This window comes from Pseudonocardia tropica (assembly GCF_040105315.1).
GTDB classification, from domain to species: domain Bacteria; phylum Actinomycetota; class Actinomycetes; order Mycobacteriales; family Pseudonocardiaceae; genus Pseudonocardia; species Pseudonocardia alni.
The window spans coordinates 56651-286098 of the sequence record NZ_JBEDNP010000006.1; the positions used below are offsets into that span (position 1 = coordinate 56651).

Sequence of the window (229448 nt, forward strand, 5' to 3'; positions counted from 1 at the left end):
GCACCGCATTGGTCTGCGAGCCGTCGCGGAAGCGGAAGCTGACCGCGCCCGCCTCCACGTCGCGACCGCCGGCGAGCAGCAGGAACGGCACCTTCGCCAGGGTGTGGGTGCGGATCTTCTTCTGCATCCGGTCGTCGCCGGAGTCGACGTCGATCCGGATGCCCGCGGCGCGCAGCCGGGCGGCGATGTCGCGGACGTGGTCGTCCTGGGCCTCGGTGACCGGGATCCCCACCACCTGGACGGGGGCAAGCCAGGCCGGGAAGGCGCCGGCGTAGTGCTCGGTGAGCACGCCGAAGAAGCGCTCGATCGAGCCGAACAGCGCGCGGTGGATCATGACCGGACGCTGCCGGGAGCCGTCGGAGGAGGTGTACTCCAGCTCGAAGCGGTCCGGCAGCATCAGGTCGACCTGGATGGTCGACATCTGCCAGTAGCGGCCGATCGCGTCGCGGGCCTGCACCGAGATCTTGGGGGCGTAGAACGCGGCGCCGCCCGGGTCGTCGCGCAGCTCCAGCCCGAAGCTCTCCGCGGCGTCGCGCAGCGCCTGGGTGGCCTCGGTCCACGACTCGTCGGACCCGATCGACTTCTCCGGGTTGCGGGTGGAGAGCTCCAGGTAGAAGTCGTCGAGGCCGTAGTCGCGCAGCAGATCGAGCACGAACTGCAGCAGGCTGCGGATCTCGCCCTGCATCTGCTCGCGGGTGCAGTAGATGTGCGCGTCGTCCTGGGTGAAGCCGCGGGCGCGGGTGAGGCCGTGCACGACGCCGGACTTCTCGTAGCGGTAGACGGTGCCGAACTCGAACAGCCGCAGCGGCAGCTCGCGGTAGGACCGTCCGCGCGAGGCGAAGATCAGGTTGTGCATCGGGCAGTTCATCGGCTTGAGGTAGTAGTCGACGGCCGGCCGCTTCAGCTCACCGTCTCCGGTGTACTCCGCGTCGAGCTGCATGGGCGGGTACATGCCCTCGGCGTACCACTCCAGGTGCCCGGACTTCTCGAACAGCGCGCCCTTGGTCGCGTGCGGGGTGTAGACGAACTCGTACCCGGCCGCGGCGTGCCGCTCGCGCGAGAGGTCCTCCAGCTCCTTGCGGACGACGCCGCCCTTGGGGTGGAAGACCGGCAGGCCGGACCCGATCTCGTCGGGGAAGCTGAACAGGTCCAGCTCGCTGCCCAGGCGGCGGTGGTCGCGGCGCTCGGCCTCGGCGATGCGCTCCAGGTAGGCGTCGTGCGCCTCCTGCGACTCCCACGCGGTGCCGTAGATCCGCTGGAGCTGGGCGTTGCGCTGGTCGCCCCGCCAGTACGCGGCGGCCGAGCGGGTCAGCGAGAACGCCGGGACGAACCTGGTGGTCGGCAGGTGCGGGCCGCGGCACAGGTCCGACCAGACGACGGCGCCGGTGTGGGCGTGCACGTTGTCGTAGACGGTCAGCTCGCCGGAGGAGTCGACCTCCATGACCTCGCCGTCGTCCGCGCCGCCCTTGATGTCGATGAGCTCCAGCTTGTAGGGCTCGTCGGCCAGCTCGGCGCGGGCCTCGTCCTTCGAGGCGTAGCGACGGCGCTCGAAGCGCTGGCCCGCCTTCACGATCTTCTTCATCGCCGACTCGATCTTCTTCAGATCCTCGGGGGTGAAGGGGGTGTCGACGTCGAAGTCGTAGTAGAAGCCGTCGGTGACCGGCGGGCCGATGCCCAGCTTGGCCTTGGGGAACAGCTGCTGGACGGCCTGGGCGAGCACGTGCGCCGCCGAGTGCCGGATGACGCTGCGCCCCTCCTCGGTGTTCGCGGGGACCGGGACGACCTCGGCGTCGGCCTCGGGGGCCCAGGCGAGGTCGCGCAGGGCGCCCTCGGTGTCGCGCACGACGACGATCGCCTCGGGACCACTGGTCGGCAGCCCGCCCTCCCGGACGCGCGCGCCGGCGGTCGTCCCGGCCGGCACCCGGATCGGGGCGGACGCGGGCGGGGCGGACGGTGCGGACACGGGGGTGCCTCCAGGGGTGGGGTGGGATCCCGCACGGAGGGGGTGGATGCGGGACTGGTCCCCCGATGCTAGTCGGGGGCCGCGAACCGGTTTCGACCGCCGGGAGGACGCCCGACGAGCGCGCCCGCGAGCCGGCGCCGCCCTCGGCGCTGCAGTTCCTGCACCTGTGCCTCCGCGACCCGCGCCCGCTGCCCGGCCCGAGGAGGTCGCGGCCTTCGAGTGGACCGACGCGGCCCGGGCGTTCGTCGAGCAGCGCTGATGGTGGCGACCTCGGCCGTCCGCGGCGAGGACCGCCTGCGCTCCTACGAGCTGCCGGCCTCGCCGTCGGCCTGCGCCCGGCGGCCGCGGCCGCCTGACCCGGGGCGGCCGGGGCACCACCGCGGGCGTGAACGACGCCGCCGCCCGCTTCCGGGCCGCGATCGAGGGCGGAGACCTCGACACGGCCGTCGCCCTCTGCCGCGACGACGAGGATCCGGGAGGTCACCGTGCCCGTGCGGCCGCTGTCGGTCGCGGTGGCGCTGCGCGACCGCATGGGCCCGCTGCTCTCCTGACCCCGTCACCGCAGGTCGGCGTCGGGGTTGCCGCCGCCCGTCGATCGACGACGGCCGGTCGTCCCGCCCGGTGCGGCCGTCCGGCCGTCCGACGCTGGGCCACCCGCGCGTCGTCGCACGCAACCGGCCGTTGCTCGACGCAGTGATCGTGTCGCCTGTGCATCCCTTCGGCCGCAGGCACGATGGTCCGCATGCCGCACCATGATCGGGTGATCCGGTCACGGAGCGCGCCATCCCCCCGCTGACGTGCCGACATTCGAGTGACGTCGATCAGGTGGGCACAACGCCGCCCTCCGGTCCCTCGTTGACACAGCGACCTCGTTGACCGGGTGGGACCACGCCACCGTCCGGCTCCGCCGGCCGTCGACCAGAAGGGAGAGCCGGTTGCCCGCAGGCCCGCCCCCACCGCCGCGGTCGCGCCGCTCCCCGGAGTCCGATTCCTACGGTTCGTCCGGCTCCGGTCGTGCGGTCGACACCGAGGAGCGCCCGACCGGCCGGCACGGCAGCGACCAGGTCGCCCGCGCCGACTCCGGCGCCCCGGCCCGGCACGGCGCCCCCGCCGGTGCACGGCGCGCGCGGTCCGGTGAGTCGGAGGCCCGTTCCTTCGCCGACGTCGTCCGGGTCACCGGGTCGACCGGGCGCCCGGGTCCGGACGGGGCACCCGGCGCCGGGGAGGACGGCGGCTCCGGCCGTCGGCGCTCCCGGCGGGCCGACCGGGCCGCTCCCGCCACCGCCGGCCCCGGTATCGGGGCCCCGGCCGACGGCGCCCCCACACGCAGCGCTCCCGCGAACGGCACCTCCGCGAACGGCTCGGGCGGCACGGGCTCCGGCGTCAACGGCTCCAGGGGCGACGGCTCCAGGGGCAACGGCTCCAGGGGCAACGGCTCGGGCGTCAACGGATCCGGGGGCACCACGAGGGTCGGGCTGCGCGTGCGCGGCGGCACCGTGCCCCGCGAGCCCGGCAGCACCCCGCGGCCCGCCGCCACCGGCGCGACACCCGCGGGCCCGCCCCCCTCGGCCGAGCCCCGGCACACCACCGGTCCCCAGCGGCGCCCCGGCGCCGGCGGGCCCGGCCGGTCGGGCCCCGCACCGTCGTTCCCGGGCGGGCAGCCCACCGCGTCGGCCCCGGCCGCGCCGGTCGACCGCCCGGCGACCGGGACGCCCCGGCCCGAGAACGACGACGCCCACGGCACCGCGCCCGCCCCGGGGCGCCGGATCACCGGGCCCCGTCAGCGCCCCGCCCCGGGATCCCCTGCGACCCCTGTCGTCGGTGGGCCGGGCTCCGCGGCCACCTCGGGCCCTGCCGCGCCGCGTCCCGCCGCGCCCGGCCCGGCGGCAGCATCCGGCACCCGCCCCGCCCCGGCGGCTCCGAGCGCCCCCGGCGCCGGTCCGCAGGGCGCCGCGCCCCGCCCCGGGCAGCACCCGTCGCCGCCGCCGGTCCCCCGGCCCGCCGTGCCCCCGACCGGTGCCGCGCGGCCGGCCCCGGCGGCCGCCACCACGGCGACCACCAACGGGGCCCCCGCTGCGTCCGCCGCTGCGTCCGCTGCTGTGTCCTCCACGGCCGTCGCCGCGCCCTCGGCGCCGTCCCCGGGCCCGGCGGCCCCGGACGGCACCGCCGCGGCCACCCGCACCGGCCGCCGTCGTCGTCCCGAGCCGGACGAGGAGGCCGGGTCCGCCACGGACGCCATGCCCGCACGCACGGGTGGTCGCCGCCGCCGTCCCGGACCCGGCGACGCCGCGCCCGCGCCCGCCCCCGCCCCCGCCGCCGAGGCCCCGACCGGGCTCGTGCCCGCCACCGCCCCGCGCGGCGACGGCGGTGCGCCCACCGCCCTGGTCTCCGCCCCCGGCGACGAGGCGGGCACCGAGCTCGTCGACGCCGCGGCCCCCGGCCCGCGCCGCCGGCGCCGCGCCGAGCCCGACGGACCCTTCGACCGGGTCATCGCACTCGTCGGGCCCGGCGTGGGTGTCGTGCGCCGCCGCCTCGGCATCCTCGACGCCGACCAGAAGGCCGCCCTCACCCCCGAGGAGCGCCGGACCCGGCGTCGCAGGCAGGTCGTGTACTCGCTGGTCGGGACGGCCGCGTCGATCGTGCTGCTGCCGCTGCTGCTGCTCGGGCTCGGCTGGCTGCTGTTCCCGATCCCCAGCACCGACGACGCGGTGCAGAACCAGATCGCCACCGTCTCCTACGCCGACGGCGGCCAACTCGCCCGCCTGGTACCCGAGCAGGGCAACCGGATCAAGGTCGGGATGGACGCCATCCCGGTGCACGTGCGCGAGGCCGTGCTGGCGGCCGAGGACCGGTCGTTCTACTCGAACCCGGGCTTCGACTTCACCGGCATCCTGCGGGCGATGGTCGCCCAGCTGACCGGGGGCGTCGGCGGCGGGTCGACGATCACCCAGCAGTACGTGAAGAACACCCTGGTCGGCAACGACGCGACGTACTGGCGCAAGTACAAGGAACTGATCGTCTCGCTGAAGGTCTCCGGGCAGAAGTCCAAGGACGAGATCCTCAACGACTACCTCAACGCCATCTACTTCGGCCGCGGCGCCTACGGCATCGAGTCCGCCAGCCTCGCCTACTACGGCAAGCCCGCGGCCCAGCTGTCCCCCAGCGAGGGCGCGCTGCTCGCCGGGATCATCCAGTCGCCGTCCAACTGGGACCCGGCGAACTCCCCGGACCGGGCGGAGCAGCGCTGGAACTTCGTCCTCGACGGCATGGCCGCCCAGGGCTGGCTCTCCAGGGCCGACCGGCAGGCCGCCGTGTTCCCGCAGACCATCGCGCCGGAGAACACCTCGCGCTCGTCGTCGCTGACCGACGCCCGCGGCCACATCCTCAACGCGGTCCGCTCCGAGCTGGGCTCGCTGGGCATCTCCGAGCAGGCGTTCGCCCAGGGCGGCCTCCAGGTGACGACGACGATCGACCCGCAGCGCCAGCAGCAGCTCACCGACTCGGTCGAGCAGAAGCTGCGCGGCGAGCCGGAGCTGCTGCGCACCGGCGCGGTCGCGATCGACCCGCGCACCGGCGGCATCCTCGGCTACTACGGCGGGTCGAACGGCACCGGCCTGGACTACGCCCAGGTCATGAAGCAGCCCGGGTCGACGTTCAAGCCGTTCGCCGTGCTCGCCGGGCTCCTGAACGACCCGCCGATCGGCCTGGGCACCACCTTCGACGGGTCCGAACGGCCGGGACTGCGCAACTCCGAGGGCGCCAACTGCCCGCGCTGCGACCTCAAGCAGGCGATGACGATCTCCAACAACGTCGTCTTCACCAAGCTCGCCGCGCAGGTCGGGCCGCAGAAGGTCGCCGACGCGGCCCGGCTCGCCGGGATCACCGCCCCGCTGGACAACCCTGACGCGCGGCTCCCGCTGGGCAACAAGGAGGTCACGCCGGTCCAGCTGGCGTCGGCCTACGCCACCATCGCCGCGGGTGGTGTCTGGCACGCCCCGCACATGGTGTCCAAGGTCGTCGACTCCGACGGGCGGGTGCTCTACGAGTACCAGCCGGGCGAGGGCGAGCAGCGCTTCCCCGAGCAGGTGGCGCGCAACGTCGTCGAGGCGATGATGAACGTCGTCGACAACGACGGCCTGCAGCTGCCCGACGGGCAGGAGGCCGCCGGCAAGACCGGCACCGTCCAGTCCCGGTTCGAGGGTCAGAACAACGACGCCTGGTTCGCCGGCTTCACCCCCGGGATCGCGACGGCCGTGTGGGTCGGCACCGACCGCAACGACCCGATCCAGGACTCCGCGGGCCGCCCGATCAACGGCGCCGACCTGCCCGGGTCGGTGTGGAAGGCGTTCATGTCCGACACCGTGCGCACCACCGGCGCGGCCGAGTTCCCGGCGTTCAGACCGATCGGCGAGTCGCCCTCCACCCTGGCGCCGAACGAGCCGACCGCCCCGCCGACGCCGACGAGCACGCCGTCGGCCGAGCCCACGCCGGAGCCGACCGCGGATCCGGTCGCCCCCACCGACCCCCCGGCCCCGGTCGAGCCGACCGGCGTCCCGGAGACCACCGGCGACCCGGTGCCCGCCCAGCAGGACGACGCGCAGCCGGGCGCCGACACCGGCCGCGCCGCCGACCCGACCGTCGGCTGATCCGCCCCGTTCGTGCCGCGGCCGGGCTACCGTGGACGGGTGACCGGTGACCATCACTTCGAGGTGGTGGCCTGGCGGGCGGACCGCAGGCTCACCCTCTACGTGCCGGGCATCGAGGCGTCGACCACCGTCGACGACCCTCGGGTGGCCGAGGACGCGGTCCGCGACCTGATCGCGGACCTCACCGGCGTCGACCGCGGCGTCATCACCTGCGACATCCGGCTCGGACGCCCCTGGCGGTCCGGGATCTGAGACCTCCCGTCACCGGGCCGGCGGCACCAGGATCGTCGCCGCCGCCGCGCAGACCGACTCGGTGAGCGCGTCGAGGACCGTGGTGCTGAGCTTCCAGTGCTGCCAGTACAGCGGGACGTCGAGGTGGCGTTCCGCGTCGAGCAGCACGATCCGCCCGGCGGCGTTCGCCTCGCGCGCCGGGCCGTCGGTGAACATGCCCCAACCCAGACCGGCGCGGATCGCCTCGTGGTAGCCGTCGGCGGCGGGCACCCGGTGCGCCGGGCCGGTGCACGGCCGGTGGGTGAGCCCGCGGACGAACCGGGTCTGCAACCGGTCCTTCGACCCGAAGTCGACCCGCGGGGCGAGCGGGAACGCCTCGGCCGGGTCCCGCCCGGCGAACCACCGGTCGTACACCGGCCGGGCGGCGACGGGCCGGTAGCGGGTCGCGCCCAGCGGCCGGACCGCGCAGCCCTGCACCGGCGCCGACGACGTCGTGACCGCCCCGACCACCGAGCCCTCGCGGAGCAGGGCCGCGGTGTACTCCTCGTCGTCGACGTGCAGGTCCAGCCGGACCCCGTGCCGCGCGGCCAGGGGGACCACCGCGGACAGGAACCAGTGGGTCACCGAGTCCGCGTTCACCGCGATCGGCAGGTGCGTGCCCGCGGTGTCGGCGCTGCCGAACCCGGCCTCGACCTCCCCCTCCAGCACCGCGATCTGACGGGCCAGCCGCAGCAGCGCGGCCCCCTCCTCGGTCGCGACGCACGGACGCGTGCGGCGCACCAGGATCCGGCGCGCCTGCCGTTCCAGGGCCTTGATCCGCTGGGACACCGCGGACGGCGTGATCGACAGCCGCGCGGCGGCGGCGTCGAAACCGCCCTCCTCCACCACGGCGCTCAGGGTGGCCAGCCGCTCCCGGTCGTACATGAAGCAACACTACAGTTCGTGACGTTCTTTCAGTTGCTGACGTGTTCCTGACGCGGTCGGCCTAGCGTCGGTGACGTGAGTGTGCTGGCGGGATTCGGGACGGGACTGTCGCTGATCGCGGCGATCGGGGCGCAGAACGCGTTCGTGCTGCGGCAGGGGCTGCGCCGTGAGCACGTCCCGGCGGTGGTGGTGTTCTGCGTGCTGGCCGACCTGGTGCTGGTGACCGCGGCGGTCGCGGGCGTCGGGCTGCTCGTCGACCGCGTACCGGGTCTGGTCGAGGTGGTGCGCCGGGGCGGGGTCGTGTGGCTGACCGGCTACGGCCTGCTGGCGCTGCGGCGCGCCGTCCGACCCGGTGCGCTCGACGCCGATCCCCACGGCTCGGCCCGGCCGCTCGTGCCCGTCCTGGGGAGCGCGGCGGCGCTCACCTTCCTGAACCCGCACATGATGCTGGACCTGCTGGTGCTCGGGTCGCTGGCCGCCGCGCACGGCGACGACGGCCGGTGGGCGTTCGGCGCCGGGGTGGTCGTGGCCAGCCTGACCTGGTTCTCCGGGCTCGGCTTCGGCGCGGCGCGGCTCGCGGGGCTCTTCGCCCGGCCCACGGCGTGGCGGGTGCTCGACGGCGTCGTCGCCGCGGTGATGCTCGGCCTGGCGGTCGCGCTGGCCGTCGGGTGAGGAGTGGGGGTACAACATCGTCCATGTCCGCCGAGTACGTGCCGGGGCGACCGCCCGCCGCGCTGCGCGGGCACGTGCTGCGCTACCTCGGCTACCGCGAGCACGCCGCCGCTCCCCTGCGTCGTCGCCAGCCGCCCTCCGCCGGGACCGCGCTGATCCTGGGGCTGCACCCGCTGACGCTGTCCGGGCCGGCCGTCGGGACCGGGTCGGCGGCCGCGTTCGTCGGCGGCCTGAGCGAAACATGGGTGCTCACCGAGTTCACCGGCCCGCAGGCCGGGGTGCAGGTGGACCTGACCCCGGCGGCGACCTACACGCTCCTCGGCGGGCGGGCGCTGCCCGGCGGTACGGTGCCCCGCCTCGACGAGCTCGACGACCCCCTGCTCGCCGCGCTGCCCGCCCGCCTGGCCGCCGAGCCGACCTGGGACGGCCGGTTCGCGCTGGTCAGCGCGCTGCTCGCGGACCGGCTGCTGGACGACCGGGCCCGCGTCCCCGCACCCGAGGTGCGCTACGCCTGGGACCGGCTCAGCGCGACCGCGGGCCGGGTCGGCGTCGCGGAGCTGGCCGCCGAGACCGGCTGGAGCCGCCGTCACCTGCAGTCCCGGTTCCGGACCCAGGTCGGTCTCGCGCCCGGCACCGTCCGGCGGGTGCTGCGCTTCGCGCGCGCCGCGGAGCTGGTCGGGGGCGGGCGGGCACCGCTCGCCGTGGTCGCCGCCGGCTGCGGCTACGCCGACCAGGCCCACCTCACCCGCGAGTTCCGGGCGCTCGCGGGGATCACGCCCGCCGCGTTCCGGGCCGAGCAGTTCCCATTGCTTCACGACGCGCCGCCGCGTCCCGGCCAGGATCGGGCGTCATGAGCATCCACCCCACCCTCCGCTACGACGACCCCCGCGCCGCGATCGCGTTCCTCACCACCGCGCTCGGCTTCCGGGAGGTCGCCGTCCACACCGGCGACGACGGCGCCGTCGCCCACGCCGAGCTCGCCTGGGACGACGGCGACGACACCGGCCTGCTCCTGATCGGACCGCGCCGGCCCGGGGGCGACCGCTTCGACACCGGCCGCGCCGTGATCTACCTGACCTGCGACGACCCGGACGCGGTGCACACCCGCGCGGCCGCCGCCGGCGCGGAGATCACCATGGGCCCGGTCGACCAGGACTACGGTTCGCGCGAGTGCGCCGTCGCCGACCCGGAGGGCAACACGTGGAGTGTGGGGACCTACCGGCCGTCCCCGGGGCGCCCGTGACCGCACGCCACCCGGACCCCGCCGACCCGCTGCCGTGGCTGCGGGAGATCTGCCTGTCCCTGCCCGAGGTGACCGAGAAGGTCAGCCACGGGTGGCCGTCGTGGTTCGTGCGGAGGATGTTCGTCTCCTACGCCGAGCACCACCACGGCCATCCCCATCTGGCGTTCTGGTGCGCCGCGCCGCCGGGCGTGCAGGCCGAGCTGGTCGCCGAGGACCCGGCCCGGTTCTTCCGGCCCGCCTACGTCGGCCACCGCGGCTGGCTCGGGGTGGTGCTCGACGGCACCGGCGCCGACGCCCCCGACCGCGACGAGATCACCGAGATCGTGACCGACGCGTGGCGCTGCGTCGCCCCGGCCCGGCTCCTCGACCGGCCGGGCGGCTGACTCGGGCCGCGGGGCCCGACCCGCGGACGGACCGGAGCAGCGCGGCGAACGCGTCCCGCACGGGATCGAACCCGTCGGCCGCTGTGCCCTGCACCGTGCCGGGTACGCCACCCACCCGTCCCGGCCGCACCGCCTCCGCCCGTTCCCCGGGATCGCCGGTTGTGGAGGATGACGCCCGCGTCGCGAACGGAGGGCTCCACGACCGGTGATCTTCCGGTGCCGGCCGGGCACCGCAGCCGGCCGGTGCCGGAGCAGGACGGACATCGGTCAGGCGTTCGCGCCGGTCACCGCCGAACCGGCCGGAGCCGGGGAGGTGCGCCCGGCGGCCGGGCCTGCGGCCTTCTGCGGGCGCCGGGCGCGCAGCCGCGCGAGCAGGCTCCCCTCGGGGCGTTCGGCCAGTGCCGAGGTGAACCGGTCGAGGAAGATCGCCACGATGACGACGGCGAGCCCGCCCTCGACGCCGGTGGCGATGTCGAGCTGGGTGACCGCGCTGACCACCGTCGTACCCAGCCCGTCGGCACCGGCGAGGCCCGCGACGACCACCATCGACAACGCCAGCATGATCACCTGGTTGACGCCGGCCATGATCGACGGCAGCGCCATCGGCAGCTGGACCTCGCGCAGGATCTGACGGGGGTGGGCCCCGAAGGCGTGTGCGGCCTCGACGACCTCGCCGTCGACTCCCCGGATGCCCAGCTCGGTGAGCCGGACCGCCGGCGCGATCGAGAAGACGATCGTCGCGACGACGCCCGGCACCACGCCGATCCCGAACAGCAGCACCACCGGGATCAGGTAGACGAACGCGGGAACGGTCTGCGCCAGGTCGAGCACCGGGCGCAGCGTCCGGCTCGCCGCCCGGCTGCGGGCGGCCCAGATGCCCAGCGGCACACCGATCGCCACCGCGATCAGCGCCGCGACGAGCACCAGGCCGAAGGTCTCCATCGTCTCGGTCCACAGGTCGAACGAGGACACGAGGAGGAAGCCGACCAGGGTGAACACGGCGAAACCGACCCCGCGCACGAGCAGCGCGAGCGCCACGAGCAGCACCAGCCAGACCCACCACACCGGCGTGGTGAAGACCGAGGTCACGGCCTCGACGACCGCGGTGATCGCGACCCCGATGGCGTCGAACACGACCCCGGCGTTCTGCAGCAGCCAGAGGATGAACGCCTCGACGTAGCTCCCGAACTCGAACCTGGGCATCAGGCGTTCCTCCCGTCGGCGGTGGCCTCGTCGTGGGTCGACAGGGCGGCGAGCACGGCGCCGCGCGGGACGACGCCGGTGAGCCGGCCGTCGTCGACCACCGCGAGCGGGACCGGGTTCCGTCCGACCTGGTGCAGCAGGTCGATGAGCGGCCGGTCCGGTTCGGTGGTGCGGTACTCCTCGACCAGGGCGGACCGGTCGATGCCGGTGGCGCCCCGTCCCGCGGCGTGGCCGAGCCAGTCGTCGCGGACGACGCCGAGGATGCGGTGGTCCTCGTCGACGACGTAGGCGCCGGTCGCCTCGGCCTTGCCGAGTCGCACGAGCACGTCGGCGGGGCGCTCGTCGAGGGTGACGGTGATGCGGGCCTCGCGGATGACGTCGGCGGCGGTGAGGACGCGGCTGCGGTCGACGTCGGAGACGAACTCGGCGACGTAGTCGTCGGCCGGGGACTCCAGGATCTCCGGTCCGGTGCCGACCTGGACCAGGCGGCCGTCCTTGAGCAGCAGGATGCGGTCGCCGAGCAGCATGGCCTCGTTGAGGTCGTGGGTGATGAACACGATGGTCTTCTTGAGGTCGCGCTGCAGGCGGACGAGCAGCTGCTGCATGTCGCGCCGGATCAGCGGGTCCAGCGCGGAGTAGGGCTCGTCCATCAGGAGCACGTCGGTGTCGCTGGCCAGCGCCCGGGCGAGTCCGACGCGTTGCTGCATGCCGCCCGAGAGCTGGCCGGGCAGGGCGTCGGCGCGCTCGCCGAGGCCGACCTGCTCGAGCGCCCACTCCGCCTTCTCCCGGCGGGTGCGGGCGTCGACGCCGCGGATCTGCAGTCCGTACTCGGCGTTCTGCCGGACGGTGCGGTGCGGCAGCAGCGCGAAGTGCTGGAACACCATCGCGATCCGCTCGTTGCGCAGGGTCCGCAGGTCGGCGTCGCCGAGGGAGCCGAGGTCGCGGCCGTCGACGGTGATGCTGCCCGAGGTCGGCTCGATGAGCCGGTTCAGCAGCCGGACCAGCGTCGACTTGCCCGATCCGGACAGGCCCATGATCACGAACAGCTCGCCGTCGGCGATGTCGAAGGACACGTCGTGCACGGCGAGGGTGGCGCCGGTGCGGCGTTGGATCCCGCTGCGCCCCTCGCCCTCCCCGGCGAGCCGGACGGCCTCGTCGGCCGCCCTGCCGTCGCCGAAGACCTTGGTCAGGTTCCGTACCTCGATCATGCTCCGGCTCCCACCCACTGGCGGACGCGGTCCGGGTGCGCGGCCACGTAGTCCCGCGCCACCACCTCCACGTCCTCGTTGTCCACGTCGACCCGCTGGAGCATCTGCTCGACATCGGCCAGCGGCAGCTCGAACCGGCGCAGCATCGCCGCGAAGCCGGGGCTGGTGCGCGCCAGGTCCGGGCTCGCCGCGGTCCAGGCCGAGTACGCCGGCATGGCGCAGGCGCCGTCGCCGGTGGTGTAGCAGTCCTCCCGAGCCGGGGTCGGCTCCGCCAGCTTGGTCAGCTGGAGCTCCTCGAAGATGTAGTGCGGGCGGTACAGGTAGACCAGGATCGGCTGGCGGCGCTCGTAGGCGCGGCGCAGCTCGGCGATCTGCGCGGCCTCGCTGGAGGTCACCTGTTCCAGGTCCAGCCGGTAGCCGGCGAGGCGCTTCGCGTTGTACTCGGTGGTGAGGAAGCTGGGGTCGGAGTCGACGAGCCGGTTGCCGAGGGCGTCGGCGTAGTCGTTCAGCTGGGTCACGCTGGTCAGCCCGGCCAGCGGCTGACCCGGCTCGACGGCGTAGCTGGGCACGTACCAGCCCTGCTCGGCGCCGGAGTAGGTCGGGTGCACCAGCTGGATCCGGTCCTCCGCCTTCGCGGCCAGCTCGGACTGGTTGGGCATCGCGACCTCGGAGAGGGCGTCGACGTCACCGCGCTGGGCACCTGCCCACGCGGTCGCGGGTCCGACCTGGATGGTCTTGAGCCGGCCGACGCCGAGCTCCGGGTGGGTCGCGACGACCTCACCGAGGATCGCGTTGGTCAGCTTCGCCGCGCTCCACGGGAACTGGGCGAGTCGGACCGTCGGACCGTCGGCCCCGGCGGACGCGCAGCCGGTCGCGGCCAGCAGCACCGCGAGCAGGGCTGTGACCAGGCGGACCGTCCTGGTCCGGGGTGCGTGAACGGGCGGATCGGCCACGGGGGCACGTCCTCTCGGGGGTCGTCGACACTCCGCGCCCCGGTCGGCTTCAGGACACGCGGCAGGCGTCAACGACAGGCGGACGACCACATCCGGCACAGGTCGACGTGCAGACGCGCCGTCAGCCGGAGGTCGGGGATCACGCGAGCGAGCCTCCACGACCGTTCCGGACGACGCAACAGCGAGCACTACGATCGTGATGTGCCTGCGACGTCGCTGCTGGAACTGGACGGCCTGCGCCACGAGTACTCCGACACCGGCGGCCCCGGCGACGGCCGCGCGCCCCTGCTGTTCCTGCACGAGGGGCTCGGCTCGGTGGGGCTGTGGCGCGGGTTCCACGAGCGGATCGCGGCCGCGGCCGGCCGCCGGGCGGTGGCCTACTCCCGGCTCGGGCACGGCCGCTCGGACCGGCCGCCCGCGCCGCGCGGCACGGAGTTCATGGCGATCGAGGCGACGACGACCGTCCCGGCCCTGTGCGCCGCGCTCGGGCTGGACCGGCCGGTCCTCGTCGGGCACTCCGACGGCGGCACCATCGCGCTGCTCGCCGCCGCGGCGATGGCGGTGAGCGGGGTGGTGGTGCTCGCCCCGCACGTGCTGACCGAGCGGTTCGCCCTCACCGCGATCCGGGCGGCCCGCACCGCGTTCGAGGACGGCGACCTGCGCACCCGGATGGCCCGCCACCACGACGACCCGGACGCCGCGTTCCGCGGGTGGAACGACATGTGGCTGGCCGAGGAGTTCACCTCCTGGGACGTCCGCGACGCGCTGGCCGGGATCACCGCCCCGGTGCTGGGCCTGCAGGGCGACGACGACCCCTACGGCAGCATCCTGCACGTGCGGGCGGTCCAGGAGCGGGCGTCCGGGCCGGTGACGGTGACCGGGCTGCCGTGCGGGCACGCGCCCCACCTGGAGCTGCCCGACGAGACCGCCGAGGCGATCACGACCTTCCTGCGCGACCTGCCTTGATCACGGGTTCGCGCGCGGAACCGCGGTGCGCGCGCGCCGCGACGCGCGCGCGGTCCGGTTCCGCGCGCGGACGCGTGATCATGGAGGTGGGGTGGCGGTCCAGGCGGTCCAGCGGGCGGGGGTCAGGGCCAGCACCGGGCCCTCGGGCGGCCGGGCGGCGTAGGGGGCGTACTTCCCGGACAGGGCCGCGACGGCGCGGTCGTGCAGGTCGCCGTCGTCGTGGATGGCGCAGGTGGCGTCCAGACGGACCCACCACAGCTGCGACCAGTCGTCGTCGTAGCGGTCGGCGAGCAGGGCCACCCGCGGGTCGGCCTCGATGTCGCGCAGCCGCGCGAGGCGGCGGTGCCGCTTGGGCTTGACGTCGTCGACGGCCGACACCACCAGCCCGTCGACGAGCGCGAAGGTGACCGGCACCAGGCGCGGGGTGCCGTCGGTGGCGCGGATCGTCGCGAGCCGCGCCACCCGCGCGCCGGTGAGCAGCGCGCGGGCGGCGGTCTCGTCGAGGGAGGGCACGGGGCTCAGGCCGCCGGGACGTCCACCCAGACGGCGAGCAGCTGCGCCAGGCGGGTGTCGCGGCGCTCGTGCTCGGCGAACCCGGGTGCGGTGCAGAGGAACAGGGTGCGGCCGTCGTCGCCGCCGAGTGCGCAGGCGTAGGTGCCGACCTGGCCGGTGGAGACCTCGCCGTCGACCAGCCCGCCGGGGCGGACCCGGATCGCCCGGTTGCCGATGGCGTCGGCGGCCCAGATCGCGCCCTCCGCGTCGGGGGCGGAGATCCCGTCCGGGGCGACGGCGAGCTCGGCGATGGCGTCGAACGGGTCCTCGGCGGCCGACGGCGGACCGAACAGCGCCCAGTCCCGGCGCGGGCCGAGCGTGCCGTCGTCGCCGACCGCGAAGGCGGACATCCGGTTGCCGAAGGTCTCGGCGACGACGAGGTCCCCACCGGACAGCGCGGGTCCGTTCGCGAAGTGCAGCGGCTCGCTCGCCACCGACACGGAACCGTCCGGCGCGACGCGCAGCAGCGGCGCGGCGGCGCGCGGGGCGCCGTTCATCAGGTCGAAGCCGAAGCTGCCCACCCAGAGGCCACCGCCGTCGTCGACGACCATGTCGTTGAGCACGTGCTCGGCGTGGCCGGACAGGTCGGCGTGGGTGGCGAGCGTGCCGTCGGTCTCGCGGCGCAGGATCCGCCGGTCGCGCATGGACACGATCAGCAGCCTGCCGTCGGGCAGCCAGCCCAGGCCGGAGGGCTGCTGGGGCACCTCGGCCTCGGTGCGCAGGTCCGATCCGTCGGCGCGGGCCGAGAGCACCCGGTGGGTGTAGAAGTCGCTGACCCAGATCCTCCCGTCGTGCCAGCGTGGGCCCTCGAGGAACGACATGTCCGACAACACCGTCGACAGCTCCGTCATGGCGGTCAGTCTGGCCTCCCGGGAATCGGGGCGCCAGCGCGGTCGTTGACCGTGCAACAACCACCGACCGTGGAGGTCCCGATGCCCGCCGTGTCCGTCGCCGACGTCAGCGCCCTGCCCCGCGTGCCCGTCCCGGGCCCGACCGACCTGGACCGGGGCGTCCGCAGCGTCACCACCGCCCCGCGCGGATACGAGGGCGAGGGCTTCCCGGTCCGCCGCGCCTTCTCCGGCGTGGACCTGCGCGACCTCGACCCGTTCCTGCACATGGACCAGATGGGCGAGGTCGAGTACGCCCCGGGCGAGCCGAAGGGGACCTCGTGGCACCCGCACCGCGGTTTCGAGACCGTCACCTACATCATCGACGGGACCTTCGAGCACGGTGACAGCCACGGCGGCGGCGGGACGATCACCGACGGCGACACCCAGTGGATGACCGCGGGCTCGGGCCTGCTGCACATCGAGCGTCCGCCGGAGTCGCTGGTGCGCAGCGGCGGACTGCTCCACGGCCTGCAGCTGTGGGTGAACCTCCCGCGCGCGGACAAGTGGCTGCCGCCGAAGTACCAGGACCTGCGCGGCGGCGAGGCCGCCCTGGTCACCACCCCCGACGGCGGCGCGCTGCTGCGGGTGATCGCCGGCGACGTGGCGGGCGCGTCCGGACCGGGCTCGACCCGCACCCCGATGGCGATGGTGCACGCGACCGTCTCCCCCGGCGCACAGCTGCGGCTGCCGTGGCCGCGGCCCTACAACGCGCTGGTCTACGTGCTGAGCGGGTCCGGCACCGTCGGTGCGGACCGGCGCCCGGTACGCACCGGCCGGCTCGCGGTGTTCGGCCCCGGGGACCTGATCACCGTCGAGGGCGGCACGGGGCAGGAGTCCCGTCACCCGTCGCTGGACGTCGTGGTGCTGGGCGGGCAGCCCATCCGCGAGCCCGTCGCGTGGGCGGGCCCGTTCGTGATGAACACCCGCGAGGAGGTGCGGCAGGCGTTCGAGGACTACCAGCGCGGCCGCCTCGGTGTGGTGCCGTCGGACCACGTGCCGCACGGCTCCCTACCCGGCTCGTTCAACTGAGGGGTTGAATACGAACCCTCCCGGCGCTACGGTGTATTCAACCGAGAGGTTGAACGAGGAGGCGACGTGGAGGACCGGCTGAACCGGGTCTTCGCCGCACTGGCGGACCCGATCCGGCGCGACATGGTGGCCCGGCTGGCGACGGCCGACGCGACCGTGAACGAGCTGGCCGAGCCCTACGACGTCTCCGTACAGGCCGTCTCCAAGCACATCCGGGTGCTGGAGGACGCGGGGCTGGTCCGGCGCAGCCGGCAGGCCCAGCGCCGTCCGGTGCACCTCGAGGCGGAGGTCTTCGACCTGATGACGGCCTGGATCGAGCGGTACCGGCGGCAGGTGGAGGAGCGCTACGCGCGCCTCGACGACGTGCTCGCCGACGAGACCGCACCCACCGAGCACGAGGAGACGGCATGAGCACCACCGGCACCCGCGGCACGACCATCGACACCGTCGACGGCCTGCCCACCATCCGCATCACCCGCGAGTTCGACGCCCCGCCGGAGCGGGTCTTCGACGCCCACGTCGACGAGGACAAGGTCGTACGCTGGCTGGGTCCGCGCGGGCTGACGATGACCGTGAACCGCTGGGACGCCGCGACCGGCGGCGGCTACCGCTACACCCACGCCGACGAGGGCAACGAGTACCGTTTCTTCGGCTCGTTCCACGAGGTCCGGGCCCCGGAGCGGATCGTGCAGACCTTCACCTACGAGGGCTTCGGCGACAGCGTCTGCCTGGAGACGATGACCCTGACCCCGCTGCCCGGCGGGCGGACCCGGCTGGTCGCGGAGTCGCTGTACGAATCGTTCGCCGCCCGCGACGCGATGCTCGCCTCGGGCATGGACGTCGGGGTGAACGAGGGCTACGAGCAGCTCGACGAGCTGCTCGCCGAGCGGGCGCCCTCCCGGTAGGCCGCCGGAGTCAGGCCCGTCGCGCGTTCGAACACCTGCCCGAAGTGGGACGGCCCGCGGAACCCCCGCCGCGACCCCCGCATGCGCAGCGCGCGGAATGCCCGGTCCGCGACGAGGGCGGCTGGACCTGCGACGAGTCCCCGCAGGAGCTCGGCACCCGGTTCCAGCTGCCCGAGCAGTTCGAGCACCGGCGCGAGGAGATCTTCGCCGGGCTGGAACCGATCGAGGGCTGATGGCCACCCGGGGGGATCCGGAGGCGCCGCGGGTCGTGCTCGCCCTGCACGGGCGGGGCCGCGACCCCGACGACGTGCGGACCACCGCGGCCCGGTTCGGGGAGGTGCCCGCACGGTTCGTCGCCCCGGCCGCGCCGGGCGGCAGCTGGTACCCGAAGCCGTTCCTGGAGCCGCTCGACGAGAACCGCGACGCGCTGCTGCGCGCCCTGGGCGTCGTCGACGACGAGCTGGCCCGGCTCGCCGACGCCGGTGTCGGCCGGGACCGGGTGGTGCTGTGGGGGTTCTCCCAGGGCGCCTGCCTGGCCGCGCACCACCTGCTGGTGCGCGACCCGCGCCCGTGCGCGCGGGACTGGTGCTGTTCACCGGCGGGTGCGTCGGTCCGGACCCGGTCCCGGCGCCGCCGGCCCGGGGCACCGGCCCCGACCCCGGCGATCCTGCGGTCGGTCGCGCACGACCCGTGGGTACCCGCCCACCGGGTGCAGGAGACGGCGTCGCTGCTGCTCGCCGGGGGTGCGCGGGTGGACCTGCGGATCGCCCCGGCGACGAGCACGTGATCACCGACGAGGCGTGCGCGGCCGCGGCCGGGCTCCTGCGCGCGGTCGCTGTCGGGGGTCGGGCCTAGATTCGGGGGCGTGTTCGTCGTCCACGCCCTGCACTCCCCCACCCGGGGCGTCCTGCTGTGGGCGGAGGACGGCGAGCGCACCCCCCGCACCGACCGCCGGTCGCTGCGCACGGCCCGGCCACACCCGTTCGCGGTGCCGTCGGACGAGCTGGCCGCGATCCATCCGGGCAAGCCGGCGTCGGTGACGGTGCTGCTGCCCTCGCACCCGTCGGGCCCGCAGGACTCCCCCGGCCTGGTCCGGTCCCGGCCGCGCACCCGGAGCCGGGGCGCGCCGACGCTCGCGCCGTGGACGGTGCCCGCGGTCGCCGTCGACCCCTCCGAGCTGACCGACCCCTCCGACGAGGTCCGCTACGGCGCCGGGTTCACCCACCTCGCCGACCTCGCCCGGCTCGCCGAGGAGCTCGCGGCGCGCGGCCGGGTGCTGCCGGTGCTGCTCACCGAGTCCGGCCGGCCCGCGGCGCGCTGGCGCCCGGTCGTCCAGGGTCTCGACGCGGTCGCCCGCGCCGACCTGGTGCGGCGGCTGCCCCCGGTCGCGCGGGCCGAGCAGCGCCGCCCCGGCGACGTCGCCGGACAGGACCCGGACACCCTGGTCGACGCCGCGCTCGCCCGGTTCACCGACGCCGCGGTCCGCGACCGGCTGGGGCGCAGCGCCGCGATGCCCGTCCCGCTGCCCGCCCGCGCGGACGCCCCGGCGGCGCTGCTGCACGCGCTGACCGGCCCGTCGGCGGACCTGCCCGCGGTCGGCGCCGGCCTGCGGGTGCTGCGCGAGGCACTGGCCGTGTGGGACGACGTCGGCCGCGAGCAGCCCGGCGCCGCGACCGCGCTGTTCCGGCTCGCCGAGGTCGCCACGCTGCACGACCCGGCCGACCCCGGCCCGGACCTCGACGACCAGACCGGCGACGGCACCCGATGGGAGCTCCGGTTCGCGCTGCGCTCCACCGAGGACCCGAGCCTGGTGTTCGACGCGGCCGGCGTGTGGGCCGGGGAGGCCGACGCCCTGGTCTCCGGTGCGCAGGACGTGCTGCTGGCCGAGCTGGGGCGGGCCGCGCAGGTGCTGCCCGGGCTGGTGCCCGCACTGCGCCGGGCCCGCCCGACCGGGCTCGAGCTCGACGTCACCGGCGCCCACCGGTTCCTCACCCGGGACGCACCCGCGCTGCTGTCGGCCGGGTTCGGGGTGGCGCTGCCGCGCGGCTGGGACGGGCGCCGCCCGCTGGGGCTACGGCTGTCGGCGTCGTCGGCCCCGGCGCCGGGGGTGATCACCCGCGGCGGGCTGGGCCGTGACGAGCTGGCGGAGTTCCGCTGGTCGCTCGCCGTCGGCGACGAGGAGCTGGGCGAGTCCGAGATCGCCGCGCTGGTGGCGGCGAAGGCGCCGCTGGTCCGGCTGCGCGGGCGCTGGGTCGCGGTCGACGCCCAGGCGCTGGCCCAGGGGCTGGACTTCCTGCGCCGCCACCGGGACCGGCCGCCCACCGTCGGCGAGGTGCTGGCCGCGGCGCGTGGCGACGCGGGCGCCCCGCTGCCGGTGACCGACGTGTCCGCCCGTGGGCACCTCGGGGCGCTGCTGGAGGGCACCGCCGAGCGGACGCTGACGCCGGTGCCGTCGCCGCCGGGGTTCACCGCGACGCTGCGCCCCTACCAGGAGCGCGGGGTGGCGTGGCTGGCGTTCCTGTCGTCGCTGGGGCTGGGGGCGTGCCTGGCGGACGACATGGGGCTGGGCAAGACCGTCCAGCTGCTGGCCCTGGAGGCCCACGACCGGTCCGGCGGGCCGACCGGCGCCCCGACGCTCATCGTGTGCCCGATGTCGATGGTCGGCACCTGGCAGCGGGAGGCCGCGACGTTCGCACCCGGCCTGCGGGTGCACGCCCACCACGGGGCCACCCGCCCGCGCGGTGAGGCCCTGCACGCCCGGCTGGGCGAGGCCGACCTCGTCGTCACCACCTACGCGACCGCGACCCGCGACGCCGAGGACCTGCGGGCGTGGCGGTTCCACCGCCTCGTCCTCGACGAGGCCCAGATGATCAAGAACGCGCACGCGGCGGCGTCGCGCACGATGCGGTCGTTCGACGCGGCCCACCGGGTCGCGCTGACCGGCACCCCGATGGAGAACCGGCTGGCCGAGCTGTGGTCGGTGATGGACTTCCTCAACCCGGGCGTGCTCGGGGTGCCGGAGGTGTTCCGGCAGCGGTTCGCGGTGCCGATCGAGCGCCACCGCGACGCCGGGACGGCCCGCACGCTGCGCCGGATCACCCGGCCCTACCTGCTGCGGCGGGTCAAGACCGACCCCACGGTGATCGACGACCTCCCGGAGAAGATCGAGATCGTGGCCGACCACCGGCTCACCCGGGAGCAGGCGTCGCTGTACCGGACCGTCGTCGACGACATGATGGAGAAGATCGAGGGCAGCGACGGCATCGAGCGCCGCGGCAACGTGCTGGCCGCGATGAGCAAGCTCAAGCAGGTCTGCAACCACCCCGCGCAGCTGCTGCACGACGGGTCCCCGGTCCACCGCAGCGGCGGTCGGCACCGCTCGGGCAAGGTCGCCCGGCTGGAGGAGATCCTGGAGCCGGTGCTCGCCGCCGGGGACCGGGCGCTGCTGTTCACCCAGTACACCGAGTTCGCCGCGATGCTGCGCCCGCACCTGTCGGCGCGGTTCGACACCGAGGTGCTCTACCTGCACGGCGGCACCCCGAAGAAGCGGCGCGACGAGATGGTCGCCCGGTTCCAGTCCGGGGAGGGTCCGTCGCTGTTCCTGCTGTCGCTGCGCGCGGGCGGCACCGGGCTCACGCTCACCGCGGCGAACCACGTGATCCACCTGGACCGGTGGTGGAACCCGGCGGTGGAGGACCAGGCCACCGACCGGGCGTTCCGGATCGGGCAGCGGCGCGCGGTGCAGGTGCGCCGGTTCGTGTGCCCGGGCACGGTCGAGGAGCGGATCGAGGATCTGGTCACGGCGAAGCGGTCGCTGTCGGACATGGTGGTGACCGGCGGTGAGGACTGGCTGACGTCGCTGTCGACCTCCGAGCTGCGTGCGGTGTTCGCGCTCGGCTCGGACGCGGTGGCCGACCCCGACGAGGAGACGGGCGACGCCGATGAGTGACCGGCCGTTCTGGGCGCAGGAGGACTTCACCGGTGGGCCGCCGCGCCGTGTCGAGGGCGGGATCCGGATCCACGCGTCGACGGGCGCCGTCGCCCGGACCTGGTGGTCGGCACGGTTCCTCGCGGTGCTGGAGCAGCTCGGCGTCGGCGGGCGGCTCTCGCGTGGCCGCAGCTACGCCCGGTCGGGTCAGATCGTCTCCCTCGACGTCGACGCGGGCGCCGTGGTCGCGCTGGTGCAGGGCACCCGGCCGCAGCCGTACCGCGTCCGGATCGGGCTGCGGGTCTGGGACAAGACGCAGTGGCGGCGCGTGGAGCAGGCCCTCGCCGCCGACGCCTGGTACACCGCGGCCCTGCTGTCGGGGACCGTGCCCCCGGAGATCGAGGAGCTGCTCGACGGCCTGGAGCTGTCGTTGTTCCCGGCCGCGGGCGCCGACCTGTCGCAGGACTGCTCGTGCCCGGACCACACGGTGCCGTGCAAGCACCTGGCCGCGGTGTTCTACGTGCTGGCCGAGCGCTGCGACACCGACCCGTTCACCCTGCTCACGCTGCGCGGACGCGACCGGGACGCGCTGCTGGAGCGGTTGCGGGCCGAGCGCGACAGCGCCGCCGGCCCGTCCGCACCGGTCGGGCCGGCGCCGCTGGCGGACCTGTTGCAGAGCTTCTGGGAGGGCGCGGCAGGGTCCGCTCCCCCGCGGCCGCCGGACACCGAGCCGGGTGCGGTGCTGGACCAGGTGCCCGAGCCGTCGCTGCGGGCGGACGGCGGGCGACTGACCGACGCGTTGCGGCCGGTGTACCGGGCGCTGGCCCACCCGGACGTGTGAAAGGTCGGGTAGACCCGACTCATGTCGGGTAGAGTTGTCTCATGGGCAGGCTCTCCGCCGACGTGCGATCCGACGTCGCCACCGCGCGGCGCCGGGCGGGCCTGACACAGAGACGGCTGGGCGAGCTGGTCGGCGTGAGTCGCCAGACCGTGGTCGAGATCGAGGCGGGCGGGTACAACCCGTCGACGGCGGTCGCGCTACGGCTGGCGGTGGCACTCGACACCCCGGTGGAGCAGCTGTTCGCGCTGCCCACCGCGGAGGCCGACGGGATCCGCGCCCGGCGTGACGCACCGCAGACGGGAGGCCGGGATGCGTAGTCCGTGGACGGCCCTGCGCAAGGCGCAGGAGCGGATCAGGAACGAGACCGACGAGCGCGCGGAGCTGGTGCTGCTGCGACGCCGCTGCCTGGAGCTGCAGGTGGTCGTGATCGTCGGGGCGGTCGGCGCGCTCGTCGTACTGGGGCGCCCGCTCGGACTGCGGGACGCCCCCGGGGCGACCTGGTCCGGTGCGGTGCTCGGACTGGTCATGGCCGTGCTCGTCGCGTGGCTGGTCGCGCGGGCCGTCGGCCGGCAGCGGTACGGGACGCACGTCACGCCCGAGCGCGACCGCGCGGAGACCCTCCGCACGCTGCTGATGCTGCCGCTGCTCGTGGTCGCCGCCGGGGCCGCCCACTGGTGGGTGGGCGGCGACCTCGCCGGCACGGGGCTCTACGTCGTGCTGCTCGCCGTCGCCATGACTGCGGGCCTGGGCCTGCGCCTGCGGTCGATCCGGGAGCCCGGCCCGAGCGAGGACTGATCGGACATGTGTGAGGGCCCGGTCGCCGTGGTCGAGCGACCGGGCCCTCGTCCCGAACTGACGCGCCGCTCCCACCACGAAGCGACACGTGAAACTTAGCCAAGGCTTACCTACGCTGTCAAGCCGTGGCGGGGAGCGGACCTCCCGGACGTTCCGTGAACCGGTCGACGGTTCGACCGCACGGCCGCCGGGAACCGTGGAGAGCCGGGACGCGACCGAGAGCCTCGACCGGGCCGTCGGCGCGTTCCGCGGAACCGGGACGCGACACCGTCCCGGAACGCGGGACGGCCCGGCCGCCGTGGTCGATGCGGCCGGGCCGTGTCTCCCGAACTGACGCGCCGCTCCCACCACGAAGCGACTCGTGAAAGTTAGCCTAGGCTTACCTCAAGCGTCAAGGGCGGCACGGGAATCCGGGAGGACTCAGCCGGCGACGGGCTGGGCGCGGGCCGGGTCGAGGCGGCCGGTGGCCCCGGCGTGGCGCTCGAACCAGATCGTCGTCAGCGGCGGGATGCTCGCGAGCAGGCCGATCACGATGGTGCGCAGGTCCCAGCGGAACAGCCGCGCGGTCCACAGCGTGACGAGCACGTAGGCGACGAACAGCGCCCCGTGGATCGGCCCCATGACCTGCACCCCGACCTCGGTGGAGGCCAGGACCCACTTGACGAACATGCCGATCAGCAGGCCGGTCCAGGACAGCGCCTCGGCGATCGCCACGGCACGGAAGACCTTGGCGACGAGGGACGGGTCGTTCATGACGGGTGCTTCCTCCAGGCGGACGGGACGTCGGAATCCACTCTGCCGTATCCCCCGCATCACCTTCTACCGGGTGTCGAAAGACACGCGGTGCGATGAGTCGGCGCGTCGCGAACGGTCGGAGCAGGCAGGGCCCCGCGACCGTGGGGCACCGACCCGACCGGAGGTGGCATCCGTGCTCGATCTCGCCCCGACCGCCCGCGCCGTCGCCGACGCCGTCGCCGGTGTCCGCGACGACCAGCTCCACGACCCGACCCCCTGCGACGACATGACCGTCGCCGCCCTGCTCGACCACCTGCACGGTCTGGCGTGGGCGTTCCGGGTCGCGGCGCAGAAGTCCCCCGAGGCCGCGGGTACCGCGCCGAGCGCCGACGCCGCGCACCTCGTCGCGGACTGGCGCACCGCGATCCCGGCCCGGCTCACCGCGCTGGCCGAGGCCTGGCGCGAGCCGGCCGCCTGGGAGGGGTTCACCGCGGCGGGTGGGATGGACCTGCCCGCCGACGTCGCCGGGGTCATCGCCCTCGACGAGCTGGTCCTGCACGGCTGGGACCTCGCCGTCGCGACCGGTCGCCCGTTCACCCCCGACGACGACGCCGTCGCCGCCGTCCTGGAGTTCACCACCGCGATGTCCGCACCCGGGGAGGAGGCGTCACGGGCGGGCCTGTTCGGGCCGGTCGTCGCCGTCGGGGACGACGCACCGCCGTTCCACCGGGCGCTCGGCAACAGCGGTCGCGACCCGCGCCGGGGCCGTTGACGCGAGGTAGCGTCGACCGGCGTGGTGACCTCCCCGCACGGCAAGGTCCGCATCGGCGTCGGCTCGGTGGGGCTGCGCGCCACCGACCCCGGCTCGGAGTTCGACGAGTTCGTCGACGCCCTCGAACGCGCGCGCATCGACTCGCTGTGGCTGCCCGACCTCGTCTCCGCCCCCGGCGTCGACGCGCTGGTCGGCACCACCTGGGCGGCCGCCCGGACCCGGACGCTCAAGGTCGGCACCGGCGTCACGATCCTGCCCGGTCGCAACCCGATGCTGCTCGCGGCCGAGCTCGCGTCGCTGGCGGTGCTGGCGCCGAAGCGGATCCTGCCCGCGTTCGGCATCCGGGCGGCGACGCCGTCGGAGCGCCAGCTGTTCCCCGTCCCCGGCACCCGGGCCGCGGTGTTCGAGGAGTCCCTCGTGGTGCTGCGACGGCTGCTGTCCGAGGAGTCGGTGACCCACCACGGCGAGTTCTTCACCCTCGACGACGCGACGGTCGCTCCGCGCCCGGCCCGCCCGCTCGACCTGTGGCTGGGCGGGCGCGCGGAGGTCGGGCTGCGCCGGGTCGGCCGGCTCGCCGACGGCTGGCTGGGCAGCTTCCTCACCCCCCACGAGTCCGCCCGCGCCCGCACCGTCATCGAGGCCGCCGCCCGCGACGCCGGCCGGGCGATCGACGACGACCACTACGGCACCAACGTCACCGTCGTGCTGCCCGGCGACGGGTCCGGCGCCGCGGCCGACCACGCGCTGCACCGGGCCGCCCAGCAGCGGCCCGACGCCGACCCGGAGCAGCTGGTCGCCCGCGGCTGGGACGGCGCCGCCGAGCAGATCCGCCGCCACGTCGAGGGCGGGCTGACGAAGTTCGTGGTGCGCCCCGCCGCTCCGGCGCAGGACTGGGCCCGGTTCCTCGACGAGTTCGTCGCCGAGCTGGGGCCACTCGAGTCGGACTGAATGTTCCCGAACGGGTGACCGATCACCTACGGTGAGTGAGTGGTCGACTCCCCGCACGGCACGGTCCGCATCGGTCTCGGCCTCGTCGGGGCCCGCGACCTGCCCACCTTCGCCGACGAGTTCGACGAGCTGCTCCACGCCCTCGACGCCTCCGCGGTCGACTCGCTGTGGCTGGCCGACATCGCGTCGAAGTCGGTGGTCGACCCGATGGTCGGCAGCGCCTGGGCGGCGGCGCGCACCCGCACCCTCAAGGTCGGCACCGGCGTCACGGTGCTGCCCGGGCGCAACCCGATGCTGCTCGCCTCCGAGCTCGCGTCGCTGGCGGTGCTCGCGCCCCGGCGGATCCTGCCGGTGTTCGGGCTGCAGGCCGCCCAGCCCTGCGACCGGCAGCTGCACCCCGTACCGGGCCGGCGCGCCGCGGTGTTCGAGGAGTCCCTCGTCGTGCTGCGCCGGCTGCTCACCGAGGACTCGGTGACCCACCACGGCGAGTTCTTCACCCTCGACGACGCCGCCGTCCTCCCCCGCCCGGCCGCCCCGCTCGACCTGTGGCTGGGCGGACGCGCCGACGCCGGGCTCCGGCGCGCCGGACGGCTCGCCGACGGCTGGCTCGCCAGCTTCCTCACCCCCGCCGAGACCGCCCGGGCCCGCGGGATCATCGAGACCGCCGCCCGCGACGCCGGCCGCACGATCGACGACGACCACTACGGCACCAACCTGTGGGTCGCCCCGCCCGGCGCGGACCCCGCCCACGCCCGGGCGCCGGCCGCGGCCCAGCGCCCGGACGTCGACTGGCGCGACATCGTCGGCGACGGCTGGGGCGGCGTCGCCGAGCTGGTCCGCCGGCACGCCGACGGCGGCCTCACCAAGTTCGTGGTGCGCCCGACCGGGCCGGTGGCGGACTGGCCGGGGTTCCTCGACCGGTTCACCAGCGAGCTCGGGCCGCTGCAGTCCGGCTGAGCACCGGCCTGCGGCGCCCGGGTCAGGACGACACGTCGACCCCGCGCCCCGGCCACGGCGAGACCACCCGCGATCATGCGGCCGATGCCGCCGGTGACCACGGCCACCCCGCCGCGGACGCCGAACAGTTCGGTGATCGTGCCGCACGCTCACCGCCGAGCTGGCACGCTCTCAGCCATGACCCGTTCCCGCGACCGCGACGGCCGGGGCCGCGCCCGCAACGCCCGCCCCCGCGACGCCGCCGGGCGTCCGCTCCCGCACGGCGCACCCGGCGTCGAGCGGGTGCCCGAGGACCTGGTGCTCTCCCCCGCCGAGGCCGTCACCGAGGCCCAGCGCCTGCTCGACTCGGGCCTGCCGTTCAACGCCCACGAGATCCTCGAGGGCGCCTGGAAGGACGCCGGCGACGACACCCGCGACCTGTGGCGGGCGCTGGCGCAGCTCGCGGTCGGGCTGACCCACGCCCAGCGCGGCAACGCCCGCGGCGCGGTGTCGCTGCTGCGTCGCGGCGCGGAGGGCGTCCGGCTGTGGCGGGTGCTCGACGTCGCCGTCCCGGCCGGTCTGGACCTCGACGGCCTGGTCACGCACGCGGACGCCCTCGCCGACGACGTCGAACGGGACGGCGCCGGTGCCGTCACGACGGCACGGCTCGCCCCACGGCTGCGGGGCGCCCGGCCGGGGGCCTGAGCGCCGGGGAGTCCGACGCCACCCCGCGACGTCCGTGACTCCGGTGCCGCCGCCGGGCCACCATGGCCCCGTGCCCACCCAGACCGCGCCGGCCGGAGTCCGCTGACGGTGCCCGCCCGCCCCACCCCCCGGTCCTGGCCGCGCGCGCTCCTGCGCGAGGCCCGGTCCCTGCCCACGCTGCTGCTGCTCGCGCTGATCGCCGTCGTCGGTGTCCCGCTGGTGATCCTGCTGACGCCGGAGAACCACGTCGAGGTGTTCGGCCAGGACGTCGGCGTCGGCGCCCGGGTCCCGCCGCTGACCCTGTCCGGGCCCGCGCAGATCGCCCAGCTCGGCAACGCCGAGTTCGACCTCACGACCGTGCAGGTGTGGGGCCCGATCCGGCCGCGGCTGTCGATCGGGCCGTTGAAGCGGCCCGCCGACAACGGCCCCGTCCTGGGCCCGCACACCGTCGACGGAGCCGGCGACGCGGTCCGCGACCTCGGTGAGGGGTTCACGACCTGGTACCTGTGGGGCGCCGCGGGCATCGTGCTGGTCGCGCTGCTGGGCAGCGGCCTGATGGCGACCGCGCGGCTGCTGCTGGCGCTGCGCCGGACCCGCACCCGCCGGTACCGGCCGGTGCACTGGGACGACCTGGCCGGGCCGATCGGGCGGATGACCGTCGTCGCGGTGACCGCGTCGGTGCTGCTGTGGGCGGGCGCCGGGGTCGCCGCGCTGCACGGCACCCTCACCGGTCTGGGGAGGGTCACCTCGCTGACCGACCTGGTCGGGGCGGCGACGGTCACCCCCTCACCGGTCGGGCCCGCGGTCACCGGCGTCGCGGGCGCGGTGGTCGGGGACTCCCGGGCGGCCCGGATCGGCGGCCCGCCGCTGCGGCAGGACGACGGCACCGTCACCTCCGAGGACCGCGCCTGCGGGCGCAGCACCGACTCCACCGCCGCGGAGCTGGCCCGGCTGCGCGGCGAGGACGTCCTGAACCTGGCCTGCGCCGGGGCGGGCGTCGCGACCGGGCTGCGCGGGCCGCAGCCGCGCGAGGGCGTCACCGTCGACCCGCAGGTCGGGCGGCTCAAGCAGGTCCGCAACCTGCAGTGGGTGGTCGTCGCGGTCGGCCCGAACGACCTGGCCTGGTCGGACTTCCTGCTGTACTGCTACGGCCTGGCCAGCTGCGACGACCGGCTCTCCGACGGCGAGTTCGAGTCCCGCCTCGCCGGGTTCGCCCGCGACGTCGGCGCCCTGTTCACCGACCTCGACGCGCTCCCGGGGCGACCGCGGGTGGTGGTCACCCTGTCCTACGACCCGTTCCCGGCCCGGTTCGACCCGACGTGCGCGGACATGCGCGGCCCGGCCGGCACCCCGGGTCTGGACCAGGCCAAGCTCGATCTGCTCGCGGAGCGGAACCGCCGCCTCAACGACGTGCTGGCCGACGGCGCCGCCCGCTTCGGGTTCAGCACCGCCGCGCCCGCCCTGGCGCCGCTGTGCGACCCGGACCGCGACCGGATGCCGCCGGACGTCATGGGGCTCGCCACCCCCGACCCGTTCCACCCGACGGCGGTCGGCTCGCTGCGGATCGCGGCGTCGGCGGCGACGGCGCTGGCCGGCCCGCGCCCCACCGGGACGCCGTGACCCCGCCGCCGGGTCGCTCAGGCGTCGGCGTCGCGCAGCACCCGCAGCGCGTTGCGGTGGGCCAGCTTCGCCAGGTCCTCCGCGCTCCACCCGCGGTCGGCGAGCGCGTCGAGCAGCCGCGGGTAGGTGGAGACGTCGGAGAGCTCCTCGGGCAGCGCGCTGGTGCCGTCGAAGTCGCCGCCGATGCCGACGTGGTCGATCCCGGCGGCCTCGCGCAGGTGCTCGACGTGCGCGACGACGTCGGCCAGCGTCGCGCGCGGCGCGGGCGGCCCGTCCCAGGTCGCGGCGAACCGGTCGCGGGCGGCGAGGTCGCGGTGGTCGAGCCCGGCGGCGGTCATCGCCTCGCCGAGACGGGTGTCCCGGTCGGTGACCGCGCCGGAGACGAAGCGCGGCACGAACGTCGCCATGACCACGCCGCCGTTGCCGGGCAGGGCCTCCAGCACGTCGTCGGGGACGTTGCGCGGGTGGTCGGTGACGGCGCGGGCGCCGGAGTGGGTGAACAGCACCGGCCGGGTGGTGACGGCGAGGGCCTGGTGCATCGTCGCCGGCGCGACGTGCGAGAGGTCGACGATCATGCCGATGCGGTTCATCTCGGCGACGACCCCGCGGCCGAACTCCGACAGCCCGTCGTGGCGGGGCGTGTCGGTGGCCGAGTCGGCCCAGTTGTTGTTCAGGTTGTGGGTCAGGGTCAGGTAGCGGACCCCGAGGCCGCGCAGGACCCGCAGCACGGCGAGGGAGTCGGCGATGCAGTGCCCGCCCTCGGCCCCCATCAGGGAGGCGACGCGCCCGGAGCCGACGACGGCGTCGACGTCGTCGGCGGTGTCGGCGAACGCCAGGGCGTCCGGGTGGGCGGCGAGCAGCCGCCGCACCCGGTCCACCTGGTCGAGCACCGCGGTGACGGCCTCGTCGTGGCCCAGCTCGCCGGGCACGTAGACCGACCAGAACTGGGCGCCGACCCCGCCGGCCCGCAGCCGCGGGAGGTCGGTGTGCAGCCGCGGGTCCCCGGCGGCGACGTCCGGCTCGCGGGCCGGGTCGCCGCCGGAGAGCTCGCGCAGCGCCCAGGGCAGGTCGTTGTGTCCGTCGAGTACGTAGACCATGCCCCGGAGCCTGCCAGGGCCCTGTAGCGGGTGACGCCCCTGACGTCCCTGCCCGCGCGCATGTCCTCGTCGGCCGCCGCGACCTGGTCCGGGAGGTGGGTGGGCGTGACCAGCTCGGTGACGACGACGGCGCCCGCCTCGTGCGGTATCTCGACCGTCGCCGGTGGCGACGTGGTCGTCGGAGTGTTCGGTCTCCGGACCGTGTCGCTAACGGGGGAGCCGCCGCCAGACGGCGCGGGGCAGCAGCCGCAGCCCGAGGAACAGCAGCCGCAGGGTGCCGGGCACCCAGACGTCGGCGTTGCCGCGCCCGCGCCGCACCGCCCGCACCGTCGCGTCGGCGACCTGCGCGGGCGTCGACGACAGCGGCGCCGGGCTCATCCCCTCGGTCATCCGGCCGACGACGAACCCCGGGCGGATCAGGACCAGCCGCACCCCGGTCCCGTGCAGCGCGTCGGCCAGGCCGGAGGCGAACCCGTCGAGCCCGGCCTTGGCGCTGCCGTAGACGTAGTTGGCACGCCGCACCCGCACGCCGGCCACCGAGGAGTAGACGACCAGCGTCCCGCTCCCCTGCGCGCGCAGCACCCGGGCCAGCTCGGTGAGCAGGTGCACCTGGGCGAGGTAGTCGGTGTGCACGATCGCGGCGGCGTGCGCGGCGTCGGTCTCGGCACGGGCCTGGTCGCCGAGGATCCCGAACGCGACGACGGCGACGTCGATCCGCCCGTGGCGCGCCGTCACCTCGTCGAGCAGCGGGCGGTGGCCGGTGAGGTCGTCGGCGTCGAAGGCGACGGTGTCCACCGCGGCTCCCGCGGCCCGGACCCGGGCCGCCTCCGCGGTCAGCGCACCGGGGCGGCGCGCGGCCAGCACGACCGTGCCGGTGTCCCCGGCGGCGAGCCGTTCGGCGACCTCCAGCCCGATCTCGCTGCGACCACCCAGGACCAGGACCGTGCGCTCCGAACCACCCACACGGTGCAGCCTCCCACCCGGTGGCGGACCATCGTCGCCATGGGGTCGGACGGGGAAGCCGGTGCGGTGTACGACTCGGTGCTCGACGCGGTCGGGGCCACCCCGCTGGTCCGGCTGCGCCGCATCGTGCCCGAGGGGTCGGCGCAGGTCTGGGTCAAGACCGAGTGGACCAGCCCGGGCGGCTCGGTGAAGGACCGCGCCGCGCTGGCGATGGTGCTCGACGCCGAGGAGTCCGGGGCGCTGCGCCCGGGCGGCACGATCGTCGAGGGCACCTCGGGCAACACCGGCATCGGCCTGGCGATGGTCGCCGCCGCCCGCGGCTACCGGGCGGTGTTCGTGGTGCCGGACCGGACCACCGCCGAGAAGCAGGCGCTGCTGCGTGCCTACGGCGCCGAGGTCGTCCGCACGCCGGGACTGGTGCCCCAGGACGACCCGCGGCACGTGCGACGGCTGGCCGGCCGGATCGCCGCCGGGACCCCGGGCGGCTGGCTCGCCGACCAGTACGACAACCCGGCCAACCCGGGCGTGCACGAGCGGACGACCGGCCCGGAGATCTGGGCGCAGACCGGCGGCCGGGTCACCCACCTCGTCGCGGGGGTGGGGACCGGCGGCACCCTCACCGGCGCCGGCCGGTACCTGCGCCGGCACGGCGTCACCGTCGTCGCGGCGGACCCGTGGACCTACCGCTACGGCGGCGGCGACGGCAGCCCGTACCACGTCGAGGCCGTCGGCCACTACCTGCACCCGCTGACCGGCACCGACACCTGGCCGCGGGTCTACGACCCGGCGGTGCACGACCGCGTCGAGCGGATCGGCGACGGCGACTCGCTGCGCACGGTGCGCAGCCTCGCCCGGTCCGAGGGGCTGCTGGTCGGCGGCTCGTCGGGGACGGCGGTGGCCGCGGCGCTGCGCGTGGCCGCCGAGGCCGGGCCGGACGCGGTGGTCGTCGCGGTGCTGCCCGACTCCGGGCGGATCTACCTGTCGACGTACTTCGACGACGACTGGCTGACCCGCCGCGGGTTCCTCGACGCCGTCGCCGGGCCGCGGGTGCGCGACACGGTCGGCCCGTACGCGCCGGGGCTGCTCGTCGCCCCGGCCACGACGACCGTCGCCGCGCTGCTCGCGGCCCTGGACCGGGCGGGCCCCGGCGGCGCGGTTCCGGTGGTACTGCCGCGCGAGACCGACGCCGTGACCTGGTCGGCGCCGGACGTCATCGGCAGCGTCCGGCCCGCCGACCTGGTGGGGCTGCGCCCCGACGAGCGGGTCGGGGCGCACGCCGGTCCCCCGCCCGCGACGGTCGGCCACGGCGAGTCCACCGCGGCCGCGGCCGCGCGCCTCGACGCCGCCGCCGTCGGGCGGCACGACGCCGTCCTGGTGCTGGTCGACGGCCGTGCGGTCACCCAGGTGCGGCGCGACCGGCTCGGCGGCCGCCCCGCCTGAGGACGGTGTGGGTCCACTCACACCGGGCCGGGTGGGAATGGGCGGGGACGGCGTCGTCGTTGTCTGCTGGCACGGGGCGCGCCCGCCGCGTCCGGGAAGGGGACCGTCGTGGACCTCCTGCTGCACCACGGGCTGACCGCGTTCGGGCAGTTCGTGTCGTGGGCCGAGCTCGTCGGGCAGATCGGCGCCATCGCCGTGGTGTTCCTGGCCCGCCGGCGCAGCCTCGCGACCTGGCCGGTGCAGATGGCGGCCTGCGTGCTGCTGTTCACCGTCTACGCCTCGGCGCACCTGGGCGGGCTGGCGTTCCGGCAGGTCATCGTGCTCGCCATCTCGGTGTTCGGGCTCGTCGCGTGGCTGCGCAGGCGCGACCCGGTCTACGGCCTCGCGGTGCGCCGGGCGAGCACCGCGCAGCGGCTCGGGCTGGTCGGGCTGCTCGTCGGCGGCACCGTCGTGATGGCGCTGGTCCTCGAGGCCCTCGACGCCAGCTGGGCGCCCTGGCCGGACGCCGCGATCTTCGTCGGCACCGCGGTCGCGTTCCTCGCCCAGGGGCTGCGGTTCATCGAGTTCTGGGTGATCTGGCTGCTGGTCGACGCCGTCGGCGTACCGCTGCAGCTGGCCTCGGGGCTGTGGTTCTCCGCCGCGGTCTACGTCGTGTTCGCCGGGCTGGTCGTGCACGGCTGGTGGAGCTGGGCGCGGGCCCGGCGCACCCTGGTGGCCGCGCAGCGGGAGCCGTCGCGGGTGGCCTGAGCGGCCACGGGATACTGCCCGGATGAGCACGACCCCCGTCCGCCGCGCCGCCGTCCTCGGTTCCCCGATCGCCCACTCGCTCTCGCCCGCCCTGCACAACGCCGCCTACGCCGCGCTCGGGCTGACCGGCTGGTACTACGACCGGCACGAGGTCGACGAGGCGGGCCTGGCCGGGTTCGTCGCCGGGCTCGGCCCGGAGTGGGCGGGGCTGTCGCTGACGATGCCCCTCAAGCGGGTGCTGCTCGACGTCGCCGACCACGTCGCGCCGGGGGCGGCCGCGATCGGCGCCGGCAACACCCTGGTCTTCGAGGGCACCGGCGCGACCGCGCACAACACCGACGTCACCGGCATCGCGCGCTCGCTGCGCGCCGCGGGCGCGGGCGGCGGGCGCGCCGTGGTGCTCGGGGCGGGCGGGACCGCGCAGGCCGCCGTCGCCGCGCTGCACGACATGGAGGTCGACGCCGTCGACGTCCTGGTCCGCGACGCCGGGCGGACCTCCGCGCTGCGCGGGACGGCCGAGCGGCTCGGCACCGAGGTGACGGTGCACGCGGTGCTCACCGACCCGCCCGCCGCGGCGCGGCTGCTCGAGGGCGCCGACGCGGTCGTCTCCACCCTCCCGGCGGGGGCGGCCGACGCGCTGGCCGGTGCGCGCTGGCGGCCGGGGACCGTGCTGCTCGACGCCGTCTACGCGCCGTGGCCGACGGTGGTCGCGGGCGGCGCGGCGGCGGCCGGGGCGCGGATCGTGTCCGGCCTGGAGATGCTGCTGCAGCAGGCGGTCGCGCAGGTCGAGCTCATGACGGGGCGTCCCGGTCCGGAGGCCGCCATGCGCGAGGCGCTCGACGCGGCCGTGCTCGCCCGCAGCTGAACCCCGCAGCCCGGCGGCGCCGCGGCCCGGGTCGCGCCGCTCAGGCCGGGGTCCGGGCCGCGGCGGCCCGGCCGGCGCGGCGCCGCGCCGGCGCCCACGGCGTGCGGCCCCACGGCGTCGCGACCGAGGCCCAGGTCATGAACAGGAACGCGGCGATGTTCAGCGCCGCGCCGGTGACCAGCGCCCCGCCGACCGGGCTCGTGGTGTCCCCCGCCGCGAACGCCGCCACGCTCTGCTCCACCCACACCCCCACCGCGAGGGTGCTCCACACGATCACCGCGACGGTCAGCACCAGCTTGACCAGCACCCACCAGTACCGGGTCAGGCCCCACGGGCTCGCGAGCGCGACGACCACCCCGCTGACCAGCGCCGCGAACGCCAGCGGGATGACCAGCCACCGGTCGACGACGTCGACGAACCGGTACGCGGCGGCCGCCGTGGCCGGGTCCGCACCCAGCGCGACGCCGGCGAGCACGACGTTCGCCGCGCCCGCACCCATCCACCCCACCGACACCGCGACGTGCACGAAGACCAGCCACTGCCGCACCCGTTTCCCCACCCGCGCCATGCTTCGAGAATAAGGCACCTGATATTTTTCGGCGAGCGGAGCGCCGCGGGCGGGACGACCATGGCGGTCGTGGAGGACAGGAGCTGTGTGGTCTGCGGGCGGCGGATCGAGTGGCGGAAGAAGTGGGCCGACGACTGGGAACAGGTGCGCTACTGCTCCCAGGGCTGCCGCAGGCGCAAGATCCGCCCGGTCGACACCGAGCTGGAGTCGGCGATCACCGGGCTGCTCGACCGCAGGAAGGGCGGGGCGACGATCTGCCCGTCCGAGGCGGCCCGCGCCGTCGACCCCGACGGCTGGCGCGACCTCATGGAACCGGCGCGGAGTGCCGCGCGCCGGCTCGTCGACGCCGGGCGGGTCGAGATCGTGCAGTCCGGCCGGGTCGTGGACCCGTCGACGGCGAGGGGCCCGATCCGGATCCGCCGCGTGCCCGGCTGAGCGCCGTGCCAGGCTGAGCCGGTGCCCCGCGACACCTACACCCACGGCCATCCTGGCGTCGTCGTCCGGTCGCACGCGGCCCGCACCGCGGAGAACTCGTGCGCCTACCTGCTGGACCGGCTCACGCCCGGCACCAGCCTGCTCGACGTCGGCTGCGGCCCCGGCAGCATCACCGCCGACCTGGCCGAGCGGGTCGCGCCCGGCCGGGTCCGCGGGGTCGAGGTGGTGCCCGGACCGCTGGAGCAGGCCCGCGCCGGTGCCGCCGCCCGCGGCCTGGACGTGGAGTTCGCCGTCGACGACGGCTACGCCCTGTCCGACCCGGACGGCACCTGGGACGTCGTGCACGCCCACCAGGTGCTCCAGCACGTGTCCGACCCGGTCGCGGTGCTGCGCGAGATGGGCCGGGTCGCCCGACCGGGCGGCCTGGTCGCCGCCCGCGACGCCGACTACGCCGGGTTCCACTGGTGGCCGCAGGACCCGCGGCTGGACCGCTGGCTGGAGCTGTACCGGGCCGTCGCCCGCGGCAACGACGCCGAGCCCGACGCCGGACGACGGCTGCTCGGTTGGGCGCACGCGGCCGGGTTCGCCGAGGTGACACCGTCGGCGTCGGTCTGGTGCCACGCGACCCCGGAGGCCCGCGCCGCCTGGGGCGGGATGTGGGCCGACCGCATCCACACCGGCGTCGGCCGGACGGCCGTCGAGCGCGGCCTGGCCGGGGGGTCCGAGCTGGACGGGATCTCCGCGGCGTGGCGGGAGTGGGCGGCGCACCCCGACGGCTGGATCGTCATCCCGCACGGCGAGGTCCTGTGCCGGGTGCCCGGCTGAGCGGGCCGGTGCGGGTCAGGCGCGGCGGTGCAGCGCGACCACGTAGTCACCGCCGGACCAGGGTGCACGGTCCCAGGTGGACCATCGCGCGACCGGGTCGAGCCCGGCGGCGGCGCACCAGGCGTCGTGGTCGTCGGGGGTGGGCCAGCCCGGCTGCGTGGCGAACCCGGCCAGCAGCAGGCCGCCCGGACGCAGGTGTCCGGCACAGCCCGCGACCACCCCCGCGCGGTCCCCGGCGTAGGGGATCACGTTGCCCGCCAGCACGACCAGTCCGAACCGCTCGGGCAGGTCCAGGCTCTCCAGGCCGGTGGTGACCCAGCGCAGCGCGGGCGCCTTGGCCCGCGCCGCGACGATCATGTCCGGGTCCGGGTCGACGCCGACGACCGCGACACCCCGCCGGTCCAGCTCGATCGCGACGCGGCCGGTGCCGCAGCCGCCGTCGAGGACGGGGCCGTCCCCGCGCAGCGCGCAGACCAGGTCGGCCTCGCCGTGCGGGTTCTGCCCGGCCGCGGCCATCGCCGCCCACCTGCGGTCGTAGTCGCCGAGGTCGACCCGGCCGCGCCAGGCCGCCCAGTCCCCGGGGTGCCCGTCGGGGCCCGGCTCCCCGGGGTCGGCGGGGAGTCCGCTGTGGTCGGACGGGGCGGGGTCGTGCGGGGCGGGGTCGGGCGGGGCGGGGTCGGGCACCCCCGCAGGTTAGGCGGCGACCCCCGAAACCAGCCGACCGCGCAGCCACCGGCCGACGCCCGCCCCGCGCAGGCACGGGTGGAGCACCACGACGGGCTCGGGCACGCCGGTGTCGGTGCCGAGCAGCGCGGCCACACCGACCAGGTCACCGGCGGCGGTGCGCAGCAGCAGCGCCGGTCCGGCGACGGGCGCCAGCAGCCCCGCGAGGTCGGCGGCCGTCCAGTCCACGGCCGGTTCCCCGGCCAGGCAGGTCCGCAGCAGCACGTCGAGCTCGGCGGTCTCCTCCCCCGACGCGGGTTCCGCGACGAGCTCGGCCCCGCCGGGCAGCAGCACCGTCGCCCGGGGCGGCGGGGTCGCCGCGCCCGCGCGCAGGAACGCCTCCCCGCGGGCCCGCTCGGTGACGGTGAACGGCGCCCAGTCCCGGCAGGCCAGCACCGGGGGGCCGGACGGGGCGGTGAGCTCCAGGACGTGTGTCCCGGCCGCGACCGGGCCGGTGCCGACCTCGTCGGCGTGCAGGAGCGCGGCGAGGCCGTCGAACACCCCGTCGCGGCCGCGGGCGGCGGCCACGAGGTCGAGCGCCCGGGTGGGGCCGTCGACCAGCTCGTGCGGGTCGGCCGGGGTGACCTGCACGGTGTCCGGGCCGGACCCGCGCAGCCGTCGCCGGATCACCCGCGACAGCCGGTCCGCGGTCACCCCGCCGCCGACGAGCATCTCGTCGACGACGGTGCCCGCGTCGCGGCCGTGCACCGACAGCGACAGGATGTTGCCCCCGACCTCGGCGACGGCCGCGGTGAGCCGGGCCAGCGCACCGGACTCGTCGGGCAGCCGGACGCGGACCTTGAGCAGCGGCGCCGGTCCCGGCTCGGCCACGGCGCCGAGGGCCGCCGGGTCGAGGGCCGCCGGGCCGGGATCCGTCGAGCCCGGGTCCGCGGCGTCGACGACCCGCAGCACCGGCGGGACGCACGGGCCGTCGACGAGGGTCTGCCCGGGCCCGACGGCGGGGTGCCCGGCCGCACGCAGCGCGGCCCACATCGTCACCTGGTTCGCGGTGAGCACCGGCTTGCCGAGCTCGCGCTCCAGCACGGCGATCGCGTCGTAGGTGGGCAGGTTGGTGCAGGAGACGAAGACCGCCTGCGCGTCGGGGTGGTCCGCGGCGCGCACGGCCGCGGCGACCTGCTCCGGGGTCGTCGTCCAGATGTGGCCGAGCAGGCCCAGGCCGTGCCGGGCGACGGTGTCGACCCCGGACCCGGCGAGGAAGTCGGCGAGCAGTTCGGTGAGGTCGTCGACGTAGGGAGTGGCGACGGCGAGCCGGGTGACCCCCAGCTCGGCGCACGCCGCCACCAGCGACCCCGCCGTCGTGACCGCCGCCGGCGCGCCCGCTCCCAGCACCGCCTCGCGCAGCGCGGCCTCCCCCGCCACGCCACCGACGAAGCTCCCCGAGGTGCACGAGTACGCGACGACGGCGGGCCCCGGGGCCAGCACGTCGCCGGCGGCCCGCCGGACCATCGCCGGGTCGGAGATCAGCCGGGCCTGCGCGGCGTCGGCCGGGGTCGCGACGAACGGCGTGCGGGTCACGTGCAGGGTGACCCGCTCGGGGACCCACCGCCACATCTCACGGTCGAGGGCGAAGTCGTACGGCACGACCACACCCACCCGGTCCCGATCCCGCGGGGACGACAGCTCACCCATACCGGCCTCCATGACGCAACGATCACCGTACATCGTTGCCGCCACGGGTCGCGGCGGTTTCGCGATGGTGAGGACGCCCGCCGGAGGCCGTGTGGGTACTGCCCGTTCTCGATCGTCCTGCCGTAAGGATGCCAGCGGTGGCGGCTCCGTGACCTCCGTGCCACGCCGACCGGCGCCTGCGGTGCGCCGAGTGCGCTACGCCCCGGCCCGGCCGCGCGGGTCGGACTCCGGGCGCGTCGCGACCGCCCGCAGGAACGCCTGGGCCCGGGCCACCTCGGTGACGGTGAACGGGGCCGCCCGCCGGGCGACGAGCCGGGTGCCGTCGGGCGCGGTCAGCTCCAGGTCGTGCACGTCGCGCGCGCCCGGCTCGTCCGGGCCCGGCGTCCGGACGTCCGACGCGCCGAGCAGCGCGGCGACCCCGTCGGCGGGGCTCTGACCGGCGGCGACGATGTCCAGCGCCCGGGTGGGCGGGTCGACCAGGTCGTGCGGGTCGGCGGTCATGACCAGGACTCCGCCCGCGGGGGCGGCCCCGCAGACCGCCACCGACAGCTCGCCGACGCTGCACGGCCCGGACACCAGCAGCTCGTCGACGACGGAGTGCGCGTCCTGCCCGTGCACCGACAGGGCGAGGATGTTGCAGCGCACCTGCGCCAGCGCCGCGGTCAGCCCGGCCAGCGCACCGGGTTCGTCGGGCAGCCGCACCCGCACCCGGTAGAGGCCGTTGGTCGTCCCGGGATCGGTGCTCATCGCCACCAGCCTGCGGGACCGATGTTGCGGCCCTGTGTCGGGGCGGTGTCGGCTGCGTCGCGGCCGGCGCGCCGGTCCGCCGGGCACGTCGGCCACGCGGGTCAGCCGCAGACCGCCCCGTCGGCGGCCGACGACACGAGCTTCGCGTACTTGCCCAGCACCCCGCGCCGGTTCGTCGGCTCCGGGCACGTCCACTCCGCGCGCCGCCGCTCCAGCTCGGCGGGCTCGACGCCGATGTCGATCGTGCGCGCCTTCATGTCCAGGGTGACCGTGTCGCCGTCGTGGACGAGCGCGATCGGTCCGCCGTCGGCGGCCTCGGGCGAGACGTGCCCGACGCACAGCCCGGTCGTCGCACCGGAGAAGCGGCCGTCGGTGACCAGCAGGACGTCCTTGCCGAGGCCCGCGCCCTTGATCCGCCCGGTGACGGCGAGCATCTCCCGCATCCCGGGCCCGCCGCGGGGGCCCTCGTAGCGGATCAGGACGATCGTTCCGGGCCCGATCTCCCCGGCGTCGACCGCGTCGAGCGCGCCCTGCTCGCCGTCGAAGACGCGGGCGGTACCGGTGAAGGTGGCGGCGTCGAACCCGGCGGACTTGACGACGGCGCCGTCGGGCGCGAGCGAGCCGCGCAGGATCGTGAGGCCGCCGGTGGGGTGGATCGGGTCGGCGAGGTCGTGGATGACCGAGCCGTCGAGGCCCGGCGGGTCGAGCTCGGCGAGGTTCTCCGCGACCGTGCGACCGGTGACGGTGCGGGCGTCGCCGTGGATCAGGCCCGCGTCGAGCAGCGCCTTCATCACCACCGGCACGCCCCCGACCTGGTCGACGGCGTACATGAGGTGCCGTCCGAACGGCTTGACGTCGGCCAGGTGCGGGATCCGGTCGCCGACGGTGTTGAAGTCGTCCAGGGTCAGCGGCACCTCGGCCTCGCGGGCGATGGCGAGCAGGTGCAGCACCGCGTTGGTGGACCCGCCGAAGGCCATGACGACCGCGATCGCGTTCTCGAAGGCCTCGCGGGTCAGCACCGACCGCGCGGTCAGGCCCTGCGCGATCATCCCGACCACGGCCTCGCCGGAGGCGCGGGCGACACCGTCGCGACGACGGTCCACCGCGGGCGGGCTGGCCGAGCCGGGCAGCGCCATCCCCAGCGCCTCGGCGGCCGCGGCCATCGTGTTCGCGGTGTAGAAGCCGCCGCAGGCGCCCTCCCCCGGGCACATGGCCCGCTCCAGGGTGTCGAGCTCGTCGGGGGTGATCAGGCCGCGCGCGCACGCCCCGATGCCCTCGAACGCGTCGCCGATGTTGACCTCCCGGTCACCGACCCGGCCGGGCATGATCGATCCGGCGTAGACGAACACCCCGGCGAGGTCGAGCCGGGCCGCGGCCATCAGCATCCCGGGCAGCGACTTGTCGCAGCCGGCCAGGAGCACCGTCCCGTCGAGCCGCTCGGCCTCGACGACCGTCTCCACCGAGTCGGTGATGATCTCCCGGCTGACCAGCGAGTAGTGCATGCCCCGGTGTCCCATCGAGATGGCGTCGGAGACCGAGATCGTGCCGAACTCCATCGGGTAGCCGCCCGCGGTGTGCACGCCCTCCTTCGCCGCGGTCGCGAGCCGCTGCAGCGACAGGTTGCACGGGGTGATCTCGTTCCAGGACGAGGCGATGCCGATCTGGGGCTTGGCGAAGTCGTCGTCGCGCATGCCGACCGCGCGCAGCATGCTGCGGGCGGCGGTGGCGCCGATGCCGTCGGTGACCTGGTGACTGCGGGGCTTGCGGGAACTGGTGGTGGCCATGCGCGCTCCTCGGCCGGACTCCGGTGTCGGGACGGGGCCGATCCTCCCGTACATCACCGGCACAGGCCCGTTTCCAGCCGCAACAGATCGCCCGTCCGGGCGTATCGGTTGCTACGAGTGATCGTTGGACCCTCCGGCAGCACCGTCATTCATCCGAGAGGACCCGAGCGACACTCATGGCGCACACGAACGAACCGACTCCCCGTGCCACGCGCCGGGTGCGTCACCGCCGCGCGCTGGTGGTCGCGGCCACCGGGCTGGTCGTCGGGCTGGGTGCCGCGGGTACCGCGGTCGCCGCCGGCACCGGCTCCGGTGTCGCCGGCACCCCGTGCTCGGCGACGGCGACGGCCTGTGTGGACCTGGAGACCCAGCAGGCGTGGCTGATGAAGGGCGGGAAGGTCACCTACGGTCCCGTCGACGTCGCCACCGGCGGGCACGGCACGGAGACCCCGACCGGGGACTTCGCCGTCTACGACAAGGACCGCGAGCACCACTCCGCCGAGTTCGACGGCGCCCCGATGCCCTGGTCGGTCTTCTTCGCCCCCGGCGGCATCGCCTTCCACGAGGGCGACCGCGGCTCCGGGTCCGCAGGCTGCGTGAAGATGCGCAACCAGGACGCGACGGTGTTCTTCGGCAAGCTGGCGCAGGGTGACCGGGTCGAGGTGCGCTGACCCTCCCCAACCGACGACAGGGGCCCCGCGATCCGCGCGGGGCCCCTGTCGTGTGCCGTGTGTCAGCGGGCGACGGCGTTGTCCCGGTCGCGACGCACGTTGGCCTTGCGGCCCTTCAGCGTCGTCGCACCGCGCAGCGAGCGCAGCACGTCGTCCGCGGCGTGCTCGGGCACCTCGACCAGCGAGTGGCGCTCGTGGATCTGGATGGCGCCGATGTCGCGGCCGGACAGCCGGGACTCGTTCGCCAGCGCACCCACGATGTCCTGCGGGCGCACACCGGAGGCACGGCCCGCCGAGACGAACAGGCGGGTCGCCCCGGCCTTCGGCGGACGGGCGCCCTGACCACGGGCACCGCCCGGACGGCCGTCGCGGTCGCGGCGCGGGCCACGGTCGCCGGGGCCGCTGTCACGGCCACCGCGCGAGCGGACCTGCGGGATCTCGATCTCGTCGTCGGGCACCGAGTTGCCTGCGCGGGCGAGCCGGATCGCGGCGGCGGCGATCGAGGCGAGGTCGTGGTCGCGGGCCAGCTCGACGACGAGCTGCTCCACGCCGTCCTGCGGCGGGGTGTCGGCGTCCTGACCGGCCTGCTCGCGCAGGGCCAGCGCGGTGCGGGCCAGCCGCACGGTGCGCAGGTCCTCCGGCGAGGGCACCGGGGCGCCGGCCACCGAGGACCCGATCAGCCGCTCGATGTTGCGCAGGTGCCGCACCGACCCCGGGGTGACCAGGGTGATCGCGACGCCCTCGCGTCCCGCCCGGCCGACCCGGCCGATGCGGTGCACGTAGGACTCCGGCGACGACGGCACGTCGTGGTTGACCACGTGGGTCAGCGAGTCGATGTCGAGACCACGGGCCGCGACGTCGGTGGCGACCAGCAGCTCGGTGCGGCCGGCGCGCAGGCGCTCGACGACCCGGGTGCGGTGCTCCTGGTCCATGCCGCCGTGCAGCGCCTCGGCGCGCAGACCGCGCGCGGTGAGGGTCTCGGTGACGGCGTCGACGTCGGCGCGGGTGCGGCAGAACACGATCGCCGCGGTCGGCTGCTCCATCTCGAGCACCCGGCCCAGCGCGACGGTGACGTGGCTGCGCGGCACGTGGTAGGCGGTCTGGCGGACCCGCGGGGCCTCGCCCTCGGGCGTGGCCTCCCTCTTGATCCGGATGTCGGTCGGGTCGCTCAGGTGGGTCCGCGCCAGGCTCTGGATGCGGCCCGGCATGGTCGCCGAGAACAGCACGGTCTGGCGGCCCCGCGGCGTCGCGCCGAGGATCGTCTCGATGTCCTCGACGAAGCCCATGTCGAGCATCTCGTCGGCCTCGTCCAGGACGGCGACCTCGATCGCGTCCAGCGCGAGCGCACCGCGGTTGACCAGGTCGATCGCCCGACCCGGGGTGGCGACGACGATGTCGACGCCGCGCCGCAGCTGACCCAGCTGCGGGCCGATCGGCGCGCCGCCGTAGACGCAGGCGACGGTCGCGCCGAGCGCGGCACCGTACTTGGCGACCGCCTCGCCGACCTGCATGGCCAGCTCGCGGGTCGGGGCGAGCACCAGGCCGAACGGCTTGGTGCCGCGCGAGCGGGAGGTGCGGCCGTCGGCCAGGCGCTGCAGCATCGGCAGCGAGAACGCGGCGGTCTTGCCGGTACCGGTGGCGGCCTGGCCCAGCAGGTCGCGCCCGGCGATCAGCGGGCCGATCGCGGCGGCCTGGATCGGGCTCGGCGAGGCGTAGCCCAGCTTCTCGAGGGTGTCGAGCAGCTGCGGCGCGAGGCCCAGGTCGGCGAAGGTCGGGCCGGCGGGGGTGTCGTCGACGGGCTCGTCGGCGGTGTCCGCGTCCTCGGTGTCCGCGTCCTCGGCCACGTCGCCGGAGGCGGTGCTCTCCCCGGCGGCGGTCGTGTCGGGGGTGGTGGCGGCGTCGGCGATCTCGGGGTCGAGCTCGGCGGCGGCGTCGGTGTCCGTCATGGCGGCGGAAGTGGTGATCTCGTCTCCGGAGTCGTTCAGGTCGGGGTGCTGGTCCAGCAGAATGCTCACTCGGTCCTCAAATGGCGCGCGCAGGGGGGTGCGCTGTGTCGTCGGGCGGCTCTCGCCCGCTCTCCCAGCCCGCCAGGCCCGCGTGCGGCATCTCGATCCAGATGATGTGCCGGTGAACCCAGACCTCCGGGGCTCGCGGCCGTGCGTCGTCGCCGACGGCCGTCGATCGACCAGTGTGCCATGTCCCGGTGCGGTCCGTTCGTCGGGTCCCGCGTGACCGACACCACCGATGCCCCTGGTCACGCCCCTCGGCGCGGCCCCGGGGAGATCACCGAGCCTGGTCGGGTGACGGCGGCCCTCTCCGGCGCCGCGACCCGGCACCCGGCGAACCTGCGTGATCTCGGTGGTCTCCGCACGACGGACGGCTACCGGGTACGGCACGGGTGCTCTACCGGTCCGACGCACCCCGCCCCGGCCACCCGCGCGACACCCGGGCCCTCGACCTGCCCGGGGGATCGCCGTGGCCGGCACGGACCGGAGCGGGACCGTGGCCGGGGTGGACGCCCTGCGCCGCCTCGCCGATCGGCTACCGGAGCCGGTCCTCCCGCACCGACCGCGACCGGGCCCCGCGCACTCGGAGTGCGCGGGGCCCGGTCGTCGTGCGGGATCGGGGCTCAGGACTTGCCGAAGCCCGCCTTGCGCAGCGCCTCGGCCATCGCGTCGTTGGCGGGTCCGCGGTCCTGCCGGCCGCCGCCGGAGCCGCCGCGACCGCCCTGGCCACCGGAGCCGCCGCGTCCGCCGCCCTGACCACCGCGGCCGCCGTCGCCGCGGCCACCGTCGCGGCCACCGCGGCCGCGCTCGCCGCCGCCCTGGCCGCGTCCGCCGCCCTGGCCACCGCCCGGACCGCGCCCGCCGCGCTCGCCACCGTCGCGGCCGCGGCCGCCCTGGCCGCCGCCCTGGCCCTGGCCGGGCCCGCGGGACCGGCCACCGCGCTCGCCGGCGCCGGGCTCGTCGTCCAGACGCAGGGTCAGCGAGATCCGCTTGCGGGCCTCGTCGACCTCGAGGACCTTCACCTTCACCACGTCGCCGGACTTGGCGACGTCGCGCGGGTCGGAGACGAAGTCCTTGCTCATCGCGCTCACGTGCACGAGGCCGTCCTGGTGCACCCCGACGTCGACGAACGCGCCGAACGCGGCCACGTTGGTGACGACACCCTCCAGCAGCATCCCCGGCCGCAGGTCGGAGATCCTGTGGACGCCCTCGGCGAAGGTCGCGGTCCGGAACGCCGGCCGTGGGTCCCGGCCGGGCTTCTCCAGCTCGACCAGGATGTCGGTGACGGTCGGGAGCCCGACGCCGTCGTCGACGTAGTCCTTGGGCTTGATCTGGTGCAGCCGGGCGGCGTTGCCCAGCAGCGCGGACACGTCCAGCGTCGTGCGCTCCACCATCCGCCGGACGACCGGGTAGGACTCGGGGTGCACGCCGGTCACGTCCAGCGGCTCGTCGCCGCCGCGGATGCGCAGGAAGCCCGCGCACTGCTCGAACGCCTTGGGCCCCAGCCGCGCGACGCCGGTCAGCGCGGTCCGGTTCCGGAACGGCCCGTTCTCGTCGCGGTGGGCGACGATCGCGCCGGCGAGGGACTCGGAGATGCCCGAGACCCGGCGCAGCAGCGGCGCGGACGCCGAGTTCACGTCGACACCGACGGCGTTCACACAGTCCTCGACGACCGCGTCGAGCGAGCGCGACAGCGACGACTCGGGCAGGTCGTGCTGGTACTGCCCGACCCCGATCGACTTCGGGTCGATCTTGACCAGCTCCGCGAGCGGGTCCTGCAGGCGCCGCGCGATGGACACCGCGCCGCGCAGCGAGACGTCCATGTCGGGCAGCTCGGCCGAGGCGTAGGCCGACGCCGAGTACACCGACGCGCCGGCCTCGGACACCGTCACCTTGGTCAGCTTCAGGCCCGGGTTCGCGGCGATGAGCTCACCGGCCAGCGCGTCGGTCTCCCGCGAGGCTGTGCCGTTGCCGATCGCGATCAGCTCGACGGAGTGCTTCGTGCACAGCGCGGCGAGGGTCTTCAGCGACCCGGCGCGGTCCTTGCGGGGCTCGTGCGGGTAGATCACCGCGGTGTCGACGACCTTGCCGGTCGCGTCGACGACGGCGACCTTGACCCCGGTGCGCAGGCCCGGGTCGAGGCCGAGGGTGGCGCGGGTGCCGGCGGGGGCGGCGAGCAGCAGGTCGCGCAGGTTCGCCGCGAACACGCCGATCGCGCCCTCCTCGGCGGCGGTGCGCAGCCGGACCCGGATGTCGATGCCGAGCGCGGTGAGCAGCCGGGTCCGCCACGCCCACCGGACGACGCCGAGCAGCCAGGCGTCGCCGGCGCGGCCGCGGTCCGCGACGCCGTACTCGGCGGCGATCAGCGCCTCGTAGGGGTTCGGCTCGTCGTCGGCGACGCCGGCGTCGAGGGTGACGTCGAGCGCCTCCTCGGACTCGCCGCGGAAGGCCGCGAGGATCCGGTGCGAGGGCAGCGTCGTGAACTTCTCGGCGAAGGCGAAGTAGTCCGAGAACTTGGCCGCGGCCTGATCGTTCTCCTTGCCCTCGCGGACCGTGGTGACCAGCCGCCCGTGCGCCCACATGCGCTCACGCAGGCCGCCGACGAGGTCCGCGTTCTCCCCGATCCGCTCGACCAGGATCGAGCGGGCGCCCTCCAGCGCGGCGCCGGCGTCGGCGACCTCGTCGGTCACGTAGGCGGCCGCCGACGAGTGCGGGTCGAGGGTCGGGTCGGCGAGCAGCGCGTCGGCCAGCGGCTCCAGGCCCTGCTCGCGGGCGATCATCGCCTTGGTGCGGCGCTTGGGCTTGTAGGGCAGGTAGATGTCCTCGAGCCGGGCCTTGGACTCGGCGGCGAGGATGGTGGCCTCGAGGGACTCGTCGAGCTTGCCCTGCGACCGGATGGAGTCGAGGACGACGGTGCGCCGCTCCTCCAGCTCGCGCAGGTAGCGCAGCCGCTCCTCGCACGTGCGGAGCTGGGCGTCGTCGAGCCCGCCGGTGACCTCCTTGCGGTAGCGCGCGATGAACGGGACCGTCGAGCCGTCGTCCAGCAGGGCCACCGCGGCCCCGACCTGGTCCGGCCGGGCGCCGAGTTCGTCGGCGATCCGCTGGTTGATCGAGCGGTGCTGCTGGATGTCCGGGGGTGCCGTGCCTGTCACCGCCCCATCGTGGCGAACCGTGTCGCGGCCGCCACCGCCGGGTGGGGGGTCGGTCGCCCGGCCGTCCGCGCGCTCACCCGCACGACCGCACGACGGTGTCCGACACACGACGGAGAAAACGGTGGGTGAGCGCCCGCTCACCCGTGCCGGACTGCCGCCCGTGGCTCGCTGTGGTTCATGGCCCCGAGGGCGGAGGACCGTCCGCGGCCGACACGGCGAGCCCGGTCGCGAGCGCGCCCACCATCCGGCTGTACAGGTCGGGCGCGACCTCGCCCGGTGCGCCCAGCCGGTACTCCCGGACGAGCCCGTGGAACAGCGCGATCATCGCCACCGCGACCTCCTCGTCCGGCACGCCCAGGTCCACGCCGGTGCGCTCGCGGCTGCGGGCGACCATCGCCGCGGCCTCGGACCGGACCCGGCGGTGGTGGGCGGCGACGGTCGCGCGCAGCGCCGGAGTGCGCATCGCCGCGGCCCAGCTCTCGGCGTCGAGCAGCGTCGACGGGCGCGAGCCCGCCGCCTGCAGCAGCACCGACTCCAGCGCGGCCAGCCCCTGCTCCACACCCGCGTCGAGCCCGGCCCGCACCCGTTCCAGGTCGTCGTCCAGGTAGTCGGTCATCAGCGCCCGGAACAGGTCCTGCTTGCTGCCGAACCGGCTGTAGATCGAACCGACCGACACACCCGCGACCCGGGCGATCTCGTCGACCGACGCGCCGTCGTAGCCGCGTTCGGCGAAGACGTCCGCCGCCGCGCCCAGCAGGGCCGTGCGGGTGCGCGCCACACCGTCGTCCCGCGTCTCCCGGCGCCGACCCCCCGGCGTCGCTCCTGGCACGTCGTCCCCTCTCCGCTCACCCCGCACAGGAGACCCCGTGCTCCGCGTACTGCCGACGTCCGTCCGTGCCGCGGTGACCGCCACCGGGGCCGGTGCCGGCATCGGCCGCACCTGTGACGACGACCGCCGGATCGGGGGTGCCCGCGCCCACGTCGCCGCGCCCGCCGACCGCCGACGTGCCGTTCCACCCGCGGTCGCCCCGGGCCCGCCCGCCGGGTTCTCCGGTGACCGGCTGCGCGCCGACCTGCGGTACGGCCCGACCCGGCTCGTCCTCAGGATCCCCGACGAGGTCTACACCGTCGGCGACGGCGGTGTCGTCACCGCCGCGTTCACCCTGTCCGTCGGGGTGGGCCCGGTCGGGCTCACCACCGCATGGGTGCACGAGACCGTCCGCCGCGAGGACGACCCGATCCGCGGGAGCGTCGCCGACGTCCGGGAGCTGACCGCTCCGGACACCCCGGTCGGCGCCGGCCCCGGACGGGTCGTCTCCGACCTCGCCACCCGGCTGCCCGCCGGGCCGTCCGGCCTGGTCACGCGGGCCGCGGGCGCAGCCGACGGGCCGTGAGCCCGGCCCGCGGCTCACCTCGCCGGTCCGCGGCACCCCGGACACGGGTGCCGCGCGACGTCACGGGGTGCCGCTGCCGCGGCTCACCAGGTGACCGGCAGCGCCCGCACTCCCCCGGTGACCTGCTCGGCCCGCACGTCCAGGTCCTCCGGGGCGACGGCCAGGCGCAGCCCCGGCAGCCGCCGGAACAGCCGCGCGAACACCGTCGCGAGCTCGGTGCGGGCCGGGCTCGCGCCGATGCAGAAGTGGCCGCCGTGGCCGAATGACACGTGCGGGAGGTCGCCACGGTGACTCCCTCGTCGTCACGATCCCAGGAACTCGAACGATAGCCCTCTATCGTTTCACCGCGCAACCAGTGGTGTCCCGCCGACGCGCGGACGTCCGGCCGGGGGACGATGCTGTCGTCATGGCGTCACGGAAGCGCGTGCATCGTGCGGCGGCCGGTGCGGCTCTGCTGCTCCTCGTGGCGGGCTGCGCGGCGGCCCCGGACGACGGACCGGCGGCCCCGGGGCGCGCGGGCACCCCGGTCCGGTTCGCCGAGCCGCTGCCGCCCCCGGCCGAGCCGGGCGTCGCGCCGCCGGTCACCGGCACCCCGCCCGGCCGGGTCGTCGAGGTGGGTGCGATCCCGGAGGGCATCGTCGCCGACGGTCCGACCCGCCGCGTCGCGGTCGGGGTACGGCAGCCCGACCGGCTCGCACTGCTCGACGCGGACACGGCCGCCGTCGTCGGGCAGGTGCCGCTGCCCGGCGTGCTGCGCCACCTGCAGCTGGCCGCCCCGGGCGGGCCGGTGCTGGTCCCCAGCGAGAGCGCGAACGGGCTGCTGCGCGTGGCCCTGCCCGACGGCCGGGTGACCTCCGAGGTCATGACCGGCCCGATGGCGCACGACGCGACGGAGACCGCCGCCGGGACCGTGTTCGTCGCCAACGAGGCGGGCGGCAGCGTGTCCGTGGTCCGCGACGACCGGGTGGTGCGCCGGCTGACCGACGTCACCCAGCCCGCCGGGCTCGCCCCGGTCGGCGACCGGGTCGGGCTGATCGACGTCCGCGAGAACACCCTCACCGTCTACGACGCCGCGACCGGCGACGGCATCCGCGAGCTCCCGGCCGGCGACGGCCCGACCCACCTGGTCGCCGACCGGCACGGCCGCATGATCGCGACCGACACCCGGGGCGGGCACCTGATCGTCTTCGACCCGGCGGGCACCCCGGCCGAGGTCGCACGGGTGGACCTGCCCGGTGAGCCCTACGGGATCGCCTACGACCCGGTCCGCGACCGCGTGTGGGTCACCGCGACCGGGACGAACCTGCTCGTCGGCTACGACATGACCGACCCGACGCCGCGGGAGGTGGCCCGGATCCCCACCGTGCGGCAGCCGAACACCGTGGCGGTCGACCCGGACACCGGACGGCTGTTCGTCACCGGCACCGCCGACGGTGTCGTGCAGGTCGTCGACGGGCCCGCCTAGGAGCGCGCGGAGCTCACGGGCGGACCCCGAGGGCCGGCAGCAGCACGTCGTCGCAGACCGACCGCAGGTACCCGGCGTCGGCGACGGCCGACGGCCCGTCCAGCAGCGTCGGTGCCACCACCGCGCCCGCCAGCAGGTACGGCAGGTGCCGGGCCGCGGGCGGGTCGGCGGGCAGCTCCCCGCGGGCGACGGCCCGCACCACCAGCGCGCGCAGCGCCTCCACCTGCGGCAGCAGCCGCGAGGACAGCGCGGCCGGCAGCGCGGGGTCGCGCTGCCCCGCCCCGGCCAGCCCCAGGACGATCGGCACGTCGACCCGGGCCCGCGCGGCCAGCTGGTCGACGACCGCCGCGAGGTCCCCGGCCAGCGACCCGGTGTCGATCCGGTCGATCGCGAGCGGGCTGCCCGCCGAGACGGCCTCCACCACCAGCGCGGCCTTGTCGCCCCACTGCCGGTAGAGCGTCGCCTTGCTGGTGCGGGTCGCCGCGGCGACGGCCTCGACGGTGGTCGAGGAGTAGCCGCGTTCCGCGACCAGGTCACGGGTCGCGGCGAGCACCTCCCGGCGGCGCTCGTCGGGGAAGCGGCTGGTCACTCGCGACGCAGGAAGAACAGGAACGGGTGGGTCAGGCCGCGCATGTCCATGGCACCGAGGACGGTGTCGTCGTCGACGCGGCGGAAGACGTCGTGGATCGGCAGGTCGTCGTAGCACATGGTGGCGCTGGCGACCCCGCGGTACTCGGTGGTCCGCAACCGTGCCTTCGGGGCCCGGGTCGCGAGCGCGGGACCCGCGGTGCGGGCGATCCGCGCGAGGGTCGCGTGGCGCAGGGCGGCCGGGTGGCGCAGCAGCGCGGGCAGCGGGACCAGGGCGGGGTTGAGCGAGAACCGGCCGCCGCGGGGGTGGTCCATGACGAGCGGGTGGACGTCGTCGACGCCGTCGAACCGCTTGCCGTGCCAGCCGAAGCGTCCCAGCAGCCCGTCCATCGGGTTGCCGGTGGGGATCTCCCCGCCGGACCAGTCGCCCAGCATCTCCTCGACGCGGACGGCGGGCAGCGCGTCGAAGAACCCGAGGCCCTCCTCGGGCGTGGCGCCGTGCGCGAGGTGGCGCAGCGTGTCGGCCGGTGCGGTGCTGGTCATCGCGTGCTCCCCATCGAAACGGCGGCGTTTCGATGGAGGGTACCGGGTCAGCGCAGGGCGGAGCCCTTCGTCTCCGGCAGGGTCAGCACCGCGACGAAGGAGATCACCGCCCCGACGGCGACGTAGACGAAGAACAGGATCGCCAGGTCCGCCTCCTGCAGCGAGGCGATGACCAGCGGCGCGGTCCCGCCGAACACGGCGACGGTCAGGTTGTACCAGGCGCCGATGCCCAGGGCGCGGACCTTCGTCGGGAACAGCTCGCTCATGATCGCCGGCGCGACCGAGGTCATCGCCGTGTAGAGCCCCAGCCCGACGACGAACACGACGAACATGTTCCAGAATCCGGGCCCGATCAGGAACGACAGCGGCACGACGAGCACCGCGGTGGCCGCGGACCAGACCAGCATCTGCGGCTTGCGGCCGTACCGGTCGGCGGCGGCCCCCATCGGGTACTGCAGGAGCACGAAGATCGCCGTGGCGATCGACAACGCGAGGAACACCTCCGTCGCGTCGGCGCCGCGGGAGCGGGTGGCGAACGGGGTCAGCGCGGAGAAGAACGTGTAATAGCAGAGCGTGTGCAGGATCGTGAAGCCCACGAGCTGCGCGACCGCCTTCGGGTGCTCACGCAGGGTCAGCATCAGCGGGTTGCGGATCCGGGCTGCGGACTCCTTGTTGTCCTCGAACTGCTCGGTCTCGCTCATCTGGCGGCGCATCCAGAGCCCGACGATGCCGAGCACCCCGCCGAGCAGGAACGGGATCCGCCAGCCCCAGGCGGCCAACTGGTCCTCGGTCAGGTTCGCCGCCAGCACGAACCCGGTGAGCGAGGCGAACAGCACCGCGGTGCCGGTGGAGATGTAGAAGAACGACGAGTAGCGCCCGCGCCGCTCGCGCGGGGCGATCTCGGCGAGGTAGGCCGAGGCGTTGGAGACCTCACCGCCCAGCGACATGCCCTGCGCGATGCGCGCGAGCAGGAGCAGCACCGGCGCGAACCAGCCGATCATCGCGAACGTCGGCAGCAGGCCGATGACGAACGACCCGCCCGCCATCAGCAGGATCGTCATCAGCATCGCGGTCCGGCGGCCCCTGAGGTCGGCGAACCGGCCCAGCAGCAGACCGCCCAGCGGCCGGAAGAAGAAGGCGAGCGCGTAGGTCGCGAGCGTCGAGATCAGCGCCAGCGCCGCGTTCTTGGGCGGGAAGATCTGCGTCGCGAAGTAGATCGAGAACGTGGCCTGCGTGTTGCTGACCTGGTCATGCTGCGGGTTCAGGGTTGCTGACCTGCCGATTAACCGTTGGCGGGCGTTGGCTGACGACGGACCGAGACGGACCTCTTGCGGACTGTCCGCGGACTGCGGACCAACCCACCGAGCACGCGGTCCGCCGCGATGTCGGCACATCCCCGACCCCACATCAGGCGGCCCCGGGCCGGCGCAGGAACGCCGGTGCCCCCGGGCCTTGATCGGACTACGGAGGTCCGACCCATGCAGAACTCTCCCACCCCCGCTGGTGCGTCGTGAGTGCCCGCCGAAGGCGACTGACCATCCCGGTGGCTGACTGGACTCGACCACTCTGGGCACGCCGGACGGTGCACACCGCGGCTGGCGGACTGCGGCACATGCGGCCTGGTTCGCGTGTGCAGGCGGCGTCCCCTCGTGCTCAGGTCGAGACGGCCGCCGTCGTCACCGACACGATCACTACCTCGGGCTCGGCGGTCGTGGTCTCCCGGTCCGCGCCGGTGATCGAACTCGGTGGGATCTCCCTGTCGCCGGCCAACGCGCGACGACTCGCCGCTGTGCTGGTCGAGCTGTGCGACGCCGTGCTCGACGAAGGGGCCGGCCCCGGGGTCCAGGTCGTCCCTGCCGATGCCTGGACGGATGCGCAGCGGGGGCCCCAGTGGTGAGCGCCGCGCTGTTGATCCTGGGCCTGGTCATCGTGCTGGTGCTCGCCGCGGCGGTCGGCTACGCCGCGGCCGAGGTGTCCTGCCGGGCCCGGTGGCGCCGCGCGGCCCGGACGGGCTCGATCCCGCTGCGGGCCCGCCACGCCGGCCCCCGGCGGTCCGGGCACGGCCGCCGGTGACCGCGCTGATCGTGGCCGTGGTCGCCGCGGTGGGGCTGGCGGGCCTCGCGCTGGAGCGGTGGGCGGCCCACCGGCTGCACCGGATCCGCCGGGCCCGCTACCGCGGGTGGAGGCGCTGACCGGCCGGTGACACGAGGGCGCCGCCCGACCCGGGATCCTCGTGGTCCCGGGCGGGCGGCGCGCATCGGCTCCCAGCGGCACCCTCGTCCCGTCCTGCCCTGTTCCCCCGGGACGGGGTGTCGCACTCCTGAACGATCAGGGCTTGAACTTGACCTTGACGAACCCGGTCGGCTCGTCGACCGCGAGGGCGACGGCCTCCTCGGTCAGGGTCGTCACGATGTTGTTCTTCATCTGCGAGTACGGGTCCACCAGCACCCGCGGGTCCCAGCCGACGACGAACCGGGCCGCGGCCTCCCACGCCCCGACCACCGCCGTCCCGGCCGCGACGGCCGGCGTCACGTAGACGTCCATGCCGTGCAGGTCCAGGCGCAGCCGCGACTCCGGGGACTCCCCGGACGCGCCGACCGCGCCGCCGAACACCGCCACGACGTCGGCGGGGTTGATCGCGGCCAGGTTCGGCGCCGCCCCGACGTCGGAGCCCAGCACCACCGCGGCGGCGGCGAGCAGGGTGTCCGCGAACGGCGTCGACGCCGCGGCCCCGGTGATCGACCCGATCCCGGTCGTGGCGAGCACGGTCTGCACGAGCAGGAGGTCCTCGCGCTTGGCGATGAGCGCAGCGTGCTTCTGGCGCAGCCGCACCTCCAGCGCCGACACCGACTCCAGCGCCTGCCGCGTGGCGTCGGTGTGCACGGCGATGACCTGCGGGGTGGACAGGCCGGGGGTGATCGCGTCGTACTCGGGCTTCTTCGTAGCCTCGGCCGCGACGTCCGCCGCGCCGGCGTTGAACACCGGGTAGACGACGTCGGTGACGCCCTGGACGCGCTGCACGCCGAGTCGGGCGGCGACGGCGAGGCGGCGCGGCTCGCGGGTCTCCCGGGGCACCAGCGCGACGTTCACGTCGGCGGTGTCGTCCACGGTGACCGCCGCGCGCTCGTGCTCGCCGCCGCCGCGGGGCCGGTCGGCGACGGTGAGCCGGAGCGGGCGCTGCTCGGCGACCGCGCGGTGGAGCTCGACGATCTGCTCGTGGGTCGGCATGAGCCGCGGCGCCATCGGCGGCATGGCGTCCTCAGCGTGGACCAGGCGCCCGTCGAGCGTCTGCCGCGGCTCACCCTGGGCCAGCTCGCCCGACAGGGTCGCGACCTTCGCGCTGCGCTCGTGAGCCTCGATCTCGGGGGCCAGCTCGTCGTAGAGACCGCGGCCCTCCTCGGTGCGCTCGTTGATCGTGCGGACCTCGTCGGGGGTCAGGTCGCGGGCCTCGTTGCCGGCGCGCGTCTGGATCTCCTCGATCGAGCTGCGCAGCGTCTGGTAGCGCTCCAGCTTCGCCTTCAGGTACGGGTTCATCGGGTCTCCACGCAGGGGAACGACACGGGTGTGGTGTTCCGGCGGGGAGCGCTCACTCGACCCGACCGCGATGAACGTGCGCCCCGGGAGCGAGCACTCGACCAGGATGCGACGTTCGGGCGGCATCGTTGCACACCCGCGCCCCGCCACGCGAGACCGCGGCCCCTCAGCGCCGTTCTGCGCCCGGCCACGCTGATCCCCGGCACCCGCCCACCCTGACCGTGTCCGCGGCCCGTCGGCGAGCCGCTGGCCGTACGCGCGACGGTCGCCCCGCGTGATCGGAGGGAGAGACTTGACTGGGTAAGGGGTCAGCCGGTGACCCCCCGCCCCGGAAAAACTGGATCATCGCCACCAGGCGCGGACGTTGGGCTTCGGGTCGGCGACGCGTCGCCCTGCGGTGGCGCGGTTGCAGGCGGGGTGCTCGGGTCCGCGGTAGCGGCCTCGGTGGTGGTCGTCGTGGCCGAGGTCCCAGGGTGTGCCGGGTTCGATGAGGTGTCCGCATCGCCAGCACTCGACGAGGCCGGCCGCGACGCGTGGTGCCCAGCTCGCTCGCATGCGTTGGTGTGCTGCCCCGTAGCCGCGTGCGGTGGTGTTGCCTCGCCTACCCATCGTCGGTGCTCAGGGCCAGCAGCTCGGCCCGGAGGTCGTCGCGCATCTCGGGCCAGTCCTCGTGGTCGACAGAGTCCACGAGCATGTGGGCCAGGCGGTGCGCGACGTGGGCGGCGTGGTGGGGGTCGGGGTCGTGGAGCAGCAGCACGGCGGCGTCGGTGCCGCAGTGCTCGGCGGGTCCGGACGCGGCGAGCAGCAGGGCCAGGGCGCCGCGCTGGTCGTCGTCGTGTCCGGTCACCGCTGCTGCCCGTGGTCGCCGTCGCTGTCCAGGGTGGACGCGTCGTCGGGGACGCCGTGACCGAGCTGGAGCAGCAGCGTGCGGGCGTCGGCCTTGGCGTCGACGGGGGTGCCGTCGTGCTGGAGCAGGTCCCGGGCGCGGGCGCGGAACAGCTCGTGGGCCTCGTTGCGGCTCGGGCCGTCGGGGTGGCCGCGGAGCAGGACGATGACGCGCAGGGTGCCGGGGCGAGTGCGGGTGTCGGGGCCGCCGGCGACATCGGCGGTGACGACGATGCGCTCGAATGCGGTGGAGACGTAGTCGGCGAGGGCGTCGCGGACCTCGTCCTCGGGGACCTGGGCGAGCATCCGGTGAGCGGTGGCGATGAGGTGTTCCTCGATCAGGTCGGTGAGGCGTCGGGGAGTGGGGCGGCTGGTCGTGTCGGTCATCGGTCCTCCGTTGGGCGGTGGGTGGGCGGGGTGTCTCGTAGTCCGTGCGTCTCGTCGTCTCGCCTCTCGCCTCCCTATAGGGAGGCGAGACGATGAGACGCGCTAGAGATTCGGGTGAGACGGAGGCGAGACGGCGATGAGACGATTCGGGGTGCACCGCCGTGACCTGCAAGGATCGCGAACGGCCGTCTCATCCGGTCGTCTCGTCGCCGTCTCATCGGCATGATCCACAACCCCGTCCGTCTCATGCTCTGATGAGACGGAATCGGACACGTCACGACAGGGTCTCCGAATCGGGTCGGTCCGGCCCGAACAACGCCGGTCCGGCCACCACGTACCGCGAGACCTTGCCCGTGCTCACGTCCCGGATGCGGCCCTGAGCGGCCAGCTTCGGGACGGCCCGGTACACCTGCGCCCGGCTCACCCCGGCGTCCACCGCCAGGTCCCGAATCTGTGCCCGGGTCAGGCCCTCGATGCCGGCGCACTCGGCGACGATCGCGGCCACCTTCGCCACCGTCGCGGACGTCTCCTCGGGCTCCGGCCTGCCGTCCGCGGCGACCGCGACCAGCGTGCTCCGCTGCGCCGTCGTCGCCTCGGGCATCGCCTCGGCCGACACCGTGTGCGGCACCAGCTTCAGGTAGTGCTCGCAGCCGTCGGGGACGTCCTTGTGCTTCTCGCACGTGATCGTCGCGCGGTTCGCCTCGGACGCCATCCGCAGGTCCGACCAGACCGCGCCATCCCACGCGTTCGAGCCGCGGCCCGCCGTGCCGTTGCGGCCGGAGTGGTGCACCGGCAGGACCGTCGTCCCGGTCTCGGCGATCAGCGCCTCCACCGCGGCGATCGCGCGGCCTTGCTCGGTGCTGGAGTTCTCCTCCAACCCGACCGTGCACCTCGCCCGGGTGTCGAGCACCAGCAGCGACGCGCCCACGTCCCGGCAGATCGCCAGAGCCTCGGCGACGTCGACGTTGTGGCCGAGCTGCACCGGGACGTCCAGGACGTATAGCCGGTCCTCGAGCACAGCCGGCGCGATGCCGGTGAGCTCGGCCCACGCGAGGATCCGGGCCCGGAGCCCGGTCGCGCCCTCGGCGGCGACGTAGACGACCGGGCCGGCGGAGTCGTCGACGGCGTGGCCCTCGAACGAGACACCGGCCGCGACCGAGCAGGCCATCCCGACGGTCACGAACGACTTGTACGAGCCCGGCGCCCCGGTGAGCTGCGCGAGGGTCCCGCGGTAGAGCAGGCCGTCAACCAGCGGCCGGACCGGGGGCAGCGACGCGAGCCCGGACAGCGTCCGTAGCCGGCTGCGCAGCGGCGCCCTGGCCGGGGCTGCGGCCGGTTCATCGTCGGCAGGCGGCGGTTCCTCGGGTGGCGGGACGTCGTCCGGCCTGGACGGCGCGACCGCCGTGAGCGCGATGTCGCTGTCGTGCACCAGGGCGCCGCAGCCTGGGCACGTCGAGTACGCGCCGTCGTGGTCCCGGCCCCGGCGGTGCCGGCACGGCCGCGCCGCGGTCACCGGGCCGCCCCGCACGAGCAGCCGCGCCCGGCCGCGACCACCCGGGCCGGGACGTCGACCCGGTAGCCGAGCGCGGCCAGGTGCGCCCACGCCGCGCGCCACGAGTCGACCTCGCGGGCGGTCGGCTCGTCGGCGGGTCGGTCGTGCAGGGGGTCGGCGTGGCCGTTCTCGAGTACGGGGCATCGCACAGCCGCCGCTCGCCGGCGGCGCAACGCGGCCACGAACTTGCACGTTCCCGCGCTACCCTCCCCGCGTCCCGACCCCTTCGTGGACGTGTTGTTCTCGCCGGCCCCGCGGTTCGCGCCCGCGGGGCCGACGTGCGTTCGTCGTTCGTTCCTGGGCACGCTGGCCCGCCCTTCGGTGTCTGGCCCGGCTACAGCCGGACAGGGGGAGCGCTCGGCGGCAGGGTCGGGGAACCCACCGAGGCTGTGGTTGTGCTGCTGCGTCAGCTCGCGCGAGAGGTGGGGTCGGCGTCGCGCTGCTCGGCGATCCATCGCTCGACGTCCTCCCGGGAGTAGACGACGGCGCGGCCGATGCGGAACGACCGCGGGCCCTCTCCGAGGTGCCGCCAGTAGCGCAGCGTCGACGTCGGGCGACGCAGCACGTCCGCCACCTCGGCGGTCGTCATGAGCGTGGTCTGGTCCATCGCGGGCCCTCTCCGATCACTGCACGCGACCAACGCGCGTGCTTGGTGGTTGCGAGCATCGATGGCGCACGCTGGACGACGCAAGCCAAGTCGGATACGGTCCTCTCCGCATTAGACAAACGCTCACGTTGGAGATGATCGGATGCCGAAAGTCGGACCACCTCGCACGATCCGTGCCGAAGCCAAGCTGGCCCGGATGCTGCGGTACTGCCGGGAACGCGAGGGCTGGAGCTACGAAGGAACGGCACGCCGAATGACCGACGTCGGGTGCCCGATGCAGGGCACGACGGTCTACAAGATCGAGCGTCAGAACCCGCCGCGTCGCATCACCGTCGACGAGCTGGCGGCGTTCGCCCTGATCTTCGACCTGCCCGCCACCGAGCTGATGCAGTCACCGCAGGAGGTCGAGGACTCCGTGCTGATGTCCTTGCTCGCACGCGCGGTCAAGGTCCGCCGGCTCGCCGAGGCTTCCATGCTCGACTGGCTCGCGGCCCAGCGCGACGTTGGGGGTCACATCGCTCGTTGCGCTCGCGACACGAACATGCTTGCCGGGGCTCTCGCTGCGCTCGACACACCCGAGTTGGACAGCGTCGCGTGGCCCGCCGGCCCTCAGGCGCACCTCGCGGCCAACGGACAGATCGAGCGGTGGGACCCGACTGACGACAGCCACGACGAAGACACCCCGGCGATGCCGCTGACCGACGTCGAGTCCGTCCGATCGTGGCTGGACGGACCATGAGTTCCATCCGGAAACGCCCGAACGGCGCGTGGCGAGCGCGGTACCGCGACCCGGACGGCCGGGAGCACGCTCGCCACTTCGCCCGCAAGGTCGACGCGCAGACGTGGCTCGATGAGGCCACCGCGGCCATCGTCACCGGGCAGTACGCCAGCCCCGCCGCGGGCCGGGTCACGCTCGGCGAGTTCTACCGGCCGTGGGCGGCACGGCAGGTGTGGGCGCCGGGCACCGCGAAGGCCGTCGACCTCGCGGTTCGCGACTCCGGACTCGACGGCGTCGCGCTCGGGACGCTGCGCCGGTCGCACATCGAGGCGTGGGTGAAGCGGATGGACGGCCGCGGGCTGGCCGCCAGCACCATCCGCACGAGGGTCACGAACCTGCGCGTCGTCCTGCGCGCCGCCGTCCGCGACCGGGTCATCCCGTCCGACCCGGCCGACGGCGTGACGCTCCCCCGTCGCCGACGCCGCGACGCTGCGATGACCATCCCGACCCCGGCAGAGGTCGGGGCCATGCTCGCCGCGGCCGGTCCGTTCGCGGTGGCGGTCGCCCTGGCCGCGTTCGCCGGTCTCCGGGTCGGCGAGATCTGTGGGCTCCAGGTCGGCGACGTCGCATTCCTGACTCGCGCCATCCGGGTGCGCCGTCAGGTCCAGCGGGCGGGCGGCGGGGAGGCCAGTGTCCGTGCACCGAAGGCCGCCAGCGAGCGTGACGTGCACGCCCCGGACGAGCTGATGGCGCTGCTCGGCCGGCACGTCGGCGAGCACCGGCCGGGGTCCGACCCCGCGCGATGGTTGCTGGTCACCGACGACGGGCGACCGCTGACGCAGGACACGGCGCGGCACCTGTGGGACGCGACCCGCGCCGCGGCGGAGGAAGCCCGGGTCGCCGCGCTGCGCCCTGGGGCCGACTCTGGCATGCCGCTGTCCGGGCACCGGTTCCACGACCTGCGGCACTACTACGCCAGTGGCCTGATCGCGTCCGGGTGTGACGTGGTGACGGTGCAGAGGGCGCTCGGGCACGCCTCGCCGACCATCACCCTCAGCACGTACGCGCACCTCTGGCCGTCGGCCGAGGACCGAACACGCACCGCCGCAGCCGGACTGATGACGGCGGCGCTCGCCGCGGGCGAAGCGCGCGCGGACTCCTTGCGGACTGGCGAGGCGTGACGTGCCGCTGACCTCCCCGAACGCCGCTCAGGCGACGTGGATCGAGAACGTCGCGTAGATCGTCCAGTCGTACCACTCGACCGCGTTGCCGATGGACGCCGCGACGAGCGTCCGGACCGGGAGCCGGTGACGCTCCGTCGTTCCGGTGGTGGGTTCCTGGGACACGGTCCCCCCTGACGTGTCGACCGAACGGTCGGCGAACGGTAACCGTCACAGCCCGACAATTCGACCGGACGGGTCAGGAGAGGACCAGACCGACGATCGTCGCGGTCCCAAAGACGACCGTCACCAGGTGCCCGAGTACCGCGAGCCCGCGGCGGCCGCGCCGGGTGCCGAGCACCACCGCCGTCGTCCAGGGCAGGTAGCCGAGCAGGGCGACGCCGAGGAACGGCAGGGTGAGTGCGGCGATCACCCCGGTCGTCCCGGTGGGCACCGCACGGTCACCGGCCGGGGTCAGCTGCGCCGCGACGACCTCCCCGGCCGACGAGTCCGGCGAGGCGTCGACCACGATCGGGTCACCGCCGGCGTCGGGCCGGAACAGGCCGTTGCAGTCGTAGCGGCCCTCCCCCAGGTCGGTGCAGTCGGTGACCTCCAGGACCCCGGGCGCGCCGACCGAACCGGTGGCCAGGCGCAGGTCGTCGACGGCGAACCACCCGCACGCGAGCGCGAGCAGCAGCCACAGCGCCAGCAGGAACCCCATCCAGCCCGGGGTGGGGGTCTCCGGGTCGTCCCAGTCGACCTCGACGTCGGGGTTCCGGCGCTCACTCACACGCGCGAGTATCGCCGTCGCGGCCCGGGCATCCCATCATCACTTCTCGGTACACCGGGCCCCCGGAGGATCCCCGCGATGCCGCTGTCCGCCTCCACCGACGGCTTCCGACCGGCCTACGACCGTCACGGCGAGCCCGGTGCGCCGCCGGTCCTGCTGCTGCACGGCCGGCCGGGCGACCGGACGGACATGACCGCCGTCGACGGGCGGCCGGCCCCCGCACACGACGTCGTGGTCCCGGACCTGCGCGGGTTCGGCGGGTCCGACAAGCACGACCGCGACCCGGTCGGGCGGTACTCGGCGGCCGCGCAGGCGCGCTCGCCGACCGCGCTGCTGGGCGAGCTGGATCTGTCCGACGTGGTCGTCGCCGGCCGCGTCGGCCGGCAGGTCGCGAAGGACCGGCCCGACCTGCTGCGCGCGCCGGTGGTCACCCCGCCCGCGCCGGGGGTCGGGAGGCGGATCCTCGCGGAGCGGCCCGTGCGCGAGTTCTGGTACCAGTCCTTCCACCAGCTCGACCTGGCCCGCTCGCTCGCCGGGACCACACCCGACCCGGCCGACCGCGTCACCGTCCCGACGACGTTCCTGTGGCCCGGGCACGACCCGCTGTTCCCGCGCGAGTGGTCCGACCGGGTCGGGGAGTTCCTCACCGAGGTGACCGTCACCCCCGTCGACGGCGTCGGGCACGTCGTCCCGGTCGAGGCGCCGCAGGTGTTCGCCGACGCGGTGGCCGCGGTGGCCGCCCGGTAGGACCTGTCGTCGCGGCCGCCGCTGTGGTCCGATGATCGTCGTGGTCCGGGGATGGTGGTGGATCGGCGGAGCGGCGGTCGCGGTGCTGGCGCTCGTGGCACTGCTGTCGTGGGTGCGCTGGGCCGGGCTGCCCGCGGACGTCGCCGTCCCCGCGACCACCGGCGGTCCCGTCGCCGTCACCGAGCCCGGGACCCGCTGGGTGTACCTGGAGACCCGCAGCGGCTACGGCTCCGCCGACGCGCTGCCGACGGTGACCGGCCCGTCGGGCCTGGTGCCGCTGGTCCCGGCGACGATGGACGAGACCTACTCCGTCGGTGCCCGCTCCGGCTTCCTGATCGGGTCGTTCGAGGTCGACGAGCCGGGCACGGTCACGCTGTCCGCGGCACCGGGGGCACGCGGGATCGGGGTCGCGCTGGTCGTCGCCGCGGCCGGGATCGGCCCGCTGGTCCTGGCGATCCTGACGACGGTCGCGGCCGGCGTCGGCGCGGTCGTGCTGCTGGTGCTGGTCCTGGTGCTGCGGCGACGACCCCCGCGCACCGCCCCGCCGTCGTGGACGGTGCACTGATGCCGACCCCGCGGGTGCACGACGACGGCGCGGTCCGGACCGTCACCCTGGACCGTCCGGAGGCCGCGAACGCCCTGCACCTCGACGACGTCGACGCGATCACCGGGGCCGTCACCGACCTCCCGGACCGGGTGCGGGTACTGGTGGTCACCGGGGCCGGGGACCGCGCGTTCGGCGCCGGGATGCACCTCGACGTGTTCCGCGACGCCGCCCCCGGCGACGGTCGCGCGATCATCACCCGGCTCGCGACCTGCCTGCGCGCGGTGCGCACCGCACCGGTGCCGACGATCGCCCGGCTGAACGGCGCCTGCCTCGGCGCGGCGTTCGAGCTGGCGCTGGCCTGTGACCTGCGCGTCGCCCACGCCGGGGTGCGGGTGGGGCTGCCCGAAGGGCGCCTCGGGATCCCGTCGGTGGTCGACGCGGCGCTGCTGCCCCGCTACGTCGGGGCCGCGCTCGCCCAGGAGATGGTCCTCACCGGCAGCGTGCACGGGGTCGGCGAGCCCGGGACGGCGCCGCTGGTGAACCGGCTCGTCGACTCCCCCGCCGGGCTCGACGCCGCCGTCGACGACCTCGTCGCGGCGCTGCTCGCCCCGACCCGCGAGGTCCTGGCGGCGCAGAAGGAGCTGCTCGAGATCTGGCGCGAGCAGGGCATCACCGGATCGGTGGACGCCAGCGTGGACACCTTCGCGGAGGTGTTCGCGCTGCCCGCGACCCGCGCCGCGATCGCGCGGTACCGGCCGTAGGGTCGGCGCCATGGCCGTCACGACCAAGATCGCCGACCTGACCGGGCCCGGATACACCGACCGGTTCGGGATGGGCGGCACCGACCTCGGCATCCTCGCCACCGCCCCGGACGGGCGCCTGGTCGCCGTCTTCGGCGACACCTTCGACCGGGCCGGCGTCGGGGGGCCCGGCTGGCGCTCCCCGGTCGTGCTGTTCGCCGACCCCGACGACGTGCGCGGCGGCCTGCGCTGGACCGGCTCCGGCGGCGACGCGGCCGACTACGCCTGCCGGCTCGTCAGCAAGCCGGCGACGAACTGGTTCCGGCTGCACCGCCGCGTCACCACGATCCTGCCCGCCGACGTCATCACCGTCGGCGACACGATGTACCTGCACGTCATGGCCAACAAGGGCCTCGGCAACGTGCTGTGGAGCGAGGTCGTCGCCTCCCGCGACAACGGCGTCACCTGGCAGCGGACCGGCTGCGACTGGCCCGGCGACCACCACGACGGCCTGTTCCAGCAGCTGACCTGGTGCGACGGCGGCGACGGGTACGTCTACGCCTACACCACCGGCTTCCAGCGCCGCGACGGTCTGCTGCTGCACCGGGTGCCCGCCGACCGGATCACCGACCGCGACGCGTGGGAGCCGTGGGGCTTCGCCGGGGAGCGATGGGACTGGGGCAACCCGCCGACGCTGACCCTGCCGGGCGCGTTCGGCGAGCTCAACCTGCGCCGGGTGCCCGGCCCGGACGGGCGGGAGCACCTGCTGCTCACCGTCTTCGACGCCGGGAACTACCGGATCGACACGCTGCTGCTCGACCGCCCGGACGCCGACCTGCACCGCGCCCCGCGGACCACCGTGCTGACCGGCTGCGGCTGGGACGACGAGGACCACGCCACCGGCCGCGTCGCGCAGCTCTACGGCGGCTACGTCGTGCCCGGCTCGACGCTCGACGACCTGCACCTGGTCGTCAGCCAGTGGAACACCACGACCAACTGGCCCTACCGGGCGATGCAGTTCCGGACGGACGTCACGGAGCTGCTGCGGACGGAGTAACCCCAGGTCCCGGCGTCATGAGAAGTGGGGATCTCCCGGCCGGGACCGCATCCGGACGGGGGTTCCGCTCGTAGGGCACTCCATGAGCTCGGAGCACCACGGGACGCGCCCCTTCACCGCGACGGTGGTCGTCGGTGGCTGTCCCCTCACCGCCGACGAGCTGCGCGTGCTGGCGCGGACGCTGCCCGAGCTGTCCCGGGTGCGGACCGCGCACCACGACGGCGAGCTGTTCCTGCAGGCGCGCCTCGACGACGTCGACGGTCCCGCCGCCGTGCGACGGCTGCGGCGCGCGGTGCCGCGGCTGCTGACCGGGTTCCCCGGTGTCGTCGTCGCGGCCGGCCCCGGGCCCGCGCCCCGGCCGTGGACGCCGTGGTGGCGCCCGGCCGTCAGCCGGGTTCCCGCTCCCCGGGCGACAGGAGGCTGAAGTACCAGCGGCCCGCCTCCTCGGTGACCGACAGCGTCACCAGCACCGGGCCCGAGCGCACCTCGACCCGGTCCGGCCCGACGGGCAGCACGGCGGGCGACCCGGCCGCCTGCAGGCGTTCGACGTAGTCGTCGACGAAACCGCGGTCCGGGGCGTCGAGCAGCAGCTCGTGCAGCCGGGCGCCGCCGTCGGGGGCCCGCAGCGCGTCGGTGCCCCGGTCGTGGAGGGCGGCCCGGTCGTCGGCGCCGCGCTCCCCCGCCGCCGCGATCAGCGTGACCGTCCCGACGATCCACGCCCCGACGAACGCGACGGCGATCCACCCCAGCAGGGTGCGGGTGCGCGCCGGACGTCTCATCAGGCCGAGACTGTGTCACACCGGTCACCGTCGTCCGCCGCACACCGGTCGCCGTTCACCGGTCCGTGCCGGTGTCCGCCCGAACCCCGCGGGTACCCGCGCTCGTAGACCCGGGTGGAGGTGGTCGACGGTGGCCCGATGGTGGCGGCCCGTGCTGCTGGTGACACTGGTGGCCGCGGGTTCCGCGGTACTGCTGGTCACCGGCTGGCCGACGGTCGAGGGCGTCCGCGCGACGACGGCCGCCGCGGGCTGGGCTGCGCCGGTCCTGTTCACCCTGCTGTTCGTCGGGTTCACCCTGGTCCCGGCGCCCGCGACCGTGATGGGCATCGCCGCCGGGGTCCTGTTCGGCCTGCCCGTCGGCCTGGCGACGACGATGACCGCCGTCGCCGCGGGCTCGCTGATCGGCTTCGTGCTGTCGCGGACGCTGGGCCGCGAGGTCGTCGCCGGGATCGGCAGCGCCCGCATCCGCCGTCTCGACGCGCGGCTGCGCCGGGGCGGGCTGTGGGCCGTCGCCGGGGGCAGGCTGCTGCCGGTGATCCCGTTCCCGGTGCTCAGCTACGCCTGCGGGCTGACCGCGATCCGGCTGCGCGACTACCTCGTCGGGTCGGTGGTCGGCGTGGCCCCCTCCGCGGTGGCGTTCGTGACGATCGGCGCCTACGGCGGGGACCCGGGCTCGGTGCCGTTCGTGGCCGCCGTCGCCGGGCTGGTGCTGCTGACGGCCGCCGCGCTCGTCGCCGGGCGACGACGGCGGCGGCGCACGGAGCCCGGTGCCGCTCCCCCGGTCCCGCCGGTCCCGGTGGTCTGAGGCCCGGCTGCTCGACCCCGCCCCGGCGCCGCCCGGGCTGCGCTCGCCGGCTCCCCGGCCGCGCCGACATCGATCAGTACCTCAGCGCTGTTCGCCCGTCACCCGACCGCCCTGAGGTACCGGTCGATCGCCGGAGTCGGGCCCGAGGGAGTGGGCGAAGGCCCGCAGGTCGTCGAGGAGCAGGTCCGGCGCCTGCAGCGACGCGAAGTGCCCGCCGCGGTCGTGCTCGGTCCAGCGCACCACCCGGTGGGAACGCTCCGCGAACACACGCACCCCGTGGTCGCCCAGCAGGTTGAGCACCGCGGTCGGGACGCCCGAGGGCGGCCGGGTCTCGCAGAACGACGACGCCGGGACCTCCTTGTACAACCGCATCGCCGACCCGGCGGTGCGGGTGAACCAGAAGCTCGCGACGTCGGCGAGGTAGGCGTCCGGCTCGACGGGTGTCTGTCCGGTGGTGTCCGGGTCGTAGTCGACGAACCACTCCCGGTGCCAGGCCAGCAGCCCCACCGGCGAGTCGGTCATGGCGTAGCCCGCCGTCGACGGGCGGGTGCCCTGGATCGCGGCGTAGCCGCTGCGCTCCGCCCAGGTGAGGTCGAGCTCGGCGACCCGCGCGCGCCCGGCGTCGTCGAGGCCGGCGAGCGGGTCGTCGGCGGTGACGTCGGGGAACGCCCCGACCAGCGCGTTGACATGCACCCCGAGCACCCGGCCGGGGTCCCGGCGGGCGATCTCCGGCGCGATCATGGAACCGAAGTCGCCGCCCTGGGCGAGGAAGCGCTCGTGGCCCAGGGCCGACATCAGGTCGGCGAGACAGCGGGCGTGCCGGTCGACGTCCCAGCCGAGGTCTCGGGTCGGTCCGGAGAACCCGAACCCGGGCAGCGACGGGGCGACGACGTGGAACGCGGGCAGCGCCGCGTCCCCGGGCTCGGTGAGCGGGCCCAGCAGGTCGAGGAAGTCCGCCGGGGTGGACGGCCAGCCGTGCACCAGCAGCAGCGGGACGGCGTCGGACCGCGTCGAGCGGCGGTACAGCGCGTGCACCCCGGCGTGGTCGGGGGTGTCGACGACGACGGAGTCCGCGGCCAGCCGCTCCTCCACGGCCCGCCAGTCGAAGCGGTGCCGCCAGTGGTCGGCGAGTTCGCGCAGGTGGTCGGGCGGGACGCCGTAGGACCACCCGGCGCCGGACGGCACGTCCGGCCAGCGGGTGTCGTCGAGACGGGCGTGCAGGCGGTCGATCTCCGCCTGCGGGACGGGGAACGGGTTCGGTGCCACGACCACGACCGTGGCACCGGACCCGGACGGGTCCCGTCCTCGGAGGTCAGGCCGAGACGACGGTCCCGACGTGCTCCCCGGCGAGGGCCTTCGTCAGGTTCCCGGCGACGGTCCCGTCGACGATCTGCACCGACCGGACGTGCCGGGCGCGCTGCAGCGTGCGCAGCGCCTCCCGGTCGATCGGCAGGGTCCGGGCGGCGTCGGCGAGCAGGTCGGCCGCGGACGCCTCGCGCAGCACGGTGTCCCCGTCGAGCACGCCGTCGACGTCGCGGACGTAGGTCAGCGACGCCGCACCCCACGCGTCGGCGAGCAGCAGCGCGCCGGTGTCGGTGCGGTGCGCCGGGATCTTCCCGGCCGCCGACGGCAGCTCGTGCACGCCGTAGGGCGGGTAGCCGTTGGTGACGGCGGCGTTCGACGCGGCCAGGTGCACCGGCAGCTGGTGGGCGACGGTGTCGTGCCCGAGGTAGGCGACGCCCTGCTCGGCGAGCAGCGCGGCGACCAGGTGCCCGTTCTGCTCGGCCTCGCGGCCGGCGATCTCGGCGAGTGCACCGGTCGGCAGGCCCAGGTCGAGGCCGACGCCGAGCGCGTGCCGGGCGCGGATCCCGGCACCGGTGGCGATCAGCAGCGGGTCCCCGGAGATCGCGGCGCGCAGCTCCTCGACGAGCGGCAGCAGCACGTCGCGGCCGCGGTCGACGATCGAGCGGCCGCCGAGCACGACCACGCGCAGGCGGGGCAGCATCCGGATGACCGGCTGCTGCTGGTCGACGGGGCGGACCTGCTCGCGGTCGAGCAGGGTCTGGCGGGCCAGCGGGGACTCGACGTCCTTGGGGTGGGTGGTGCTCATCGGGCGTCTCCCGCGGTGATGATCGTGCCCACGTGCTCGCCGGCGAGCGCGCGGGTGAGGTTGCCGGGCTTGAGACCGTTGACGATCTGGATCGAGCGGACGTGCGTCGCGTGGCGCATCAGCTCCAGCACCGGGCGCTCGACGATCAGGTCGGGCAGGTCCCGCTCGATGAGCTCGTCGACGGTGATCTCGGGGATCAGGGTCGCCGACGGGTCGTTCTTCGGGTTCGCGGTGCAGAGACCGTCCTCGTCCTTGACGAAGATCATGTTCTTGCAGCCGTAGGTCTCGGCGACCAGGTAGCACCCGGCGTCGGTGCGGTACGGCGGGATGACGCCCTCGTCGGGCAGCGGCTGCCACATCGCGTACGGCGGCATGCCGGCGAAGATCGCCGCGCGGACCTCGGACAGCGACAGCGGCAGCGCGTCGAACCCGCCCCCGGCCACGACCGGTACCCCGTGCCGGGCCATCAGGTAGCCGAGCATGGTGGCGTTCTGCCCGGCGACGGCGCTGCCGACCGAGCTGAGCACACCGGTGGGCAGGCCCAGCTCCGCGGCCAGGGAGTACGCGTGCCGGGCCCGGGTGCCGCCGCCGGTGCCGATCAGCAACCGGTGCGTGGACCGGGCCTCCAGCAGCTCCTCGACCAGCGGGAACACCGCCTCGCGGCCGCGGTCCATGAAGCTCTGCCCGCCGACCTTGACCACGGACACGTCGGGAAGGACGCGGGTGTCGGGGGTCCGCTCGGTGGCCGCGGCGAGCTCCGGGTCGTCGAGCGACCGGGTCAGCAGCAGCGACTCGAGCTCGGCCGCGCGCGCGGCGTGCGTCATCGCATCTCCTCGTGTTCCGGTGCGCGCACCCGGACGGGCCGCGCGGTCCGGCGCGAACGTAGCGACTCCGGGTCGCGTCGTGCCCGACGACGCCACGGGCACCCCCGACCGGGCTGCGGCACCGCGCCCGGCCGCCGCGCCGTCGACGCGGGCGGTCGTGCACCTCCGGACCGCATCCGCTGATCGCGACGCCGTCCGGGTGATCCATGCCACTGTCCGGGGCCCTTTCCGCAGTTCCGACCCACCCCGCGTTCCGACCCCGCATCCGCGGCGCACCCCCACCACGCGGGGCGTCGCACGGGTTCCTGCCCCGCCGCACGTGTCCGGAGGTGTGCGGTGCGATCGGAACCCGTGCGGCGCGGGTCCGGTGGGGGCGGCGACCGCCCGGGTCGAACCGGGCGCGCTCCGGCCGGGCGGGGGGTGGCTCCGCCGGGCGCGGGCAGCGCGGCGCGGGCGCGCCTCAGACGCGGAGGCGGAAGGTGCCGGTGGGCGCGTCGAAGGCCAGCTCGTCGGTGTCGAACGCCGCCCCCACCGCCCCCGAGGCGGCCAGCTCGCCGGGCGTCCCCGTGCGCAGCGCGCCCGCGCCGTCGAGCAGCCAGGCCCGGTCCGCCAGACGCAGTGCCGGCTCCAGGTCGTGGGTGGACAACAGCACCGCGAGGTCCTGCTCCCCCGCCAGCCGGCGCAACGTCCCGAGCAGCGCGACCCGGGAGGAGACGTCGAGGAACGCGCTCGGCTCGTCGAGCAGCAGCAGCGACGGCTGCTGGGCCAGTGCACGGGCGACCATCATCCGCTGCCGCTCGCCGTCGGACATCCGGGCCAGCGGGCGTCCGGCCAGCGGCCCGGCGCGGACCGCGTCGATCGCGGCGTCGACGGCGGCCTCGTCGTCGGCGGTGAGCACGCCGGTGGCGCCGGTGTGCGGCAGCCGCCCCAGCTCGACGACGTCGCGGCCGGTCAGCTGCCCCGGGTCCGGCCGGTCGGTCAGCACCACCCCGACCCGGCGGGCCCGCTCCGGTGCGCGCAGCCCGAGCAGGTCGGTGCCGTCGAGGGCGACCGTGCCGCCCAGCGCGGGCAGCAGCCCGGCGAGGGTCCGCAGCAGGGTGGACTTGCCAGCGCCGTTCGCCCCGAGCAGCACGGTCAGCTCGCCCCGTGCGGCGACGGCGTCCACCCCGGACAGCACCGGGCGCACCCGGCCGCGGCGCAGCGCCCCGCCCTCGGCGTACCCGACGACCAGCCCGGACAGCACCAGCCCGGCCCTCACCAGGCCGCACCCAGGCGTCGGGAGCGCAGCAGCACCGCGATCACCACCGGTGCCCCGACCAGCGACGTCACCACGTTCAGCGGGATCACCGTGCCCGCCCCCGGCGGGTTCGCGACGACCGCGCAGGCCAGCCCGACCAGCGCACCGGTCAGGGCGGTGGCCGGGACGAGCACCCGGTGCCGCGAGGTGCCGACCGCCATCCGGGCGAGGTGCGGCACGGCGATGCCGAGGAACCCGATCGGTCCGCAGAACGCGGTGACCGTCCCGGCCAGTACGGCGGCGACGAGCAGCACGACCAGCCGCACCCGGGCGACGTCGACACCGGCGGTGCGGGCGTAGTCGTCGCCGAGCAACAGCCCGTCGAGCGGCTTGGCCAGCAGGATCACCGCCAGCAGCCCGGCCGCGACGATCCCGCCGAGGACCGGCAGCTCGCCGCGGCCGACGCCGGACACCGAGCCGAGGCCCCACATCAGGTACTGCTGCGCGGTGCGCGGGTCGGTCCAGACCAGCAGCAGGCTGACCACCGAGGTGACCGCCGACCCCAGCATCACGCCGATCACGAGCAGTGCGGTGACCGACCGGGCGAACCGCGACAGTGCCAGCACCAGCGCGAGCACGGCGGCGGCACCGACCGCCGCGGCCACGACCGTCGTGAGCCGCCCCCCGACGACCGGTGCGGCGCCGAGCCCGCCGGTGGCGAACGCGGCGGTCCCCGCGGCCGCGCCGAGCGTGGTCACCAGCGCGACGCCCAGCCCGGCTCCGGCGCTGACCCCGAGTACGTAGGGCTCGGCCAGCGGGTTGCGGAACAGGGTCTGGGTGAGCAGCCCCGCGATGCCCAGCCCGACGCCGACGGCCGCCGCGGTCACCGCCCGCGGGACCCGCAGGTCGGTGACGAGCAGGTCGAGCCGGGCGTCGGGCATGCCGATGCCGAGCAGCGCCGACAGCGTCCGGTCGAGCCCGATCACCACCGACCCGGTCGAGACGGCCAGGGCGAACAGCACGACGACACCGGTGGCGAGCACGGCCAGGACCAGCGGCGCCCGGCGTCCCGAGCGCTGCCCGGCCCGGTCCGGGACCCGGGTCGCCGGAGCGGGCGACGCCGGCGCGGCCGGCCTCATCCGGCGGGCACCTGCCGGTAGTAGGTGAACGCGTGCCCGGGCAGGGCCTGCGGGTGCAGGATCGCGACGAGGTCGGCGAGGATCTCGTCCTGGTGGAGCGCGCCGCGCTCGTAGAGGGCGTTGCCGCCGTCGGCGGTGGTGGCCCTGTCGCGGGTCCACAGCTGCCCGCCGGGGCGGGCCGCGGCGAGCGAGGACAGCCGCGGGTCGAGTGTCGCGACGTCGGCGGTCGTGGCGAACGGGCCGTCGGCGAGCCAGATGCGGGCGTCGCCGTCGTCGGCCAGCACCCGCTCCAGCGACTGCGCCTGGGTGCCGGTGCCGGGCATCCCGGCGCCCAGCCAGGTGGCGCCGGCGTCGCGGAAGAGGATGCCCGCGGTCGACTCGGCGGCCGGGACGTTCCAGGTGCCCTGGTAGGGCTGCCCGGCGACGATCGGGGTCGGCGGCAGGCCGCGCACGCGACCGGCGAGGTCGGTGTAGCGGCCCGCGATGCCGTCGAAGACCTCCGCGGCGCGGGCGTCCTGCCCGGTCAGCGCACCGACGACCTTGATCCACTCGGCCTGGCCGAGCGGGCCGGTCTCCAGGTAGTCCGCCCAGCCGACCACCGGGATCCCGGCGGCGGCCAGCGCCGGGAAGGCCGGGTCGTCGGTCCCCGCCGACAGCACGACCGGCGGCGCGGCGGCGACGACGGCCTCGGCGTCGATCGTGGAGTTCGGCGCGAAGTCGACGGCGGCACCGGACTCGACGCGACCGCGCACGGCCGGGTCGGTGACCAGCGCGGCCCCGCCGACGCCGGTGATCCGGTCGAGCCCACCCAGTTCGGTGATCATCGGCAGCTGGGTGGTCGAGCCGGCGAAGATCCCGCTCACCGGGGTGTGCACCACCGGGGCCCCGGCGAGCGCCGCGGGCAGCGCCGGGTCGCCCTGTCCGCAGCCGACGAGCACGACCGACTGCGGCTGCCCACCCGGGAAGGGCGTGCGGACGGTCAGGACCCGGTAGCCGTCGCCGCCGGTGATCGTGACGTTGGTGGCGTGGCCGAAGGCGACCGTGTCGTCCGGGGCGGATCCGGCGCCGGGCACGCAGTCCTGTGCCGCCGCTCCGGTCCCGCCGGGGGCCTGCGGTGCCGCGGCGGGTGCCGAGCACCCGGCGACGACGGACAGTGCGAGCAGGGCCGCGAAGACCCACCGAGGACGCGTCACCTGAACAGTCTCACATATGTGGATCAGGCCCCGACGAAGTCGGAGAGCCCGTCCAGGAGCCGGTCGACGTCGGCGTCGTCGGTGTAGCAGGCGAGCCCGATCCGCAGGGATCCGGTGTCCCCCAGGCCGAGCCGCCGCGAGCACTCGAGCGCGTAGAACGACGAGGCGGGCGCCGCGATCCGTCGCTGCGCCAGGTGCCGGTAGGCGTCGGCGGCGTCGCGGTCGTCGAAGGTCACCAGCAGGGTCGGGGTCCGCCGGGCCGCCCGGGAACGCACGGTGACCCCGGGCAGGGCGGCGAGGTGGGTCTCGATGCGCTCGCGCAGCGGCCGCTCGTGCTCCTCCACCGCGGCCATCGACGCCTGCAGCCGCGCCCGGCGGTCCCCGGTCGCCGACGGGTCCAGGGCGGCGAGGAACTCGACGGCGGCGGTGGTCCCGGCGAGCAGCTCGTAGGGCAGGGTGCCGAGCTCGAAGCGCTCGGGCACCGCGTCGCTCGACGGTGCCAGCTTCGCCGGGTGCAGGGTCTCCAGCAGCGCCGGGTCGGCGGCGAGCACCCCGCAGTGCGGGCCGAGGAACTTGTAGGGCGAGCAGGCGTAGAAGTCGGCGCCGACCGCGGCGACGTCGATCGGGGCGTGCGCGGTCAGGTGCACACCGTCTACCATGAACAGCGCCCCGGCGGCATGCACGGCTGCGGCGATCGCGGGCAGGTCGGGGCGGGTCCCGACCAGGTTCGACGCCCCGGTCACCGCGACGAGCCGGGTGCGGTCGGACAGCAGCGGCGTCACGTCGTCGAGCTCGGTGGTGGCGGGGTCGAAGTCGAGCCACCGGACCGTCACCCCGACCGCCTGCGCGGCGGTCACCCAGGGGCGGATGTTCGCGTCGTGGTCGAGGCGGGTCACGACGATCTCGTCGCCCGGCGACCAGGTCGCGGCCAGCGTGCGGGCGAGGTCGAAGGTCAGCGCGGTCATGCTGCGCCCGAACACGATCCCGCGCGGGTCCGCGCCGAGCAGGTCGGCGGTCGCGGCGCGGGCGCCGAGCACGATCGCGTCGGCGGCGCGCTCACCGCTGGTGACCGTCCCGCGGTTGGCCAGCGGCGAGGTCATGGCGGCGGCCACCGCCCCGGCGACGGCGTCGGGGACCTGGGAGCCGCCGGGCCCGTCGAAGTGGGCGATCCCGGCGCGCAGGGCGGGGAAACGGCTGCGGACGGCGGCGACGTCGTAGCTCATGGCGGAACCCTGTCACGCCGTCGCCGCGGACGCGCCCGGGCAACGATCACATGTCGTCGGGGTGTCGCACCGCCCGTGTGGGTGACACGCGGGCCATGATCCTCGGCATGTCGAGGTCCTGGGAGCACTCGCGCGGGCGCCACACCCCACGCCGGCGGCGACGCTCGGTGCACCGTCGCACCTGGGCGGTGCTCGCGACCTCGCTGGTCGCACTGGTGGTCCTGCTCGCGGGCGGGACCGCCGCGATGGCGGGCGGCCGGATCGGTGACACCGTCGGCGGCGGCGTCGACTCGCTGGCCCGCAACCTCGCCGGTGCCGTCGACCGCCTCCGTCCGGCCCCGGCCGTGCCACCCGTACCCCCCGTCCCCGAGGTCCTCACCAGCGTCCCGGCCGGCGGTGCCCCGGTCGCCCCGCGCAGCCCGGTCCGCACCGAGGTCAGCACCGGGACCCTCGACGGCGTCGCACTCACCGCCGACGGCGACGACGGGCCGGTCACCGTCGCGGGCACCCTGTCCCCCGACGGCCGCAGCTGGACCGCCACCGAGCCGCTGGACCTCGCCACCACCTACCACTGGTCGGGCAGCTGGGTGCTGGGCCCGCAGGACCGGCGCCCGGTGCCCCCGGCCCCGTTCACCACCGTCGACCCCGACGACACCGTCGACGCCACCATGAACATCCGCGACGGCGGCGAGGTCGGCATCGGCGCCCCGGTCGTGCTCACCTTCGGCGAGAAGCTCCCCGACGCCGCGAAGGCCACCGTCGAGCGGGCGCTGAGCGTCACCGCGTCGCGGAAGGTCGAGGGCGCCTGGGCGTGGCTGCCCGACACCGCCGAGGGCTCGCGGGTGCACTACCGGCCGAAGGCCTACTGGCCCGCGCACACGCAGGTCCGCGTGCGGGGCGCGCTGCGCGGGCTCGACCTGGGCGACGGCACCTTCATGACGGAGGACCTGGACCGGGCCTTCACCGTGGGACGCAGCCAGATCGTGAAGGCCGACACCCGCAGCCACGCGATCGTCGTCGTCCGCGACGGCACGGAGGTCGCCCGCTACGACGCCTCCTACGGCCTGGAGTCCGACCCGCGCCGGGTGACCCGCTCCGGCATCCACGTGGTCATGGCCAGGTCGGAGAAGGTGCTGATGAGCAACCCCGACTACGGCTACGTCGACGAACCCCAGTTCTGGGCGGTCCGGATCTCCAACAACGGCGAGTTCATCCACGCCAACCCCGCGTCGTCGTGGGCGCAGGGCAACCGCAACGTCAGTCACGGCTGCATCAACCTCTCCACCCGTGACGCGAAGGAGTTCTTCGCGGGCGCCGTGTTCGGCGACCCGGTCGAGGTGACCGGCAGCTCACAGCCGCTGACCGCGGCCGACGGCGACCTCTACGACTGGACCATCCCCTGGGACGAGTGGCGCTCGCTGAGCGCACTGCCGTGACCGGACCGTCCTGACGCCGGCTACCGGATCCGGCGCTCCTGGCCGGCCCACGCCTCGTCGCGCAGCACGAACTTCTGGATCTTCCCGGTGGAGGTCTTGGGGAGCTCGGCGAAGGTGACCCGCTTCGGCGCCTTGAACCGCGCCAGCCGTCCGCGCACGTGCTCGACGATCTCGTCCTCGGTGGCGCTCGCGCCCTCGCGCAGGGTCACCCAGGCGGCCGGGACCTCGCCCCACCGCTCGTCGGGGACGGCGACCACCGCGACCTCCAGCACGGCCGGGTGGTCGGCGATGGCCTGCTCCACCTCGACGCTGGCGATGTTCTCCCCACCGGAGATGATCACGTCCTTGGAGCGGTCGCGGAGCTCGACGTAGCCGTCGGGGTGCATGACGCCGATGTCGCCGGTCCGGAACCAGCCGTCCGGCGCGGAGTCGCGGGTGGCCTGCTCGTCGTCGAGGTAGCCGAGCATGACGTTGTTGCCGCGCAACGCGATCTGGCCGCTCGTCTCCCCGTCGCCGGGCACGTCGGCGCCGTCGTCGTCGATCACCCGGACGGCGCAGGCGATCATGTTCCCGACGCCCTGGCGGGCCTTCATCCGGGCCCGGGCGTCGGCGTCGAGGTCGTTCCACTCCGGACGCCAGTCGCAGATCATCGCCGGGCCGAAGGTCTCGGTGAGCCCGTAGAGGTGGGTCACCTCGAACCCGAGCTCGGCCATCCGGCGCAGGATCGCCGGGCTCGGCGGTGCTCCCCCGGTCGCGACGGCCACCGGGGTCTGCACCGGCCCGGCCTCCGGCGCGTGGGCGATCATCGACAGGACGGTGGGGGCGCCGTTGAGGTGGGTGACGCCCTGGTCGCGGACGAGCTCCCAGATCCGGGACGGCTCGACCCTCGGCAGGCAGACGTGGGTGGCGGCGGCCGCGGTGACCGCCCAGGGGAAGCACCAGCCGTTGCAGTGGAACATCGGCAGCGTCCACAGGTGCACCGACGACGCGGTCAGCCCGGTGTGGCCGACCATCGCCAGCGCCTGCAGGTAGGCGCCCCGGTGGTGGTACATCACGCCCTTCGGGTTCCCGGTGGTCCCGGACGTGTAGTTGATCGACAGCAGGCCGCGCTCGTCGGTGGGGCGCACCGCGGTGGGCTCCCCCTGTTCGACGAGGCGCTCGTAGTCCGGGCCGACCCGCACCGTGTGCGGCGGGGTGTCGAGGCGGTCGACGATCTCGGCGACGAGGTCGTCGAACACCGGGTCGGCCACCAGCACCGAGGCACGGGAGTGCTCCAGGATGTAGGCGACCTCGCCCGCCGACAGCCGGGTGTTGACCGCGACCAGCGCCGTCCCCGACCACGGGACCGCGTGCGCCGCCTCCAGCCCGACGTGGGTGTTCGGCACGAGGACCGCGACCGGGCGCCCGCCGTGCAGCGCGGCGAGCGAGCCCGCCAGGCGCAGGCAGCGGTCGCGGAACTCGGTGTAGGTGAACCGCAGGTCACCGTCGACGACCGCGACCCGGTCGCCGTGCGCCGCCGCGGCCCGGTCGAGGAACGCCGTGGGGGTCAGCGGCTCGTAGGACAGGTCCACCAGGTCGGCCGGGACACCCGCCGGGTGGACGGGGACGGGAGCCTCGTCGGTCATCCCGCGAGCCTCCCCGGGAGCGCCCGGGCACGCAATCGCCCCGCCCGCACGGTGATCCGCCCCCCGCACGGTGATCCGCTCCGCGCGTGCGTCCGGACGCACGCGAGCCGCGGATCACCGCGCGCACCGTCGATCACCGGATCCGTCGACCACCGGCACCACCGACCACCGGATCCGTCGACCACCCGCACCACCGACCACCGGCGCCGCCGAGCACCGGCTCGGCGGGCCTGTCCACGTCGTGGCGGGCCGGGGCAGGTTCGCGGCGACGAGGCTCGTGGGGAGGCGGACGCAACGGCGTGGGGCCTCGGCACCGACCCGGAGCTCGGCGGCGGGTTCGGCCAGGTCTCTCTCGGGCCGAAGCCCGAGATGCTCGGCCAGTGCCGCCACGCGCGGGGGGGGTTCGGCAACCAGGCGCCCGACTCGGGCGACGCCGAGCTGCTCGATCGGCGGGTCGCCGGGGCGGAGGGAACGCTGGATGCACCCGTCGCCCGCGACGGTCCGGCCCGGGCCGCATCCACCACGGGATGCGCTGGCCCGGCCGGTCCCAGTGGGCGTCACCCCGGCGGAGGTCCCCACCGGGCACGTCCCGACCCGCACCGGGGCCGCGCGCCGCACGTTCGCGGAGTACCCGGACACCGCGGCGGCGAACGCCTGACCGCTCAGGCCGGGGCGGACCTCTGTGCCGGCCCGGCGGCGAGGTCGGCGCGGTAGTCCGCGACCAGCGCGTTCATCGCGGTGAGGAACCGGGCCGCGGCGGCGAGCTCGTCGTCGTCGAAGCCGGCGAGCACGGCGTCCATCCGGGCACCGAGCGGACCGAAGAACGCCCCGCCGACCTCGGCGGCGTTCTCGGCCTGGCGCAGGGTCACCCGCCGCCGGTCGGTGGACTCACGGCTGCGGCGCACGTGGCCGGCGCGCTCCAGGCGGTCGACGAGCGCGGTCGTCGCACCGGTGGACAGCCCGAGCCGGGCACCGAGGACGCCCGGGGTGAGCGGTTCGCCCGCGGAGTCCGCGCGCATCACCGCGAGCAGCGCGTGCAGGTCGGTGGGGTGCAGCCGGTGCCGTCCGGCGAACTCCTGGCCGAGCAGCTCGGCCTCGCCGGCGTAGTCCTGCAGCAGCGCGACCAGGTCCTCACGTCGCGTCCGGGCAGGCATGCCGACGAGCCTAGTCGCGTGCGGCGACCTACCGGGCGCGGGCCGGCGCCGCCGTCCGGCGCGGTTGCGTACCGGGCGCAGGCCGGCGCCGCCGTCCGGCGCGGTGGCGTACCGGGCGCAGGCCGGCGCCCCGTCCGGCGCGGCGACCCACCGGGCGAGTCAGCGCCCCGTCCAGCGCGGCGGGCGCTTCTCCAGGAAGGCCGCGATCCCCTCGGTCTTGTCCGCGGACCTGTCGATCGCCGCCGAGGCGATCTCGGTGGCGTTCCACCCACGCTCGTCCGGCTCGGACACCACACGTTCCAGCGCGCGCAGCGACACCGACACCGCCAGCGGCGAGTTCTCGCACACCGCGGCCGCGAACGCCAGCGCCGCGGCCTCCGCCCCGCCCGGCTCGACGAGCTCGTTGACCAGGCCCAGGGCGTACGCGCGCTCGGCGTCCAGCGGGCGCCCGGTGACCAGCAGCTGCTTGGCGATGTTGAGCGGCAGCGGCCGCGGCGCCCGGAACAGCGCCCCGCAGTTCGCGACCAGACCGCGGGCGACCTCGGGCAGCCCGAACCGCGCCGTCGTCGACGCGACGACCATGTCGCAGGCGAGCACGATCTCGAACCCGCCGCCGTAGGCGACGCCCTCGACGGCGGCGATCAGCGGGCGGCGCCGGTCGCGCCGGACGACGCCGTAGTTGCCGCCGCGCGGCGTCGGCCCGCCGGAGCCGGCGGCCAGGTCGGTGCCCGCGCTGAACGCCGTCGTGTCCCCGGCGAGCACGCCGCACCACAGGTCCGGGTCGTCGTCGAGGGTGTTGAGCGCCTCGTCGAGCCCGGCCGTCATCGCCGCGTCGACGGCGTTGCGCTTCTCCGGCCGCGTCATCCGGATCAGGAGCACGTGCCCGTGCCGCTCGGTGGTCACCCGCGTCCCCGTCATGCCGTCCGTCACGATCGTGACTGTAGGTGGGGAGCGGGCCCGGGCGTTCGTACTGTGGTGATCGTGTCCCGCAGCAAGCGCCTCCCGACCGCGGCCGTCCTGTCCGTCCCGCTCGCCCTGACCGGTGCCCTCGCCGCGCTCGGCCTGCACGTGCGCCGCAACATGGGGGCCCGCGCGGGCGAGCTGCGCCGGATCGCGTCCGGGTCGCCGAACGCCGTCGACGGCGTGTTCGCCAACACCGAGCCGGGCCTGCCGCGGGCCAAGGCCTCGGCCCGGATGATCCTGAACATGCTGGTGGCCCGGCGGTCCGAGGGTGTCGCGCCGGCCACGGTGCCGCTCGCGCCGCTGCGGACCCCCGACGCGCCCGCCGGGCTGGCGGTGACCTGGCTGGGCCACGCCGGGGTGCTGCTGGAGATCGACGGCCGCCGGGTCCTGGTCGACCCCGTCTGGTCGGACTACGCCTCCCCCGTGCCGCGCTTCGGGCCGCGCCGCCTGCACCCGCCGGTCGCGCCGCTGTCCGCGCTGGGGTCCCCGGACGTCGTCGTGATCAGCCACGACCACTACGACCACCTCGACCGCCCGACGGTCACCGCGCTGGCCCGCGACACCTCGGCGGTGTTCGTCGGCCCGCTCGGGGTGGGCGCGCACCTGCGGGCCTGGGGCGTGCCCGGGCACCGGGTCGTCGAGCGCGACTGGGAGGGCGTGGTGACCGTCGCCGGGCTGGAGCTGACCTGCCTGGAGACCCGGCACTTCTCCGGGCGCGGGCTGCGCCGCAACACGACGCTGTGGGCCGCCTGGAAGGTCGCCGGGGCGCGGCACACCGCTTACCTGGGCGGGGACACCGGCGCCACCCGGGCGCACGCGCGCACCGGGGCCGCGCACGGCCCGTTCGACCTGACGGTACTGCCGATCGGCGCCTACGCCGACCTGTGGCCCGACATCCACGCCGACCCGGAGCAGACCGTCGCCGCGCACCGCGAGCTGGGCGGCCGGGTGCTGCTGCCGATCCACTGGGCGACGTTCAACCTGGGCTTCCACCCGTGGGACGAGCCCGCCGAGCGGGCCCGCAAGGCCGCCGCCGACCAGGACGTGGTCCTGGCGCTGCCGCGCCCGGGTGAGCGGATCGACCTGACCGGCGTCACGACCGACGACGACGCCCGCGCCGCGGTTCCCACCGAACCGTGGTGGCCGACCGCGCGCTGATTCGCGCCACGTTCACCGCTGACCCTTTTCGCCCATTCCCGTCGCCCGGACGCCGTATCCCCCGACCGGAAACGGCGGCTCCGGCCTATTTCCGGGTAGGGGTTCGACAGGTCGGTTCGGCATCCTTTATCGTTCTGCCCGAAGAATCGGTTCCGGCTCCGACCGGGCGATTCCCGTCTCCGGCAGATCCGGTGATTCCCCCGTGGAAGGAATGACGACGTGGCGCAGCAGACGACCATCACACTGGTCGACGACCTCGACGGCACCGAGGCCGACGAGCAGGTGGAGTTCTCCGTCGACGGCCGCGCCTACGAGATCGACCTGTCCACGAAGAATGCCGAGAAGCTGCGGGAATCGTTGGCGCCCTACGTCGCGGCCGCCCGTCGCGGGTCCGGTCGGCGCAGTACCGCATCCGGCACCTCGTCGTCGAACGGTTCCAGCGCCTCGGAACGCGCCGCGAACCGCGCCGTGCGGGAATGGGCGGTGGCCCAGGGAATGAGGATCTCCGAGCGCGGGCGTATCCCGTCCTCGGTTCTCGAGGCCCATCAGAACGCGCACTCCTGACCGCCGGCGCCGCCGGGGTCGCGCCGGATGGCAGGATCGGGCCCACGAGAGACGTGCGCCGGGCGATCCGCGGCGCGCCCCGACGGAGAGGCCCTGATGTACCCAGGCACGCACGCCGCGACGACCCCCGACAAGCCGGCCGTGATCATGGGCGGCTCGGGCGCCACCCTGACCTTCCGTGAGCTGGAGGAGGGGTCCGCCCGGCTCGCGAACCACCTGCGGGCGGCCGGGCTGCAGCGGGGCGACGTCGTGGCGCTCGTCGCGGAGAACACCGCGCGGGTCTACGAGGTGTACTGGGCCGCCCAGCGGTCGGGGCTCTACATCACCGCGGTGAACCACCACCTCTCGGCGCCCGAGGCGGCCTACATCGTGCGGGACTGCGGCGCGAAGGCGCTCGTCGTCTCGGCCGGTGTCGCCGGTCTGGCCGCGGCGATCGAGGACCACGTCGACACCCCGGTACGGCTGGCCTTCGGCGGCGAGATCCCCGGCGCGTCGCGCTACGCCGACTACGACGAGACCCTCGCCGCGGTCTCCGCCGAGCCGCCGGCCGACCAGCCGCGCGGGGCGGACATGCTCTACTCCTCGGGCACCACCGGCCGTCCCAAGGGCATCAGGTCGACGCTGCCCGACCGGCAGGTCGACGAGCCGGGCGACACCTACCAGGCCCTGTTCGGGTCGATGTACGGCTTCGACACCGACACCGTCTACCTGAACCCGGCCCCGCTCTACCACGCCGCGCCGCTGCGGTTCACCGCCACGGTGCAGGCGCTGGGCGGGACGGTCGTGGTGATGGAGCGCTTCGACCCCGAGCAGGCGCTGGCGCTGATCCAGCGGTACTCGGTCACCCACTCGCAGTGGGTGCCGACGATGTTCGTGCGGATGCTCAAGCTCCCCGAGTCCGTCCGCGCCTCCTACGACGTGTCCTCGATGCGGGTCGCGGTCCACGCGGCCGCCCCGTGCCCGGTCGACGTCAAGCAGGCGATGATCGACTGGTGGGGTCCGGTCCTGCACGAGTACTACGCCGCCACCGAGTCCAACGGCATCACCTTCATCGACTCGGCGCAGTGGAGCGAGCGTCCCGGCTCGGTCGGGCGCGCCGGGCTCGGCACCATCCGGATCGCCGACGACACCGGTGCCGTCCTGGCCCCGGGCGAGATCGGGACGGTCTACTTCGAGCGCGAGGTCCGGCCGTTCGAGTACCACAACGACCCGGGCAGGACCCTCGCCGCGACCCACCCCGAGCACGACAGCTGGACCACCACCGGGGACCTGGGCTACCTCGACGAGGACGGCTTCCTCTTCCTCACCGACCGCAAGGCGTTCACGATCATCTCGGGCGGGGTGAACATCTACCCGCAGGAGGTCGAGGACGCCCTCGCGCTGCATCCGAAGGTGTTCGACGTCGCCGTCATCGGGGTGCCCGACGACGAGATGGGCGAGAAGGTCAAGGCCGTCGTCCAGCCCCCGGAGGGCGTCGACGCCGGCCCGGAGCTGGAGCGCGAGCTGATCGACTTCGTGCGGGAGCGGATCGCGCACCACAAGGCGCCGTCGTCGGTGGACTTCACCGACTTCCTGCCGCGCACCCCCACCGGCAAGCTCGTCAAGCGGGAGCTGCGCGACCGCTACGTGTGACCACCCCTCCCCCGCGTCGCCCGCGGCGCGGGGAGGTCAGGTGGCGCGGCGGGCGTAGCGGGCGCGCGTCCAGGCGGCGACCAGCGCCAGCGGCACCGAGACCACCAGGGCGGCGGCGAACAGCGGGGCGAAGCGCCCGGCGTCGGCGAGCGGGGCGCCCAGTGCGGTCCCGGCCGAGCTGCCCAGGAACAGCAGTGTCGCGAACAGCGCGACGGCGGTCGCACGGGCCTGCGGGACGACCTCGGTCGCCCAGGTCTGCAGGGTCGAGTGCAGGAACGCCCACGCCCCACCCAGGCAGAGCCCGGCCGCGGCGACCGTCACGGGGTGGACGGCGACCAGCGGGAACACCCAGGCGACGACGAGGAACCCGCCGCCGGTACCGGCCAGCGCGGCCGCGCGCAGGCGCCCGACCAGGCGTCGCACGACCCGGGAGAACAGCACCGCGCCGACGCCGTAGCCCCCGGCCGCGAGCCCGGCCAGCGCGGCGGAGCTGCCCCCGGCCTGCAGCGCCGGGGCCAGGTAGGTCAGCACCCCGAGCACGACGGCGCCCTCGACGAAGGCGAGCGCCAGCACCAGCCGCGCCCAGCGGTTCCCGGCGACCGCGGCCAGCGGGCGGAGCACCGCGTCGGCGATCCCGCGCGAGGTGGTGCGGCCGCCGTCGGGTTCGGGCAGCGCCCGCAGCGCGACGAACAGCACCGCGCTGCCGGCCGCCGTCGTCCCCAGGACGACGCGCCACCCGGCCAGGTCGGCGAGCAGGCCCGCCCCGGCCGTGGCGACGGCGGTGCCGAGCGCGGTCGCGGCGAGCAGGTCCGACAGCGGCCGCTGCCGGACCGCGGCGGGCCAGGTGTCACCGACGTAGACCAGCGCCGCCGGGATCAGCGCCGCCGTGCACGCGCCGGTGACGACCCGGGCGACGACCAGCACGGCGAGGGTCGGGGCCAGCACCGAGGCGACCCCTCCCAGCACCGCGCCGACCAGGGCCAGGCGCATCACCCGGACCCGGCCGATCCGGTCGGACAGCACCCCCCACACGACCTGCATGAGGCCGTAGGCGAGGAAGTAGCCCCCGGCCGCGCCGGCCGCCGCGGCCAGCGGCGCGGAGAACGACGCGGCGATCGGCACCAGCAACGGTGCGATCGCGAACCGGTCCACGGTGCTCGTCAGCGACGCCAGCTGCAGCAGCCGGAGCCGCCGGGTGCCGTCGGGGACGGCACCGCTGCCGTCGGGGGTCGTGCTCACCGGCGTCACCCTGCACGGCGGGCCGTGATCTCGCCCACCGGGGTGAGCGGGACCACAGTGGGGGGGCAGGCGTGGCTCGGGAGGCACCGGTGGGCACGATCACGGGTCACGGGACGACCGCGGCGGACGTCGTCGCGCGGCACGCACGGGCCACACCGGACGCTCCGGCACCGGCCGACCCGCGGACGTCGCGGACCTGGACACGCTCACCGCGTGGCGCGCCGACCGGCTGGTTCCCGCTACCAGCAGCCGAGCCGGCTCGCGCTGGTGGACGCGCTGCCGCGCAACCCGTCGGGCAAGGTGCTCGAGACCGAGCTGCGGCGGGCCCACGGGGCGGGGTGAGCGGAACCCCCTCGCGTCGGCGGCGGTGGCACGCCTACCGTCGCGGGGTGTCCGTCGTGGAGTCCGTGAACACCGGGATGTCCCGCCCGATCCTCGCCAAGGCCGGCACCTCCGGCATCGACAAACGGCCGGTACCCGGTCCGGTCCGGGTGGACGTCCCGGCGCCCGCGGCGAGCGGACTGGCCGGCGACACGATCTGCGACGCCGACCACCACGGCGGCCCGGACCAGGCCGTCTACGCCTACGCCCGGGAGGACCTGGAGTCCTTCGCCCCCGAGCTGGGCCCGCTGCGGGCGGGGATGTTCGGGGAGAACCTCACCACCCGCGGCGTCGACGTGTGCGGCGCGGAGCTGGGCGAGCGCTGGCGGGTCGGCGGGGTGCTGCTGCAGGTGACCGCGCCGCGCATCCCGTGCCGGACCTTCGCCGCGCACCTGGAGCGGGCGGGCTGGGTGAAGCGGTTCACCGCGGCCGCCCGTCCCGGCGCCTACCTGCGGGTCCTGTCCCCCGGCGAGGTCCGCGCCGGCGACGCCGTGACCGTCGAGCACCGGCCCGGGCACGGCGTCACCGTCGCCGACGCGTTCCGGGCGCTGCTCGCCGAGCCGGCCCGGCTCCCGGACCTCCTGGCCGCGGGCGAGCACCTGCTGCCGGAGATCCGGGAGACCGTCACGAAGCGGACCGCGTCCCGGCGCTGACCCGGCCGTAGCGCATCCCCATGGCGGTGCGGACCGCGTCGAGTGTCTCGTCGGCCAGCGCGTTCGCGCGGGCGTTGCCGCGGGCCAGCACGTCGTCGACGAGCCCGGGGTCGCGGGCCAGCTCGGCGCGCCGCGCGCGGTGTCCGGCGAGGTGGTCGTTGACCGCGTCGGTGGTGAGCCGTTTCAGCGCGGCGGCCCCGTCCAGGGTCGCGGCCAGCTCGTGCGGGTCGCGGCCCAGGCACAGGGCCGCGGTCGCGAGCAGCCCGTACACCCCGGGCCTGCCGTCCGGGTCGACGGTGATCCGCCGCTCGGGGTCGGTGCGGGCGCGGCGCACGAGCGCCGCGGTCTCGTCGGCGGTCGCGCCGAGCGGGACGGCGTTGCCGCGGGACTTGGACATCTTGTGCCCGTCGAGCCCGGGCAGCTCCGGGGTGTCGGTCAGCATCGGCTCGGGCGGGGTGAACACCGGGCCGTAGCGCTCGGCGAAGCGCCGGGCCAGCACCCGGGTCAGCTCGATGTGCGGGAGCTGGTCCTTCCCCACCGGCACGAGGTCGGCGCGGCAGGACAGGATGTCCGCGGCCTGGTGCACCGGGTAGGTCAGCAGCAGCCCGGACAACGCGCGCCCGGACGCCGCGTGCTCGGCCTTCACCGTCGGGTTGCGGTGCAGCTCGGCCTCGGTGACCAGCGACAGGAACGGCAGCAGGAGCTGGTTCAGCGCGGGCACCGCAGAGTGGGCGAACACCGTCGTGCGGTCCGGGTCGAGCCCGGCGGCGAGCTGGTCGAGCACCGCGCCGCGGACGTGGTCCGCCAGCCGGTCGGCGACGTCGCGGTCGGTGACCACCTGATAGTCGGCGAGGATCACCAGCACGTCCACACCGGACCGTTGCAGCCGGACGCGTTCGGAGATCGTGCCCACCAGGTGCCCCAGGTGCAGCGGGCCGGTCGGCCGCTCCCCGGTCAGCACCCGGTGCGACGACGGGTCGGCGGCGACGGCGGCACGCAGCGCGGGCATCCGGGCGACGGTGGCGGCGAGGGAATCCATGATCAGCTCCTGGGGAACGGGGAGCTGCACGAGACACACCGGATGCCGCCGGACTGCTCGGGCAGCCCGGGGTGACGGTGACGTGCGTCTACGCGGCTGCGGGGAGCAGCCGCCACCAGACGGGACGGGAGGAACGCACGGGGGCACCCTACACCCGATCAATCGACAATCGTTATCATCTTCGTTATGGCCGACCGTCGCGTTCCCGTCACGATCCTGTCCGGCTTCCTCGGCGCGGGGAAGACGACGCTGCTGGAACACCTGCTCGCGAACCGCGCGGGCAGGCGGATCGCCGTCGTCGTCAACGACATGAGCGAGGTCAACATCGACGGCGCGCTGGTCGACCTGCACCGCAGCCAGGAGAAGCTGGTCGAGCTCACCAACGGCTGCATCTGCTGCACGCTGCGGGAGGACCTGCTGACCACGGTCGGCGAGCTGGCCGCGGAGGGGCGCTACGACCACGTCGTCGTCGAGTCGACCGGGATCTCCGAGCCGATGCCGGTCGCGGCGACGTTCGAGTGGACCTTCGCCGAGGGGACGACACTGCCGGGACGCTCCCTGTCCGACGTCGCACGGCTGGACACGATGGTCACCCTCGTCGACGCCTCGACCTTCGAGACGCTCTTGACCAGCGAGGACTCGCTCGCCGACCGCGAGCTGCAGGCGGCGCAGGGCGACGAGCGGACCCTGTCGGACCTGCTCGCCGACCAGGTCGAGTTCGCGGACCTGCTGGTGCTCAACAAGACCGACCTCGTCGCGCCGCACGCGCTGGGCCGGATCGAGGCGCTGCTGTCGCGGATGAACCCGGGCGCCCGCCTCGTGCGCGCCGTGCGCGGGGACGTGCCGGTCGCCGACCTGCTCGACACCCGTCGCTACGACCCGGCGGCGGCCTCGGCCACGCCGGGCTGGGCCCAGGAGCTCAACGGCTCGCACACCCCCGAGACCGAGGAGTACGGCATCGCGAGCGTCACCTGGCGCGCGGCGCGCCCGTTCCACCCCGCACGGCTGCTCGACGCGCTCGGCGAGTGGCCGGGCCTGCTGCGCAGCAAGGGATTCTGCTGGCTGGCGACCCGGCCCGACGTCGCCGGGATGTGGTCCCAGGCCGGTCCGAACATGGCCCTGGACCCGGCGGCGCCGTGGTCGTCGTTCGACGGCCCGCGCGGGCAGGAGATCGTGTTCATCGGCCTCGGCCTGACCCGTGACGCCGTCACCGCGCGCCTCGACCCGGCCCTGCTCACCGACGACGAGCTGCTCGCCGGGCCCGCCTCCTGGCGTGCCCTGCCCGACCCGCTGCCCGAGTGGGACCTGGACGACCTGCACGGGCACGACCACGTCGCCGCGGCCGGGTAGCGTCCGGCCGCGTGCCCGACCTCACCCCGGACGAGTTCCGCGCGCTCGGCCACCTGTTCGTCGACGCCGTCGCGGACGCCCGCGCCGGGATCGAACGCCACCCCGTCCGCGACCTCGTCGAGCCCGGCACCGTGCGGGCCCGCTTCCCCCGCGAGGCGAACGAGGACCCCGAGCCGCTCGCGGCGTTCCCGTCGCTGGTCGAGGCCGTCACCGGTGACGCCGACACCCGCTGGCAGCACCCCGGGTTCCACGCGTTCTTCCCGGCGAACGCCTCGCTGACCTCGCTGCTCGGCGAGCTGCTCTCCGGCGGCGCCGGGGCGCAGGGGATGCTCTGGTCGACCTCGCCCGCGTGCACCGAGGTGGAGCAGGCGGTCACCGACCAGCTGGCCAGGGCGATGGGGCTCGCCGAGACGTTCACCCACGACGGCGGCGGGGGCGGCTCGATCCAGGACTCGGCGTCCTCCGCGGCGCTGGTCGCGCTGACCGCCGCGCTGCACCGGGCCGCGCCGGACCCGGACTCCGGCTGGCGGGTGCGCGGGGTGACCGGCCGGGAGCGCGTCTACGTCACGGCCGAGACGCATTCGTCGCTGGCCAAGGCGGTGCGGGTGGCCGGACTCGGCGCCGACGGACTGCGGACCGTCCCCTGCACCCCGGGCTCGCGGGCGATGGACCCGGCCGCGCTGGCCGACACCCTCGCGGCGGACGTCGCCGCGGGGCTGGTCCCGGTGCTGGTGTGCGCGACGGTCGGGACAACCTCGACCGGGTCGAGCGACCCGGTCGCGGCCCTGGTCACGGCGGCGCGGCCGTACCGGGCCTGGGTGCACGTCGACGCCGCGTGGGCGGGCGTCGCCGCGCTCTGCCCGGAGCACCGCTGGGTGCTCGACGGCGTGAACCCGGGCCCGGGGCCCGGAGCCGACTCCTTCTGCACCGACGCCCACAAGTGGCTGCTCACCGCGTTCGACGCCTCGCTGCTCTGGGTGCGCGACGCCCGCGCGCTGCCGGCCGCCCTGTCGATCACCCCGGCCTACCTGCGCGACGCGCACTCCGACTCCGGCGCCGTCGTGGACTTCCGGGACTGGCAGCTCCCGCTCGGGCGGCGGTTCCGGGCGCTGAAGCTGTGGGCGGTGCTCCACGGCCAGGGGCTGTCCGGCCTGCGGTCGCACCTGCGCGGGCACGTGGACCTCGCCGCCGAGCTGGCCGAGCGGGTCCGCGGGCACGACGAGCTGGAGCTGGCGTGCGCACCGGTGCTGTCACTGGTCTGCCTGCGCTCACGCGCCGGCGACGCCGCGACCACCGCGCTGCTGGAGCGGGCCAACGCCGACGGACGGGTGCTGCTCACCGGCACCGAGGTCGACGGGCACCCGGTGGTGCGGGTGGCGTTCGGCGGGATCACCACGGGCCGCGAGCACCTCGACGTCGTGTGGGATGTCCTGTCTGCCCGATCGTGACCGCCACGGGTAAGGTTCGCCTGTCCACCCGGAAGGGTGTACTGACCTGATTCCCCGGCGCCCGGTGCACCCCGCCCGCACGGGTCCCGTCGAAAGGACCGCCCCCATGCCCCGACCCCTGCTCCGCGCGCTCGCCGCGTGCGTGGTCCTGCTGCTGGCACTCGCCGGCTGCTCCTCCGGGGGCTCCGGCGACGCGGCACGGCCCGCACCCGCCGGCGACGCCCCGACCGGAGCGTTCCCGGTCACCCTCACCCACGCCTTCGGGCAGACGACGATCCCCGCCGCGCCGCAGCGGGTGGTGACCGTCGGCTTCAACGACGCCGACTTCGCCCTCGCCCTCGGCGTGAAGCCGGTCGGGGTCCGCGAGAACATCGGCGACTACGACTACGCGAAGCGCCCCTGGGCGCAGGAGGCACTCGGCGGGACGCAGCCGCAGCTGCTGACCGGGTCCGAGATCCCGGTCGAGCAGGTCGCCGCGCTGAAGCCCGACCTGATCCTCGGCGTGTACTCCTTCATGGACCAGGCGACCTACACCGCGCTGTCGCAGATCGCGCCGACCGTCGCCCAGGGCACCCCCGACGGCACGAACGCCGCGGGCTGGGAGGAGCAGACCCGCATCACCGGGCAGGCCACCGGCCGCACCGAGCAGGCCGAGCAGGTCATCACCGCGACCCGCGCCGAGTTCGACGAGGCCAGGGCGGCCCACCCCGACTTCGCGGGCAAGAACCTGAAGATGGACTTCTTCATCGAGGGCGTCCCCTACGACATGGGCACCGACGACCTGCGCGCCCAGATCTTCGCCGGCCTCGGCTTCACCGTCCGGCCGGACTCGCAGACCCTCTCGCTGGAGCGCCAGGGCGACCTCGACAGCGACGTGCTCGTGGTGCTGGGCCGTTCGCGCGCCGAGTCCGAGGCCGACCCGGTGTTCCGCGCGATCCCGGCGGTCCAGCAGGGCCGGGTCGCCTACCTCGGGCCGTTCGAGACCGAGTTCGCCGCCGCGCTGGGCTACTCCAGCCCGCTGTCGCTGCCCTACGCCATCGACACCGTCGCGCCGCAGCTCGACGCGGCGCTGAAGGGCCGGGCCCCCGGCAACTGACGCCGGCCGTGCACCGGTGGACGTGGACGTCACGTCCACCGGTGCCCCCGCCGGGGTCACTCAGGTCAGGTAGCCCCCCATGCGGCGGAAGTGGTCACCGGCGACGTGCTCGACACCGTCGGCGTCCTTGACCCGCTGCAGGACCAGGCCGTACTGACCACCGCGCCAGGCGTCCGGCCCGGCGACGACGACCACCCCGCTCCCCTCGCGGGCGAAGATCCGCCCGTTGGTCCCGCCGCAGCGCTCCCGCGACACCGTCGCCTCCAGCACCCGCAGCCGCGCGCCCTCGTGCAGGCACCAGGCGTTCGGGTACGGCCCGGTCTGCGCGCGCACCAGGTTGACCAGGTCGGCGGCCGGACGGTCCCAGGGGATGCGGTTGTCCTCGTCGGCCCGCTTGTGGAAGAACGACGCGTGCGCCGGGTCCTGGGTGAGCCACTCGTGCGGACCGTGCTCGGCCCGGTCGAACGCCTCGAGCGCGAGCGGTCCGAACAGGAGCACGGTGCGCTCGAACAGGTCCTCGGTGGTGTCGGTCGGGGTGACCGGCACGGTGCGCTGGCAGATGATCGGGCCGCGGTCGAGCTCGGCGTCCATCCAGTGCGCGGTCACGCCCACCTGGCTCTCGCCGTTGATCAGTGCCCAGTTCAGGGGGGAGAACCCGGCGTAGCGCGGGAGCAGCGAGTCGTGGGTGTTGACCGTGCCGCGCGGCGGGGCGGAGAACACCTCCGGGGAGATCCAGGTGCGCCAGTTGCAGGCCACCCCGATCTCGGCGCCGGAACCGGTGATCGCGGTGACCAGCTCGGCGTCGACGGCCTTCTCCCGGTAGAGCACCGGGATCCCGTGCTCACGCGCCAGGTCGCCGAGCGACTCCTGGAAGATCACCGGGGACGGCTCGCCCTCCTCCGGGTGGCTGACGACGAGCACCACCTCGTGTCGCGAGTCCAGCAGGTCGGCGAGCAGCCGGGCTCCCCACTTCTGGTAACCGAACAACACGACACGCACGGGATGTCGACCTCCTTCTGGGATGTGGCGCGACGACGGGCGCCGGACGGTGCGCCGACCGGAGAGCGGCGGGGTACCCACCCACCGTCATGATCGCCGCGCGTCGGTGAGGTTAGCCTGCCTTCATGACCGAGCACAGGGGCACCGGTGACACACAGGTCACCGCACGGGAGGTGGTCCGCGGCACGATCAGGTCGTTCCGCGGCCGGGTCGCGGCGGCGACCGTCCTGCTGTGCGGACACCAGGTCGGAGAGGCACTGGTGCCGGTCCTGGTGGGAGTCGTGATCGACCGCGCGGTCGCGACCGGCGACGTCGGCAGCCTGGTGGTCTGGCTGCTGGTGCTGGCCGCGGACTTCGCGATGCTGTCCTACAGCTACCGGTTCGGCGCGCGGCAGGCCCTGCACGCCGACCTGCGTGCCGACGCCGGGCTGCGCACCCGGGTGGCGGCGCGGCTGCTGGACCACCGCGGCGGGGCCGAGACCGGCAGGCTGCCCGGCTCGATCACCTCGATCGCCGTGGCCGACGCCAAGCGCGTCGCCGTGATGAACTTCTGGATCCCCACGGCCGCGGCCGCCGCGGCCGCGCTCGTGGTCGCCGCCGTCGCGCTGCTGCGGATCTCGCTCCCCCTGGGCCTGCTCATCCTGCTCGGCACCCCGCCCCTGCTGTGGCTGATCGGCCGGGTCGGGCGGCCGCTGGAGCGGCGCAGCGGCGCCGAGCAGGAGCGGGCCGCGCGCGCCGCCGGCACCGCCGCCGACCTCGTGTCCGGCATCCGTGTCCTCAAGGGTCTGGGCGCCGGGCCCGCCGCGGCCGAGCAGTACGCGGCCAGCAGCCGCACCGCGCTGGGCGCCACGCTGCGGGCGACCCGCGCCGAGGCCGGGTTCCTCGGCACCGTCCAGCTCGCGAACGGCCTGTTCCTCGCGGTCATCGCGCTCGTCGGCGGTCTGCTCGCCCTCGACGGGTCGATCACCGTCGGCAACCTGGTCTCCGCGGTCGGGCTCGCCCAGTTCCTCGTCGGACCGCTGCAGACCCTCGGCATCGCCGGGGCGCGCCTCGCCCAGGCTCGGGCCTCGGCCGGGCGGATCGCCGAGATCCTCTCCGCACCGCCCGCCGTCGGCCCCGGCCGCGACGGCCGGGGTGCCGATCCCACCACCGCCGACCCCGGCGCCGACCCCACCGCCGGCCGGGCCGCGCTGGCGGTCACCGGGCTGCGGCACGGCCCGCTCGACGGCCTCGACCTGGAGGTGCCCGCCGGTCAGCTGCTCGGCGTGGTCGCCCCCGACCCGTCCGCGGCGACCGCGCTCGCCCGCTGCCTGGCCCGCGACGTGGCGCCCGACGAGGGGCGGATCCTGCTCGACGGCACCGGCGTCGACGACCTGGCCCCGGCCGCCACCCGGTCCATGCTGCTGGTCGCGGCGCACGACGCGCACCTGTTCACCGGCACCGTCCTGGACAACGTCACCGCCGCGACCGGCGACGGCGCGCCGGGGTCCGCGACGGTCGCGGCGATGGCCGCGGCCCGCGCCGACCAGGCCGTCGAGGCCCTCCCGCAGGGCGCGGACACCCCGGTGACCTCGCGCGGCAGCTCGCTGTCGGGCGGGCAGCGCCAGCGGGTCGCGCTGGCCAGGGCGCTGGCCGCCGATCCCCCGGTGCTGGTGCTGCACGACCCCACGACGGCCGTCGACGCCGTCACCGAGTCCGAGATCGCGGCCCGGCTGCGCGAGCACCGCACCGGCCGCACGACCGTCCTCCTCACCACCAGCCCGGCACTGCTCGCGGTCACCGACCGCGTGGTGGTGCTGCGCGACGGCCGCGTCGTCGCGGACACGACGCACACCGAGCTGATGACCGACGACACCGACTACCGCAGGGTGGTGACCGGATGACCACCGGGACCGAGCCGTCCGGGCCCCGCCTGCTGCCCGTCGCCGACGGGCGCCGCACCCGCGCCGTCCTCGGCGAACTGCTGGCGCCGCGCCGCGGGACCGCCGTCGCCGCACTCCTCGCCCTGGTCGCCGGGGCGGCGGTGAGCCTGGTCGCGGCACCGCTGCTGGGCCGGATCGTCGACCTCGCCGCCCGCGGGTCGGAGCCGTCCGCACTGGCCGCGCCGGTCACCGCACTGGCCGGGGTCGCGGTCGTCCAGGGCGTACTCGCCTTCGCCGGGATCGCGTTGATCGCCCGGGTCGGGGAGACGATGCTGGCCCGGCTGCGGGAGCGCTTCGTCGCCCGCGCGCTGGACCTGCCGCTGGACACCCTGGAGCAGGCCGGGTCCGGCGACCTCACCTCGCGCGTCACAGACGACGTCAAGGTCGTCGGCGAGGCGGTGCGCGAGGCGCTGCCCGAGTTCGCCAGGGCCGCGCTGATCATCGGCCTGACCCTGGTCGCGCTCGCCGCCCTGGACTGGCGGTTCCTGCTCGGCGCGCTGCTGGCCGTGCCGATCCAGGTGGTCACCGCCCGCTGGTTCCTGCGCCACTCCGGCCCGCTCTACGACGACGAGCGCATCGCGGGCGGGGCCCAGCAGCAGCAGCTGCTCGACACCGCGGCCGGGGTGAGCACGGTGCGCGCGTTCCGCCTCACCGACGACCACCTGGACCGGGTCCGTGCCCGCGCCGAGGCCGTCGCCGGGATCGGGCAGCGGCTCGTGGTGCTGCAGACCCGCTTCTTCGGCCGGCTCAACGCCGGTGAGGTCCTCGGCCTGAGCGGGGTGCTGGTCGCCGGGTTCGTGCTGGTCGGCAGCGGCAGCACGACGATCGGTACGGCGAGCGCGGCGGCGCTGTACTTCATCAACCTGTTCACGCCGATCAACATCATGCTGTTCCAGCTCGACGCCGCCCAGTCCGCGGTCGCCGGGCTGCGGCGCATCGTCGGCGTCGCCGAGATCGACCCGCCCGCCCCGCCGCAGGACCCGGCCGTGCCCGCCGACGCCCGGGTGCGGGTGCGCGGCCTGACCCACTCCTACGTCGACGGCCACCCGGCGCTGTCCGGGGTGGACCTCGACCTCGCCCCCGGTACCCGGGTCGCGCTGGTCGGCACCAGCGGCGCGGGCAAGTCCACGCTGGCCAAGCTCGTCGCCGGGATGCACACCCCGGACGCCGGGGTCGTCGAGATCGGCGGAGTGCCGCTGGAGCGCATCGACCACCGCGGCGGGCGGGCGCCGGTCGTCCTGGTGACCCAGGAGGTGCACGTGTTCGCCGGGCCGCTCGCCGAGGACCTGCGCCTGGCCCGCCCGGACGCCACCGACGACGACCTGCGCGCCGCCCTGGGCACGGTCGGCGCGGCGCCCTGGGTGGACCGGCTGCCCGACGGGCTGGAGACCGTCGTCGGGGACACCGGGCACGCGCTGACCGTGGTGCAGTCCCAGCAGCTCGCGCTGGCCCGGCTGGTGCTGGCCGACCCACCGGTGGTGATCCTCGACGAGGCGACCGCCGAGGCCGGCAGCGCCGGCGCGGCGGAGCTGGAGCGCGCCGCCGACGCCGCGCTGGCGGGCCGCACGGCCGTGGTCGTGGCGCACCGGCTCAGCCAGGTCGCCGACGCCGACCTCGTGCTGGTGCTCGAGGCCGGGCGGACCGCGGAGACCGGCACGCACGCCGAGCTGGTCGCCTCCGGCGGCCGGTTCGCGCAGCTGTGGCAGGCCTGGACCGGCCTGCGAGGGGAGCCCGCACGGCGTGGCGGCAGCTGAGGTGCGGGGGTCTTGACCTGGCCCGGGACTTAGGTAAGCCTCAACTGCCACAACGGATCACCGGGGCGCGGCTCGGCCGGCGCACCGGGTCGAGAGAACAGGAACGTCATGCCTCACGCTTCACCGTCCAGGGGACGGTTCCGCCCGCTCCTCGTCGCCCTGCTCGGTGTCCTCGTCCTCGCCGGGTGCTCCTCGGCCCCCTCGGGCGGCAGCGGTGACGGGACGCCGGCCACCCCGGCCGCGTCCGGCACGTTCCCGGTGACCGTCGAGCACAAGTACGGGTCCACCGAGATCACCGCCGAGCCGAAGCGGGTCGTGACCCTGGGTTACACCGACCCGGACGCGCTGCTCGCCGTCGGGATCGCGCCGGTCGGGATCGTCGACTGGTTCTCCCAGCCCCCGGCCGGCAACAAGTGGCTGTGGCAGGAGCAGGGCTTCGCCGGGCAGACCCCCGAGGTCGTCGGCGTCCGCGAGGAGTACCAGCTCGAGAAGATCGCGGCGCTGAAGCCTGACCTGATCATCGCGTCGTACTCGGGCATGACCCAGGAGCAGTACGACCAGGTCTCCAGGATCGCGCCGACGGTCGCCCAGCCCGAGGGCTTCGAGGATTACACCGCGTCCTGGCAGGTCATGACCCGGGAGATCACCAAGGCCGTCGGGCGTGAGCAGCAGGGCGACGAGCTGGTCGCCGCGACCGAGAAGAAGATCGCCGACGCCAAGGCCGCGCACCCCGACTGGGCGCAGCAGACCGCCGTCGCGGTCTCCTACGACACCCCGAACTACTTCGCGTTCGCCGGTGGCGACATCAAGGCCGACCTGCTGGCCCAGCTCGGCTTCCGTGCCCCCGAGGCGATCACCCGGGCCGCCGCCGGGACGAGCGAGGCGCAGCTGAGCCCCGAGCAGGCCGGCGAGTTCGACGTCGACAAGCTGCTCGTGCTCGCCCCGACCGAGGCCGCGAAGGCCGAGATCGAGGCGCGTCCGGAGTTCAGCCGGCTCACGGCCGTCCAGCAGGGCCGGGTGCTGTGGATGCTCAGCTCCGAGCGCACCGAGCCGCTGCCCGCCGCGCTGAGCTACGGCAGCGTGCTGAGCCTGCCGTACGCCCTGGACAAGCTGGTGCCGAAGCTCGAGGCACTGCCCGCCGCCCAGGGCTGAGCCCGGGGCGCTCCCCGCACACAACGACAGGGGGCCGGTCGCACCGCGACCGGCCCCCTGCCCTGTCTCCTGTCGTCGCTCAGTCCCGCCCGGTCAGCTCCCGCAGCGCCGCGGTCCACCGGCGCCCGAGGTCGGCGACGACGTCGTCGTCGAGCACCGCGGCCGGGTGGATCAGGTCGGCGTGCACCCGGGGCCCGTCCGCGCCGTCGACGGTGCGGGCGATGACGGTCAGCGGGAACCGCTGGCGCATGTCCGCCTCGACGGCGATGTCGAGGGCGTCGTCCTCGTCGGCGAAGCCCCAGTCGCGCGGGGCGCGCCGGTCGAACCGGCCCAGGTAGTTGAACTCGATCTCGGGCAGCGGCAGCGGGGCGAGCTCCGCGGCGGTGTCCGGGTTCAGGTGGCGCAGCAGGCCGAACCCGAGACCGTGGTCGGGCTCGGCGTCGAGGTCGGCGACCAGCCGGTCGCGCACCTGCGTCGCGGTCCCCCGCGGGTCGACCGCGACCGGCCGGATCGCGGTGAACCAGCCGACGGTGCGGGACAGGTCCGGTCGCGCCGCGACGGCCTCCTCCTCCCGGCCGTGTCCCTCCACCGCGAGCGGCACGACCCCCTCGGCGGGGGCGCCGTGGTGGCGTGCGAGGCCGGCGACGGCGATCCCGAGCCCGGCGGCCAGTGCCCGGTCCGCACCGGCGGCGAGGACGGCGGCCGACAGGTCCGCGGGCAGCTCCACCGGGTGCACCCGGTTGGTGCCGTGCCGGTCGCGGTCCGGGTCGAACGGCGTCGCCAGCGGCAGCGCCACCCTCGGTCCGGCCAGGACCGACCGCCACCGGGCGGCCTCGGCGACCCGCTGCGGGCGGGCGGCCTCGGCGGCGAGCATCGACGCCCAGGCGCGGTAGGACACCGCGACCGGCGGCGGCGACGGCGCACGCCCCGCGCCCTGGGCGGCGACGGCACCGGCGAGGTCGTCGAGCAGGATCCGCCACGACACCCAGTCCACGGCGACGTGCGCGACCACCAGCAACAGGCGTCCGGGGGCGTCCGGTCCGGCGTCGAACCAGACCGCCGACAGCATCGTGCCGGAGCCGGGGTCGAGCCGGGCGCGCGCGGCGAGCGCCTCCTCCCCCAGCAGCTCACGCACCTGGTCGGCGGTGTCCACCCCGCTGACCGGCACCTCCCGCAGCACCGGGCCGGGCACCGCGGCCGGGACCTCCAGGCCCTCGGCGGTACGCCGGGCACGGAGCATGCCGTGCGTGGCGAGCAGCGCGCCCAGGGCGCGGCGCAGCACCGGCCCGGTCAGCCCGGCCGGGGTGCGCACCAGCACCGACTGGTTGTAGCCCGGCGCGTGCGGGTCGACCTCGGCGAGCCAGTCCAGGATCGGGGTCGACCCGACCGGGCCGACGCCGTCGTCGTGGGTGTGCTCGCGCTCCACCGCCCCGGCGACGGCGGCCAGCCCGGCGACCGTGCGGTGCCGGAACACCTGGCGCGGGGTCAGCGCCAGCCCGGCCGCGCGGGCAGCGGACACCAGCCGGATCGCGATGATCGAGTCGCCGCCGAGGGCGAAGAAGTCGTCGTCGGCGCCGACCCGGTCCACGGCCAGCAGCTCCGCGACCAGCCCGGCCAGCAGCCGTTCGGGCCCCTCGGCGGGCTCCCGGCCGCTGCCGGCCGCCGGGGCGGGCTCGGGCAGTGCCCGCTTGTCGACCTTCCCGTTCGGGGTGCGCGGCAGCGGCCCGTCCAGCGCGACGAGGTGGGCCGGGACCATGTGCTCGGGCAGCCGCCCGCGCAGGTGCTCGGCGAGGCCGTCGGGCACCGCGGTGCCGCCGCCGGCCGGGACGACGTAGCCGTCGAGCCGGGTGACCGGGCCCCGCCGTCGCACGACGACCGCGGCCTGCGCGACGTCCGGGTGCGCGGCCAGGACGGCCTCGATCTCGCCGGGCTCGATCCGGTGGCCGCGGATCTTGACCTGGTCGTCGGAGCGGCCGAGGAACTCCAGGACCGGCTCGCGGTCGGGATGCCCGGAGCCCTCGTCGAAGCGCAGCCGGACGCGGTCTCCGGTGCGGTACATCCGCTCCCCCGGGTCCCCGAACGGGCAGGCCACGAACCGGTCCGCGGTGAGCGCCGTGCGCCCCAGGTAGCCGCGGGCCAGCCCGGCCCCGGCCACGTACAGCTCGCCGGGGACGCCGGGCGGGACGGGGGTGAGGGCGTCGTCGAGGACGTGGGTCCGCACGCCCGGGTCGGGGCGTCCGATCGGCGACCGGAACCCGGTGCCCGGCCGGGAGTGCCACAGCGTGGAGTTCACGGTGGCCTCGGTGAGCCCGTAGGCGACGTGCAGGTCCAGGTGCGCGCCCCAGCGGTCGATCAGGTCCGGCGGGACGGCCTCGGTCCCGGCGAGCACCGTCGCCCCGGCCGGGAGCGACGCCTCCGGCGGCAGCGCGGTGATCAGCGACGGCGGCAGGATCAGGTGGGTGAGCCGCTGCTCGGCGAAGAACCCGGTCAGTTCGGCCGGGTCGGCGTCGCGGCCGCGCAGCCGCTCCGGGGCGACGACGAGCCGGGCCCCGGAGCACAGCGCCATGCACAGCTCGAACACGAGCACGTCGAAGCCGGGCGCGGAGAACTGCAGGACCCGGGAGTCCGCGGTCAGCCGCATCCGGTCGCGGGCCAGCTCCAGCAGCTCGCCGATCCCGGCGTGCGGCAGGACCGCGCCCTTCGGGCGTCCGGTCGAGCCGGAGGTGTAGATGACGTAGGCGGCGCCCGCCGGGTCGGCGGGCGGGTCGTCCGGGGCCGGGCCGGGCTCGGGCGGCGCCGGGACGAGGTGCGTGACGCCGTCCACGACGGGCAGCAGGGCCGCGGCGTCGCCGGTCGTCACGACCAGCCGGGTGCCGGAGTCGGCGAGCAGGTACTCCAGCCGCTCCGGGGGCAGGTTGAGGTCCAGCGGCAGGAACGCTCCGCCGGCGCGCAGCACCGCCAGCACCGCGACGACCATCTCGACCGACCGCGGCACCGCGACCCCGACGACGGTCTCCGGGCCGACACCGCGGGCGCGCAGCTCGCGGGCCAGCGCGGCGGTCTCGACGTCGAGCCCGGCGTAGTCGAGCTCGCGGTGCTCGTCGGCGACGGCGACCGCGCCGGGCCGGTCGGCGACGGAGCCGGCGACCATCTCCCACATCGTGCGGGCGGCCGGGACCGGGCCGCCGTCGAGGGCGCGGCGGGTCCGGCCGGCCTCCCCGTCCGCGGCGACGTCGATCCGGCGGACCGGGCGCCGCGGGTCGGCGACGACGGCGCGCAGCACCGTGGTCAGCCGCTCCCCCAGCGCGTGCACGGTCGCGGCGTCGAACAGCTCGGTGCGGTACAGCAGCCGCACCCCCAGCGGCTCCTCCGGCCCGCCGTCGCGGAACTCGACGACCAGGTCGAACTGGGCGCGGGCGGGCGGCTGCGGCTGCTCGCCGACGGTGACCCCGGGCAGGACCAGGCCCGACTCGCGGGCGGTCCCACCGGCCCGGTGCACCACCATCACCTGGAACAGCGGGGTGGTGTCGGCGCTGCGGTCCGGGTTGACCGCGCGCACCACCGACTCGAAGGGCACGTCGGCGTGCGCGAACGCCTCCAGGTCGGCGGCCCGGACCCGGTCCAGGACCTCGGTGAACCCGGGGTCGCCGGACAGGTCGGTGCGCAGCACCAGGGTGTTGACGAAGAACCCGACGACGTCCTCCAGCGCCTGGTCCGCGCGGCCCGCGACGGGGGCGCCCAGCGGGATGTCGTCGCCGGCGCCGAGGCGGTGCAGCAGGACCGCGACCGCGGCCCGGGCGAGCATGAAGGTGCTCGCCCCGGCGGCGCGCGCCGTGCGGCGCAGCTCGGCGCCGAGCGCGGGGTCGATCGGCACCTCGACCGCGTCGCCCGCCATCGTCGGGGACGCGGGCTCCGGCCGGTCGGTCGGCAGGTCCAGGCGTTCGGGCAGCCCGGCCAGGGTGCGGGTCCAGAACGCGAGCTGGCGGCCCGCCACCGACGACGGGTCGGCCGGGTCGCCGAGCAGCTCCCGCTGCCACAGGGTGTGGTCGGCGTACTGCACCGGCAGCGGGGTGAGGCGGGGCGCGCGGCCCGCGGCCCGGGCCGCGTAGGCGGTCGCGAGGTCGGCCAGGAACGGCCGGTCGGACCACTCGTCGGTGGTGACGTGGTGCAGCACGAGCACCAGCACGTGCTCGCCGGTGTCGGACTCGGTGAGCAGCAGCGCCCGGATCGGCAGGTCGGAGCCCAGGTCGAACGGGCGCCGGATCTCCGCCGCCACCTCCGCCGGGGTGGTGGCGGCGTCGACGGTGCGGCGCACGAACGGCACCCGGGCCGTCGCGGCGTCGACGACCACCTGGACCGGGACGCCGTCGCCGCCGTCGACGAGCAGGGTGCGCAGCGACTCGTGGCGCCCGGTGACGTCGTGCAGCGCCGTGGCCAGCGCGTCGGCGTCGAGGGCGCCGGCCAGCCGGAAGGTGATCGGGAAGTGGTAGGCGCTGTCCCGGCCGGCGTCGGCGTCGAGGCGGTCGAGGACCCACAGCCGGTGCTGCGCCGACGACGCCGGCAGCGGCTGCGGGCGGGGCCGCGGCGCCAGCACGGGGCGGGCGGTGCCGGTGCCGTCGACGGAGCCGGGGTCGCCCGCGTCGAGGCGGGCCGCGAGCCGGGCCGGGGTCGGCTCGGTGAACAGGTCGCGGATCGACACCTCCGCCCCGATCGCGGTGCGCAGCCGGGCGACGATCCGGGTGGCGAGCAGCGAGTGCCCGCCGAGGTCGAAGAAGTCGTCGTCCACGCCGACCCCGTCGAGGCCGAGGACCTCGGCGAACACCGTGCACAGGGCCTGCTCGGTCGCGGTCTCCGGGGCCCGCGACGGCGCCGCGGCGGCGCGGGCGTCGGGGACGGGCAGCGCGCGGGTGTCGAGCTTGCCGTTGGCGGTCAGCGGCAGCTCGTCGAGCAGCACGAACGCCGACGGCACGAGGTGGTCGGGCAGGCTCGCCCGCAGGTCCTCGCGCAGGACCGGGACCAGCTCGGCGGCGGAGCGGGCCGCCGCCGGGTCGGTCGCCTCCGGGGCGGCCGGGTCCCCGGCGCGGTGCAGCCCGACCAGCGGGCGGCCCGCCGGGTCGGCCGCGACCAGCACGACGTCGAGCAGGCCGGGTCCGTCCGGGGACCAGGTCGGCTCGGCGTCGCGGCCGTGCCGGGCGGCGAGCGCACGCAGCGCGTCGGGCTCCGGACCGTCGCCGGGGCTCCCCTGCTCGGTGGCGAGCCGGACGTCCGGGACGCCGGTGAGGCGCAGCGCGGTGTCCCCGGCGTCGGCGAGGAGCCGGTCCAGCTCGTCGGGGGAGGTCACGTCGGTGCCCCACCGCAGCGTGCGTTCCGGGTCGGCGCGGCGCACGTCGGCGCCGGGCAGGTGCAGCTCGACGTCGTAGCGGTGCCGGGTCAGCTCGTTGTGGGCCTCGCCGCGCTTGGCGCGCACCGCGACCTCCGCGCCGAGAGCGGCCGCGATCCGGTCGAAGAACGCCGGGGCGAGCAGCAGCTCCTTCTCCAGCGCGAGGGACCGCTCCGCCGCGGCGTCGACCGCGGCGGGGTCGGCCCCGTCGCCGAGGCGGGTCCGGGCGATCGCGGTGTGGAAGGAGTGCAGCGTGTCCGGGCGGCGCACGTCCCCGACGACGATCCGGCCGCCGGGGGCGAGCAGCTCCGCGGCGCCGGTGAGGACCCGCTCCAGGTAGCCGGCGTCGGGGAAGTACTGCACCACCGAGTTGATCACGACGGTGTCGAAGTGGCCCCGCGGCAGACCGGACAGGTCGTCGGCGGGCCGGGTGTCGAGCTCGACGTGGCCGTAGCGGACCGGGTCGGTCGCGAGCGCGGCGCGCAGTGCGGCGATCACCGGCTCGGCGAGGTCGGTGCCGCGGTACTCGGCGCAGCCGGGGGCGAGCGGGCCGAGCAGCAGCCCGGTCCCGACCCCGATCTCCAGCACCCGCTCCGGGCGCAGCGCGCGGACCAGGTCGACCGTCGCCGCGCGCCACTGCGCCATCTCCGCGAACGGGATCGGCTCGCCGGTGTAGGAGGAGTCCCAGCCGGCGTAGTCCTCGGTGAACACCGCGACCGGGATCCGGGAGTACTCCTCGGAGTAGATCGCGCGCCACTCGTCGACGGCGCCGGCGGCGGTGGCCGCGCGGTCGGCCTCGTCGGGGGCGGCGGGGACGACGTAGCCGACCAGCCGGAGCGAGCCGCCGTCCGGTGCGGGGACCGGCACGACCGCCGAGCGCGACACCAGCGGGTGCCGGTCCAGGCGGGCGGTGACCTCGCCGGGCTCGACGCGGTGCCCGCGGATCTTGACCTGGTCGTCGGTGCGGCCCAGGAAGTCGAGCACCCCGCCGGTGCCCGGCCGACGCCGGACCAGGTCGCCGGTGCGGTACATCCGCCCGCCCGGGCTCCACGGGTCCGCGACGAACCGCTGCGCGGTCAGCGCGAACCGGTCCAGGTAGCCGCGGGCCAGGCCGTCACCGGCGATGTACAGCTCACCGGCGACGCCGTCGGGCACCGGGCGCAGCCACGGGTCCAGCACGTGCGCGACGGTGTTGGTGATCGGCTTCCCGACCGCGGGGGTGTCGGAGTCCGCGGTCCCCGTGCCGAGGGTGTTGATCGTGTACTCGGTGGGGCCGTAGAGGTTGTAGCCCAGCACGCCGTCGGCGTCGCGCAGGGCCGACCAGACGGCGTCGGACACGGCCTCACCGCCGAGCAGCACCAGCGGCATCGGGCGCCGGGCGAGCAGCCCGGTCTCCAGCAGCGCCGCAGCGTAGGTCGGGGTCACGTTGACGACGTCGACGTCGTGGGTGTCGCAGTAGGACACCAGCCGGTGGGCGTCGCGGCGCAGCTCCTCATCGGCCACGTGCACCTCGTGCCCCTCGACCAGCCAGAGCAGCTCCTCCCAGCTCATGTCGAACGCGAAGGACACGGTGTGGGCGACCCGCAGCCGCGCGTCGGGGCCGCGGCGGGCACGGACGTCGGCGACCACCGGGTCGAAGATCTCGCGGCGGTGGTTGAGCTGCATGTTCGTCAGGCCCCGGTACGGGGTGACGACGCCCTTGGGCCGCCCGGTGGAGCCGGAGGTGTAGATGACGTAGGCGGGCAGGTCGAGCCGCGCCGGGTTCTCGCGGGCGAAGCTGCCCAGCTCGGCGTCGGGGATCGGGCCGGGGTCCAGTGCGGCGCGCTCGGCCGCGACGGCCGGGTCGTCCAGCGCGACCGTGGGCACCCCCGCCCCGTCGAGCGCCGGGGCGACCGCGGTCGTGGTGAGCACCGCGACCGGGCGGGCGTCGCGCAGGGTCTCGACCAGCCGGGCCGCGGGGTGGTCCAGCTCCAGCGGCAGGTACGCGGCGCCGGTGCGCAGCACCGCGAACAGCGCGACGACGGTCTCGGCCGAGCGGGGCAGCCCCAGCGCGACGACGGTCTCCGGCCCGGCGCCGCGGGCGCGGAGCAGCCGCGCGGTGCGGTTCACCGCGGCGTCCAGCTCGGCGTAGGTGAGCCGGACGTCCCCGGCGACGACGGCGAGGTCGTCGCGGGCGATCCCGGCCCGCTCGGCGAGCAGGTCGGCGACCGTCGCGGTGCCGAGGTCGACCCGGCGCCCGGTGCGGTGCGCGACGACCTCGGCGCGCTCGTCGTCGCCGAGGGCGTCGATCCGCGCGACCGGGGCGTCGGGGGCGTCGAGCAGGCCGTGCAGCACCCGCCGCACGCGCTCCACCCAGCGGGCCGCGGCCGGCTCGCCGACGGTGTGCGACAGCGTCAGCCGGAACCGCTCGCCGGGGGTGACGGCGAGGGTCAGCGCGTAGTGGGTGGTGTCGGTGCTGGTCAGGTCGGTGATGCCGTGCCGGGCGCCGAGGTCGGCGACCCGCTGCTCGCCGCCCTCGGGCCGGTAGACGAACAGCGTGTCGAACAGGGTCCGGTGCCCGGACAGCTGCTGGATCTCCCCCAGCCCGACGGTCTCGTGGTCCAGCAGCGCGAGCCGCTCGGCCTGCACCCGGGCGAGCAGCTGCGCGCCGGTCTCGCCGGGTCGCAGCGCGACCCGGGCGGGCACGGTGTTGAGGAACAGCCCGATCACGTTCTCCACGTCGGGGACGGTCGCGGGCCGGCCGGCGACCGAGGTGCCGAACACGACGTCGTCGCGGCCGGTGCCGGCGGCCAGGGCCAGCGCCCACACCGTGGACAGCACGGTGTTGGGGGTGACCGCGGTGGCGCGGGCCAGCTCGCGCAGCCGCGCCGAGGTGTCCGCGTCGAGGTCGAGGTGGGTCTCGACGACCGCTCGCGGGCTCGCGGCGGGTGTGGGCGCGGTGAGGGTGGGCTCGTCGAGCCCGGCGAGCGCGTCCCGCCAGGCCGCCCGTCCGGGCTCGGGGTCGCGGGCGGCGATCCAGGCCAGCAGGTCGTCGTAGCCGCCGCCGGAGGGCGGGGGCGGCGACCCGGCGTAGGTGTCGAACAGCCCCTCCAGGAACAGCCAGGCCGACCAGCCGTCCCAGATCAGCAGGTGACGGTGGACCAGCAGCCGGTCGCGGCCGTCGCCGCGCAGCACGGTGATCCGGAACAGCGGCGGGTTGCTCAGGTCGAACGGCGCGGTCCGGTCGGCGGCGGTGAGCCGGTCCCGTTCGGCCGGCGAGCCGGTGTGCACCAGCCGGACCGGTGGGGCCGGGTCGGCGGCGACGAACTGCACCGGCCCGTCGAGGCCGTCGGCGGTGAACCCGGCACGCAGCGTGGGGTGGCGGCGCAGCATCGCGGTGACGGCGTCGCGCAGCCGGTCGAGGTCGATCTCGTGGTCGAGCTCGACGGTCTCCTGCACGGTGTAGGCGTCACCGGCGGCGGTGACGGTGCCCGCGGTGCCGTCGAGTGTGGCGTGGAAGTAGAGCCCCTCCTGCAGCGGGGACAGCGGCCAGACCCGGTCGACGTCGTCGCCGGCGATCTGCCGCACCCGGGCGAGGACGGCCGGGTCGGGGTCGGGCAGCGGCGGGACCGGCTCGGCGGCGGCCCCGGCCCGACCGGCGACGGCGGCCGGGGTGCGCCCGGCCAGTACGTCACCGGGGCCGACGTCCAGGCCGGCCCGCCGGGCCCGCGAGGACACCGCGATGGAGGTGATGGAGTCCCCGCCGAGGGCGAGGAAGTCGTCGTCGGGGCCGACCCGGTCGCGGCCCAGGACCTCGGCGAACGCCGCGCACAGCACGCGTTCGACCTCGGTGGCGGGCTCCCGGTCCGACCCGCCCGCGGCGACGCCCGGGGCCGGCAGGGCGGCCTGGTCGAGCTTGCCGTTGGGGGTCAGCGGCATCTGCTCCAGCACGACGACCGCGGCGGGCACCATGGCCTCGGGCAGCACCCGGGCCAGCGCGGCGCGCAGCCCGTCGCCGTCGGGAGCGGCGCCGGCGGCGGGCACGACGTAGCCGACCAGCGCCGGGGACGGCCCGTCCCGGCGGACGACGACGGCGGCGCGGCCGACCCCGTCGGTCGCGGCGAGCGCGGCCTCGACCTCGCCCGGCTCGATGCGCTGCCCGCGGATCTTCACCTGGCCGTCGGAGCGGCCGAGGTAGACCAGCTCGCCGTCGACGCGGCGCACGACGTCGCCGGTGCGGTAGAGCCGCTCCCCCGGCGCGCCGAGCGGGTCGGCGACGAAGCGGTCCGCGGTCAGCCCGGGGCGGGCGTGGTAGCCCCGCGCCAGCTGCACGCCGCCGAGGTACAGCTCGCCGGGGACCCCGTCGGGGACCGGGCGCAGGCAGGCGTCCAGGACGTGCGTGCGGGTGTTCGCGACCGGCACGCCGATCGGGACGACGGTCCCCGGGTCGGGCGCGACCGTGTGCGCGGTGACGTCGACGGCGGCCTCGGTGGGCCCGTAGAGGTTGTGCAGCGCCACCCCGGTCAGCGCGTGCCAGCGCCGGGCCGCGGCGGCGGACAGCGCCTCGCCGGAGCAGAACACCCGGCGCAGCGTGGCCGCCCACCCCGGGTCGGCGGTGACCTGTTCGGCGGCGAGGAAGCCCTCCAGCATCGAGGGCACGAAGTGCAGCGTGGTGATGTGCTCGTCGCGGACCAGCCGCGCCAGGTACTCGGGGTCGCGGTGCCCGCCGGGGGCGGCGAGCACGACGGTCGCGCCGGTCGCGGGGGCCCAGAAGAACTCCCACACCGACACGTCGAACCCGGCGGGGGTCTTCTGCAGCACCCGGTCGTCGGCGGTGAGCGGGTACGCGTCCTGCATCCAGTCGAGCCGGTTGCCGATGGCGCGGTGGCTGACCACGACGCCCTTGGGCCGCCCGGTCGAGCCGGAGGTGTAGATCAGGTAGGCGGCGTCGTCGGGGTCCGGGTCGGGCAGCGCGGCGGGCACCGGGCCGTCGGCGAGTTCGGCGACCGCCAGGCGGCGCACCCCGGGCAGGTCGGGCAGCGGGTCGGTGCCCGCGGGCACCAGCACGGTGTCGACGCCCGCGTCGGCGGCGGTGAACGCGATCCGCTCCGCCGGGTGCTCCGGGTCCAGCGGCAGGTAGGCAGCCCCGGCGCGGACGACGCCGAGCAGCGCGACCATCAGCTCGGTCGAGCGCGGTACGGCGACCCCGACGACGCTGCCCGGTCCGGCGCCGCGCTCGCGCAGCGCCCCGGCCAGCGCGGCCGAGCGGCGGTCCAGCTCGGCGGCGGTGAGCGTCCCGTCCGGTGCGACGACGGCGGTGCGGTCGGGGTCGGCGGCCAGCCCGTCGGCGACCCGGCGGGCCAGGGTCCGCGGGTCGGCGGCCCGGTCGGGGCCGTGCACGCCCTGCTCGGGACGGGTGCGCAGCGGCAGCGAGGCGACGGTGCGCTGCGGGCCGGTGGCCAGCGCGGTCAGGGTGCGCTCGAACATCTCGAGCAGCAGGCCCGCGGTGGCGTCGTCGACGCGGGTCTCGTCGTGCTTGAGCACGACGGAGGTCTCCCGGCCCGGGCGGACGACCAGCGCGAGCGGGTAGTGCACCGCGTCGCGCACCTCCACCCCGGTGACCAGGCCGTTCGCGGTCTGCTCCGCGGTGTAGTTCTCGATCACCACGATGGAGTCGAACAGCTCCCCGCGGCCGCGCTGCAGCTCGGCGAGCCGGACCTGCGGGTGGTCGAGGACGGCGGTGCGGCCGTCCTGCATGCGGCGCAGGGGCGCGGACAGGGGCTCGCCGGGCGACCACCGCATCCGCACCGGGACGGTGTTGACGAACAGCCCGACGGCCTCGCCGATGCCGTCGACGGCGGCGTCGCGGCCGGACACGGTGCTGCCGACGAGCACGTCGCGGCTGCCGGTGAGCGCGCCGACGGTGAGGGCCCACGCGGTGTGCAGCACCGTCGACGGGGTGACGGCGCGGGCGCGGGCGGCGCGGTCGAGCGCGGCGGTCGCGCCGGCGTCGAGGGTCAGTGCGCGCCGGGCGTGCGGCCGGTCCGCTCCCGCGGCCCCGGACCGCGGGGCGGGGAGGGCGTCGAGCAGCCGGACCGGTTCGGCGCCGGCCAGCTCCGCGTCCCACACCGCGCGGGCGGCGGACCGGGCGTCGTCGGTGTCGAGGGCGGTGAGGTGGGCGAACCAGGCGCGCAGCCGCGCCTCGGCCCGGGCGCGCGGCCCGGCGGGGTCCTGCGGGGTGCCGGCGGCCCGGGCGGCGTGGGCCTGCTCCAGCTCGGTGACCAGCAGCGCGACCGACCAGCCGTCGAGGACGGCGTGCTGGAAGGTCAGGGCGAGGCGGGCACGGTCGTCGTCGTGCAGCAGCGCGGCGCGCAGCAGCGGCGGGCGGGCGAGGTCGAACGGTCGGGTCCGCTCGGCGTCGAGGACGGCGGCCGGGTCGGTGCCGCGCACGTCGTGCTCGGTCCACGGCAGCGTGACGCGGTCGGCGACGCCCTGGACGACGCGGCCGTCGGCGCGCTGGGCGAACCCGGCGCGCAGCTGCGGGTGCCGCTCGAGCAGGTCCGACAGCGCGGCGCGCAGGGCGCCCGGGTCGACGTCGGCGGGCAGGTCGAGGACCTCCTGCACGACGTAGGAGGTGTCGGCCGGGTCGAGCGCGGCGTGGAAGAAGAAGCCCTCCTGCAGCGGGGACACCGGCCCGGCGAGGGTGACGGGGCCGAGCACGGCGGCCGCGGCGTCGTCCAGGACGGTCGTGTCGGGGCCGGTGGGCGCGGCGACGGCGTGGTGCTCGGTCACGAGCGGTGCGAGCTCGGCGACGGTGCGGTGGGTGAAGACCTGCCGCGGGGTGACCAGCAGGCCGGACTCGCGGGCCCGCACGACCAGCCGGATCGACAGGACCGAGTCGCCGCCGAGGGCGAAGAAGTCGTCGTCGACGCCGAAGCCGGGCACCCCGAGGACCTCCGACACGAGGTCGCAGAGCAGCGCCTCGCGTGGCGTGCCGGGGCGGGTGCCGCGGACCTGCGCGGACAGGTCGGGGGCGGGCAGCGCGGCCCGGTCGGTCTTGCCGTTGGCCAGTACCGGCACCGACGGCAGCGGGACGACGGCGGCGGGCACCATCCAGTCCGGGAGCCGGTCGCGCAGGTGCTCGCGCAGGGCGCCGACCAGGGCGTCGACGTCCCGGAAGGGGGCCGGGCGGTGGAACGCGGGCCCGGTCGCGTCGGTGGTCGCGTCGGCGGTCGCGTCGGTGGTCGCGTCGGTGGTCGCGCGGTGCAGTGGCCCGGGGTCGACGCCGGGCCGGGAGAACAGCAGCTCGACCGTCGCCCCGGGGCCCCAGGTGCCCTCGGCGCGGTAGCCGAGGGACTCGCCGAGGGCCAGCAGCTCCTCGGGGTCGGCACCGGCGGGGGGCTCGGGCTCGCCGTCGATGCGGGCGCGGGTGGCGCGGTCGGCGGCCGAGCGCAGGTCCGGGACCCCGACCACGCGCACCACGTCCGCGCCCGCACGGGCCGCACCACCGCGGGCCGCGCCGCCGCCGTCGCGGCCCGCGATCGGGCCACTGCCGCCCGTCGAGTCGAGCCCGGCGCCCAGCGCGGCGCGCAGGGCGTCGGTGAGCGCGGCCGGGTCGGCCCCGGCCCCGTCCCAGTCGATCACGAGCGGGTCGGTCGCGGGGCCGGGCCGCGCGGCGGCGCCGGGCCGGAGCACGACGTCGTAGCGGTAGCGCGAGAGCTCGTCGTGCGCGCGGGCCCGCTTGATCCGGATGCTGCTCGCGTCGAACCCGTCGAGGGCGGTGAAGAACTGCGGCGCGCAGAGCAGCTCGCCCTCCCAGGCGACGGCGCCGTCGAGGGCGCGGCGCAGCTCGGCGGGCTCCGCGTCGGGCCGCCGGGCGGCGACGACCCCGGCGCGGAAGGTGCGCAGCAGCCCGGCGTGCCGGACGTCGCCGACGACGATCGCGCCACCGGGCGCGAGCAGCGCCGCGGCCCGGGTCAGCACGTCGGTCAGGTACTCCGGGCCCGGGAAGTACTGGGCGACGGAGTTGATCACGATGGTGTCGAAGGGACCGGTGATGCCGTCGAGCTCGTGGGCGGCGGCGGGGGCCAGCTCGACGCGCCCGCGCAGCCCGGGGCGGGTCGCGACCCACCGCGACAGCGCGGCGACGGCCTCGGCGGACACGTCGGTGCCGACGTAGCGGGGGCAGTCCGGGGCCAGCTCGGCGAGCAGCAGGCCGTTGCCGACGCCGAGCTCCAGGACCCGGCCGGGGCCGAGCTCCCGGATCCGGGCGACGGTGGCGTCGCGCCAGGCCCGCATGTCCGCGCGCGGGATGGGGGTGCCGTCGTAGGTGGAGTTCCAGCCGGCGAAGCCGCCCTCGTAGCCGGTGGGGTCCCCGTCGTCGGCGGAGGTGGCGGCGTAGAGCAGCTCGTGGACGTCGCGCCAGTCGGCGACGCGCTCGGCGCCGTCGTCGGCGGGGGTGTCCCCGGCGGTCGCGGGGACGACCCACGCGGTGAGGCGCCGGTCCCCCGGCGCGGCCTCGTGCACGCCGACGACGGCCTCGGCGACGTGCGGGTGGGCCCGCAGCACCGACTCGATCTCGCCGGGCTCGATCCGGTAGCCGCGGACCTTCAGCTGGTCGTCGACGCGGCCCAGGAACTCCAGCTCGCCGCGCTCGTCGACGCGCACGAGGTCGCCGGTGCGGTAGAGCCGCCCGCACGCGGGCCCGAACGGGTCGGCGACGAACCGCTCCGCGGTCAGGCCCGGCTTGTTCAGGTAGCCCCGGGCCAGACCAGGGCCGCCGAGGTAGAGCTCGCCCTGCTCGCCGTCGGGGACCGGGTCCAGGTCGGGGCCCAGCACGTACGCGGCGGTCATCGGGTCGGCGACGCCGATCGGCACCACCGGCCCGGTCCGCGCCGGGTCGCACCGGCCCAGCGTGGAGTTGACGGTGACCTCGGTCGGGCCGTAGGCGTTGAACATCGCCCGGCCGCGCGCCCACCGCGCGACCAGCTCCGGGGACACCCGCTCGGTACCGGCGAGCAGGGTCGCCGGGGGCAGCGTCACGTCCGGGCCCAGCGCCGCGAGCAGTGCGGGCGGCAGCACCATCACCGTCACCGCGTGCTCGTGGGCGTAGTCGGCGAGCTCGGGCACCGGCAGCCGCAGCTCCGAGGGCACCACGACCAGCCGCCCGCCGGAGAGCAGCGCCATGCACAGCTCCCAGAACGCGACGTCGAAGCCGGTCGAGGCGAACCCGAGGATCCGGTCGTCCGCGCCGACGCCGAGCCGCTCGGTCTGGGTGGCGACGAGCTGCGCGACGCCGCTGTGGGTCAGCACGACGCCCTTGGGCCGCCCGGTGGAGCCGGAGGTGTGGATGACGTAGGCGGCGTCGAGGACGTCGACGTCGGGCACCGGGGCGACCGGCGCGGTGGCGATCGCGGCCCGGTCGGCGTCGTCGTCGAGCAGCACGGTCGGGGTCCCGTCGGGCAGCGGCAGCTCCGCGGCGACACCGGCCGTGCTCAGCACGACGGCCGGGCGGGCGTCGTCGAGCACCAGCGCGGTCCGCGCCGGCGGCTGGTCCGGGTCGACCGGCAGGTACGCCGCGCCCGCCCGCAGGATCGCCACCTGCGCGACGACGAGGTCCACCCCGCGCGGTACGGCGAGCGCGACCAGCCCCTCCGGTCCCGCGCCGCGCCCCCGCAGCACCGACGCGAGCCGCCCCGCCCGCTCGTCGAGCCCGGCGTAGGTGAGCTGCTCGCAGCCCTCCCCCGAGCCGCACTGCACCGCCACGGCGTCCGGCCTGGCCGCGACCTGCCGGGCGAACAGCTCCGGCCAGGTCGCGAGCGTACCGCCCGGGAGCGGTCCCGGGCGCGGGTCGGACGGGGACGGCAGCGTGCGGGTCACGGGAGGCGCTCCTGGGATGGTGGTGCGGGACGGGCGGCGCGGGACGGGTCAGCCGGCGGCGCGTTCGCGCAGGCTGCGCGGTCGCAGGTCGGTCCAGTGCGTCTCGACGAAGGACAGGCACGACGGCTTGTCGGCCGGGCCGTGCTCGACGGTCCAGCCGGCGGGGACCTCGGCGAACGCGGGCCACAGCGAGTACTGGCCCTCCTCGTTGACCAGCGCGTAGAAGCTGCCCTCGGGGTCGTCGAAGGGGTTCGTGGACATGGCTCTCCCTGGGATCGGCGGAACGGGTGGGGTCGCGCTCAGACGACGACGGGCGTCGGCGCCGGCGACGGCACGGGGGCGCCGGTCAGCGAGGCGACGACCTCGCCGGACCGGACCGCGATGTTGGACAGCAGGGTCGAGGTGATGCCGTGCGTGTGCTCGGTCGGTCCCTGCAGGTAGAAGCCGGCCCGCACCGCGGTGCCGTCGGCGAGTGCGGTGGTGCCGAGCCGGTAGTCGCGGTGCACGTCGAGCCGGCCGCGGGCGTCGCGGGCGCAGGCCTCGTCGAGGCCGCCGGACAGCAGCCACAGCGGGTCGGCGGGGCGGTAGCCGGTCGCGTAGACGACGGCGTCGGCGGTGATGACCTCGCGCGAGCCGTCGATCAGCGACTCGACGGCCAGCTCCACCCGGTCCCCGACGTCGACGACGTCGGCCACCCGGGACACGTTGCGGAAGCGCAGACGCTCGGTCCCGGCGACCCGCTCGTGGTAGTGGGTCCGGTAGAGGCCCTCGATGAGCTCCGGGTCGACCACCGAGTAGTTGGTGTTCGCGTGGTAACCGAGGATGCGGTCCTTGACCTCGTCCGGCGCGGTGTAGAAGTCGTCGACGGCGGCCGGGTCGAAGATCCGGTTGGCGAAGGAGGTGTCGTCGGCGGGGCTGTAGCCGTAGCGGGCGAACACCGCGTGCACCTCGGCGGTCGGGAAGCTGCGGTGCAGGTGCTCGACGGTCTCCGCGGCGCTCTGTCCGGCGCCGACGACGGCGAAGCGGGTCGGCTCGGTCCCGGCGAGCTCGCGGGTGCGGAACAGCAGGTCGCGGTTGTGCCAGACGCGGCCCCCCACGGTGATCCCGCGCGGCAGGACCGGGGTGAGCCCACAGGCGAGGACGACGTTGCGGGCGCGCAGACGCTCCACCCGGTCCCCGGTCCGGACGACGACGTCGACGAGCTCCACGCCGTTCCCGCCGCGGACCGGCTCGATCTCGACGACCTCGCTGCCGTAGCCGACGGTCACCGCCGACCCGGCGGCCGCGCCGATCTCCCCCACCCGCGCCGCGGCCCACTCCAGGTAGTCGTGGAACTCGCGGCGGGTCGGGAACGACGAGCCGTAGTTGATGAAGTCGGCGAGCCGGTCCCGGTCGTGGAGGTAGGACAGGAAGGAGAAGCCGCTGGTCGGGTTCCGCAGCGTGACCAGGTCCTTGAGGTGCGAGACCTGCATGGTCGCGTCCTCGAGCAGCATCCCGCGGTGCCAGCCGAACCGCTCCTGGCGCTCGACGAACCGGGCGCTCACCCGCGCGTCGGCCGGGACCGTCGCGTTGTGCTCGAGCAGGGCGATGGCGATGCCGAGGTTCGACGGCCCGAACCCGATCCCCACCACGTCGAGTACCTCCGGGGTGGAGTGGGGGTTCGCGTTCGCGGGGTTCGCCATCACGGTCCTTTCGTTGCTTCGGCACGCCTCAGATAAGGCGAGGCTAACTGCAACACGAAGGTGGATGTCCCGCCTAGGGGGTGATCGCCGGGGCCCGGCCGCAGAGGGCCTTCCGCGCTGGTCAGCGCCGTGACGTGACGCATGTGTCACCCATTGGGAGTACAGAGCGCAACGGTGCACGCACCACTGCACGAGGGTGACGCATGCCCCGTCCGCGCGTCATCAGATCTGACGAGAGGGCCTCTCCGGCAGCCCGGCGCGTGAGCGCGCCGGCCGGTGACACCCGGCCGGGCCACGGCGCGGAACGGCGGCGCCGCGCAGGACGGCGGCGCCGCGCAGGACGACCGGCGTCCCGCGCGGCACCGATGACGGTTCACCAGTCCCAGTTGCGCACGAGCGATCCCCCCTCGACCGGAGTGCTTCTCCCCGTCCCGGAACGGACGCCGTCGCGCTCCGCACGTGAGGACGTACGGCGTGCTCCACGATCGAGTGATGACATGGCCAGAGTAAGCGACGGACAACGCTCCGTCACGATTTGACGAATCCCTGAGGCGTTCGTCGTCGGTTCCGGGCCGTTCGGCGCGGATTCCGGCCACCGGGGCGCGGACGGCCGAGGCTTGCCTTACCCGCGGGTAGCCTCGGTCCATCCCGCTGACGCAGCCGACGAACAGGCAGGCGACGTGACCTCTGGCCCGGTGGCACCGCGCCCGGCCGGGCGCCGCCGTCGTGCGCCGGACGCCCGGTCGCTGCCCGGCCTGCCGGTGCGCCCGCTGCTGCTGGTCCTGGTCGTGGAGGCCGCCGCGGTGGCCGCGGTCGTCGGGGGGCTGCTCGCCGGGGCCCCGCCGGCGCGGGCCGGGGTACTGCTCTGCGGGCTGCTGGTGCTGATGGCCGCGGTGCACACCGAGCTGTCGGTCAACGCCGAGCGCCTGCGGCGCCGCATCGCCGCGACCCGCTACATCAACATGACCTCGGTGTGGACCTTCGCGGCCGCGCTGCTGCTGCCGCCGGGGCTCGCGACGGTCGTCGTCGTCCTCATCTACCTGCACCTCTACCTGCGGGTGGCCCGCCCGAGCGGCACGCCGCCGCACCGCCAGGTCTACAGCGCCGCCACCGTGCTGCTCGCCGTGCACGCCGTCGCGGGGCTGCTCGCGCTGGTCGACGGCCGGGCCGGGTCGCTCGCGGCCCCGCAGAACGCGGCGCTGGTGCTGGGCGCGCTGGTCGTCTACACCGCGGTGAACACGCTGCTGGTCGTGTCGGTGCTGCGGCTGACCGCACCGGGCTCGCGGTTCCTCGCGATCCTGCTGGGCGGCGACATCGGCCTGGAGCTGGCGACGCTGTCGATCGGTGGGCTGGTCGCGGTCGTGCTCGCCGACTCCTCCCCCTGGTTCGCGTTGCTCGCGGTGCTGCCGCTGCTCGTCGTCGAGCAGACCACCCTGGTGCGCCAGCTCGAGGCACAGGTCGACACCGACGCCAAGACCGGGCTGCTCAACCCGGCGGCGTGGCGCTGGCGCAGCCGTCAGATGCTGGAGCGCGACACGCGTACCGACCGCGCCGCCGCCGTGCTGATCGTCGACCTCGACCACTTCAAGGCGGTCAACGACCGGCACGGCCACCTGGCGGGCGACGACGTGCTCCAGGCCGTCGCCGACGTCCTCACCGTCGAGGTCCGTGACCAGGATCTGGCCGGCCGGTTCGGCGGTGAGGAGTTCGTGGTCACGCTCGGCGGGATGCGCGCCGACGACACCCCGGCCGACCGCGCCCGCGAGGTCGCCGAGCGGATCCGGCGGGGTGTGCGCGCACTGCAGGTCGACACCGCGACCGCCGGGCGGGTCACCGGGATGTCGGTGTCGGTCGGGGTCGCGACGACGCCCGACCACGGCACGGACCTCGACGGCCTGCTGGCCGCCGCGGACGCCGCGCTCTACGAGGCCAAGCACGCGGGCCGCGACCGGGTCGCGGTCCGGCGCCCGGCACCGCCGGTCGTCGCCGAGGGCTCGACGCCGCCGTTCGGGCTGAGCTACGGCACCTGAGACGCCGGATCAGGGCCCGAGCAGCACCCGCGCCAGGTCCTTCCACTGGGGCAGCATCGCGTCGCCCGCGGGGTCGCGCGGGTCGAAGGTGTAGGTCAGCGCGGTCCCCCGCATCGAGGTGAGCAACAGGTCGCGCAGCTGCTTGAACCGCGTGCGGCCCGCCAGCTCGTCACCGAACATGCGGGCCATCGACGCGCGGATCGCCGCACCGAGCCGCTTCTCCTCGGGGCGCAGCGCCTCGGCGATCTCGGAGTGGGACCGGGCCGCGGTCCACAGCTCCACCGCCGCCCAGAAGTGCGGCTCGGAGAAGCTCTCCCACAGCAGCTCGATGACGCGGTCGGCACGTTCGAACGGGCCGACCTGGTCGGCCTCGAGCACCCGGCGTACGCGTTCCTCGGTGTCGGCGACACGTTTGACCGCGAGGTGCTGTGCCGCCGCGACCAGCAGCCGGTCCCGGCTGGGGAAGTGGTGCAGCAGCCGGCCGCGCGACACGTCGGCGGCCGACTGGATGGTCAGGGTCGTGGATCCGGAGTAGCCGCCGTCGATGAGGCAGGCGACGGCGGCGTCCAGGATCCGGGCGCGGCTGTCCGAGGACCGCTGCGCCCGGCTCCTGACTACCGGGGTGCGTTCGGTGTTCATGATGTGCTCATGATCGCCTGTCGGTCATCGGCTCAGAGTCCCAGACCCCGGCCGATCACCTCCTTCATGATCTCGGTGGTGCCGCCGTAGATCCGGGTGACGCGGGCGTCGGCGTAGGCCTTGGAGACCGGGTACTCGCTCATGTAGCCGTAGCCGCCGTGCAGCTGCAGGCAGCGGTCGGCGACCCGGCCCTGCAGCTCGGTGCACCAGTACTTCGCCTTCGAGGCGTCGACGGCGGTGAGCTCGCCCGCGTCGAGGGCGCGGACGCAGTCGTCGACGTAGTGCTCGGCGAGGTCGATCTCGGTGTCCATCTCGGCGAGGGCGAACCTGGAGTTCTGGAACGAGCCCACCGGCGATCCGAAGGCCTTGCGCTCCTTGACGTAGGCCAGGGTGTCGTTCAGCACCGCCCGGGCCGCCGCGGCACCGGCGATCGCGATCGACAGCCGCTCCCGGGGCAGCTTCTCGACCAGCTGGACGAACCCCTTCCCCTCCTCGGGCCCGAGGAGGTTCCCCACCGGGACCTTCACGTCGGTGAACGACAGCTCCGCGGTGTCCTGGGCGTGCATCCCCAGCTTGTCGAGGTTGCGGCCCCGCTCGAAGCCCGCCATCCCGCGCTCGAGCACGAGCAGGCTCATGCCCTTGTGCTTCTGCGAGGGGTCGGTCTTCACCGCGACGACGATCAGGTCGGCGTTGATCCCGTTGGTGATGAAGGTCTTCGCGCCGTTGACGACGTAGTGGTCGCCGTCGCGGATCGCGGTCGTCGACATCGACGCCAGGTCCGAGCCGATGCCCGGCTCGGTCATGGCGATGGCGAGGATCGTCGCGCCGCTGACGACGCCCGGCAGCCAGCGCTGCTTCTGCTCCTCGGTGCAGTAGGTGAGCAGGTAGGGCAGCACGATGTCGTTGTGCAGGGTCAGGCCGAGGCCGGACCCGGCGGCGCCGACGCGCAGCAGCTCCTCGCTGATGACGGCGTTGAAGCGGAAGTCCTCGACCCCGCCGCCGCCGAACTCCTCCGGCGCGTCGATGCCCAGGAAGCCGTTCGCACCGGCGGTGGTGAACAGCTCCCGCGCGACGGCGCCGTCACGTTCCCACCGCGCCTCGTGCGGGACGATCTCCTTCTCGACGAAGGCGCGGAACGCCTGCCGGAAGTCCTCGTGGTCGGATTCGTAGAGCGTGCGCTTCACGGCGCCGCCTCCCCTCGGATGGTCGTGGTCAGCGCGGCTGCATGCGGATCGCGCCGTCGAGGCGGATCGTCTCGCCGTTGAGCATCGGGTTCTCGACGATGTGGGCGGCGAGCTTGCCGTACTCGGCGGGCCGGCCCAGGCGCGACGGGTGCGGGACCTGCGTGCCCAGCGAGGTCTTGACGTCCTCGGGCAGCCCGGCCAGCAGCGGGGTCTCGAACAGACCGGGGGCGATGGTGTTCACCCGGATGCCGATGCTCGCCAGGTCACGGGCGATCGGCAGGGTCATGCCGACGATGCCGCCCTTGGACGCCGAGTAGGCCGCCTGCCCGATCTGGCCCTCGAACGCCGCCACCGAGGCGGTGTTGATGATGACGCCGCGGTCGCCGTCGACGTGCTCGGCCTCGGCGATGCGCTCGGCCGCCAGCCGGATCACGTTGAACGTGCCGATCAGGTTCACGGTGACGACCTTGGTGAAGTCCGCCAGCGGGAACGGGCCGGTCTTGCCGTAGGTCCTGATGCCGTTGCCGATGCCGGCGCAGTTGACCGCGACACGGACGGTGCCGAGCTCCTCGGCGGCGTCGAGGGCGGCCGAGACCTGCTCCTCGTTCGTGACGTCGGCGGCGACGAAGCGGACGTTCTCGCCCAGCTTGTCGGCGACGGCCTCGCCCTGCGACGACGGCAGGTCGATGATCAGGACCTTGGCGGCGAGCTCCACGAACTTCTCGGTGGTGGCGAGGCCCAGGCCGGACGCACCGCCGGTGACGACGGCGACGGAACCGTTGATGTCCATGTTCTGACTGTTTCCTTCCGGGTGGGAGCAAGGGTCAGCGGAGCTCGCGGATGGTGGCGTCGGCCCGGCCGCCGCCCTCGCACATGGTCTGCGGGCCGTAGCGGATGCCGTTGTCGCGCATGGGGTGGACCAGAGTGGTCATGATCCGCGCACCGGAACCGCCCAGCAGACGGCCGAGCGCGATCGCGCCGCCGTGGGGGTGGGCGGCTCGGACCCGGGGAACCCGGCGGCCGGCGCCGCGTCGCGGCCGAGGTCGAAGGTCTGCCCGCCGACCTGGGACACGCAGCCCCGGATGACGTCGCCGAGGTGGGCCGGGTCCACACCGGACCGCTCCACCAGGCTGCGCGGCAGGTGTGCGGACAGATCGGTCGGGCGGACGTCCGCCCGGCCGCCCTCGCGCTCGCCGACCGGGCTGCGTACGACCTCGACGATGACTGCGTCTCGCACGGTGTCCGCTCCTTCGCGACGGCGGACGGCGCCTGGGACGGCGCCGTCGACTCGCCGCGACGGTAGCAGGAAACAGTCAGTGTTGACTGCCACAAGCCGGTGCGACCCGGGTCACGCCGACCACCGAACTCCCCGACCGGCGCACCCGACCCCTGTCGATCAGTACCTCAGCGCGGCCGGAGCGCGTCCCGACAGCGCCGAGGTACTGATCGATCCCGGACCGGCGGCGCGGGCGCGGGCACGTCGGGCCGGTGCGCGACCGGGGTCAGGCGGAGGTGGCCGACACCCCGTCGGCCGTCGCACCCTCGACGGACGCGGTGTCGGCGGGATCGGCGTCGTCGCGCCCGAGGATCCCCTCCTGCGCCGCGACGAGCGTCGGCACGGTGATCTGCCCGGCGACGTTGGTGGCGGTGCGCATCATGTCGAGGATCGGGTCGATGCCGATCACGACCGCGATCCCGGCCGCGATCACGGCGGGCGGCATCCCGACCGCGGCGAGGGTCAGCGTCAACATGGTGAACCAGCCGGTCGTCCCGGCGGTGGCCAGCGCCCCGAACACGGCGACGGCGACGATCACCAGGTACTGCCACGCCGCGAGCTGCACCCCGGACACGTGCGCGATGAAGATCGTCGCCAGCGCCGGGTAGACGGCGGCGCAGCCGTCCATCTTGGTGGTGGTGGCCAGCGGGACGGCGAACCCGGCGTAGCTGCGGTCCACGCCGAGGTCGATCGCGGCCTGCCGGGACATCGGCAGGGCGGCACCGGACGAGCGGGACACGAAGGCGAACTGCAGCACCGGCCAGGTCGTGCCGAAGAATCGGCGCGGCCCGATGCCGGCCACGACCTTCAGCAGCAGCGGGTAGACGCCGAACAGGACGATCGCGCAGCCCAGGTAGACGGTGACGATCAGCCCGGCCAGGGACCCGACGACACCGCTGCCGTAGGTGGCGAACGCGTTGCCGATCAGGCCGAGCACCCCGATCGGGGCGAGCACGACGACCCAGCGGATGACCGTCAGGACGATCTCGAGGGCGGAGCGGGAGAACGCGACGAACGGCTCGGCCCTCTCCCCCAGCGCGTAGGCGGCGGCGCCGACCAGCAGCGCCGCGACGACGACCTGCAGCACGTCGTCCGCGGCGAACGCGGCGACCGGGTTGTCCGGGACGAGGTTGGACAGCAGCGCCGCCCACGAGCCCGCGGTCTTCGCGCCGACGGCCTCGACGTCGGCCGGGTCGGCGGCGATCGTGACGCCCTCGCCGGGCCGCCCGATCAGCCCGATCGTGATGCCGATCAGCACCGCGACCAGGGACGTCCCGGCGAACCACGCGACGGTGCGCCCGCCCAGCCGGGCCGCCGTGCGGCCGCCGCCGAGGTCGCGCAGGCTGACGATGCCGACGACGATCGCCAGGAACACCAGCGGTGTGACGGTGAACTGCAGCAGGCCGGTGAACAGGCCGCCGACGGTGTCCAGCGTGGACGCCAGCCCGGCGGAGCCGGTGACCCGGGCGGTCAGCCCGAGCAGGGCGCCGAGCACGAGCCCGGCGACGGTGAGCAGTGCGAACACGCGCGGGCGCTGCCAGGCGCGCGCGGCACGGACGACGAGTGACACGGGGTTCCCCCAGGGAGGTGCGGTACGGGTGCGGGCGACGGTCGGCCCGGACAGCCCGTCACAGCACGACGGCACAGGTCGATCACCCGTCGGCGCACCAGACGCACCCCTGTCCCCCGCACAGGTGACTCCAACGCCGCCGGTGTCCGACGCCTTCCCCGGAGGTCCGGCGATGTCGGTGGCCCGTGCCACTGTTCGCACACGTGTTCGAGTTCCGAGGAGGAGACGCGATGTGCGAGAGCTGCAACGGGAAGACCCGGCCGAGGCACAGGCCGACGTTGTCGCGATCATCCGTTCGTCCGGCTGGGCGGTGCGGTGGGTCGAGCCGGCCGAAAACCGCGGGCGGTGGCCCGGGACCGCGGGTTCCGCGCGCCACGGGGCGGGCAGCCGGTGCCGGGCGGACGGTGCGCGACGTGCCTGACGTGCCCGCGGGTCAGAGCCCGGCACCGCGGACGTCGACGGTCGTCCGGTCCGGCGACGCGCGCAGGTCCAGCTGCACTCCGTGGGGGGCGCGGGGCGGCGCGCGGCGGCGCGCTCGCCGTCGTACGGTCACCGTCGCGGCCCCGCCTGCGGTGCGGCGCGACGTACTCGGTCGCGACCTGCGCGGCGAGGTCGACGACGGCGTCGACGGTGTCGCGGTCGTGCTCGGCGTAGCGCCGGCGGTCGCAGAGCTCGACCACCCGCAGCCGGTCGTGGAGCAGGAGGTCGAGGTCGGCACGGCAGATCGGCCGCGCTCGCACGGCACCCACGATCGCCCCCGGGGTCGGTCCGGGACAGCGGGCCGTTCAGCCCCCGACCGCGAGCGCCGGGGCGAACGCCGGCGACCCGGACCGGCCGGTCCGCACCAGGTCGGCGACGAGCTCGCCGACGGCCGGGGCGTACTTGAAGCCCTGGCCAGAGAACCCGCCGAGCACGACGGTGCGCGGCTCCCCCGGGGCGAGCGCGACGATGCCGCGGCGGGTCGGGGTGTAGCCCTCGACGTAGGACTCCAGCCGGGCGGGCCGGTCGGACATGCCGGCGAGGCGGGCGGCGACCGCACCGGCCCAGTCCCGGGTGTAACCGGCCTCGACCCACGGGTGGTGGTCGACCGGCGAGTGGACGCGGGGCTGCGGCTGCTGGTGGTTGATCTTGACGGTGGCGCCGCCGACGGCGGGGAAGAACGTGTGCACCGGTGCCGCGGTGTGGATCCCGGGTGGGAAGACCGCGGGCGCGAACCGGGCGGGGTCACGCACCCCGAACCAGCTCAGCACGACGCGGCGCTGCTCGATCCCGGTGGCGTCCGGGACGAGACCGGCGCCGTGGCCGGTGGCGACCACGACGCTGTCGGCGACGGTCTCGCCGTCGACGGTGTGCAGCACGACGCGCCCGCGCCGCCTGCCGATGCCGACGACGGTGACGCCCTCCCGGACGGCCGCCCCGGCCCGGCGGGCCTCCGCGACGAGCCCGCGGGTGGCGGTGCCGGCGTCGAGCAGCCCGCCGCCCGGGTCGAGCACGGCGACCTCGTCCGCGCCGAGCAGGTGCGCGGGCCAGCGCACGGCCGCCGCGGCCGCGTCGAGCACGATGGTCCGGCCCGGCAGCGCGACCGCCCGGACCCGCGGGTCGTCGCGCGCGCCGAGGGTGAGCGCGCCGCAGGCGGTGAACGGGGCGGCGGGCAGCCCGGTCCAGAGCTCACGGCTGCGGTCGAGCAGGCGGACGTGGTCCGGCCCGGTCGCGACGGCGGTGCGGAAGATCCGCGTCTCGCCGCCGGAGCCGCCGTCGGGGTGGCCGACGCGCCCGGACTCCAGCCCGACGCAGGACACCCCGGCGCGGGCCAGCGCGAGCAGCGACGCCGCGCCGAGCACACCCAGCCCGACGACGGCGCACTCGACCGACCCGCCCCGTCTCACGGGTGCTGCGACCGGATCCGGGCGTCCGCGGGCAGCGGCACGCGGGCCGGGTCCCGGGGCAGGCGTCCCGGCCAGACCAGGCAGAGCAGCGGCGGCGCGCCGACCGCCCGCAGCGCGGCGACGGCCGTCACGACGTCCTCGGTGGTCGTCGCGGCGGTCTCGACGACGAGCACGCTCGGCCCGCCGTCGCGCACGCTGCGCAGGTCCTCGTGCGCGAGCCGCGGGACGCGCAGGGCCCGCACCACCGGCGTCCCGGGGGCGACGGTCGTCGCCGGGGCGCCGGGGGTGAGGTCGCGGTACTCGCGCCGGTCCCCCACCAGTGCGGCCGCCTTGACCAGCTCGGACGCGACGTCGCAGGCGGGCTCGCGGGTCAGCTGGACGACCGTGAGGCAGTCGACGTGGCGCAGCAGGTCGCGGTAGGCACCGGCCAGGCGGGGCACCGCGTCCGGGGCGGTGCCCGGGGCGAGCACCGGCACGTCGAGCCGGGCCCGGAGCCGGTCCTCGGGGTGGGCCTCGGGCAGCAGCCCGCGGCCGCGGCGGACCGCGGGCACCCCGAGACCGGCCAGCAGCAGCGCCGCACCGGCACCGATCCCGGTCGCTCCGCCGACCCACCACGCGGTCGGGACCTCCGGCGCGACGACCGGATCCGGCCCGTCGACGACGACGGTGACCTGCCCGGTCCGGTCGGCCAGCGTCCGGCCGAGCTGCTCGGCGACCGGGTCGGTCCCGGTGGTGCCCGAGTCACCGGTGGCCCGGGCGTCGGCGGCGCGCCGGTCGATCTCGGCGCGCAGCGGCTGGGTGCCGCCGGTGGTGACGGCGGCGTCGAGGGCGCCGATGCGCTCGCGCAGCGCGGTGACCGCGTCACCGGCCAGCGCGGTGGCGGTCGCGTCGTCGGTGCCGGTGGCGCGGACGGCGACCACGCCCGGCTCGGGTGCGGTGAGCACGAGGCGCCCGGCGACGTCGGTGACGGTGCTGCCGGTCAGCTGGGCGACGCGGTCGGTGAAGGCGGCGCTGCCGGCCGCGGCGAGCGCGCGGGTGGTGGCGGGCCCGGGGTCGGCGGTGCCGACCGAGCCGACCTGCACCGACGTCGTCGCGACGGTGGGGGGTGGGAAGAGCACGGCCAGGCCCGCGGCGCCCGCGGCCGCGAGCAGCACGGCGCCGGTGACGGGGGCGCGGCGACGGCGCAGGGTCGCGCCGATCTCCGTCAGGGGTCCGTTGCGGTCCGCCCGGGACGGCCCCGGCACCGGTGCCGGCGTCGGGGCCGGGGTGGGTGCGGCCGCGGGGGTGGACGACGGGGCCGGTGCCGCGGTCCGGTCCGGCCGGGGTGCCACGGGTGGGGCCGGACCGTCGAACCCGGCCGGCAGCGCCGGTGCCGACCCCGTCGGGGCCGGGCGCGGGGGTGCGACCGGGGACCGCGGCGGGGCCGGTGCCCGGGTGGGCACGGACGAGGTCGGCGGCACCCGCGGGATCGCCGAGGTGGCCGGGGCCGGGCGGGACGGTGCCGTCGGTGCCGGCGCGCCCGGCGGTGCGGACCGGGTGGGCAGAGTCGACGGGCCGGTGACCGGCGCCGTCCCCGTGACCGCCGACGACCCGACGGGCGTCGTGGCCGAGACCGCGCCGTGCGCCCTGCTCACGCCGTTCGCGCCGTTCATCGGGGCCGGGGCGGTGGCCGGGGTGGGGCTCTCGGTCGCCCCGGCGGCGGATCTCGGGGCCGCGGGCGCGGCCGGGGTGCCGGTACGGGGTGAGGTCGGCAGCGACGTCGGGGTCGCGGTGCGGTGGGCCCCGGCGCGCGGCGCGGCCCCGGCGCGTGCGTCGGTGCCGTTGCGTGCGTCGGTGCCGTTGCGTGCGTCGGTGCCGTTGCGTGTCTCGGCTCCGGTGCGTGCCCCGGCCGCGGTGCGCGACCCGGTCCCGTGCTGCGCGTCGGTGCCGTTGCGCGGGTCGGCCCCGGCACGCGGTCGCGTCTGCACGGTGTCCTCCACCCCGGAAGCACCGGAAGCACCGGGAGCACCGGGAGTACCGGAACCGTCCGCGGTACCCGGACCCGTCGACGACGCGGCGGGCTCGACCCGGGTCACCGCGCCCGGCGGCGGCAGCAGCCCCCGCCGCCGCGACCGGGCCCGCTCCGGCATGCCGGAGCGCGACGGCTCCGCGGACCGCGACGGCTCGGCGGAGTGCGACAGCTCGGCGGAGCGCGACAGCTCGGTGGCACCGGTACCGGGCGACGCCGGGTCGGCGTCGCGCACCGGGACGCGCTCGTCGCCCCGGGCCGGCGCCGCACCGGACGACGGCAGGGCCGACGCCCCGCCCTGCTGCGGCGGGGCCGCCGTCCCGGCGTTGCGCGCCGGGACCGGCCCCCCACCGGTCGACGACGGGGTGACCGCAGGCAGCGCCGTCGTCGCGGAGGCGTCGTCGACGGCACCCGGGGCACCGCCGGCCGGCTCCTGCGACACGTTCTCCCGGCGGTAGGGCGTCGGCCGCGACGGCCCGGGCGCCGTCTCCGCCGGTGCCTCGCGCCGCGGCGGGACCAGCGGGGCCCGCGGGGTCCTGGTGCGGGCCATCAGCGGGACCCCGCGACCAGGGCCGGGCCGCCGGGCAGGATCTCGGTGACCACACCGGCGGGCGTGACCTCGGTGATCGTGGCCTCCCGCGGCTGCGGCATCCCGGCCGCCGTCTCGGGGCCGAAGTGCTCGGCGAGCCACGACGGCCGGTAGACCGTGTCGAGGTAGCGCTCCCCCAGGTCCGGGGCGAGCGCGACGGCCGTGGTCGTCGCGTCGCCGTGGCGGCGCAGCCAGTCCGCGGCCCCCGCGACGACGGTGCCCGTCGACCCGCCGAACAGGAACCCGCGGCGGGCCAGGGCGTGGCACGCCTCGAGCGTGTCGGGCTCGGCGACGTGCACGACGTCGTCGATGTAGGACTCGTCGAGTGCCTCCGGTCGGACGCTGGTGCCCAGACCCGGGATCATCCGGGGTGTCGGCCGGTCGCCGAAGGTGACCGACCCGGCCGCGTCGACCGCGACCACCCGGACCGGCCGCGGCCGGGACCGGAAGTAGCGGGCGCAGCCCATCAGCGTGCCGGTCGTGCCCGCGCCGACGAAGACCACGTCGAGCTGCGGGAACGCCGCCTCGATCTCCGGCCCGGTGGTGACCAGGTGCGAGCCCTGGTTCTCCGGGTTGGCGTACTGGTTGAGCCAGACGTAGCGGTCGTCGCCGGCGACCAGCGAGCGGACCAGCGCGATCCGGGTGGCGAGGAAGCCACCGGCCGCGTCCGGGGTGTCGACGACGCGGACCTCGGCGCCGAGCGCCTCCATCAGCCGGTGCGTCGCCGGGTTGCAGCGCGGGTCGGTGACGCAGACGAACCGGTAGCCCCGGCTCGCCGCGATCATGGCGAGCGCGACGCCGAGGTTGCCCGAGGAGGACTCCACGAGCACCGATCCGCGGCGCAGCAGGCCGCGTCGCTCGGCGTCGGTGACCATGCCGAGTGCGGCCTTGAGCTTGACCGATCCTGCGAAGTTGAAGCCCTCGCACTTGAGGTAGAGCGACAGTCCGAGGACCCCGGTCAGGTCGACGTACAGGTCGTCGGTGTTGAAGTCTTCGGGTGCGGAGATGACGGTCATCGTCGACCCCTCGTGTACCAGTGGTGGCGGCTCAGCCGTGCCGGCTCAGCTCGTGGAAGAAGTCGTCGACGGTGTGCAGCTCGCCGGCGCGGGCGACCTCGGCGTGGACGAACCGTCCGACGGCGAGGTCGAGGACCCCGAGGCCGAACGGGGAGAACACGACCGTGCGGTCGGTGGGGACGGCCAGCGTGCCGTCGAGCACCCGGTCCAGGGTCCCGTCGACGAAGTCGCGGTTCCCGGTGGCCTGCTCGGCCAGGTGCGGGGAGGTGTCGGCCTTGAGGCAGTGCTCGACGTCGTCGAGGACGTTGAAGGCGCTGAGCACGATGTCCGCGGACAGGTCGCGCAGCGACACGTTGAGCACCAGCGGGTGGTGGTCGAACCAGGCGGGGTCGTGCACGTGCGGGGTGCCCGCGACGGTCGCGAAGATCACCAGGTCGCTGCCGCGGACCAGCGACTCGGCGGAGTCGTGGATCCGGACCTCGCCCGGCGCGGTGCGCTCGACGTGGCCCCGGAACCCCTCGGCGGAGTCCGCGGAGAGGTCGAACACGCCGACCTCGTCGAAGGTCCAGCCGGTGCCGACCAGGAACTGGTGGATGTAGCGGGCGATCAGCCCGGTCCCGACGAACCCGACGCGACGCGGGCGGGCCCCGTCGCGCGACAGCCGGTCGGCCGCCGAGGCCGCCGACGCCGCGGTGCGCGTCGCGGAGATGATCGAGCTCTCCAGGCAGGCGTACGGGTAGCCGGTGCGGGGGTCGTTGAGGATCAGCACCGCCGAGGCCCGGGGGACGCCGCGGGCGACGTTCTCCGGGAAGCTGGAGATCCACTTGATGCCGTCGACGCCGGTGTCGCCACCGGTGCCGCCCAGCGACGCGGGCAGCGCGATGATCCGCGACGACGGCCGGTCGGGGAACCGCAGGAAGTACGACGGCGGGTTCAACGTCGCGCCGGCACCGTGCACCCGGTAGGTGTCCTCGACGAGCTCGACGAGCTCCTTCTCCCGCCCGCCGAGCGCCCGCGCCACCTGGGCGCCGGAGATCACGGAGAAGGCGGGGACAGACTCGGCCGGGGCGTTCATCGGGCTCCCTCGAAGGCGGGGACGGCGACGCCGTCGGTCATGGCGACGACGACGTGTCGGTCACCGGTGTAGGGGTCGCGGCCGTGGGCGAACCGCAGGTTGTCCACGACCAGCAGGTCGCCGTCCTGCCAGGGCTCGCGGACGGCGTGCCGGTCGTGCGCGGCGTTGATCTCGTCGACGACCGCCTCCGGCACCGGGGAGCCGTCGCCGAAGCGGGTGCTGAACGGCAGCCCGTCCGGGCCGTGCATCTCCAGCAGGAACTCGCGGACCTCGGGGTCCATCGCGAACTCCGACAGGAACGCGATCTGGTTGAACCAGACCCGCTGCCCGGTGACCGGGTGCATCAGCACGCCGTGCCGGCGCTGGCGGGTGCGCAGCCCGCCGTCGGGCGTCCAGACCGTGTCGATGGCGTTGGCCCGGCAGTAGCGCTCGACGGCGTCGCGGTCGGCGGTGCCGAACGCCTGCTCCCAGGACGCGCCGATGTCGTCACCGTAGGAGCGGGTGAGGATCCAGCCCTCGCGCTCGACGCGGTCGACGAGTGCGGGCGGCAGGTCCGCCGCGACCCGGCTGGTGTCGACCAGCGGCGCCGCGCCGCCGGTCTCGGGTGCACGCAGGCAGGCGAACAGCAGCGTGGCGGGCGTGTCCAGGACGTAGGACAGCTCGTGGTGGGCGCACATCGGCTGGCGCGCGGGCCACGGGGTGGCCGAGTAGACGCCGTCCGACAGCAGGGTCCGGGCGGCGATCGCCTCGCGCTCGACGTAGCTGCCGGTCCCCAGCCGGGCGGCCACACCGGCGACGTCGGCGACGGTGCGCAGGCCGAGCCCGCGCACCAGCACGACACCGTGGTCGTCGAGCAGGTCACGCAGCGCGTCGCCGTGGCGCTCGGTCCAGCCGGCGGCATCGCCGCCCGGGCCCGCGTCGAGGACGGGCGGTCGTCCGGGGTGCGGGCGCACCCCGAGCAGTGATCCGGTCATGTCTCCCCCTGTGGTGGTCAGCGCCGGTCGGCCGGGAGCAACCCGGCGAGGTCGGCGAGGACGGGACGGTCGAGCACCTGGCGGACCGTGACGGCCCGGCCGAGCGCGATCACGAGCTTCACCGCGGACAGCGAGCTGCCCCCTAGGTCGGCGAAGTCGTCGTCGGGGCCCACCGATCCGGCGGGCAGGTCGAGGACGCGGGTGACGGCGTCGACGACGCGGCGCTGGGCCGCGGTGAGCTCGCCACCGGTCGGGCCGGCCGACGCGCTCCCGGCGACGGCGGCCTGCGCCGCGGCCGCGGTCGCGTGCGCGGTGAGGGTCTTGCGGTCGATCTTGCCGTTGGCGGTGACCGGCAGCGGGTCGAGCCGGTGGACCGTCGGCGGGACCATGTAGGCGGGCAGGCTGCGCGCCAGCCGGGTTCGGACCTCGGGCGCGTCCGGGCCGTCGCCGGCGTGGTAGGCGACCAGCTGCGGCCCGCCCGCGGTCGTCGCGACGACGACGCAGGCGTCGCGGACACCGGGCACCGCCAGCAGCGCGTTCTCGATCTCGCCGATCTCGATCCGGAACCCGCGGATCTTGACCTGGTTGTCGCGCCGGCCGAGGAACTCGAGCTGACCGTCGGGGCGCCAGCGGCCGTGGTCGCCGCTGCGGTAGAGCCGCTCGCCGGGCCGGTGCGGGTCCGAGCCGAACGCCGCCGCGGTGCGGTCGGGGTCGTTGACGTAGCCGCGGCCGACGCACACCCCGGAGAACACGATCTCCCCGGGCGCGCCGAGCGGGACCGGCGCCAGGTCGGCGTCGACGACGTAGACCTTCACCCCGGGCACCGGGGCACCGAGCGGGACCCGGCCGTCCGCGGGCGCGGAGCGCAGCACGGCGTGGTTGGTGTCGTCGGAGGTCTCGGTCAGGCCGTAGGCGTTGACCAGCGGGACGCCTGGCAGCACCCGGAACCAGCGCTGCACCAGCTCGGTCTTGAGCGCCTCCCCGGTGGCCGAGACCATCCGCAGGTCGGGCAGCGCCGTGGGGTGCTCCTCCAGGTAGGTCAGCACGACCTCGAGGTAGCTGGGCACGAGCTGGGCGACGGTGACCCGGGACCGCACCAGGGTGTCGACGAAGCGGCGGACGTCGAGGATCACGTCCTGCTCGACGAGCAGGGTGCGCCCGCCGGCGAGCGGACCCGCGACGAGCTGCCACAGCGAGATGTCGAAGCACTGCGGCGCGGTCTGGGCGACCACGCAGCCCGGCTCCAGCTCCAGGTCCTCGATCTTGGCGAGCAGGTGGTTGAGCATCCCGGCGTGCTCGCACATCGCGCCCTTGGGCTCGCCGGTGGAGCCGGAGGTGAAGTACAGGTAGGCGAGCCCGTCGGCCGGGACGTCGGCGGTGGGTGCGGGGCCGTCGGCGGCGGCGACCGCGTCCGGCACGGTCAGCACCGTCGTCGCGACGCCGGCCTCGTCGAGGTGGGCGCGGGTGGCGTCGGTGGTCAGCGCGATCCGGCACCCGGCGCGGGTGAGCGTGCGGGCGATCCGATCGGCCGGGAAGTGCGGCTCGACCGGCAGGTAGGCGCCGCCGGCGCGCAGGACGGCGAGCACCGCGACCATCCAGTCGAGGTCGCGGTCGCACACCACGGCGACGACGTCCTCGGGCGCCAGCCCGGCGTCGAGCAGGGTCGTGGCGACGCGGGCGGCGCGGTCCTCCAGCTCGGCGCGGGTGAGGGTGACGCCCGCGTGCTCGGCGACGACCTCGTCGGGGGCCGCGGCGGCGCGGTCGGCGAGCAGCTCGTGCGGGCGGCGGTCGGGGAGGTCCCGGGGCCGGCCGGCGAGGTCGCCGAGCTGGGCGTCGCGCTCGGCCCGCCCGACCAGCGCCGACGGGCGCACGGGCGCGCCGGGGTCGGCGGCGGCGAGCGCCAGGGCCGCGGCGTGGTAGCCGGCGATCCGGGCGGCGGCGGTCACGTCGAGCAGGTCGAGGCGGTAGGCCAGGGTCAGCGTCCCCCCGGCCGCCGAGACGTGCACCCCGGCGTCGGACGGGACCGCGCGGGCCGCGCCGGCGGCGTCGTCGCCGCGGTCCCCGGTCCGGCCGAGCGCCCCGGGGGCGATCTCGGTGCCGCGCAGGTCGGCGCCCGGGTCGAGCACGGTGCCGAACGAGGGCACCGCCGTCCCGAGCTCGGCGGCGAGGCGTCCCAGGTCGGGGGCGGGGTGGGCGCGCAGCCCGGCCAGGGCGTCGGCGGCGGCGGTGACCAGCGCCGACCAGCTGCGGGCGGTGTCGAGGGACACCGGCAGCGGGGCCGCTCCGGCGTGCGCCGGGACCCCGGCGGTGACCTCGGTGTCCCCGGACAGGGCGGCGAGGACGGCGGCGTGCGCGGCGAGCAGCACCGCGCCGGGCTCGACGCCGGTCACCGCGGCGACGGCGGCGACCGCGTCCCGCGGGATCGGCTCGGTGTGGACGGCGGTACCGGGGCGGGGCGTGCCGGTCCAGGCCGGGGCCGGGGTGGCCCCGCCGGTGAGCAGCACCCGGGTCCAGTACTCACGGGTGGTCGTGGTGGTGGGGTCGGCGAGCGTGCCGGTCATCGTGCGGACTCTCCGTTCGACAGCGGGGTGGGGGCGGGCCGGGGCGTGGCGCGGGCCGGGTTCCCCTCCCAGAAGGCACCGGCGGGGACGTCCTCGCCCTTCATGAGGAAGGCGTCGCAGCCGATGCGGGCGGCGTCGCCGACGACGGCGCCGTAGTGGACGAAGGCCCCGACGTCGAGACAGGCGCCGGTGCCGACGGTGATGTGGTCGGACTTGAAGGTGCCGTCCTCCTGCGAGTGGCACTGCAGCACCGACCCGGCGTTGAGGACGACGTCGTCGCCGATGCGCACGAGCGTGCGGTCGGTCATGCCGCAGCCGTCGTCGAAGACGCGGCGGCCGATCTGCACGCCGAGCGCGCGGGTGACGAGGTTCTTGAAGGGGGTCCCGGCGAGCATCCGGTCCCAGCCCTGCACGACGAGCTTCCAGTAGCGCTCGTGCCACCAGAAGTACGGGTCGTACACCGAGCAGAAGCGGGGCCGCAGCCGGCGACGCCCGGCGACGGTGAGCCGCTCGACGGCGATCGAGTACGCCATCGTGAACAGCAGCGACACGAGCAGCTGCACCCCGACCGCGATCGGGCCGAGCGGCACGATCAGGGCCGCGACGACGAACGCGAGCAGCGTGATCCCGAACAGGGCTCCCCAGCGGACCGCCAGGACCAGCGCGATCGACCGACGGTTGTAGCGGTTCTTGGCGCGGAGCCGGTCGTGCAGGTCGAGCCCGGTGTGCAGGTGCCCGAACGTCGCGTCCCGGGCGACGGTGCGGGGGATCTCGAACGGCGGCGAGCCGAGCAGCCCGACCCCGGTCCGCACCGGGCCGTCGGTCGGGACGAGCGTCTTGGTCGCGATCAGGCAGTCGTCGCCGACCCGGGAGCCCGCGGTGTAGACGATCCTGTTGCCCAGGAACGAGTTCGACCCGATCCGGGTCCGGTTCACGACGAATGCGGTGTCCGAATAGTCGACATTGACGATGGACAGGCCGTCGGCGACCATCGTCCCGGTTCCGATCGAGCTCGCGTACGGCGTCTCCTGCTTCACCGCCGTACCGAAATTCGTTCCCGTCTGCGGGGTACGTCGGAGATCGTGCCCGATGATCCGGAGGTAATCGACGATGTAGGAGCTGTCGCCGAACAGATAGGTGAAGAACTTGATGTTGGTGATCCGTAACACGGTGCGCTGCAACGTGTACCGGAGGCCGTAGAGCGGGTAGGGACGCCCCTCGGTGAGCCCGGCCGACAGCACCCGCGCGACGACGGCGGCGCCGAACAGCCCGACCACCATGCCGCCCAGGAGCAGGAAGGTGGTGGTGAGGACCGCGTCGATCCACATCTGCCCGGACAGGACCTCCGCGGTCCCCGCGGCCAGCACCGCGGCCAGGGTCGGGATCCGCTCCAGCACCGCGTCGAGCACGCCGGTCCCCAGCGGCAGCCAGACCAGCAGCAGCCAGCCGAGCTGGCTGGTCGCGTAGCCGGCGCGCCGGGCCCGGCCGACCGTCGCCGAGACCCCGGCGCCGGGGTCGCCGCCACCCGGGCGGGCCGGTGTGCCCCACCAGGTCGCACCGGCCGGGACGACCTGGCCGGTGTGCAGCGAGGAGGCGTGGGCGAGCCGTCCGCCGTCGCCGATCTCGGTCCCGATGTCGATCACCGACGCCTCGCCGACGACGACGCGGGCACCGATCGTGACCCGGCCGGTCCGGATGATGCCCGGCTCGGCGCGGTAGCAGGACAGGATCGAGTCCTTGCGCAGCACGGTGTTCGCGCCGATCGTGAGCAGGTCCGGGCAGGCCGGGATCGTGCGCGCCAGCATGACCACGCCGGGCCCGATCCGGGCGCCGAGCAGCCGCAGGTAGAGCGGCAGCAGCGGGGAGCCGGCCGCGACCAGCAGCAGCGGGTTGGTCCGGACCAGGGTCCTGGCCAGCCAGAACCGGTAGTAGGCGGCGCTCCACAGCGGGATCTCGCGCTCGGTCCACCGGCCGACGAGCAGCCACTTCGCCGCGATCGGCAGCACCGTGAACACCGCGAAGGCCACCGCGACCGCGGCCAGCGACCGCAGGTAGAAGCTCAGCAGGTCCGAGCCCAGCGCGATCCACTGGTAGACGGCCCCGAGCAGGGTGCCGTAGGCGAGGGTGAACACGACGAACGTCACGAGCTGGGCGGCGCCGCACAGGACGTAGGCGCGGGTGGAGCCGGTCGGGACCGGCCGGGCGGGCGCGGGCGCGGCGTCCGCGGGGCCGGCGTCCCCGGCGAGCGCGTCGGCCAGCCCGGCGGCGGTGGGGTGGGCGTAGACGTCGGTCATCGCGACGTCGGGCAGGTCGTCGCGACGGCGCACCCGGGCGCAGAACCGGGTCATCGTCATGGAGTCGGCACCGAGGTCGGCGAACACGTCGGCGTCGACCCCGACCTCGGCGCCGACCAGCTCGGCGAGGATCGCCCGGTAGCCCTCGCGCACGTCGCCGACGGTGCGTCCGGGGCGCGCGATCGAGGGGGCGAGCGCCGCGGCCAGCCCGGCCACGGTGGGGTGGGCGTAGACGTCGGTCATCGCGACGTGCGGCAGGTCGGGCCGCTGCCGGACCCGCGCACAGAACCGGGCGAGGACCATGGAGTCGGCCCCGGCGTCGACGAAGAAGTGGTCGTCCGGACGCACGGGCGCGTCGAGCAGCTCCGCGATGATCGCGGTGAACGCGACCACGGCAGCGTGTTCCGCCTCGGACACGGTGCGCGATTCCCGTTCGCGCACAGGCCCGGCGGTCATCACCCCGTCTTTCGACACCATCGCCATCCCCCGGCAGTACGAACGTGTACGGGCAGAATCGTCGACCATTTCCAACGCGTTACATAGTTATTTTTCGTGATCGCCCGGACCACCGATCAACACCGTTTCGGGGCACTCCGGCACGATTCCGGCCGCGACGTCGAGGGCGTCGCGGTCACGGGCCGCGACCCGGCGCGATCCCGACGAACTGCTTTCGTGACTCGCGGGACGGAGGTTCGATGTGAGGCTGGATGTGACGCAGCTCACTAAGTTCGGTCGTCCGGACGCGTGTACCGCGGGGGCCGGGGCGCACCCGGCGGTTCCGCCCGAACGGCCGTGCCCGGGCACCCGCGGTGATTCACTCGTCCGGTGAGACCGGCCCCGGCGCGTGCACACCGCAGTCCGGGGCACCGGGGCGGAGCATGGACGGTTCCGCCGGACCACCACGCACAGGAGGACGTGTGACCGCACTGCCACGCCGCAGCGTGCTGCTCGGCACCCTCGGCGCCGCGGTCGCGGGGCTGGCGCCCGCCTCCACCGGTGGCGAGCCCGCCGCCGTGCCCCGCTGGTTCGCCGGAGCCCTGCGGCGGGCGACGACGCCCGACCCGTTCACCCTCGGCGTCGCCTCGGGCGATCCCGCACCCGACGGCATGGTCCTGTGGACCCGGCTCGCCCCCGAGCCCGACGCCGAGGACGGCCACGGCGGCATGCCCGACCGGGCCGTCGAGGTCGGATGGGAGGTCGCCGAGGACGAGCGCTTCACCCGGGTCGTGTCGCGCGGCACCGAGACCGCCACCCGGGAGCTCGCGCACAGCGTGCACGCCGAGCCCGCCGGGCTGGCCCCCGGGCGCGAGTACTTCTACCGGTTCCGCACCGGCGGCCACCTCTCCCCCGCCGCCCGCACCCGGACCGCTCCCGCGGCCGGGGCGGCCGCCGCCTCGCTGACCGTCGCGACGGCGTCGTGCGCGAAGTTCGGGGCAGGCCACTTCACCGCCTACCGCGGGCTGGCCGCCGACGCCCCCGACCTGGTCCTGCACCTGGGCGACTACTTCTACGAGTCCGACCGCGGCGAGGTCCGCGACCCGGGCCCGCCGGAGCCGAGGACCCTCGCCGGGTACCGCCGCACCCACGCCCACCAGCGCTCCGACGACGACCTGCGCGCCGCCCACGCCGTCGCCCCGTGGGTGGTCGTGTGGGACGACCACGAGGTCGTCAACGACTGGGACGGTGCGACGCCCGACCGGCGCCGGGCCGCGGCCCAGGCGTACTACGAGCACATGCCGCTGCGCCGGGCCTCGGTGCCCGACGGCCCGGGCATCCAGCTCTACCGGCGGCTCTCGTGGGGCTCGCTCGCCACCTTCCACGTCCTGGACACCCGCCAGTACCGGATGCGCGGCTCGATGCTCGGCGCCGACCAGGAACGCTGGCTGCTGCGCGGCCTGAAGGACTCCGCCGCGGGCTGGGACGTGCTGGCCCAGCAGGTGTTCTTCGCCCCGCGCAGCGGCGGCAAGTCCGGGACCTGGGGGCAGTTCACCGGATCCCGGGAGCGGGTGGTCCGCGGCTGGACCGAGGCGGGCGTGCGCAACGCCGTCGTCCTCACCGGCGACGAGCACGTCCATCACGCCAACGAGATCCCCGGCGCCGACGACCGGATCGCCGGCACCGAGCTCGTCACCACCTCGGTCACCTCCGGCGGCGACGGCGACGGCGACGCGAGGTCCGGTGGGGGCGGCAGCTCGGTGTGGTCGCTCGACCGGCGCGGCTACGTGCTGGCGACGTTCACCCCCGCGCAGATGCGCGCGGACTTCCGCACCGTGTCCCGGGTCAGCGAGCCCGGTGCCACGGTGCGCACGGCGGCGTCGTTCGTGGTGCCGGACCGGGAGCCGGGCCTGAACAAGGTCTGACCCGGCTCCCGGCGCTCAGCCGGTCGCCACCCGGGGCTCGCGGACGTCGTCGCCGAGGGTGTCCAGCACCAGTGCGGCGATGCGCTCGCGGTGGGCCTCGACGGACCCGAGCAGCAACGCGTCGGCGACGGCGCGCTTGTAGTACAGGTGCGCGACGTGCTCCCAGGTAAACCCGATCCCGCCGTGCAGCTGCACCGCGTCGGCGGCGACCCGGTACGCCGTCTCCGAGCAGGTGGCCTGCGCGATCGACACCGCGAGGTCGGCGTCGTCGACGCGCGGGTCGTCGACCGCCCACGCCGCGTGCAGCGCCGCGGTCCGGGCCTGCTCGACGGCGACGAGCATGTCCGCGCACCGGTGCTTCACCGCCTGGAACGACCCGATCGGCCTGCCGAACTGCAGCCGCTCCTTCGCGTAGGCGACGGTCAGGTCGAGCAGCCGCCGGGCGATGCCTGCCTGTTCGGCGACGAGCAGCGCCCCGGCGGTGCGGAAGGCGTGCCGCAGCGCCCCGTCGGCGTCCGCGCCGGTGGCGAGCACGGTGCCGGTCGCGCCGTCGAGGACGACCCGGGCGACCGGTCGGGTCACGTCGAACGAGCCGCACCGCTGCACCCGCACCCCGTCGGCGCCGGGGTCGACCACGGCCAGCACCGGGCCGTCGGATCCCGCGGCCGCGACGACCAGCACGTCCGCGGCGCCCGCGTCCGGGACGTGCTCCACCGTGCCGCTGAGCCGGTCGCCGTCGGCGGTGACGCCCGCCGCGGAGGCGCCGTCGTAGGGCGCGGTGAGCCCGGCGACCAGGGCCGCGGTGCGCGAGCCGTCGGCCAGCGCGGCGAGCAGCGCGTCGCGCACGTCGCCCGCCGGGGCCGCGACCAGCGCCGGGACCGCGAGCGCGACGGTGCCGAGCAGCGGCCCGGTCACCAGCGCCGCACCCAGCTCCTCGGCCGCGACGGCCTGGTCCACGCAGGTCCCGCCGGCGCCGCCGAGGTCCTCGGGCACCGCGAGGGACAGCGCGCCGAGCTCGGTGCCGAGCCGGGACCACAGCGCCCGGTCGAACCCGTCGGTGGTGTCGACGAGCCGGCGCAGGGTGGCCTCGTCGTGCTGACGCTCGGCGAAGCGGTGCAGCGCCGCGCGCAGCTCGCGCTGCTCGTCGGTGACGTCGAACTCCCGGAGCTCCTGCTCAGCCACGGGGGACCTCCTTCCAGGGGCGGTCGGAGTCCGACCGGGGCTCGCCGGGCAGGCCGAGGACGCGTTCGCCGAGGATGTTGCGCATGACCTCCGAGGTGCCGCCCTCGATGGTGTTCGCGCGCGAGCGCAGGAAGCGCTGCTGCACCGTGGAGTTCGGGTCGGTGTGGACCCGCCCGCGGTCCATCGTCCAGTCGTCGTAGAGCAGCGCGTCCGGGCCGAGCAGGTCCATGCAGAACTCGTAGACGTCCTGGTTCAGCTCGGCGCCGACCAGCTTGGACACCGACCCCTCCGGGCCGGGCTGCCCGGCGCTCGCGGTGCGCCGCGCCCGGGCGAGGGTGAGGCGGTGGGTCTCGGCGCGCGTCCACAGCGCTGCGAGCCGGTCGCGCAGCACCGGGGTGTGCCGGTCGGGGTGGGCCCGCCACAGGCCCAGCGCCTCGCCGATCACGCCGCTGCCGCGCCGCCCGGTGACCCCGCCGATGGCGGTGCGCTCGTTCATCAGGGTGGTGATCGCGACCGTCCAGCCGGCGCCGACCTCGCCGAGCCGGTGCGCGTCGAGGACGCGGGCGTCGTGCAGGTGGACCTCGTTGAACTCGGCCTGCCCGGTCATCTGGCGCAGCGGGCGGACGTCGACGCCCGGCTGGGTCATGTCGATCACGAAGTAGGTCAGGCCGCGGTGCTTGGGCCGGTCGGGGTCGGTGCGGGCGACGAGCATCCCCCACCGCGCGACGTGGGCCAGGGTCGTCCAGACCTTCTGCCCGTTGACGACCCACTCGTCGCCGTCGCGGACCGCGGAGGTGGCCAGGCCCGCGACGTCGGAGCCGGCGCCGGGCTCGCTGAACAGCTGGCACCAGATCTCCTCGCCGGTGGCCATCGGCCGGAGCCACGCCCCGACCTGCTCGCGGTCCGGGCCGTACTCGACGACGGTCGGCGCGCCCATGCCGTAGCCGATCGGGTTGACCGCGAACATCCGCTCGCCGCCGGCGTCGGTGACGATCTGGTCGACCACCGGCTGCAGCCCGCGGGACAGGCCGAGCCCACCGAGCCCCTCGGGGTGGTGCACCCAGGCGAGCCCGGCGTCGTAGAGGGCGCCGAACAGCTCCTCGCGCGGCACCGAACGCGGGTCGTGGGCCTGGACCACCTCCCGGGCGGCCTGCGCCACGCGGGTCGCGTCGGATGCCGGTCGGGTCGTGGTGGGCGAGCTCATCGCGCCTCCGGAAGTTGGGCCTGACGGTCGTCGTCGACGTCGCTCCGAACGTAGCCGTCATCAATTTCGGGGACCACGGTTAACGGCTCCTGGTCCGTGCGCGACATCAGGTTCGTCCGTCCGACGCAGTCCGAACCCGCAGGAGCAACGATGCCCGCCACCACCGCCGCCGACCACCGTCCCGCGGCCCCCGTCCTCGACGAGACCGCGCTGCCGGGCTGGGTGCTGCTGCTGATCACCGCCGGACTGGCCGCCGCGGTCGTCGTGATCATGGTGCTGTCCTACAGCGGGCTGGCCTGACCCATACTCGGGGGTGATGCCCCCACTCCCCGACCTGCCGGTCCGCGCCGTCCTCGACGAGCTGCGGGCGGCGCTGGACGACCGCGGCGGCGCCGTGCTCGTCGCCCCGCCCGGCACCGGCAAGACCACCCTCGTCCCGCTCGCCCTGGCCGGGCTCGACGGCTCCGGTCCGGCGCCCGCGGGCACGGTGCTCGTCGCCGAGCCGCGCCGGGTCGCCGCCCGCGCCGCCGCGGCCCGGATGTCGTCGCTGCTCGGGACCGGGGTCGGTGGGCCGGTCGGCTACCGCGTCCGCGGCGACGCCCGCACCGGGCCCGGCACCCGGGTCGAGGTCGTCACCTCCGGGCTGCTGCTGCGCCGCCTGGCCGGGGACCCGGAGCTGACCGGGGTGTCCACCGTCGTCCTCGACGAGGTGCACGAGCGTCACCTCGACGCCGACCTGCTGCTCACCCTGCTGCTCGACGCCCGCGACGGGCTGCGGCCCGACCTGCGGCTGCTCGCCACCTCCGCGACCCTCGACGCGGCCCGCCCCGCCGTGCTGCTGGGCGACGACGACCGGGCCGCGCCGGTGCTGGAGGTCGCCGCCCGCAGCTACGACGTCGCCGTCACCCACGTCCCGCCCGCCCGGGCGGGTCGCGGCGGTACCGAGCGGATCGAGAACACCGTCGCCCGCACGTGCGTGCGGGCGCTCGAGCACGGCAGCGTGCTGGCGTTCCTGCCGGGCGTCGCGGAGATCGGGCGGACCGCGTCGGCGCTGCGCGAGCTGGGGCCCGACGCCGACGTCCTCGCGCTGCACGGCAGGCTGCCCGCCGCCGAGCAGGACGCGGCGCTGCGCGACGGGCCGCGGCGCCGGATCGTGCTCGCCACCGCCGTCGCCGAGTCCAGCCTGACCGTGCCCGGTGTGCGGGCGGTCGTCGACTCCGGGCTGGTCCGGGTCCCGCACACCGACCACCGGCGCGGGCTGTCCGGCCTGGTGACACGGCGGGTCTCGCGCGCGGTCGCGACCCAGCGCGCGGGCCGCGCCGGCCGGGAGGCACCCGGCTTCGCCTTCCGCTGCTGGCCCGAGGGCGAGGGTCTCGCCGACGCCCCGGACCCCGAGATCCGCACCGCCGACCTCACCGCGCTCGCGCTGGACCTCGCCGTCTGGGGCACCCCCGACGGCAGCGGTCTGCGCTGGTGGGACGCCCCGCCGCCCGGTCCGCTGGCCGCCGGACGGACGGTGCTGACCGCACTCGGCGCGATCGACGCGCGAGGCGCGGTCACCGACCGGGGACGGCGGATCTCCGCGCTGGGCCTGCACCCGCGCCTCGCCAGGGCCCTGCTCGACGGCGTCGCCGCCGGTGGAGCCCCGGCCGAGGTCGCCGGGATCGTCGCCGTCCTCGACGACGACACCCTCGCCGGTCCCGCCGACGACCTGACCGCCGCGCTGGCCCGCCTGCGCTCCGGCGACGCGCCCGGCGCCGGGCGGTGGCGCGGGGACCGGGACCGCCTGACCGGCGCGCTGCGCCGCACCCGCGCCGCCGCCGCGTCGCCTGCCTCGTCCCCTGCGGCCGCCGCCTCCCCGACCGGCACGACGTCGGCGGACACCCCGCCACCGGGCACCTCGCCGGGAGCCGTGGCCCGCTCCGGCCCGGCCGCCGGGGCCCCGGGCCGTGCGCGCGAACGGGCCGGTCGCGCCGAGGGGGCTCCGGGCACCGAGCTCGTCGCGCTGGTCACCGGGCTCGCCCACCCCGAGCGGCTCGCCCGGCGCCGCGACGGCGCGGCCGGGGTGTTCCTCATGACCGGCGGCACCGCCGTCGAGGTCCCGCCCGGCCCGCTGCGCGACGCCGAGTGGCTGGCCGTCGCCGTCGCCGACCGGCGCCCCGGGCAGATCCACGGCCGGGTCCGCCTCGCCGCGACCACCGACGCCGCGACCGCGCGGCGGGCCGCCGCGCCGCTGCGGGTCACCGGCTCGGAGGCCGTCTGGAGCGACGGCGACGTCCGCGCCCGCACCGTCGACCGGCTCGGCGCGATCGTGCTGTCGGAGAAGCCCGACCGCTCCCCCGACCCCGGTGCCGTCCGCGACGCGCTCGTCGCCGGGCTGCGTGCCGAGGGCACCGGGCTGCTGCGCTGGACCGCGGGGGCGGTGTCACTGCGTGAGCGGCTGGGCTTCCTGCACCGGGTGCTGGGCGCACCGTGGCCGGACGTGTCCGAGGAGGCGCTGCTCGACTCGGCCGCCGATCCTGCCGGGTGGCTGGCCGGTCCGCTCGCCACCGCCCGGCGACGCTCCGACCTGGCCCGGGTCGACGCCGGCCCCGCGCTGCGCCGGCACGTCGCCGCGTCGGTGGGCGGGCTCGCCGGGCGGATCGACGAGCTGGCCCCGGAGCGGCTCACCGTCCCCACCGGGTCCCGGATCGCGCTGGACTACTCCGGCGCGGCCCCGGCCCTGCCGGTGAAGGTCCAGGAGGTGTTCGGGTGGACCGGCTCCCCGGCCGTCGCCGACGGCCGGGTCCCGGTGGTGCTGCACCTGCTGTCCCCCGCCGGGCGTCCGACGGCGGTCACCGCGGACCTGGACTCGTTCTGGGACAACGCCTACCCGCAGGTCCGGGCCGAGCTGCGCGGGCGCTACCCGAAGCACGCCTGGCCCGAGGACCCGCGCACCGCGACACCGGGACGGGGCACCGGGCGACGGAGATGAGCTCCGCGCCCCCCGCCCGCCGGAGCTCCGCTCGCACGTCGAGATGCAGCTCGGGGCTGTCGGCAGCCCATCGGAACGACCCTCGGCCGCATCTCGGCGCGTCGGCGCGCCGGCCCGGTCGCCGAGAACAGCGTCCGCCCCGGACCGGCAGTTCGCCGAGATGCAGCTCAGCGGGAATCGTGGATCTCGACGGCCCGCTGAGCTGCATCTCGACGAGCGAGGGGCGCGGACCGCGACGGCGCGGCGGGCCCGGACAGCGCTCCGCGGGGCGCGGGGCGATCGGGCCGCTCAGCGGACCTGGTCGGCGAACACGACGACGTTGTCGACGTAGCTGCGGGCCGACCGGTCGAACACCCCGCCGCAGGTGATCAGCCGCAGGCCCGCGTGGTCGAGGTCGCCGTAGACCTCGGCGGTCGGGAAATCCGCCGTGGGGAAACGCCCGACCCGGCGCACGACGAACACCACCGACGTCCCGTCGGCGCGGTCGACGCGGATCTCGTCGCCGGGCTCCAGGGTGTCCAGGTCGGCGAACGCGCCGGGCAGCCCCACGCAGGTAGCAGCGATCCGGACGTGTCGGTCGTTACACCCGATCGTGACCGGACCCGAACGGGCTTGAACCGGCTCCGCCGGGCGGCGGAAGGTGGTCCCGTGAACGCTCTCCCCACCCCCGACGACGTCCGTGCCGCCGCAGCGATCCTGCGCGGGCACGCCCACCGCACCCCCGTCCTCACCTCCCGGCTCACCGACGCCGAGCTCGGCGCGCAGGTGTTCGTGAAGGCGGAGAACCTCCAGCGCACCGGGAGCTTCAAGTTCCGCGGGGCGTTCCACACGCTGTCCCGGCTGTCCGACGCACAGCGGCGGGCGGGGGTCGTCGCGTTCTCCTCGGGCAACCACGCCCAGGCCGTCGCGCTGGCCGCACAGCTGCTGGAGGTCCCCGCGACGATCGTGATGCCGCACGACGCCCCGGCCTCGAAGCTCGCCGCCACCCGCGGCTACGGCGCCGAGGTCGTCGGCTACGACCGCTACGCCGAGGACCGCGCGGCCATCGCGACCGCACTGTCGGAGGAGCGCGGGCTCACCCTCGTCCCGCCCTACGACCACCCGCACGTCATCGCCGGGCAGGGCACCGCGGTGCTGGAGCTGCTGGAGGACCACGGCCCGCTCGACGCGCTGTTCGTCTGCCTCGGCGGGGGCGGGCTGCTCTCCGGGTCGCTGCTCGCGGCACAGGCCCTGTCCCCCGACGCCGGGGTGTACGGCGTCGAGCCCGAGGCCGGCGACGACGGCCTGCAGTCCCTGCGCGCCGGGCACGTCGTGCGCATCCCGCAGCCCCGCACGCTCGCCGACGGCGCCGCCACCACCCACCTCGGCGACCACACGTTCCCGGTGATCGCGCAGCTCGTCACCGACATCGTGACCGTGCCCGACACCGCCCTGGTCGAGTCGATGGCGCTGTTCGCGGCGCGCTACAAGGTGCTCGTCGAGCCGACCGGGGCGCTGGCGTTCGCGGGTGTGCGCGCCGCCGTCGCCGCGGACCCGCAGCGGTGGAGGGGGGCCCGGATCGGCGTCACGATCTCCGGCGGCAACGTCGACCTGGACCGCTTCGCCGCCCTCGTCACCGGCTGACCGCGCCGCCGGCACGGGCGGCACGACACGGAGCGGCCCCCGGCCGGACGGTCCGGACGGGGGCCCGCTCGGGGCGGAGGGGACTCAGCGCCGGTCGTGCTGCAGCGCGTCCTCGGCGATCACCGCCTCGGTCGGCAGCCCGGGCACCTCCCGGACGGCCTCCTCGGCGTCGGCGCGCTCGTGCGACGGGCCGGGCCGCTCGGCCTCGGCGTCGGCGGCGTCCAGCTCGCGGCGGATCGTCGACAGCAGCGCCACCCCCACCAGCACGACGACCGCGGCGATCAGGAACGGCACCGAGGCGCCGACGGCCGCGGCCATCAGGCCCGCGGCGAACGGGGCGAGACCGCCACCGATGAACCGGACGAACCCGTAGGTCGCCGACGCGGTCGGGCGGGGCACCGGCGAGATCGACATGACCGCCGTCGTCACCAGGGTGTTGTTGACACCGACCACGACCCCGGACAGGACCACCGCGACGATCACCACGGCGGGCACGTCGGCGAACAGCCCGATGGCCGCGAGCAGGACCGCGATGCCGACGAGCGCGCCGTAGAGGGTGCGCGCGGTGCCGAGGCGGTCCTTGAGCCAGGGCGCGCCGAACACCGCGAAGACCGCGACGAGCAGGCCCCAGCCGAAGAACACCGCACCGAGGGAGATCGGGTCGAGCCCGCCCATCAGGAACGGTGCGTAGCCGAGCAGGGTGAAGAAGCCCCAGTTGTAGAGCAGTCCGACCCCGCTGGTCGTGGCGAGCGCGCGGTGGCGCAGGGCGGTCAGCGGTTCGGAGAGCGTCGCCTTGCGGGTCGGGACCGGCGTCGGCTCCAGCAGCACGACGGTCGCGACGAGCGCGATCAGCATCAGCACCGAGACACCGAAGAACGGGCCCCGCCAGGAGACGTTGCCGAGCAGCCCGCCGAGCAGCGGACCGGTGGCGATGCCGACGCCGAGCGCGGTCTCGTAGAGCACGATCGCGCCGGCGAACCCGCCCGAGGCCGAGCCGACGATCACCGCGAGCGAGGTCGCGATGAACAGCGCGTTGCCCAGGCCCCAGCCGGCGCGGAAGCCGACGATGCCCCAGATCCCCGACGACGCCCCGGCCAGCGCGGCGAACACCACGATCAGCGCCAGGCCGGTGACGAGGGTCTTCTTCGCGCCGATCCGGGACGACACCCAGCCGGTCACCAGCATCGCGATCGCGGTCACGACGAGGTAGCTGGTGAACAGCAGCTCGACCTCGGTGTGCGTGGCGTGCAGCTGCCCGGACAGCGACGGCAGGATCGGGTCGACCAGCCCGATGCCCATGAACGAGATGACGCAGGCGAAGGCCACCGCCCAGACGGCCTTGGGCTGGCGGAACGGGCTGGGGGCGTGCGCTGCACCGGATGTTCGGGACATGTCATCGCCTTTCCCCGGGAACGGACCCCGGAGAGATCATGGACGTTTCGGACCTGCTGACCATTGCATCACGCAACCCATGTCATGAGCAATGCGAACGACCGTGACCGTGCCCATGCCCCGCCACGGTCGGGCCCTCCCCCGGCAGGCCGCGTTCCCGGGCGCGCTCGCCGCGATCGGCGTTCTGCTCCCGGCCGTGCTGGGCCGGGCCGGTGGCGCGTTCGCGACGTGGACGGGCGTCACGGCCCGGTGCCGCGGTGCGGGGCGCACCGCCGTCGGGGCGATCGCTCGACGCGCTCGGCCTGGTCGCCGGCGTCGGGAACGCCGTGCTGGGCGCCTACCTGTTCCGCTGACCGGTCCGCAGCACCGGCTTGCCCGGGGCCCGGTCCGGCGACTCCAGGTGCGCGTGCGCGGCGGCGACGGCCGCGACGCCGTCGTCCAGGTCGAAGACCCGCTCCACCAGCGGGGTGAGCGTGCCCGCGGCGAGCCCGGCCCGGGCGAACGTCTCGGCCCGGGCCAGCACCGCCGCGTCGCCGGTGACCTCGCGGACGTGGAAGCGGCGCAGCCACACCGGCGCGTACCCGGCCGCGGGCAGCGGTGTCGGCTCCCCGGACAGTCCGCCGTGGACGATCACCGCGCCCCCCGGCGCGCAGGCCCGCACCAGCCGGGCGACACCGGGCCCGCCCTCGGCGTCGAGGACCAGGTCGGCACCGCCGCCGAGCGCGGACCGCAGCGCCTCGGCGTCGGGCGTGCCGGTCAGCACCTCCGCGGCCCCGGCGGAGCGCAGGACCCCGGCGTGCCGGTTGTCGGGCACCACGGCGACGGCGTGCACCCCGAGGTGCCGCGCGACCTGCAGCGCCGCGGCCCCGATGCTGTTCGCCGCGGCCGTGACGACGAGCCGGTCCCCCTCCCGCAGCCGGACGGCGTGGCGGGTCATGCCCCACACGGTCAGCAGCGGCATCCACAGCGCGGCGGCGCCGTCGTCGTCGAGACCGGGCGGGCGGGCCAGCAGCGACCGGACCGGCACGACGGCCTCGTCGGCGTAGACCGGGTGCTCGTTCTGCGACGACGCCGGGATCACGCACACCTCGTCGCCGGGCACCCAGCCCGTCACCCCCGGACCGGTCCCGAGCACGGTGCCCGAGCACTCGCCGCCCAGGCCCGCGGGGAGCACCGGGGCGTCGAGGTAGGTGCCGCGGCGGAAGTTGACCTCGGAGCGGTTGAGCCCGACCGCGTGCACCCGGATCCGCACCTCCCCCGGGCCCGGGTCGCGCAACGGCAGCCGCTCGACCCGCAGCACCTCCGGGCCGCCCGTGGCGTGGAAGCGGACGGTGCGCACGAGCGGGGTCGTCACGACGGACCAGCCTAGGTCCGCGGCGGCCGGTAGGGCACGATGAGCGCCGTTGCACGGAGAAAGGACAGCGATGCGGCGTCGGGTCGAGGTCGGGCTGGAACGGATCACGTTCTTCAGCGACGGGGTGTTCGCCATCGCGATCACGCTGCTGGTGCTGCCGCTGACCGACGCCGAGTTCGGCCCGGGACCGGTCGCCCCGCAGCTGGTGGAGCTGCTGCCGCGGATGCTCACCTTCGCGCTGAGCTTCGCGGTGATCGGGCGGTACTGGACGGTCCACCACCAGCTGTTCGCCCGCTTCGACCGCGCCGACGCCCGGATGATGACGCTCAACCTCGGCTACCTGTTCGGCATCGCGTTCCTGCCGTTCCCGACGTCGCTGCTCGGCGGGCACGGCGACAGCACCGCGGCCGTCGTGCTCTATGCGGCCAACCTGGTCGTCATCGGCTCGTTCTCCGCCGCGATGTGGGCCTACGGCTCCTACCGCGGCCGCCTGACCCGCGCCGACGTGACACCCGACGAGGCCCGCCACACGCTGGTCAACGGGCTGGCGCCGGTGGTGTCGTTCCTGCCGTCGCTCGCGATCGCCCCGCTGAGCCCGACCTGGGCGATGCTGTCCTGGCTCCTGACCATCCCCGTCTCGGCGGTCGCGGAGCGGCTGTTCCCCGAGCACCGCGCGGCGCGGGCCCGCGCGCGGGCGGGGACGCCGGACACGGCGTGAGGCCCGGACCTCGTCGCTGATCTCGGCCAGGTTCCCGTCGGGGTCGCGCAGGTACTGGTCGAGGTGGTCGACGCGGATGCCCGCGATGCCGGCAGCCGGGCCGCCCGCACGCCGATCCTCCTGTGGGTGACCGCCACCGCCCCGGACCGTGACCGGGCGTCGGACGTCGACACCCACACAGGGCAATCGGGCGGGTCGCTACCGGCGAACGGGCGTTCGTGAATCACCCTTGTACCTGGCCGTGCAGCCGGGTGGAGAGGGACGAGGACGCACGTGGACGACGACCTGACGACCGGCGGGGAGACCCCGCCCGCGGACACCGCGAGCACCGGGACGCCCGAGCCGCCGAAGCGGAGGCGGGGCAGGCCACCGGGCTCGACGGCCCGCACCACCCGGGTCGTGACCATGACCCTGACCGTCAGCGGTTCCGCCGACGGCGACTGGCAGGCCGAGCTGAAGCAGGGCAGCACGTGGGTGGCCCGCGGTCTGCCGGTGACGGCGTCGGCGGTCTCCGCGGCGGCCGCGGCGCTGCACGCCGACCTGTCCGGTCCGGTCGACGAGCTCATCGAGGGCGCCCGGTCGGCGAAGGCCGCGCGGGTCGCGGAGCTGGAGGCAGAGCTGGAGCAGGCCCGCAAGGACCTGGCCGAGCTGGAGCAGTGACCCGCGCCGGTGTCGTCGGCGACCGAGTGCGGCGCGCAGGCGGAGGCGGTCGGGGCCGGATGCGGTCCCCGCGCACCTTCTCCTCCCACAGCACCTCGGCCGGGTCCTGGCCCTGGCCCGCCGATCGCCCCACGGGATCCGGCCGTCGCACGCCCCGACCACCGGCCCGTCCCGTTCCCGATCGGTGTTCCCGCGCCGCACGGTGCTCGACGACGGGCGGGGTGTGACGACGGCGCGGGGCCCGTCGGGGCGACGCGGACTAGGGTCGGTCCCGACCGCTCCACCCGCAGCACCAGGAGGAACCCGTGGCTCTCGCCGCCGGTGACCAGATCCCCGACGTCACCCTGATGACCCCGTCCGCCGAGGGCCCGAAGCCCGTGCAGAGCGCCTCGGTGCTCGGCACCGGCACGGTCGTGCTGTTCGGTGTGCCCGGCGCGTTCACCCCGGCCTGCTCCGACACCCACCTGCCCGGCTACGTCCTGCGCCGCGACGAGCTCAAGGCCAAGGGCGTCGACACCGTGGCCTGTACCTCGGTCAACGACGCGTTCGTCCTGGAGGCCTGGGCCGAGTCCCGCGGCGCCGGCGACGCGGTGCTCATGCTCGCCGACGGCAACGGCGACTTCGCCAAGGCCGCCGGTCTGGACATGGACGGGTCGAAGTTCGGCCTCGGCACCCGCTCGCAGCGCTACGCCGCGATCGTCACCGACGGCGTCGTGCGCTGGATCGGCGTCGAGCCGGTCCCGCCGACCGTCGAGGTCTCCGGCGTCGAGTCGGTGCTCTCGCAGCTCTGAGGTTCCGGGCCGACCGGTACGCGGGCCTACACTGGCCCGCGTGCCGAAGGTCCTGGGCTCGCTGGCGACGCACCGCGAGCAGGTGCGCGAGCGGGTGTTCGACGCCCTGCGCGTCCAGCTCTACGAGCGCGGCTTCGACACGGTGACCCTGTCCGGGGTCGCCGCGGCCGCCGGCGTGGGGCGCTCGGCCCTCTACAATCACTTCCCCGACCGTCAGGCCCTGCTCGTCGCGTTCGTCGAGCACGAGGCGGAGCGCTACGTCGCCGAGCTCGACGCCGCGCTCGCCGAGGCCGCCGACCCGCGCGAACGGCTCGCCGCCTTCGCCCGGCTGCAGCTGCGCCGCCTCGCCGGGTTCCACCTCCCGCCCGGCCAGGCGCTGGCCGGTGCCCTCGACCCGGCCGCCTACCGCCGGATCGCCGCGCACGCCGACCCCATCTCCGACCGGCTGGTGGCGGTGCTGCGCGAGGGCGCGGCGCAGGGCTGCCTGGTCGACGACGACCCCCGGGTGCTCGCCGCCGTCGTCGCCGGGGCGCTGTCGAGCAGGCGGATCGTCGACGTCGAACCGGCCGAGCTCGACGCGACGATCGAGACGGCGGTCGCGGCCGTGCTGCGAGCGGTCTCGACGGTTGCGCGCGACTGAGGCTAGCCTTACCCGCGTCGGGGCCCTACCATCATGATCTGACACGGTGTCAGATCCGGCGCCGTGCCGTCGCACCAGACGTCACGTCACGGGAGGGCCGATGGACGCCACGACCCCCATCACGGGCACGCTGTCCGCCGATCTCCGCCAGGCCACCTGGGCGGTCCACGAGCAGGCACACGGGTCGACCTACTTCGCGGCGCTGTTCGACGGTGCGCTGCCGCTGGACGCCTACACCCTGCTCGCCGAGCAGTACATCGCGATCTACACCGCGCTGGAGGGGGCCGGGGACGTCCTGGCCGCCGACCCGGTCGCGGCGCCGTTCGTGATCGACGAGCTGCGCCGGGTCCCCGCCCTGCACGCCGACCTCGACGCCCTCGGCGGCGGTGTCCCCCGGGTGCTCCCGTCGACCACGGCCTACGTGGCGCGGCTGCGCGAGGCCGCGACGGACCCGGCGCTGTTCGTGGCCCACCACTACGTCCGCTACCTCGGCGACATGGCCGGCGGCCAGGTCGTCGGGAAGATCCTCCAGCGCACCTACGGCATCGACGGCCCCGGGCGGCTGTTCTACGACTTCAAGGCCCTCGGCAGCCCGTCGGTGTTCCGGACCCGCTATCGCGCCCTGCTCGACGGCGCGGCCTGGACCCCGGCGCAGCGGGACCGGCTGCTGGCCGAGGCGGTGCACGCCTTCGAGCTGAACATCGCCGTCCTCACCGAGATGGCCGAGGAGGTCGGGCTCGCGCAGCCGCTGGCGTCCTGAGCCGGGATCGGGGGAACTAGGATCGACGCCCGTCCCCCGACCACCGATCCCAGGAGTGTCCCGGTGTCCAGCCCCGGCATCGACCCGGACGAACTCGCGACCGCGCTGAAGGTACTGGCCCAGGTCGACGAGCTGCCGCCCGAACACCCCGACGCCGTGGTCGTCCGGCGGGCGACCGCGGGGATCTGGAAGTCGGTGCGGCTGCGCCGCCGCGCCGAGAAGCGGCAGGCCGAGAAGTCCTCCGACGAGGCCGTCACCGCCGCCACCGCGACCGGCGCGGCCGGGCGCATCGACGACGAGACCGCCGGCATCCCGCTGGTGTCGAACACCCCCGGCGCGACCGCGGGGACGCTGCACCGCGCCCGCGGCTGCTACGTCTGCAAGACGCGCTACACCGTGGTCGACGCCTTCTACCACCAGCTGTGCCAGGACTGCGCCGCCGCGCACCGCGCCCACCGCGCCGCCCGCACCGACCTGTCCGGGCGCCGCGCGCTGCTGACCGGCGGCCGCGCCAAGATCGGGATGTACATCGCGCTGCGGCTGCTGCGCGACGGCGCGCACCTCACCATCACCACCCGCTTCCCGCGCGACGCCGCCCGCCGCTTCGCCGCGCTGCCCGACGCCGCCGAGTGGCTGCACCGGCTGCGGGTGATCGGGGTGGACCTGCGGGACCCGGCCCAGGTCGTCGCCGTCGCCGACGAGGTCGCCGCCGCGGGGCCGTTGGACATCCTGGTCAACAACGCCGCGCAGACGGTGCGCCGCTCCCCCGGTTCGTACTCCGCGCTGGAGGCGGCCGAGCACGAGGAGCTGCCCGCGGGCGAGCTGCCGGAGATCGTGTCGTTCACCAGCGCCTCGCGCGAGCACCCGCTCCTGCTGGCCGGGGCGGTCCCGGGCGGACGCGAGCTGGCCGCGCTGGCGACGTCGGCCCGTTCGGCGTCGCCGGAGCGGATGGCCGCCGGCACCGCGGTCGACGCGGGCGGGCTGCTTCCCGACACCGCGGCGGTCAACAGCTGGGTCGACCACGTCCAGCACGTGGACCCGCTCGAGCTGCTCGAGGTGCAGCTGTGCAACCAGACGGCGCCGTTCGTGCTGGTCTCGCGGCTGCGCCCGGCGATGGCGGCGTCGACGGCACGCAACAAGTACGTCGTGAACGTCTCGGCGATGGAGGGCGTGTTCGGCCGCGGCTACAAGGGTCCCGGGCACCCGCACACGAACATGGCCAAGGCCGCGCTGAACATGCTGACCCGCACCAGCGCGGGCGAGATGTTCGCGACCGACCGGATCCTGATGACCGCCGTGGACACCGGCTGGATCACCGACGAGCGCCCGCACCCGATGAAGCTGCGCCTGGCCGAGGAGGGGTTCCACGCCCCGCTCGACCTCGCCGACGGCGCCGCCCGGGTCTACCACCCGATCGTCGCCGGGGAGGCCGGCGAGGACCTGCACGGGGTGTTCCTGAAGAACTACCGCGTGTCCTCCTGGTAGAGGGGTCCACCCGTCACTGTCGGGGGTCGCCGCTACCGTGCGGTCCGTGCTGGAGATCCATCGGGCCGAACGCGCCGACACCCTCGTCGAGGCGCTCGCCGACGTCCTGGCGGCCGGCTCGGGCGACCCGTTCGCGGCCGAGACCGTCGCGGTCCCCGAGCGGGGGGTGGAGCGCTGGCTGGCCCAGCGGCTCGCGCACCGGCTCGGTGCGGGGACGGGCAGCGGCGGGGTCTGCGCGAACGTCCGGTTCCCGGCGCCGGCCGCGCTGCTCGGCGGGGTCGTCGCGCACGTCACCGGCACCGACCCGGCGACCGACCCGTGGTCGCCCGGCCGGTCGGTGTGGCCGCTGCTGGAGCTGATCGACGAGGCCGTCGCCGGCCCCGGGGACGAGCGGTTCACCGCCCTCGCCGCGCACCTGGAGCGGGGTGGGCACGGCCGCCGCTACGCGCTCGCCCGCACGCTGGCCGGGCTGTTCGGCTCCTACGCCACGCACCGCCCCGAGCTGCTGCGCCGCTGGCGCGCCGGAGAGGACGCGGTGCCCGCCGACCTGGGGTGGCAGCCGGAGCTGTGGCGCCGCCTGCACACCGCGCTCGGGGTCCCCGGTCCCGCCGAGCGCCTCGACGACGCGGTGGCCCGGCTGCGCGCGGGTGCCGACCCGGGCCCCGAGGTCGGGCCGCGGCTGTCGCTGTTCGGCCCGACCCGGCTGGCCGTCGAGCACCTGGCCGTCCTGGAGTCCCTCGCGGCGCACCGGGAGGTCCACCTGTGGCTGCCGCACCCGTCGCCGGCGATGTGGGACGCGGTGCGCGCCGCCCGGACACCGGGGGTGCCCTCGCGCGCCGCCGACACCAGCGCGGAGGCCGTGCGTCATCCGCTGCTGCGCTCGCTCGGCCGGGACACCCGGGAGCTGGCCCTGCGGCTCCCCGGCGCCGGGCCCGGCGTGACCGACACCCACCACCCGGCCCCCTCCGGGAGCGGCGCACCGACCCTGCTGCGCCGCCTGCAGACCGCCCTGCGCGACGACGCCGTGCCGCCCGCCCCGGAGGACCGTCCCCTGCTCGACGCGGACGACCGCAGCGTCGCGCTGCACTCCTGCCACGGCCCGGACCGGCAGGTGGAGGTGCTGCGCGAGGTGCTGCTCGGCCTGCTCGCCGCCGACCCGGACCTGGAGCCGCGCGACATCATCGTCATGTGCCCGGACATCGAGGTGTTCGCGCCGCTGATCACCGCCTCGTTCGGCCTCGCCCCGGACGCGGACGTCCCCGACGGTGCGGGCCCCTCCCGCGACGAGCTCCACCCCGGGCACCGGCTGCGGGTGCGCCTGGCCGACCGCGCCCTGCGCCAGGCGAACCCGCTGCTGGGCACGGTGTCGTCGCTGCTGGAGCTGGCCGGGTCCCGGGTCAGCGCCTCCCAGGTGCTCGACCTGGTCGCCTCCGCCCCGGTGCGGCGCCGTTTCCGCTTCGACGACGACGCGCTGGAGCGGCTGTCCGAGCTGGTCACCGCGGCCGGGGTCCGGTGGGGGCTCGACGCCGCGCACCGGCGGCCCTACCGGCTCGACGGGGTCGAGCAGAACACCTGGCGGGCCGGGCTGGACCGGATGCTCGTCGGCGTCGCGATGGCCGAGACGCCGGGCGCCCCGGCCTGGCTGGGCACCGCGCTGCCGCTGGACGAGGTCGATTCCTCCGACGTGGACCTCGTCGGGCGGCTCGCCGAGTTCGTCGACCGGCTCGCGACCGTGCTCGGTGCGCTGCGCGGCCCGCAGCCGCTGTCGGTCTGGGTGGACGCGCTGGTCGAGGGGCTGTCCGCACTGACCGACACCACCCCGACCGACGCTTGGCAGGCCGGGCAGGCCCGGGCGGAGCTGGCCGACGTCGTCGCCTCCGCGGGGCCGCAGGCCGCCACGGTCGATCTCGACCTGCCCGACGTGCGCGGCCTGCTCGCCGAGCGGCTGCGCGGGCGGCCCAGCCGGGCCAACTTCCGGACCGGCACGCTGACCGTCGCGACGCTGGTGCCGATGCGGGCCGTCCCGCACGAGGTCGTGTGCCTGCTGGGCTGCGACGACGGGGTGTTCCCCCGCGCCGGCGCCCCCGACGGCGACGACGTGCTGGCCCGCGACCCGGTCGTCGGCGAGCGGGACCCGCGCGGGGAGGACCGCCAGCTGCTGCTCGACGCGATCTGCTCGGCCACCCGGCACCTGGTCGTGGTGTCCTCCGGCGCCGACGAGCGCACCGGCGCCGACCGGCCGCCGTCGGTGCCGGTCGGGGAGCTGTGCGACGCGATCGACGCCTGCGTGCGGACCGGGACCGAGGCGACCGCGTCGCAGGCGCTGCGGGCCCGGCACCCGCTGCAGCCGTTCGACCGGCGCAACTTCACCTCCGGCGCGCTGCTGGCCGGCGGCCCGTTCAGCTTCGACCGGGCCGCGCTGCGCGGCGCCGAGGCCGCGGCCGGGCCGCGCACCGTGACCCCGCTGTTCGGCGCGGACCCGCTGCCCCCGCCGGAGGACCCGCCGGACGGGGTGGTCGAGCTCGACGAGCTGGTCGCCTTCGTCGAGCACCCGGTGCGGGCGTTCCTGCGCCAGCGGGTGCGGGTGCTGCCGCCGGAGGAGAACGTCGAGCCCGACGACGCGCTGCCGGTCGAGCTCGACGGCCTGGCCACCTGGAAGATCGGGGACCGGCTGCTGACCGACCGGCTCGCCGGGGCGGCACCGCAGGCCGTCGCCCGGGCCGAGACGCTGCGCGGTGACCTCCCGCCGGGCGGGATCGGGCACCGGGTGCTCACCGAGGTCGGCGGGCAGGTCGAGCCCCTGGTCGCCGTCGCCGCGGCGGTCGCGACCGGCGAGGCGGGCTCGCAGGACCTCGTCGCGCAGCTCACCGGCACACCCGAGGACGGCCGCGCCGTCGCCGGGACGGTGCCGGGCCTGCACGGCGACGTCGTGGTGCGCGTCGAGTACTCGCGGCTCAAGGCCAAGCACCGGCTGCGGGCGTGGGTGCAGCTGCTCGCCCTCACCGCCGCGCACCCCGGCCGGTCCTGGACGGCGGTGACCGTCGGGCGCGGGCCCGGCGGCGCGGCCCGCTCGGTGCTCGGCCCGGTCGACCCCGGCCTCGCCCGCCGCACCCTGGCCGACCTGGTCGCGCTGCGCCGCGAGGGCCTGCGGGCGCCGCTGCCGCTGCCCACCGACGCCGCCGCCGTCTACGCCCGCAACCGCGCCCGCGGCGTGGTCCCGGCCAACGCGTCCGCCGCCGCGGAGAGCGAGTGGTCGCGCTTCGAGCACGCCGATGCCACGCACGTCTTCGTCCGGGGCGCCGCGGGCGGCCCGCTGGTCGTCCGCCCCGAGCCCGGCTCCGGCGGGGAGCCCACCCGCTTCGGGGAGCTCGCCGTCCGGCTGTGGGCACCGCTGCTCGACCACGAGAGGCAGGACGCGCCGTGAGCACCACCAGCGTGTTGTCGGCACCGACCTTCGCGGTCGACGGGCCGCTGCCGACCGGCACCGTCGTGCTGGAGGCGAGCGCGGGGACGGGCAAGACCTACACGATCGCCGCGCTGGCGACCCGCTACGTCGCCGAGGGCGTCGCGGACCTGGACCGGCTGATGCTGGTCACCTTCGGCCGCGACGCCACCCAGGAGCTGCGCGAGCGGGTCCAGGAGCGGCTGGTGGGCACCGAGCGGGCGCTGGCCGCCGTGCAGTCCGGCGCCACCCCGCCGACGCCGGAGGCCGACCCCGTGGTCGCGCACCTGGCCGCCACCGACCCGGCCGAGCTGGAGCGGCGCCGGGCCCGGCTGGCGACGGCGTCGGCGTCGTTCGACGCGGCGACGATCGCCACCACCCACCAGTTCTGCATGCAGATGCTGGCCGGGCTGGGCGTGGCCGGGGACAACGACCCGGACGCCGAGTTCGTCGACCACGTCGACGACGTCGTCACCGAGGTCGTCGACGACTTCTACGTGCGCAAGTACGCCGCCCCGAACGCGGGCCGCCCGGCGTTCGACCGGGCCGCGGCCCTGGCGCTGGCCCGCCGCGCCGTCGGCGACCCGCAGGCCGAGCTGGAGCCCCGCGACGCCGACCCGGCCACCCCGGCCGCCACCCGGTACGGCTTCGCCACCGCGGTGCGCCGCGAGGTCGACGCCCGCAAGCGGCGCTCGCGCATCTACAGCTACGACGACATGCTCACCCGCCTCGCCGCCGCGCTGCGCGACCCGGTCCGCGGCCCCGCCGCCCGGGAGCGGCTGCGGTCGCGGTTCTCGGTGGTGCTCGTCGACGAGTTCCAGGACACCGACCCGCTGCAGTGGGAGATCCTGTCCCTGGCGTTCCACTCCGCCCCCGGCACGACGCTGGTGCTCATCGGCGACCCGAAGCAGGCGATCTACGCCTTCCGCGGCGCCGACGTGCACAGCTACCTGCGGGCCGCCGACGCGGCGGCGACCCGGCGCACCCTGTCCACCAACCGCCGCAGCGACGCGGCCCTGCTCACCGCGCTGGACGGGGTGTTCGACGAGGCCGCCCTCGGGGACTCCGGGATCGTCGTGCACCCGGTCCTGCCCCACCACACCGGGCGGCGGCTGACCGCCCGGCACGACGCCCCGCTGCGGCTGCGGCTGGTCGACCGGGACCGGCTCGACCTGACCGGGCGCGGCCTGGCCCGGGCCAAGGGCGCCCGCGCGGTGGTGGCCCGCGACGTCGCCGTCGACCTGTCGCAGCTGCTCGACGGCACCGCCCGCTTCGCGGGGGAACGACTGCGCCCCGGGCAGGTCGCGGTGCTGGTGCGGACCAACGCCCAGGGCCTGCTGGTGCGCGACGCCTGCGCCGAGGCCGGGGTGCCCGCCGTGCTCACCGGCTCCACCAGCGTGTTCACCACACCGGTCGCCGCGGAGTGGCTGACGCTGCTGGAGGCCGTCGAGCAGCCGCAGCGCTCGATGCGGCTGCGGGCCGCCGCGCTGACCCGGTTCGTCGGCCACACCGTCGCCGACCTCTGCGGGCCCGACGCCGAGGGACTGGTCGACCAGCTCGGCGCGGACCTGCGGGCCTGGCACCAGGTCCTCGCCGAGCGCGGGGTCGCCGCCCTGCAGGAGGCGGTGTTCGCCCGCTACGCCCCCGCCGAGCGCCTGCTGCGCAGCCCCGACGGCGAGCGCGACCTCACCGACGTGCGCCACGTCGGCCAGGTGCTGCACTCCGCGGCGCTGGAACGCCACCTGGGCCCCACGGCGCTCACCGAGTGGCTGCGGCACCGGATCGGCGAGGCCGCCCGAGACACCTCCGCCGAGCGGAGCCGACGGCTGGAGTCCGACGCCGACGCCGTCCAGATCGTGACGGTGCACCGGTCCAAGGGGCTCGAGTTCCCGGTGGTGTACCTGCCGTTCGCGTGGGACCGCTGGGTCGACGACCGGCCCGAGACGCTGCTCTACCACGACACCCCGGCCGGCGGCGACGGTCAGCGACGGCTGCTCGACGTCGGCGGGTCCACCGGGCCGGACCGCACCCGGCGCACCGCGCTGCACCAGGCCGAGGAGGCGGGCGAGGACCTGCGGCTGCTGTACGTGGCGCTCACCCGCGCCTGCAGCCAGGTCGTCGCCTGGTGGGTCCCGGGGACGACGACGGCGGCGTCGTCGCTGCACCGGGTGCTGTTCGGGCACGCCGGGGCCGGCGCGGAGCCGGAGCCGACGGCGAAGGTCCCCGGCGACGCGAACGCGCTGGCGTTCCTGCGGGAGCGGCTCGCCCCGGCCGGCGCGTCGGTGGAGACCCTGCACGACCGCGACCCCGCCGACCGCACCCCGGTCCCGCCCGACGCCGGGCTGGCCGTCGCGACGTTCACCCGCACGCTGGACACCGCGTGGCGGCGCACGTCCTACACCGCGCTGACCGCGGCCGCGCACGCCGCGCACCATCCGCACCCGGCCGTCGACGCCGGGCCGGAACCGGCCGCGACCGCGCCCGGGGTGCTGACCGAGCCCGAGGACGAGGGCATCGTCGACGAGCCCGACTCCGCCCCACCGCCCGGTGCGGGCCCCACCGGGGACGTCACGGCGGGCGGAGCCGACCCGGCGGCGTTCCCCTCCCCCATGGCCGACCTGCCCTCGGGCACCGGGTTCGGCACCCTGGTGCACGCCGTGCTGGAGCACCTCGACACCCGCACGGCGGCCGAGGGTGACGCCGCGCTGCGGGCCGAGGTCGTCGCGCACGTCACCGAGGAGCTGCGCCACCAGCCGGCCGACCTCGATCCCGACGAGCTCGCCGACGCGCTCGTCCCGGTGCTGCGTACCCCGCTCGGGCCGATCGCCTCCGGGCTGGCGCTGGCCGACGTCGCCCCGGGCGACCGGCTGTCCGAGCTGGACTTCGAGCTGCCGCTGTGCGGCGGGGACACCCCGACGGGCCGGCTCACCCTGTCCGGGCTGGCCGCCGCCGTCCGCAGGCACCTCGGGCCCGGCGACCCGCTGCACGGCTACGCCGACCTGCTCGACTCCCCCGACCTCGCCGGACAGCCGCTGCGCGGCTATCTGACCGGCAGCATCGACTCGGTGCTGCGGGTCCGTGACGGGGCCGGGGAACGGTTCCTCGTCGTGGACTACAAGACGAACTGGCTGGGCCCGATCGGCCCGTCCGGACGCGACCCGCTGACCGCGGCGCACTACACCGCCGACCGGCTGGCCACGGCGATGGCCGACGCGCACTACCCGCTGCAGGCGCTGCTCTACGCCGTCGCGCTGCATCGCTACCTGCGCTGGCGGCTGCCCGGCTACGACCCGGACACCCACCTCGGCGGGGTCGGTTACCTGTTCCTGCGCGGCATGTGCGGGCCGGACACCCCGGTCACCGGGTCCGGGCCGCTGGCCGCGCCGTGCGGTGTCTTCGCCTGGCGGCCACCCGCCGCCCTGGTCGAGGAGCTGTCGGACCTGCTGGACGGAGGCACCCCGTGACGACGACCGCACCCCCCACCCCGGCGCCGGCGGCGTCCCCGGCCCCCGAGCGGGACCCGTTCGGTCCGCGGGCCGCCCGCACCGCGACCGGGGTGCTCGCCGCGTTCAACACCGCCGAGATCCTCGCGCCGGGCGACGTGCACGTCGCCCGGCGGCTCGCCGCCCTCGGCGGGCGCGGCGACCCGACCGCCGCCGACCCGGCCGCCGCCGAGCCCGAACCGGTGGTACTCGCCGCCGCGCTGGCCGTGCGCGCGATCCGCAACGGGTCGGTGTGCGTGGACCTGGCGAGCGCCGCGGCCACGACCGCGGGCGAGGGCGAGGTCGCCGTCGACGTGTCCGGGCTGCCGTGGCCGGAGCCCGCGACGTGGCGCGCGGCCTGCGCGGACAGCCCGCTGGTCGCCGTCGGCGAGGACGGTCCCGCCGGGCGCCCGCTGCGCCTGCTCGGGGACCTGCTCTACCTGGAGCGCTACTGGCAGGAGGAGGAGCTCGTCCGCCGCGAGTTCACCGCGCGCGCCGGGCCGGTCGCGACCGTCGACCCCGACCGGCTGTGCGCGGCGCTGGACCGGCTGCTCGGCGACCCCGGCGCCGAACGGCAGCGCCTCGCCGCCGCGGTCGCCGCGCTGCGACCGGTCGCCGTGATCGCCGGCGGCCCCGGCACGGGCAAGACGACGACGGTCGCGGCCCTGCTCGCCGTCCTGCACGACCTGCACCGCGCGACCGCCCCGCCCGGCGCGCCGGGTCTGCGGGTGGCGCTCGCCGCGCCGACCGGGAAGGCCGCGGCCCGGCTGACCCAGTCCGTCGCCGAGGCCCACGGGCGGCTGCCGGAGACCGACCGGGCCGCCGTCGCGGGGGCGACGGCGTCGACGTTGCACCGGCTGCTGGGCTCGCGGGGCACCTCGGGCCGGTTCCGCCACCACCGGGGCAACCGGCTGCCGCACGACGTCGTGGTGGTCGACGAGACGTCGATGGTGTCGCTGACGATGATGGCGCGGCTGCTGGAGGCCGTCCGACCGGACGCCCGGCTGGTGCTGGTCGGGGACCCGGACCAGCTCGCGTCGGTGGAGGCCGGCGCGGTGCTCGGCGACCTGGCCGCCGCGGGCGGCCGGGCCGAGCCCGCGCTGCAGGACGCGCTGACCGCGTGCGGGGCGTTCCGTGTGGACCGGCCCGTGCCGGCCTCCGGCGCCGCGGGCGTCCCCGCGCCCGCCGAGCCGGGCCCGCCCGTCGTGGTGCGCAACGGGGTGGTGCGGCTCGAGCGCAACTGGCGCTTCGGCGGCACGATCGCGGACTTCGCCGCCGCCGTGCAGGGCGACGACCCCGACGCCGCCGTCGCGTTGCTGCGCCGCGGCGCGGCCGACCTGTCCTTCGTCGACGGCGACGCGGCCGAGATCGAGGCACGCCGGCTGGACACGTTCCGCCAGGACGTGACCCGGGCCGCGGTGAACGTGATCGGAGCGGCCGAGGCCGGGGACTCCGAGCAGGCACTGCGGGTGCTCGACGACCACCGCGTCCTCTGCGCGCACCGGCGCGGCCCGCACGGGGTGACCCGCTGGACCGCGGAGATCGAGCGCTGGGTGGAGACCGAGCGTCCCGGCTTCGCCGCCGAGGCCCCCTGGTACCCGGGCCGTCCGCTGCTGGTCACCACGAACGACTACGACCTGGGCCTGTTCAACGGCGACACCGGCGTCGTGGTCCGGACCGCGTCCGGGCGCCGCGCGGTGTTCGCCCGGGACAACTCCTCGGTCGCGTTCGAGCCGGCCCGACTCGGCGGCGTCGGCACCGTCCACGCGATGACGGTGCACCGCAGCCAGGGCAGCCAGTTCCGGCGGATCACCGTGGTGCTGCCGCCCGCGGACTCGCCGCTGATGACCCGAGAGCTGCTCTACACCGCCGTCACCCGGGCCAAGGAGTCCGTGCGGATCATCGGCACCGAGGAGGCGGTCCGCGCCGCGATCGGCCGTCCGGCCGGGCGCGCGAGCGGCCTGCAGCAGCGGCTCGGGACCTGAGGTCCCGAGCCGGCGCGGGCACCCTCACGCGGCGGGCGGGGTCTGCCGCTTCTGCCTGCGGCTCGCCTGGAAGGACACGAACACGACCAGCGCCAGGCTGATCCACAACGCGTACTTGTCGACGGCGAGCACCACGTCGACGGCGTCCTGACCGAGGCCGAACCCGAGCCCGGCGACGAGCCCGGTGATCAGCGCGGCGCCGATCGCGTCGAAGAGCAGGAACGTCGCGAGCCGCATCCTCCCCAGTCCGGCGACGGCGAACACCGCGGCGGCCGGGATGCCGGGCAGCGCGGCCGCGACGACGGCGATCGGCATCGCCCAGCGCGGCCAGCTGCGGATCCGGCCGACGAACCGCTTCGCGAGGTCACCGGGCGCCCACAGCGCGACGATCTTCTCGCCCCACCGGCGCCCGGCCAGCCAGAACAGCCAGTCGAACTTGATCATCCCGAACACCCCGGCGGCGACGACCACCCACAGGTCCGCCTCGCCGATCCGGGCGAACGCCGCGCCCGCGCCGACCGCGGAGAGGCTGCCCGTGACCGCGGCGAGCCACACGGGGTGCGACGCCAGCAGGAACGGCCGCAGCGGCATCGTCACCAGCATGAACACGAGCAGGCCGAGCGTGGAGAAGACGAGCACCTTGTCGCCGCGCGACATCGGGTGGTCCCACGGCATCGCGTCGCGCCACGCCTGCTTGCCCGCCTCGATCTCCTCCGGGCTGTAGTCGCGCCGCCACCACCGCGTCCGTGCGGGGGCCGCGCCGTGGTCGGCCGGGGCGGATCCGGTCCCGTCCGGCGCCACCCCGCCCGCGACGGCTGCGGGCCGCGCCGGGGCGGTCGCGGGCGCGTCCGGTGCCACGGTCGCGACGGCGTCCGTGCCGTCCCCGCGGTCCGCGGCGGACCCGCCGCTTCCCGCCCGTGCGGCCGGCCGGGTGTGGTCGCTCGTCATCGTCGTCCCCCTCGTCCGATGGCGTTCCATCGGAACACGACCCTAGGCGGGCCGGGGTCCGGCCCGGATCGGCGGCGAGGACGAGATGCCCACCGTCCCCGTCCTCGTCCGGGCGGAGGAGGAAACCGCTCGGCGGCGGCCCGCGGCGCGGCTACGCTCCCGCCCCGTGCCGCCGTCCGCCACGCCGACCGACGGGCCGTCCCTCGACGCCCCCGTCACCCTGCGCCCCCTGGTGCGCGCCGACCTGCCCCTGCTGCGGCGCTGGCTGGCCGCGCCGCACGTGCACCGGTGGTGGTTCCACGAGACCACCGACGAGGCGCTCGAACGCGACTTCGGGGCGGGGCTGCGCGGGGAGGAACCGGGCGAGGACCTCGTCGCCGAGCTCGGTGGTGTCCCGGTCGGGCTGGTCCAGCGCGCCCGCTGGCACGACTACCCCGAGGAGGTCGCCGCGATCGCGCCGATCCTGACGCTCCCGGACGGTGCGCTGACCGTCGACTACCTCATCGGGCCGGTGGAGCTGACCGGGCGCGGGCTGGGCCCGCGGATCATCGCCGCCGCCGTCGCCGAGGGCTGGGAGCGCTACCCGGAGGCGACGGCGGTGGTCGTCCCGGTGGCCGCGGGCAACCGGGCGTCGTGCCGGGCGCTGGAGAAGGCCGGGTTCCGCCGGGTCGCGACCGGGGAGCTGCCCCCGGACAACCCGGCCGACCCCCCGCTGGCCCACGTGCACCGGCTCGACCGGCCCGCCCGTCTGGGATGATCCCCGCGTGCCTCCCGTGACCAGCGCCGGACTCCTGCTGCACCGGGCCGGGCCGGGCGGCCCGGAGGTGCTGCTCGGCCACATGGGTGGACCGTTCTGGGCCCGCAAGGACGACCAGGCCTGGTCGCTGCCCAAGGGCGAGCACGGCCCCGACGAGAGCCCGCTCGACGCCGCCCGCCGCGAGTTCACCGAGGAGATCGGCGCCCCGCCCCCCGACGGCGAGCCTGTCCCGCTCGGCACGGTCCGCCAGTCCCGCAAGACCGTCACCGCCTTCGCGCTGGACGGGTCCGGCCTCACCGGCGCCGACGCCGTCGCCGGCCGTCCCGACGACGGCGGCTGGGTCGAGATGGAGTGGCCACCCCGCTCCGGGCGCACCCTCCGCTTCCCCGAGCTGGACCGCGCCGCGTGGTTCGACCTCGCCACCGCCCGGGAGAAGATCGTGAAGGGGCAGGTGCCGTTGCTGGACAGGTTGGCCGCGCTGCTCGGCGGGTAGTCGACCGCCATGGCGAGCAGCATCAAGGACGACGAGATGTACGAGCGCCTCCGCGAGGAGGGCAACTCCAAGGAGAAGTCCGCGCGGATCGCGAACGCCGCGGCCGCCGAGGGTCGCGACACCGTCGGCAGGCGCGGCGGCGAGCACGGCGACCACGAGAACCGGACCAAGGACGAGCTCTACGCCCGGGCGCAGAAGGTCGGCATCCCCGGCCGCTCGGACATGACCAAGGACGAGCTGATCCGGGCCCTGCGGGAGCACTGACATCATCGGGGCATGAGCCGCCGTCACGACCACGACGCCGGGGGCGACCCCGGGACCCTCGCCCGCAAGGCGGAGCTGCGCGAGGAGGTCTGGACCGCGCTGACCGAGCAGAAGGCCTCCCGGTTCCCGGGGGCGCGGAACCGGATCTCGAACTTCGTCGGCGCCGAGGCCGCGGCCCGGCGGCTGCGCGAGCTGGACGTGTGGCGCGCCGCCCGCACCGTGAAGTCCAACCCGGACTCCGCCCAGCTCCCGGTGCGCCGGTACGCGCTGGAGGACGGCAAGACCGTGTACATGGCCGTCCCGAGGCTGGCCGAGGACGACCCGTTCTTCCTGCTGGACCCCGACCACCTCGCCGACCCGCCCCACCGCGCCGTGTCGATCGAGAACGCCACGCGGTCGGCCCGCCGGGTCGCCGTCGACGAGCTGGAGCCGGTGGACCTCGTCGTCACCGGCTGTGTGGCCGTCGGCGCGGACGGGGCGCGGCTGGGCAAGGGCGGCGGGTTCGCCGACCTGGAGTTCGCGCTGGCCCGCGCGGCGGGACTGATCTCCGACGACACCCTCGTCGTCACCACCGTGCACGAGCTGCAGCTTCGCGACGCGGGCGTCGTCCCGTGGGCGGACCACGACGCGCCGGTCGACCTGATCGTCACCCCGGACCGCGTCGTCGACTGCCGGGAGCACCGCCGGAACCGCCCCGAGGGCGGCATCGTGTGGGACTCCCTCACCGAGGACAAGATCGCGGCCATCCCGCTGCTGGGACGGCTGCGCGAGGAGGCACGCGCATGAGGATCGGCTGCGAGCGCGGGGACATCACCGAGGCCCGGGTCGACGCCGTCGTCAACGCCGCCAACTCCGGCCTGCGCGGCGGGGGTGGCGTCGACGGCGCCATCCACCGGCGTGGCGGGCCCGCGATCCTCGCCGAATGCGAGCGGCTGCGCGCCGGCGACCTGCCCGACGGGCTCCCCACCGGCCGGGCCGTCGCGACGACCGCCGGGGACCTGCCCGCCCGCTGGGTGATCCACACCGTCGGCCCGGTGTACGCGCGGCGCGAGGACCGCTCGGCGCTGCTCGCGAGCGCCTACCGCGAGTCGCTGCGGCTCGCCGACGAGCTCGGCGCCCGGACCGTCGCGTTCCCCGCCGTCTCGGCCGGGATCTACGGGTGGCCGCTCGCCGACGCCGCCCGGATCGCCGTCGCCACCGTCCGGGAGGTCGCCGAGGCGGGCACCGCGGTCACCGAGGTCCGGTTCGTGCTGTTCGGCGACGACGTCCTCGCCGCGTTCGAGACCGCCCTAGGCTGACCGCATGATCACCGTGAACGGCCACACCCCGCAGGTCCACGAGCAGGCCTGGGTGGCGCCCGGCGCCGTGCTCGCCGGCGAGGTGAGCGTCGGTGCGGAGACCGGGATCTGGTACACGTGCGTGATCCGGGCCGACCTCGCCCCGATCACCCTCGGCTCCCGCACCAACGTCCAGGACGGCTCCGTCCTGCACGCCGACCCCGGCTTCCCGGCGACCGTCGGCGACGGCGTCACCATCGGCCACCGCGCGGTCGTGCACGGCTGCACGATCGAGGACGACGTACTGATCGGCATGGGCGCGGTGCTCATGAACGGGGTGCACGTCGGCGCCGGGTCGCTGATCGCCGCGGGTGCGGTGCTCACCCAGGGCACGGTGGTGCCGCCCGGGTCGCTGGTCGCCGGGGTCCCGGGGAAGGTGCGTCGCGAGCTCGGCGAGGCCGAACGGGACTCGATCCCGCTGTCGGCCGCCGCCTACGTCCACCTGCTGGGCCTGCACCGCGACGCGAACGCCTGACCCACCGGGTGCGGGACGACCGGAGGAACGCGGCGTCAGCGGTCGGTCTGCCGGGCGGCGAGCGTCGCGACACCGTCCCCGGTGAGCCGGTCCAGCACCGCCGGGCGCCCGCACGCCGCCAGCAGCACGTCGATCGCGCGGCCCCGCACCTCGGCGCCCTCCCCCGAGTCGAACCCGGCGTCGTCGGCGACGAACCGCAGGCCCGCCACCCGGCGCCGCGTGGTGAACGCGAGGGGGACCGTCCCGACCACGAAGTCGAGCGCGATGCGCACGTCGGCGGGGTCGGCCTCGAACGGCAGCCCGAGCGGGACGGTGACGTCGGCGGTGTGCACGATCGCGTCGGTCATCGGGCCCCGCGCACCGATGCCGGGCGGGGCGAAGGAGCTGTCGGCCCGGTCGCGCAGGACCGCGACCAGCTCCTCGACCGGGCGGGCCGCGTCCCGCCGCGCGGCCCGGTCGACCGCCCGGTCCACGTTCCCGCGCGCCCGCAGCACCTGGACCAGGAACGACGGCACCGTCGTGGTCAGCGCGGACACCAGGTGCCCGGCGACGGTCCGCACGTCCCATCCGGCGCACAGGCTCGGCGCCGCGAGCTGCGCGACGTCGAGCGAGGACACCAGGTCGGCGAACCCGCGCCGGTACCGGGCGGACACCGCGACGACGGCGGCGTCGGGCAGGTCGGAGGTGGTCACGGCGGTGAGCCTAGGCAGGTCGGACCCGGCCGTGGAAGGCGCGGATGTGCGCCTCGATCCGGTCCGCGGCCAGCGCCCCGTCGCCGTCGGCGATGGCCGCGTGGATCTCCCGGTGCTCGGCGCGCAGCCGCTCGCGCAGCGCGGGCCAGTCCCCCTGGGCCTGCATCGCGTCGAGCAGCGTCCCGCGCACCGACTCCCGGACCGCCCGGGTCAGCTCCCCCACCAGGCGGTTCCCGGCCGCCGCGGCGATCGCGACGTGGAAGGCGATGTCGGCGTCGCTGAAGGCGGCCGGATCGAGGTCGTCGTCCATGACGTCCAGCGCGTTCGACCACTCCAGCAGGTCCGACGCCGAGCGCCGGCGCGCGGCCAGCCCGGCGGAGAACCGCTCGAACATGACCCGGGCCTCGGTGACGTCGTCCACCGGGAACGAGTCGACCGCCAGGTGCAGGGCCAGCACCCGGCCGAGTGCCCGCGCCGGGGCCGGGACGACGACCGTGCCGGAGTCCGCGCCGGTGCCCACCTGTGAGCGGATCACGCCCTGGGCCTGCAGCACCCGCAGCGCCTCGCGGACCGCCTGGCGGGACGCACCCAGCGTCGCGGCGAGCTCGCGCTCCGGCGGCAGCCGGTCCCCCGGGCGCCACTCGCCACTCGTCAGGCGCTCCTCGACGTGGGCGAGCACCATCTCGTGGGCGGCGGGAACACGCACGTCGTCCTCCTGCTTGTGTGTGGTCCGACCATACCGCTACCTTGGTCGGACCACACCCTCCGTCCCACCACTTCACCGGAGGCCCCATGCCGATCCCACCGCCCCGCGTCGGCCTCATGGTCACGTGCCTCAACGACGCCCTGTTCCCGGACACCGGCAGGGCCGTCGTGTCGCTGTTGCGCCGGCTCGGCGTCGACGTCGAGTTCCCCGCCGCACAGACCTGCTGCGGGCAGCCGATGGTCAACACCGGCTACCTCGACGAAGCCGTCCCGCTCGTCCGCAACCACCTCGACGCCTTCGCCGGGTACGACGCGATCCTCGCCCCGTCCGGGTCGTGCGCGGGCTCGGTGCGCCACCAGCACGGCCTGGTCGCGCGGCGCTCCGGCGACCCGGGTCTGATCCGCGGCGTCGAGTCCGCACCGCCGGTGTACGAGCTGAGCGAGTACCTGGTCGACGTGCTCGGCGTCGTCGACGTCGGGGCCTACTTCCCGCACCGCGTCACCTACCACCCGACCTGCCACTCGCTGCGGATGCTGGGGGTCGGCGACCGGCCGACCCGGCTGCTGCGCGCGGTCCGCGGGCTGACCCTGCTCGAGCTGCCGGGCGCCGCCGAGTGCTGCGGGTTCGGCGGGACGTTCGCGGTGAAGAACTCCGAGACCTCGATCGCGATGGGCAACGACAAGGCCCGCCACGTCCGCTCGACCGGTGCGGAGGTGCTCGTCGCCGGGGACAACTCCTGCCTGATGCACGTGGGCGGGCTGCTGTCGCGGCAGCGGTCGGGGATGCGGGTGATGCACCTCGCGGAGGTGCTGGCGCAGACCGAGCCGGTGATCGAGCAGCGCGAGGAGCGCGCCGCGGACCCGGCGAGCATCGGCAGCGCCGTCCCGCAGCACGTCACGGAGGTCTCCCGATGAGCGGCACCTTCCTGGGCACTCCCGCCTTCCCCACCGCGGCGCGGGCGGCACTGGAGGACTCCCAGCTGCGTCGCAACCTCGCCCACGCCACCGGCACGATCCGCACCAAGCGGGCGAACGTCGTCGGTGAGGTGGACGACTGGGAGCAGCTGCGCCTGGCCGGTGAGGCGATCAAGAACCGGGTCCTGCGGCACCTGCCCGACTACCTGGAGCAGCTCGAACGCTCGCTCACCGCGGCCGGGGCGACCGTGCACTGGGCCCGCGACGCCGCCGAGGCCAACGCGATCGTCGTCGACATCGCCCGGCGGCACCGCACCGACGAGGTCGTCAAGGTCAAGTCGATGGCCACCCAGGAGATCGAGCTCAACGACGCCCTGGAGGCCGCCGGGATCCACGCCTGGGAGACCGACCTGGCCGAGCTCATCGTGCAGCTCGGCGACGACCTGCCCAGCCACATCCTGGTCCCGGCGATCCACCGCAACCGCGCGGAGATCCGGGAGATCTTCCTGCGCGAGATGGGCCGGGCCGGGAAGGCCGCGCCCGAGGACCTGACCGACGAGCCGAAGCAGCTCGCCGCGGCGGCCCGGGCACACCTGCGGGAGAAGTTCCTGCGCGCGAAGGTCGCGATCTCCGGGGCGAACTTCGCCGTCGCCGAGACCGGGACGCTGACCGTCGTCGAGTCCGAGGGCAACGGCCGGATGTGCCTGACCCTGCCCGAGGTGCTGGTGTCGGTGGTGGGGATCGAGAAGGTCCTGCCGACCTTCCAGGACCTGGACGTGATGCTGCAGCTGCTCCCCCGGTCCTCGACCGGGGAGCGGATGAACCCCTACACCTCCACCTGGACCGGGGTCACCCCCGGCGACGGGCCGCAGGAGGTGCACGTCGTGCTGCTGGACAACGGCCGCACCGACGTGCTGGCCGACCCGACCGGACGGCAGGCGCTGCGGTGCATCCGCTGCTCGGCATGCCTGAACGTGTGCCCGGTCTACGAGCGCACCGGCGGGCACGCCTACGGCTCGGTCTACCCGGGCCCGATCGGCGCGATCCTCGCCCCGCAGCTGCGCGGGGTGGGTACCGACCCGCAGACCGACTCGCTGCCGTACGCCTCCAGCCTGTGCGGGGCGTGTTTCGAGGTCTGCCCGGTCCGCATCGACATCCCCGAGGTGCTGGTGCACCTGCGTGCCGAGGTCGTCGACGCCCACAAGCGGGCGAGCCGGGTGCCGTCGGTGCAGGACGTCGCGATGAAGGCGGCGTCGTGGACGCTGTCCTCGGCCGCGCGCACCGGCGCCGCGGAACGTGTCGCCGGGATCGGCGGGAAGCTGGCCGGACGGCTGGGCCGCACCGCACCCGGCGGGCGCAGCATCCTCGGCGCGGTGCCCGGCCCGGCGAGCGCCTGGTCGGACTCGCGCGACGTGCCGGTACCGGCTGCCGAGTCCTTCCGGGACTGGTGGACCAGAACCGACGGCGGGCGGAGCCGGAGCGACCACACCGACGGCGGGCGTGGGAACGGGGACGGGGCATGAGCGCGCGCGAGGCGATCCTGGCGAAGGCCCGGCGGGCCCTGGCCGACGTGCCCGACGTCGAGCCGGTGCTCGACGTCGAGGTGGTCCGGCCGGTCCCCGACCGGTCGCTGCCGCACGCGCAGGTCGTCGACCTGTTCGACGAACGGGTCGCGGACTACCGCGCCGTCGTGGAGCGGGCGGACCCGGGCACCGCGGCGGCGCGGGTCGCCGGCGCCCTGGCCGGCCGGCCGCCGCTCGCGGGCTCCGGACCGCTGCGGATCCTGGTGCCGCCGGGCTTCCCGGCCGGGCTGGTGCCCGACGACGTCGAGGTCGTCCCGGACGGGCCGGACGTCACGGTGTCGGAGCTGGACCGCTGCGACGGGGTGCTGTCGACGGCCGCGATCGGCATCGCCGAGACCGGCACGATCGTCCTCGACCACGGTCCGGGTCAGGGCCGGCGCGCCGCGACGCTGGTCCCCGACCTGCACGTCTGCCTGATCCGCGCCGATCAGGTCGTGGCCGGGGTGCCGGAGGCGGTGGCCGCGCTGGACCCGGCGCGGCCGCAGACCTGGATCAGCGGGCCGAGCGCGACCAGCGACATCGAGCTGGACCGGGTGGAGGGTGTGCACGGGCCGCGGACACTGCACGTGGTGATCGTCGGGGACTGACGCCGGCGACGATGACGGTCGCCGACGCGCCGGACTCGCTGCGGCCGGGTCGACGAGCTGGTCCGCCGGGCCGCCGCGACGATCGACCGGGCCGCCCGGGCGGTGCTCCACGGGCAGGTGGTGGCCCGGTGCAGCGGGACGACCCGGGCCCGGCCAGGGTGCGCCCAAGCCACGGCTAAGCCCCGGGTGCTGCGATCCCCGTGACCGTTCCATCCCGCGGGAGGCAGCGATGGGGACACCCTCCGACGTCCGGCCGGACGATCCGACGACGACCCCGACGGGCGGCCGCGGCCGCCGGGCGGTGCTCGCCCTGATGGGGCTCGCACTGTTCGTGATCGTTCTCAACAACTCCGCGCTCAACGTCGCGATCCCCACCCTGATGCGGGACCTCGACGCCGACCTGCCGACGGTGCAGTGGATCGTCGACGCCTACTCGGTGGTGTTCGCCGGCCTGCTGCTGATCGGAGGCGCGTGCGCGGACAGGTGGGGGCGCCGGCGGGTGACCCTCTCCGGCCTGGCCGTGTTCGCGGTCGCCTCGGGGGCGTCGGCGCTGGCGGACGCCGCGTGGCAGGTGGTGCTGACGCGGGTCGTGCTCGGGGTCGCGGCGGCGTTCGTGATGCCCGGAACCCTGGCCGTGCTCCTCGACGAGTTCACCGGTCGGCAGCGGGCCACCGCGATCGCGGTCTGGAGCGGGATCGCCTCGCTCGGGGTGGCGTTCGGCCCGGTGCTCGGTGGCCTCGTGGTCGCGGCGGCGGGGTGGTCGGCGGTGTTCTGGCTCAACGTCCCCCCGGCGCTGGTGGTGGTGGGCGCGGGTTCGCTCGTAGTGCGCGAGTCGCGTGATCCGGCACGGGCCCCCGTCGAGGCGGTCGGCGGGGCGCTCTCCGTCCTGATGATCGGCGGCCTCGTGTTCGCCGTGATCGAGTTCGGGGCGTCCGGCCGGCCGGACGCGGCCGTGGTCGGCGCCGCGGTGGTCGCCGCGGCGGCGGCCGTGGGATTCGCCGCGCGGCAACGCCACGCGGACCGCCCGCTGGTCCCGCGGGGGCTGGTGCGCGACGGGCCGTTCCTCGGCGCGTCGGTGAGCACCATGCTGCTGTTCTTCGGGCTGGCCGGGTCCCTGTTCGTACTGACCCAGCGGCTGCAGTTCCGGTTCGGTCTCTCCCCGGTCGCGGCCGGACTCGCCGTCGGGCCGGTGGCGCTGACCGTGGTCGTGGCGTCGGTGTGTTCCCCGGTGCTGGCCCGCCGGACGGGTCCGCGGGTACCGGTCACCGTGGGTCTGGGCGTCGTGACGGCCGGGCTGGCGGTCCTGGCGACCACGGGGGTGCACCTGCCGACCGTGCTGCTGGGTCTCGCCGTGATCGGGACCGGTTTCGGTCTCGCCGTCCCGGCGGCCACCGACGTGCTCGTCGGGCGGGTCCCGTCCGATCGCGCCGGAGCCGGCGCCGCGCTCAACGACACCCTGCAGGAGCTGGGGTTCGCGCTGGGTGTGGCGGTGGTCGGGGCCGTGCTCCACCGGGCGTTCGTCATCGCGGCCGGGCCGGGCACCGACCCCGCGGCCACGCTGGTGTCGGGATCGATGGACCCCGGGCGGGCGTCGGCGGCCTTCGACACCGCTGCCACGGCCGCGCTGTCGGTGGCGGCGGCGGTGGTGGGTGTGGCGACGCTGCTGGCCGCTCGGTGGATCCCGGGCCGCGACCGAAGTACGGGCTAAGCCCTGCTTCAGACGACGTCGCGACGCTGGGCGGGAAGCCCAGAGCCACAACCGCCCGGGAGTGACCATGCAGTGGGACGACATCTATCTCGCCGGACTCGGCGTGTACCTGCCCGAGCCCGTCGCGGCCGCCGACGCCGTCGCCCGCGGCGAGTACGACGCGGACGAGGCCGAGGCCAACGGCATCACCTCGGTGCTCGTCGAGCCCGAGCTCTCCGCACCCGAGATGGCCGTGGCGGCCGGTCGGGACGCGCTCACGCACTCGGGGGTGCAGGTCGGCGACGTGCGCGTCGTGTTCCATTCCAGCCTCTGGTACCAGGGTGTCGACATGTGGCCGGCCGCGTCCTATGTGGCCCGCTACACCGTCGGTGACCGGGTCGTGGCCTTCGACCTGCAACAGCAGTGCAACGCCGCGGTCGGCGCGCTGGACCTGGCCGCGTCCCGGCTGGCGTTCGAGGGCGGCGGTGCGGCCCTGCTGACCACCGGAGACCGGTTCTGCCTGCCGGGGGTCGACCGCTGGCGGACCGAACGCGGCCTGCCCTACGGCGACGGGGGCACGGCGGCCGTACTGTCCACCGAGGGCGGCTTCGCCCGGCTGCTGTCCACCGCGACCGTGTCCGACAACGGTCTGGAGCAGGTGCTGCGCGGTCCGCGCTTCCACGACGCGGCCCAGCCCGGCCCGCTCGACATCTCCGCCCGGATCGCCCACCACTTCGAGCACCACGGCGGGATGCGCGCGTCCACGGTACGGCTGGCCGACGCCGTGCGGGCGTCGATCGGCGAGGCGCTCGCCGAGGCGAAGACCGAGACGGCCGACCTGGCCGGGGTCGTCATCCCCGCCGCCGGGCGGGCCAAGCTGGACTGGCAGCTGTCCCAGCTCGTCGGGGTCGAGGAGCACCAGACGACCTGGCCGTTCGCCCGCACGCACGGCCACCTCGGTGCCGGGGACCAGTTCGCCGGGCTGCGGCACCTCGTCGTCTCCGGTGTGGTCGGGCCCGGCGATCGGGTCCTGATCGTCGGTGGCGGCGCCGGTCTGACCTGCACCTGTGCCGTCGTGGAGATCCTCTCGGAGCTCCCCGCGGCGACCGAGCGGACGTGGCCGGCGTGACCGCCGTGGACACCGCGGTGGCCGTGGCACCCGACGCGACGGTGACCGACCTCCTCGACGACGCCGTGCGCCGCTGTGCCGGCGCCCCGGCGGTCCGTGACGCCGGAGGTGGCTGGACCTGGGGCGAGCTGGACGACGCCGCGGCCGCGGTCGCCGCCCGGCTCGTCGGGCTGGGCGTGGTCCCCGGCGACCGGGTGGCGCTGCGCTCGCGCAACCGCCGGGAGGCCGCGGCCGTGCTGTTCGGCGTGCTGCGCACCGGGGCCTCGCTCGTGCCGGCGAGCCCGCACCTGACCGCGGCGGGGCTCGCCGGGGTACTGGCCGACGCACGTCCCGCGGTCCTGGTCACCGATGAGCCGGGCGACCTCCGCGCCGCCGGACCGGCGGGGGCCGCGGTCCTGCCGGTCGACGGGATCGCCGACGCGGTCACCGGCCCCACCGTCGCGGCACGGGGGTCCGGGGGCCCGGGCCCCGACGACGTGGCGTTCCTGATCTACACCTCGGGCAGCACCTCGGCTCCGAAGGGGGTCGTCTCACCGCACCGCGCGGTGTGCTTCGCCGCCCGGGCGATCGCGGCCCGGCTGGGTTACCGCCGGGACGACGTCGTGCTGGTCGGCTCCCCGATGTCCTTCGACTACGGCCTCTACCAGCTGCTGCTGGGGGCGCTGGCCGGGGCCGAGACGGTGCTAGCCGACGCCGACGACCCGATCGGGATGCTGCGTGTGCTGCGCGCGACCCGCGCCACCGTACTGCCCGTCGTGCCCTCGACCGGGCGGATGCTCGCGACCCTGGCCCGCCGCGGCGCCCCGCCGGAGCACGTGCGGATGTTCACCAGCACCGGCGCCGCGCTGACGGCAGCCGACACCGCGGCGCTGCGGGCGGCGTTCCCGCGGGCGTCGGTGGTCGCGATGTACGGCATCACCGAGTGCAAGCGGGTGACCATCGCCGATCCCGACGCCGACCTCCAACGCCCCGGCTCGGTCGGGCGTCCGCTGCCCGGCACCACCGTGCAGATCCTCGACGACGACGGCGAGCCGGTCGGGCCGGGCACCGTCGGCGAGATCGCCGCGGTCGGGCCGCACGTGATGTCGGGTTACCGGGGCGCGCCGGACCTGAGCGCGCAGCGCTTCGACCGCGACCCCCGCAGCGGCGCCCCGCGTCTGCGCACCGGCGACTACGGGCTGCTCGACGCCGAGGGCCACCTCTGGTTCCACGGCCGCCGCGACGACCAGTTCAAGCGGCGCGGCGTGCGCATGAGCCTGATCGAGATCGAGGCGGCGGCCGCCGCCGTCGAGGGAGTGCGGGCCGCGGCGGCCCTGCCCCCGGACGCGGGCCGCGACCTCGAGCTGGTGGCGGTCACCGACCTGTCCGCGGACGCCGTGCTCGCCGGCGTCGCCGCACTCCTGGAGCCGGCCAAGGTCCCGGTGACCTGCCACGTCGTCTCCGAGCTGCCGCTCACCCCCAACGGCAAGACCGATCGCACGGCGTTGCAGGACCTCACGGCACGCCGGAAGGGAGCATCCGCATGACCGACCACGAGTCGCTGCTCGCCACCTACGGCAGCCCGGCCTACGTCTACGACCTCGACCGGGTGGACCGGGCCCGCGAGGAGCTGGTGGCGGCGCTGCCCTCCGGTGCCACGCTCTACTACTCCCTGAAGGCGAACCCGCACGTCGACGTCGTCGCCGCCCTGGTCGCGGGCGGTGCCCGTCCGGAGATCAGCTCGACCGGGGAGCTCGCGGCCGCGCTCGCGGCGGGCGGGGACCCGGCGCACATGCTCTACACCGGGCCCGGAAAGACCGCCGCGGAGATCGGTGCCGCGCTCGACGCCGGCGTCCGCACCCTGTCCGTCGAGTCCCCGACCGACCTGCACCGGGTCGCCGCGGTGGCGCGCCGGAGCGGACGGACCGCACGCTGTCTGCTGCGGGTGAACGGCGGCGAGGCGGCCGGACACGCCGGGATGCGGATGACCGGCGAGTCCTCCCAGTTCGGGTCCGACATCGAGGTGCTCCTGGCACGGCGTGCCGAGCTGCACGGCCCGGACGCCGAGGGCGCGGAGATCGTCGGGTTCCACTTCTACCCGGTCACCAACGCGGGGTCCGGCGAGGTCCTGCTGTCGGAGTTCACCGCGAGCATCCGGACGGCGGCCCGCCTGCGTGACGAGCTCGGCGTCACGGTGTCGGTGCTCGACCTGGGCGGCGGGTTCGCCTGCCCGTTCGCCGTGGCCGGTGACCGCCCGGCCTATCCGGACCTGCGGGCGGGGTGCGAGGCCGAGCTGGACCGGTCCTTCCCCGGCTGGCGCGCGGGCGAGGTCGAGATCGCCTTCGAGAGCGGTCGGCACCTGGTCGGGGACGCGGGCACGCTGCTCTGCACCGTCACCGACGCCAAGCTCAGCCGCGGTGCGCGGTTCGTGGTGGTCGACACCGGGATCCACCACCTGGGCGGGCTGTCGGGGATCGGGCGGCTGCTCCCGCTGTCGGCCGAGCCCGTCGTGTCCGCGGGTGAGGGACCGGCCCCCGCCACCGACCGGGCGCGCCTGGTCGGACCGCTCTGCACGCCCGCCGACACCCTCGGGCGGGGCAGCACCGAGCTCCCGGCGGTGCGGCCGGGTCAGGTACTGGCGATCCCGAACGTGGGTGCCTACGGGGCCACGGCGAGTCTGGTCGGCTTCCTGAGCCGCCCGGCGGCGGTCGAGATCTGCCGACGGGGTGCCGAGGTCGTGTCCGCGTCCCGTCTGGAACTCGTACGGACGCCGGTGCCGGCCGGTGGGGCCGCGCGGGCGGAGGCGGCGCCGCCCACGGCGGTCGTCGACGCCGTCGCCGGGACGGGCGACGGGACCGGTGACACCGTCGGTGTCACCGTCGGCGGCGACGTCCCGTGGGACGACCGCTTCCCGCTGGTGCTGCGCTCGGTGCTGCCCCGGCTGGGCGAGCCGATCACACCGCGGTCCGGTCTGCGCGGCGCCGGTCTGGACTCGCTCGCCCTCGTCGAGCTGCTCGTGCGGCTGGAGGAGACCTACGCGGTGACCATCCCCGACGACCTGCTCACCCCGGAGGTCTTCGAGACCGCGGCCGGGGTGTGGAACGTGCTCGATCGGGTCCGCCGCCCGGTCGAGGTCTGACCGACGACGACGGGTCCGGGTGCCGCGCGGCGCCCGGACCCCGTCGGGCCGCTCAGGACGCGACCGACCACTCCCGCTCGTCGAGTGCCGGATCCGCGGTCAGCACCGCACGGTGGAGCTGCTGGATCGACCGGCAGGGTTCGACGCCGAGCTCGTCCTGCAGCCGCTCGCGGAGGTCGAGGAAGCAGGTGAGCGCCTCGGCCTGCCGCTCGGACCGGTAGTAGGCGATCATGAGCTGCCGGTGGAAGCTCTCCCGCAACGGGTAGTCGTGCACGAGGCGGATCAGCTGCGCGACGATCTCGCGGTGCCGCCCGCGCACCAGGTCGATCTCCAGGCGGGTCTCGACCGCCTGGACGTACTCCTCGTTCAGGCAGGTGGCGTAGACGCCCAGCATCGGACCGTCGGTCAGGCCGCTCAGCGCCGGCCCCCGCCAGAGACCCAGAGCGCGCTCCAGGCCGTCGGCGGCACCGTCGAGGTCGCCGTCCTCGCGCTGCGCACGGGCGCGTGCGACGAGGCCGGAGAACTCCCGGTGGTCGAGCCCGGCCCCGTCCAGGCGCAGCGCGTAGCCGGGCCCCTCGGTCTCGATCGTCGCGCCGTCGCCCTCGGCGAGCTGGTTGCGCACCTGCGCCAGGTACACGTGCAGGGCCGCGCGCGCCTTGCGCGGACGGCCCTCGTCCCAGATCTCGTCCATCAGCGACGTCGTGGAGACCACCTCGCCGGCGCGCGACAGCAACGCCGCCAGCAGAATTCGCTTCTTCGTCGCACTCGGGAGCAGCGAATGGGTGTCGCGGCCCTTCTCCTGGACGACGTCGAGTGGACCCAACACAGCGAACCTCATCAATCCATTCCCCCCTGAACACGGCGCGGTGCACCAGCACACCACCGCCGACACGCGACTTTGCCATGCCTTTTGCCGTCGCCCGAATGAGCGATGTCGAGTTCGTCGCCTGTTCATATTCACTCAATCGTGGCGTCTGTGATTACCCGCCCGCGCAACCCGCCGCACTTACTTCATCAAGCGAAGCTCAAGCAGTGTGAGCTGGGCAACAGTGGTCCACGACCAGAGGTTCAGAGCCACACAAGCGACACTTCAGCCCGGCGCCGCACAGGCCCGGGATGGTCGAACCACGTTCACATCGAACGAAGGGGTGGACCGCCGTGCCGGCTGACGAAGCACATTATCTCTCTGCATTTCAGAAACACGTGATCAACCGCGGATCACATCCGGCAGTGGTCGTGGTCGACGAGTTCGACGACGACACCGCCCAGCCTCAGCGAACAACGCTGACCTATTCCGAACTCGACGTCCGCGCCCGCGCCCTGGCCGACGACCTCGTCGCCGCCGGGCTGCAGGGCCGGCGCGCCCTGCTCCTGCACCCCGCCGGGGCCGAGTTCGCCGTCGCCATGCTCGCGTGCCTGTACGCGGGGGTCGCCGCGATCCCCGCGCCACCGCCGTCGAGCTCGGGCCGCGGGGTCGAACGCCTGGCTGGCATCGTCGCCGACGCCGACGTCGACCACGTGATCACGGTCGAGGCACTCGCCGCGACGGTCCGGGCGTGGTCCGCCGCAGCCGGACTCGACGAGGTCCGGCTCCTGTTCGAGCGCGGCGCCGCCGGATCCGGGGCCCCGTCCGGCGCCCCCGATGCGTCACGGTTCCCCCGGGACCCGTCGCGGACCGCGTTCCTGCAGTACACCTCCGGCTCGACGAGCGAGCCCAAGGGCGTGGTCGTGAGCCACCGCGCCCTGGTGCACAACATCGACCAGATCGGCCGGGTGCTGGGCCTGGGTACGGACACGGTCGTCGCGAGCTGGCTGCCGCACTTCCACGACATGGGGCTGGTCGGCCAGCTGCTGTCCCCGCTCCACCGCGGCGGGACCGCGGTGCTGATGTCCCCGACGTCGTTCCTCAAGCGGCCGCACCGGTGGATGGCGGTGGTCTCCGCCGTGCGGGCCACCGTGACCGTCGGGCCGAACTTCGCCTTCGACCTGGTCACCCGGCGCACGACCGACGCGCAGCTCGCGGCGCTCGACCTCAGCTGTCTGCGGTCGGTGCTCAACGGCTCCGAGCCGATCCACGCGGCGACGCTGTCCCGCTTCGCCGGCCGCTTCGCCCCCGCCGGGCTGGCTCCCGAGGCGATCGTGCCCTGCTACGGGATGGCCGAGACCACGCTGATGATCAGCGCGGCGCCCCGGGGCACCGGACGGGTGGTCCGCACCGTCGACGCCGCCGCGCTGGCGGAGCACCGGCTCGCCGAGCCGGCCGGCGACTCGCCCACCCGCCGGCTCGTGTCCAGTGGACGTCCGGTCGACCTGGACGTGCGCGTGGTCGACCCGCAGACCGGCCGGCAGATGCCGGACGGCGGGGTCGGCGAGATCTGGGTGGCCGGCGGCAGTCTCGCCGACGGCTACCACGGCCGGGCCGAGGTCACCGCCGCCACGTTCGGCGCCCGCCCGGCGGACGCGCCCGGGGCGGGGCCGTTCCTGCGGACCGGGGACCTCGGCGTCCTGTCCGGTGGCGAGCTCTTCGTCACCGGGCGCATCAAGGAGATGCTCATCCTCAACGGGCGCAACCTCTATCCGCAGGACCTGGAACGGACCGTGCGCGAGGCCCACTCGCTCACGGCGGGCGGGATGACCGCCGTGTTCTCGGTGCCGCATCCCGGCGGGGCCGAGCGTGCCGTCGCCGTCCAGGAGGTGCGGCCTGCCGACCTGCGCACCGTCACCGCCGCGGAGCTGCTGGTCGCGGTGTCGCATCAGGTGCTGCTGGAGCACGACGTGCAGCTCGCCGACGTGGTGCTGGTCCCCAGCGGCAGCGTCGCCCGGACCTCCAGCGGCAAGGTCCGCCGGGGCGACATGCGCACGTCGTTCCTCGACGGTGGGCTGCGGGTGCTCGCCAGCGCGAGCGGTGTCGGCCACGCTTCCCGCACCGCGACGGCGGACCCGGCGGGCACGCGATGACGACACCGTTCCGGCACCCGCCGATGCTCAGGCTCGAGGAGCTGGAGGCCCACCTGGGTGTGCCCGGTGCCGACACCGCCGCGGCCGCCGCCCGGCTCGACGACGACGAGGCCGTCCCGGACGGGGCGATCGTCGCGCTCGAGGAGTTCGGGCTCCACCGGTACTACGTACCGGTCGAGCACGGCGGCCTGCTGCGCGACTACGAGTCCGCGGTGGCGCTGGTGCGGGCGGTCGCCGGCCGTGACCTGACGGTGGCGATCGCGCACGGCAAGACCTTCCTCGGCGCGGTGTGCGTCTGGGTGGCCGGCGACGAACGACAGGCCGGGAGGATCGCCGCCGACGTCGCCGACGGCCGTCCCGTCTCCTGGGGTCTGACCGAGCGTGCGCACGGCAGCGACCTGGTCTCCGGTGAGGTCACCGCGACCGAGGCGACCGACGGCGTCCGGCTCGACGGAGAGAAGTGGCTGATCAACAACGCCACCCGCGGGGAGGTCGTCTGCGTACTCGCCCGGTCCGACCCCGAGGGCGGGCCGCGGGGGTTCAGCCTCTACCTCCTCGACCGGCGGCGGCTCGCCCGCGGCTCGTTCGAGCCGCTGCCCAAGGTGCGCACGATCGGCATCCGGGGCGCCGACATCAGTGGGTTCCGGCTGCACGGCGCCGTGGTGCATCCGGAGGACGACCGGGTGGGAGCCCGGGGCCACGGCCTGGAGACCGTGCTGAAGTCGCTGCAGCTGACCCGGACGCTGTGCTCGGCGCTCTCGCTCGGTGCGGCCGACCACGCGCTGCGCGAGACGGTCCGGTTCGCCGAGGTCCGCGTCCTGCACGGGCGTGCGCTGGTCGACCTGCCGGCCGCGGCCCGGACCCTCGCCGAGTGCTATGCCGACCACCTGCTCGCCGAGGCGTTCTCGATCGTCGCGACCCGCAGCATCCAGGCGCTGCCGGGCGAGATGAGCGTGCTGTCGGCGGCGGTCAAGTTCTTCGTACCGGTGAGCACCGAGGCGCTGCTGGCCAGGTTGCGCCGGTTGCTCGGCGCACGGGCCTGGCTGCGTGACGTCGCCCCCGACGACCTCGACGGCTCCGTCCCGGCGACCGGTGCGGGTGCGTTCGGCACCATCGAGCGCGACCACCGGATCGTCGCCCTGTTCGACGGCAACACCGTGGTCAACCTGAACTCGCTGATCAGCCAGTTCCCCGCGCTGGTCAGGGCGCACCGACGGCCCGCGGCGCCCGCCGACGGGCTGCGGCCGGCCACCGACCTGTCCCGCCCGCTCCCCGCCGCCGACCACCGCGGGCTGCGGCTGCTCAGCGGATCCGGGGCCAGCCTGTTGCACGCACTCGACGAGGCCGTGGACCGCACCGCGCGGATCGCCGCCGACGTCCCGACCCCGGGGCTGGCCGCGACCGCGCGCGCGGTGGACAGGCTGCGTCACCGGGCCTGCGACCTGATCACCCGGCTGTCCCTGCCGCTCACCCCGCCCGACGTCCCAGCCGAGGCGTTCGTCCTGGCCGAGCAGCTGACGCGGGTACTCGCCGGAGCGGCCGCGACCGGTCTGTGGCTCGGCAGCCGGGAGTGTGTCGGTCCCGGGTCCGCCACCTGGTCCGACGGCGCGTGGCTGCTGGCCGCCCTGGACCGGGTCGCCGACTCCCCGCGCGACGGGGACGGGGACGGGGACGACGGCGACCGGGCGCTGGACGCCGCCTACGCCACCCTGCTGTCCGAGCTGCGTGCCCAGGTCCGCGACGGACGGCTCACCTCGCTGCTCCCCGCCCGCCTGGCGGGTGCGGCATGAGCGCCGGAACCGCGGCGGCCGGCCCGCACGCGCTGGAGGAGCTGCTGGGCGACCCGTTCGACCCGACGAACCCGGCCGGGTACCGGGCCGCCGTCGACGCCGACGACGCCGGTTCCGTGGCCGACACGGCGACCCGCGCCCTCGACAGGTGGGGTGCCGGAGCGGAGTTCGTCCCCGCCTCGCTGGGCGGCCGGTTCACCGCCGTCGACGAGCTGGCGCGCCGGTTCCGCCCGGCGTTCCGCCGCGATGCGGGCCTCGGGCTCGGCTACGGACTGACCTCGCTGATGGCCGCGCTGCCGGTCTGGGCCGCGGGGACCGGAGCCCAGCGGGACCGGCTGGCCGCGCTGCTCGCTGCCGGGCGCCCCGTCCCGGTCGCCTTCCACGAGCTCGGTCACGGCAACGACCTGTCGGCGAACGCGCTGTCCGCTCGGCCGACCGCCGACGGCTGGATGCTCGACGGCACAAAGCAGGTGATCAACAATGCCGAGCGGGCGGACGCCGTGCTCGTCCTCGCACGCACCCGCGCCGACGACGGCCCGGAACGGGCCCACACCCTGTTGCTCGTCGAGGACCTCGACGACCTGCCCGCGCGCGGGTTCGCCCGGCTGCCCCGGTACCGCACCACCGGACTGGCCGGTTGCCGGCTCGCCGGACTGCGGTTCACCGGCTGCCCGGTCCCGCGGTCGGCGACGGTCGGGACGGTCGGGCACGGCGTGCCGACCGCGCTCGCCGCCTTCCAGGTCAGCCGGTGCGTGACCGCTGCGGCGTCGACGTCGCTGCTGGAGGCCGCGCTGGACGCGGTGCTGCGCTTCGCCGGGGGCCGCGAGCTCTACGGGCGCACGGTGGCCGACCTGCCGCACGCCCAATCGCTGCTCGCCGGTGCCTACGCCGACCTGCACCTGGCCCAGGCGACCGCGACCACGGCCGCGCGGGCCCTGCACCTGCACCCGGCCGGGGGCGCCCGGATCGCGGCGGCCGCGAAGTACCTCGTCCCGCTCCTGGTGGAGGACGCGCTGAACGATCTCGCCGTCGTCCTCGGCGCCCGCGGCTACCTGCGGGAGGGCGAGTACGCGATCGTCGGCAAACACCTGCGCGACGCGGCCGGGGTGTCCATCGGCCACGCGGGCGGCACGAGCTGCGCGCTGACCGTCCTCGGCCAGCTGCCGGGGCTGCGCCCGGCCGCCGACCCGCCCGATCCGGACCTCTTCTCCGGGCGCCCGCTGCCGGAGCTCGACCTGTCCCGGCTGCGGCTGACCGGTCCGCGCGCCGATCCGCTGCTCGCCGTGCTGACCGACCCGACCGGCACGGGGAGCGCCGCCGGTGGGGCGGCCCCACGGACCCGGGAGCTGCTGGGGGGGCTCGCCGCGGCGGCGCGGACGATCGGCATCCGCGCCGCGGCACTGCCCGCAGCCCGGCGGGGGGTGGAGGCCGACCACCGGGCGCTGGCGCTGGCGGACGAGTACGCCCGCCTCGTCGCCGCGGCGAGCTGCCTCGGACGGTACGCGGCCGGCCGCGTCGACGGCTCCCCCGGCGGGCTGCCACCCGGCTGGCTCGACGCCGTCCTGCGCCGGGTCGTGCGGCGCCGCGGGCGGCACGGCGAACCGGGCTCCGCCACGTCCGACTCCGCGCTGCTCGCGCACGCCGCCGCGCGCACCACCGCCGGGTTGAGCCTCGATCTCGACCCCGACCGCGTCGTCCGTCACCGACCGCACCCACCGCGCCGCCCGCACCCGTCCCGGGTCCTGACCCCCACCGCCGGAGGAACACCATGACCCCGACCGTCCCGGACACCGCAGAGCTCTCCGAGTGGCTCGCGGCCCGCGTGGCCGACTACCGCGAGCTCGACGCCGCCGAGGTGGACCCCGACGTCCCGCTCGCCGAGCTGGGCCTGGACTCGGTCTACGCGCTGACCCTGTGCGGCGACATCGAGGACCGCTGGGGCATCGACGCCGAGCCCACGCTGGCCTGGGACCACCCCACCATCACCGCGCTCGCCACCCACCTGCACGAGCGCCTGCGGACCGGGCCGCAGGCATGACCGGGCACACGGGGACCGGGGCCGGTGGGCCGATCGCCGTCGTCGGCATCGACTGCCGCTTCCCGGGTGCCCGCGACCGGGAGGAGTTCTGGCAGCTGCTGCTCGACGGGCGGGTCACCGCGGCGCCGGTCGATCCGCGCCGGTGGTCGGCCGACGGGCTGCCCGACGGCGCCGGGACCCCGATCGGCTTCCTCGACGACGCCGACGCCTTCGACCACCGCTTCTTCGGGCTCTCGCCGAACGAGGCGGCCGCGATGGACCCGCAGCAGCGCCTGCTGTTGCAGTGCGCCTGGCGGGCCCTGGAGGACTCCGGGGTGGCGCCCCGCTCGCTCGCCGGCTCCGACACCAGCGTGCACGTCGGGATGATGTCGAGCGAGTGGGGCACCCTGCACCTGTCCGATCCCGCCGCGATGACCGCGCACCGTGGCTCCGGCAACGGGTACTGCATGGCCGCGAACCGGATCTCCTACCACCTGGACCTGCGCGGCCCGAGCATGGCGGTGGACACCGCCTGCTCGTCGTCGCTGGTGGCGGTCCACCTGGCGTGCACCGCGCTGCGCTCCGGCGAGGTCGACACCGCGCTGGCCGCCGGGGTCAACCTCGTCCTCACCCCCGCCCTGTCGGTGTTCTACGCGCAGGCGGGTCTCGCCGCCCCCGACGGCCGGTGCAAGCCCTACTCCCCCGACGCCGACGGGATCGGCCGTGGCGAGGGCGTCGGTGTGGTGGTGCTGCGCCGGCTGGCCGATGCGCTCGCCGAGGGCAGGCGCGTCTACGCGGTGATCGACGGTGGCGCCGTGGCCTCCGACGGCCGCAGCAACGGCCTGACCGCACCGAACCGGTTCGCCCAGGCCGCCGTGGTCCGCAGCGCGCTGCACCGCTCCGGGGTCGCGCCGGGCGACGTCACCGTCGTCGAGGGACACGGGACCGGCACCCGGCTCGGCGACCTCATCGAGCTCGCCGCGCTCGGCGACCTGCACGGCGACCGGCCGACACCGGCGCTCGTCGGATCGGTCAAGGGCAACGTCGGGCACCTCGAGGGCGCCGCGGGCATCGCCGGGCTCGTCAAGACCTGTCTCGCCCTGCAGCGTCGGCTGGTGCCCGCCAGCGTCGGTATCGGGCACGACCTCGCCGTCGCGGGCCTCGCCCCGCTCACCACGGCGACCCGGCTGCCGGCCGGCACGGTCCGGGCGGGCGTCAGCAGCTTCGGGCTCGGCGGCACCAACGCCCACCTGGTCCTGTCGACGCCGCCGCGGGTCCGCCGCCCCGGTGGGACCGGTGGGGACGCGACGGTGCTGGTCACCGGGTCGGCCACCGCCGACGGCCTCGCCCGCAACGTCCGCGCCCTGGCCGCGGCGGCCACGGCCACCCCGCCCGGGCACGCCGCCCAGCTCGGGTGGAGCAGCACGGTGGTGAAGTCGGGACTGCGGTTCCGGGCCGCCGTCGGCGCCGCCCCCGGGCGGCTGGCCGACGAGCTCGACCGGCTCGCCCGGCGCCTCGACGACACACCGCCGACCCCGGCCGGGCCGGCCGGGCCGCGGGTCGCGCTGCTGTGCACCGGACAGGGCAGCCAGTACGCGGGCATGACCGCCGCGCTGGTCCGGTGCTGCCGGCCCTACCGTGACCACCTCGCCGACGCGGCCGACGCGCTGGGTCCACTGCGCGACGGCGACCCGGACACCCGGGTCGACCGGCTGCTCACCGGACGGCCCGCTCCGGACATCGACGACACCGGGCTCGCCCAGCCCGCACTGTTCGCCGTCCAGTACGCGATGGGCACGACCCTGGCCGCGCTCGGTCTGCGGCCGCGGATCGTGCTCGGGCACAGCGTCGGTGAGATCGCAGCCGCCACCCTCGCCGGTGCGCTCACCCTCGACGACGCGGCCCGGCTCGTGCGCGTGCGTGGAGCCGCGATGTCGGCCCTCCCCACCGGGGGCGGGATGCTCACCGTGCGCGCCGGCGTGGACCGGGTCCGTGCCGCGCTCGGGGACACCCTGGGCGCCCGCGACGACGAGGTCGTGGACCTGGCCGCGGACAACGGCCCGCAGGCCTGTGTGCTGTCCGGGACCGTGACCGCGCTCGACCGCATCCGCGAGCAGCTCCGCGCCACCGCACTCGACAGCACCGTCCTGACCGTCTCCCACGCCTTCCACTCGGCCCTGATGGCACCGGCGATCGAGGCGGTGCGCGCGGTGGCCGACACCCTCGCCGTCCGCCCGCTGCAGATCCCGCTGGCCTCCACCGTCACCGGGACGGTCCTGCCCGCCGGAGCCGTGCCGGGCACCGAGCACTGGGTCGGGCAGCTCACCGGCCCGGTCAGGTTCGCCGAGGCCGCCGCAGGGCTCGGGGACCCCACCCACACCGTGGAGCTGGGTCCGCGTCCGGTGTTGACCGCCCTCGTGCGCGGCACCGGCGCCGCGGCCGGGGCGACGGCCCTGTCCTGCGGTCCGGGCCCGTCCGCGACCGGTGCCGAGCTCGCCGAGGTCGTGGCCAGGCTGCACACCGACGGGCTCGACGTCGACTGGACCGGCTGGTTCGAGCCCGTCGACCGGGTGCCGCGGCCGCTGCCGGGCCACGTCTTCGACCCGACCGCACGCTTCTGGTTCAGCCGCGACGCCGGGGCCACCGCGGTCACCGCCACCACCTCGGCCGGGACCGCCACCGCGCCCGCCACCGACACGGCCGCGCCCGTCCCCCGCGGTGACCTCGCCGCGGCCGTGCTCGCCGCGATCGGCTCGGTCAGCGGGCACGACCCGGCCACGGTCGGCGGGGACGCGGTCCTCGGCCGCGACCTCGGCTACGACTCGGTCATGGCGATGCGCCTCGCCGACGAGCTCGAACCGCACGTCGCCGCCGGGCTGGACCCTGCGGCGCTGGCCCCCGACCTGACCACCGTCGCCGATCTCATCGACCACGTCCGCTCCGCGGCCGGGGCGCGTACCCGAGGAGGAGTTCCGACATGACCAGCCCGCCACCCGTCGCCGTGCTCGGCACCGGCACGGCGCTGCTCGGCGCCCCGATCGACAACGACACGATCGGCGCCCGGTTCGGCGCCGACCCCCGCTGGATCGAGCACTTCATCGGCACCCGCACCCGCCACCTCGGCGTCGACCTGGACACCGGGAAGGTCACCCACACCCTCGTCGACCTGGCGACCGGGGCGGCCGAGGCCGCGCTCGCCGCGGCGGGCGTCACCGCGTCCGAGGTCGATGTCGTGGTGCTCGCGACGGCGTCCCCCGACCATCTCATGCCGGCGTCGGTGAACCTGGTCGCCGACCGGCTCGGGGTGCACGGTGTGCCCACCCTGCAGCTCCAGTCCGGCTGTGCCGGCGCGTTGCAGGCGCTCGACACCGCCCGCCGGATGATCGACGCCGACCGCCCGGTCGCCCTGGTCGTCGGGGCCGACTCCTGTGTCAAGCACCTCGTCCTCGACCGCGACCTGGCGAGGGTGCCGACCACGGAGCTCGTCAACTACGTGATCTTCGGCGACGGCGCCGGGGCGGCCGTGCTCGGGGCCGGGGAGGACGGCGGCACGCTGCTGCGCACGGTGCACAACCGGTTCGTCGGTCTCGGCCGTGACCCCGGCCAGGTCATCCGCTGGTTCGGTGCCGCCGACCGGGACAGCACCGACCAGCCCGTCGACGAGGACTACAAGGCCATCGAGGCCGGTGTCCCTGTCCTGGCCGCCGACGCGACGGCCGAGCTGCTCGCCGAGACCGGCTGGGCCGCGGACACGGTGACCCACCTGCTGCCCCCGCAGCTCGGGGGCCGGATGACCACGCAGATCACCCGCGGGCTGGTCGAACGGTTCGGCCTCGGCGCTGCGCAGGAGATCAGCTGCGTCGCCGACACCGGCAACAACGGCAATGCGCTCCCCCTCCTGCAGCTGCACCGCCTGGTCGGCGACCTGCCGGTCGGTTCGCGGGCGGTCGGGGTCGCCGTCGAGTCCAGCAAGTGGATCCGCACCGGGCTCGCCGTGGAGGCCCGGTGAACGCCCGGGCGCACGCTCCGGACCCGCTGCGTGAGCTGATCGGGGAGGGCGGGACGGAGCGTCTGGTCGACGGCTGGCCGCGGGTCGCGACGCTCCTCGCCGGGGCCTCGCCGGCCGCGCTGCGTCGCGCAGGGGCCCGGCTGACCACGATCGACACCGACGCCGTCCTCGCCGCGCACCCCGGCACGACCGACGTGCCGGTGACGCTGACCGGCAGCTCGACCACGGCTCCGCTGGCGCCGCCGCTGGCCGCCGAGATCGCCCGCCACGGCCTGCTCCCCCGCATCACCGTCGGCGACCCGGGCGGCTGGGCGGTCACGCTGGCCACCGAGCCCGCACCGGGGCTCACGGTGTGCCTGCTCGACGACACCGTCGTGTTCGACCGGTTCGCCGGACCGGGCTGGACCGTCGACGACGTCGCCGCGGCCGCCCTCGAGGTCCGTGCGGAGCTGGCCGCCGCGGCGCGCCGCCACGACGGTCGGGGCACGGGTCTGGTCCTGACCACCCCGCCGTTGACCCACGACCGCGCCGGTCAGGTGCTCGACCTGCGTGAACGGGCGAGGCTCGGCGCGGTCTGGCGTCGCTTCACCGCGGACCTGCTCGACCTCGGCGGCCCCGACGGGACCGACGGCGTGCACGTGGTCGACACCGACCCGATCGCCCTGGAGACGGGTCCGGCACGTGACCCACGGCTCGTCCGCTACGCGCACGTCGCGTTCACCGACGCGTGGCTCGCCGTGCTGGCCCGACGGATCGGTCACCTGGCCCGTGCCCGGCACGGCCGCCCCCGCAAGTGCCTGGTCCTCGACCTGGACGGGACACTGTGGGGCGGCACCCTGGCCGAGTCCGGCCCGGACGGGTTGGACATGGCGCAGGGTTTCCGCGGCGAGGCGCACCGGGCCTTCCAGCGGGCGGTCGCGGTGCTGGGGCACCAGGGCGTGCTGCTCGCGGTCTGCAGCAAGAACGACCCCGGCGAGGTCGCCGCCGTCCTCGCCGACCATCCCGACCTGGTCGTGCGGGCCGCGGACCTCACGGCCGTCGAGGCCGGCTGGGGACCGAAACCGGAGGCCGTCGCCCGGATCGCCGACCGGATCGGGATCGGCGTCGACGCACTGGTCTTCGTCGACGACAACCCGTCGGAGACGGGTTCGGTGCGGGCCGCGCACCCCGGTGTCGTCACCGTCGACGTCGACGCCGCAGACCCGGCCGGCCACGTGGGGGCCCTCCTGACCGACGGCTGGTTCGACGTCCCCACCCTGACCGAGGACGACCGCGAGCGCGCCGGCCGCTACCGCACCGAGACCCGCCGGGCCGCGTTCCGCGACACCACCGGTTCGGTGGAGGACTACCTGGCCGGCCTCGACACCCGGCTGCAGGTGTTCCCCGCGGGGCGGGCCGAGGTGGCCCGTCTCGCGCAGCTGGCCAACCGCACGAACCAGTTCAACCTGACCACCCGGCGCCTCGACGAACCCGTCGTGCGCGCTCTGCTCGAGGACCCGGCCGCCCTGCCGGTCGCCGTGCGGGTGACCGACCGTTTCGGCGACCACGGCCTCGTCGGGGCGGCGTTCTGCTCGTGGCACGGCACCGACCTCCACGTCGACAACCTCGTCCTGTCCTGCCGTGTGCTGGGCCGGGGTGTCGAGTCGGCGTGGATCGGTGCGCTGCTCCGCTACGCGGCCGGGGCCGGGGCGGACTCCGTGGTCGCCGGGTACCGGGCCTCGCCGCGCAACGACCGGGTCCGCACCCTGTGGCCCGACCACGGGTTCGTCGCGGGACCGGTCCCGGCGTCGCCCGGTGACGGGCAGGTCTACCGGCACACCCTCACCGACCTGCCGCCGTACCCGCCGCACGTGTCCGTGCAGTCCTCGCTGCCGGCCGTCCCGGCCCCCGTCCCCCCAGGAGGAGTCCCGCGATGAGCGCCCTCGACACCGACCGGTTCGTCAGCCTCCTGCGCGACGAGCTCGGGCTGGACCTGTCCGCCGCCGACCTCGACACCCCCTTCGACGCCCTCGCCGGGTGGGACTCGGTCCTGCTGCTGCGGCTGCTGGGCGTGGCCGAGCCGCTCACCGGCACGCGGGCGCCGATGATCGACGTCCTGGAAGCGGGAGACCTGCGCGGGGTGCACGCCGCGCTGAGCCGGTGATCGTGGTGGCGCCGTCCGACCGGCGCTTCCCCCGGCACCGCAGACACACGCTCGCGTTCCTGCACACCATCCGGGCCGACAGCCCGGTGCACCTCGACGCCGAGGTCGACCTGTCCGCGCTCGCGACCGAGCGGGCCGCACGGACCGACCCGCCGTCGGTGTTCGTCTACGTGCTGCATGCCCTCGGCCGGGTGCTCGCCCGCCACCCCGACGCCGCGGCGACGCTGACCGGGCCGGCCTGGTGGCCCCGGCTGGTCCGCGGATCGCAGGTGGACGCGAAGGTGACCCTGGACCAGTGGATCGACGGCGAGCGGGTGGTCGTCTCCGCGGTCGTGCCCGACATCGACGTGGCGGGCCGGGAGTTCCTGCGGGCCCGGCTCGCCCGGCTGCGCGACGCCGCGCCGGGGACGCTGCCCGAGACCGCGGGTGCCGCGCTGCTGGCCCGCCTGCCGGTCCCGCTGGGCCGGGCGGCGCTCGCGCTCGCCGTCCGCGGCGCGGGGCGCAGGCGACGGTTCGGCAGCGTCGCGGTGACCTCGCTGGGACACCGCCGGGTGCAGCGCTTCTTCTCCTCCGGCGGCACGGCCGTCACGATCGGGCTCGGCCGGGTGACCGACCGGCCCGTCGCCCGCGACGGCCGGGTGACGATCGTGCCGGTGCTGCCGCTGTCGCTGACGTTCGACCACCGGGTGCTCGACGGCGCCGCCGCCGCGGACGTGCTCGACGACCTGGTCTCCACGCTGGAGGCCCCGCCGGTCCCGGAGCCCGGGCCGTGAGCGCCGGCGCGGGGTCCGGTCGGGCGCCCGCCGTCACGGTGCCCGCGGTCCCGGTCGGTGCCCACACCCCCGGTCCGGTGTGGAACGGGCTGCGCCGGGCGCTCGCCACGACCGGGCACACCGTGGTCTACGGCGTCGCCGGGGAGCGGTCCTCCGCCGAGGTGCTGCTGGCGGTGGCCCGGCGGCTGCTCCCGGACCGGACCCGCGACCGGCTCGCCGTGGCGCGCGGCCCGCACCGACGGCCACATCTGGTCGACAGGGTGAGCGGCCGCCCCGTCCCGGTCGACGTCAACCTGAGCCACACCGCCGACCTCGTCGTCGTCGGGGTGGCCCGCACCGGCGGGCCCCCGGGGACGGCGGCCCGGATCGGGGTCGACGTCGAACGGGTCGACCGGCTCGTCGCCGACCGTCCCGGCATGCTGGCCCGGTTCACCGCCCCCGTCGAACGCCGCCGGCTCGCCGCGGTGCCGGACGCCACCCGGACCGCGGCGGTCAGCCGGTTGTGGACCTGCAAGGAGGCCGTCGCCAAGGCCGACGGCCGGGGCCTCGGGCTGGACCTGCGCACCGTCGTCCCCGAACCCGGCCACGACGGCCACGGCGAGGTGGCCGCGGTCCGCGGTGGTGCCCGCGCCGCCGTGACCGCCCGACTCGTCGCGCACCCCGCCCGCCCCGGCGAGCGCTACTGGATCGCCACCGCACTGCTGTACCACGTCGACCCCGGCCCCGGGCTCGACCGGAAGGAGACGGCATGAACGCCCCACCCGCCGGTGCCACGGTGGAGGCCGTCGCGCCACCGGGTCCGCCCCGGCCGGCCGAGGTCGCCGAGCTGGCCCGGCTGCACGCCCGCGCGCAGGGCATCGACGGTCGCGTCCTCGACCGGGTCGTGGCCGCGGCCGCCACCGAGGGGTGGAGCGCTGTCTGGGCCCGCCACGGCGACCGGCACCGCGCCGCGGGCCGGCCGCTGCACGCCTGCCGCCACCACGCCCTGGCCCGCTGGCCCTATCCCGCGGACCCGACCGCCGACCGGTCGGCCACCGCCGTCGTCGACGCCTTCGACGCCTGGCGTCGCCGGGTCGGCGGCATCGAGCGGCTCGTGCTGGAGCTGCCCGGTGGCCGGGTCGCCGCCTGGACGGCCGGGCTGGACCCGGCGCGACCGCGACCGCTGGTGCTCGTCATGGGCGGGATCGTGAGCGTCAAGGAACAGTGGGCGCCCTTCCTGCGCGCGGCGCGGCGGCTCGGTGTCGCGGTCGTCGTCACCGAGCTGCCCTCGGTCGGGGAGAACACGGTGCGCTACGGGCCCGGCGCGACCGACCTGGTCCCGCAGCTCCTCGACCGGCTCGGGCCACAGGCCGCCCGGTGCGGGGTGCACGTGGTCGGCCTCAGTTTCGGCGGCCATCTCGCGCTCGCCGCGGCACGCCACGACCCGCGGATCAGCTCGGTCCTGACCGTCGGCGCCCCGGTGCACGCCCTGTTCGCCGATCCCGCGGTGTGGGCCGCGCTCCCCCGCACCACCACGGCGACGCTGGAGCACCTCACCGGCACCCGGGGCGGGGACACCCCGGCCCTGCTCGCGCCGATGGCGTTGGGCCCGGCCGAGCTGGCCGACGTGCGGATCCCGGTGCGCTACGTCGCGAGCCGCCGCGACGAGATCGTGCCCCGCTCGGAGTGGGAGTTGCTCGCCCGCGTCCTGCCCGACCTGCGGTGGGTGGAGTTCGACGACGCGCACGGCGCCCCCGCCCACCTGACCGACACCCGGCTGTGGCTGGTCGGACACCTGCTGCGGCTGTGCGGGGACCGGCGGGCGGCAGCACTCGACCTCGCGCTGGCGCTGCGCGGGCGCGCCGGGCGGACCGGACGGACCGGGCACCCCACCGACCCCGCGACCGGGAGGCCCCGATGACCGCCACCCTCGCCGCCGACCGGACGTTGCTGGTGTGCCTGCACCACGCGGGCGGCACCGCCGCCGCGTTCCGGCACTGGCCGGGGGCGCTGCCCGACGTCGACGTGCACGCCGTGGAGCTCCCCGGACACGGCGCCCGGGCCGTCGAACCGCTCGGGCGGGACCTCGCCACCGTCCTCGACCGCCTCGACACCGAGCTCGGTCCGCTGCTCGACGGCCGCCGCCACGTCGTGTTCGGGCACTCGATGGGCGGGCTGCTGGGCTACCACCTGCTGATGCGGCGGTGCGCCCGCGGCGCGCGCCCCGCGGCGGCACTGCTGGTCGCCGGCTACGGCGCGCCGCACCTGGCCCGGCCCGCCGCGGCCGGCCTCGACCCGGACTCCGTCGACGACGAGGCGCTCGCCGGCCACCTGCACCGGATGGGCGGTTTCCCCGCCGAGCTGATGCGCCGCCCCGAGTGGCTCCCGATGCTGCTCGGAACCGTGCGCGCCGACCTGCGGGTGTGCGCCGGGCACCGCTGGACGGACGGAACCCCCGCCCTGCCCGTGCCGGTGCACGCGTTCGCAGGTGAGCACGACCCGCTCGCCACGGTGCCCGTGATGCGTGCCTGGTCCGCCCACACCGACGCCGGGTTCGCCCTCACCGTCCTGCCGGGCGGGCACTTCCTCGTCCAGGATCCCGCGGCGGGGCTGCTCCCCGCCGTGGCCACCGCGCTCGCCCCCGCGCTCGCCCCCGCGCTCGCCACCGCACCGCCGACCCCACCGCCCACCGCACCGGGCCTGACGGCCCCGACCGGCGCCCGCCCCCACCGGAGGACCCTGTGACGACGACCGCCCCCACCCGGACCGCCGACGTCTGCGTCGTGGGCGGCGGGCCCGCCGGGCTCGCCCTCGCGCTCTGCCTGGTCCGCGACGGACACCGGGTCACCGTCCTCGAGCAGTCGGCCCGGTTCGACCGCTCCTTCCGGGGCGAGTCGATGTCGCCCGACGGGGTCTGGCTGCTGGACGAACTCGGCGTGCTGGCCACCCTGCGCGAGCGGGGACTGCTGACCGTCGAACGCCTGGAGATCTCCGAGGGCGGCCGCCCGGTCCTGCGCACCGAGTTCGACCGCTTCCGCTACGCGCAGCGCTTCCCGATGGAGATCCCGCAGCCGACATTGCTGCGCACCCTCTCCGAGGCCGCCGCGGAGCACGACGGATTCACCCTGCTGCGCGGGCAGAAGGTGACCGGGCTGATCGAGGACGACGGGGTCGTCACCGGGGTCACCCATCGCGGGCCGGACCGGCCCGGCGAGGTCCGGGCCGACCTCGTCGTCGCCGCGGACGGGCGCTACAGCAAGGTCCGTGGCATGGCCGGTCTGCCGGCGACGGTGCGACCGCTCGAGCGCGACGTCGTCTGGCTGAGGCTGCCCCGGCCGGACGGCTGGGACCCCGCCTCGTACCGGATCCGGCTCGACGGCGACCGGCACGCGCTGTTCATCCCGACCCACCCCGACGACGTCCGCATCGGTTTCAACATCCCGAAGGGCGGGCTGCGCGAGCTGCGTGGCGACGGCATCGAGGCGCTCCACCGGCGGATCGAGGCGCTCGCACCGGAACTGTCCGGCCCGCTGCGGGAGACCGTCACCGGCTGGGCGGGCACCACCGTGCTCGACATCTTCACGACCGAGGTCGAGCGGTGGTCACGGCCCGGGCTCGTCCTGGTCGGCGACGCCGCCCACACGCTCACCCCGATCCTCGGGCAGGGCGTCAACCACGCCCTGATCGACGGCTGGACCCTCGCCGGGCTGCTGGAGGCTCCGCTCCGGGCGACCGGTGGGCGGCGGCGGGCGCTGGTCGACACCGCGCTGCTGCGCTTCCAGGACCGGCGCCGGCGTGCGGTGCGGATCTCGCGCGACCTGCAGCTGCGCCAGGAGAGGGCGTTCACCCTCGGGGGTCGGGTCGCCGTCGCCGCCCGCAGCGGCCTGTACCGTGCGCTGGGCAGCAGCGGCCGCCTGCAGGAGCGGGTCCTGGGCCGGGCCTACTTCCAGCTGCAGCCGCAGCTGGGTGCGTGAGGGGACCTCGGTGTGATTCGGGTGGCGTGGGCGGCGCTGGCCGCGTTCGTGACGGCGTTCGCCGTGTTCGAGACGGTCAAGCACGGCGGTGCGACGATCCCGCTCGGGCTGCTGGGCGTCGGACTGCCGTTCGCGGCCAGGCTGCCGCTGCCCGCGACGGTGCGGCGCCTCGCGGGGCACCCGGTGCCGCCGGTACTGGTGCTCGTCGGCGCCACGCTGCTCACCGGGTCCCAGGAGCAGGCCGCCCCGCCGTTCACCCTCGGTCTGACCTGGCTCGCGACGGTCGCGGTGCTGCGCGTGCTGCGGCCCGCGACGAGGCCAAGCCGCACCTAAGACCCCGCTCAGCCCAGCGGGCGACGCTGGTCGGGACCGCACCGACCCACGCTGGGAGCGCGCATGGACGTCGAGACCCGTTGCCCGATGAGCTACCCCTTCCCCCGCCCGTCGGCGACCGAACTCCCCCCGGTCTACGACGCGCTGCGCGCCGAGGACCCGGTCGCGCAGGTCGTGCTGCCCAGTGGCGACCGCGGCTACGTCGTCAGCCGCCACGACGACGCCAAGCTGGTCCTGTCCGACCCCCGGTTCAGCCGGGCGGCGATGCTGGCCGACGACGCACCGAGGCTGACCGCGACCCCGATGCCGCCGAACAGCCTGTTCACCACCGACCCGCCCGAGCACACCCGGCTGCGCAAGCTCGTCACCGGCGAGTTCACCCGCCGTCGCATGATCGCCCTGGAGCCGCGCATCCAGGAGATGACCGACGCCCTTCTCGACCGGATGGAGGCCGGGGGCGGTCCGGTCGACCTGAACCCGGCGCTGGCGTTCCCGCTGCCGGTCGCCGTGATCTGCGAGCTGCTGGGCGTGCCGTTCGCCGACCGGGAGAGGTTCCGCGAGTGGTCCAACGCGATCGTCTCGCTCACCTCGCACACCCCCGAGCAGATGCTCGAACAGCGGATGCAGATGGCCGGCTACCTCTACGAGCTGATCGGCCGCCGGGCGAGCGAGCCGGGTGAGGACCTGCTGTCGGCACTGGTCGTCGCGCACCAGGAGCAGGGCGCCCTCGACGAGGGCGAGCTGATCGTCATGGCGATGACGCTGCTCGTCGCCGGCCACGAGACGACCGTCAGCATGATCGGCGCCTGCGTGCTGACCCTGCTGCGCCACCCCGACGTCCTGGCCGAGGTCGTCGCCGACCCGTCGCGGGTCGACGGCATGATCGACGAGTTGCTGCGGATCAACCCGATCGGCGACGGCGGACCGCTGCGGATCGCGCTCACCGACGTCGAGCTGTCCGGGACGGTGATCCCCGCCGGGAGCGCGGTGCTCGCCGCGGTCTGCTCGGCCAACCGCGACGAGCGTGTCTTCGACCGCCCCGACGAGTTCGTCCCCGACCGGGTGCGCAACCCGCACCTGGCCTTCGGCCACGGCATCCACCACTGCCTCGGGGCCGCACTGGCCCGCTCCGAGCTGCGGATCACCCTGGAGAGCCTGTTCCGCCGGTTCCCGACGCTCCGCCTGGACGCGCCGGTCGCGCGGCTGCGGATGAAGACCGGGATGCTGGTCCACGGCCTGGAGACGCTTCCCGTCACGTGGTGAGCAGGAGCCCGACGGGGCCCGGGGCGATCACGCCCCGGGCCCCGTCGGCGTACCGGCGACGCCTACCGCACGGTGCGCACGCCGAGCACCGACGCCCCGCCGACCGCGGTGACGAGCGCGGTCAGCAGGTAGAGGGCCGGGTAGCCACCCTGCCCGGCCAGCACGGGCACGGCCAGCACCGGGGCGAGTGCCTGCGGCGCGGTCGCGGCGGTGGCGAACAGGCCCATGTCGCGGGCGAGGTGTGCGGGCGAGGGCAGCACCGTCGCGACGACGGCGAGGTCGACGGCCAGGAACGTCCCGAACCCCAGGCCGGTCAGCACGGCGGCGGCGACCGCGACCGGCCAGAGCGGCAGGACCGCGAGCAGGACCGCACCCGCCGCCATCGTCGCACCGCCCCCGGCGACGAACACCCGTCGGCGCCCGGTCCGGTCCGACCAGCGGCCCGCCAGCAGCGCGGCCGGCACCGCCGACAGCACCGTCGCCGCGGTGAGGACCAGGACCGAGCCCGCGACGTCGGCGCGGGTCAGCTCGTCCTCGACGTAGTACACGAGGTACTGGGTGACCAGCGCGAAGCCGAGCATCACCAGGAACCGCCCGCACCACACCCGCACCAGGTCCGGCGCCGGCAGGCCCCGCCGCGGCGACGCCGGTGCCGCGGCGTGACCCGGCGGGCGTGTGGTGGTGCGGTGGCGCAGGACGAACGGCACCACCGCCACGAGCAGGACCAGCGCCATCGCGAGGTAGCCGCCCGCGAGGTCGGTCACCAGTCCGTTGACCAGGACCGTGCCCAGCAGCGCGCCGAGCATCTGGCTCGTCCCGGCCCAACCCGCGACCACCCCCAGCTGCGGGGCGGGCACCCGGTCCGGGACGACGGCGAGCAGCCCGGCCTGGGTCGCGGAGAGCCCCAGCTGGGCCAGGGCCCAGACCAGCACCAACCCGGCCGGCCCGGGCGCGCCGGCGCCGAGAACGGCGAGCGCCCCGGCGGCGAGCAGCGCGCCACCGGCGATCCACGGGGCCCGTCCACCGGGGGTCCGGTCGCTCAGCGCGCCGAGCAGCGGGACGGCGATCATCGTGACGGCGGCACCGGTCCCGGTGGCCGTGCCGAGCAGCAGCTCCTTGCCCGCCGGGTCGACGACCGCGGCGTGCCGGGCCAGCTGCACCTGCGCCGGGGTGAGCACGGCCAGCCACATCCCGGTGCAGGCCAGGGCGAACGCGGTGATCCAGCCGCGGCCCACCGGTGTGGTGGGCGCGCACGGACGGACGGGTACGTCGGGCAGGTCCTGCGTGGGCGGGGACGGGCGGAGGGGCATCGGGTGCGGCCTCTCGGGACGGGCGGCGCGGCGGGATCCGGCGCGGCGGCGGATGATCCACGTGTAGCCTGGGCCGCCCCGGCAGCGGGGGACTTGACCACGACCTAAGAGCGGCTGAAGCGGGCCGCGCTGTGCTGGTCCACGACACCACCGGGCCACCACGACCGCGGAGGACACCCCCGTGACCCGTGTCGAGACCACGACCGACATCGACGCACCCCCGGAGACCGTGTGGTCGGTACTGACCGCCCCCGACCGCGGCTGGGACCCGTTCTTCGTCCGGCTCGACGGCCGGTTCGCGGTCGGTGACCGCCTCCGCGTCCGGCTGTCCGACCTGGGCGGGGGGCTGCGGTTCCGGCCGGTCGTCGTCGTGGCCGATCCGCCCCACGAGCTCGTCTGGCTCGGCCGCCTCCTGCTGCCCCGGCTGTTCGACGGCCGGCACGGGTTCCGGCTGGACCCCCTACCCGGTGGGGGGACGCGGCTGCACCACGGCGAGGACTTCCGCGGGCTGCTCGTCCCGCTCGCCGCCGCGTCGCTGCGCAGGACCGCGGACGGCTTCCGGGCCTTCGACGCCGCGCTGCGGGAACGGGCCGAGGCCACCGCCCACGTCTGAGGCCCACCGGAACGCCCACCGCCCCGACCCGCCGACTCGGAGGACCCCATGGACCACCCCGGCCCGACGGACGCCCCCGTCACCGGACGCACGGACACCACGCCGCCCCCGACCCCGGCCCGCGGTGCACCAGCGCCCCCGACGCCGCGGGCCGCCCTCGTCGCGCTGGTGGTCGCCGGCCTGTCGTTCGCGCTGCTGCCGCCGCTGTTCCCGCACGACTCCGCGCTCCCCGGCGTGGCGGGAGCCGCGGCGACCGCCACGACCGCCTGGACGGTGTCGCACCTGTTCGGGATGATCGCGTTGATCACCCTGCCGCTGGGGGTGTACGGGATCCGCCCGGCGCTCGGTCGCGGGGGCGGCGTCGCCGCTGCCCTCGTCGCCGCCGGGGCCGGCCTGGCCCTGCCGTACTACGGCGGCGAGACCTTCGGGGCCGCGGCCGTCGCCGAACTGGTCGTACGCACCGGCGACGCCGGTCTCGTCGACGGCATCGCGGCGATCCGCTGGGGCCTGCTGCCGGCCGCCTTCCTGACCGGCGGGATGCTCCTGCTGGCGATCGGCGGGGTCCTCCTGGCGCGTTCCGTGCGCCGGGGCGGGGCGACGCCGGGGTGGGCCGGTGTACCGCTGGCCACGGGACTCGTGTTGTTCGTGCCGCAGTTCTTCGCCCCGCCCGGGGTGCGCATCGCGCACGGCCTCCTGCTCCTGGCCGGGTGCATCCTGCTCGCCCGGGCCGCGCGCGGGCGGTCGACGGGCTGATCCGGCACCACGGCCCCGGGCCCGGCCGGGTCACCACGCCCGTGCTCACTCCCCGAGCAACCGCAGCACGACGGTCGCGATGTCGGTGGCCGAGCGCTGCGTGGGGCCGGGCGGCTGGACGAGGTGGCTCACGGTCAGCCGGGCGGCGGTCTCGGCCGCCAGCCGGACGACCTCGTCCCCGGCTCCGGGGCGTACCCGGCGCAGGTAGCCCGCCGCCCGCGCCGCCGCGGCCGCGATGATCGGGCCGGAGTCGGTGCCGAACGCGGACGGGACCGCCGCGTCGCCGCTGAGCAGGGCCGTGATCAGCGGATTCTCCCCCGCCTCGGTGAGGGCGGCGTCGGCCGCGGCGACCCAGGCCGCGTACAGGTCGGACTCGCCGTCGAGGGCGGCCTCGATCCGGTCGAGGAACCGGTCGGTGGCGCGCAGCACGAGCGCGGCGGCGAGGCCGTCACGGCCGCCGAACTCGCTGTAGAGGGTCTGCCTGCTGACCCCGACCCGGCGGGCGAGCTCGGGCATCGACGGTCGTTCCCCCGCGACCGCGAGGTGCTCGGCGACGTCGAGGACCTCGCCGCGCAGCTCGTCGCGGGCCCGCCGCGCCATCGTCCGCCGATCGCTCACGGCCGACATCATGACACGACCCGTCCATCACCTGGACAGTTCTGCGGCATATGTCTAACTTCGGCGGGGACACCGACGTCGACGCCCGAGGAGCAGGCCGTGAAGCTGGTGCAGCAGGCGCGTGAGCGCTGGTCCTCCGTCCTGACCCTGCCCGCGCCCGACCGGCTCGACGACGCGCTGCTGGCCACCGGCGTCCGGGGCCGCCGCCCCGCGCCGTTCGGCCCGGCACCGCACGGCCTGGCCGAGGTCCCCGGCGACGACGGCATGCCGCTGCTCGGCCACGCGCCGGCCTACGTCCGGTTCGGGCACCGCTTCACCCGCGCCCGCACCGAGGCGCTCGGCCCGGTGTGGTGGATGCGGTCCCCGGCCGGCCGGGCGATCGTCGTGACCGGCCCGGCCGCGACCCGGGAGGTGCTCACCAACCGGGACAAGGCGTTCTCGCAGGAGGGCTGGCGCGCGACGGTCGACGCGTTCTTCCACCGCGGCCTGATGCTGCTCGACTTCGACGAGCACCGCGCGCACCGGCGGATCATGCAGGAGGCGTTCACCGCCGACCGCATCGCCGGCTACGTCGCCGCGACGACCCCGGTCGTGCGCGAGGTGCTGCCGACCTGGCCGGAGCGGCTGCGGCTCCACCCGGCGCTCAAGCGGCTCACCCTGGACGTGGCGCAGGCGGTGTTCATGGACGCCCGCTCCGGGGCCGCCGGGAGCAGCGCAGGCGGAACGAGCACGCACACCGCCGAGGCGGTGAACCGGGCGTTCGTCGACTGCGTCCGGGCCGCGAACTCCTTCGTCCGCAAGGACCTGCCCGGCACCCGGTGGAGGCGCGGGCTGCGCGGGCGGATGATGCTGGAGGACTGGTTCCGGGGGAACCTGGCGGCCAAGCGCGCGGGCGAGGGCACCGACCTGTTCTCCGCGCTGTGCCACGCCCGCACCGACGACGGCGAGACGTTCTCCGACGACGACGTCGTCAACCACATGATCTTCCTGATGATGGCCGCGCACGACACGTCGACCACCACCACGGCGTCGGCGGCGCACCACCTCGCGCGCAACCCGGTCTGGCAGGAGCGCTGCCGCGCCGAGTCCGACGCGCTCGCCGAGCGGATCGGGGACCGCGCCCCGACCGTGGCCGAGCTGCGTGAGCTGACCTCGCTGGACCTGGTGATCCGGGAGGCCCTGCGGCTCGACGCGCCGGTACCGCTGGTCATGCGGACGGCGGTGAAGGACACCGCGGTGGCCGGGCACCACGTGCCGGCGGCGACGCGGGTCGTCGTGGCGCAGGCGGTGAACCACTACGACCGGTCCTGCTGGACCGACCCGGAGCGCTTCGACCCCGAGAGGTTCGGCCCGGACCGGCGCGAGGACCGCTCCGACCGCGACGCGTGGATCCCGTTCGGCGGCGGCGTGCACAAGTGCATCGGGCTGCACTTCGGGACCCTCGAGGTCACCGCGATCCTGCACGAGATGCTGCGCCGCTACCGGTGGGGCGTCGAGCCGTCCTACCGGCTGCGCTGGGACAACACCTCGCTGCCGGTGCCGGTCGGCGGCATCCCGGTGCGGCTCACCCCGCGCTGACCACTCGGCCGCCGTCGGTCGACGCGCTCATCTCACGACGGCCCGGAGCCCCCCGCGTTCCACTCGCGGTCCTTGCGGTCCTCGGACTCGGTGCGCTCCTTGGCGATCTCCAGCGCACGGGCCGCGGTGGCCCTGTCCGGGTACGGGCCGAGCCGGTCGGCCGACCGGCAGCCGTCGGCGGTCTCCACGGTGCCGTGCTTGAGGCAGTAGAACCATTGCTCGTCGCTCATGGGACCACCCTGGCACCGATCCACCCCGCCTGTCTCCCGCCGCGCCGGTCCGGCGATGGCAGGCTGGGGGCATGGCACTGGTGCTCGGGGTGGACTCCTCCACCCAGTCCTGCAAGGTCGTCGTCCGCGACGCCGACACCGGCGAGCTCGTCCGCTCCGGGCGCGCCGCGCACCCGGACGGCACGGAGATCGCACCCCGGCTCTGGTGGGAGGCGCTGCAGGCCGCGATCGACGATGCGGGCGGCCTCGACGGCGTCGCGGCGCTGTCGGTCGCGGGCCAGCAGCACGGCATGGTCTGCCTCGACGAGCGCGGCGAGGTCGTGCGCGACGCGCTGCTGTGGAACGACACCCGCTCGGCCGCCGCCGCCCGTGAGCTCGTCGAGGAGTTCGGCGCGCAGCGGTGGGCGGAGACGACCGGCGTCGTCCCGGTCGCCTCGATCACCCTGGCCAAGCTGCGCTGGCTCGCCGGGCACGAACCCGACCACGCCGCCCGCACCGCGGCGGTGTGCCTGCCGCACGACTGGCTGACCTGGCGGCTCCGCGGTGGCGGGGTCCCCGGCGGCGCGGGTCTCGACGAGCTGGTCACCGACCGGTCCGACGCCTCGGGCACCGGCTGGTTCGACGGCGTCGACTACCGCCCCGAGCTGCTGGGACGCTTCTTCGGGTCGACGCCGGCGCTGCCGCGGCTGCTCGGCCCGGCCGAGTCCGTCGACGGGCCGGGCGGGATGCGGGTCGGCGCCGGGGCGGGCGACAACGCGGCCGCCGGGCTGGGTGTCGACGCCGGCGACGACGTCGTCGTCTCGCTGGGCACCTCCGGCACGGTGTTCGCCCGCTCGGAGCGTCGAGCCCAGGACCCCTCCGGGATCGTCGCCGGGTTCTCCGACGCCACCGGCGCCTACCTGCCGCTGGTGTGCACGCTCAACGCCTCCCGGGTGCTGGATGCGACCCGGCGGCTGCTCGGCGTGGACCACGACGAGCTGGGCCGCCTCGCGCTGGCCGCCGAGCCGGGCGCGGGCGGCCTGGTCGTGGTGCCCTACCTGGAGGGCGAGCGGACCCCGAACCTGCCCGACGCCACCGGCGCACTGCACGGCTGGACGCTGGCGTCGGGGACCCGGGAGAACCTGGCCCGGGCCGCGGTCGAGGGCATGCTGTCCGCGCAGCGGGTCGGGCTGGAGGCGCTGCGCGAGCAGGGTGTCACCGTGTCCGGGGTGACCCTGGTCGGCGGGGCGGCCCGCTCCGAGGCGGTCTGCCGGATCGCCGCGCAGGTCTTCGAGGTGCCGGTGCGGGTGCCCGAGCCCGGCGAGTACGTGGCCGACGGCGCCGCCCGCCAGGCCGCGTGGGCGCTGCACGGCGGCGCGACGCCGCCGTCGTGGAGCGCCGGTGCCGAACCGGCACGCTACGAGGCCGACCCGGCACCGGCGGCCTGGGAGCGCTACCGCGAGGCGGCGGGGGCCTTCCTGGACCGGGTCGCGGGATGACCAGCGAGGGCCCGAAGCGGCTCCTGGTCCTCGGCAAGATCACCGACATCCTGGACGCCTTCACCCTGCAGCGCCCCGTGCTCGGGCTGGGCGAGATCCAGCAGGCGACCGGCATCCCGACCTCGACGGTGCAGCGGCTGGTGTCCAACATGGTCGCCGAGGGGCTGCTGGACCGGGTCGGGGACCGGGTCCGGATCGGGATCCGGATGGCCTACTGGGCCGGGGCCGCGGCCCGCGGGGTGGACCTGCTGGAGCTGGCCGGGCCGCTGCTGCGCGAGCTGCGCGACACCACCGGGGAGACCGCGTCGCTGTTCCGGGCCGAGGGCAGGCACCGGGTGTGCGTCGCCGTCGCCGAGACGCGGCACGCACTGCGCCGGGAGATGCACGTCGGCAAGGTCATCCCGCTGCACACCGGCTCGGCGGGCCGGGTCCTGCTCGCCTGGGCGCCCGAGCTGGCCGCGGAGGTGCTGGCCGGCCCGCTGCCGTCGCTGACCGAGTACACCGTGACCGACCCGGAGACGCTGCGCGCGCTGCTGGACGACACCCGCCGCGACGGGTTCGCGATCACCGTCGCCGAGCGCGACGACGGCGGCTCCGGACTGTCCGTGCCGGTGTTCGACCACGCCGGGGAGGTGACCGCGGCGCTCACGGTCAGCGGACCGACCATCCGGTTCGGCCGCTCGGAGTGCGAGAAGTGCGTGGACCTGCTGGTCGGGGCCGCGGAGCGACTGACCCGCACCCTCGGCGGGCGCCCGCCGGGCTGACCCGGCGGCCGGCTCAGCGACCGCAGCCGGGGTCCCGGCCGGTCAGCGCCACGATGCGCTCGATCGGCGTCGCCCCGGGGCCCGGTTCGACGGCGGGCGCGAACACACCCATGCCCCGCCCCTGCTCCGCCATGGCCGACACCGCGGTGAGCGTGGCGTCGAGGACCTCCGCGGGCCACTGCGGATCGATTCCCACCGCACGGCCGAGGTCCCATCCGTGCACCACGAGCTCACCCAGCACCATCCCGCCGATGACGGCGGCCGGGACCTGTTCGCCCATGGTCACCGTGCCGTCCCAGGCCGCCGGTTCCGACTACACGACCACCAGGTCCTCCCGGGCGGCGTGGAGCCGGACGGGCCAGTCCCCGGTGACCGGAGCGGTCGGTTCGGGTCCGTCGGCCGGTCCGTGCCCGGAGCGCCGCCCCACCTCGGCGAGCACAGGGGTCCAGTACAGGAGGTGGCCGAGCAGGTCCTGCAGGTCCCACTCCGAGCACGGCGTGGGACGGGTCAGCGGGAGCCGGGCCGCGGCCGCGACGAGCGGGACGTGTGCGGCCGCGGCGGCGGCGATGTGACGGTGCATGACGGCGACGCTAGGGCCCGGGCGCGCCCGGGGTCTTGGACGAACGCGACGGTTCCGCCGGATCCCGGCATACTCGCCCACCGTGGACGAGGACCCCCGCCGCCTCCCGCCGGCCCGGGCCCGTCACCAGCGGGTGCGCACCGTGCTCCCACCGGCCGACCTGGCGGGCTTCGTCGAGCGGTTCTGGATCGTCGACTGGCACTACGACCGGCCCTACCGGCAGAAGGTCGTCCCCTACCCGCAGGTGCACCTGACCGTTCAGCCGGGGGCCGCCGCGATGCTGGCCGGGCCGGCGACCCGGTACGTCCACCGCGAGTTGACCGGGACCGGCCGGGTGGTCGGGGCGGCATTGCGGGCGGGCACGGCCCGGGCGCTGGTCGGCGCACCCGTCTCGACCGTCACCGACCGCCGATGCCCGGTCGCCGGAGTCGTCACCGCGGACGTGAACGGGCTGACCGACCACCTGCGCGCGAGGCTCCCCGCCGACGGGCCGGACCGGGCCGCGGCACAGGCACGGGACCTCGTGGCCACCGTGGCCGGGGACCGGTCGCTGGTCCGGGTCGACGATCTGGCCCGCGACACCGCGACCAGCGTCCGTTCGCTGCAACGGCTGTTCCACGACCACGTCGGGGTCGGTCCGAAGTGGGTCATCCGCCGCTACCGGCTGCACGAGGTGACCGAGCTGATGGCGGCGGGCGTGCCGGTCCGGTGGGCCGAGGTCGCCGCCGACCTCGGCTACGCCGACCAGGCCCACCTGAGCCGGGATTTCACCAGGATGTTCGGCGAGCCCCCGACGTCCTACGCGCGGCGCTACTGACCGTCGTCCGTGCGGTCCCGGCGCGGCCCCGCCGTCCACGGGAAGGCCTGGGCGTTCGAGCGGACCCCGCGGGCGGTCGCCGAGCGCATCGGCTCCCCCAGCTCGGCGAGCAGGTCCTCCGACCACGTCACGAGGTCGGCCAGCACCGCGGGGGTCAGCCAGTCCGGGCGCAGCGCGAACAGCAGGTCCTCGCCGGCGGTGTTGCCGCTGGCGCCGGGCGCGAACGGACAGCCGCCCAGCCCGCCCAGCGCGCCGTCGAGGACGGTCGCACCGTTCTGCACCGCGGCGAGCGCGTTCGCGACGCCCTGGCCCCAGGTGTCGTGGCCGTGGAAGACGACGCGACGGCCGTCGGCGACCGCGGCGACGCGCCCGACCAGCGATCCGACCTCGGCCGGGTTCGCCTGCCCGAGGGTGTCGCAGACGACGACGTCGCAGGAGCCGGCGGTGCGCGGGTCGGCGACGATCTCGACCACCCGGTCCGGGTCGACGGGCCCGTCGAACGGGCAGGTGAACGCCGTCGCGAGGCACAGCTGGATGCGTCCGCCCGCGGCGCGCGCGTACTCGACGGCCTGCGGCATCGCGTCGAGGGAGACGGCGGTGTCACGGCCGATGTTGGCGTTGTTGTGCGCATCGGACACCGAGAAGCAGTACTGGACGTTGCGGGCCCCGGCGGCCACCGCCTTCTGCACGTGCCGCGGCGTCGCCACCCACACCCAGCAGCGCTCCAGCTCGTCGGGCGTCAGCGCGGCGACGACGTCGAGGGTGTCGGCCAGCGGCGGTACCAGGTCGCCGCGGGCCAGCGACCCGATCTCCAGCTCCGGCACGCCCGCGCCGAGCAGCGCGCGGACCAGCCCGACCTTGCGGTCGGTGGGCAGCGGCGTGCCGGTGAGCTGCAGCCCGTCGCGCAGCGTGACGTCCCGCAGGACGACCCCGTCGGTGCTCATGCGTCCTCCCCCGATGCGGCCCGGACCGTGTCCGGGGTGTACCCGAGCAGCCCGCCGAGTACGTCGGCGGTGTCGGCGCCCAGGTCCGGCCCGACCGAGCGGACCGGGACCGAACGGCCGTCGAGCACCGGAACGATGCCGGGGAACCCGACCCGGGCGGGCTCGTCGCCGCCGGTGTCGACGTCGAAGTACTGGACCATGTCGCGGGCGCGGAACTGCTCGTCGGCGACGATGTCGGCGGCGGAGTGGATCGGCCCGGCCGGGACCCCCGCCTCCTCGAGCTCCGCGAGGACCTCGTCGCGGGGCAGCGAGCGGGTCCAGGTCTCGATGGCGCCGTCGAGCTCGTCGCGGCGCACCCAGCGGCCGGCGTTCGCGGCCAGCTCCGGGTCCGACCCGAGGTCGGGGCGGCCGATGACGGTCATGAACCGGCCGTAGATGGAGTCACCGTTGCCGGCGATGACGACGCTGCCCCCGTCCGCGCAGACGTAGGCGTTGGACGGGGCGATGCCCTCCATCCGCCCGCCGACGCGGCGCCGCTCGACGCCGTAGGCGAGGTGGTCGGGGACCAGCGACTCCATCATCGAGAACACGGCCTCGTTGAGCGCGACGTCCAGCGAGCGCCGCGACAGCGGGGGCCGGGTCTCCGACGCCCCGCGCTGGTAGAGGCCCATCACCGCGGAGAACGCGCCGTAGAGCCCGGCGATCGAGTCCCCGATCGACACCCCGGTCCGCGACGGCGGCCGGTCGGCCTCCCCGACCAGCGCGCGCAGCCCGCCCATCGCCTCGGCGACGGCGGCGAACCCCGGCCGCGACGACAGCGGCCCGGTCTGCCCGAACGCCGAGATCCGCACGAGCACCACGTCGGGGTTGACGGCGTCGAGCTCGGCCGGGCCCAGCCCCCACTTCTCCAGCGTGCCGGGCCGGAAGTTCTCCAGCACCACGTCGGAGCGGGCGGCCAGGTCCAGCACGGCCTGCTTCCCCGCCGCGGCGCGCATGTCGAGGGTGATGGAGCGCTTGTTGCGGTTCAGCGTCCGGTACAGCATCGAGGTGTCCCCGGCGTAGAGCCGCCAGTTGCGGATCTCGTCGCCGGTACCGGGGCGCTCGACCTTGATCACCTCGGCGCCGAAGTCGGCGAGCAGGCGTCCGGCGGTGGGGGCGGCGATGTAGTTGCCGAGCTCGAGCACCCGGACACCGGACAGCGGAAGTTGCGACACGACTCTCCCTAGACGACGAGCGACAGCGGCAGGATCACCAGGATCGCGACGACGGAGGCGATGGAGACCCCGACCGAGCAGGTCTTGAGCGTCCCGCGCACGGACTGCCCGAGCAGCGACTGCAGCAGCCAGAACGTGTTCGAGGTGACGTGGACGGCGAACAGCGCCCCGGCGCCGGCGGCCAGCGCGATCAGGACCGGGGCCAGGCCGATCACCGGGGCGACCGGGGCGAGCACCCCGGCCGCGGTGATCGCCGAGATCGTCACCGACCCGATCGCGACGTGCAGCACGGCGGCGATCAGCCACACCATGAGCAGCGGGGCGGCGGTACTCGCGGAGAAGAAGCGGCCGAGGATCTCGCCGAGGCCCGCCTCGGAGATCGTGGTGGCGAGCGAGCCGCCGACGCCGGTGAGGATCAGGATCTGCCCGCTCTCGCGGAACCCGTCGGACACCGCGGACTCGACCGTGCCGCGCCCGTGGGCGACGCCGACGACGGCGGTGGTCCCGATCAGCGCGAGCAGCAGCGCGATCACCGGCTCGCCCAGGAACGCGACGACGGGGTGGGTGATCCCGGCGGCGTCGAGGACGGCGCCCGCGGCGATGAGCAGCAGGCCCGCCAGCAGCGGTCCGAACAGCAGGGCCAGCGGCAGCTCGCGACGCGCGGTGCCCGACACCGCGGTGCCGACGCCGGCCGGGACCGCGCCACCGCTGTGCCCGGCGCCGTCCTCCGCGTCCGTGCCCCCGCCGTCCGGGGAACCGGTGGGCCGTCCCGCGGCGCTCCCGGCGCCGGGCGCGGCGGTGTCCGGCGAGCGGGCCTCCGCGCCGGCGGGCACGGCCGCGGCGACCGGTTCCTGCTCGTCGCGGGCCGGGTCCCACCAGCCTCGGCGCAGCAGCACGGACATGATCGCGGTCGCGATGAGCACCGTCGGCACCACGACGACCAGGCCCAGGATCAGCATCTGGCCCAGCGGCACTCCGAGCACACCGGCGAGCGCGACCGCGCCGACACCGGGGACCATGAACACGATCCCGCACTCCAGGCCGATCGCGAGCGCGGTCGCCATCCGCGGCAGCCCCTGCTCCCCGATGCGCGGGGCGATCCGGCGGGCCAGCGGCGCGGAGATGACCAGCAGCACGTCGACGAAGATCGACTGGAGTGCGGTGGAGACGGTGACGGCGGTGGCGTAGGGCATCCCGCGCGGGCCGCACGCCGTCAGCAGCGCCGAGACCAGCCGTTCGATGGCGCCCGCGTGGTGCAGCATCGCGCCGGTCAGGACTCCGAAGGCGATGAGCAGCCCGACGTCGGCCAGGATGTCGCCGAACCCGCCGGTGACCGCGTCGACCGTCCCCGTCACCCCGAGGCCGGCGGTCAGGCCCAGGTAGACGGCGCCGATCACGAGGGAGATCACCGGGTTGAGCCGGAACCTCACGATCAGCACGACGACGGCGAGCACGGCGACGGCCGTGTTCACCACGATGACGGTGTCCGACACGATGGTCCCCCTGGGCATCGACGACGATGTCGAACCCACATCATGAACACAGCCCCACCATGCGGGCAAGTCCGCAGATCAGGCCGCGGCCGGCGCCCCGCCGGACCCGATCAGCGCGACCCCGGCGAGGACCGGGCCCACCCCGTGGACGCCGCCGAGCACCGCCACCGACAGCGCCGGCAGCAGCGCGTCGGCAGCAGCGCGTCGGCGCTGGTCGTCACTCCGGGCACGCCGAGGCAGACCACCCCGGCCGGCGTCGACAGCCCGCCCGCGCGCCCGCGACCGGCGAGGCGCGCAGCATCACGACGGTGTCCGGGCCGGGCATCAGCACCAGCCCGACGACGATCGACAGATGGGCACCGTGGGACGACCAGCTCACGAGGGGCCGTCGTAGGCTGCTGCCCCGTGAGATCCCGCCGGCGCCGCACGTCCCGGGAGGCGTCCCCGCTCCCGACGGTCGACGGCCTCGCGCCGGCCCGCGTCCGCACCCCGGCGACCGGCGGGTGGGCGACCATGCGCGACCACCTCGTCGACCGGTTCCCGCACGTCGCGGAGCGGATCGACGCGCGGCTGGCCGCCGGGGAGATCGTGACCGCGACCGGCCCGGTCACCCCGGCCACGCCGTACGCGCCGTCCACGACGCTGTGGCTCTACCGCGACGAGCCCGACGAGGTACCGGTGCCGTTCGGGCTGCCGGTGCTGCACGCCGACGACGACGTGGTCGTCGTCGACAAGCCGCACCTGCTCGCGACGATCCCGCGGGGCAGCCACGTCCGCCAGACCGTGCTGGTTCGGCTGCGCCACGAGCTCGGGCTGCCCGCGCTCAGCCCGGCGCACCGGCTCGACCGCGCCACCGCGGGGGTCCTGCTGCTGGTGGTGCGACCCGAGCTGCGCGGCGCCTACCAGACGTTGTTCGCCCGCGGCCGGGTCACGAAGACCTACGAGGCGCTCGCCCGGTTCGACCCGGACCTGGAGCTGCCGCGCACCGAGGTGTCACGGATCGTGAAGCGCCCGGGGGTGTTCGCCGCCGTCACCGAGGACGGCGAGCCGAACGCCGAGACCCGCGTCGAGCTCGCCGGGGTGCGGGGCGACCTGGCCCGCTACCTGCTGACCCCGCGCACCGGGCGGACCCACCAGCTGCGGGTGCACCTGAACGGGCTGGGCGTGCCGATCCTCGGCGACGACGTCTACCCCGAGCTGCACCGGCGGGCACCGGAGGACTTCACCCGCCCGCTGCAGCTGCTCTCGCGCGCCCTGGAGTTCGACGACCCGGTGACCGGGGCGCGGCGGCGCTTCGTCAGCGGCCGCACCCTGCAGGCGTGGGACGACCCGGACGGCTGGGCCGCCGGGACACCGCACGAGTGGTGATCAGCCGACGCTGCGGTCGTCGCCGTCGTCGAGGTGGTGGCCGTTGCGGTGCCCGCCGGGCACCGGCGCGCCGTTGACTGCGCCGTTCAGCGCACCGCCGGCCGGTCCGTGCGGACCGTGGTCCTCCGCGGCGCGGTGGCGGCCCTCGCGCAGACCCCGCTGGTAGCTGGCCAGCCGGTTGCGTACGCGGTCGGGCTGACGCTCCCGCGACCCGGTCGGCGCGACACCGTTCGGGGTGTCCCGCCACGACGGCGGCACCATCGCCTGCCCGGGCAGGCGCTGCGGCAGGCCCTGCGCGGTGGTCGGCAGGTCGACGACCCGGTCGGCCCGGATCCGGGCGGCGTCGAACTCGGCGTCGCCCGCGGTCCGCCAGTCGTGGTTCTGCGTGACCGGGAGCGCCGTCGTCCCGGTCGACCCCGGCTCACGGAACCAGGCCGACGCGACGGAGGCGAAGATCGGTGTGTCGTCCGCGTCGTCCACGGGCACCGGCACCTCCGAGTCGAACGGTCCGAACAGCTCCGCCGGCGGGGTCGTCCCCGCCGCGCCGGTGACGGGCAGCGCCTCGGTGGCCGGGGGGTCCTCCGGCGCGGGCGGCGGTGGCGGGGCGCCGTTGCGGGCCGGCCCCGCGGTCGGCGACGGCGACCCGTACGGCGGGCGCACGCCCGGGCCGGGGGCGCCGGAACCGGCGAAGGGGGCCGCGGCCGCGATCCCGCCGGCCGGGCGGGGGGCACGGCGGGGCAGCCCGGCGGGTGCCACGGGCTCGTCCCGTTCGGGGGTGACCGGCGGCCAGCTGCGCTCGGGCTCCGCCACCGGGGTCTCCCGGGGCGGCCACGGCACGTCCGTCGCAGCGGCGGGGGCGCCGTCCGGTGCCGGGCGGCGCAGCGACGCCGTCGTCCCGGTCCCGGCCTGCTCGACGGACTCGGCCGGCTGCGGCTCCGCGGCGGGCGCGGCGGCCTCGGAGCGGCCACCGCCGACGGCCGACGACGGCAGGTGGAGCACGGCGATCGGGGCGATCGCGGAGTTCCCGGCGGGGGCGCGGACGCCGAGCCGGGCCCCGATGGCGCGGGCCAGCCGCGCGGCCACGTGCAGGCCGATCTCCTGCGGGGCGACCGGGCCACCGGGTGTCGCCGAGCCCAGCGCGCGGTCCAGCTCCTCGACCGGGGTGCGGTGCCGCGGCGGCTGGGTCCCCTGGAGCTCGACGACGATCCCGCCGTCGGGACCCCAGCGGGTCAGCAGCTCGATGCGCTCCCCGGCCGGGGTGGCACCCGCGGCGTGGGCGAGCAGCTCGGCCAGGATCTGGCCCAGGACGGGCTCGGTGCTCGCGTCGACCGAGACGCTCGGGGTCGGCGGGACGACCGTACGCGAGGCCGCCTCGCTCGCGGACACGACGGTGTTGAGCGCCTGCCCGAGCGGGGTCGGCGGGGCGGCGAGCCGGGGCCCGCGGGGGGCGCCGGCGAGGACGAGGATGTGATCGCCGTCGCGGGCCCCGCGGCGGGCGGCCGCGGCCAGCTCGGCGAGGTCGGCCAGCGCACCCGGACGCAGCTCACCGGCACGCAACCGTTCGGTCAGCAGCTGCTGGCGCTCCGAACGGGCCCGCAGCCGGTGCGCGATCGCGGCCAGCACGGCGTCCCCGGCCGAGGCACCCGCCGGGCCGGACGGGTTGGGCGGCGGGTCGTCTCGCGCCACGCGATCGTCCTCCGAACCGTTCGGACGGCGCCCGGGTTCGGACGCCACGTCAGTACCCGCTCGGGTAGCGGGCGGGACGGTTGCGAAGCCTACTCGTCGGTCCGCCCAGCGCTCGCCCTGATGCGGTGGGCGGTGGATCGTGGACGGGCGGGCGGCGCGACCCCCGCCGGCGGGTCACCGGGGGTGCCGGACGGGCACGACGGGCGGCCGGGCGACCGCGCCGGAGGGGTCCTCACTCGAACCGCGACGGGTCCCCCGCACCGTGCCGCACGATCTCCGGCTCGTCGCCGGACAGGTCGACGACGGTGGTCGGCTCGGTGCCGCAGTCCCCGGAGTCGATGACCGCGTCGACCTGGTTCTCCAGCTCCTCCTTGATCTCCCAGCCCTGCGTCATCGGCTCGTCGTGCCCGGGCAGCAGCAGCGTCGAGGACAGCAGCGGCTCCCCCAGCTCGGCCAGCAGCGCCTGGGTGGTGGCGTGGTCGGGGATGCGTACGCCGACGGTCTTCTTCTTCGGGTGCAGCAGCTGCTTGGGCACCTCCTTCGTGGCCGGGAGGATGAAGGTGTAGCTGCCCGGGGTGGACGCCTTGACCGCGCGGAACACGGCGTTGGAGATCTGCACGAACTGCCCGAGCTGCGCGAACTCCGCGCAGACGAGGGTGAAGTGGTGCCGGTCGTCGAGCTTGCGGATCTGCCGGATCCGCTCCAGGCCGTCGCGGTTGCCCAGCGAGCAGCCCAGGGCGAAGCACGAGTCGGTCGGGTAGGCGATCAGGCCGCCGGACCGCACGAGGTCCACGACCTGTCCGATGCTGCGCGGCTGCGGGTTCTGCGGGTGCACGTCGAAGTACCGGGCCATCGCGCGAACGTACCGGCTCGGCGGCCCGCCCGGGGAGATCGACGACCGGGCGGTCCTCGCCGGGCCGGCGGCGGGGGGCGAGCCGCGATGGGGCTCAACCCGACCGGCCGGGACGGGCGCTCCGGAGGAGACCGCCCACGTGGTGGTCTCGCCGGTCGGCCCGCGGGCGAGCCGGATCAGCGGCACCAGCCCGGTGGACGACGGCCTGCTCACCCGCGGTGTGCGGCTGTAGGGCCGTACAGCACCCCGGCGAACGCCGCCGCGATCAGCAGCGACGCCAGCGGCGGGCCGACCAGCGGCACCCCGAGGAACAGCCCCGCCATCCGCACCACCGGGCTCGCGACCAGCGCCCACCCGGCCCAGACCGGGCCGCCGGAGCGCAGTACGGCCACGCCGAGCAGCAGCGTGCCGACCAGCGCGCCCAGCCCGAACACGACGTACAGCGCGACCGCGGTGGCGGGGGCGTGCTCGTCGGACGCCGTCGCGAGCAGCCCCGGGTCCGCGTCGGCGGCCAGCAGCGACAGCACGGTCAGGGTCTCGACCGACAGCACGACCGAGGCCAGGTACCCGGTACCCATCAGCCACCCGCCGGCCGCGGCGAGCACCGGGGCGCGCAGCCGGTGCACGACCGCCCAGACGCCGGGGACCAGGAGGAACACGGCGAGCAGCCCGGTGGCGGCGACCGCCTCGACCAGGCCCGCGTTCCCGGCGAACCAGGCGATCGCGTCCCGGGTCGACCCGGACTGCGGGTAGAGGCCGGAGAGCACGTTGCAGACGGTCAGCACCAGCGCCCCGGCGACCGCGGCGACGGCCCCGCCCGGAACCGGCGAGCCGGTGCGCACCGGTGCCGCGCGCTCGCCGGGGCGACGGTCGGGGCGGTGGTCGGGGCGGGCCGGGCCGCCCGTGCCGACGGTGTCCTCGGTGCTCATGGCGTCCTCCTGCGGTGACGGTGCGCCGGAACGCTAGGAGCGCCGCGGCGGCGCCCGCATCGGCGCGAACACCGATTCCCCCGGGGCGCCCGGTCCGGCACGATGACCCGGTGCGACGGGTGCGGGAGACGGTCGGGCGACGCCCGGGGTGGGCGGCGTGCGCCGCCCTCGGGACGCTCGCGTTCGTCCCGACCCTGCTGCTGCCCTGGCACGAGCCCGAGTTCCGGCTCGGCCCGGGCGTCGCCCCGGCGATGGCCGCGGCCGGTGTCGCGATCCTGCTCGCCGCCGCGTCCGTGCCCCGCGGACCGACCGGCGGGACCGCCCCGGTCACCGGCCTGCTCGGCGTCGCGGTGCTGGCCTACCCGTCGCTGCTGGCGCTGGCCGCGGCCGGGGCGGGCGGGCCGGTCGCCGGGGTGCTCGCCGGGGGCTGGCACGTCCTCGCGCTGACCCTGGTGACGCTGGCCCCGGTACTGGCGGGCGGCCGGGCCGTCGGGCGTCGGCACCGCCGCTGGGAGGCGGCCGTCCTCGGTGCGGCCGCCGCGTCCCTCGCGCTGGACCTCACCGTCCTGGCCGGCGGCGGCGCGACGTGGGCGGGCGTGGCGCTCGCGGTCTTCCTCGGCTCGTTCGCGGTCGCGCCGGTCGCAACCTGGACGGCGGTCGCCGGGACCGGCGGCGAGACCCGGCGCCGCGCGATCCTCGCCGCGCTGGCGTCCGTGGTCCCGGTGGCCGTCATCGCCTGGTGCACGACGCTCGGCGTGCTCGTCGCCGGGATCGGGGCCGGCGACGACGTGTCGGTGTCCGCGCTGATGCTCGGCTTCGCCGCCGGCACCCTGCTGTGTGCGCTCGCGACCCTGGCCACCCTCGCCCCGGCGGGCGCGGTCGTGCTCCGCACCCGGGTGGTGGTCCGGGCGCTGCACGCGCTGCTGGGCGTGCTGGTGCTCATCGCCGGGACCACGGTCGCACTGCTGCTGCCCGCCGACGTCGTCGCGCCGGGGTGGGCGCTGCTCGTGGGCGCGGTCGCGGCGGCCGCGCTGGCCTGGCCGTGGCTGCGGCTGCACGCCTGGCTCGGCCGGGTCGTGGACCCGTCGGCCGAGCTGCGCCACGAGCTGTCGCTGATCGGCGACGTCGCCGAGGGCGAGCACCGCCGGGCCGCGCTGCTCGTGCTGCGCCGGCTGGTCGAGGACCCGGAGCTGACCCTGCACCTGCGGGTCGACGCCGACACCTGGGCCGGCGCCGACGCGGCGGTGTCCCCGGCGCCGGGCGACGCCGTCGTCCTCGCCACCGGCGACGGCGCTCCCACGGTGCTCGCCCGGGCCTCCGGGCCGGACGCCGCCGCCCGGCTCGCCCCGCTCGGCGACTGCACCCCGCTGCTGCGCGCCGCGCTGCTGGAGGCGCGGGTGGTGCACGCGTCCGGCCGGGCCGCGGCCGCCGCCGAGCACGAGCGGCGCCGGATCGCCCAGGACCTGCACGACGGGCTGCAGGGCCGGCTGCTCGGCCTGGCGCTGAACCTGCAGCTCTCCGGCCAGGCCGTGGACGACCCGGCGGCCCGGCTGCTGCTGGAGGAGACCGTCGGGACGCTGCGCGCGGCGGTCGAGGAGGTCCGCGCACTCGGCGGCGGGCGGCAGCCCGAGCTGCTGGCCCGGGGCGGTCTGGCGCCCGCCCTCGAGTCGCTGTTCCGCGGGGTCCGGCCGGTCGTCGCGCTGGACGTCCCGGCCACCCGGCTCGCGACCGAGGTGGAGACGACGGCGTACCTCGTCGTCTCCGAGGCGGCGGCGAACGCGCTCAAGCACGCCGGGTCCGACGCCGTCGGGGTGCGGGTGCGGACCGGGCGCGGCTCGGTCGTGGTCACCGTGACCGACGACGGCCGGGGCGGCGCCGACCCACGCTCCGGCTCCGGGCTGCGCGGGCTCGCCGAGCGGGTCGCCGCGACCGGCGGCGTGCTGGTGGTCCGCGACGCCACCGGTGGGCCGGGCACGGTGGTCGAGGCGGTGCTGCCGTGCGGATCGTGATCGCCGAGGACCAGGTGCTGCTGCGCGACGGCCTGGTCCGGCTGCTGGAGTCGGCCGGGCACGTCGTCGTCGCGCGGGTCGGGGACGCCCGGGCCCTGGTCGAGCAGGTCAACGCACACCGCCCGGACCTGCTGCTCGCCGACGTCCGGATGCCGCCCACGCACACCGACGACGGCGCCCGCGCGGCCGCCTGCCTGCGGGAACGCTTCCCCCGCCTCGCCGTGCTGGTGCTCAGCCAGGCCGTCGAGCCGTCCCTGGTCGCGGGGCTGGCGAACGGGCGGGTCACCGCGTTCGGCTACCTGCTCAAGGACCGGGTCCTCGACACCGCCGCGTTCCTCGACGCGGTCGCGACGGTCGGCGCGGGCGGCACGGTGATCGACCCGACGGTGTTCGCCGGGCCCGCGCCCGGCGCCCCGGTCGCGCTCACCGGGCGCGAGGCCGAGGTGCTGGGCCGGGTGGCGGCGGGCCGGTCGAACGCCGGGATCGCCGCCGACCTGGTCATCTCCAAGCGGACGGTCGAGGCCCACCTGCGGGTGATCGTCGACAAGCTCGGGATCGACGCCGGTCCCGAGGACAACCAGCGGGTGCTGGCCGTGCTGACCTGGTTCGCCGGCCGGACCTGAGCGGAAGGAGCACCGCCGTGCGTCGTCACGTCGTCCGCCCCGGGGAGGGCCGTCCCGTCACCCCGGACATCGTGTGCACGGTGTCCGCCGACGACCTGCCCGGCCGCGGCGTCGGGATCATCGAGGGGACCCTCGCTCCGGGCGCGCTCATCCCGCCGCACACCCACGCCGGGGTCGACGAGGTGACCTACGTGCTGGCGGGCGAGGTCACCGCGGAGATCGGCGACGCCGTCGTGGTCGCCCCCACCGGCAGCTACCTGCTGAAACCGCGCGGGCTACCGCACGCGTTCTGGAACTCCGGGACGACGACGGCACGCGTCCTGGAGCTCCACCTGCCCGGCGGTTTCGAGCGGTACTACGCCCGGATGGCCGAGCTCGCGGCCGACGGGTCCGACGGCACGGACCGGTTCGCCCGGATGGGAGCGCTGAACCACGAGTTCGGCGTGGTCCACCACCCCGAGCGGATCGCGGCGCTGCGGGAACGCCACGGCCTGTCCTGACCGTGGGCCGGTCATGACGCGCCGGGAGGTGCACCCGGCCGGCGCGGACGGGCTGCTCGACCATCGCGCCGCATGGCGCCCCGGTGACGCGGTCGCGGCGACGGGATTCCCGTCGAACCGGACAGCCCATCCCGAACCGGTCTCGAGTTAGGGTAACCTCACCTGACCGAAGGAGATCGTCCGTGACGCCGCCCCGGGTGGCCCTCGCCGCCCTGCTCATCCTGATCCTCGCCGCGTGCTCCGCGCCCGGTGCGGGCCCCGGCGACGGCGGGGAGACCCGCACGGTCGCCACCGCACGCGGGGAGGTCACCGTCCCGGCCGCGCCGCAGCGGGTCGTCGTGCTGGAGCCGGTGCAGCTCGACACCACCGTCGCCCTCGACACCCCGCCGGTCGGGGCCGGGGTCCTGTCCGAGGGCGCCGGGGTGCCCGCCTACCTCGGCGACGCCGGCGCGCAGGTGACGGTCGTCGGGACCGTCGCCGAGCCCGACCTGGAACGGATCGCGGCCCAGCGGCCGGACCTGATCCTGGGCACCGAGTCCCGGCACGCCGCGCTGTACGACCGGCTGACCGCGATCGCGCCGACGGCGTTCATGGCCTCGCAGGCCGACCCGTGGCAGGACAACGTCCGCTTCGTCGGCCGGGCGCTCGGCCGCGAGGCCGACACCGAGCAGCTGCTCACCCGCTACCGGGACCGCTGCGCCGAGGTCGCGCGCACGCACGACACGGCCGGGCGGACCGCGCAGATGATCCGTCCCCGCGACGGTCTGCTCACCCTGTACGGGCCGACGTCGTTCGTGGGCAGCACGCTGGAGTGCGCGGGGTTCACCATCCCGGCCCGGGACTGGGAGAACTCGATCTCGGTGGACCTGTCCCCCGAGCTGGTCCAGCAGGCCCGCGCCGACGAGGTGTTCCTGACCGCGACCGACCCGGCGTCGCCGTCGGCGGTGCCGCCGGCCGTCCAGGCGGTGCGCGCGCAGGTCTTCCCGCGGCTGCACCCGGTCGACCAGTCGGTCTGGATCACCGGGGTCGGGCCGCTCGGCGGGCAGAAGGTGCTCGACGACATCGAGCGGACGCTGCGCCGGTGAGCCCCCTGTGGGGGTCGCCGAACGTGCTGTTCGCCGCCCGGGTGCTCGCCGTCGGCGTGCCCTCCCCCGGGTTCCGGCGGATCGTCCTGGGCGGTCCGGAGCTGTCGCGGTTCGCCCCGCACGGCCGGGACCAGCGGGTCAAGCTGCTGGTCCCGCCGGACGACGGCTACCCCGCCTCGCTCACCCCGGGCCTGCCGGAACGCGAGTGGCGGGCCCGGCTGCGGAGGCTGCCCGCCGACACCCGGCCGGTGCTGCGCAGCTACACCCCGGCCGCGGTCCGGCCGGGGCGCGGTGAGGTCGACCTCGACGTGTTCCGCCACTCCCGGCCGGGCCCGGCGAGCGTGTGGGCCGCGGCCGCCCGCCCCGGCGACGCCGTCCTGCTCTCCGGGCCGGACGTGCGGCGCGGCGATCCCGGCCACGGCGTGCAGTGGGACCCGGGCCCCGCCACCGAGGTGCTGATCACCGGCGACGAGACGGCGCTGCCCGCCGTGCGCGGCATCCTCGCCGCGCTCCCGCCGCACCACCGGGGCCGGGTGCTGGTCGAGGTCGGCGACCCGGCCGACGCCGTCGGGCTCACCTTCGTCCACCCGGGCGTGACGGTGGAGGTCTGCCGGCGGCCCGGGCGCCCGCTGCTCGACGCCGTCGCCGACTGGGCCGACGCCCACGGTGCCGCGGCCGCCCGCCTCGGCGAGCACTTCTACGCCTGGAACGCCACCGAGAGCACCCGGGTGGCGCGGGTGCGCGGGCTGCTGCAGGAGGCGGGCGTCGCCCCGGACCGGATCCACGCCCAGGGCTACTGGCACGACCGGCCCCGTCCCGCTGCCCGCTGATCACCCGGACGTCATCCGGGCGTGGCCCTGCGGCCATGACCGGCGCGCAGCGTTGCCACACGTGGACGAGACCCCGGTCGAGCCTCAGGCCGACGCCCCCGACACCCTGATCCCGCACCCCGCCGCGGCCGACCCCGGGCACTTCCGGGTCGACGACTCCGACGACGACGACCCGACCCTCGTCGACCCCGAGGGCAGCCCGGTCGACACCTGGCGCCAGGGCTACCCCTACGACGACCGCCTGTCGCGCCTGGAGTACGAGCGCCAGAAGCGGCTGCTGCAGATCGAGCTGCTGAAGCTGCAGAACTGGGTCAAGGAGACCGGCAACCGGATCGTCGTGCTGTTCGAGGGCCGCGACGCCGCGGGAAAGGGCGGGACGATCAAGCGGTTCACCGAGCACCTCAACCCCCGCGGCTGCCGGGTGGTGGCGCTGGAGAAGCCGACCGAGCGCGAGGCCGGCCAGTGGTACTTCCAGCGGTACGTGGCGCACCTGCCCTCGGCCGGGGAGATCGTGCTGTTCGACCGGTCCTGGTACAACCGGGCCGGCGTCGAGCGGGTCATGGGCTTCACCGACGCCCGCTCCTACATGGAGTTCCTGCGGGCCACCCCGGAGCTGGAGCGGATGCTCGTCCGGTCCGGGATCCACCTGGTCAAGCTGTGGTTCTCGGTGTCGCGCGACGAGCAGCGCACCCGCTTCCTGATCCGCCAGGTCGACCCGGTGCGCCAGTGGAAGCTGTCCCCGATGGACCTCGCCTCGCTGGACAAGTGGGAGGCCTACACCGAGGCCAAGGAGGCGATGTTCTTCTACACCGACACCAAGGACGCGCCCTGGACGGTGATCAAGAGCAACGACAAGAAGCGCGCGCGGCTCGAGGCGATGCGCCACGTCCTGGGCGTGTTCGACTACCCCGGCAAGGACACCGGGGTGGCCTCCCCGCCGGACCGGCTGATCGTCGGGCCCGCCGCGGAGATGTTCGAGCAGGACGAGGGCCCGAACCGCTTCCCGCCGCTGACCGACCGGCACCACTGACCCGCGGGGGCGCTGCTCAGACGGGCTCGGCCACCAGCGTCATGGTCAGCGAGTGGCCGACGCCCAGGCCGGGGCCCGCGGCCCGTTCGAGTCCGAGCAGGGTCCCGGCGAGCCGGGCGGCGTCGGCGTCGGCGAGCGGCCCCGCCCCCCGGTACGGCTCCAGGGCGCCGTTCCAGCGGTCGGCGAACCCGCGCAGCCAGGCCAGCGCCTCCTCCGGTGCGCCCCCGGTCGCAGGGGCGAAGCGCAGGTCGTCGGGGTCGACCCGGGACGGGTCGCGGACCAGGTCGTTCACCAGGGTCCGGAAGCGCGGCGCCGCCGGGTGGAAGGTGCCGGTGGCGGTGTGCCGTCCGACCAGGACCGACCGGTCGACGGCGGTGCGCGACACCAGCCGCGCTCCGCTGCCGGCCAGCGCGGCGTCGACGGTCGCGTCCAGCTCGGCGCGGCCGTAGAACGTCATCGGCTCGGAGATCGCCCCGCCGCCGCCGGCGAAGAAGCTCATCGCGTAGTCCCAGCGCTCGGTGTCCCAGCGGGGCTGCCACTCCACCGAGTACCGCCCGAGGACGTCGACGACGACCGCGGCGCGCCGCCCCCGGTCGGCGACGGCGGCCAGCACCGACCCCAGCGCGGCGACGAGCTCGTCGCGGGTGAGATGGGAGTACGGCACCCCGCAGGACAGGTAGAGGTCGAACGCGCCCTCGGGCAGCGCGTCGCGCACGTCGCCGAGCACGAACGACGCCGACGGCGAGCCGACGGTGTCCTGCGCGGTGGCGACCATCTCCGGGTCGACGTCGAGACCGACGTAGCGCAGCCGGTCCTCCGCGACGATCGGCGCGGTGTCCGGTGCCGGGCGGGTGAGGAGTGCGAACCCGTCGGCGGTGCCGGACCCGACGTCGAGCACGGCGACCGGGGCTCCCGGCCGCAGGTGCAGCGCGGCCAGTGCGCCCGCGATGACCCGTCGGGTGACCGGCTCCTCGGAGCCGACCTTGACGGGGTCCCGTCGCGACGGGGACAGGTAGTGGGCGCTCGCGCCGCGGTAGGACGGGGCCTGCTCGGAACGGCTCACCGTTCCTTCCTACACCGAGGAGATCACCGGCTCACCGCGGGCGGCCGGGGTCGGGCCGGCCACCCGCGGGAGGTCAGCGGGGACGACTCAGGCGAGGTCGTCCAGCTCGCCGTTCCTGATCGAGGTCAGGAAGGCGGCCATCTCGGTCGCCGGGAAGGCGAGCACGGTGCCGTGCGGGTCCCGCGAGTTGCGGACGGCCACGGTCCCACCGGTCACGACGGCGAGCTCGACGCAGTTGCCCTGGTAGCCGCTGCGCACACTCTTGCGCCACGCCAGCGAATCGATCGCCGCAGGGCCGCTCAGGTGCATCTGTTCCATGCGAATGCTCACCTCATCTGCACGTGCATTGTCCGTTGCGGAGAAGCTAGCAGCGGGCGCGCGGTTCGGTCGTGCAACACAGGACGGACGCGCCCGGCGGTCGTCCGGCCGCGCCCGACTGCGCCGCACGGGCCGTGGACGGTCGGCATCGGACGGTGTCCCCACGGCCGGCGGACACCGGTGCCGTTCGTCGCCCGGGAGCGACGTCGGCGCAGGCTCAGCGCTCGGCGCGCAGCTTGCTCAGGGCCTGCTTGGTCTGCTCGGGGCTGAACGCGTCCACGGTGAGCCGGTCCATCGACCGGCCGTAACGCTCGACGTCGGCCCGTTTGTCCAGGTAGGAGGACCCGGTCATCTCCTCGAGGTAGACCAGGTCGGGCAGCTCGGGCTCGGCGAAGCGCAGCATGGTGAAGGCGTGCTCGGCGCCGTAGCCGGACAGGTCCCAGGGCAGCAGCTGGACGACGACGTTCGGCAGCGACGAGAGCTCGACGAGGTGGTCGAGCTGGGCGCGGAAGACCGCCTCCCCGCCGACCGGCCGGTGCAGCACCGCCTCGTCGAGCACGGTCCAGAAGGTCGGGGCGTCCTTGCGGTGCAGCACGCGCTGGCGCCGCAGCCGCACCTCCAGGCGCTTCTCGACGTCGGCCCGCTCGGCGGACGGCAGGTCGGTGTGGCCGCCGCTGACGACCGCGCGGGCGTACTCCTCGGTCTGCAGCAGGCCGGGGACGAACAGCAGCTCGTAGGACGAGATCCGCGATGCCGAGGCCTCCAGTCCCACGAAGTCCTCGAACCAGCCGGGGACGACGTCGTTGTAGCGGGCCCACCACCCGCTGGAGTTGCTCTCCTCGGCCATCGACAGGACCTGGTCGCGCTCGGGGCCCCCGGCGACGCCGTACATCGTCAGCAGGTCGGCCACGTCGCGCTGCTTGAACCCGACCTTGCCGGACTCCAGCCTGCTCATCTTCGAGTCCGAGCCGCGGATCGCGTACGCCGCGTCGGCCCGGGAGATCCCCGCGCGCTCCCGCAGCCGGCGCAGGTGGGAGCCGAGGACGATGCGCCGCGCGGTCGGGCCGCGGTCGGCACCGGGCGGGGTGGGGCTGTTCGGGCTGGGGACCACCGGGACGGGCTCCTGCGGGTTGCGGGGACTGCCGATCGGGTGACCCAGCCTACACAACGGTTCCGCAGGTCGTCAGCGGTCTCGATCACGGGTCACTCCCGGACGGTGACGGTGCGTGCCCGTCGGACCGGTCCGCTACGGTGGCCGCACCGGTGATCGGCACCACGACGGGCGCCGTCCGGGCACCCGACCGACGACCCGGCGCGACGGCGCCGACGACGCAGTGAGGACTCCGCCGATGGCCCAGCCGACCGAGGGTCGCGCTCCCGCGTACATCGACACGACCAAGGCCAGCATCGCCCGGGTCTACGACTACGCGCTCGGCGGGAAGGACAACTACGAGGTCGACCGGGAGACCATCGAGCGGGTCCGCAAGGTCGCCCCCGAGGTCAACCAGCTCGCCGTCGACAACCGGGCGTTCCTGATCCGGGCGGCGCGCTTCGTCGCCACCCAGACCTCCATCACCCAGTACCTGGACTGCGGCTCCGGCCTGCCGACCGCGGAGAACACCCACCAGGTGGTCCAGCGGCTGCAGCCCGAGGCCCGGGTCGCCTACGTCGACAACGACCCGACCGTCATCGCGCACGGACAGGCGCTGCTGGAGGACAACGAGTTCACCCGCTTCTCCGCAGCGGACATCCGCGAGCCGGAGACGGTGCTGGCCGACCCGGCGGTGCAGGGCTTCCTCGACCTCGACCAGCCGATCGCGCTCTTCCAGATCGGCACCATCCACCACTTCGACGACGCCGTGGACCCGCAGGCGATCATGGCGCGCTACGTCGAGCGCCTCGCCCCCGGCAGCGTCGTCGCGATCGCCCACTTCTTCGATCCGGAGAACGCCGACAGCGAGCTGGCCCGGCGGATGGAGCAGGTCTTCGTCCACAGCCCGATGGGCAGCGGCCGGTTCCGCACGCACGCCGAGATCAGCGGCCTGTTCCCCGGGCTCGAGCTGGTCGACCCGGGCATCGTCCCCTGCTACCGGTGGTGGCCCGACGGCCCGCAGCTGCGCACCGAGGACCCGGTGCAGCGCTGCATCGTCGGCGGGGTCGGCATCAAGCGATGAGTTCGCGGGGCCGCCGCGGTCGGACGGGGTGAGACCCACCGACCCCGGGAGGCCATCGTGCCCGTCACCCTGGACCGCACCGCCGCACTCCTGCACGACGCCCTCGACGCCGGGCGCGTCCCGGGACTGGTCGCCGCCGTCGACGACCCCCGGCACGACCCCCGGCACGGCACCGGGGTGCACGTCCTCGGCGACGACGGCGCCGGACACCCGCTGCGCCGCGACACGATCGTCCGGATCGCCTCGATCACCAAGCCGGTCGTCGCGGTCGCCGCGCTCGCACTCGTCGAGGACGGGATGCTGGACCTCGACGAGCCGGTCGCGGCGTGGCTGCCGGAGCTCGCCGCGCCGCGGGTGCTGCGCCACGAGGCCGCCGCACTCGACGACACCGTCCCCGCGCGCCGGCCGATCACCCTGTACGACCTGCTGACCTACCGCTGCGGGATCGGGATGATCCCCCGGTTCTCGTTCGACCTGCCCGTGCAGTGCGCCACCGCCGGGCTCGGCAGCGACGGGCCGCCCGGCAGCTACCCGCTGCCCGACCCCGACACCTGGACCGCACGGCTCGCCGCGGTACCGCTCGTCGCGCAGCCGGGATCGCGCTGGCTCTACCAGACCAGCGGCGACCTGCTCGGCGTCCTGCTCGCCCGTCGCTGCGGGACCGACCTGCAGACCGTGCTGGCCGAGCGGGTGTTCGACCCGCTCGGCATGCGCGACACCGGCTTCTCGGTGCCCGTCGCCGACCGGGACCGGTTCGTCCCGCTGCTGGCCGCCGCACCCGGCGGGGGCTTCACCGTGACCGACCCGGTCGACGGCGCGTGGGCGGCCCCGCCGGTGTTCCCGTCCGGGGGCGGCGGCCTGGTCTCCACCCTGGACGACCTGCTCGCCTTCACCCGGGCCCTGCGCGGGGGCGGCAGCCCGGTCCTGTCCCCCGGCGCCGTCGCCGAGCTGACCACCGACCGGCTGAGCGCCGCGCAGCGGGCCGGTGCCGCCCCGTTCCTCGACGACGGCTGCGGCTGGGGCCTGGGCCTGGCCGTCGAGGGCGGCGGCCGCTACGGCTGGGACGGCGGCCTGGGCACCGGGTGGCGCTCCGACCCGTCGACCGGGGTGATCTCGCTGCTGCTGACCCAGGTCGTGTGGGACGGGCCCGAGGGACCCGCGCTCCTGCACTCGTTCCGCGCCGCGGCGCACTCCTGAGAGGACCCACCATGGACTGGACGCTCGAGGTCGTCGTGCTGCCGGTGTCGGATCTCGACGCCGCGGTCGCCTTCTACCGCGACCGGGTCGGCTTCGACCTGGACCACGACACCCGCACCGAGCACATGCACGTCGCCCAGCTGACACCGCGGGGCTCGGGCTGCTCGATCGTCGTCGGCTCGCTGCCGGCGCAGAACGAGATGGCGCCGGGTTCGATGCGCGGGCTGCAGCTCTGCGTCGCCGACGCCCGGGCCGCGCGCGACGAGCTGGTCGGGCGCGGGGTGGAGTGCAGCGAGGTGATGGTGCTCGACGAGCGCGACGGCGGCACCTTCTTCGGCTTCGCCGACCCCGACGGCAACACCTGGGCGGTGCAGGAGCTGCGGGTCCGCGGTGACCGGCCGCTGATCCCGGAGTCGGCGCGGGGCCGCTTCGGCGGCTGAGGACACCCGGTCACACCGGTTGCGGGGCGGTCCCCGGGGGCGCATACTCGTCGTAATTCAACGATAGTTGAAATGGGGTGGGTGCGATGTCGGAGCGGACGACGTGCTGCGTGGTCGGGGGCGGCCCGGCCGGGATGATGCTGGGGCTGCTGCTGGCCCGGGCCGGGGTCGAGGTGACCGTCCTGGAGAAGCACGGCGACTTCCTGCGGGACTTCCGCGGGGACACCGTGCACCCCACCACACTGGACCTGCTCGACGACCTGGGGCTGGGCGAGCGGTTCGCCGCGCTGCCGCAGAGCCGGGTCGACGAGGTCGTGATCCCCGACGAGCGGGGCGGCGCGCAGCGGGTCGGGAACCTGTCCCTGCTGCGCCGGGTCGGGGTCCGCCACCCCTACATCGCGCTCGTCCCGCAGTGGGACCTGCTGAACCTGCTCGCCGAGGTCGCCGCCGACGAGCCCGCCTTCCGCCTGCGGCTCGACACCCGGGCCACGTCGCTGGTCCGGGAGAACGGGCGGGTCGTCGGCGTCCGGTACGCGACGACGACCGCGCCCGGTGCGGAGACCACCGGCGAGATCCGGGCCGACCTCACCGTCGCCTGCGACGGCAGGCACTCGGTCCTGCGGGCCGGGTCCGGCCTGCCCGTGACCGACTACGACGTCCCGTTCGACACCTGGTGGTTCCGGCTGCCGCGCCGCCCCGAGGAGCAGCGGGCCACCCTGCGCCCGAGGATCGGGAAGGGGCGCTTCGCGGTGGTCATCCCGCGCGAGGGCTACTACCAGATCGGCTACCTCGCCCCCAAGGGCGCCGACGCGCGGCTGCGCGCCGCGGGCGTCGAGGCGTTCCGGGCCGACATCGCCGACCTGATGCCGGAGTACGCCGACCGGGTCGACGAGATCGCGACGATGGACGAGGTGAAGCACCTCGACGTGAAGCTCAACCGGCTGCGCCGCTGGCACGTCGACGGCCTGCTCTGCATCGGCGACGCCGCGCACGCGATGTCCCCGATCGGCGGCGTCGGGATCAACCTCGCGATCCAGGACGCGGTCGCCGCCGCGACCCTGCTCGCCGCCCCGTTGCAGCGGGGCACCCTCAACGAGCGGGACCTCGGCCGGGTCCGCAACCGCAGGCTGCTCCCGACGGTGCTGGTCCAGGGCCTGCAGCGGATCATGCACCGCAACATCGCCGGCCCGGCGCTGGCGGGACGGCTCGACGGTCCCCCGGCTCCGCTGCTGCGGCTGATGCGCGCGGTCCCGGCCGCCCAGATCGTGCCCGCCTACCTGGTGGGCGTGGGCTTCCGGCCGGAGCGGGCCCCGGACTTCGCCCGCCGCGAGCCCGTCCCGGCCGGCTGAGCCGCGGCTAGGCTCGCCGGGTGCTGTCCCTGGACGCCCTCGACGTCGACCTTCTCGCCGCGCTGCGCGACCGGCCGCGGGCCGGGGTGCTGGAGCTCTCGCGCACGCTGCGGGTCGCCCGCGGGACGGTGCAGGCGCGACTGGACCGGCTGGAGCGTGCCGGTGTCGTCACCGGGTACGGCCCGGACGTCGACCTCCCGGCGGCCGGGTACGGCGTGCAGGCGTTCGTGACGCTGGAGATCGCGCAGGGCGAGCTGGGCGACGTCGCCGCCGAGCTCGCCGCGCTGCCCGCGGTCACCGAGGCGTACGCGACGACCGGCTCGTCGGACGTGCTGTGCCGGCTCGCGGCGTCGTCGCACGAGGACCTGCAGGACACCCTGCTCGCGCTCGGCCGCTCACCGCTGGTGGCCCGCTCCACCAGCGTGGTGGTGCTGTCCACCCTGGTCGCGCCGCGCTGGCGGCCGCTGCTGGAGCGCGACCACCGCGAGGGCCCGAGCCGGGCGCCCGCCTACCGGGACTGACCGGCCCCGTGGTCCGACGGTGCCTGCGCCGCGGCGGCCGGGGCACGATCCCCCGGTGTCGAGGACGGTGATCGTGGACGTGGCGGTGGCGGCGTCGCCGGTCGGGGCGGCGGGCCTCGTGTGGTGGCCCGGCCCGCCACGACCGCGTGCGCGCGCTCGCCCGGCAGGCGGCCGAGCGCGAGGCACCGGGAGCGCTGCGTGTGCCGTCGGTGCGGGTGCTCGACGCGGCCGACACCGTCCGGCCGGGGCCGCCCGGTCCCCGCCGAAGCGCCGGCCCCAGGTCCCGGTGTCCCCCGGCTCGCCGAAGACGCGCAGGTGGTCCATCTGCGGGTTCCGGCCGCGGGTCCGGTCGAACAGCGTCACGGAGCCCTCGGTGTGGTCGAGGACGTTCTCCAGCCCCGTCACCGTCGCGACGGTGACGGAGGCGGCCCGCGACAGCCCGGACACGACCGGCGTCATGGCGGCGCGCTGCTGCGGCGGGAGCTGGTCGTGGAAGGTGAGCCCGCCGTGGTCGGTGGGGTGTAGAACCAGCGGCGGCGCTCGGCGTCACCGGTCGGGGCGTGCCCGACGGCGACCTCCCGCTGCGCCGGGTCGAGGGTGCCCAGCCAGGCCGGCGCGGCCCCGGCCATCGCGACCGCCGTCTCCCGGGTGTCCGCCGCAGTGAGCAGGTCGCGGTCGGTGGAGCTGAGGGCGGAGCTCGAGAAGCTGATCGAGCCGACGTCGGAGGAGGACGGCTACGTCGACTACGACCTCCACCAGGGCTCGACGGCGAGCTCGTGATCCAGAAGCTGCGCCGCGTCGCCTGACCTCAGCCCTGCCGGTACCCGGCCGCCAGGTCCGCGAAGGCGGCCGGGTCCACCAGCGACGTCGTGTCGCCGGGCTCGCGCCCGGCGGTCACGTCGAGCAGCAGCCGTCGCATGATCTTGCCCGAGCGGGTCTTCGGCAGCTCCGCGACGAGCACGACCTCGCGGGGCCGGGCGACCGGCCCCAGCTCGCGCGCGACGTGCGCCCGGAGCTCCGCTGCGAGGCCCTCGGTGGGGCCGTCGGTGACCGTCACGAACGCGACGGCGGCCTGCCCGGTCGTCGCATCCGGTGCCCCGACCACGCCCGCCTCGGCGACCCGCGGGTGCGACACCAGCGCCGACTCCAGCTCGATCGAGCCGAGCCGGTGCCCGGAGACGTTCATGACGTCGTCGATCCGGCCCTGCAGTGTCACGTAGCCGTGCTCGTCGACGACGGCGCCGTCGCCCGCCTTGTACCAGCCCTGCTCGGTGTAGTCGGCGAAGTAGGACGCGCGGAACCGCTCCGGGTCGCCCCACACGGTCCGCGCCATCGACGGCCACGGCCGGTCGATCACCAGGATGCCGCCCTCGCCGGGGTCGCAGGTCCGCCCGTCGCGGTCGACCACCCGCACCGAGAGTCCCGGCAGCGGCCGGGTCGCCGAGCCCGGGACCAGCGACGTCACGCCGGGCAGCGGCGCGCAGATCGCCGCGCCGGTCTCGGACTGCCACCAGGTGTCGACGATCGGGCAGCGGCCGCCGCCGATCTCGGTGTGGAACCAGCGCCAGGCCTCGGGGTTGATCGCCTCGCCGACCGTGCCGAGCAGCCGCAGCGACGACAGGTCGTGTGCCGCGGGCACCTGCGGGCCCCACTTCATGTAGGTCCGGACCAGGGTGGGCGCGGTGTAGTACACGGTGACGCCGTACCGGGCGATGATCTCGAAGTGCCGGCCCGGCCCGGGGGTGTCCGGGGTGCCCTCGTAGATCACCTGCGTGACGCCGTTGGACAGCGGGCCGTAGACCTCGTAGGTGTGCGCGGTGACCCAGGCGAGGTCGGCGGTGCACCAGTAGACGTCGTCGGGCTTGTGGTCGAAGCACGCCCACGCCGTCCAGGACGCCTGGGTGAGGTAGCCGCCCATGGTGTGCAGCAGGCCCTTGGGCGTGCCGGTGGTGCCGGAGGTGTAGACGAGCATGAGCGGGCTCTCGGCGGGGTGCGCCTGCGCCTCGTGGACCTCCGGTGCGGTGTCGACGACGTCGTGCCACCACACGTCGCGCCCGGGGGTCCAGTCGACCTCCGAGCCGGTCCGCCGGATCACCAGCACGTGCTCCAGCGAGTCCAGCCCGGCCGCGGCCTCGTCGGCGTTCGCCTTGACCGGGACGGCCCTGCCTCGCCGGTACTGGCCGTCGGTGGTGACGAGCAGCTTCGCCGACCCGTCGGTGAGCCGGAACCGCAGCGCCGAGGCGGAGAACCCGCCGAAGACCAGCGAGTGGACCGCCCCGATCCGGGCGCAGGCGAGCATCACGACGACGGTCTCGACCAGCACCGGCAGGTACACCACGACGACGTCGCCGCGCCCCACCCCGAGCGCGGTCAGCGCGTGCGCACAGCGGGCGACCTCGCGCTGCAGGTCGGCGTAGGTGACGGTGCGCCGGTCCCCCGGCTCACCCTCCCAGTGCAGGGCGACCTTCTCCCCCGCACCGGCCTCGACGTGCCGGTCGACGCAGTTGCGCGCGACGTTCAGCGTGCCGTCGGCGAACCAGGTGACCTCGGGCCAGCGGCTGCCGTCGTAGCCCTGCTCGGGCGCGCGGTCCCACTCCAGGCGCCGGGCCTGCGCGCACCAGAACGCCTCCGGGTCGGCGGCGGCCTCGTCGTAGGCCGCCGCGGTGACGTTGGCGTGCGCGGCGAGCTCGGGCGGGGGCGGGTACATGCCCCGATCCTCACCGCCGGATCCCGTGGGGCGCAGGCCTTCGTGAGGGGACTCACCGGTGGGCGAAGGCCCGGTGGTGGTCGTCGAGCAGGTCCACGCCGAAGTCGTTCTCCGGGTCACGCCACACCGAGTGCGCGTGGTCCGCGCCGTCCTGGGTGTTGTCCCACTCCAGCAGCAGCCGCGGCCCCTGCAGCCGGTGGTAGTGCGGCTCCCCCGCCTCCAGCGACCCCGCCCAGGCCAGGTGCACCTCGTCGAGGGCGGCGTCGTCGTCGTAGCGGCCGGCGGGTGAGACCCCGGCCGGTGCCCGGTCCAGGTAGGCCGAGAGCAGGCGGCGCAGCAGGTCGCGGCCGCGGTCGTCGAGCGCGCTCGCCGGGACACCGCGCGGCGCGCCGGTGAGGGTGACCGTCTCGGTGCCGTCGACCGGGTCCACCGGTCCGGGCGGGCTCTCCCGCCGGATCGCCGAGGTCGGCAGCGGCCGGTCGCCGGGCGCGACCAGCGGCCGGTTCGCCGTCACCAGGTCCGGCGGGGCCGCGGAGGACAGGACCGCGGCCCCGGCGAGCTCGGGCGGGAGCCCGCGGACGATCTCCCGCGCCAGGTCCTCGGTCGGCCCGAGCGGGCGCGCGACACCCCCGCCGAGCAGGGGCGTCGCCGCGGGGTTCGCGCCGAGGAAGCACGGCGTGGCCGCGGCCACCCGCCCGTCGACGACGAGTGCGTTCACCGACACGTGGTGCCCGCCGAAGCGCCAGCCCCAGGTGCGCGCGCCCGGATCACCGAACACCCGCAGGTGGTAGAGCGCCGGGTCCCGGAACCGCTCCCGGTAGGGCCGGGTCGGCCAGTCCTGCGTCCGGTCCAGCACGTTCTCCAGACCCATGACCGTCGCCACGGTGGCGTAGCCGGCCTCGGAGAGCCCCGAGGCGACCAGCCGCATCGCGCGCTGCTGCTGGACCCCGGTCTGCGCGGCGAGGGTCGCTCCTCCGTGGTCGGTGGGGGTGTAGAACCAGCGACGACGCTCGGCGTCGGCTCCGGCGTCGCCGGTCGGGCCGTCGCCGCGGGCGGTCGCGAGCCGGTCGTCGTCCAGGGTGTCCAGCCAGGCCGCGGCCGCGTCCGCCATCGCCGCGGCGACCGTCTCGCTCGTCGTCACACCGGCCACGCTAGTCCGCCGGACGGGTCAGTCCGTCGCGTCGCGGACGAGCAGCGCGATCTGCACCCGGTTGTCCAGGCCCAGCTGGCGCAGCAGCCGGGACACGTAGGACTTCACCGTCGCCACCGACATGTGCAGCTCGGCGGCGATGTCGGCGTTGGAGCCGCCGCGGGAGACGGCCTCGGCGACGTCGCGCTCGCGGTCGGCGAGCCGGTCGAGCCGGGCCCGGGCGGCGCGCCTGCGGTCGACCGGCCCGGCGCCGTCGCCGCGGACGATGCCGATCAGCCGCCGGGTGATCGCCGGGGACAGCACGGCGTCGCCGTCGGCGGCGGCGCGGACGGCCTCGACGATCCCCTCGGGCGCGGCGTCCTTGAGCAGGAACCCGCTCGCCCCGGCGCGCAGCGCCCGCACGACGTGCTCGTCGGCGTCGAACGTGGTCAGCACGACGACGGTCGGGGCGTCGGGCCGCGAGGTCACCTCCCGGGTCGCGGCGACGCCGTCGACGCGGCGCATCCGCAGGTCCATCAGCACCACGTGCGGCCGTCCCGCGGCGACGGCGGCGGGCACCTCGTCGCCGTCGCCGGCGTCGCCGACCACCTGGATGCGCCGTACCGGTCCGGTGCCGTCGCCGGGCAGCGCGTGCCCGTCGAGCATCACCCGCAGCCCGGAGCGGACGAGCGGGTCGTCGTCGACGAGCAGCACCCGGATCGCGGTCGCGGTCATCCCGTCTCCTCCCGCCACGGCAGCACCGCGCGCAGCAGGTGGCCCGACGGCGTCGGGCCGTGGATCAGCGTCCCGCCGGCGAGGGTCTCGACCCGCTCGCGCAGCCCGACCAGGCCGGTCCCGGCGCCCCCGGGTGTCGGACCGGCCACGGACGGCCCGGAGGTGACGGTGACGGTGAGGTCGCGGCCGGGTCGCCCGTCGAGGGCGACCTCGACCCGGGCCCCGGGTGCGTGCCGGGCGGCGTTGGTCAGTCCCTCGCGGACCACCCGGTGCACGACCCCGGCCAGCGGGCGCCCCGGCGGGGACACCGTCAGCAGCGCCGTCGACCGGAGGCGGACGTCCGCGCCGACCGCGCGGGCCTCGGCGACGAGCTCCTCGACCGCGCCGAGGTCGTCGACCTCGTCGGGCACGTCGCCGGTGGGCTCGTGCAGCACCTGGACGATCGTGCGCAGGTCCTCCATCGCGCGGTGGGTGGTGTCGCGCAGCACCCGCGCGGTCTCGCGGACGGTGCGGGCGGGCAGGTCCCCGCGCAGCGCCAGCGCCCCGGCGTGCACCGACAGCAGCGACAGCCGGTGCCCGAGCCGGTCGTGCATCTCCCCGGCGATGCGGCGCCGCTCGTCGGCGCGGGCCTGCTCCTCGCGCACCGCGCGCTCGGCCTCGGCGCGGGCGAGCCGCTCGCGCAGGTCGTCGACCATCGCGCGGCGGATCCCGGTCAGCAGACCCGCGGTGACCGAGATGGCCTGGAACGCGACGGCTCCGCCGAGCAGCACGAGCACCGTCGGCCCGTCGGGGACGTCGCGGTACAGCGTGACCGCGGCGGTCCCGACCGCCAGGGCCAGCACCGGCAGCGTCTCCACCGCGCGGCGCCGGGTCGCGATCACGAACACCCCGACCAGCGGCAGGTAGGTGGCGACCGGCGAGACGAGCGGGCCGAGCACGGCCAGCACCGCGAACACCCGCGGCGCCCGGTAGCGCACCGCGATCGCGCCGATCATCAGCAGCCCGACGACGAGCAGCGTCCACTGCAGCACCCCGGCGGTGGCGTGGGTCTCGGCGACGGTGAGCCCGGTGGCGAGCACCGCGACCACCAGCACGGCGGAGATCACGGCGGGGCGGACCGGCACACGTCGACCATAGGGGGCGGACCGGCGCCGTCCAGCATGTTTCCGCTCGATCGGGACGGCCACCGGTCCCCTCCCGTCTCCCGACCCCCCGGGATCGACGGTCACCCTGCCGGGCGGCGCGACGGTGGCGCACCCGCCGAAGGTCGTGCGTACCGCGACCGAAGTCGCCGGGCCGTGTCACCCGGAATGAGTACGATTCGGACATGCCGGAACCGCACAGCCACCGCGAGAGCGGGCAGCACGTCATCGAGCACGCGCTCGACCTCCTCGAGGCGGCCGACCGGGCGCAGGACTATCCCCAGGCGACCGACGGCCACACCGCCGCCACCGCCTATGCGGTGAGCGCGCTGTACCAGGAGATGCGCCACGGCGACGACCAGCTCGCGGTGCTGATCTCCGCGGTCCAGGAGCAGACCGCGGTGCTGCGCGAGATCCGGGACTCGTTGCGGGACGGGGCCCGTACCGGGGGGTGATGAGGTAGCGGGCCGGCCCGATCCGTTCGCGAGGGGGCCCGCGGGCCACTCCCGGTCCGGCCGGGTGCGGCCGAGCATCGGGGCATGTCCTCTCCGAGCTCCCCCTGTGCCGCCGCCGTCGTCGCGGTCGGCGCGCTGCTCGTCGTCGTGAACGTCCCGCCGTCCGCCGCGCTGGTCGTCGGCGCGGTGACCGTCGCCGTCGCGGCCGGGGCGGCCCGGCTCGTGGGGCCGCTCGCGCTGGCCGTGCCGCCGCGCACGGTCGCGGTGCGGGCCGCGGCGGTCGCCGTCGTGCTCCTCGGCGGGCCGCTCGTCGCGGCCGCCGCCCTGGGTCCCGGTGCGGTGCCGCTCGTCGCCGCGGTCGTCGCCGCGACGCTGTTCGCCGCACCCCTGCTCGTCGCGCGGGCTCAGCCGCCGCGGAAGGTCCGCCGGTAGTGCAGCGGGGGCACCCCGAGCTCGCGGCACACGTGCCGGCGCAGCGCCGTCGCCGTGCCGAACCCGACCTCGTCGGCGATCCGGCCGACCGGGAGGTCGGTGGTCTCGAACAGCTCCCGGGCCCGCTCGACGCGCCGGCGCAGCAGCCACCCGAGCGGGCTCTGCCCGGTCTCCTCCCGGAACCGGCGGGTCAGCGTCCGCACGCCGACGTGCAGCGACGCGGCCAGCTCGGCCAGCGTCCAGGGCCGGGCCAGGTCCGCGAGCATCCGCTCGCGGGCCGCGGCGGTGCCCGTGCCGGGCCCTGCGTCCGCGACCGGCCGGGCGATGTACTGCGCCTGGCCGCCCTCCCGGTAGGGCGGGACCACGGTCCGGCGGGCGACGTCGTTCGCCACGGCGGCGCCGAAGTCGCGCCGGACCAGGTACAGGCACAGGTCGATGCCCGACGCCTCGCCGGCCGCGGTGAGCACCTCGCCCTCGTCGACGTAGAGCACCGCGGGGTCCAGGTCGACCCGCGGGAACCGGCACCGGAACGCCTCCGCCGACAGCCAGTGCGTGGTGGCGCGACGGCCGTCGAGCAGCCCGGCCTCCGCCAGCGGGAACGCGGCCGTGCAGATCGAGGCCAGCCGGGTGCCGGGGCGCAGCGACGCCAGGGCCTCCGCGAGACCGGGGTCGGCGACGACCGACGGCTCGTGGTCGTCCTGCGTCGCGAGCACGACCACGGTGTCGGCCCGGGCGAGCAGTTCCGGCCCGTGCCCGACCACGACGCGGAAGTCCGCGTCGGTCGGCACCGTCCCGGGGTGCAGCGCGCAGGTGCGCACCCGGTAGAGCGGCTCCCCGTCGGCCGACCGGGCACCGCCGAGGATCTGGTGCACCAGGCCGAGCTCCATCGGCCGCACCCCGGGGCGGACCAGCACCGCGACCTCGTGCCGCGGGGCGTCCTCAGGCGCCGACATAGGCCGCCAGGTGCTCGCCCGTCAGCGTCGACCGGTCCGCGACGAGCTCGGCGGGCGTCCCCTCGAACACGACCGCTCCGCCGTCGTGCCCGGCACCGGGGCCCAGGTCGATGATCCGGTCGGCGTGCGCCATCACGGCCTGGTGGTGCTCGATGACGATCACCGAGCGGCCGGCGTCGACGATCCGGTCGAGCAGCGCGAGGAGCTGCTCGACGTCGGCCAGGTGCAGCCCGGTCGTCGGCTCGTCGAGGACGAACGTCCCGCCCGACTCCCCCAGGTGGACCGCCAGCTTGAGCCGCTGTCGCTCGCCCCCGGACAGCGTGGTCAGCGGCTGGCCCAGGGTGAGGTAGCCGAGCCCGACGTCGGCGAGGCGCTCCAGGATCCGGTGCGCGGCCGGGGTGCGGGCCTCGCCCGCCCCGAAGAACTTCTCCGCCTCGGCCACCGGCATGGCGAGGACCTCGCTGATGTCGCGCCCGCCGAAGGTGTATCCGAGCACCGAGGCGTCGAACCGGCGGCCGTCGCAGACGTCGCAGGTGGTGGCGACGCCGGCCATCATCGCCAGGTCGGTGTAGACGACACCGGCGCCGTTGCAGTTCGGGCAGGCGCCCTCGCTGTTGGCGCTGAACAGGGCGGGCTTGACGCCGTTGGCCTTGGCGAAGGCCTTGCGGATCGGTTCGAGCAGCCCCGTGTAGGTGGCGGGGTTGCTGCGCCGCGACCCCTTGATCGCCCCCTGGTCGACGACGACCACCCCGTCGCGCCCGGCGATCGAGCCGTGGATCAGCGAGCTCTTGCCCGACCCGGCCACCCCGGTGACGACGGTGAGCACCCCGAGCGGGACGTCGACGTCGACGCCGCGCAGGTTGTGCCGGTCCGCCCCGCGGATCTCCAGGTACCCGCTCGGGGTCCGCACCGACGGCTTGAGCGTCGCCCGGTACCCCAGGTGCCGGCCGGTCAGCGTGCCCGATGCCCGCAGCCCGTCGAGGTCGCCGGTGTAGACGACGTGCCCGCCGTCGGAGCCCGCCCGCGGCCCCAGGTCGACGACGTGGTCGGCGATCGCGATCGTCTCCGGCTTGTGCTCGACGACGAGCACGGTGTTGCCCTTGTCGCGCAGGCGCAGCAGCAGGTCGTTCATGCGGGCGATGTCGTGCGGGTGCAGGCCGATGGTCGGCTCGTCGAAGACGTAGGTGACGTCGGTCAGCGACGACCCCAGATGCT

202 protein-coding genes and 5 pseudogenes (2 of these 207 running past the window's edge) are annotated in these 229448 nt (G+C 75.7%); 115 read left to right on the plus strand and 92 right to left on the minus strand.

Features of this window, described 5'->3' with window-relative positions; all coding sequences use genetic code 11:
• A protein-coding gene (gene thrS / locus WHI96_RS11850; protein ID WP_345653058.1) for a threonine--tRNA ligase crosses the window boundary here: on the minus strand, positions 1 to 1963 show its 5' portion. 92 nt of this gene lie to the left of the window's left edge; 1963 of the gene's 2055 nt are visible here — the first part of the coding sequence; its start codon is at positions 1961 to 1963; its stop codon lies beyond the left edge, outside the window.
• Between the two features lie 935 nt (positions 1964 to 2898).
• On the opposite strand from thrS, the gene WHI96_RS11855 reads away from it, so the two are divergent.
• Together WHI96_RS11855 and WHI96_RS11860 are read left to right on the plus strand one after the other, a co-directional pair.
• A complete protein-coding gene (locus WHI96_RS11855; RefSeq protein WP_349302378.1) occupies positions 2899 to 6609 on the plus strand; it encodes a transglycosylase domain-containing protein in 3711 nt (1236 codons plus the stop codon).
• A 39-nt stretch (positions 6610 to 6648) separates the two neighbouring features.
• Positions 6649 to 6861: a hypothetical protein gene (locus tag WHI96_RS11860; RefSeq protein ID WP_073574628.1), complete on the plus strand. Its 213-nt coding sequence runs from the start codon at positions 6649 to 6651 to the stop codon at positions 6859 to 6861.
• A 9-nt stretch (positions 6862 to 6870) separates the two neighbouring features.
• Here WHI96_RS11860 and WHI96_RS11865 read toward each other — a convergent pair whose 3' ends face one another.
• Positions 6871 to 7764, minus strand: a complete 894-nt coding sequence (locus tag WHI96_RS11865; RefSeq protein ID WP_345654562.1) for a LysR family transcriptional regulator ArgP — start codon at positions 7762 to 7764, stop codon at positions 6871 to 6873.
• A gap of 75 nt (positions 7765 to 7839) precedes the next feature.
• On the opposite strand from WHI96_RS11865, the gene WHI96_RS11870 reads away from it, so the two are divergent.
• Genes WHI96_RS11870 through WHI96_RS11885 form a run of 4 tightly spaced genes read left to right on the plus strand, consistent with a single transcriptional unit; the run spans position 7840 to position 10062 of the window.
• Positions 7840 to 8436, plus strand: a complete 597-nt coding sequence (locus WHI96_RS11870; RefSeq protein ID WP_345654565.1) for a LysE/ArgO family amino acid transporter — start codon at positions 7840 to 7842, stop codon at positions 8434 to 8436.
• Between the two features lie 23 nt (positions 8437 to 8459).
• Positions 8460 to 9290 carry a helix-turn-helix domain-containing protein gene (locus WHI96_RS11875; protein WP_345654568.1) on the plus strand — a complete coding sequence of 277 codons (831 nt, stop codon included), beginning with the start codon at positions 8460 to 8462 and terminating at the stop codon, positions 9288 to 9290.
• Positions 9287 to 9679, plus strand: coding sequence for a VOC family protein (locus WHI96_RS11880; protein ID WP_345654571.1), 393 nt, complete (start codon positions 9287 to 9289; stop codon positions 9677 to 9679). Before WHI96_RS11875 ends, WHI96_RS11880 begins: the two co-directional genes overlap by 4 nt.
• A complete protein-coding gene (locus WHI96_RS11885) occupies positions 9676 to 10062 on the plus strand; it encodes an MmcQ/YjbR family DNA-binding protein (protein ID WP_345654574.1) in 387 nt (128 codons plus the stop codon). The genes WHI96_RS11880 and WHI96_RS11885 overlap by 4 nt, the downstream gene beginning before the upstream one ends.
• 267 nt (positions 10063 to 10329) lie before the next feature.
• Here the strand turns inward: WHI96_RS11885 and WHI96_RS11890 are convergent, their stop codons facing one another.
• Genes WHI96_RS11890 through WHI96_RS11900 form a run of 3 tightly spaced genes read right to left on the minus strand, consistent with a single transcriptional unit; the run spans position 10330 to position 13426 of the window.
• Positions 10330 to 11265, minus strand: coding sequence for an ABC transporter permease (locus WHI96_RS11890; RefSeq protein WP_345654577.1), 936 nt, complete (start codon positions 11263 to 11265; stop codon positions 10330 to 10332).
• On the minus strand, positions 11265 to 12473 hold the full coding sequence (locus WHI96_RS11895; protein WP_345654579.1) for a quaternary amine ABC transporter ATP-binding protein: 1209 nt from the start codon (positions 12471 to 12473) through the stop codon (positions 11265 to 11267). The genes WHI96_RS11890 and WHI96_RS11895 overlap by 1 nt, the downstream gene beginning before the upstream one ends.
• Entirely contained in the window at positions 12470 to 13426 is a 957-nt protein-coding gene (locus tag WHI96_RS11900) for a glycine betaine ABC transporter substrate-binding protein (protein WP_345654581.1), read from the minus strand. The genes WHI96_RS11895 and WHI96_RS11900 overlap by 4 nt, the downstream gene beginning before the upstream one ends.
• Before the next feature lie 201 nt (positions 13427 to 13627).
• Between WHI96_RS11900 and WHI96_RS11905 the strand changes: the two genes are divergently transcribed.
• Positions 13628 to 14392 (plus strand): alpha/beta fold hydrolase, encoded by a 765-nt coding sequence (locus WHI96_RS11905; protein WP_345654584.1) that lies wholly within the window; start codon positions 13628 to 13630, stop codon positions 14390 to 14392.
• Between the two features lie 78 nt (positions 14393 to 14470).
• Here WHI96_RS11905 and WHI96_RS11910 read toward each other — a convergent pair whose 3' ends face one another.
• Both WHI96_RS11910 and WHI96_RS11915 read right to left on the minus strand, forming a co-directional pair.
• Positions 14471 to 14905 carry a TIGR03668 family PPOX class F420-dependent oxidoreductase gene (locus WHI96_RS11910; RefSeq protein WP_345654587.1) on the minus strand — a complete coding sequence of 145 codons (435 nt, stop codon included), beginning with the start codon at positions 14903 to 14905 and terminating at the stop codon, positions 14471 to 14473.
• Positions 14906 to 14910: 5 nt separating this feature from the next.
• Positions 14911 to 15795 carry an SMP-30/gluconolactonase/LRE family protein gene (locus tag WHI96_RS11915; protein ID WP_345654589.1) on the minus strand — a complete coding sequence of 295 codons (885 nt, stop codon included), beginning with the start codon at positions 15793 to 15795 and terminating at the stop codon, positions 14911 to 14913.
• Positions 15796 to 15876: 81 nt separating this feature from the next.
• On the opposite strand from WHI96_RS11915, the gene WHI96_RS11920 reads away from it, so the two are divergent.
• The 9 genes from WHI96_RS11920 to WHI96_RS11960 all read left to right on the plus strand — a co-directional run bounded on the left by WHI96_RS11920 (position 15877) and on the right by WHI96_RS11960 (position 23332).
• Positions 15877 to 16863 carry a pirin family protein gene (locus tag WHI96_RS11920; protein WP_345654592.1) on the plus strand — a complete coding sequence of 329 codons (987 nt, stop codon included), beginning with the start codon at positions 15877 to 15879 and terminating at the stop codon, positions 16861 to 16863.
• Between the two features lie 66 nt (positions 16864 to 16929).
• Positions 16930 to 17274 carry an ArsR/SmtB family transcription factor gene (locus WHI96_RS11925; protein ID WP_345654594.1) on the plus strand — a complete coding sequence of 115 codons (345 nt, stop codon included), beginning with the start codon at positions 16930 to 16932 and terminating at the stop codon, positions 17272 to 17274.
• Complete coding sequence (locus WHI96_RS11930; protein WP_345654597.1) at positions 17271 to 17768, plus strand: SRPBCC family protein; 498 nt, start codon at positions 17271 to 17273, stop codon at positions 17766 to 17768. Before WHI96_RS11925 ends, WHI96_RS11930 begins: the two co-directional genes overlap by 4 nt.
• A 44-nt stretch (positions 17769 to 17812) precedes the next feature.
• Positions 17813 to 18001: a VOC family protein gene (locus WHI96_RS11935; RefSeq protein WP_345654600.1), complete on the plus strand. Its 189-nt coding sequence runs from the start codon at positions 17813 to 17815 to the stop codon at positions 17999 to 18001.
• Positions 18001 to 18555 (plus strand): alpha/beta hydrolase, encoded by a 555-nt coding sequence (locus WHI96_RS11940; RefSeq protein WP_345654603.1) that lies wholly within the window; start codon positions 18001 to 18003, stop codon positions 18553 to 18555. Before WHI96_RS11935 ends, WHI96_RS11940 begins: the two co-directional genes overlap by 1 nt.
• Before the next feature lie 78 nt (positions 18556 to 18633).
• Complete coding sequence (locus WHI96_RS11945) at positions 18634 to 21717, plus strand: SNF2-related protein (protein WP_345654606.1); 3084 nt, start codon at positions 18634 to 18636, stop codon at positions 21715 to 21717.
• A complete protein-coding gene (locus WHI96_RS11950) occupies positions 21710 to 22537 on the plus strand; it encodes an SWIM zinc finger family protein (protein WP_345654609.1) in 828 nt (275 codons plus the stop codon). The genes WHI96_RS11945 and WHI96_RS11950 overlap by 8 nt, the downstream gene beginning before the upstream one ends.
• A 41-nt stretch (positions 22538 to 22578) precedes the next feature.
• Positions 22579 to 22854 (plus strand): helix-turn-helix transcriptional regulator, encoded by a 276-nt coding sequence (locus tag WHI96_RS11955; protein ID WP_345654612.1) that lies wholly within the window; start codon positions 22579 to 22581, stop codon positions 22852 to 22854.
• On the plus strand, positions 22847 to 23332 hold the full coding sequence (locus WHI96_RS11960; RefSeq protein ID WP_345654615.1) for a hypothetical protein: 486 nt from the start codon (positions 22847 to 22849) through the stop codon (positions 23330 to 23332). Before WHI96_RS11955 ends, WHI96_RS11960 begins: the two co-directional genes overlap by 8 nt.
• A 420-nt stretch (positions 23333 to 23752) precedes the next feature.
• On the opposite strand, the gene WHI96_RS11965 is transcribed toward WHI96_RS11960, so the two are convergent.
• Positions 23753 to 24085: a DUF3817 domain-containing protein gene (locus WHI96_RS11965; RefSeq protein WP_345654618.1), complete on the minus strand. Its 333-nt coding sequence runs from the start codon at positions 24083 to 24085 to the stop codon at positions 23753 to 23755.
• A gap of 175 nt (positions 24086 to 24260) precedes the next feature.
• Here WHI96_RS11965 and WHI96_RS11970 point away from each other — a divergent pair, with 175 nt between their 5' ends.
• The 5 genes from WHI96_RS11970 (at position 24261) to WHI96_RS11990 (ending at position 29048) form a co-directional block, all read left to right on the plus strand.
• Positions 24261 to 24839, plus strand: coding sequence for a TIGR03086 family metal-binding protein (locus WHI96_RS11970; RefSeq protein ID WP_345654621.1), 579 nt, complete (start codon positions 24261 to 24263; stop codon positions 24837 to 24839).
• 21 nt (positions 24840 to 24860) lie between these two features.
• Entirely contained in the window at positions 24861 to 25787 is a 927-nt protein-coding gene (locus tag WHI96_RS11975) for a TIGR03854 family LLM class F420-dependent oxidoreductase (RefSeq protein WP_345654623.1), read from the plus strand.
• A gap of 39 nt (positions 25788 to 25826) precedes the next feature.
• Positions 25827 to 26744, plus strand: coding sequence for a TIGR03854 family LLM class F420-dependent oxidoreductase (locus WHI96_RS11980; protein WP_345654626.1), 918 nt, complete (start codon positions 25827 to 25829; stop codon positions 26742 to 26744).
• 177 nt (positions 26745 to 26921) lie between these two features.
• Positions 26922 to 27428, plus strand: coding sequence for a DUF309 domain-containing protein (locus WHI96_RS11985; RefSeq protein WP_345654629.1), 507 nt, complete (start codon positions 26922 to 26924; stop codon positions 27426 to 27428).
• 108 nt (positions 27429 to 27536) lie between these two features.
• Positions 27537 to 29048, plus strand: a complete 1512-nt coding sequence (locus WHI96_RS11990) for an SGNH/GDSL hydrolase family protein (protein WP_345654632.1) — start codon at positions 27537 to 27539, stop codon at positions 29046 to 29048.
• A 17-nt stretch (positions 29049 to 29065) separates the two neighbouring features.
• Here WHI96_RS11990 and WHI96_RS11995 read toward each other — a convergent pair whose 3' ends face one another.
• Positions 29066 to 30145, minus strand: coding sequence for a dipeptidase (locus WHI96_RS11995; RefSeq protein ID WP_345654634.1), 1080 nt, complete (start codon positions 30143 to 30145; stop codon positions 29066 to 29068).
• Positions 30146 to 30352: 207 nt separating this feature from the next.
• Positions 30353 to 31108, minus strand: a complete 756-nt coding sequence (gene dprE2 / locus WHI96_RS12000; protein WP_345654637.1) for a decaprenylphospho-beta-D-erythro-pentofuranosid-2-ulose 2-reductase — start codon at positions 31106 to 31108, stop codon at positions 30353 to 30355.
• Between the two features lie 39 nt (positions 31109 to 31147).
• On the opposite strand from dprE2, the gene WHI96_RS12005 reads away from it, so the two are divergent.
• The 3 genes from WHI96_RS12005 to WHI96_RS12015 all read left to right on the plus strand — a co-directional run bounded on the left by WHI96_RS12005 (position 31148) and on the right by WHI96_RS12015 (position 34160).
• The gene (locus WHI96_RS12005) at positions 31148 to 32548 is read left to right on the plus strand and encodes a PLP-dependent cysteine synthase family protein (RefSeq protein ID WP_345654640.1); all 1401 of its coding nucleotides are present in this window, start codon (positions 31148 to 31150) and stop codon (positions 32546 to 32548) included.
• Positions 32549 to 32656: 108 nt separating this feature from the next.
• Positions 32657 to 33295 carry a nicotinamide mononucleotide transporter family protein gene (locus tag WHI96_RS12010; protein ID WP_345654643.1) on the plus strand — a complete coding sequence of 213 codons (639 nt, stop codon included), beginning with the start codon at positions 32657 to 32659 and terminating at the stop codon, positions 33293 to 33295.
• Between the two features lie 22 nt (positions 33296 to 33317).
• The gene (locus WHI96_RS12015; RefSeq protein WP_345654647.1) at positions 33318 to 34160 is read left to right on the plus strand and encodes a shikimate dehydrogenase; all 843 of its coding nucleotides are present in this window, start codon (positions 33318 to 33320) and stop codon (positions 34158 to 34160) included.
• A gap of 40 nt (positions 34161 to 34200) precedes the next feature.
• Here the strand turns inward: WHI96_RS12015 and WHI96_RS12020 are convergent, their stop codons facing one another.
• Positions 34201 to 34728 carry a hypothetical protein gene (locus WHI96_RS12020; RefSeq protein WP_349302379.1) on the minus strand — a complete coding sequence of 176 codons (528 nt, stop codon included), beginning with the start codon at positions 34726 to 34728 and terminating at the stop codon, positions 34201 to 34203.
• A gap of 60 nt (positions 34729 to 34788) precedes the next feature.
• Between WHI96_RS12020 and WHI96_RS12025 the strand changes: the two genes are divergently transcribed.
• Together WHI96_RS12025 and WHI96_RS12030 are read left to right on the plus strand one after the other, a co-directional pair.
• On the plus strand, positions 34789 to 35163 hold the full coding sequence (locus WHI96_RS12025) for a DUF3253 domain-containing protein (protein ID WP_425571586.1): 375 nt from the start codon (positions 34789 to 34791) through the stop codon (positions 35161 to 35163).
• Between the two features lie 21 nt (positions 35164 to 35184).
• Positions 35185 to 35988, plus strand: a complete 804-nt coding sequence (locus WHI96_RS12030; RefSeq protein ID WP_345644629.1) for a methyltransferase domain-containing protein — start codon at positions 35185 to 35187, stop codon at positions 35986 to 35988.
• Between the two features lie 15 nt (positions 35989 to 36003).
• On the opposite strand, the gene WHI96_RS12035 is transcribed toward WHI96_RS12030, so the two are convergent.
• The 4 genes and pseudogenes from WHI96_RS12035 to ilvD form a co-directional block, all read right to left on the minus strand.
• Complete coding sequence (locus WHI96_RS12035; RefSeq protein WP_345644627.1) at positions 36004 to 36672, minus strand: class I SAM-dependent methyltransferase; 669 nt, start codon at positions 36670 to 36672, stop codon at positions 36004 to 36006.
• A 975-nt stretch (positions 36673 to 37647) separates the two neighbouring features.
• Positions 37648 to 38373, minus strand: a pseudogene (locus WHI96_RS27840) (maleate cis-trans isomerase family protein); the annotation flags it as partial.
• 183 nt (positions 38374 to 38556) lie between these two features.
• Complete coding sequence (locus WHI96_RS12045) at positions 38557 to 39108, minus strand: ACT domain-containing protein (protein WP_345644623.1); 552 nt, start codon at positions 39106 to 39108, stop codon at positions 38557 to 38559.
• A 101-nt stretch (positions 39109 to 39209) separates the two neighbouring features.
• Positions 39210 to 40892 (minus strand): dihydroxy-acid dehydratase, encoded by a 1683-nt coding sequence (gene ilvD / locus WHI96_RS12050; protein ID WP_345644621.1) that lies wholly within the window; start codon positions 40890 to 40892, stop codon positions 39210 to 39212.
• A 218-nt stretch (positions 40893 to 41110) separates the two neighbouring features.
• On the opposite strand from ilvD, the gene WHI96_RS12055 reads away from it, so the two are divergent.
• Positions 41111 to 41563 carry a L,D-transpeptidase gene (locus WHI96_RS12055; protein WP_345644619.1) on the plus strand — a complete coding sequence of 151 codons (453 nt, stop codon included), beginning with the start codon at positions 41111 to 41113 and terminating at the stop codon, positions 41561 to 41563.
• 62 nt (positions 41564 to 41625) lie between these two features.
• Here the strand turns inward: WHI96_RS12055 and WHI96_RS12060 are convergent, their stop codons facing one another.
• The 3 genes from WHI96_RS12060 to WHI96_RS12070 all read right to left on the minus strand — a co-directional run bounded on the left by WHI96_RS12060 (position 41626) and on the right by WHI96_RS12070 (position 47499).
• The gene (locus WHI96_RS12060) at positions 41626 to 43578 is read right to left on the minus strand and encodes a DEAD/DEAH box helicase (RefSeq protein ID WP_345644616.1); all 1953 of its coding nucleotides are present in this window, start codon (positions 43576 to 43578) and stop codon (positions 41626 to 41628) included.
• Positions 43579 to 44192: 614 nt separating this feature from the next.
• On the minus strand, positions 44193 to 46721 hold the full coding sequence (locus tag WHI96_RS12065) for a Tex family protein (protein WP_349302380.1): 2529 nt from the start codon (positions 46719 to 46721) through the stop codon (positions 44193 to 44195).
• A gap of 175 nt (positions 46722 to 46896) precedes the next feature.
• Positions 46897 to 47499 carry a TetR/AcrR family transcriptional regulator gene (locus WHI96_RS12070; RefSeq protein ID WP_345649192.1) on the minus strand — a complete coding sequence of 201 codons (603 nt, stop codon included), beginning with the start codon at positions 47497 to 47499 and terminating at the stop codon, positions 46897 to 46899.
• Positions 47500 to 47587: 88 nt separating this feature from the next.
• Here WHI96_RS12070 and WHI96_RS12075 point away from each other — a divergent pair, with 88 nt between their 5' ends.
• Positions 47588 to 48115 carry a hypothetical protein gene (locus WHI96_RS12075; protein WP_345649189.1) on the plus strand — a complete coding sequence of 176 codons (528 nt, stop codon included), beginning with the start codon at positions 47588 to 47590 and terminating at the stop codon, positions 48113 to 48115.
• Between the two features lie 83 nt (positions 48116 to 48198).
• On the opposite strand, the gene WHI96_RS12080 is transcribed toward WHI96_RS12075, so the two are convergent.
• Complete coding sequence (locus WHI96_RS12080; RefSeq protein ID WP_345649186.1) at positions 48199 to 48384, minus strand: hypothetical protein; 186 nt, start codon at positions 48382 to 48384, stop codon at positions 48199 to 48201.
• A 137-nt stretch (positions 48385 to 48521) separates the two neighbouring features.
• Here WHI96_RS12080 and WHI96_RS12085 point away from each other — a divergent pair, with 137 nt between their 5' ends.
• A complete protein-coding gene (locus tag WHI96_RS12085) occupies positions 48522 to 49580 on the plus strand; it encodes a YncE family protein (protein WP_345649183.1) in 1059 nt (352 codons plus the stop codon).
• A gap of 13 nt (positions 49581 to 49593) precedes the next feature.
• Here the strand turns inward: WHI96_RS12085 and WHI96_RS12090 are convergent, their stop codons facing one another.
• The 3 genes from WHI96_RS12090 to WHI96_RS12100 are packed head-to-tail and all read right to left on the minus strand — an operon-like array spanning position 49594 to position 52105.
• Complete coding sequence (locus WHI96_RS12090; RefSeq protein ID WP_345649180.1) at positions 49594 to 50169, minus strand: TetR/AcrR family transcriptional regulator; 576 nt, start codon at positions 50167 to 50169, stop codon at positions 49594 to 49596.
• Positions 50166 to 50711 carry a DUF4334 domain-containing protein gene (locus WHI96_RS12095; RefSeq protein ID WP_345649177.1) on the minus strand — a complete coding sequence of 182 codons (546 nt, stop codon included), beginning with the start codon at positions 50709 to 50711 and terminating at the stop codon, positions 50166 to 50168. The genes WHI96_RS12090 and WHI96_RS12095 overlap by 4 nt, the downstream gene beginning before the upstream one ends.
• A gap of 47 nt (positions 50712 to 50758) precedes the next feature.
• The gene (locus tag WHI96_RS12100; protein ID WP_345649175.1) at positions 50759 to 52105 is read right to left on the minus strand and encodes an MFS transporter; all 1347 of its coding nucleotides are present in this window, start codon (positions 52103 to 52105) and stop codon (positions 50759 to 50761) included.
• Between the two features lie 236 nt (positions 52106 to 52341).
• On the opposite strand from WHI96_RS12100, the gene WHI96_RS12105 reads away from it, so the two are divergent.
• The 3 genes from WHI96_RS12105 to WHI96_RS12115 are packed head-to-tail and all read left to right on the plus strand — an operon-like array spanning position 52342 to position 52903.
• Positions 52342 to 52608, plus strand: a complete 267-nt coding sequence (locus tag WHI96_RS12105) for a hypothetical protein (protein ID WP_345649172.1) — start codon at positions 52342 to 52344, stop codon at positions 52606 to 52608.
• Positions 52605 to 52784, plus strand: coding sequence for a hypothetical protein (locus tag WHI96_RS12110; RefSeq protein WP_345649169.1), 180 nt, complete (start codon positions 52605 to 52607; stop codon positions 52782 to 52784). The genes WHI96_RS12105 and WHI96_RS12110 overlap by 4 nt, the downstream gene beginning before the upstream one ends.
• Complete coding sequence (locus WHI96_RS12115; RefSeq protein ID WP_345649166.1) at positions 52781 to 52903, plus strand: hypothetical protein; 123 nt, start codon at positions 52781 to 52783, stop codon at positions 52901 to 52903. The genes WHI96_RS12110 and WHI96_RS12115 overlap by 4 nt, the downstream gene beginning before the upstream one ends.
• A 136-nt stretch (positions 52904 to 53039) precedes the next feature.
• Here the strand turns inward: WHI96_RS12115 and WHI96_RS12120 are convergent, their stop codons facing one another.
• The 6 genes from WHI96_RS12120 to WHI96_RS12145 form a co-directional block, all read right to left on the minus strand.
• Positions 53040 to 54245, minus strand: coding sequence for a phage major capsid family protein (locus WHI96_RS12120; protein WP_345649163.1), 1206 nt, complete (start codon positions 54243 to 54245; stop codon positions 53040 to 53042).
• 601 nt (positions 54246 to 54846) lie between these two features.
• On the minus strand, positions 54847 to 55092 hold the full coding sequence (locus tag WHI96_RS12125) for a hypothetical protein (RefSeq protein WP_345649160.1): 246 nt from the start codon (positions 55090 to 55092) through the stop codon (positions 54847 to 54849).
• The gene (locus tag WHI96_RS12130) at positions 55089 to 55517 is read right to left on the minus strand and encodes a hypothetical protein (protein ID WP_345649157.1); all 429 of its coding nucleotides are present in this window, start codon (positions 55515 to 55517) and stop codon (positions 55089 to 55091) included. Before WHI96_RS12130 ends, WHI96_RS12125 begins: the two co-directional genes overlap by 4 nt.
• A gap of 274 nt (positions 55518 to 55791) precedes the next feature.
• Positions 55792 to 56946 (minus strand): AAA family ATPase, encoded by a 1155-nt coding sequence (locus tag WHI96_RS12135; RefSeq protein WP_345649155.1) that lies wholly within the window; start codon positions 56944 to 56946, stop codon positions 55792 to 55794.
• Between the two features lie 80 nt (positions 56947 to 57026).
• Complete coding sequence (locus WHI96_RS12140; protein WP_345649152.1) at positions 57027 to 57218, minus strand: hypothetical protein; 192 nt, start codon at positions 57216 to 57218, stop codon at positions 57027 to 57029.
• A 257-nt stretch (positions 57219 to 57475) separates the two neighbouring features.
• Complete coding sequence (locus tag WHI96_RS12145; RefSeq protein WP_345649149.1) at positions 57476 to 57676, minus strand: helix-turn-helix transcriptional regulator; 201 nt, start codon at positions 57674 to 57676, stop codon at positions 57476 to 57478.
• A 253-nt stretch (positions 57677 to 57929) separates the two neighbouring features.
• Between WHI96_RS12145 and WHI96_RS12150 the strand changes: the two genes are divergently transcribed.
• Together WHI96_RS12150 and WHI96_RS12155 are read left to right on the plus strand one after the other, a co-directional pair.
• Entirely contained in the window at positions 57930 to 58415 is a 486-nt protein-coding gene (locus WHI96_RS12150) for a hypothetical protein (RefSeq protein ID WP_345649148.1), read from the plus strand.
• Positions 58412 to 59575, plus strand: a complete 1164-nt coding sequence (locus WHI96_RS12155) for a tyrosine-type recombinase/integrase (protein ID WP_345649145.1) — start codon at positions 58412 to 58414, stop codon at positions 59573 to 59575. Before WHI96_RS12150 ends, WHI96_RS12155 begins: the two co-directional genes overlap by 4 nt.
• 30 nt (positions 59576 to 59605) lie before the next feature.
• Here the strand turns inward: WHI96_RS12155 and WHI96_RS12160 are convergent.
• Both WHI96_RS12160 and WHI96_RS12165 read right to left on the minus strand, forming a co-directional pair.
• A pseudogene (locus tag WHI96_RS12160) lies at positions 59606 to 59740 on the minus strand (MFS transporter); the annotation flags it as partial.
• Between the two features lie 73 nt (positions 59741 to 59813).
• Positions 59814 to 60344 (minus strand): hypothetical protein, encoded by a 531-nt coding sequence (locus WHI96_RS12165; protein ID WP_345649142.1) that lies wholly within the window; start codon positions 60342 to 60344, stop codon positions 59814 to 59816.
• 78 nt (positions 60345 to 60422) lie between these two features.
• Here WHI96_RS12165 and WHI96_RS12170 point away from each other — a divergent pair, with 78 nt between their 5' ends.
• The 5 genes from WHI96_RS12170 (at position 60423) to WHI96_RS12190 (ending at position 63859) form a co-directional block, all read left to right on the plus strand.
• Positions 60423 to 61091, plus strand: coding sequence for an alpha/beta fold hydrolase (locus WHI96_RS12170; RefSeq protein WP_345649139.1), 669 nt, complete (start codon positions 60423 to 60425; stop codon positions 61089 to 61091).
• Positions 61092 to 61122: 31 nt separating this feature from the next.
• The gene (locus WHI96_RS12175; RefSeq protein WP_345649136.1) at positions 61123 to 61656 is read left to right on the plus strand and encodes a hypothetical protein; all 534 of its coding nucleotides are present in this window, start codon (positions 61123 to 61125) and stop codon (positions 61654 to 61656) included.
• Positions 61656 to 62399, plus strand: coding sequence for an enoyl-CoA hydratase/isomerase family protein (locus WHI96_RS12180; RefSeq protein WP_345649133.1), 744 nt, complete (start codon positions 61656 to 61658; stop codon positions 62397 to 62399). Before WHI96_RS12175 ends, WHI96_RS12180 begins: the two co-directional genes overlap by 1 nt.
• A gap of 10 nt (positions 62400 to 62409) precedes the next feature.
• On the plus strand, positions 62410 to 63435 hold the full coding sequence (locus tag WHI96_RS12185) for a glycoside hydrolase family 183 protein (protein ID WP_345649130.1): 1026 nt from the start codon (positions 62410 to 62412) through the stop codon (positions 63433 to 63435).
• Between the two features lie 82 nt (positions 63436 to 63517).
• Positions 63518 to 63859: a hypothetical protein gene (locus WHI96_RS12190; RefSeq protein ID WP_345649127.1), complete on the plus strand. Its 342-nt coding sequence runs from the start codon at positions 63518 to 63520 to the stop codon at positions 63857 to 63859.
• Here WHI96_RS12190 and WHI96_RS12195 read toward each other — a convergent pair.
• Positions 63822 to 64214: a hypothetical protein gene (locus WHI96_RS12195; protein ID WP_345649125.1), complete on the minus strand. Its 393-nt coding sequence runs from the start codon at positions 64212 to 64214 to the stop codon at positions 63822 to 63824. The genes WHI96_RS12190 and WHI96_RS12195 overlap by 38 nt on opposite strands.
• Before the next feature lie 130 nt (positions 64215 to 64344).
• Here WHI96_RS12195 and WHI96_RS12200 point away from each other — a divergent pair, with 130 nt between their 5' ends.
• Positions 64345 to 65019, plus strand: coding sequence for a TVP38/TMEM64 family protein (locus WHI96_RS12200; RefSeq protein ID WP_345649122.1), 675 nt, complete (start codon positions 64345 to 64347; stop codon positions 65017 to 65019).
• Positions 65020 to 65100: 81 nt separating this feature from the next.
• On the opposite strand, the gene WHI96_RS12205 is transcribed toward WHI96_RS12200, so the two are convergent.
• The 7 genes from WHI96_RS12205 to WHI96_RS12235 form a co-directional block, all read right to left on the minus strand.
• Complete coding sequence (locus tag WHI96_RS12205; RefSeq protein WP_345649120.1) at positions 65101 to 66285, minus strand: epoxide hydrolase family protein; 1185 nt, start codon at positions 66283 to 66285, stop codon at positions 65101 to 65103.
• A gap of 46 nt (positions 66286 to 66331) precedes the next feature.
• Positions 66332 to 67129, minus strand: a complete 798-nt coding sequence (locus tag WHI96_RS12210; protein WP_345649117.1) for an amino acid kinase family protein — start codon at positions 67127 to 67129, stop codon at positions 66332 to 66334.
• The gene (locus tag WHI96_RS12215; protein WP_345649114.1) at positions 67126 to 67953 is read right to left on the minus strand and encodes an amino acid kinase family protein; all 828 of its coding nucleotides are present in this window, start codon (positions 67951 to 67953) and stop codon (positions 67126 to 67128) included. The genes WHI96_RS12210 and WHI96_RS12215 overlap by 4 nt, the downstream gene beginning before the upstream one ends.
• A gap of 460 nt (positions 67954 to 68413) precedes the next feature.
• Positions 68414 to 69211, minus strand: a complete 798-nt coding sequence (locus tag WHI96_RS12220; protein ID WP_345649111.1) for an ABC transporter ATP-binding protein — start codon at positions 69209 to 69211, stop codon at positions 68414 to 68416.
• The gene (locus WHI96_RS12225; protein ID WP_345649108.1) at positions 69208 to 70329 is read right to left on the minus strand and encodes an iron chelate uptake ABC transporter family permease subunit; all 1122 of its coding nucleotides are present in this window, start codon (positions 70327 to 70329) and stop codon (positions 69208 to 69210) included. The genes WHI96_RS12220 and WHI96_RS12225 overlap by 4 nt, the downstream gene beginning before the upstream one ends.
• Positions 70326 to 71522 (minus strand): ABC transporter substrate-binding protein, encoded by a 1197-nt coding sequence (locus tag WHI96_RS12230; RefSeq protein ID WP_345649105.1) that lies wholly within the window; start codon positions 71520 to 71522, stop codon positions 70326 to 70328. The genes WHI96_RS12225 and WHI96_RS12230 overlap by 4 nt, the downstream gene beginning before the upstream one ends.
• A gap of 23 nt (positions 71523 to 71545) precedes the next feature.
• A complete protein-coding gene (locus WHI96_RS12235; RefSeq protein WP_345649102.1) occupies positions 71546 to 72745 on the minus strand; it encodes a cysteine desulfurase-like protein in 1200 nt (399 codons plus the stop codon).
• A 107-nt stretch (positions 72746 to 72852) separates the two neighbouring features.
• Between WHI96_RS12235 and WHI96_RS12240 the strand changes: the two genes are divergently transcribed.
• Positions 72853 to 74181: a L,D-transpeptidase gene (locus WHI96_RS12240; protein ID WP_345649100.1), complete on the plus strand. Its 1329-nt coding sequence runs from the start codon at positions 72853 to 72855 to the stop codon at positions 74179 to 74181.
• 20 nt (positions 74182 to 74201) lie between these two features.
• Here the strand turns inward: WHI96_RS12240 and WHI96_RS12245 are convergent, their stop codons facing one another.
• Positions 74202 to 75806 carry an AMP-binding protein gene (locus tag WHI96_RS12245; protein ID WP_345649097.1) on the minus strand — a complete coding sequence of 535 codons (1605 nt, stop codon included), beginning with the start codon at positions 75804 to 75806 and terminating at the stop codon, positions 74202 to 74204.
• A 478-nt stretch (positions 75807 to 76284) separates the two neighbouring features.
• On the opposite strand from WHI96_RS12245, the gene WHI96_RS12250 reads away from it, so the two are divergent.
• Entirely contained in the window at positions 76285 to 76464 is a 180-nt protein-coding gene (locus WHI96_RS12250; protein ID WP_345649094.1) for a hypothetical protein, read from the plus strand.
• Positions 76465 to 76468: 4 nt separating this feature from the next.
• Here WHI96_RS12250 and WHI96_RS12255 read toward each other — a convergent pair whose 3' ends face one another.
• Both WHI96_RS12255 and WHI96_RS12260 read right to left on the minus strand, forming a co-directional pair.
• Positions 76469 to 76960, minus strand: coding sequence for a MarR family winged helix-turn-helix transcriptional regulator (locus WHI96_RS12255; protein ID WP_345649091.1), 492 nt, complete (start codon positions 76958 to 76960; stop codon positions 76469 to 76471).
• A gap of 159 nt (positions 76961 to 77119) precedes the next feature.
• Positions 77120 to 77890 carry an enoyl-CoA hydratase-related protein gene (locus tag WHI96_RS12260; RefSeq protein ID WP_345649088.1) on the minus strand — a complete coding sequence of 257 codons (771 nt, stop codon included), beginning with the start codon at positions 77888 to 77890 and terminating at the stop codon, positions 77120 to 77122.
• Between the two features lie 51 nt (positions 77891 to 77941).
• Between WHI96_RS12260 and WHI96_RS12265 the strand changes: the two genes are divergently transcribed.
• From WHI96_RS12265 to WHI96_RS12275, 3 genes are all read left to right on the plus strand, one after another.
• The gene (locus WHI96_RS12265; RefSeq protein ID WP_345649085.1) at positions 77942 to 79081 is read left to right on the plus strand and encodes an MBL fold metallo-hydrolase; all 1140 of its coding nucleotides are present in this window, start codon (positions 77942 to 77944) and stop codon (positions 79079 to 79081) included.
• A gap of 219 nt (positions 79082 to 79300) precedes the next feature.
• Complete coding sequence (locus WHI96_RS12270; RefSeq protein WP_345649083.1) at positions 79301 to 79645, plus strand: histone-like nucleoid-structuring protein Lsr2; 345 nt, start codon at positions 79301 to 79303, stop codon at positions 79643 to 79645.
• Positions 79646 to 79741: 96 nt separating this feature from the next.
• Positions 79742 to 81277: an acyl-CoA synthetase gene (locus WHI96_RS12275; protein WP_345649080.1), complete on the plus strand. Its 1536-nt coding sequence runs from the start codon at positions 79742 to 79744 to the stop codon at positions 81275 to 81277.
• Positions 81278 to 81313: 36 nt separating this feature from the next.
• On the opposite strand, the gene WHI96_RS12280 is transcribed toward WHI96_RS12275, so the two are convergent.
• Complete coding sequence (locus tag WHI96_RS12280; RefSeq protein WP_345649079.1) at positions 81314 to 82516, minus strand: MFS transporter; 1203 nt, start codon at positions 82514 to 82516, stop codon at positions 81314 to 81316.
• 213 nt (positions 82517 to 82729) lie between these two features.
• On the opposite strand from WHI96_RS12280, the gene WHI96_RS12285 reads away from it, so the two are divergent.
• Positions 82730 to 82858, plus strand: a complete 129-nt coding sequence (locus WHI96_RS12285; protein ID WP_345649077.1) for a hypothetical protein — start codon at positions 82730 to 82732, stop codon at positions 82856 to 82858.
• 47 nt (positions 82859 to 82905) lie between these two features.
• A complete protein-coding gene (locus WHI96_RS12290) occupies positions 82906 to 83550 on the plus strand; it encodes an MOSC domain-containing protein (RefSeq protein ID WP_345649070.1) in 645 nt (214 codons plus the stop codon).
• On the opposite strand, the gene trpS is transcribed toward WHI96_RS12290, so the two are convergent.
• The gene (gene trpS, locus WHI96_RS12295; RefSeq protein ID WP_345649067.1) at positions 83522 to 84589 is read right to left on the minus strand and encodes a tryptophan--tRNA ligase; all 1068 of its coding nucleotides are present in this window, start codon (positions 84587 to 84589) and stop codon (positions 83522 to 83524) included. The two genes, WHI96_RS12290 and trpS, sit on opposite strands and share 29 nt — an antisense overlap.
• Positions 84590 to 84775: 186 nt before the next feature.
• On the opposite strand from trpS, the gene WHI96_RS12300 reads away from it, so the two are divergent.
• The 3 genes from WHI96_RS12300 (at position 84776) to WHI96_RS12310 (ending at position 88483) form a co-directional block, all read left to right on the plus strand.
• Positions 84776 to 85939, plus strand: coding sequence for a GTP-binding protein (locus WHI96_RS12300; protein ID WP_345649064.1), 1164 nt, complete (start codon positions 84776 to 84778; stop codon positions 85937 to 85939).
• A gap of 11 nt (positions 85940 to 85950) precedes the next feature.
• A complete protein-coding gene (locus tag WHI96_RS12305) occupies positions 85951 to 87387 on the plus strand; it encodes a pyridoxal phosphate-dependent decarboxylase family protein (RefSeq protein ID WP_345649061.1) in 1437 nt (478 codons plus the stop codon).
• A gap of 106 nt (positions 87388 to 87493) precedes the next feature.
• Positions 87494 to 88483, plus strand: a complete 990-nt coding sequence (locus WHI96_RS12310; RefSeq protein ID WP_345649058.1) for an iron-siderophore ABC transporter substrate-binding protein — start codon at positions 87494 to 87496, stop codon at positions 88481 to 88483.
• 60 nt (positions 88484 to 88543) lie between these two features.
• Here WHI96_RS12310 and WHI96_RS12315 read toward each other — a convergent pair whose 3' ends face one another.
• On the minus strand, positions 88544 to 89482 hold the full coding sequence (locus WHI96_RS12315; RefSeq protein ID WP_345649055.1) for a methionyl-tRNA formyltransferase: 939 nt from the start codon (positions 89480 to 89482) through the stop codon (positions 88544 to 88546).
• 125 nt (positions 89483 to 89607) lie between these two features.
• Between WHI96_RS12315 and WHI96_RS12320 the strand changes: the two genes are divergently transcribed.
• The 3 genes from WHI96_RS12320 (at position 89608) to WHI96_RS12330 (ending at position 94310) form a co-directional block, all read left to right on the plus strand.
• Positions 89608 to 91365: an ABC transporter transmembrane domain-containing protein gene (locus WHI96_RS12320; RefSeq protein WP_345649052.1), complete on the plus strand. Its 1758-nt coding sequence runs from the start codon at positions 89608 to 89610 to the stop codon at positions 91363 to 91365.
• Entirely contained in the window at positions 91362 to 93158 is a 1797-nt protein-coding gene (locus tag WHI96_RS12325; protein ID WP_345649049.1) for an ABC transporter ATP-binding protein, read from the plus strand. The genes WHI96_RS12320 and WHI96_RS12325 overlap by 4 nt, the downstream gene beginning before the upstream one ends.
• Before the next feature lie 108 nt (positions 93159 to 93266).
• A complete protein-coding gene (locus WHI96_RS12330; protein ID WP_345649047.1) occupies positions 93267 to 94310 on the plus strand; it encodes an ABC transporter substrate-binding protein in 1044 nt (347 codons plus the stop codon).
• A 79-nt stretch (positions 94311 to 94389) separates the two neighbouring features.
• Here the strand turns inward: WHI96_RS12330 and WHI96_RS12335 are convergent.
• The 3 genes and pseudogenes from WHI96_RS12335 to WHI96_RS12345 form a co-directional block, all read right to left on the minus strand.
• Positions 94390 to 109488: pseudogene (locus WHI96_RS12335) on the minus strand (amino acid adenylation domain-containing protein); the annotation flags it as partial.
• Between the two features lie 108 nt (positions 109489 to 109596).
• Positions 109597 to 109809 carry an MbtH family protein gene (locus WHI96_RS12340; protein WP_345649041.1) on the minus strand — a complete coding sequence of 71 codons (213 nt, stop codon included), beginning with the start codon at positions 109807 to 109809 and terminating at the stop codon, positions 109597 to 109599.
• 38 nt (positions 109810 to 109847) lie between these two features.
• On the minus strand, positions 109848 to 111230 hold the full coding sequence (locus WHI96_RS12345; RefSeq protein WP_345649038.1) for a lysine N(6)-hydroxylase/L-ornithine N(5)-oxygenase family protein: 1383 nt from the start codon (positions 111228 to 111230) through the stop codon (positions 109848 to 109850).
• A 680-nt stretch (positions 111231 to 111910) separates the two neighbouring features.
• Here WHI96_RS12345 and WHI96_RS12350 point away from each other — a divergent pair.
• Entirely contained in the window at positions 111911 to 113260 is a 1350-nt protein-coding gene (locus WHI96_RS12350; protein WP_345649035.1) for a GGDEF domain-containing protein, read from the plus strand.
• Between the two features lie 9 nt (positions 113261 to 113269).
• Here WHI96_RS12350 and WHI96_RS12355 read toward each other — a convergent pair whose 3' ends face one another.
• The 13 genes and pseudogenes from WHI96_RS12355 to WHI96_RS12415 all read right to left on the minus strand — a co-directional run bounded on the left by WHI96_RS12355 (position 113270) and on the right by WHI96_RS12415 (position 130749).
• On the minus strand, positions 113270 to 113899 hold the full coding sequence (locus WHI96_RS12355; RefSeq protein WP_345649032.1) for a TetR/AcrR family transcriptional regulator: 630 nt from the start codon (positions 113897 to 113899) through the stop codon (positions 113270 to 113272).
• A 32-nt stretch (positions 113900 to 113931) separates the two neighbouring features.
• The gene (locus WHI96_RS12360) at positions 113932 to 115083 is read right to left on the minus strand and encodes an acyl-CoA dehydrogenase family protein (RefSeq protein WP_345649029.1); all 1152 of its coding nucleotides are present in this window, start codon (positions 115081 to 115083) and stop codon (positions 113932 to 113934) included.
• Between the two features lie 28 nt (positions 115084 to 115111).
• Positions 115112 to 115873, minus strand: a complete 762-nt coding sequence (locus WHI96_RS12365) for a 3-hydroxyacyl-CoA dehydrogenase (protein ID WP_345649026.1) — start codon at positions 115871 to 115873, stop codon at positions 115112 to 115114.
• Positions 115874 to 115907: 34 nt separating this feature from the next.
• Positions 115908 to 116075, minus strand: a pseudogene (locus WHI96_RS27845) (acetyl-CoA C-acetyltransferase); the annotation flags it as partial.
• Positions 116012 to 116413, minus strand: a complete 402-nt coding sequence (locus WHI96_RS12375; protein ID WP_432422458.1) for a thiolase family protein — start codon at positions 116411 to 116413, stop codon at positions 116012 to 116014. The gene WHI96_RS12375 and the pseudogene WHI96_RS27845, both read right to left, overlap by 64 nt.
• 172 nt (positions 116414 to 116585) lie before the next feature.
• The gene (locus tag WHI96_RS12380) at positions 116586 to 117929 is read right to left on the minus strand and encodes a dicarboxylate/amino acid:cation symporter (protein ID WP_345649017.1); all 1344 of its coding nucleotides are present in this window, start codon (positions 117927 to 117929) and stop codon (positions 116586 to 116588) included.
• A 785-nt stretch (positions 117930 to 118714) separates the two neighbouring features.
• The gene (locus tag WHI96_RS12385; RefSeq protein WP_345649011.1) at positions 118715 to 119815 is read right to left on the minus strand and encodes an FAD-dependent oxidoreductase; all 1101 of its coding nucleotides are present in this window, start codon (positions 119813 to 119815) and stop codon (positions 118715 to 118717) included.
• Positions 119812 to 122373: a hypothetical protein gene (locus tag WHI96_RS12390; RefSeq protein ID WP_345649008.1), complete on the minus strand. Its 2562-nt coding sequence runs from the start codon at positions 122371 to 122373 to the stop codon at positions 119812 to 119814. The genes WHI96_RS12385 and WHI96_RS12390 overlap by 4 nt, the downstream gene beginning before the upstream one ends.
• The gene (gene sbnA, locus WHI96_RS12395) at positions 122373 to 123428 is read right to left on the minus strand and encodes a 2,3-diaminopropionate biosynthesis protein SbnA (RefSeq protein WP_345649005.1); all 1056 of its coding nucleotides are present in this window, start codon (positions 123426 to 123428) and stop codon (positions 122373 to 122375) included. Before sbnA ends, WHI96_RS12390 begins: the two co-directional genes overlap by 1 nt.
• A 31-nt stretch (positions 123429 to 123459) precedes the next feature.
• Complete coding sequence (sbnB, locus tag WHI96_RS12400; RefSeq protein ID WP_345649003.1) at positions 123460 to 124503, minus strand: 2,3-diaminopropionate biosynthesis protein SbnB; 1044 nt, start codon at positions 124501 to 124503, stop codon at positions 123460 to 123462.
• Positions 124500 to 125477: a TauD/TfdA family dioxygenase gene (locus WHI96_RS12405; protein ID WP_345649000.1), complete on the minus strand. Its 978-nt coding sequence runs from the start codon at positions 125475 to 125477 to the stop codon at positions 124500 to 124502. The genes sbnB and WHI96_RS12405 overlap by 4 nt, the downstream gene beginning before the upstream one ends.
• Positions 125478 to 125494: 17 nt before the next feature.
• Complete coding sequence (locus WHI96_RS12410) at positions 125495 to 128038, minus strand: non-ribosomal peptide synthetase (RefSeq protein WP_345648997.1); 2544 nt, start codon at positions 128036 to 128038, stop codon at positions 125495 to 125497.
• The gene (locus tag WHI96_RS12415; RefSeq protein WP_345648994.1) at positions 128035 to 130749 is read right to left on the minus strand and encodes a Pls/PosA family non-ribosomal peptide synthetase; all 2715 of its coding nucleotides are present in this window, start codon (positions 130747 to 130749) and stop codon (positions 128035 to 128037) included. Before WHI96_RS12415 ends, WHI96_RS12410 begins: the two co-directional genes overlap by 4 nt.
• A 461-nt stretch (positions 130750 to 131210) precedes the next feature.
• Between WHI96_RS12415 and WHI96_RS12420 the strand changes: the two genes are divergently transcribed.
• A complete protein-coding gene (locus WHI96_RS12420) occupies positions 131211 to 132692 on the plus strand; it encodes an alkaline phosphatase D family protein (RefSeq protein ID WP_425571652.1) in 1482 nt (493 codons plus the stop codon).
• 15 nt (positions 132693 to 132707) lie between these two features.
• On the opposite strand, the gene WHI96_RS12425 is transcribed toward WHI96_RS12420, so the two are convergent.
• Positions 132708 to 133874, minus strand: a complete 1167-nt coding sequence (locus WHI96_RS12425) for an acyl-CoA dehydrogenase family protein (protein ID WP_345648988.1) — start codon at positions 133872 to 133874, stop codon at positions 132708 to 132710.
• Positions 133867 to 135078 (minus strand): acyl-CoA dehydrogenase family protein, encoded by a 1212-nt coding sequence (locus WHI96_RS12430; RefSeq protein WP_345648985.1) that lies wholly within the window; start codon positions 135076 to 135078, stop codon positions 133867 to 133869. The genes WHI96_RS12425 and WHI96_RS12430 overlap by 8 nt, the downstream gene beginning before the upstream one ends.
• A gap of 150 nt (positions 135079 to 135228) precedes the next feature.
• Between WHI96_RS12430 and WHI96_RS12435 the strand changes: the two genes are divergently transcribed.
• Together WHI96_RS12435 and WHI96_RS12440 are read left to right on the plus strand one after the other, a co-directional pair.
• Positions 135229 to 135378: a hypothetical protein gene (locus WHI96_RS12435; RefSeq protein ID WP_345648983.1), complete on the plus strand. Its 150-nt coding sequence runs from the start codon at positions 135229 to 135231 to the stop codon at positions 135376 to 135378.
• A gap of 16 nt (positions 135379 to 135394) precedes the next feature.
• The gene (locus WHI96_RS12440; RefSeq protein ID WP_345648980.1) at positions 135395 to 138052 is read left to right on the plus strand and encodes an ATP-dependent RNA helicase; all 2658 of its coding nucleotides are present in this window, start codon (positions 135395 to 135397) and stop codon (positions 138050 to 138052) included.
• Between the two features lie 288 nt (positions 138053 to 138340).
• On the opposite strand, the gene WHI96_RS12445 is transcribed toward WHI96_RS12440, so the two are convergent.
• Positions 138341 to 138601, minus strand: a complete 261-nt coding sequence (locus tag WHI96_RS12445) for a sortase domain-containing protein (RefSeq protein WP_345648978.1) — start codon at positions 138599 to 138601, stop codon at positions 138341 to 138343.
• Between the two features lie 99 nt (positions 138602 to 138700).
• Between WHI96_RS12445 and WHI96_RS12450 the strand changes: the two genes are divergently transcribed.
• Complete coding sequence (locus tag WHI96_RS12450) at positions 138701 to 139675, plus strand: threo-3-hydroxy-L-aspartate ammonia-lyase (protein WP_345648975.1); 975 nt, start codon at positions 138701 to 138703, stop codon at positions 139673 to 139675.
• Between the two features lie 84 nt (positions 139676 to 139759).
• Here the strand turns inward: WHI96_RS12450 and WHI96_RS12455 are convergent, their stop codons facing one another.
• Positions 139760 to 141067 (minus strand): MFS transporter, encoded by a 1308-nt coding sequence (locus WHI96_RS12455; RefSeq protein ID WP_345648972.1) that lies wholly within the window; start codon positions 141065 to 141067, stop codon positions 139760 to 139762.
• 337 nt (positions 141068 to 141404) lie between these two features.
• Positions 141405 to 142421 carry an alcohol dehydrogenase catalytic domain-containing protein gene (locus WHI96_RS12460; RefSeq protein ID WP_345648969.1) on the minus strand — a complete coding sequence of 339 codons (1017 nt, stop codon included), beginning with the start codon at positions 142419 to 142421 and terminating at the stop codon, positions 141405 to 141407.
• 70 nt (positions 142422 to 142491) lie between these two features.
• On the opposite strand from WHI96_RS12460, the gene WHI96_RS12465 reads away from it, so the two are divergent.
• From WHI96_RS12465 to recD, 9 genes are all read left to right on the plus strand, one after another.
• Positions 142492 to 143139, plus strand: coding sequence for a TMEM175 family protein (locus WHI96_RS12465; RefSeq protein ID WP_345648966.1), 648 nt, complete (start codon positions 142492 to 142494; stop codon positions 143137 to 143139).
• 273 nt (positions 143140 to 143412) lie between these two features.
• A complete protein-coding gene (locus WHI96_RS12470) occupies positions 143413 to 143799 on the plus strand; it encodes a DUF6319 family protein (RefSeq protein ID WP_425571651.1) in 387 nt (128 codons plus the stop codon).
• A 305-nt stretch (positions 143800 to 144104) separates the two neighbouring features.
• Positions 144105 to 144590, plus strand: a complete 486-nt coding sequence (locus WHI96_RS12475; RefSeq protein ID WP_345648964.1) for a peroxiredoxin — start codon at positions 144105 to 144107, stop codon at positions 144588 to 144590.
• A gap of 40 nt (positions 144591 to 144630) precedes the next feature.
• Positions 144631 to 145230 (plus strand): TetR/AcrR family transcriptional regulator, encoded by a 600-nt coding sequence (locus WHI96_RS12480; protein ID WP_345648961.1) that lies wholly within the window; start codon positions 144631 to 144633, stop codon positions 145228 to 145230.
• A gap of 100 nt (positions 145231 to 145330) precedes the next feature.
• A complete protein-coding gene (locus tag WHI96_RS12485) occupies positions 145331 to 145990 on the plus strand; it encodes a biliverdin-producing heme oxygenase (protein ID WP_345648959.1) in 660 nt (219 codons plus the stop codon).
• A 63-nt stretch (positions 145991 to 146053) separates the two neighbouring features.
• Positions 146054 to 147475, plus strand: a complete 1422-nt coding sequence (locus WHI96_RS12490; protein WP_345648957.1) for an SDR family NAD(P)-dependent oxidoreductase — start codon at positions 146054 to 146056, stop codon at positions 147473 to 147475.
• Between the two features lie 46 nt (positions 147476 to 147521).
• Positions 147522 to 150899 carry an exodeoxyribonuclease V subunit gamma gene (recC, locus tag WHI96_RS12495; protein WP_345648954.1) on the plus strand — a complete coding sequence of 1126 codons (3378 nt, stop codon included), beginning with the start codon at positions 147522 to 147524 and terminating at the stop codon, positions 150897 to 150899.
• A complete protein-coding gene (locus tag WHI96_RS12500; protein ID WP_345648951.1) occupies positions 150896 to 154381 on the plus strand; it encodes a UvrD-helicase domain-containing protein in 3486 nt (1161 codons plus the stop codon). Before recC ends, WHI96_RS12500 begins: the two co-directional genes overlap by 4 nt.
• Positions 154378 to 156384: an exodeoxyribonuclease V subunit alpha gene (gene recD / locus WHI96_RS12505; protein WP_345648949.1), complete on the plus strand. Its 2007-nt coding sequence runs from the start codon at positions 154378 to 154380 to the stop codon at positions 156382 to 156384. The genes WHI96_RS12500 and recD overlap by 4 nt, the downstream gene beginning before the upstream one ends.
• A gap of 24 nt (positions 156385 to 156408) precedes the next feature.
• On the opposite strand, the gene WHI96_RS12510 is transcribed toward recD, so the two are convergent.
• A complete protein-coding gene (locus WHI96_RS12510; protein WP_345648947.1) occupies positions 156409 to 157332 on the minus strand; it encodes a DedA family protein in 924 nt (307 codons plus the stop codon).
• Positions 157333 to 157498: 166 nt separating this feature from the next.
• Between WHI96_RS12510 and WHI96_RS12515 the strand changes: the two genes are divergently transcribed.
• From WHI96_RS12515 to WHI96_RS12540, 6 genes are read left to right on the plus strand one after another with little or no spacing between them, the layout of a single operon-like run.
• Positions 157499 to 158089, plus strand: coding sequence for a GNAT family N-acetyltransferase (locus tag WHI96_RS12515; RefSeq protein WP_345648945.1), 591 nt, complete (start codon positions 157499 to 157501; stop codon positions 158087 to 158089).
• Positions 158090 to 158105: 16 nt separating this feature from the next.
• A complete protein-coding gene (locus WHI96_RS12520) occupies positions 158106 to 158582 on the plus strand; it encodes an NUDIX hydrolase (RefSeq protein WP_425571654.1) in 477 nt (158 codons plus the stop codon).
• A 9-nt stretch (positions 158583 to 158591) separates the two neighbouring features.
• Positions 158592 to 158846, plus strand: coding sequence for a DUF7218 family protein (locus WHI96_RS12525; RefSeq protein ID WP_345648939.1), 255 nt, complete (start codon positions 158592 to 158594; stop codon positions 158844 to 158846).
• A gap of 12 nt (positions 158847 to 158858) precedes the next feature.
• Positions 158859 to 159632: a 5-formyltetrahydrofolate cyclo-ligase gene (locus tag WHI96_RS12530; RefSeq protein WP_345648936.1), complete on the plus strand. Its 774-nt coding sequence runs from the start codon at positions 158859 to 158861 to the stop codon at positions 159630 to 159632.
• Positions 159629 to 160144: an O-acetyl-ADP-ribose deacetylase gene (locus WHI96_RS12535; protein WP_345648933.1), complete on the plus strand. Its 516-nt coding sequence runs from the start codon at positions 159629 to 159631 to the stop codon at positions 160142 to 160144. The genes WHI96_RS12530 and WHI96_RS12535 overlap by 4 nt, the downstream gene beginning before the upstream one ends.
• Positions 160145 to 160148: 4 nt before the next feature.
• Positions 160149 to 160658 (plus strand): gamma carbonic anhydrase family protein, encoded by a 510-nt coding sequence (locus WHI96_RS12540; RefSeq protein WP_345648930.1) that lies wholly within the window; start codon positions 160149 to 160151, stop codon positions 160656 to 160658.
• Between the two features lie 35 nt (positions 160659 to 160693).
• On the opposite strand, the gene WHI96_RS12545 is transcribed toward WHI96_RS12540, so the two are convergent.
• Entirely contained in the window at positions 160694 to 161350 is a 657-nt protein-coding gene (locus tag WHI96_RS12545; RefSeq protein WP_345648927.1) for a maleylpyruvate isomerase family mycothiol-dependent enzyme, read from the minus strand.
• A 10-nt stretch (positions 161351 to 161360) separates the two neighbouring features.
• Positions 161361 to 162056: a FadR/GntR family transcriptional regulator gene (locus WHI96_RS12550; RefSeq protein ID WP_345648924.1), complete on the minus strand. Its 696-nt coding sequence runs from the start codon at positions 162054 to 162056 to the stop codon at positions 161361 to 161363.
• An 86-nt stretch (positions 162057 to 162142) separates the two neighbouring features.
• On the opposite strand from WHI96_RS12550, the gene WHI96_RS12555 reads away from it, so the two are divergent.
• The 7 genes from WHI96_RS12555 (at position 162143) to WHI96_RS12585 (ending at position 171074) form a co-directional block, all read left to right on the plus strand.
• Positions 162143 to 162970, plus strand: coding sequence for a (Fe-S)-binding protein (locus WHI96_RS12555; RefSeq protein WP_345648921.1), 828 nt, complete (start codon positions 162143 to 162145; stop codon positions 162968 to 162970).
• A complete protein-coding gene (locus WHI96_RS12560; protein ID WP_345648918.1) occupies positions 162967 to 164493 on the plus strand; it encodes a LutB/LldF family L-lactate oxidation iron-sulfur protein in 1527 nt (508 codons plus the stop codon). Before WHI96_RS12555 ends, WHI96_RS12560 begins: the two co-directional genes overlap by 4 nt.
• The gene (locus WHI96_RS12565; RefSeq protein ID WP_345648916.1) at positions 164490 to 165140 is read left to right on the plus strand and encodes a LutC/YkgG family protein; all 651 of its coding nucleotides are present in this window, start codon (positions 164490 to 164492) and stop codon (positions 165138 to 165140) included. Before WHI96_RS12560 ends, WHI96_RS12565 begins: the two co-directional genes overlap by 4 nt.
• 229 nt (positions 165141 to 165369) lie before the next feature.
• Entirely contained in the window at positions 165370 to 166848 is a 1479-nt protein-coding gene (locus WHI96_RS12570) for an MFS transporter (protein ID WP_345648913.1), read from the plus strand.
• Positions 166849 to 166915: 67 nt separating this feature from the next.
• Positions 166916 to 167956: a ketoacyl-ACP synthase III family protein gene (locus WHI96_RS12575; protein ID WP_345648910.1), complete on the plus strand. Its 1041-nt coding sequence runs from the start codon at positions 166916 to 166918 to the stop codon at positions 167954 to 167956.
• Positions 167953 to 169482: a class I adenylate-forming enzyme family protein gene (locus tag WHI96_RS12580; protein ID WP_345648907.1), complete on the plus strand. Its 1530-nt coding sequence runs from the start codon at positions 167953 to 167955 to the stop codon at positions 169480 to 169482. The genes WHI96_RS12575 and WHI96_RS12580 overlap by 4 nt, the downstream gene beginning before the upstream one ends.
• Positions 169479 to 171074 (plus strand): phosphopantetheine-binding protein, encoded by a 1596-nt coding sequence (locus WHI96_RS12585; protein WP_345648905.1) that lies wholly within the window; start codon positions 169479 to 169481, stop codon positions 171072 to 171074. Before WHI96_RS12580 ends, WHI96_RS12585 begins: the two co-directional genes overlap by 4 nt.
• 52 nt (positions 171075 to 171126) lie before the next feature.
• Here the strand turns inward: WHI96_RS12585 and WHI96_RS12590 are convergent, their stop codons facing one another.
• On the minus strand, positions 171127 to 171900 hold the full coding sequence (locus WHI96_RS12590) for an AfsR/SARP family transcriptional regulator (RefSeq protein WP_345648902.1): 774 nt from the start codon (positions 171898 to 171900) through the stop codon (positions 171127 to 171129).
• Positions 171901 to 172304: 404 nt separating this feature from the next.
• Here WHI96_RS12590 and WHI96_RS12595 point away from each other — a divergent pair, with 404 nt between their 5' ends.
• From WHI96_RS12595 to WHI96_RS12665, 15 genes are all read left to right on the plus strand, one after another.
• On the plus strand, positions 172305 to 174032 hold the full coding sequence (locus tag WHI96_RS12595; RefSeq protein ID WP_349302381.1) for a fatty acyl-AMP ligase: 1728 nt from the start codon (positions 172305 to 172307) through the stop codon (positions 174030 to 174032).
• Positions 174029 to 175822 carry an acyl-CoA dehydrogenase family protein gene (locus WHI96_RS12600; RefSeq protein ID WP_345648896.1) on the plus strand — a complete coding sequence of 598 codons (1794 nt, stop codon included), beginning with the start codon at positions 174029 to 174031 and terminating at the stop codon, positions 175820 to 175822. Before WHI96_RS12595 ends, WHI96_RS12600 begins: the two co-directional genes overlap by 4 nt.
• Positions 175819 to 177594: an acyl-CoA dehydrogenase family protein gene (locus tag WHI96_RS12605; protein ID WP_345648894.1), complete on the plus strand. Its 1776-nt coding sequence runs from the start codon at positions 175819 to 175821 to the stop codon at positions 177592 to 177594. Before WHI96_RS12600 ends, WHI96_RS12605 begins: the two co-directional genes overlap by 4 nt.
• On the plus strand, positions 177591 to 177860 hold the full coding sequence (locus WHI96_RS12610; RefSeq protein ID WP_345648891.1) for an acyl carrier protein: 270 nt from the start codon (positions 177591 to 177593) through the stop codon (positions 177858 to 177860). Before WHI96_RS12605 ends, WHI96_RS12610 begins: the two co-directional genes overlap by 4 nt.
• Positions 177857 to 180820 (plus strand): type I polyketide synthase, encoded by a 2964-nt coding sequence (locus WHI96_RS12615; RefSeq protein ID WP_345648888.1) that lies wholly within the window; start codon positions 177857 to 177859, stop codon positions 180818 to 180820. The genes WHI96_RS12610 and WHI96_RS12615 overlap by 4 nt, the downstream gene beginning before the upstream one ends.
• Positions 180817 to 181848: a beta-ketoacyl-[acyl-carrier-protein] synthase family protein gene (locus WHI96_RS12620; protein WP_345648885.1), complete on the plus strand. Its 1032-nt coding sequence runs from the start codon at positions 180817 to 180819 to the stop codon at positions 181846 to 181848. The genes WHI96_RS12615 and WHI96_RS12620 overlap by 4 nt, the downstream gene beginning before the upstream one ends.
• Positions 181845 to 183764 (plus strand): HAD-IIIC family phosphatase, encoded by a 1920-nt coding sequence (locus WHI96_RS12625; RefSeq protein ID WP_345648882.1) that lies wholly within the window; start codon positions 181845 to 181847, stop codon positions 183762 to 183764. Before WHI96_RS12620 ends, WHI96_RS12625 begins: the two co-directional genes overlap by 4 nt.
• Complete coding sequence (locus WHI96_RS12630; protein WP_345648879.1) at positions 183761 to 183991, plus strand: phosphopantetheine-binding protein; 231 nt, start codon at positions 183761 to 183763, stop codon at positions 183989 to 183991. The genes WHI96_RS12625 and WHI96_RS12630 overlap by 4 nt, the downstream gene beginning before the upstream one ends.
• Entirely contained in the window at positions 183988 to 184764 is a 777-nt protein-coding gene (locus WHI96_RS12635; RefSeq protein WP_345648876.1) for a 2-oxo acid dehydrogenase subunit E2, read from the plus strand. The genes WHI96_RS12630 and WHI96_RS12635 overlap by 4 nt, the downstream gene beginning before the upstream one ends.
• Positions 184761 to 185516, plus strand: coding sequence for a 4'-phosphopantetheinyl transferase family protein (locus tag WHI96_RS12640; RefSeq protein WP_345648874.1), 756 nt, complete (start codon positions 184761 to 184763; stop codon positions 185514 to 185516). The genes WHI96_RS12635 and WHI96_RS12640 overlap by 4 nt, the downstream gene beginning before the upstream one ends.
• Positions 185513 to 186664 (plus strand): alpha/beta fold hydrolase, encoded by a 1152-nt coding sequence (locus tag WHI96_RS12645; RefSeq protein WP_345648871.1) that lies wholly within the window; start codon positions 185513 to 185515, stop codon positions 186662 to 186664. Before WHI96_RS12640 ends, WHI96_RS12645 begins: the two co-directional genes overlap by 4 nt.
• Positions 186661 to 187488 carry a thioesterase II family protein gene (locus tag WHI96_RS12650; RefSeq protein ID WP_345648868.1) on the plus strand — a complete coding sequence of 276 codons (828 nt, stop codon included), beginning with the start codon at positions 186661 to 186663 and terminating at the stop codon, positions 187486 to 187488. The genes WHI96_RS12645 and WHI96_RS12650 overlap by 4 nt, the downstream gene beginning before the upstream one ends.
• Complete coding sequence (locus tag WHI96_RS12655; RefSeq protein WP_345648865.1) at positions 187485 to 188717, plus strand: FAD-dependent oxidoreductase; 1233 nt, start codon at positions 187485 to 187487, stop codon at positions 188715 to 188717. The genes WHI96_RS12650 and WHI96_RS12655 overlap by 4 nt, the downstream gene beginning before the upstream one ends.
• 12 nt (positions 188718 to 188729) lie before the next feature.
• Positions 188730 to 189050 (plus strand): hypothetical protein, encoded by a 321-nt coding sequence (locus WHI96_RS12660; protein ID WP_345648863.1) that lies wholly within the window; start codon positions 188730 to 188732, stop codon positions 189048 to 189050.
• 63 nt (positions 189051 to 189113) lie between these two features.
• Entirely contained in the window at positions 189114 to 190313 is a 1200-nt protein-coding gene (locus WHI96_RS12665) for a cytochrome P450 (protein WP_345648860.1), read from the plus strand.
• Positions 190314 to 190375: 62 nt separating this feature from the next.
• Here the strand turns inward: WHI96_RS12665 and WHI96_RS12670 are convergent, their stop codons facing one another.
• A complete protein-coding gene (locus tag WHI96_RS12670; protein ID WP_345648857.1) occupies positions 190376 to 191623 on the minus strand; it encodes an MFS transporter in 1248 nt (415 codons plus the stop codon).
• Positions 191624 to 191804: 181 nt separating this feature from the next.
• Here WHI96_RS12670 and WHI96_RS12675 point away from each other — a divergent pair, with 181 nt between their 5' ends.
• Both WHI96_RS12675 and WHI96_RS12680 read left to right on the plus strand, forming a co-directional pair.
• Entirely contained in the window at positions 191805 to 192236 is a 432-nt protein-coding gene (locus tag WHI96_RS12675; RefSeq protein ID WP_345648855.1) for an SRPBCC family protein, read from the plus strand.
• Positions 192237 to 192284: 48 nt separating this feature from the next.
• On the plus strand, positions 192285 to 192989 hold the full coding sequence (locus WHI96_RS12680) for a hypothetical protein (protein WP_345648852.1): 705 nt from the start codon (positions 192285 to 192287) through the stop codon (positions 192987 to 192989).
• Between the two features lie 45 nt (positions 192990 to 193034).
• On the opposite strand, the gene WHI96_RS12685 is transcribed toward WHI96_RS12680, so the two are convergent.
• Positions 193035 to 193607: a TetR/AcrR family transcriptional regulator gene (locus WHI96_RS12685; protein ID WP_345648849.1), complete on the minus strand. Its 573-nt coding sequence runs from the start codon at positions 193605 to 193607 to the stop codon at positions 193035 to 193037.
• Positions 193608 to 193706: 99 nt separating this feature from the next.
• On the opposite strand from WHI96_RS12685, the gene WHI96_RS12690 reads away from it, so the two are divergent.
• Positions 193707 to 195185 (plus strand): cytochrome P450, encoded by a 1479-nt coding sequence (locus tag WHI96_RS12690; RefSeq protein ID WP_345648846.1) that lies wholly within the window; start codon positions 193707 to 193709, stop codon positions 195183 to 195185.
• Positions 195186 to 195217: 32 nt separating this feature from the next.
• Here WHI96_RS12690 and WHI96_RS12695 read toward each other — a convergent pair whose 3' ends face one another.
• The gene (locus WHI96_RS12695) at positions 195218 to 195415 is read right to left on the minus strand and encodes a hypothetical protein (RefSeq protein WP_345648843.1); all 198 of its coding nucleotides are present in this window, start codon (positions 195413 to 195415) and stop codon (positions 195218 to 195220) included.
• A gap of 71 nt (positions 195416 to 195486) precedes the next feature.
• On the opposite strand from WHI96_RS12695, the gene WHI96_RS12700 reads away from it, so the two are divergent.
• Positions 195487 to 196893, plus strand: coding sequence for a xylulokinase (locus WHI96_RS12700; RefSeq protein WP_345648840.1), 1407 nt, complete (start codon positions 195487 to 195489; stop codon positions 196891 to 196893).
• Positions 196890 to 197657, plus strand: a complete 768-nt coding sequence (locus WHI96_RS12705) for an IclR family transcriptional regulator (RefSeq protein ID WP_345648838.1) — start codon at positions 196890 to 196892, stop codon at positions 197655 to 197657. Before WHI96_RS12700 ends, WHI96_RS12705 begins: the two co-directional genes overlap by 4 nt.
• Before the next feature lie 13 nt (positions 197658 to 197670).
• Here WHI96_RS12705 and WHI96_RS12710 read toward each other — a convergent pair whose 3' ends face one another.
• Together WHI96_RS12710 and WHI96_RS12715 are read right to left on the minus strand one after the other, a co-directional pair.
• Positions 197671 to 197937, minus strand: coding sequence for a DinB family protein (locus WHI96_RS12710; protein WP_345648835.1), 267 nt, complete (start codon positions 197935 to 197937; stop codon positions 197671 to 197673).
• 33 nt (positions 197938 to 197970) lie between these two features.
• Positions 197971 to 198237, minus strand: a complete 267-nt coding sequence (locus WHI96_RS12715; protein WP_345648833.1) for a maleylpyruvate isomerase N-terminal domain-containing protein — start codon at positions 198235 to 198237, stop codon at positions 197971 to 197973.
• Between the two features lie 82 nt (positions 198238 to 198319).
• On the opposite strand from WHI96_RS12715, the gene WHI96_RS12720 reads away from it, so the two are divergent.
• Positions 198320 to 199054: a DUF6597 domain-containing transcriptional factor gene (locus WHI96_RS12720; RefSeq protein ID WP_345648830.1), complete on the plus strand. Its 735-nt coding sequence runs from the start codon at positions 198320 to 198322 to the stop codon at positions 199052 to 199054.
• Here the strand turns inward: WHI96_RS12720 and WHI96_RS12725 are convergent.
• The 4 genes from WHI96_RS12725 to WHI96_RS12740 all read right to left on the minus strand — a co-directional run bounded on the left by WHI96_RS12725 (position 199048) and on the right by WHI96_RS12740 (position 203084).
• A complete protein-coding gene (locus WHI96_RS12725) occupies positions 199048 to 199998 on the minus strand; it encodes a hydroxymethylglutaryl-CoA lyase-like TIM-barrel protein (RefSeq protein ID WP_345648827.1) in 951 nt (316 codons plus the stop codon). The two genes, WHI96_RS12720 and WHI96_RS12725, sit on opposite strands and share 7 nt — an antisense overlap.
• A complete protein-coding gene (locus WHI96_RS12730) occupies positions 199995 to 201212 on the minus strand; it encodes a CaiB/BaiF CoA transferase family protein (RefSeq protein WP_345648824.1) in 1218 nt (405 codons plus the stop codon). Before WHI96_RS12730 ends, WHI96_RS12725 begins: the two co-directional genes overlap by 4 nt.
• Positions 201213 to 201220: 8 nt before the next feature.
• Entirely contained in the window at positions 201221 to 202705 is a 1485-nt protein-coding gene (locus tag WHI96_RS12735) for a GntP family permease (protein ID WP_345648821.1), read from the minus strand.
• Positions 202706 to 202922: 217 nt separating this feature from the next.
• Positions 202923 to 203084 (minus strand): hypothetical protein, encoded by a 162-nt coding sequence (locus WHI96_RS12740; protein ID WP_345648818.1) that lies wholly within the window; start codon positions 203082 to 203084, stop codon positions 202923 to 202925.
• Between the two features lie 26 nt (positions 203085 to 203110).
• Between WHI96_RS12740 and WHI96_RS12745 the strand changes: the two genes are divergently transcribed.
• Positions 203111 to 204073 carry a pseudouridine synthase gene (locus tag WHI96_RS12745; protein ID WP_345648816.1) on the plus strand — a complete coding sequence of 321 codons (963 nt, stop codon included), beginning with the start codon at positions 203111 to 203113 and terminating at the stop codon, positions 204071 to 204073.
• On the opposite strand, the gene WHI96_RS12750 is transcribed toward WHI96_RS12745, so the two are convergent.
• The 3 genes from WHI96_RS12750 to WHI96_RS12760 form a co-directional block, all read right to left on the minus strand.
• Complete coding sequence (locus WHI96_RS12750) at positions 204074 to 205759, minus strand: ATP-binding protein (protein ID WP_345648813.1); 1686 nt, start codon at positions 205757 to 205759, stop codon at positions 204074 to 204076. It lies immediately after the preceding gene.
• A 232-nt stretch (positions 205760 to 205991) separates the two neighbouring features.
• Positions 205992 to 206612 (minus strand): L-threonylcarbamoyladenylate synthase, encoded by a 621-nt coding sequence (locus WHI96_RS12755; RefSeq protein WP_226357604.1) that lies wholly within the window; start codon positions 206610 to 206612, stop codon positions 205992 to 205994.
• A 209-nt stretch (positions 206613 to 206821) separates the two neighbouring features.
• A complete protein-coding gene (locus WHI96_RS12760) occupies positions 206822 to 207541 on the minus strand; it encodes a hypothetical protein (RefSeq protein ID WP_345648806.1) in 720 nt (239 codons plus the stop codon).
• Positions 207542 to 207651: 110 nt separating this feature from the next.
• Here WHI96_RS12760 and WHI96_RS12765 point away from each other — a divergent pair, with 110 nt between their 5' ends.
• The 6 genes from WHI96_RS12765 to ppk2 all read left to right on the plus strand — a co-directional run bounded on the left by WHI96_RS12765 (position 207652) and on the right by ppk2 (position 213618).
• Positions 207652 to 209550, plus strand: a complete 1899-nt coding sequence (locus tag WHI96_RS12765) for a histidine kinase (RefSeq protein ID WP_345648803.1) — start codon at positions 207652 to 207654, stop codon at positions 209548 to 209550.
• The gene (locus tag WHI96_RS12770) at positions 209538 to 210173 is read left to right on the plus strand and encodes a response regulator (RefSeq protein ID WP_345648800.1); all 636 of its coding nucleotides are present in this window, start codon (positions 209538 to 209540) and stop codon (positions 210171 to 210173) included. Before WHI96_RS12765 ends, WHI96_RS12770 begins: the two co-directional genes overlap by 13 nt.
• 17 nt (positions 210174 to 210190) lie before the next feature.
• Positions 210191 to 210673, plus strand: a complete 483-nt coding sequence (locus WHI96_RS12775; RefSeq protein ID WP_345648798.1) for a cupin domain-containing protein — start codon at positions 210191 to 210193, stop codon at positions 210671 to 210673.
• A 182-nt stretch (positions 210674 to 210855) separates the two neighbouring features.
• Positions 210856 to 211758, plus strand: a complete 903-nt coding sequence (locus WHI96_RS12780; protein WP_345648795.1) for an ABC transporter substrate-binding protein — start codon at positions 210856 to 210858, stop codon at positions 211756 to 211758.
• A complete protein-coding gene (locus tag WHI96_RS12785; RefSeq protein WP_345648792.1) occupies positions 211755 to 212588 on the plus strand; it encodes a siderophore-interacting protein in 834 nt (277 codons plus the stop codon). The genes WHI96_RS12780 and WHI96_RS12785 overlap by 4 nt, the downstream gene beginning before the upstream one ends.
• 61 nt (positions 212589 to 212649) lie before the next feature.
• Complete coding sequence (gene ppk2, locus WHI96_RS12790; RefSeq protein ID WP_345648789.1) at positions 212650 to 213618, plus strand: polyphosphate kinase 2; 969 nt, start codon at positions 212650 to 212652, stop codon at positions 213616 to 213618.
• Positions 213619 to 213634: 16 nt separating this feature from the next.
• On the opposite strand, the gene WHI96_RS12795 is transcribed toward ppk2, so the two are convergent.
• The 3 genes from WHI96_RS12795 to WHI96_RS12805 all read right to left on the minus strand — a co-directional run bounded on the left by WHI96_RS12795 (position 213635) and on the right by WHI96_RS12805 (position 216110).
• Entirely contained in the window at positions 213635 to 214681 is a 1047-nt protein-coding gene (locus WHI96_RS12795; RefSeq protein WP_345648786.1) for a class I SAM-dependent methyltransferase, read from the minus strand.
• An 87-nt stretch (positions 214682 to 214768) separates the two neighbouring features.
• Positions 214769 to 214999 (minus strand): DUF397 domain-containing protein, encoded by a 231-nt coding sequence (locus tag WHI96_RS12800; RefSeq protein WP_226357609.1) that lies wholly within the window; start codon positions 214997 to 214999, stop codon positions 214769 to 214771.
• Between the two features lie 217 nt (positions 215000 to 215216).
• Complete coding sequence (locus WHI96_RS12805; protein WP_345648782.1) at positions 215217 to 216110, minus strand: Sco1979 family transcriptional regulator; 894 nt, start codon at positions 216108 to 216110, stop codon at positions 215217 to 215219.
• A 238-nt stretch (positions 216111 to 216348) separates the two neighbouring features.
• Between WHI96_RS12805 and WHI96_RS12810 the strand changes: the two genes are divergently transcribed.
• The 5 genes from WHI96_RS12810 (at position 216349) to WHI96_RS12830 (ending at position 220680) form a co-directional block, all read left to right on the plus strand.
• Complete coding sequence (locus tag WHI96_RS12810) at positions 216349 to 217173, plus strand: SAM-dependent methyltransferase (RefSeq protein ID WP_349302382.1); 825 nt, start codon at positions 216349 to 216351, stop codon at positions 217171 to 217173.
• Positions 217174 to 217230: 57 nt separating this feature from the next.
• Positions 217231 to 218370 carry a serine hydrolase domain-containing protein gene (locus WHI96_RS12815; protein WP_345648778.1) on the plus strand — a complete coding sequence of 380 codons (1140 nt, stop codon included), beginning with the start codon at positions 217231 to 217233 and terminating at the stop codon, positions 218368 to 218370.
• Between the two features lie 11 nt (positions 218371 to 218381).
• Entirely contained in the window at positions 218382 to 218810 is a 429-nt protein-coding gene (locus WHI96_RS12820) for a VOC family protein (protein WP_345648776.1), read from the plus strand.
• Positions 218811 to 218896: 86 nt separating this feature from the next.
• Entirely contained in the window at positions 218897 to 220159 is a 1263-nt protein-coding gene (locus WHI96_RS12825; RefSeq protein WP_345648773.1) for an FAD-dependent oxidoreductase, read from the plus strand.
• A gap of 20 nt (positions 220160 to 220179) precedes the next feature.
• Positions 220180 to 220680 carry an Lrp/AsnC family transcriptional regulator gene (locus tag WHI96_RS12830; RefSeq protein ID WP_226357614.1) on the plus strand — a complete coding sequence of 167 codons (501 nt, stop codon included), beginning with the start codon at positions 220180 to 220182 and terminating at the stop codon, positions 220678 to 220680.
• Positions 220681 to 220998: 318 nt separating this feature from the next.
• On the opposite strand, the pseudogene WHI96_RS12835 reads toward WHI96_RS12830, so the two are convergent.
• From WHI96_RS12835 to WHI96_RS12860, 6 genes and pseudogenes are all read right to left on the minus strand, one after another.
• Positions 220999 to 221139, minus strand: a pseudogene (locus WHI96_RS12835) (DUF3500 domain-containing protein); the annotation flags it as partial.
• Positions 221136 to 221309, minus strand: coding sequence for a hypothetical protein (locus tag WHI96_RS12840; RefSeq protein WP_345648766.1), 174 nt, complete (start codon positions 221307 to 221309; stop codon positions 221136 to 221138). The pseudogene WHI96_RS12835 and the gene WHI96_RS12840, both read right to left, overlap by 4 nt.
• A 179-nt stretch (positions 221310 to 221488) precedes the next feature.
• Positions 221489 to 223387, minus strand: a complete 1899-nt coding sequence (gene acs / locus WHI96_RS12845) for an acetate--CoA ligase (protein WP_345648763.1) — start codon at positions 223385 to 223387, stop codon at positions 221489 to 221491.
• A 52-nt stretch (positions 223388 to 223439) separates the two neighbouring features.
• Positions 223440 to 224528 (minus strand): DUF3500 domain-containing protein, encoded by a 1089-nt coding sequence (locus WHI96_RS12850; protein WP_345648760.1) that lies wholly within the window; start codon positions 224526 to 224528, stop codon positions 223440 to 223442.
• Between the two features lie 27 nt (positions 224529 to 224555).
• Positions 224556 to 225251: a response regulator gene (locus tag WHI96_RS12855; RefSeq protein ID WP_345648758.1), complete on the minus strand. Its 696-nt coding sequence runs from the start codon at positions 225249 to 225251 to the stop codon at positions 224556 to 224558.
• Positions 225248 to 226375 (minus strand): sensor histidine kinase, encoded by a 1128-nt coding sequence (locus WHI96_RS12860; RefSeq protein ID WP_345648755.1) that lies wholly within the window; start codon positions 226373 to 226375, stop codon positions 225248 to 225250. The genes WHI96_RS12855 and WHI96_RS12860 overlap by 4 nt, the downstream gene beginning before the upstream one ends.
• A 203-nt stretch (positions 226376 to 226578) precedes the next feature.
• Between WHI96_RS12860 and WHI96_RS12865 the strand changes: the two genes are divergently transcribed.
• On the plus strand, positions 226579 to 226848 hold the full coding sequence (locus tag WHI96_RS12865; RefSeq protein ID WP_345648753.1) for a hypothetical protein: 270 nt from the start codon (positions 226579 to 226581) through the stop codon (positions 226846 to 226848).
• An 84-nt stretch (positions 226849 to 226932) separates the two neighbouring features.
• Entirely contained in the window at positions 226933 to 227280 is a 348-nt protein-coding gene (locus WHI96_RS12870; RefSeq protein ID WP_345648751.1) for a hypothetical protein, read from the plus strand.
• Here WHI96_RS12870 and WHI96_RS12875 read toward each other — a convergent pair.
• Together WHI96_RS12875 and WHI96_RS12880 are read right to left on the minus strand one after the other, a co-directional pair.
• A complete protein-coding gene (locus WHI96_RS12875; protein WP_345648749.1) occupies positions 227253 to 228233 on the minus strand; it encodes a GlxA family transcriptional regulator in 981 nt (326 codons plus the stop codon). The genes WHI96_RS12870 and WHI96_RS12875 overlap by 28 nt on opposite strands.
• A protein-coding gene (locus WHI96_RS12880; protein WP_345648746.1) for an ATP-binding cassette domain-containing protein crosses the window boundary here: on the minus strand, positions 228220 to 229448 show its 3' portion. Its footprint extends 1159 nt past the window's final position; the window shows 1229 of its 2388 coding nt (coding positions 1160-2388); its start codon lies beyond the right edge, outside the window; it ends in the stop codon at positions 228220 to 228222. The genes WHI96_RS12875 and WHI96_RS12880 overlap by 14 nt, the downstream gene beginning before the upstream one ends.

What these genes read in the sequence shown, in the direction of transcription:
- WHI96_RS12615 (WP_345648888.1), top strand. Translation starts at nt 177,857, where the DNA reads ATGACCGGGCACACGGGGACCGGGGCCGGTGGGCCGATCGCCGTCGTC.
- WHI96_RS12540 (WP_345648930.1), top strand. Translation starts at nt 160,149, where the DNA reads ATGATCACCGTGAACGGCCACACCCCGCAGGTCCACGAGCAGGCCTGG.
- WHI96_RS12465 (WP_345648966.1), top strand. Translation starts at nt 142,492, where the DNA reads ATGCGGCGTCGGGTCGAGGTCGGGCTGGAACGGATCACGTTCTTCAGC.
- WHI96_RS12240 (WP_345649100.1), top strand. Translation starts at nt 72,853, where the DNA reads ATGTCGAGGTCCTGGGAGCACTCGCGCGGGCGCCACACCCCACGCCGG.
- WHI96_RS12435 (WP_345648983.1), top strand. Translation starts at nt 135,229, where the DNA reads ATGCCCGCCACCACCGCCGCCGACCACCGTCCCGCGGCCCCCGTCCTC.
- WHI96_RS12180 (WP_345649133.1), top strand. Translation starts at nt 61,656, where the DNA reads ATGCCGACCCCGCGGGTGCACGACGACGGCGCGGTCCGGACCGTCACC.
- WHI96_RS12695 (WP_345648843.1), bottom strand. Translation starts at nt 195,415, where the DNA reads ATGAGCGACGAGCAATGGTTCTACTGCCTCAAGCACGGCACCGTGGAG.
- WHI96_RS12485 (WP_345648959.1), top strand. Translation starts at nt 145,331, where the DNA reads ATGGACGCCACGACCCCCATCACGGGCACGCTGTCCGCCGATCTCCGC.
- WHI96_RS12760 (WP_345648806.1), bottom strand. Translation starts at nt 207,541, where the DNA reads ATGAGCACCGAGGACACCGTCGGCACGGGCGGCCCGGCCCGCCCCGAC.
- WHI96_RS12420 (WP_425571652.1), top strand. Translation starts at nt 131,211, where the DNA reads ATGGACGGTTCCGCCGGACCACCACGCACAGGAGGACGTGTGACCGCA.
- WHI96_RS12155 (WP_345649145.1), top strand. Translation starts at nt 58,412, where the DNA reads ATGAGTTCCATCCGGAAACGCCCGAACGGCGCGTGGCGAGCGCGGTAC.
- WHI96_RS12145 (WP_345649149.1), bottom strand. Translation starts at nt 57,676, where the DNA reads ATGGACCAGACCACGCTCATGACGACCGCCGAGGTGGCGGACGTGCTG.
- WHI96_RS12645 (WP_345648871.1), top strand. Translation starts at nt 185,513, where the DNA reads ATGAACGCCCCACCCGCCGGTGCCACGGTGGAGGCCGTCGCGCCACCG.
- WHI96_RS12250 (WP_345649094.1), top strand. Translation starts at nt 76,285, where the DNA reads ATGCACCCGTCGCCCGCGACGGTCCGGCCCGGGCCGCATCCACCACGG.
- WHI96_RS12150 (WP_345649148.1), top strand. Translation starts at nt 57,930, where the DNA reads ATGACCGACGTCGGGTGCCCGATGCAGGGCACGACGGTCTACAAGATC.
- trpS (WP_345649067.1), bottom strand. Translation starts at nt 84,589, where the DNA reads ATGGATTCCCTCGCCGCCACCGTCGCCCGGATGCCCGCGCTGCGTGCC.
- WHI96_RS12670 (WP_345648857.1), bottom strand. Translation starts at nt 191,623, where the DNA reads ATGCCCCTCCGCCCGTCCCCGCCCACGCAGGACCTGCCCGACGTACCC.
- WHI96_RS12825 (WP_345648773.1), top strand. Translation starts at nt 218,897, where the DNA reads ATGTCGGAGCGGACGACGTGCTGCGTGGTCGGGGGCGGCCCGGCCGGG.
- WHI96_RS12225 (WP_345649108.1), bottom strand. Translation starts at nt 70,329, where the DNA reads ATGAGGCCGGCCGCGCCGGCGTCGCCCGCTCCGGCGACCCGGGTCCCG.
- WHI96_RS11890 (WP_345654577.1), bottom strand. Translation starts at nt 11,265, where the DNA reads ATGCCCAGGTTCGAGTTCGGGAGCTACGTCGAGGCGTTCATCCTCTGG.
- WHI96_RS12130 (WP_345649157.1), bottom strand. Translation starts at nt 55,517, where the DNA reads ATGACCGACACGACCAGCCGCCCCACTCCCCGACGCCTCACCGACCTG.
- WHI96_RS12340 (WP_345649041.1), bottom strand. Translation starts at nt 109,809, where the DNA reads ATGTCCACGAACCCCTTCGACGACCCCGAGGGCAGCTTCTACGCGCTG.
- WHI96_RS12705 (WP_345648838.1), top strand. Translation starts at nt 196,890, where the DNA reads ATGACCAGCGAGGGCCCGAAGCGGCTCCTGGTCCTCGGCAAGATCACC.
- WHI96_RS12810 (WP_349302382.1), top strand. Translation starts at nt 216,349, where the DNA reads ATGGCCCAGCCGACCGAGGGTCGCGCTCCCGCGTACATCGACACGACC.
- WHI96_RS11955 (WP_345654612.1), top strand. Translation starts at nt 22,579, where the DNA reads ATGGGCAGGCTCTCCGCCGACGTGCGATCCGACGTCGCCACCGCGCGG.
- WHI96_RS12715 (WP_345648833.1), bottom strand. Translation starts at nt 198,237, where the DNA reads ATGCACCGTCACATCGCCGCCGCCGCGGCCGCACACGTCCCGCTCGTC.
- WHI96_RS12570 (WP_345648913.1), top strand. Translation starts at nt 165,370, where the DNA reads ATGGGGACACCCTCCGACGTCCGGCCGGACGATCCGACGACGACCCCG.
- WHI96_RS12665 (WP_345648860.1), top strand. Translation starts at nt 189,114, where the DNA reads ATGGACGTCGAGACCCGTTGCCCGATGAGCTACCCCTTCCCCCGCCCG.
- WHI96_RS11950 (WP_345654609.1), top strand. Translation starts at nt 21,710, where the DNA reads ATGAGTGACCGGCCGTTCTGGGCGCAGGAGGACTTCACCGGTGGGCCG.
- WHI96_RS12390 (WP_345649008.1), bottom strand. Translation starts at nt 122,373, where the DNA reads ATGGCCCGCACCAGGACCCCGCGGGCCCCGCTGGTCCCGCCGCGGCGC.
- WHI96_RS12650 (WP_345648868.1), top strand. Translation starts at nt 186,661, where the DNA reads ATGACCGCCACCCTCGCCGCCGACCGGACGTTGCTGGTGTGCCTGCAC.
- WHI96_RS12330 (WP_345649047.1), top strand. Translation starts at nt 93,267, where the DNA reads ATGCCTCACGCTTCACCGTCCAGGGGACGGTTCCGCCCGCTCCTCGTC.
- WHI96_RS12565 (WP_345648916.1), top strand. Translation starts at nt 164,490, where the DNA reads ATGAGCGCGCGCGAGGCGATCCTGGCGAAGGCCCGGCGGGCCCTGGCC.
- WHI96_RS12440 (WP_345648980.1), top strand. Translation starts at nt 135,395, where the DNA reads ATGCCCCCACTCCCCGACCTGCCGGTCCGCGCCGTCCTCGACGAGCTG.
- WHI96_RS12455 (WP_345648972.1), bottom strand. Translation starts at nt 141,067, where the DNA reads ATGTCCCGAACATCCGGTGCAGCGCACGCCCCCAGCCCGTTCCGCCAG.
- WHI96_RS12235 (WP_345649102.1), bottom strand. Translation starts at nt 72,745, where the DNA reads ATGAGCTACGACGTCGCCGCCGTCCGCAGCCGTTTCCCCGCCCTGCGC.
- WHI96_RS12725 (WP_345648827.1), bottom strand. Translation starts at nt 199,998, where the DNA reads ATGAGCACCGACGGGGTCGTCCTGCGGGACGTCACGCTGCGCGACGGG.
- WHI96_RS12405 (WP_345649000.1), bottom strand. Translation starts at nt 125,477, where the DNA reads ATGACCGGATCACTGCTCGGGGTGCGCCCGCACCCCGGACGACCGCCC.
- WHI96_RS12700 (WP_345648840.1), top strand. Translation starts at nt 195,487, where the DNA reads ATGGCACTGGTGCTCGGGGTGGACTCCTCCACCCAGTCCTGCAAGGTC.
- WHI96_RS12300 (WP_345649064.1), top strand. Translation starts at nt 84,776, where the DNA reads ATGGCCGACCGTCGCGTTCCCGTCACGATCCTGTCCGGCTTCCTCGGC.
- sbnB (WP_345649003.1), bottom strand. Translation starts at nt 124,503, where the DNA reads ATGAACGCCCCGGCCGAGTCTGTCCCCGCCTTCTCCGTGATCTCCGGC.
- WHI96_RS12630 (WP_345648879.1), top strand. Translation starts at nt 183,761, where the DNA reads ATGAGCGCCCTCGACACCGACCGGTTCGTCAGCCTCCTGCGCGACGAG.
- WHI96_RS12855 (WP_345648758.1), bottom strand. Translation starts at nt 225,251, where the DNA reads ATGACCGCGACCGCGATCCGGGTGCTGCTCGTCGACGACGACCCGCTC.
- WHI96_RS11920 (WP_345654592.1), top strand. Translation starts at nt 15,877, where the DNA reads ATGCCCGCCGTGTCCGTCGCCGACGTCAGCGCCCTGCCCCGCGTGCCC.
- WHI96_RS12875 (WP_345648749.1), bottom strand. Translation starts at nt 228,233, where the DNA reads ATGTCGGCGCCTGAGGACGCCCCGCGGCACGAGGTCGCGGTGCTGGTC.
- WHI96_RS12210 (WP_345649117.1), bottom strand. Translation starts at nt 67,129, where the DNA reads ATGAGCACCACCCACCCCAAGGACGTCGAGTCCCCGCTGGCCCGCCAG.
- WHI96_RS11940 (WP_345654603.1), top strand. Translation starts at nt 18,001, where the DNA reads ATGGCCACCCGGGGGGATCCGGAGGCGCCGCGGGTCGTGCTCGCCCTG.
- sbnA (WP_345649005.1), bottom strand. Translation starts at nt 123,428, where the DNA reads ATGACCGTCATCTCCGCACCCGAAGACTTCAACACCGACGACCTGTAC.
- WHI96_RS12820 (WP_345648776.1), top strand. Translation starts at nt 218,382, where the DNA reads ATGGACTGGACGCTCGAGGTCGTCGTGCTGCCGGTGTCGGATCTCGAC.
- WHI96_RS12100 (WP_345649175.1), bottom strand. Translation starts at nt 52,105, where the DNA reads ATGTGCCGACATCGCGGCGGACCGCGTGCTCGGTGGGTTGGTCCGCAG.
- WHI96_RS11915 (WP_345654589.1), bottom strand. Translation starts at nt 15,795, where the DNA reads ATGACGGAGCTGTCGACGGTGTTGTCGGACATGTCGTTCCTCGAGGGC.
- WHI96_RS12245 (WP_345649097.1), bottom strand. Translation starts at nt 75,806, where the DNA reads ATGACCGACGAGGCTCCCGTCCCCGTCCACCCGGCGGGTGTCCCGGCC.
- WHI96_RS12755 (WP_226357604.1), bottom strand. Translation starts at nt 206,612, where the DNA reads ATGGCCCGGTACTTCGACGTGCACCCGCAGAACCCGCAGCCGCGCAGC.
- WHI96_RS12185 (WP_345649130.1), top strand. Translation starts at nt 62,410, where the DNA reads ATGGCCGTCACGACCAAGATCGCCGACCTGACCGGGCCCGGATACACC.
- WHI96_RS12525 (WP_345648939.1), top strand. Translation starts at nt 158,592, where the DNA reads ATGGCGAGCAGCATCAAGGACGACGAGATGTACGAGCGCCTCCGCGAG.
- WHI96_RS12410 (WP_345648997.1), bottom strand. Translation starts at nt 128,038, where the DNA reads ATGACCGGCACGCTCGCCGACCCCACCACCACGACCACCCGTGAGTAC.
- WHI96_RS12530 (WP_345648936.1), top strand. Translation starts at nt 158,859, where the DNA reads ATGAGCCGCCGTCACGACCACGACGCCGGGGGCGACCCCGGGACCCTC.
- WHI96_RS12610 (WP_345648891.1), top strand. Translation starts at nt 177,591, where the DNA reads ATGACCCCGACCGTCCCGGACACCGCAGAGCTCTCCGAGTGGCTCGCG.
- WHI96_RS11930 (WP_345654597.1), top strand. Translation starts at nt 17,271, where the DNA reads ATGAGCACCACCGGCACCCGCGGCACGACCATCGACACCGTCGACGGC.
- WHI96_RS12560 (WP_345648918.1), top strand. Translation starts at nt 162,967, where the DNA reads ATGAGCGGCACCTTCCTGGGCACTCCCGCCTTCCCCACCGCGGCGCGG.
- WHI96_RS12095 (WP_345649177.1), bottom strand. Translation starts at nt 50,711, where the DNA reads ATGACCAGCACCGCACCGGCCGACACGCTGCGCCACCTCGCGCACGGC.
- WHI96_RS12430 (WP_345648985.1), bottom strand. Translation starts at nt 135,078, where the DNA reads ATGAGCTCGCCCACCACGACCCGACCGGCATCCGACGCGACCCGCGTG.
- WHI96_RS12535 (WP_345648933.1), top strand. Translation starts at nt 159,629, where the DNA reads ATGAGGATCGGCTGCGAGCGCGGGGACATCACCGAGGCCCGGGTCGAC.
- WHI96_RS11875 (WP_345654568.1), top strand. Translation starts at nt 8,460, where the DNA reads ATGTCCGCCGAGTACGTGCCGGGGCGACCGCCCGCCGCGCTGCGCGGG.
- WHI96_RS12510 (WP_345648947.1), bottom strand. Translation starts at nt 157,332, where the DNA reads ATGACGAGCGACCACACCCGGCCGGCCGCACGGGCGGGAAGCGGCGGG.
- WHI96_RS12020 (WP_349302379.1), bottom strand. Translation starts at nt 34,728, where the DNA reads ATGGCGCGGGTGGGGAAACGGGTGCGGCAGTGGCTGGTCTTCGTGCAC.
- WHI96_RS12015 (WP_345654647.1), top strand. Translation starts at nt 33,318, where the DNA reads ATGAGCACGACCCCCGTCCGCCGCGCCGCCGTCCTCGGTTCCCCGATC.
- WHI96_RS12710 (WP_345648835.1), bottom strand. Translation starts at nt 197,937, where the DNA reads ATGGGCGAACAGGTCCCGGCCGCCGTCATCGGCGGGATGGTGCTGGGT.
- WHI96_RS12190 (WP_345649127.1), top strand. Translation starts at nt 63,518, where the DNA reads ATGAGCTCGGAGCACCACGGGACGCGCCCCTTCACCGCGACGGTGGTC.
- WHI96_RS12325 (WP_345649049.1), top strand. Translation starts at nt 91,362, where the DNA reads ATGACCACCGGGACCGAGCCGTCCGGGCCCCGCCTGCTGCCCGTCGCC.
- WHI96_RS12215 (WP_345649114.1), bottom strand. Translation starts at nt 67,953, where the DNA reads ATGACGCACGCCGCGCGCGCGGCCGAGCTCGAGTCGCTGCTGCTGACC.
- WHI96_RS11965 (WP_345654618.1), bottom strand. Translation starts at nt 24,085, where the DNA reads ATGAACGACCCGTCCCTCGTCGCCAAGGTCTTCCGTGCCGTGGCGATC.
- WHI96_RS12045 (WP_345644623.1), bottom strand. Translation starts at nt 39,108, where the DNA reads ATGAGCACCGATCCCGGGACGACCAACGGCCTCTACCGGGTGCGGGTG.
- WHI96_RS12620 (WP_345648885.1), top strand. Translation starts at nt 180,817, where the DNA reads ATGACCAGCCCGCCACCCGTCGCCGTGCTCGGCACCGGCACGGCGCTG.
- WHI96_RS12355 (WP_345649032.1), bottom strand. Translation starts at nt 113,899, where the DNA reads ATGAACACCGAACGCACCCCGGTAGTCAGGAGCCGGGCGCAGCGGTCC.
- WHI96_RS12085 (WP_345649183.1), top strand. Translation starts at nt 48,522, where the DNA reads ATGGCGTCACGGAAGCGCGTGCATCGTGCGGCGGCCGGTGCGGCTCTG.
- WHI96_RS11865 (WP_345654562.1), bottom strand. Translation starts at nt 7,764, where the DNA reads ATGTACGACCGGGAGCGGCTGGCCACCCTGAGCGCCGTGGTGGAGGAG.
- WHI96_RS12345 (WP_345649038.1), bottom strand. Translation starts at nt 111,230, where the DNA reads ATGGCGAACCCCGCGAACGCGAACCCCCACTCCACCCCGGAGGTACTC.
- WHI96_RS12555 (WP_345648921.1), top strand. Translation starts at nt 162,143, where the DNA reads ATGCCGATCCCACCGCCCCGCGTCGGCCTCATGGTCACGTGCCTCAAC.
- WHI96_RS12800 (WP_226357609.1), bottom strand. Translation starts at nt 214,999, where the DNA reads ATGGAACAGATGCACCTGAGCGGCCCTGCGGCGATCGATTCGCTGGCG.
- WHI96_RS12575 (WP_345648910.1), top strand. Translation starts at nt 166,916, where the DNA reads ATGCAGTGGGACGACATCTATCTCGCCGGACTCGGCGTGTACCTGCCC.
- WHI96_RS11880 (WP_345654571.1), top strand. Translation starts at nt 9,287, where the DNA reads ATGAGCATCCACCCCACCCTCCGCTACGACGACCCCCGCGCCGCGATC.
- WHI96_RS12870 (WP_345648751.1), top strand. Translation starts at nt 226,933, where the DNA reads ATGTCCTCTCCGAGCTCCCCCTGTGCCGCCGCCGTCGTCGCGGTCGGC.
- WHI96_RS12025 (WP_425571586.1), top strand. Translation starts at nt 34,789, where the DNA reads ATGGCGGTCGTGGAGGACAGGAGCTGTGTGGTCTGCGGGCGGCGGATC.
- WHI96_RS11960 (WP_345654615.1), top strand. Translation starts at nt 22,847, where the DNA reads ATGCGTAGTCCGTGGACGGCCCTGCGCAAGGCGCAGGAGCGGATCAGG.
- WHI96_RS12865 (WP_345648753.1), top strand. Translation starts at nt 226,579, where the DNA reads ATGCCGGAACCGCACAGCCACCGCGAGAGCGGGCAGCACGTCATCGAG.
- WHI96_RS12195 (WP_345649125.1), bottom strand. Translation starts at nt 64,214, where the DNA reads ATGAGACGTCCGGCGCGCACCCGCACCCTGCTGGGGTGGATCGCCGTC.
- WHI96_RS12585 (WP_345648905.1), top strand. Translation starts at nt 169,479, where the DNA reads ATGACCGACCACGAGTCGCTGCTCGCCACCTACGGCAGCCCGGCCTAC.
- WHI96_RS12005 (WP_345654640.1), top strand. Translation starts at nt 31,148, where the DNA reads ATGGGGTCGGACGGGGAAGCCGGTGCGGTGTACGACTCGGTGCTCGAC.
- acs (WP_345648763.1), bottom strand. Translation starts at nt 223,387, where the DNA reads ATGTACCCGCCCCCGCCCGAGCTCGCCGCGCACGCCAACGTCACCGCG.
- WHI96_RS12840 (WP_345648766.1), bottom strand. Translation starts at nt 221,309, where the DNA reads ATGGCCGGGGCCGCGCCGGCCTGGCTGGGCACCCTCGACCCGGCGCAG.
- WHI96_RS11995 (WP_345654634.1), bottom strand. Translation starts at nt 30,145, where the DNA reads ATGGTCTACGTACTCGACGGACACAACGACCTGCCCTGGGCGCTGCGC.
- WHI96_RS12605 (WP_345648894.1), top strand. Translation starts at nt 175,819, where the DNA reads ATGAGCGCCGGAACCGCGGCGGCCGGCCCGCACGCGCTGGAGGAGCTG.
- WHI96_RS12275 (WP_345649080.1), top strand. Translation starts at nt 79,742, where the DNA reads ATGTACCCAGGCACGCACGCCGCGACGACCCCCGACAAGCCGGCCGTG.
- WHI96_RS11895 (WP_345654579.1), bottom strand. Translation starts at nt 12,473, where the DNA reads ATGATCGAGGTACGGAACCTGACCAAGGTCTTCGGCGACGGCAGGGCG.
- WHI96_RS11985 (WP_345654629.1), top strand. Translation starts at nt 26,922, where the DNA reads ATGACCCGTTCCCGCGACCGCGACGGCCGGGGCCGCGCCCGCAACGCC.
- WHI96_RS12310 (WP_345649058.1), top strand. Translation starts at nt 87,494, where the DNA reads ATGCCCCGACCCCTGCTCCGCGCGCTCGCCGCGTGCGTGGTCCTGCTG.
- WHI96_RS12680 (WP_345648852.1), top strand. Translation starts at nt 192,285, where the DNA reads ATGGACCACCCCGGCCCGACGGACGCCCCCGTCACCGGACGCACGGAC.
- WHI96_RS12170 (WP_345649139.1), top strand. Translation starts at nt 60,423, where the DNA reads ATGCCGCTGTCCGCCTCCACCGACGGCTTCCGACCGGCCTACGACCGT.
- WHI96_RS12175 (WP_345649136.1), top strand. Translation starts at nt 61,123, where the DNA reads ATGATCGTCGTGGTCCGGGGATGGTGGTGGATCGGCGGAGCGGCGGTC.
- WHI96_RS12320 (WP_345649052.1), top strand. Translation starts at nt 89,608, where the DNA reads ATGACCGAGCACAGGGGCACCGGTGACACACAGGTCACCGCACGGGAG.
- WHI96_RS12255 (WP_345649091.1), bottom strand. Translation starts at nt 76,960, where the DNA reads ATGCCTGCCCGGACGCGACGTGAGGACCTGGTCGCGCTGCTGCAGGAC.
- WHI96_RS12120 (WP_345649163.1), bottom strand. Translation starts at nt 54,245, where the DNA reads ATGAACCCGTACCTGAAGGCGAAGCTGGAGCGCTACCAGACGCTGCGC.
- WHI96_RS12365 (WP_345649026.1), bottom strand. Translation starts at nt 115,873, where the DNA reads ATGGACATCAACGGTTCCGTCGCCGTCGTCACCGGCGGTGCGTCCGGC.
- WHI96_RS12600 (WP_345648896.1), top strand. Translation starts at nt 174,029, where the DNA reads ATGACGACACCGTTCCGGCACCCGCCGATGCTCAGGCTCGAGGAGCTG.
- ilvD (WP_345644621.1), bottom strand. Translation starts at nt 40,892, where the DNA reads ATGGCCACCACCAGTTCCCGCAAGCCCCGCAGTCACCAGGTCACCGAC.